Genomic DNA, 228,223 nt, shown 5'->3' with positions numbered 1-228,223 from the left:
GCGGGTGCAGACGGTCGGCGCGCCGGTCGCGCTGCGGCTGACCCCGGACCGGACGCGGATGCGCGGCGATGGCCGCGATGCGCAGCCGATCACCCTGGAGGCGGTGGATGCGCAGGGCCGCCACGTGCCGTTCGCCGATGCGCAGATCGCGCTGCAGGTCGACGGCGGGCGCCTGCTCGGCGTCGGCAACGGCGACCCCAACCGGCACGCCGCCGACAACGTGCCGCAGGTGCAGCTGTTCAACGGCCTGGCACAGGCCATCGTCGAGGCCGGCAGCGGCCAGCGCCGGCTGCGCATCCAGGCGCGCGCGCCGGGCCTGCGCGCCGCGCAGGCGACGATCGAGCTGGAGGCGGTGGCGTTGCCGCCGTCGCTGCCGCCGGCCGCCGCGGCGATGGTGGTGCCCGGCTGGCGGCGCACGCTGCCATTCGCCGCGCCGCCGGACCCGGCGCTGCCGCGCGCGCCCAACGACAACAACAGCTGGAGCTTCTGCCAGCCGGGCAACCTGGAGACGCGCGCCGAGCGCGATGGCTATGTGCTGTACCGGGCGACGTTCACGCCGTGGGCCGGAATCCAGCAGCGCGGCGGCCGGCTGCGGCTTGGCCGCGCGACCGGCGCGGCGCAGGTGTACCTGGACCGGCGCCTGGTCGCCAGCGTCGCCGCCGGGCAGCATGCGCAGGTGACGCTGCCGGCCGCGGCCGGCGAACGGGTGCTGGCGGTGGTGATGCAGGTGACGGCCGGAACGCCTTTCGGCTTCGACGACGTAGCGACAGTGGAGTATTGACCGCATGAAACGAGCCTTCCGCCGTGTCTTCACGCACTCGCGTGCCATCGCAAATGCCCTGCCGATGCTGCGGCGTGGAAGCGCCGCGTTGCTGCTGGCCTGCGCGTTGCTGGCGCCGGCCGCATTCGCGGCGCCTGCGCCCGACGCACCGGGCGACGCCGCGCGCGGCGTGCTGCTGCGCACGCTCGGCCCGCGCGCGGCCGCGCTGGCCCTGCAGCGGCAGCCGCGCGGCGGCGGCAACGACTGGTACCAGGTCGGCGCCGATGCCGGCACCTTGCGCGTGTCCGGTTCTTCGGAAGTGGCGCTGGCGCATGGCGCGTACAGCTATCTGCAATCGATCGGCGCCGCCTCGGTGAGCTGGGAAGGCAGTCGCGTGGCGCTGCCCGCCGCCTACGCCGACTTCCGCGGACAGCGCGTGGTCACTCCGTTCGCCTACCGCGCCTATCTCAACGTCTGCACCTACGGCTACACCACGCCGTGGTGGGACTGGGCGCGCTGGGAACGCGAGATCGACTGGATGGCGCTGCACGGCGTCGACATGCCGCTGGCGATGGAAGGCCAGGACTACGTGTGGCAGGCGTTGTGGCGCGAGTTCGGCGTCGCCGACGCGGACCTGGCGCAGTATTTTTCCGGTCCGGCATTTGCGCCGTGGCAGCGCATGGGCAACATCGAAGGCTACGACGCGCCGCTGCCGCAACAGTGGATCGAGGACAAGCACGCCCTGCAGCTGCGCATCCTGCAACGCATGCGCGCGCTGGGCATGAAGCCGGTGCTGCCGGCCTTCGCCGGCTACGTGCCGAAGGCGTTCGCGCAGGCGCATCCGCAGGCGCGCATCTACCGCATGCGCGCCTGGGAAGGCTTCCACGAGACCTATTGGCTGGATCCGGCCGACCCGCTGTTCGCCAAGATCGCGCAGGGCTTCATCCAGCTCTACGACCGCACCTACGGCAAGGGCACCTACTACCTGGCCGATGCGTTCAACGAGATGCTGCCGCCGATCGCCGCCGACGGCAGCGACGCGCGCCTGGCCAGCTATGGCGACAGCACCGCCAACACCGCCCATACCGACAAGACCGCTCCCGCGACGCCCGAGGTGTCGCCGGCGCAGCGCGACAAGCGCCTGGCCGACTACGGCCGCGCGCTCTACGCATCGATCCATCGCGCCAATCCCGACGCGGTGTGGGTGATGCAGGGCTGGCTGTTCGGCGCCGACCGCCACTTCTGGACGCCGCAGGCGATCGCCGCGTTCCTGCGCGAGGTGCCCAACGACAAGCTGCTGGTGCTGGACATCGGCAACGATCGCTACCCGGGCACCTGGAAACTGTCCGAGGCGTTCGACGGCAAGCAGTGGATCTACGGCTACGTGCACAACTACGGCGGCAGCAACCCGGTGTACGGCGACCTGGCGTTCTATCGCGACGACCTGCGCGCGCTGCTCGCCGACAAGGACAAGCAGCAACTGGTCGGCTTCGGCGCGTTCCCGGAAGGCCTGCACAACAACTCGGTGGTCTACGAATATATGTACGCCCTGGCCTGGGGTGCGCAGGAGCGTCCGCTGCAGGAATGGCTCGGCGACTACACCCGCGCCCGCTACGGGCACACCTCGCCGGCGTTGCGCGCGGCCTGGGACGACCTGCAGGCTTCGGTGCTGTCGACCCGCTACTGGACGCCGCGCTGGTGGCGCAGCCGTGCCGGTGCGTACCTGCTGTTCAAGCGGCCGACGCTGGACATCGGCGAATTCGAGGGCGCCCCCGGCGATCCGCCGCGCCTGCGCCGGGCGCTGGACCAGTTGCTGGCGTTGGCGCCGGAGTACGCCGACGCGCCGCTGTACCGCTACGACCTGGTCGACTTCGCCCGCCACTACGCCAGCGGCCGCGTCGACGCGCACCTGCAGCAGGCGGTGGCCGCGTACAAGCGCGGCGACGTCGCCGCCGGCGATGCCGCGTTCGCCCGTGTGCAGGCGGCGGTGCAGCAACTCGACGGCCTGGTCGGCGGCCAGCAGGAAACCCTGTCGAGCTGGCTGGACGATGCCGAAGGCTATGCGAAGACGCCGCAGGACGCGGCCTATTACCGGCGCGACGCCAAGGCGCAGGTCAGCGTGTGGGGCGGCGAGGGCAATCTCGGCGACTACGCGTCCAAGGCCTGGCAAGGCATGTACGCCGACTACTATCTGCCGCGCTGGGCGCTGGCGATGCAGGCGCTGCGCGATGTGGCAGTCGGTGGCGGCAGCGTGGACGAGGCGGCGCTGCAGCAGCGCTTGCGCGCGTGGGAGCAGGCCTGGGTGAAGCGCGAGACGCCACACACGCGTAAAACGCCGGCCGACCCGGTCGCTGCGGTACGCACCCTGCTGCACGAGGTGGATGCCCGATGAGCGCCGCGTCCGTGACCCTTCCCGCCGCGGCGCCGTCGCACGAGCGCTTCCTGTCGCTGGACGTGTTCCGCGGCCTGACCATCTTCCTGATGATCCTGGTCAACACGCCCGGCGCCGGCGCCGATGCGTTCGCGCAGCTGCGGCATGCGCCATGGTTCGGCTTCACCGCCGCCGATCTGGTGTTCCCGTCGTTCCTGTTCGCGGTCGGCAACGCGATGAGCTTCGCGCTGGATCGCGGCCAGCCGCTCGGCGCGTTCCTGCGCCGGGTCGGCAAGCGCAGCGCGCTGATCTTCCTGCTCGGCTTCCTGATGTACTGGTTTCCGTTCGTGCACCACGGCGCCGACGGCAGCTGGACCTTCACCGCGATCGACCAGACCCGGGTGCCGGGCGTGCTGCAGCGCATCGCGCTGTGCTACGCGCTGGCGGCGTTGCTGTGCCGCTGGCTGCCGCCGCGCGGCCTGCTCGGCGCCTGCGTCGCGCTGCTGCTCGGCTACTGGGGGGCGTTGTACCTGTGGGGCCAGCCGGGCGCGGAACTGAGCAAGCTCGGCAACGCCGGCACGCGCCTGGACCTGTGGCTGCTGGATCCGGCGCAGCTGTACCGCAAGGACGGCGGCTTCGATCCGGAAGGCCTGCTCGGCACATTGCCGGCCACGGTGAATGTCATCGCCGGTTACCTGACCGGCCTGTACGTACGCCGCGTCGGCAAGCAGGCGCGTACGGCCGGCTGGCTGTCGCTGGCAGGCGTCGCCCTGGTCGTGCTGGCCCTGGCCTGGCAGCCGTGGTTCCCGCTGTCCAAAAAGCTGTGGACCGGTTCGTTCGTGCTGCTGACCGTGGGCCTGGACCTGCTGTTGCTGGGCGCGCTGCTGTGGGCGATCGAAGTGCGGCGTTGGCAGGCCGGCAGCGGCTTCTTCACCGTGCTCGGGCGCAATCCGCTGGCGATCTACCTGTTCTCCGAGCTGTTCGTGATCAGCCTCGGCTTGTTGCCGGTCGGAAGCAGCGGGCACGGCCTGTACCAGTGGGTCGGTATCGCGGTGTTCCAGCGGCTGGTGCCGGGGCCCTGGGGCAGCCTGGCCTGCGCGCTGGCCTACACCCTGCTGTGCTGGGTGGTGGGCTGGTGGATGGACCGCCGGCGGCTGTACCTGCGGCTCTGACCCCGGCGTGCACGCTGACCCCGGCGTGCACGGGTCGCGGATTGGTACTATATTGGACCTAACGAATTCATGCGGTCTGGAGCGAGCACGATGACCAAGCCCAAGCCGGAGGCCGACCCCAGACTGGCGGGCCTGGCGGTGGACCCGAGCGCGCCGACCCCGCTGTACCTGCAACTGGCAAGCAAGCTGGTCGAGGCGATCAAGGGCGGGCAGTGGAAGCCGGGCGAGGCCTTGCCGGCCGAACGCCAGTTGTGCGAGCAGCTGCAGGTGTCGCGGGTGACCCTGCGCCAGGCGGTGGATGCGCTGGTCGAACAGGGCCTGGTCTCGCGCCGGCAGGGCGCCGGCACCTTCATCACCTCGCATATCCAGCACCAGCTCAGTGGCCTGGCCAGCTTCAGCGAGACCCTGCGCATGAAGGGCCTGGAACCGGGCACGCGCTGGCTGGAGCGGCGCATCCGCCCGGCCCACGGCGAGGAGATCCTGCGCCTGGGCCTGTCGCCGGACACCGTGGTGGCGTCGCTGACCCGCCTGCGCAGCGCCGACGGCCGGGTCATGGCCTACGAGAAGGCGGTGCTGCCGCAGCGCGTCGTGCCCGATCCGCTGGCGATCGGCGATTCGCTGTACGCCCACCTGGACGAGCACGGCCATCCGGTGGTGCGCGCGTTGCAGTACTTCCGCGCGATCAACCTGCCGGCGCGGCTGGCCGGACACCTGGGGATGAAGGAGGGCGAGGCGATCCTGCACGTGGTGCGGGTCGGCTACACCCGCGACGGCAGTGCGATCGAGCTGACCGATACCTATTGCCACAACGACTACTACGACTTCGTCGCCGAACTGCGACGCTGATCCGCCCGACCCCACGCGCCCTCCCGGAGCCCGCCCGCCCATGACCACCGCACGGCCTGCCAGTCCCTTCGCCTCGATCGCCATCGTCGGGTTGCTGTTCTTCATCATCGGCTTCTTCACCTGGATCAACGGCCCGCTGATCACCTTCGTGCGGCTGGCGTTCGACCTCAACGAGGTCAACGCGTTCCTGGTGCTGATGGTGTTCTACCTGTCGTATTTCTTCCTGGCGCTGCCGTCGTCGTGGATCCTCAAGCGCACCGGCATGAAGAAGGGCCTGGCGCTGAGCCTGGTGGTGATGGCGGTGGGCGCGGCGGCGTTCGGCCAGTTCGCCACGCAGCGTTTCTATCCCGGCGCGCTGGCCGGCCTGTTCGTGATCGGCAGCAGCCTGGCGCTGCTGCAGACCGCGATCAATCCGTACATCAGCATCCTCGGCCCGATCGAGAGCGCGGCGCGGCGCATCGCGGTGATGGGCATCTGCAACAAGATCGCCGGGATCCTGGCGCCGTTCCTGATCGGCACGCTGGTGCTGCACGGCGTCGGCGACCTGTCCATGCAGGTGCAGGCCGCCGACCCGGTGGCCAAGGACGTGCTGCTCGATGCGTTCGCCGCCAAGATCCACCTGCCGTACCTGGTGATGGCCGGAGTGCTGGTGCTGGTGGCGATCGGCGTGCTGTTCTCGCCGCTGCCGGAGCTGAAGGCGTCCGAAGCCAACGCCACGCCGGTCGCCGCCGGCAATGCCGCGCAGAAGACCAGCATCTTCCAGTTCCCGCACCTGTGGCTGGGCGTGCTGTGCCTGTTCGTGTACGTGGGCGTGGAAGTGATGGCTGGCGATGCGATCGGCACCTACGGCAACGGCTTCCACCTGCCGCTGGACCAGACCAAGCTGTTCACCTCGTTCACCCTGGCGGCGATGCTGGCCGGCTACGTCGCCGGCCTGCTGCTGATCCCGAAGGTGATCTCGCAGGCGCGCTACCTCAGCGTCTCGGCGCTGCTGGGCGTGCTGTTCTCGCTCGGCGCCTACGTCACCCAAGGCTACGTGTCGGTGGCCTTCGTCGCCGCGCTGGGCTTCGCCAACGCGATGATGTGGCCGGCGATCTTCCCGCTGGCGATCAAGGGCCTGGGCCGCCACACCGAGATCGGCTCGGCGCTGCTGGTGATGGGCATCGCCGGCGGCGCGATCATCCCGCAGCTGTTCGCGGTGCTGAAGCAGCACTTCGACTTCCAGCTGGTGTTCCTGCTGCTGATGGTGCCCTGCTATCTGTACATCCTGTTCTATTCCCTGATCGGCCACCGCGCCGGCCAGGCCTCGGCCGGCGCGTGATCGCGCATCATGGGCACACTTCCCGACGTGCAGGACCGCAGCATGCGTAGACCCACCATCAAAGACGTCGCCGAACGGGCGCGGGTGTCGCTGAAGACCGTGTCGCGGGTCATCAACAACGAACCGTCGGTGATGCAGGCCACGCGCGCGCGCGTGCTGCACGCCATCGCCGAGCTGGACTACGAGCCGGATCCGTCGGCGCGCAACCTGCGCAGCGGCACCCCGTTCGTGATCGGGCTGGTGTACGACAACCCCAATCCGTACCACATCATCGGCGTGCAGAACGGCGTGCTGGCGGCGTGCCGCGAGACCGGCTTCGGCCTGCAGATCCATCCCTGCGACTCGACCTCGCCGATGCTGGCCGAGGAACTGGCCGAGTGGACCCAGCGCTCGCGCCTGGCCGGACTGGTGCTGACCGCGCCGATGTCCGAGCGCGCCGAACTGGTCGCGGCGTTGAGCGCGCGCGGGATCAAGACCGTGCGCATCATCGCCGCCACCGAGGATCCCAAGGACGGCCCCTGCGTCTACGTCGACGACCGCGACGCCGCCTACGAGGTCACCGAGCACCTGATCCAGCTCGGCCACCAGCGCATCGGTTTCCTGTGGGGCGGTACCTCGCACCGCTCCAGCGGCGAGCGCTATGCCGGCTACGAAGCGGCGCTGAAGGACTACGGCATCACCCTGGACAAGCACCTGGTGATTCCCGGCGACTACACCTTCGACGACGGTTTCCGCGGCGCACGGCGGTTGCTGGCGCTGCGCGAACCGCCGACCGCGATCTTCGGTTCCAACGACGAGATCGCCGCCGGCGTGCTGGCCGCGGCCAAGTCGGCCGGCATGAACGTGCCCTACGACCTGTCCATCGCCGGCTTCGAGGACAGCCCGTTCTCGCGTCAGTCGTGGCCGGCGCTGACCACCGCCAAGCAGGCCACCGAGGACATCGCCCGCCATGCCGCGCGGCTGCTGATCAGCCAGCTGCGCAGCGATGCCTACGAAGAGCATCCGGCGCCGATGCACAACCAGGGCTTCGTGCCGCAGCTGGTGGTGCGCGGCTCCACCGCGCCGATGCAGCCGCACTCCCGCCGTTCTCCTTCCCCCGATCCCACATGACCCTGCCCATGGCATTGCCCACCGAAACCGAAACCCTGATGTTCCGCGAAGCGGCGCAAACCGCCGACGTCGTCGCCGCGCAGTTCGCGCGCAACCATGCGGTGGTGAGCGCGCTGGCCGCGGCGCTGCGCGCCGATCCGCCGCCGTTCGTGGTCACCTGCGCGCGCGGCAGTTCCGACCACGCCGCGACCTACGCCAAGTACCTGTTCGAGACCCAGCTCGGCGTGGTCACCGCCTCGGCCTCGCCGTCGGTGGGCTCGGTGTACGCCTCGCCGCTGCAGTTGCGCGGCGCGCTGTACGTGGTGATCTCGCAGTCCGGCAAGAGCCCGGACCTGCTGCGCAACGCGGAAGCGGCCAAGGCCGCCGGCGCGCGCGTGGTGGCGCTGGTCAACGTCGAGGATTCGCCATTGGCACAGCTGGCCGACACGGTGATTCCGCTCGGCGCCGGTCCGGAGAAGAGCGTGGCGGCGACCAAGAGCTATCTGGCCTCGCTGGCGGCGATCCTGCAGCTCGGCGCGTACTGGAAGAACGACCCGGCGCTGCTCGCCGCGCTGGACGCGCTGCCGCAGGCGCTGCGCGCCGCCTGGCAGGCCGACTGGCGTCCGCTCACCGATGGCCTGGCCGATGCGCACAACCTGTTCGTGCTCGGCCGCGGCCTGGGCCTGGCCGCCGCGCAGGAGGCGGCGCTGAAGTTCAAGGAAACCTGCGGCCTGCATGCCGAGGCGTACAGCTCGGCGGAAGTGAAGCACGGGCCGATGGCGCTGGTCGGCCCCGGCTTCCCGGTGCTGGCCTTCGCCCAGCCGGACGAGACCGGCCCCGGCACCCGCAGCCTGGCCGAAGAGTTCCGCGGCCGCGGCGCGCAGGTGTGGCTGGCCAGCGCCGACGGCGACCTGCCGCTGGTCGCCGCGCCGCACCCGGTGTGCGCGCCGCTGCTGACCATCCAGAGTTTCTACCGCGCGATCAACGCGCTGGCGCTGCGCCGCGGCAACAACCCGGACCTGCCGCCGCATCTGAACAAAGTGACGGAGACGGTGTAATGACGACGACGGCGCTGCGCAATGCGCGCGTACTCGGCGAGGACGGATTCCTCGATGGCGTGAGCGTGCTGCTGGACGGCGGACGCATCGCCGCGGTGCTCGACGACGGCGACGCGCGCGTGGCCGCGGCGGCGCAGCAGCTGGACCTGGGCGGCGGCACGCTGCTGCCGGGCTTCATCGACCTGCAGGTCAACGGCGGCGGCGGCGTGCTGTTCAACAACCACACCGACGCCGACGCGCTGCGCCGCATCGGCCAGGCGCATCGCCGCTACGGCACCACCGGCTACCTGCCGACGCTGATCAGCGACGACGTGGCGGTGATGCGCGCGGCGATCGCGGCGACCCGCCAGGCGATCGCCGACGGCGTGCCGGGCGTGCTCGGCATCCACCTGGAAGGTCCGTACCTGGCGCCGGCGCGCAAGGGCACCCACAACGTCGACAAGTTCCGCGTGCCCGATGCCGAGGAACTGGCGCTGGCCACCTCGCTGGACAACGGCGTCACCCTGATCACGCTGGCGCCGGAGCGCCTGCCGGCCGACAGCATCCGCGCCCTGGCCGCGACCGGCGCGCGCGTGTTCGCCGGGCACACCGCCGGCAGCTACGACGAGATCCGCGCCGGCCTGGACGCGGGCATCTGCGGCTTCACCCATCTGTACAACGCGATGTCGCCGCTGCAGGGGCGCGATCCCGGCGCGGTGGGCGCGGCGCTGGAAGACCGCCACGCCTGGTGCGGCCTGATCGTCGACGGCGTGCACGTGCATCCGGCCAGCCTGCGCGTGGCGCTGGCGGCCAAGCCGCGCGGCACGCTGTTCCTGGTCACCGACGCGATGCCGATGGTCGGCGCCGACAGCCCCAGTTTCGACCTGTACGGCGAAACCATCACCGCCGTGGACGGCGTGGTGCGCAACGCCGCCGGCACGCTGGCCGGCTCGGCGCTGGACATGGCCAGCGCGGTGCGCAACAGCGTGCAGTGGCTGGGCGTGACGCTCGACGAAGCCGCGCGCATGGCCTCGCTGTACCCGGCGCAATGCGTGGGCCTGGACGACCGCTACGGCCGCATCGCAGCGGGCTACCAGGCCGACCTGGTGCTGCTCGACGACGCGCTGCAGGTGCGGCACACCTGGATCGCGGGGGCGATGGAGTAAACGGCAGATCGGCGATGTCCGACGCCCGGCGGCAACGCCAGCCAGGCGTCGCGCGTTGCGCTGCAGGCGCACACTGCGTGCCTGCGTTGTGGAGCGGCGCCGGCCGTCGCCGCCCTGCCGGTGACGCGCGTCGCGACCGATGTCGCGTGTCGCACGCGACATCGCCTTGACCGAAGCCGCTCTAGCCTCGTGCGATGCAATCGACCACGAGCGTCCCGTTCCCGCTGCCGCGCAGCGACGGCCTGCACCGGCTGACGTTGTCCGACGGCCGTCGCGCAATCTGCAAACGCCGCCGCGCGATGCCGGCCGACTTCTTTGCCGCCGAAGTGCGCGGCCTGGACGCGCTGCGCGATGCCGGTGGTCTGCGCGTGCCGCAGATCTATACGCATGGCGAAGATTGGCTGTTGCTCGAAGACCTGGGCGCGGCAGCGCCGCATCCGCACTTCGCCCGACTCGCCGGCGAGGGCCTGGCGCGCCAGCACCGCGTACGCAGCGAGCGCTTCGGTTTCGACCAAGACGGTTATATCGGCGACAGTCCACAGGACAACCGTACCGACGGCGACGGGCATCGGTTCTTCGTCGAGCGACGGTTGCGCCCGCAGGCAGAGCGCGCGCTGCGCAACGCAGCGCTGGTACCTGCCGACATGACGCGCCTCGAACGCCTGTACGCACGCCTGCCGCAGTTAATTCCGGCGCAGCCGCCGGCGCTGCTGCACGGCGATCTATGGCAGGGCAACCTGCATTGCGCCGGCGACGGACTGCCGGCGCTGATCGATGCCGGCGCGGCGCACTACGGCTGGGCCGAGGCCGAGCTGGCGATGCTGCTGCTGTTCGGCGACCCCGACCCGCAGCTGTTCCTCGGCTATGCCGAGCACGCGCCCCTCGCTGCGGACTGGCGCGAACGCGCGCCGCTGTACAACCTCTACCACCTGCTCAACCACCTCAACCTGTTCGGTGGCGGCTATCTGCGAGCGGTGCGTGCGGTGCTGGCGCGCTATTGATGGCCGCGGTGCGCGCGGCTGGCGAACTCGGCCAAGACATCTGCGACGGCGGTTTGTTGTAGGAGCGGCTTCAGCCGCGACAGATATCCCGAGCGACCTGTTGTCGATCGAGATCGCCGACGGCCTGTCGCGGCTGAAGCCGCTCCTACAGGGTTTCCCAGAATCACGGAATAAGCGCCTGGGCCAAACTGCGAGATATGTGGCGTGAGGCCTGGCCGCATCAGTCCGCGGGCGCGCCGCGCGCCGCGGCGATCGCCTTGATCCGCGCCTTCGCCAGCGCCTCCCCGATCTGTGGGCCGCTCAGGCCCTGCGCGGCCAGGTCGCGGGCGTTGACCGCCAGCGCCGCGGCGTGCAGTCGCTGCAGTTCGCGGCCCTGCGGGTAGTCGGCGTCCTCGCTGCCGAGGCGGCCGCGCTTGTCGGCCTCGCACACCAGCGCCAGTTGCGCGATGCGCTCGGGCTTGCGGAAGCCGTCGCAGCGCTGCAGCAGTTCGTGCACGGTGCGATCGCGCAGCTCGGCCAGGCGATGCACGTTCAAGTGCTCGCGGCAGGCGATCTCGGCCAGCTGGCGGTGTTCCTGCGGCAGCTTCAGGCGCTCGCACAGTGCGCGCAGCGGGGTGACGCCGCGCTGTTCGTGCATCACGTGGCGGGGCCATTCCGCTTCAGGCGTCAGCGCCTTGCCCAGGTCGTGGGTCAGTGCGGCGAAACCGATCAGCGCATCGCCCGGCGCGAGCCGCGCGGCCATGTCGCTGACCAGTTCCTGGTGGCGGCCGGTATCGATCTCGGGATGGTATTCGGCGCGCTGCGGCACGCCGTACAGCGCGTCCAGTTCCGGCAGCACGCTGCGCAGCGCGTCGGCGTCGTGCAGCGTGCGCAGGAACGCCGATGGCTGCGCCGCGGCCAGGCTGCGCCGCAGTTCCTGCCACACGCGTTCGGGCACCAGCGTGTCCAGTTCGCCGCTGGCCGCCATCTCGCGCATCAGCGCCAGTGTTTCCGGCGCCACGCTGAAGCCCAGCGGCGCTAGCCGCGCCATGAAGCGCGCGGCGCGCAGCACGCGCAGCGGGTCTTCGCCGAACGCGGGGCCGATATGGCGCAGTACGCGCTGCTCGATGTCGCGCACGCCGCCGTACGGATCGACCAGCGCACCGCTGTCCTCGTCGCGGGCGATCGCGTTGATGGTGAAGTCGCGCCGCTGCAGGTCTTCTTCCAACGTCACCGACGGATCGGCATCGACGACGAAGCCGTGGTAGCCGCGTCCGGACTTGCGCTCGGTGCGCGCCAGCGCGTATTCCTCGCCGTTGTGCGGATGCAGGAACACCGGGAAATCGCGGCCGACCTGCTTGTAGCCCAGTTCCAGCATCTGCTGCGGCGTGGCACCGACCACGACCCAGTCGCGGTCGCCGGGCGGCTGCTTGAGCAGGCTGTCGCGGACGGCGCCGCCGACGAGGTAGGTCTTCATCGGGCGGGACCGGGGACCGGGGACCGGGGACCCGGAACAGCGGCTGCGTAGGTGTCGCGCCGCTCCTGCGCAGCGGAGCGGGGACTCATTGTCCGGTCCCGGCGTTGGCGCCGGTGGATGGGCAGACGAACTTCTTGCGCGGCGCGTCCAGCTTGCCGAGCATGCGGTCGCTGACCGGCAGTGCGTCGCCGTTGAGGCGCCAGTCGTAGATCACGCTGAAGGCGAGGATGCGTGCGACGTATTCGCGGGTTTCCTTGTAGCTGATCGTCTCGATCCAGAAGTCGGCGTCGTGGCCGGGGCGTTGGCTCTGCCAGCGCTGCGCCGGGCCGGGGCCGGCGTTGTAGGCGGCGATGGTCAGGTACGGCAGGCCGTAGGTATTCAGCAGCTGGCGCAGGTAGGCGGTGCCGATGGCGATGTTGGTGTCCGGGTCGTACAGGCTGGCGGCACCGCCGTATCCGGCCAGTCCGAGGTTCCTGGCGACGCTGGCGCCGGTGGCCGGCAGCACCTGCATCAGGCCCATCGCATTGGCCGGCGAACGCGCGTTCGGATTGAAGATGCTCTCGGCGCGGATTTCGGCGGCGACCCAGGCGGGGTCGATGGCGTTCTTGCCGGCTTCGCGGCGGATGGTGGCGTCATGGTGCAACGGGAAGCGCAGCGAATACAGGCGCTGCTCGTCCGGCGACTTGCCCAGCGAGAACACTGCGCGGTCGAACCAGCCGTTGTCGCGCGCCACTTCCACCGCGATGCGCCGCCGGGTGTCGTCGAAGCGGCTCAGCGCGTCGTTCCATTCGGCCACCGCCCAGGACGCGCGCTCGATCTTGAACAGTTCCAGCGCGCGCACCAATGCCGGATCGCGCGCGACCGCGGCCTGCGCCTGCGCGCTGTCGTTGGGCTCCCACGGGCACAGCGCGTACGGCTGCTTGAGCCGGTCGGCGGCCATGAAGCCGTGGAAGGTGGCGGACTTGGCCGCCTCGCGGTACAGCCGCTGCGCCTCGCCGGCATTGCCGGTCTTCTCCGCCAGCCGCGCCTCGAAATACTGCCAGCGCGAATCGCTGCGCTGGGCCGGCGCCATCTTGCGGATCGCCGCCAGCGCCGCGGGCCAGTCGCCGCGCGACATCGCCTCGCGCGCGCGCCACTCGTGCAGGCGTTCGTCGTAGGCGGACTCGGGCACCGCGTTGAGCCGGCGCGCCGAATCCGGGCCGTAGGACGCCACGGTCCACAGCGCGATCTGGTACAGCACCTCGCCGCGTTGCGCCTCGCTCAGCTGCAGCGCCTGGGCGAACTGCGGCAACTGCCGCTCGGCGGCATCCGGATCGGTCTTGGCCAGTTTTTCCAGGCCGTCCACCGCCACCTTGCGGCTGCGCTCGGTCTTCGGCCAGGTCAGCGCACGCGTATGCACCGCGTCCAGGAACGCCGCGTAGTCGTTGGCCAGGGCCAGCTCGGCGGCGGGCAGGCCGCGCGCGGCGCTGCGCATCACCGCCGGCTGCTGCGCGTCGGCCGCCGCTTCCACGCGCGTCCAGCGCAATGCGTCGGTCATGCCGCCGCGCGCCTGCAGCACCGCGAACACCGAGTCGCAGGCATCCGGCAGCGACTTGCCGCTGCTGCGCCACAATGCCTGCGCCTCGTCGACCCATTGCGCATCGGCGCGGCCGGTGGCCTGGCGCGCGTTGAGCTGGGCACAGCGCAGGCCGGTGTTGTCGGTGGGCTTCCAGTTGGCCAGCAGCGCCGGCCAATCCTGGCGCCGCGCCAGCGCCGGCAGCCACAGCGTGCGGAAACTCTCGGCCACCGGTTGCCCGGCGTAGCGCTTGAGGAAATCCTGCGCCTGCGCGTCGGAGACGCGGTCGATGTTGCGGCGCAGGTTGGCGTATTCGAGCCAGCCGTACAGCGGATGCTGCCTGAATGGCGCCGCCTGGGCGGGATCGAACTGGCCGCGCTCGGCGGCGTCGATCGCCGCGCGCAGCGCCGGACGCTGGGCATCCAGGTTCTGGGCGAGGGCGGGAGCGGTGCCGCATAACGCGGCGGCGAGCAGCAGGAGAGACGTGCGCAATTTCATGCGCAGGACTATACCGAACGTCGATGAATCGACGCGCCGGGAAAGGCGCGGCGGCATCGCCAGCGCAGGCGGGCCGCGCCGCGCTGGCGCGTTCGTGCAGCGTTCGGCGGCCGCGCGGCGACGCCGGTCGGAACCGGCGTGCTGGCGGGACTCGCGAAGTCGCGACTTTGTATCGCCGATGGACAGCAGCACGCGCGGTGCTGGGCGGCGCGCGCATGGGCGATGCCGCCGTTAGCCATCGCGTGCCGAACCGGTTGGGCGTGGAGCAGATGCGGGGACGCGTTGCCGTGTCCGCGACGCTGTCGGCTACAAGCTGCTCTTCGCGCTGCATCAGTCCGTCTGCCGCGCATCGCGACAGGCGCTGCGGGCGCTCGGCCGCCGTGTTGCTGCGCCGTGGGAGGCGATCCTGCCATCGGCTCGCAGCGGTGCCGACCGACACCGTGCACCCGGACCAGCACGCGCTGATCGCTCGCGCCACCTGCGGACATGCCGCTGGTGCGGGCATGTTCGCGCGCGTCCGCATGACATGGCGTGTCCCGCGCTGCCTGCAGGCGCGCCCGGCCACGCCGCCGTCGTGTCTACGAAGTCGTCCAGTCGGTCCGGGACTGTCCGAATCCGGCTCCTGGCGCTTGCTTAGCGTTTACGTTTTGTTTACAAAGTGGGTCACGCCGTCGCGGTGCAGGGGGTCGCAGCGGCCGACCCACATCCTTTCTGGAGAGAGAGACGGATGAATTTCCTGCACCGCCATCCTTTGGTTTTCGCCGTTTCGTTGTCCTTGCTGGCCGGTTCGCCCGGGCTGGCCATCGCCCAGCAGGCCGTGCCCGCTGCCCCCGAGTCGGCCACCACCCTGGACAGCGTCCAGGTCACCGGCACGCGCATCCGCAGGGCCGAGCTGGAAGGCCAGGTGCCGGTGCAGACGCTGAGCCGCGCCGACATCGAACGCACCGGGTTGAACTCGATCGGCGACGTGTTGCAGGAGCTGACCGCGTCCGGCTCGGCGTTGAACGCCAAGTTCAACTCCTCCGGCAACTTCGGCTTCCCGCCGGACGGCAGCGGTGTCGGCGCCGGTTCTGCGCAGGTGGACCTGCGCCATCTGGGCGCCAAGCGGGTGCTGGTGCTGGTCGACGGCATGCGCTGGGTCAATGAGTCCTCGGCCTCGGGCGTGGGCTCGTCCACCGACCTCAACACCATCCCGTTGGCCATCGTCGAGCGGATCGAAGTGCTGGAGGACGGCGCCTCGTCGCTGTACGGCTCCGACGCCATCGCCGGCGTGGTCAACATCATCACCCGGCGCAAGTTCGACGGCGGCCAGGTCACGCTGAACTACGGCCAGTACGACAAGGGCGACGGCGCCAGCAAGGGCTTCGACCTGGCCTGGGGCCACAGTACCGAGCGCACCAGCCTGTTCCTGGGCGCCAGCTACACCAAGCAGGACCCGATCTACGCGCGCGATCGCAAGCAGTCGCTGTATCCGGTGCCCGGCACCGGGCTCAGCTTCGCCAGCTCGGCCACGCCGGACGGTCGCTTCATCTTCGTCGATCCGGTCACCGGCGCCGAGCAGGACCTGACCCTGAACAGCGGCGTGCGCGGCCCGGCCTACGACGGCAGCGCCGGCTGCACGCGCAGCGACGACTACCACTGCTTCGGTACCTCCGACCGCTACAACTTCGCCGCCTCCAACCTGCTGCTGACCCCGTCCGAACGCAAGGGCGTGTTCGGCCAGTTCCGCTACTTCTTCAACGACGACGTGCAGTGGTACCTGAAGGTGCTCGGCAACCGCCGCGAGTCGACCAACCAGGCCGGGCCGGAACCGATCTTCCTCGGCCCGGATGCCGGCACCGGCAATCCGCTGGCCGACAACATCGTCATCTCCGCGGCCAACCCGTACAACCCGTTCGGCTTCGACCTGGATTCGGCCAGCAACCTGATCATGATCGGGCGCCGGCCGGTGGAAGGCGGCGCGCGCGTGTTCGAGCAGCGCGTGGATACCCAGTACGTCGGCACCGGCTTCATCGGCAGCTTCGAGAGCGCCGACCGCACCTGGTTCTGGGACGTCAACGGCGCCTACAGCAAGAACAAGGCCGAGCAGACCAACTACGGCAGCTACAACATCTACAACATCAACCTGGCGCTGGGCGACCCGGCCGCATGCGCGGCGGTGGCCGGCTGCGTGCCGCTGGATATCTTCGGCGGCGCCGGCAGCATCACTCCGGAGATGCTGCGCTGGATCCAGCCGGTGGTGCGCGACCGCAGCCAGAACGAGCTGACCCAGTTCACCGCCAACCTCAGCAGCGACCTGTTCACCCTGCCGGCCGGTGCGGTGTCCTTCGCCACCGGCGTGGAATACCGCAAGTACGAGGGCTGGTACCAGCCCGATCCGCTGACCGTGATCGGCCACTACAACGGCGTGCCGTCGTTGCCGACCGAGGGCAGCTACGACGTCAAGGAGGCCTACCTCGAACTGAGCGTGCCGATCTTCGCCGACTCGCCGCTGGGCGACAAACTCGACCTGAGCCTGGCCGGGCGCTATTCCGACTACTCCACCTTCGGCGGCAAGTTCACCCCGAAGTACGGCCTGCGCTGGCAGGTGTCGCCGGACTTCGTGCTGCGCACCAGTTTCGCCGAAGGCTTCCGCGCACCGACCATCGGCGAACTGTACGGCTCGGCCGCGCGCGCCGACCTGACCCTGTCCGATCCGTGCTCGATCGGCCTCGGCGGCACCCCGCCGCGCGGCAGCGCCGCCAACTGCGCCGCGCTCGGCGTGCCGGCCGGCTACCAGCAGGCCAACTCGCAGATCTCGGTGACCACCGGCGGCAACCGCGCGCTGGAGCCGGAGGAAGCGCGCAGCTTCAGCGCCGGCTTCGTGTGGAGCCCGTGGTTCGCCAGCAACGTGCCGTGGTCGGACCGCTTCGACGTCGAGGTGACCTTCTACCGCCACGACATCGAAGGTGCGATCCAGGCGATCAACGCGCAGACCCAGCTCGACCTGTGCGTGGACTCGCTCGATCCGACCTATTGCACCGGCATCACCCGCGCCTCCACCGGCGGCATCAACGGCTTCAACAACCGCTTGACCAACCTCGGCTCGATCAAGACCGACGGCTGGGACGTGGACCTGTTCTGGACCTCGCCGGAGACCGCGGCCGGACGCTTCAAGATCGGCTGGCAGAACACCTTCGTCACCCGCTATGTCGCCACCGGCGCCGCCGGCCAGGTGCAGCCGCAGGAACCGGGCGTGGAAGTGGTGGACAGCGCGATCCCGGAGTGGACCAGCAACCTGACCCTGGACTGGTCGCTCGATCGCTGGAACGCGTCGTGGACGGTGCGGCACATTTCCGAACTGACCGAGCAGTGCGGCGACGCGGTGGCGTTCCCGGTATGCAGCGACCAGGCGGCCGGCACCAACACGCTGGATGCGACCACCTACCACGACGTGCAGCTGGGGTACCGCATCGACTGGCTGAAGGGCCTGACCGTCAGCGGCGGCGTCAACAACGTCTTCGACAAGGACCCGCCGATCTGCCTGTCGTGCTCGCTCAACGGCTACGACGCGTCCACCTACGACATCCCGGGCGGGCGCTATCTGTACGTGCGTGCGGACCTGAAGTTCTAGTCGCCTTCCGATCCAGAGGGTAGCCCCTTGTGGGAGCGACTTCAGTCGCGACGGGCTTTACCGATACGGCCCGTCGCGACTGAAGTCGCTCCCACAATGCATGAGGCCGATAGAGCGCGCAGGAGCGGCTGCGCCTTTGTAGGAGCGGCTTCAGCCGCGACAGGCCTTACCGGTAAAGCCCGGTCGCGGCTGAAGCCGCTCCTACAGGAAACCGTGGCAGCCGCTAGCGTTTCGTTCCGGAGGGCGCCCACAGCTTTTTTAGCGGGTTGCCGGAAACGCATTCGCTGGCGATCGCGCCTGCAGTCGGAAGCGCCGCGTGGCGACCGCTTTTGTAGGAGCGGCTTCAGCCGCGACAGGGCTTTACCGGTAAAGCCCTGTCGCGGCTGAAGCCGCTCCTACAGGAAGCGCGGCAGTCGTTATCGCTAGCGCAACATCCCCTGCGGCACTTCGATCTCGGTGGCCACCGCCAGGTGGTCGGAGAACGCGGCGGGCAAGGCGCGCTGTTCGTTGCAGCGCAGGCCGTCGCTGACCAGGATGTGGTCGATCGCGCGCTGCGGGCGCCAGCTGGGGAAGGTCGGCACCACGCAGCCCGGCGGTTGCAGCCGGGTGCGCTTGTACAGGGCCTGCATCTCCGGCCGGTCGGCGACGCAGTTGAAGTCGCCCATCAGCACCGCGTTGGGATGGTCGGACAGCAATTCGGCGATGAAGGCCAACTGCGATGCGCGCGAATTGGCGCCCAGCGACAGATGCGCCACCGCGATCGCCAGCCCCTCGGCGCCGTCGCCGAACTTGGCCAGCAGCACGCCACGCCCGCCGAGCCGGCCGGGCAGGGGATGGTCCTGCACCTCGACCGGTTCCAGCCGGCTGAGCAGGCCGTTGGCGCTGGAGGCCACGCCGCCCATGCGCCGGTTCGGCTGGTGGCTCCAGTAGTTGAAGCCGGCGCGCTCGGCCAGGTAGTGGGTCTGGTTGGTGAAGCCCGAGCGCAGGCTGCCCGGATCGCTTTCCTGCAGGCCGACGATGTCGTGCTCGCGGGCCAACTGCGCGATCGCGTCCAGGCTGCTGCGCTTGCTCCCCGCAGGCAGCGCATGCGACCAGCTGCGGGTCACGTAGTCGCTGTAGCGGCGCGTACTGGAGCCGGCCTGGATATTGGCGGTGAGCACGCGCAGCGTGCGGGTGGCGGGAACGGTCACGGTGGGGCGGGGCCTCGGGCTTACTTGGCCAGCGCGGCGCGTTCGCGCGCGATCAGGTGATCGGCGATGCGCAGCATGTCGTCGTAGTTCTTGCCTTTGACCAGGTACTTGCCATTGACGATCAGCGACGGCGTGCCGGTGATGCCGCTGCGCGTGGCGAACTGCTTGGCGCGATTGGTCTTGGTGCTGACCGCGAAGCTGCCCATGGTGTCGGCGAACTGCTTGGCGTCCACGCCGTACTTGGCGTAGAAGCCGGCGATGTCCTGCACCGAATCGCGGCCGCGCTCGCCCTTCAGGGTCTGGTCGATATGGATCGCCTTGTACAGGGCTTCGTGGGTCTTTTCCTGCACGTTCAGCGCCTCGGCGGCGTAGAACGCGCGGGCGTAGTCGTCCCAGGTGCCGCCGAACATCGCCGGCACGTAGACGAAGTGCACGTCCGACGGCAGGCCGGCCTTCCACGGGCCGATCTGCGGCTGGAAGCGCGCGCAGGCCGGGCACACGTAGCCGAACACCTCGGCCACTTCGATCTTGCCGTTGGTCGGCTGGAACGGCTGGCCGCCCGCGATGTCGGCGTAGTCGGTGCCGGCGACCGGTTCGGCGCCACTCGGCGTCCGTGCCGCGACTGGTGCGGACGGGGTGTCGGCGGCAGGCTGCGCGGCGGCATCGGCGGCCGGGGTGGAGGCATTGTCGGCGGCGGCGGGCGCGGTGTCACTGGTGGCGGGCACCGCCGGCGCAGCGGCGGGCGCGTCGGCTGCCGGAGCGGCGGTGTCGGCAGTGCCGTCCTGGGGTTTGCATGCGACCAGGATCGGCAGCAGGGCCATCAGGGTCAGGGCGAAGCGGGTCTTCATCGGCGGCATCTCCAGCAGGATGGGGGCAAACGCCGGCCGCGCCGAAAAAGCGCGACAGGCAACCCCGTCATGATGCCATGGTGCGGATGAAGCGCCGCGCTGCCGGACGTGTCATTCCTCCCTGAGCAGGCCGCATTGGGTCTGGCAGGCAGTCAGTTGGCGCTGCGTGGCGTAGCGCCCGACTGGCGATCAGGTCAAGCCGCGCGGCCGCCGGCCTGCAGGCCCAACCCGCAGCGCCGCTCTTGCGCACGCACGCGGCCGCTTCATCGCTTGGGCGCGACTTCCTGCCTCTTCCTTGTCGCATGCACGCGCAACAACGGCGCGACGTGCTCAAGAAGGGATGAAGCGCCCGCCGGATTACTTGCCCGCGCGCTCGCGGGCGACCAGCGCATCGGCGATGCGCAGCATGTCCTGGAAGTTCTTGCCCTTGACCAGGTACTTGCCGTTGATCACCAGCGCCGGGGTGCCGGGGATCTCGGTGCGCGCGGCGAAATCGCGCGCGGCCTTGACCTGCGCGGCCACCTGCGGGCTGTTGTAGGCGGCGACGAAGTCCTGCGGCTTGACTCCGTACGCGGCATAGAACGCAGCCAGCTCCTCCGGCGCCACGTTCTGCACCGGCACGCTGTGCTTGTCGTGGATCGCCTCGAACAGCGCGTGGTGGCTGCGGGTCTGCACGCCCAGCTTCTGCGCGGCGTAGAACGCACTGGCGTAGCTGTCCCAGAAACCGCCGAACGCGCCCGGCACCAGCGTCACCCGCACATCCTTGCCCTGCTTGCGCGTCCACTCTTCCAGGATCGGCTCGAAGTGCGCGCAGTGCGGGCAGGTGTAGCCGAACACCTCCACCACCTCGATCTTGCCGGCCAGCGGCGCGAACGGCTGCGGCTTGGCGATCAGCGCGTAGTCCTCGCCTTCGACCACGGTGGCGGCCTTGGGCTGCGCGCAGGCGCCCAGCGGCATCAGGGTGAGCAGGCACAGCAGCAGGCGGGGCAGACGGTTCATGCGATCTCCATGGCAAAAAACGAACGCCGGTCGTGACGACCGGCGCGAGAGGGAAGCGGTCCGGCGCCGCCGCGGCGGCGCGCGATCAGGATTGTTGCGCAGGCGCGACCGGTTGTGGCGCCGCTTGCGCTGGCGTGACCTGCGCCGCGGCCGCGTCGTCGGCGCGATCGTGCAGGCCCTGCAGATAACTGCCCAGTGCCTTCATTTCCTGCTCGGTCAAGGGCTTGGCCACCTGCGCCATGATCTTGAACAGCGCCGGATCGCGTTCCTGGGTGGTGCCGGACTGGTACTCCTGCAGGCGCCGCGCCACGTAGTCGGCGTGCTGGCCGCCCAGGTGCGGATACGCCGGGCCAGGATTGCCGGCGCCGGTGGGGCCGTGGCAGGCCATGCACGCTGGAATCCCGCGCGCCGGATCGCCGCCGCGGTACAGCTGCTGGCCGACCTCGTAGAACTTCATGCCCGCATACGGGCCATCGCTGACCACCGCGTCGTCGGCGATGCCGGCGCCGGCCTTCTGCGTGGCGAAATAGGCGCCGATGTCGCGCATGTCCTGCGCGCTCAGCGGCTGCACGAACGGGACCATCGCGGCGACCGCGCCGGTGGTGCGTTCGCCGTGCGCGATCAAGGCCATCTGCCGCGCGCTGTAGCGCTCGCTCTGGCCGGCGATGCGCGGATACATCGCGATCGACGGATTGCCGTCGGCACCGTGGCAGGCGGCGCAGGACGCGGCCTTGGCCTGGCCGGCCTTGGCATCGCCCCAGGCGGCCTTGCTGACGTCGCCTTCCAGCGGCGCGGTACGCACCGGCGCGTTGTCCGGAATGGGAACCACCGAGGTCTGCGCGAACGCGACCGCAGCGGCGGCGGAAACCGCTAGACCAGCAAAGGCAAGAACGCGAGCGTGGCGCATTAGCTGAAGCTCCGTGTGACCCGACCCGCGGCTGCCGGGCCGGCGACCGCATTCGCGCGATTATCCCTGCGCCGCGCCCTGCCGGTCAATGAACCCCGCCCGGGCCGGCGGACGTGCGATCCTAGCGCCATGTCGCTCCTAATAGAACGTGCCCAGTATCTGCTTTCCGCCCACAACCCCCGGCAGCTGCCGGAGGACGGGGGCTGGGAGGTGGCCTTCGCCGGCCGCTCCAACGCCGGCAAATCCAGCGCGCTGAATGCGCTCACCCGTCAGAACGCGCTGGCCCGCGTGTCCAAGACCCCCGGCCGCACCCAGCAGCTGGTGTTCTTCCAGATCCAGCCCGAACGCTATCTGGTGGACCTGCCCGGCTACGGCTACGCCAAGGTGCCGCTGGAGCTGCAGGCGCACTGGCAGTCGTTCATCGACAAGTATTTCCGCACCCGCGACGCCCTGCGCGGCCTTGTAGTGGTGATGGACATCCGCCACCCGCTGAAGGACTACGACCGGCAGATGCTCGGTTACGCGGTGCAGCGCGGGCTGCCGGCGCACGCGTTGCTGACCAAGGCCGACAAGCTCGGCCGCGGCCAGCAGGCGCAGGCGCTGCAGCAGGTGCGCAAGGACCTGTCCAGTTCCTTCGGCGACACGGTCAGCGTGCAGCTGTTTTCTGGCGAGACCCGCCAGGGCGTGGACGAGGCGCGCGGTATCGTCGGTGGCTGGCTGGGGCTGGATACGGAGCCGACCGCTACGGAATGAGTGCGGCGGCGCCGGACCTCCGGCGTCTTCTGCGCAGGTGCTGCCTGCGATCGGCAGCAAGCGGCGGTCGTGTCTGCGTTGGCTGCATCGCAAGCGCGATGCCGGGCGCCGTAGGGGCGGATGCGGGTACGGGCGTGGCCTCGTGCATCCAGACTCATCGAGACGCTTCGCGCCGGACCCTCACCCCAACCCCTCTCCCGGTGGGAGAGGGGCTTGGCTTCTTCCTTCTCCCCTCGGGACCATGGCCCCCTTTTCGGGGGAAGGTGCCCCGCAGGGGCGGATGAGGGTACGGGCGAAGCCTCGTGTACCCAAACTCCGCGAGACGCTTCGCGCCGTACCCTCACCCCAACCCCTCTCCCGACGGGAGAGGGGCTCAAGCGCGCCGCGGCTGTTCTTCCTTCTCCCGCCGGGAGAAGGCTGCACTCAAGGCGTCGCCGGCAGCGGCGCGAACTCGGCGGGGACCCAGGCGAACGCAGCGCCGTCGCGGCGCACATGGCCCAGTCCCGGGAACGGCAGATGCGCGCCGGCGATCCACCAGCCGCCGTCGGCGGCATGCGCCATGGTCCGCTTGCGCGCGGCGATCGCCGCAGCGCGATCGCTGTCGGCCTCGTAGGAGGCCTGCGGCTGCGCGAACTGCACCGCGTGGTAGTGCACCAGATCGCCCCACACCAGCAGCTGCTGGCCGCCACCGCCGTCGAAGCGATAGGACACGTGGCCAGGAGTGTGGCCGTGCGTGTCCAGCGCTACAGCGTTGCCGGGCAGCGCGTCGCCGGGCCGGAAGCGGCGCAGCCGATCCTTGGCCTGGTAGGGCGCCGCCGCCGCGCGCGCCAGCGGGAATGCGAACTTCAGCATCTGCGGTGCGCCCGCTTCGCTGGCCGGATCCAGCCAGTACGCGGCATCGGCCGCGCTCAGCCACACCGTGGCGTTGGGATAGGCGGCCTGTCCCTGCGCATCGAGCAGGCCGCACATGTGGTCGGGATGGGCGTGGGTCAGCAGCACGTCGTCCACCTGCGCCGGCGTGTAACCGGCCGCGCGCAGGTTCGCCAGCACCTGGCCCAGGCCGGGGCCGAAGCAGGCGGCGGTGCCGGTATCGACCAGAGTCAGGTGCGTGCCGTCCTGGATCAGGTAGGCGTTGACCGCGGTCTGCAGACCCTGCGGCGTCTCGGGCACGTAGCGGTGGTCGAGCAGGCGCGCGATCGCGCCGGACTCCAGATTGGACAGTTGCGCGCGCGGCAACGGCACCGTGCCGTCGAACAGCGCGGTGACGCGCAGCGTGCCGATCGCCTGGCGATAGACGCCGGGAACCTGGCTGGCCGGTGCGGCCGGCGCGGCGGCACGGGCGGCCGGCGGCGACGAGACGGCCATGGCGGCGGCCAGCGCCAGCAGGGCCAGTGGGCGCGATACGAAAACGGGCATGAGACGTTCCAGCAGGGAAGCGGCGTTCGCCGCGGTCCGTGCATGCTGCGCGGATGGCGCTGCGCGATTCGCTCATTCGGCTGCGCGCGGCGCTCGCGGCGTGGTGCGTTGCGCGTGGCGCAACTGGGTCTAGTTGCCGATGCTCGCCGGATCCAGGCCGTAGCGCTGCTGGAAGCGCTGGCTGAAACTGCGCGTGGAGCGGTAGCCGGCGCGCGCGGCCACCGTCTTCAGCGGCCAGCGGGTGGTGTAGAGCAGTTCCATCGCATGCGCCAGGCGCGCGTCGACGATCAGCTCGCGCAACGTGGTGCCTTCGCCGGCCAGGTGCCGGCGCAGGGTCGCACCGCTCAGCCCCAGGCTATCCTCGAGATCGCGCGAACGCCATGCGCGCTGCGGCTGCGCCGCGACCAGTTCGCGCACCTGCGCGGCGACACTCGGCGCGGGCGGCAACAGCAATCCGCCGTGGCCGCGCCGGCAGAACGCGACCACCAGCGCCGCCAGCGCCAGCCTGGCTTCGGTGTAGTGGCCATCCTGCAGCGCCTGCCGCCACTGCAGCAACGCGCTTCCGAACTCGACCGCGCGCAGCCGCGCCAGTTCCTCGCCGGCCGCCGGCAGCGGCTCGTTCCACAACGTGCGCGCCGCGCTCAGCGCTTCCTCGCACAGCGGGATCACCGCGGTCAGGTACAGGCCGCTGTGCGGGTCGGGAATGTTGACCACGTCGATGCGGCAGCGCCGGGTCACCAGAAACAGATCGCCCGGCACGAACTCCAGCGCCTGCGTCGCGGTGCGCACCTGCTTGCGGCCCTGCAGCAGGATCGCCAGCTGCGGCCGCGGGATGTCGACCGAGCGCGCGCCGTGTTCGCTGCGCGCGGCGATGCAGGCGTAGCCTTCGGCACGTTCGCACTCCACCAGCGTCGCCAGTTGCGCAAGCAGCAGGAATTCGGGGTCGTGGGTATCGGCCATCGAAGACGATGCTACAGCAGCGCGTAGCGCTGCATGCCCGCTGCCGGCGCGCTGCGGCCTGCCGTTGGCGCAGTTGCGATCGGCTAATGTCGTTGGTGAAGACGGGTGCCGTTGCGCTGGTCATGCTGTTCGGTGCACGTCGCCAAGCCGCCCGGACCCGCTGGAACGCCAGGAAGGCGATCGCTCCGGTCGCGGGTCCGCCGTGAAGCGTCGGATCAGACCTGCACGCCGAACAGCCGGCCGACCGCGCCGGTGGCGAGCATCGCCGCCGCACCCCAGAACACCACGCGCACCGCGCCGCGCACCCCGGACGCGCCGCCGGCGCGCGCCGCCAGGGCGCCGGTCAGCGACAGCCCGAGCAGCGTCGCCGCGACGGTCACCCCCACCTGGCGGCTCGCCGGCGCCAGCATCGCGGCCAGGATCGGCAGCGCCGCACCGCAGCAGAACGCGGCCGCCGATGCCAGCGCGGCCTGCAGCGGCCGTGCGCGCAAGGTCTCGGTGATGCCCAGTTCGTCGCGCGCATGCGCGCCCAGCGCGTCGTGCGCGGTCAGCTGCTCGGCGACCTGGCGCGCCAGCGCCGCATCCAGCCCGCGCTGGCGGTAGATGGCGGCGAGTTCGTCCAGCTCGCTGTGCGGGTCCTCGCGCAGTTCGCGGCGCTCGATCGCCAGGTCGGCGCGCTCGGTGTCCACCTGCGACTGCACCGAGACATATTCGCCGGCGGCCATCGACATCGCGCCGGCGACCAGGCCGGCGATGCCGGTCGCCAGCACCGCCGGCGCGGGCGCACCGCTGCTGGCCACGCCGACCACCAGCCCGGCCACCGACAGGATGCCGTCGTTGGCGCCGAGCACCGCGGCGCGCAGCCAGCCGGCGCGGTCGGCGCGATGCAGTTCGGAATGGGCGGGGCGCATCGGCGGCCTGCATGGCGGGGGAACAGGCCTGCAGCCTAGCCGAGCGTGGCGCCGCCGGCAGTGCTGCGTCTCACTCGCGCCGGCGCGAACCCGGCGGATGTGGAATGCTGCAGCACCGCCGGTAGCGATGTGGGCCGGGCGCCGGTCACGTTATAGTGCGGCCCTTGCGATGTCGGCGGGCCATCCCCACATCGCCTCATCTTCCGTGCGAGCCTGCCCTTGTCGAGCCCCAGCCACGTTGCCGAAACGCCGATCACCGACCGCACCGAACTGGTCGAGGTGCTGGCCTCCGGCGAGAAGCCCGAAGCGCAGTGGCGCATCGGCACCGAACACGAGAAGTTTGGCTTCCGCCTGGACGACCTGCGCCCGCCGACCTTCGAAGGCGAGCGCGGCATCGAGGCCCTGCTCAACGGCCTGACCCGCTTCGGCTGGGAGCCGGTGCTCGAAGGCGGGCGCACCATCGCGCTGCTGCGCGACGGCGCCTCGGTGACGCTGGAGCCGGCCGGCCAGCTGGAACTGTCGGGCGCGCCGCTGGAAACCATCCACGACACCTGCGTGGAAGTGGGCAGCCACCTCAACGAGGTCAAGCAGGTCGCCGACGAACTGGGCCTGGGGTTCCTCGGCATGGGCTTCCAGCCGAAGTGGCGCCGCGACGAGATGCCGTGGATGCCCAAGGGCCGCTACCAGATCATGAAGAACTACATGCCCAAGGTCGGCGCGCTCGGCCTGGACATGATGACCCGCACCTGCACGGTTCAGGTCAACCTGGACTACGCGACCGAAGCGGACATGATCAAGAAGTTCCGCGTGTCGTTGGCGCTGCAGCCGATCGCCACCGCGCTGTTCGCCGACTCGCCGTTCACCGAGGGCAAGCCCAACGGCTACCTCAGCTACCGCTCGCACATCTGGACCGACACCGACGCCGACCGCACCGGCATGCTCGACTTCGTATTCGAGGACGGCTTCGGCTACGAGCGCTACGTCGACTACCTGCTCGACGTGCCGATGTACTTCTCCTACCGCGACGGCACCTACGTCGACGCCAGCGGGCAGAGCTTCCGCGATTTCATGCAGGGCAAGCTGCCGGCGCTGCCGGGCGCGCTGCCGACGCTGCGCGACTGGTCCGATCACATGACCACCGCGTTCCCGGAAGTGCGGCTGAAGAAATACCTGGAAATGCGCGGCGCCGACGCCGGCCCGTGGGGCCGCCTGTGCGCGCTGTCGGCGTACTGGGTCGGCCTGCTGTACGACGACGCGGCGCTGGATGCGGCCTGGGACCTGGTCAAGGACTTCAGTCTGGTCGAACGTCACGCGCTGCGCGACGGCGTGCCCAGGCAGGCGCTGAAACTGCCGTTCCGCAACGGCACGGCGCAGGACCTGGCCGCCGAGTCGGTGAAGATCGCGCTGGACGGCCTGCGCCGCCGCGCCCGCCTGAACGGCGACGGCCAGGACGAATCGCGCTTCCTGGAACCGCTGGTGGAGATCCTCCACGCCGGCGAGACCGCGGCCGAGCGCAAGCTGGCGCTGTACCACGGTGCCTGGCAGGAAAACGTCGATCCGGTGTTCCGCGAGTTCGCTTACTGATCGTCGCGCCTGGCGTAGCGTGTTCCCGTCGATGACGCATGGCGATTCCCGGCGTTGCAGCGCCGCCTGGCATTTGCCGCGTGTCTTCGCGGATGCGCCGATCACGGCCATGGGCCGCGTTACCTCAGGTTTTCTGTCTCCTGGCGATGGTGGATGCCCGGTGCGATACCGCGTTTGGCGGTTCAATGGCAGTCGGGCGGCATGAAGAAGCGCTCTCCACGTCTGCGTCTCGGGCGACCCTCTGGACTTGTTCTGGCGTTCGGAACGCTCCTGGGGCTCACGACCATCGGCTACGGCTGGATCATGCTTTTTCTTCGACCTGCCGGCATCGGGCCTTGCCGTCTCAACTGTGGTCTGCGGCAGGCCTACCTGACGTTTCTCGGCCAGCCGCTGTACAACCTCGTCTTCGGGTTGGCGGACGTCGCCCTTGGCGTGGCGTTGATCGCCTTTCTGGCGTGGATGCGCTTTCGTAAATAGGGATGTCGAGCATGTTGCCAGAGCCGGCTGTCCACGCAGGCGCCGTGGCGCGTTCTACGTAATGCAGCTGGTGGTATGCATGAGCAGCTACCTGCCTTGCTGCATGGTCAACATGGTCTGCCGCTAGGTGTTCTGCATCGGGTGTTTGCCCTGCGATTCACCCATACGGCATTCTCATCGCTACTGGTGTCATGGCAGCGCCGCTTGTTCGGGCAGCTCCGGACTCTTTCGGGCGCTGCCTAGGTACGTCGACTGATGCGATGGTGTACTCCATTCAACTTGGGCGTTAGGATCCATGCCGAAGATTCGGGCGTCTGCAATACTCCTGATCGCCGCCGCAGGCGCAGTGATGGTGACGGGCGGCTTCTTCTATCCGCAGGCCAAGCGGTCTTGGCACGAGTTGCAGGCGCGGCGCGCTCAAGGGCGCGAATTCGTGAGCGCATCCGAATCCGATCAGAGAATGATCGTGAGAAGCCTTCTCCTGAACGAACTGGGCAAGCCGCCTTTGTGCGGTCCGTCGGGAGACTGCCCCAAAGAGCCGATCTTCTTCGACCGCCTGTCTGCGACGCTCCGGTCGGCAGACTACGAAGGGCCGGAAGCCAAATACACGTTCTTTACGATCAGGCCCGAGGGCTCGTTGGCCAATGACAGTGATGATTCTTGGCCTGCCCCGTTAAAGGCGCTGCTCGACAACCTGTCGCAGCGCCAGACCTACAATGCCGACCCGATGCTGTCTGGCGTGACCTATGTCGACCGAGCCGAGGACCTGCCGGTGTTGGGAGAACCAGACAGCTGCGACAAGCTCGTCAGCCCTAGGCTGGTGAGAATCAGCAGGGCGGCGATCCAGAATTCGGAAGGGCTTGCGCTCGTGTTGGTTGCGACGACGTTCTGCGATGGAAGCGGAGTCCCGGGCATGGCAAGCCTTCGCCGGGACGGCCCTGGTTGGCGAGTGCTGAAGGGTCGCTAGAGAGGCGGTGGCCACTCGATCACAGGAGTTGCAAGGCGATGCCGCGGCGGCCTTGAGCGCACAGCGCTGGGCGAGCGGGCCTGCAATGTGCAGCCACACTTCGTCAGTTCGCCGATTCATCGGTAATTTCCGCTCTTTCAAGCTTCGCGTCGATCATGGATACTCGACACGAACCGCCGGCGATCCAGCCGCGGTTAGGCGACATGGAGAGTGCCATCGTGGGGCTAATGAGGATATGTTTCGCGGCCTTGTTCCTGATGGCTGCCTGCGCATCGATTGCGCGCGCGGCGCCTGTCGCAAGCGACAGGCCGGCAGAAGTGGCGCCGGTCCCTGAAGGTGGGTTTTCCTGGCAAGGGCAGGTCTATACCGTCCCGGAGTTAGGTAAAGCACTCCGATTGGCCAAGCCGTCGGAGAGCATCACTTCTGTGGTGATGCTCGGCGACGACGCGACGGTGCAGGACGTGATTGACATCGCGGCGCTGTCGCATGCTGCAGGCCTTCCTGCGTTCTATCGGCTCAACGGCAAGCTTCACCGCATCGAGGTGAGCGAGTGATACCTCGCCATTCGTCGAGCCGATGCCGTCTTGCGGCGTGGGTTGATGCACGTGCCGGCCTTCGGAGCATGAAAGTCAGTGATAGCTCATCCGTCAGTTGCCGTGTTACACCTTCATGGCGAATGATTCGCCGCTGTCGAGGGGGGGGCGGAGCAGTGGAGTTGCAGCGGCTGGCCTGCCACCGTGCAGAGCGGCTTGGTCCGCAACGCCACGACGTAAGCGGCCTGCCACACGCTAGCGTGCTCAATAGTGCATTCAACGAATCCGCTTTGCGGGCTGCTTAATTTTGGTGTCAGGTGCCATGCCCAACTTCCGCGCAACCTTTGGTATCAGCATCTGCATTGCGCTAGCGATTGCTGCGTGCAAGCCGCAGCAAGAGGGGCCGGCCCCTGCTCCACGATCGGCAACTCCCCCTGATTCGGCTGCCCATTCGCCAGCTCGGCCAGGCTTGCCTGCTGATGTCCGTACCATCATTGCGGCCAGCCGAGAAAGAATGTCCTTGGGAGAGGTCTACGACCCCAAGTACTACACCATGGCCTATCCGGGCGGAGACGTCGCCAACGACCGTGGCGTTTGCACCGACGTCGTCATTCGCGCCTACAGGCACCTCGGGATCGATTTTCAGCAGTTGATCCATGAGGACATGCGTCGGGATTTCTCGGCGTATCCGCAGCTTTGGGGGAGCCAATCGACCGACAGGAATATCGATCATCGGCGGGTGCCCAACATCGAGCGGTTTCTGACCCGCAAGGGCGCATCGCTGCCGATCAGCGATCGTGCCGTGGACTATCGCCCCGGCGACTTGGTGACGTGGCGGCTGGCTGGCGGGTTGCCCCACATCGGGATCGTTTCGGATCGCCATGCGCCAAGCAGCGACCGCCTCCTGATACTCCACAACATTGGTGCAGGCACTGCCGAAGACGATGTTCTTTTCAGTTATCCGATCGTTGGACATTTCCGCTACTACCCGGATGGCGCTTAGCCCGTCCAGGCCAGGCGTCCCCGGGGCGCCGCTTGGGTCTGATGCGACAACAGCCATTTTTGGACTTCTGCCGTGACCCATCCATTCACTACGTCCCACTATTTCAAGAACATCGCATGGCTCATTGTGATCGTGGGCCTTTTGATTTTTAGTGGCTATAAATTTTTCACAACATTGCATGTGCGTCCAAGCCCTGGGCCCTTCTTTGCAATTGCCGCATTCGCGCTGTTTTTGACTACTGTCAGGGTCTTCAGGCGGATTCTTGCCATCCGCCGTGGCCTTCCTCGGGGATAGCATCGTGCCGCAGCTTTGGCCAGGTGAACTGGCGCTTCGCTCGGTGATGCAAGGCGTTCATTCGATGCCGACTGCACTTCGAGAGCTGGTAGAGCTTAGATCTGAGCAAGTTATTTTGCGCGCGAGGTAGATGGCAGTCGCTGGTCGTGGCGAACACTCCCGCGTGGGGCGGAGTGCCGAGCCAAGTTTGCGTGCCTCTGATCGGCTTGCATGCCGCTGTCACCTCAGCCAGTCGCGGCCTGACACGGCAGCTCCACGCACACCCGCAACCCGCCTTCGGGGCGGTTGGTCAGGGTGATCTCGCCGCCGTGGGCGAGCACGATGCTGTGCGCCACCGACAGGCCCAGGCCGATGCCGCCGGTGTCGCGGTTGCGCGAGTTCTCGCCGCGGAAGAACGGCAGGAACAGTTGCTCGTGCTGGGCCGGGTCGATGCCGGGACCGTCGTCGTCGATCCACAGCACGCAGTCGGCGCCGTCGCGGTGCAGTTCCAGGCGCGCGCGCTTGCCGTACTTGAGCGCGTTCTCGAGCAGGTTCATCACCATCCGTCGCAGCGACAGCGGGTCGCCATCGAGGGTGATCGCCTGTCCGGCGACGAAGGCCACGTCCGCGCCGGTGTCGCTGGCATCGTCGACCACGCTCTCCACCAGCAGGCGGAAATCCAGCGGCGCGCGGGTGCCGCGGCGGCTGTCGTTGTGGATGAAGTCCAGCGCCGCGGAGATCATCGCCTTCATCTCGTCGATGTCGGCGATGGTCTTGTCGCGCAGCGGCGGTTGCAGGCCTTCCAGGCGGAACGCCAGGCGCGCCAGCGGCGTGCGCAGGTCGTGGGCGATCGCCGCGACCATGTGCGTGCGCTCGTTGACCAGGCGGTTCAGGCGCGCCTGCATCGCGTTGAACGAGTCGGCGGCCTGCACGATCTCGCTGGGGCCGCTGCGCTGCAACGGCTGCGCATCGGGATTGCGGCCGAGGCGGTCGGCGGCTTCGGCGAAGCGCTTGATCGGTGCGGCCAGTGCGCGCGAGAACCACCATGCCAGCGGCAGCATCGCCAGCAGGCCGGCAACGAACAACAGGGCGACCTGGGTCTTGAATGCGGTGGAGATGCGCCGCGGCGGCGACACCACGTGGCGCCAGCGGCCATCGGGTTGGCGCAGGGCGGCGGTGAACCCGCCAAGCAGCGGAGAGGCGGGCGCGAAGCCGCGGTCGCGCCATCGCGCGCCCATCGCACGCATCGTGGCGCCGAACGCGCCGGCGGGCATGGGCCGGTCCGATTGCGGTTGCGCAGGTGGCTGCGCCGCGACGCCCGGCGGTGGGCCGGGCTCGTCGAACGGCGGCGACCCGTTGCGCAGGAAACGTTCGTCGCCGGGGGGGCCGGCACGCGCCTGCATACGTTTCCGCGCGTCCATCGGGAAATTCGGATTGGGCAGGTTCTCGTCGCTGCTGCGGTAGAAACGCACGCGTTCCGGCGTCACGTCCAGCCAGTTCGCCATCATGAACTCGGCGATGGAATCGCGGATCTGCCCCGGCGCGGGCAGCGGCGCCCGCACCGAGTCGTGCACCTTCAGTGTCCGCGTGCCGGCGGGCATCTTGGTCGTCAGCAGCGCGATCACCTCCGGCGGATGTACCGGCATTTCGTAGACCGGCGTGCGCAACACGAGCAGGGCGATGCCGATCAGCTGCGCGGTCAGCAGCGCCGCCACCAGCAGCAGGAACGTGCGCACGAAGATCGACATGCCGCGGCGGCCCCGCTTGGGCGCGTTCACAGCCGGGCGACGCTCGGCAGCAGCATGTAGCCTTCGTTGCGCACGGTGCGGATCAGTTCGGTCTGCACGCGCTCGTTGATCTTGCGCCGCAGGCGGCTGATCTGGCTGTCGATGGCGCGGTCGTAGACCTCGGTGTCGCGGCCGCGCGCATAGTCGAGCAGCTGGTCGCGGCTGAGCACGCGCTGCGGATGTTCGACGAAGGTGCGCAGCAGCGCGAACTCGCCGTCGGAGAGATTGATGAAGATGCCGGTGGGGTCGCGCAGGTCGCGGCGGATCACGTCCAGGCGCCAGCCGGCGAATTCGTAGACGTTGCCGCGCGCTTCCGGCGGCAGCGTCGCCGCCTGGCTGCGACGCAGCAGGGCGCGCACCCGCGCCAGCAGTTCGCGCGGATTGCAGGGCTTGGCCAGATAATCGTCGGCGCCCACTTCCAGGCCGATGATGCGGTCGGTGTCGCTGCCCAGCGCGCTGAGCATGATCACCGCCGGCGCGCCGCGTTCGCTGGCCAGTTGCCGGGCGGCGCTGAGGCCGTCCTCGCCGGGCATCATCACGTCCAGGATCACCAGGTCTGGTTGGCGTATCGCCATCAGCCGGCGCATGTCGGCGACGTTCTCCGCGGCCTCCACCTGATAGCCGTGCTCCTGCAGGAATTCGCTGATGAGCCGGCGCAGATCGGGGTCGTCGTCGACCACCAGAATGAAGGAGTGCATGTCCATGATCTTGAAGGGCGGCCGCTCGGAGTTCAGTCAGTCTAGACGCGGCCGCTGCCGCCTGGAACTGGTGCGGGCGGGCCGTCGCTGCAGGGTGCAAGGCGGGCGCGTGATCGCGTGGCCATGATAGGCAGTGGCGTCGGTGGCCTCATGGCCGCTGTGTGTCGATGGCTGACATGCGTTGACACATTGCGGGCGCGCTGTCCGGTCCGTGGCCTTTGCAGCTGCCGGGGGATCACAGGCCTGGCGCTGGTGCCGAGCGAACAGCGCCAGGGCCATGGCGCTGTTCGCTGCATCGGTTCCGCCCCGCAGCGCCGCCCATTCAGCGCCAGGCGACTGAGACGCCGCCGCGCGCCCGCGCGCCCGATCCGGGACGCGCGGGCGTTTTCTTTTGCGGGCGGAGGAATATACTGTCCCCCAGTATAGTTCCAGGACCGCCGTCGCATGCCGCACACGCCCCACGAGAAGAAACGCGTCCTGGCCCGCATCCGCCGCGTGCGCGGGCAGACCGAGGCGCTGGAGCGGGCGTTGGAAGGCGGCGCCGACTGCGCTGCGGTGCTGCAGCAGATCGCGGCGATCCGCGGTGCGGTCAACGGCCTGATGTCGGAAGTGATGCAGGCGCATATCCGCGAAGAATTCGGCCACGCCGCCGCCTCGGAGACGCAGCGCGCCGCGCGCGTGCGCGAGATGGGCATGCTGGTCCGCTCCTATCTCAAGTAAAGCCGAACCCCACGACCCAACCCGCTAGTCCAGGAGAAACCTCATGAAATCCCGCGCCGCCGTAGCCTTCGAAGCCGGCCAGCCGTTGCAGATCGTGGAGATCGATGTCGAGCCGCCGCGCCAGGGCGAGGTGCTGGTCCGCATCACCCACACCGGCGTCTGCCACACCGATGCGTTCACGCTGTCCGGCGACGATCCGGAAGGCATCTTTCCCGCGGTGCTCGGCCATGAAGGCGGCGGCATCGTCGAGGCGATCGGCGAGGGCGTGACCAGCGTCAAGGTCGGCGACCACGTGATCCCGCTGTACACGGCCGAATGCCGCAAGTGCAAGTTCTGCCTGTCGGGCAAGACCAACCTGTGCCAGGCCGTGCGCGCCACCCAGGGCAAGGGCCTGATGCCCGACGGCACCACCCGCTTCTCCTACAACGGGCAGCCGATCTTCCACTACATGGGCTGCAGCACCTTCAGCGAATACACCGTGGTGCCGGAGATCTCGCTGGCGGTGGTCAATCCCGAGGCGCCGCTGGAGAAGGTGTGCCTGCTCGGCTGCGGCGTCACCACCGGCATCGGCGCGGTGCACAACACCGCCAAGGTCAAGCCGGGCGACTCGGTAGCGGTGTTCGGCCTGGGTGGCATCGGCTTGGCGGTGATCCAGGGCGCGGTGCAGGCCAAGGCCGGGCGCATCCTGGCCATCGACACCAACCCGGGCAAGTTCGACCTGGCGCGCAGCATGGGCGCGACCGATTGCATCAATCCGAAGGACTACAGCAAGCCGATCCAGGAAGTCATCGTCGAGCTGACCGATGGCGGCGTGGATTTCAGCTTCGAGTGCATCGGCAACGTGCACGTGATGCGTTCGGCGCTGGAGTGCTGCCACAAGGGCTGGGGCGAGAGCGTCATCATCGGCGTGGCCGGCGCCGGCCAGGAGATCAGCACGCGTCCGTTCCAGCTGGTCACCGGCCGCGTGTGGCGCGGCAGCGCGTTCGGCGGCGTCAAGGGCCGCACCCAATTGCCGGGCATGGTGGAGCAGGCGATGCATGGCGAGATCGATCTGGATCCGTTCATCACCCACACCATGCCGCTGGAAGAGATCAACGAAGCCTTCCACCTGATGCACGAAGGCAAGTCGATCCGCACCGTGATCCATTTCTGACCTGACGGTCAGTCCGGCGCGCGGCCGATTCCGCGCATGCAGGTACGCGACAAACCCGGGAGGGGCATGATGAGTACCGTAACGATTCATCCGTCGGTGGACGGTGGTGTGCGCGCAGGCGCAGAGAATTTCCAGGGCGGCACCCTGGAATGCCACTGCGCCAGCGACAAGGTGACCGTGGACGTGGGAGCGCAGACCGCGCACAACCACGCCTGCGGTTGCACCAAGTGCTGGAAGCCGAAAGGGGCGACCTTCTCGGTGGTGGCGGTGGTGGGCCGCGACAAGGTCAAGGTCACCGCGCACGAGGAGAAGCTGAAGGTCGTCGACGAGAGCGCGACGATCCGCCGCCATGCCTGCACCGGTTGCGGCGTGCACCTGTACGGCCGCATCGAGAACACCGAGCACCCGTTCTACGGCCTGGACTTCGTGCATACCGAGCTGTCGCCGCAGCAGGGCTGGTCGGCGCCGGGTTTCGCGGCGTTCGTGTCCTCGATCATCGAGAGCGGCACCCGCCCGGAAGCGATGGACGGCGTACGCAGCCGGCTGCGCGAGCTGAAGCTGGAGCCTTACGACTGCCTGTCGCCGGCGCTGATGGATGCGATCTCCACCCACGTCGCGCGCAAGAACGGCGTGCTGCAATAACGCCCGCTGCCTGCGGCGTGCCGCCCTGGCGGCGCGCTGCGGCAGTGTTTTTCGGATGCGGTCGGCGTCTCCCGGCCGCGTCCCCCAATCCGGGATCCATCCAATGGAACGCATCGAACACCATGCCTGCTGCGGCGGCTGGCAGGACGTCTATCGCCACCAGTCGACCGTGCTCGGCTGCACGATGAACGTGGCCGTGTACCTGCCGCCGCAGGCCGAGCACACCGCGCTGCCGGTGCTGTACTGGCTCAGCGGGCTCACCTGCACTGAGCAGAACTTCATCACCAAGGCCGGCGCGCAGCGCTACGCCGCCGAGCACGGGGTGATACTGGTCGCGCCGGACACCAGCCCGCGCGGCGACGACGTCGCCGATGCCGAGGGCTACGACCTGGGCAAGGGCGCCGGGTTCTACGTCAATGCCACCCGCGAGCCGTGGGCCAGGCACTACCGCATGTACGACTACGTGGTGCAGGAACTGCCCACGCTGATCGAAGCCAACTTCCGTACCACCGGCGCGCGCGCGATCAGCGGCCACTCGATGGGCGGCCACGGCGCGCTGGTGATCGCGCTGAAGAATCCGGGCCGCTATCGCAGCGTGTCGGCGTTCTCGCCAATCGTGGCGCCGTCGCAGGTGCCGTGGGGCGAGAAGGCTTTTTCGGCTTATCTCGGCGACGACCGCGCCAGCTGGAAGGCCTACGACGCCACCGCGCTGATCGGCACCGCCACCGAGCGCCTGCCGCTGCTGATCGACCAGGGCGGCGGCGACGAGTTTCTCGACAAGCAATTGCAGCCGCAGCTGCTGCAGGCCGCGGCCGACGCCGCCGGCTATCCGCTGACCGTGCGCGTGCAGCCTGGGTACGACCACAGCTACTACTTCATCGGCAGCTTCATCGGCGAGCACATCGCCCACCACGCGCGCGCGCTGCAGGGCTGACGTGCGCGATGCGGCGGCGTACCGGTGATGCCGGGCGCCGGCGGTCGCATGCGGTGGCGCAGCGTGCCTCCGCATTGGAAGCGATGTCGGGATGCATGCAAGGGCATCATTGTGGGAGCGGCTTCGGTCGCGACGGGCGCTACCGGTAAGGCCCGTCGCGACTGAAGTCGCTCCCACAACGTCAGGTTGCCTGTAAGTAGACAGGGAGCCGCTTTGGGTGCCGTGGAGGTGTGCCGCTGGCATTGCCGAACCGGCCAGCTCCCATCGCCACCGGGGCATCGCGATCGCTGCTGCACGATGACGGTGCGGTGGCAGTTGCATGGCGATTCCGCGCGTGTGCCGGCGCCGCTCGTAAACAAATGTGCGGGGCGTCGTCCAATGCGCGGTTGTGCGATCGCGGTCGCGCCGGTTGAGACGGCGTGCGGCTAGATTCCTCGGCCTTCGCCATCGGGTCTTCCCGGACTGGAGCCGCGCCATGCTCGCTTGCCGCAAACCTGCATCGTCGTGCCCGCGGCAGCGCTGGCGCAGCCCGCTCAGTGCGCTGGCCATGCTCGCCTGCACCTTGTTCGGCGCCTGCGCGGCGTTGGCGATCGGCGCGGCGGCGGTGTAAGTGGGGCCAGTTTGGTCGAGGACGAGGTCAGAGCACCTGCTCCCACCTGTTGACCGACGATGGGCGGCTTCAGTCGCGAGCGCTACTCCGAGGTCACCCGGCATCGCTGGCACAGGTTCTTCGGATGCTGCAACACGGCGGCGTCGGTCACGGCCACCGCGCCGCCGGCCGCGGCCGCGGCCAGCGTCAGGCTGGTGGCCCGCGACCACGACAGCGCACTGCCAAACACCCGGATCAAGGAACGCCCTGGTGTTCAAGGCCCATCGCGGGCCAGCTGCGGTCGCCGACGCGGGCGCCCGCTCGGCGTTGGGCGCGATTGCCGGACTTTGATGGACTGCCTTCGATGCTCCGGCGCGAGTTTCGGCATCGTGCAGCGTGAAGCGCTGCATGCGATCTTCTGGCCGGCCGCGCCCAACCGCTCAGCGCGGCAGCCGCGCGGCCAGCTTGCCCAGCCGCCGCATCGCGCTTTCCAGGGTCTCGCTCCACGGTTGGCCGCAGGTCAGGCGCAGGTGGTCGGCGTAGTCGCCGCGGCTGGAATACAGGTGGCCGGGCGAGGTGCCGATGCCTGCGGCCAGCGCCGCTTCGAACAGCGCCTGGCCGCTGCCGCCGTCGGCCAACTGCAGCCAGAGCGACAGCCCGCCGGCGGGATCGCCGACCCGGGTGCCGGCTGGCCAGTGCCGCACGATCGCCTCGCGCAGGCGCTGGCCGTTGTCGGCGAGGGTGCGGCGCAGCTTGCGCAGGTGCCGTTCCAGGTCGTGCTGCGCCAGGTAATCGGCCAGCGCCAGCTGCGGCAGGCTGGCGCCGCCGACGGTGGAGAAGTACTTGGCGCGGACCAGCGCATCGGTCCATTCGCCGCCGAGCAGCCAGCCCACGCGCAGGCCCGGCGCCAGCACCTTGGAAAACGAGCCGCAGGTGATCACGTTGCCGTGCGTGTCGAAATGGCGCAGCGGACGCGGCCGTTGCCCGGACCAGTCCAGCTCGCCGTAGATGTCGTCCTCGATCACCACGGTGCCGTGGCGCGCGCAGCTGTCGAGCAGGGCGCGCTTGGCGCTGTCCGGGGTCAGGCTGCCGAGCGGATTGTTGAAGTTGGGCACCAGCACCGCCGCGCGCGCAGGCGTGCGCTGCAGCAGCGCGTCCAGGCGCGCGGCGTCGATGCCGTGGCCGGCGCGGGTGGGCACTTCCAGCACCTTCAGCCGCAGCGCCGCCACCGCCTGCAGAATGCCGTGGTAGGTCGGCGTTTCCACCAGCACCACGTCGCCAGGCGCGGTCAGCGTGCGCAGCGCCAGGCTGATCGCTTCCATCGCGCCGGCGGTCACCACCACTTCGTCCGCCGCCACCGTGGTCGCGCAGTGCGCGTAGCGCTGTGCGATCTGCCGGCGCAGCGCGGCGTGGCCTTGCGGCGGCGCATAGTCGAGCGCGACGCCGCGGTGGCGGCGCAGCTGCCGCGACAGCGCGGCCGCCAGTTGCGCGCCCGGCAGCAGCGCCGGCGCTGGCGTGGCGGTGTGCAGCGGCACCAGGTCCGAGCGCGCGAGCATGTCCAGCACGCCCTGCAGCGCCGGGTTGTCGACCATGCCCGGCGTGCGCCGCCGCGCCGTCACCGGCAGCGGCGGCAACGGCTGCGCCGCTGCGCGCACGAAGTAGCCCGAACGCGGCCGTGCCTGCACCCGTCCTTCGCGTTCCAGCTGCAGGCAGGCCTGCACCGCGGTGGCGGTGCTGATGCCGTGGCTGGCGGCCAGTTGCCGGATCGACGGCAGGCGCTCGCCGGTGCGCAGCGTGCCGCGCTCGATCTGCTGGCGCAGCTGCGTGGCGAGCGATTCGTACAAGAGCATGCGGGCGCCTCATCTGTATCGGTCAATTTACAGCGTAACTGAATCTGTCATGGTCGCGCGCCGCATTGCAGACTGGGTCCATGCCGGCCATCGCGTCCGGCATCTCCCCCGTCGCGAGGTCGGTCATGCCGTTGTCCCTGTTCGTCGTCGATGCCTTCACCACGGTCCGCTTCAAGGGCAATCCGGCCGCGGTGGTGCCGCTGCAGGCCTGGCTGCCCGACGCGCTGATGCAGGCCATCGCCAGCGAGAACAACCTGTCGGAGACCGCGTTCTTCGTGCGCGATGCCGACGGCGTGTTCGCGATCCGCTGGTTCTCGCCGCTGAAGGAAGTCGGCTTCTGCGGTCATGCGACGCTGGCCAGTGCGTTCGTGATCGCCACCCAGCAACTGGCACCGTTTCCGCTGCGCCTGCGCGCGGCCGCGGTCGGTGAACTCGGCGTGGAAAGGGTGGCCGACGGCACGTTCGAGATGCGCTTTCCGAATCAGGCGCCGGCCTTGTTGGCGTCGGTGCCGCAGGCTTTGCTCGATGCCTTGTCGATCGCACCGCAGGCGGTCTACGTCAACGGCCAGGCGTACATCGCGGTGTACGCAGACGAACGCCAGGTGCGCGACGTGGTGCCGGACCTGGCGCGGATGCTGGCGCTGGCGCCGCGCGACGTGGCGGTGACCGCACCCGGCAGCAGCCACGATTTCGTGTCGCGCTATTTCTGGCCGGCCAACGGCGGCGCCGAAGATCCGGTGACCGGTTCCATCCACGCCGCGCTGGCGCCGCTGTGGGCGCAGCGGCTGGGCAAGTCGCAGCTGAGCGCGCTGCAGGCCTCGGCGCGCGGCGGCGAACTCGGCTGCCGGGTCGAGGCGCAGCACGTCTATGTGCGCGGCAGCGCGGTGCAGTACCTGCACGGGACGATCGCGCTGTGAGCGCGGCGGTGGCCGTTTCCGCCGGCGCCGCGCGGCGCGCGCTGTGGCAGTTGCTGCTGGCGGAAGTGCTGATCGGCTCGGTCGGCGTGTTCGTGCACGAGAGCGGCCAGGACCCGGTGACCGCGGTGTTCTACCGCTGCCTGTTCGGCGCGCTGTTCCTCACCGTCTGCGGCCTGCTCGGCGGCCAGCTGCGCGGACTGTGGCGCGAACGCACGCTGCTGCGCGACGCGGCGGTCAGCGGCGTGCTGCTGGTGCTGAACTGGGTGGCGCTGTTCGCCGGCATGGCGCGCTCGTCGATCGGCGTGGCGACGATGGTCTATCACGTGTTCCCGTTCGTGATGCTGCTGCTGGCGGCGTTGCTGCAGGGCGAGCGCACGCGCCGTTCCGATCTGGGTTGGACGCTGCTGGCGTTCGTCGGCGTGGCCTGCTCGGCGGACCCGGCGCGGCTCTGGCAGACCGCCGATCGTGGCTACCTGCTCGGCATCGCGCTGACCCTGCTGGCGGCGCTGCTGTGTGGTGCGTCGCTGCTGATGTCGCGGCGCATCAGCCGCGAACGGCCGCTGGCGGTGGTGACGGTGCAGTGCTGGGTGGGCACGCTGCTGCTGGTAGGATTTTCCAGCGGCAGCGCACTGCATCCGGGCATGCACTGGCTGTGGCTGGCCGGCCTGGGCGTGATCCACAGCGGCATCGTCTACGTGTTGTTCTATTCTTCCTACCGGCACCTGCATGTGGCGACGATCGCGATCCTGGCGTTCGTGTACCCGCTGGTCACGCTGCTGCTGGACTACCTGCTGTACGGCCACCGGCTGGTGCCGGTGCAATGGCTGGGCCTGGCGCTGATCGTGCTCGGCACGCTGGCGGTGAACCTGAAATGGCGCTGGCCGCGGCGCGCGGCGGGCACAGCGGCAGAGAGCGTGGTGCCTTAGATGCTCATTGCAGTCGGCCAAGCGCTGTAGGAGCGGCTTCAGCCGCGACAGACTTCTCCAGCAAGGCCCGTCGCGACCGAAGTCGCTCCCACAGGTGTCATCGGCTGCACCAAGGCTGCTCTAGCCGATCCACGTCGTCGCGGGCACGCGGCGACGATGCGCTCAACGCACGTTGCGCAGTTCCCAGCCGCTGCCGGCGAGCAGGCGCATGCGCTGCTTGAGGATGTCGCCGGGAATGCTGGTGGTGGCGACCAGATCGATGCGCAGGTCGTCCTGCTTGCCGCTGACCGTGGCCGCCGGGTCGACGATGCCCAGCGCGGGATCCACCTCGTCCGGTTCCGGCTGCAGCGCACGCCAGCGCTCGAACCAGGCCGGGCTGCTCAATGCCTGCTGCAGCTGCTCGGCGAAGGCGTCGGCGCCGTTGGCGCTGAAGCTGAGCGTAGGTTCGCTGCCGCGCGCGCGGGCGGGGTCGGGCAGGCTGATCGAATAGGTCACGGCCATGGTGGTTCCTCTGTGGAGCGGTGCGGCGCAGCCTAGCAGGCGGCGTCGTGAGTGGGCCGTCTACGCCGGAGCCGTTGTAGGAGCGGCTTCAGCCGCGACAAGCTGCCGATAGCACCTGTCGCGGCTGAAGCCGCTCCTGCAACGACAAGATTCGCCCGTGACGCTAGGCGAACGTATGCGGCGCGTCGGCGAAGCCCAGGGTGATCGCGCCCTTGCCGACGTTGACCATGCCGGTCAGGCTCATCACGCTTTCCAGCACCTCCACCGCATGCGTCTCGCAGGCCTGGCGCAACGCCGCGTAGCCGGGCAGGGCGCGCAGCTCGCTCAGCTCGCCGCCGTAGCTCAGGCACAGCGTCGGCGTCATCAGCCCGGCGGCGACGCGCTTGCCGACGAACTCGAACAGTTTCTGCACCGCCGCGTCGAAGCCCTTGATCTTGGCCACCGGCGCGGTCTCGCCGCGATAGCCGTGCAGCACCGGCTTGATGTCCAGCGCGGTGCCGAGCGCGGCGCTGAGCAGGCCGACGCTGCGGTCGCCCTTGCTGCGCGCGCGGGCGCGCATGTAGTACAGATCGCGGGTGATCATGTAGCCGTGCACGTTGCCGGCCAGTTCCTCCAGCCGCTCGCGGATCGCCTGCACGCTGGCCCCGGCCGCGCGCAGCCGCACCGCTTCCACCGCGGTCACCGCCTGCGCGGCGAACAGGTTCTGCGTGTCGATCACCCGCAGCGCGAACGGCGAGGTGTGCCCGGCGGCCTGGCGGATCGGCTTGTAGTCGTTGAGGATGGCGAAGCTGGCCTGCAGCGCATGCTGGTGGATCGGGCTGCGGGTCTTGGTGATGGTCATGCAGAACACGTGGTCGTAGTCGATCACCAGCCGGCTCAGGAACAGCTCGCGGATCTGCGCGACGCTGAACGGGATGGTTTCCGCCTCGGCGCCGTGTTCGGCCACGTGCGCATGCAGGAAGCTCAGCGTGGCTTCCTCGTCGCGATGGTCGGCCAGCAATGCCTCGCCGATACGCACGCTGATCGGCAGCAACACGATGTTGTTGTCTGCGATGTAGTCCTGCGGCAAGTCGCAGGCGGAGTCCACCACGATCCCGATACGCATCTGGCCCCCTCCGGCATCGCGCTTGGTTACTGCCGGCTAGGGTAGCGCAGACGCCGGGCGGCGTCGCGGCTGGGTCAGGCGCCGCGCTGCACGCCGACGGGCAGCGCCGCCAGCCGCGCCATTTCGCCGCGCTGCAGCAACTGCGGATCGGCCAGCAGCGCCTGCATCAGCGGGTGCGCATCGTTGCCCCACAACAGGGCATCGCCGATCTGCAGCGTCGGTACGCCGAACACGCCGGCGGCGATCGCCTGATCGGTATTGCCGCGCAACTGCGCCTTGACCTACGGATCGGCAAGTGCGGCCGGCGCATCGGCGATGCCCAGGGCCAGCGCCAGCGGGGCCAGCGCCGCCGCATCGTCGCCGGCACGGCCGTCGCGCCACAGCCAGTCGAAGATCGCATCGATCGCCTGCGGCGTGCTGCCGGCGGCGATGCACAGGCGCAGCGCCGCCAGCGGATTGAACGGATGCGCCGGCGGAAAGCGCAGCGGCACGCCCTCGTGCTGCGCCTGCCACTGCACGAACTGGTAGGTGAAGCTGCGTTTGTGCGGGATCTCCGCCGGCCCGCGCGTGTGCAGATGCTGCAACACCGCGCCGAACACGATCGGCACCGGTTCGATCTGCGCGAACTCGGGCAGCGCCTTGAGCTTGTGCCAGTGCAGATAGGAAAACGGCGAGACGAAATCGAAATACCAGCGCAGGGTCATGGGCGTCTCCTGGGAGGATGTCGCCAGCTTATCGCGGCGTGGCACATCGCGCGGCCATGTTGCGCTGCGAAGCGGCGGGCGAGGAACCGGCGTCGCCGCTGCGGCTGGCGTAGACAATGCCGCGCGCAAATCTCAGCTGCACGTTGGAACTGGGAAGCGGCGCACTCGGACGGCCTCGAGCGAGTAACGGTATTGCGTCAGCGCATGCCGCGCCCGCGTCTTTTCATAGCTCCGCACGAGGACGCCTTGCTAGCGTCCGTCGTGGCAGCAGCCCCGCTGCCGAAGTTGTCCGACACGCTGAGGAGAGACCGACATGCACGACATCGAGATCGCCGCCGCCTTGCCGCGCCGCTGTTCCGCCGCCACCGCCGCGCCATCCGCCTGGCGCCGCGCGCGCCGGCTGCGTGCGCTGTTCGCACTGGTACTGGTCGCCTTCGCACCGGCGGCACTGGCCGGGCCGTACCAGGTGTACGGCAACCAGTACGCCTGGGTGAACAACTTCAACGATCCCAACAACGTCATCCAGGGCACGTTCCACAGCGGCAGCACGCCGAGCATGACCGTGACCTTCAACTTCGCCAATTCCAGCCTGTACGGCTATCCGGCGATCCTGCGCGGCTCGCACTACGGATTCAATCCGACGTCCGACCGCACCTTTCCGCGGCAGGTGTCGGCACTGCAATCGCTGCCGTCCACGTTCGCCTATTCGTCCGGCGGCAGCAACATGGCCGGCGATTTCGCCTACGACCTGTTCCTGCGCTGGGACAACAACACCTCCTCCAGCGCGATCCCGCAGACCGAGGTGATGATCTGGGGCGGCCACAATTCCTATCCGATCGGCACGCTGACCGCGAGCAATGTGATCAGCGCCGGCGGCTACAGCTTCGACCTGTGGGAGGGCATGAACACCTCCGCCGGCTACTACGTTTACACCTTCATCCCGCACAACACCGCCGGCCAGCCGAACCTGCCGACCAACGGCAACCTCAACATCGACATCAAGCCGTTCCTGACCTGGCTGCACAACAACCGCGCGCAGGACGGGCGCTACAGCAACGCGATGTACCTGCACGTGGTCGAAGCGGGATTCGAGGTGGTGCGCGGCAACGGCTGGGCCTGGTTCCAGGCCAATATCGGCGCGAACTAGGCGCGGCACGTCGCACGAGGGTGTGGCCGGTCGCGTGTCACCGCGCACGACGTGGCGCTGCCGATGGCGGCAGCGCCACGTCGTGCGCGGCTACTACGGGTACGCCCGCGGCAGCGCGCCGGACTGCTTCATGTAACGGTCGCGCAGTTCGGTCTGGCGCGAGCGCATCGGCAGCGCGCGGCCGCCCAGCCAGACCTGCTCGGCGTAGTGGGCCACGTCCAGCGGATCGCCTTCCCACAGCACCAGGTCGGCGAGCTTGCCGGGGGCGATGCTGCCCAGCCTGTCGCCCACGCCCAGCGCCTCGGCCGGCACCCGGGTCAGGCCGGCCAGACCGTCGTCCCAGGGCAGGCCGTGGGCCACCGCGTTGCCGGCCAGCTGGCGCTGCTTGCGCGCGTTGTGCGAGCCGTCGCCGCCCTGGGTGAAGCTCACCGCGACGCCGGCCGCGTGCAGGCGCGCGGCGTTTTCCAGGGTGGCGCCGATCTGGTCGAAGCTGGCGGGCAGATCGTCCAGCGCGTTGACGAACACCGGCACCTGCGCCGCGGCCAGCTGCGGCGCCAGCTTCCACGCCTCGTCGCCGCCGGCGATGGCGATGCGCACCTTCTCGCGCTGCGCCCAGCGCAGCAGCTGGCGGATGTCGGCCGCCCGGTTCACCGCCACCACGATGCGGCCCTGGCCGGCCAGGTACCTGGCCAGCACGGCGCGGCCGGCCGGGGTCAGCAGCGCGTGCGGCGAGTCCGCCGGCATGCGTCCGCGCGCTTCGCTCACCAACTGGTCGAGCAGCATCCATTGCGCCGCGCGCGACTTGCCGCTCAGTTCCAGCGCGTCGCTGCCCAGGCGCACGTACAGCGCGCGCGGGCCGATCGGATCGGCGCCGCCGTCCAGGCGCATCACCGCGCCCTGGCCGGCGATGAAGGCGCCGCCGCTGTTGGCGCCGAGCGCGGTGAAGCCGATGCCCTCCACGCGCGCGACCGGGATCAGCACCGACTCGGGGTTGTAGGCCAGGGTGACGTCGAACTCCGGGCGCATCGGCTGGTCGCGCGGCAAGGTCACGGCGCTATCCACAGTGGACGATTCGCCGGACACTTCCTCGATGCCGATCTCGGTGATGCCGCCGAACAGCGCCGGGGTCAGCGGGCGGCCCTTGGCCTCGACCACGGTCACCCCGGCCGGTGCCGCCAGGCCGGTGCCGACCGCGCGGATGGTGCCGCCCTGGACCAGCACGTCGGCGTTCTGCAGCGTGCCGCGCGCGCTGGCGGTGTGCACGGTGGCGCCGCGGATCAGCACGTCCTGGGCGAAGGCCGGCGCGGTGCCCAGCACCAGGCAGGCGGCGACGGCCAGGCGTTGCGCCAGGCGGCGCGGATGCGGAAGGGTGCGGCTCATGGGGCAGCCTCCTGGCCGAGCATGAAGTCGGATGTGGGTTGCAGGCGGCGGTCGGCGCGGTCGTAGACCTGCGCGCCGTCGATGTAGACCTTTTCGGCCAGCGCGTAGGAACTGAACGGGTTGCCGTTCCACACCACCACGTCGGCCATCTTGCCGGGCTCCAGCGCGCCGGTCTGCTTGTCGATGCCCAGCGCCTTGGCGGGGTTGCTGGTCAGCCAGCGGATCGCGCGCTCGGGCGGGATGGCGATGCCAGCGCGGCGGCCGGCGGCCATCGCCTTGGCCGCTTCCTGGTTGAGCCGCTGGATGCCTTCCTCCGAGTCCGAATGCACGATCGCGCAGCCGTTGGCGGGGCGGTCGACCAGCGCGATGTTTTCCTGGATGCCGTCGAAGGCCTCCATCTTGAAGCCCCACCAGTCCGCCCACAGCGCGCCGCAGACGTTTTCCTGGGCCAGCCGGTCGGCGACCTTGTAGGCCTCCACGCCGTGATGGAAGGCGGCGACCTTGAAGCCGAATTCCTTGGCCAGGTCGAGCATGGTGGTCATCTCGTCGGCGCGGTAGCAGTGGATGTGCACGCGGATGTCGCCGTTGATCGCGCCGGCCAGGGTGTCCAGCTTCAGGTCGCGCTTGCCGCCGCTGTCGCCGGAGCTGTCGTTGTCGCCGGCGCCGCGGCTCCACCAGTGGCGCTTCTCCGGCGCCTTCTTCTTCGGCGCGTTCTTGCGCAGGTATTCGCTGGCGTCGATGAACGCGGCACGGTAACCGGCGACATTGCCCATGCGCGTGGCCGGGCCGCCCTTCTCGCCGTACACGCGCTTGGGGTTCTCGCCGCAGGCCATCTTCAGGCCCCACGGCGCGCCGGGGAACTTCATCGCCTGGTAGGTGGTGGCGGGCACGTTCTTCAGGGTCACGCCGCGGCCGCCGACCAGGTTGGCCGACCCCGGCAGCACCTGCAGCGAGGTGACGCCGCCGGCCAGCGCGGTGCCGAAACCCGGATCCTGCGGCCACACCGAATGCTCGGCCCAGACGTTGGGCGTCACCGGCGCGGTCATCTCGTTGCCGTCGCTGTGCGCGTTGACGCCTGGGCTGGCGTACACGCCCAGGTGCGAGTGCACGTCGATGATGCCGGGCGTGACCCACTTGCCGTGGCCGTCGATGCGGGTGACGTTGGCCGGGGCCGCCAGCGCGCGGCCCACGGCCTGCACGCGGCCGTCCTGCAGCAGCACGTCGGCATCGTCCAGGCGCTCGCCGGTGCCGGTGAGCACGGTGGCGTGTTCGATCAGCACCGGCGTGGACGCCAGCGCCCGGTAGGTGCTGGGGTAGGGGTCTTCGACGAAGCGCGAGGCCGCCGCGGCAGGGCCGCACAGCGCCACGCCCAGGCAGGCGAGCAGCAGATGACGCATCAGATTTTTCCCCGGATGATTGAATGCGGGCGTGGAGCCGCCTGCGCACGCTAGCCCGAGCCGGCGCGCTTGCCAAGTGCAGGCGCGTTGCGGATGCCGGATCTGCGCACTGCACCGCGTGGCGACGCCGGATCGGGTATAGAAGCCGATTGCCGACCGATGGAAGTGCGATGACCGAAACCACGCCCCGCGATGTTGTGGAGTTCTGGCGCAGTGCCGGCCGCGAACGCTGGTTCGCCGCCAACGAATCGTTCGACGCGAACGTGCGCCAGCATCTGCTCGACGCGCACCACGCCGCGGCGCGCGGCGAGCACGCGGCGTGGATGGACGGCGCCGAGGGCGCGCTGGCGCTGCTGCTGTTGCTCGACCAGGTGCCGCGCAACGCCTTCCGCGGCAGCGCGCATGCCTATGCCACCGATGGCCTGGCGCGGCGCTGCGCGCACCGCGCGCTGGCGGCCGGCTACGACCGGCAGGTGGAGCCGGAACTGCGCATGTTCTTCTACCTGCCGTACGAGCACGCCGAGGACCCGGCGCTGCAGCGCGAGGCGGTGGAGCTGTTCAGTGCGCTGGGCGATGCCGACAGCCTGCAGTGGGCCATGCGGCACGAGGACATCATCCAGCGCTTCGGCCGCTTCCCGCACCGCAATGCGGCGTTGGGGCGGGACACGTCGCAGGAAGAGCAGCGCTTCCTGGACGAGGGCGGTTTCGCCGGTTGAGCGGCGCGCCGTGGCAACACTTTTGTAGGAGCGGCTTCAGCCGCGACAGACTCTTCGGGTAGAACCTGTCGCGGCTGAAGCCGCTCCTACAGTGCAGCGCCGAACGTTTGCGCGGCCGAAGGCGCTCAGCAGCCGCCGACCAGGTCGTCGATGCGCCATTGGCCATCGACCATGTGCAGCAGCCAGAAGCCGTAGGTTTCGTAGCCGGAATGCTGGATCAGGAAGTCGACGTTGCCGTCGGCGTCGATGTCGGCGAACTGCAGCGGCGCGTAGTCGTCCTTGCGGCCCTCGCAATCGTCGCAGCCGTAGTCGGCGATGCTCTTGCGCAGCCGCCAGCCGGCGTCGCTGCGTTCCAGCACCGCCAGCATGGAGGTCAGGTAGGGCGAGTCCCCTGCCGAGGCCGGCGCAGCGTCGTGGACGCTGGCGGTCACCAGTGCGACCTCGTGGCCCGGGCGCTCGGCGTCGGCGATCACCGTCAGCGTCGGCGCGTCGCCGCTGGACGGGGTGGCGAGATGCGCCAACAGGCGCTTCAGCGCCGCGGCAGGCAAGCGCTTGCGCACCGACGGATCGTTGCCGACGACCTGCAGCAGCGCGCGCCGCTGGGTCGCGTCGGGGGTGCTGCGGGTGAAGCGCTGGCCGGGATTGAGGTCGAACGTGGCCAGCAGCGCGGCGTGGTCGAGGACCGGGCCGTGCGCGGTCTTCAGGCGCACGCGCAGGTCGCCGCCGCACATGGTGTTGTCGTCGACCGAGAAGCCCAGTGGCGTCGCCACGCCGTCCTGCTTCCCATCGTCGAACACCCGCATCGGCGTCTTCAGCCCGCGCCACTTCGCCAGGTCGGCCTCGTCGGACGGCGCATTGCGCACCGGCACATAGCTCATCACGGTCTCGCCTTCGCCGACGGGCGCGACGTAGATCACCGACGGCGGCGGCGTGGTCTGCGCCGGGGTGGGCGCGGCGCCGGCGGAGAAGGCGGCCAGGGCGACGAGGGCCGCGGTGCAGCGCAGTGTGCGTGTCATGTGTCGGTGTCCCCTGAAGAGCGACGTGCTGTCGCAAAAAAAGCGGGCGACCCTTCGATCGCCCGCCGCATGCTGCCGTGTCGCGCCGCGTGGCCGGTTCAGTACTTGGCCACGCCGCTGTCGACCTGGTCGGCCCAGGCGTCGATGCCGCCGACCACGTTGTGCACGCGGGTGAAGCCGAGCGCACGGAACTGCTCGGCGGCCTGCGCGCTGCGCCCGCCGTGGTGGCACAGGAACGCCAGCGCGGTGTCCTTCGGCAGCGCTTCCAGCTGCGCGCGCTGGTCGCCGTCCAGGGTGCGGAACGGCACGTTGACCGAGGCGATCGCGCGCTCTTCCGGCGGGCGCACGTCGACCAGGATCAGACTGCCGGCGCGGACCTGGTCGTCGGCGTCGCGCACGCTCAGTTCCTGCACCGGCTTGGGCGCGTTCGGGTTGTCGATCGCCAGGCCGCGGCCGCGCAGGTCGTCGACCCAATCGATGGTGATGCCTTCGGCGCGGCGCGCGCTGGCCAGGTCGAACTGCACGCGCAGGCCGTTGGACTCGGCGGCGATGGCGTTGGGATCGGTCGGGGCCAGCTGGAAGTTCGGCTGGAATTGCGCATCGATCGCCAGCGCCAGGGTCGCGCCCGGGGCGTCGGCCAGCGCGCCGCGCAGCATCTCGGCGGCGGCGTCGGTGATGGTGATCGCCGGCGGGGTGCGGTCCGGCGCCTGCACGCCGAGCAATTCGCTCAGCTCGCCGCTGCCGGCCATCTGCAGGATGATGTCGCTGCCGCCGACGAGCTCGCCGTCGACGTACAGCTGCGGGATCGTCGGCCAGTCGCCGTAGGCCTTGATGCCTTCGCGGATGTCCTGGTCGGCGAGCACGTTGACGTGGGCGAAGTCGACGCCCAACTCGTTCAGCGCGCCCACCGCCTTGGCGGAAAAGCCGCACTGCGGCATGCTCGGCTGGCCTTTCATGAACAGCACGACGCGATTGGAACTGAGCAACGTTTCGATGCGGGAACGCAGGGCGGGATCGAGGGACATGGCAGTGATTTCGGTCGCTGAGTCGGACCGTCCATTCTACGCCGCATGGCATCATGGGGCATGACAGTTCCGGAAACGCTGCATCGCATCCCCCGCCATCCCTACCGCTGGCTGGCCTGGGCGCTGGCCTCGCAGGCGCTGGTGGCCTGGCTGTGGTGGGGCTGGGGCTGGCGGATCGGGCTGCCGGCGCTGCTGGCCTCGCACGCCGCGTTCGTGCTGCCGGTGTTCCTGCCGCGGGCCTGGCTGTACGCCCCGGTGCTCAGCCGCCTGCCCAGCAGCGCGCCGCAGGTGTGGCTGACCATCGACGACGGCCCCTCCGACGACACCGCGGCGCTGCTGGACCTGCTCGACCGCCACCAGGCCAAGGCCACTTTCTTCCTGGTCGGCGCACGTGCCGCCGCACGCCCGCAACTGGTGCGCGAGATCCTGCGCCGCGGCCACGGCATCGGCAACCACAGCCACACCCATCCGCAGGCCTGGTTCTGGGCGCTGGGCCCGCGGCGCATGGCGCGCGAGATCGGCCAGGCGCAGCAGGCGCTGAGCGCCATCGCCGGCACCGCGCCGCGCTGGTATCGCTCGGTGGTGGGCATGACCAATCCATTCGTGGCCGCACCGCTGCGCGCGCATGGCCTGACCCGGGTCGCCTGGAGCGCGCGCGGCTTCGACGGGGTGAAGTGCGATCCCGGCGCCACCGTGGCGCGTATCGTGCGCGACCTCAAGCCCGGCGCGATCGTGCTGCTGCACGAGGGCGCGGCGCATGGCCACAACCTGGCAATCGTGGAAGGCGTGTTGCAGGCAATGCACGAACGCGGCTACCGCAGCGTGCTGCCGAGCTAGCTGGCGCCGGTCGTCGCGGTTGCGGCGGGTCGCAGCACCCTTGCGTCCGCCGCTCGGGCATGTCGTGAAACGCGCCGCCCTGCCGACGCTAGCCGTCGTAGAGCTGGCCAAAGACGATCAGCGCGACGACACCGAGCAGGGTCGCGATCGCGAAGATCAGGCCGAGCACGCCGTACAGTTTCCTGCGGTCGCGCTGGAAGAAACAGCCGATGCCGAGCGCGGCGGCCGCCAGCTCGGCGAAGATGGTGATCATCAGCGCCAGGCCGAGCAGCATCGCCAGCGGCGTGTCCTCGTCCAGGCTGCCGGGCTGGGAATACACCAGCGCCCCACAGACGACGATCAACGCGAGCATCAGCGCGGCGGCGATCAGGCTGACCGCGAACGATGCGATACCGAGGCCGGAATAGGGAGGAAGCGTCGGGGAGGTCATGCGGACTCCGGGGAAGTACGGGATCGTCCCGGCGCCGCTGCGCGCAGGACAGGGAATAGGGTATGCATGCGCTGCGCCTGCCGCGCCGGCACGCAGTGCCACGGCCGCGATCGGGTATGCGCATCGAGCCCGGCAGATCGGCGCGGTCGCTGGAAGAGGGAGGCGCTGCACATCGCTGCGGCCTGCATGTCCATCCATGGATCCGCACGTTGCTGCCGATGCGCCAGCGGCGGCGCGGCAGTATAGACGCCGAGCGCGGCAACCGCCGGCATTGGCCTTGGAATGCGCTGCTTGGCCGCCCTGCAAAGCGCAGACGCTCAACCGAGGCGTGGCGTTTTCTGTAACCAGGGATCTGGCTGCGGCGATCCGTGCGACTTCCAGCGACGCTGTCCTGCGACGTTCCGAGCGGGAATGCGAGGCGAGCCGCGTCAGCGCGGCTCGGCCACGATCAGCCAGTTGTTGAACGGGGTGTTGCCGTACAGCGGCGCGAACGTGGCGCGCAGTCCGGCCGCGTCGAGCTGCGCTTCCAGGCTGTCGCGGGTCGGATAGCACTTGGGCACTTCCTGCATCCAGCCGGCCAGGTGCGCGAGCACGTCGGTGACGCGGCTGGTGCGGCCGCGGCCGCTGGTGTCGCCCAGGCCGCTGCGGATCACCAGCTTTGCGCCGGGGGTGAGCATCTTCGCCACGCTGCGGATCAGGTTGGCCTGCATGGCGGCGTCGAGGTATTGCAGCACGTCCAGGATCGCGACGCTGCCGCCGTGTTCGGGCCAGGCCTGGCCGAGATCGACCACCTCGAAGTGGGCGCCGTGCAGCTCGCTGCGCGCGGCGATGCGGATCGCGCGGCGGATCTTGGCCGCATCGATGTCCACCCCGTGGTAGCGCTGCCGCTGGCCGTCGGCGCGCAACGCATGCGCCAGCAGGCCGAGGCCGCAGCCCAGGTCCAGGACCGGCGCGTCGGTGCCGCGCAGCGCGGCGAGCACGCCGGGGTAGAGCGGATCGGTGCGCAGCTTGGTGCGGGTGTAGTAGTAGTCGTAGCGGTTGCCGAGCGGATGCGTCGGCAGGAAGGCGCGGGCGATGGCCAGGGCCTGCGGGCGGGTCATGGGTTGGATGGTGCTGGCGTCGCGCAATGTCGGTCCTTGGCAGCGGGGCGTCGTACTCCGCTAGGCTAACGCATCGCGTGCCGCAGGCACTACCAGGGCGGTCCAGCGCGCATACATCGCCGCGGACGGATGCAGGCCGTCGGCGGCGAGCATCGCGGCGCTGCCGCCGCCATCGCGGCTGGCCGCGGTGATGTCGACGAAGCGCACCGCGCGTGCCTGGCAGCAGGCCTGCGCGGCGGCATTGAACGCATCGATCTGCGCGCCGATGCGGGCCGGATCGTGCGCGGGCGGCTGCGCGAACGGGGTCACGCCCCAGTCCGGGATCGACACCGCCAGTACCCGCCGCGGCTGGCCATCGGCAAAGCCGATCGCGCGTTGCAGCAGTGCGGCGAACTGTTCGCGGTACTCGTCGAGCGGGCGCCCGCGGTACTGGTTGTTGACCCCGATCAGCAGCGTGACCAGCGCGAACGGGCCCTGCGGCGCAGCGGCGTCGATGCCGGCATCGAGTTCGTCGGTGGTCCAGCCGGTGGTGGCGATGATCTGCGGATCGGCGATGGCGAGGCCGTCCTGGCGCAGCGCCGCGGCCAGTTGCAGCGGCCAGCGCCCGCTCTCGGCGACACCTTCGCCGATCGTGTAGGAATCGCCCAGCGCCAGGTAGCGCAGCGGGGCATGGAGCAGGGCGAAACCGGGCTGGCTCATCCCGGCGGCACCGGCCATGTCACCGGCACCGGGAATCGCAGGAATGGCTCACGCTTCCCCATTCCCGACTCACCGCGCTCCGGCCACCGCACTGCGCGGCTTCAGCGGCACCACCTTGGTCGCCGCCTCGGCGCGGCGCGCCAGCACCCGGTCGATGCGCGCGAACACTTCGCGCATCACCGCCGCTTCCGGCAGCAGGGTCACCCGGAAATGGTGGCGGTAGGGCACGTTGAAGCTGGAACCGGGCACCACCAGCACGCCCTCGTCGTTCATCAGTTCCAGCGCGAAATCGTGATCGTCGAAGCTGCGCGCGGCCGCGCCGACCACCGCCGGGAACGCGTACAGCGCACCGGCCGGCTGCACCAGCGACAGGTGCTCGCTGGCCGCGCAGGCCTCGATCACCGCGCGGCGGGTCTCGTACAGGCGCCCGCCCGGCGCGCACAGCGGCGAGATGGTGTCCGGGCCGTTGACCGCGGCGTCGATCGCGTACTGGCCCGGCACGTTGGCGCACAGGCGCAGCGCGCCGAGCAGATCCATGGCGTTGCGGAATTCGGTGATGCGCTCGGCGGCGCCGGACAGCAGCGCCCAGCCCACCCGCCAGCCGCAGGCGCGGTGCACCTTGCTCAGGCCGCCGAAGCTGATGCACGGATGCTCGCCGGCCAGCGGCGCGACCGGCACGAAATCGGCGCCGTCGTACAGCACCTGGTCGTAGATCTCGTCGACCATCAGCAGCAGGTTGTGCTTGGCCGCGATCGCCACGATCTTCTCCAGCAGCTCGCGCGAATAGCTGGCGCCGCTGGGGTTGTTGGGGTTGATCAGCACGATGGCGCGGGTGCGCGAGGACACCAGCGTCTCGATCTCCACCGGGTCGGGCTGGAAGCCGTTCTCCGGCGCGCAGCGGTAGTACACCGGGCGGCCGTCGTTGAGGATGGTCGCGGCCGACCACAGCGGGTAGTCGGGCGAGGGCACCAGCACTTCGTCGCCGGGATTGAGCAGCGCGCGCAGCGACAGGTCGATCAGCTCGCTGACCCCGTTGCCGATGAAGATGCGGTCCGGATGCGCGTCCGGGTGCTGGCGCCGCGCATAGGCCGCGGCGATCGCCTCGCGCGCCTCCGGCAGGCCCTGCTGGTGGGTGTAGGGATCGGTGCGGCCCATGTCGTCGGCGATCGCGCGCTGCAGGTGTTCTGGCGCGCGGAACCCGAACGCGCCGGGATTGCCGATGTTGAGCTTGATCAGCTTGCGCCCCTGCGCCTCCAGCTCCCGGGCTCGCCGCGCCAGTTCGCCCCGGATCTCGTAGCGGACTTCGGACAGGCGTTCGCGGATCGCGAGCGGCTTGATCGGGGGCGTGGGCATTGCATTGGCCGGTGGGGGCGTGGAACCGGCATGGTAGCGGAAATGTGACATGACGGCCGGGCCAGGGCCGGCACCGTCTAGAATCCGCCCATGACTTCCCCCCAGATCGACTTCGACGCGTTGCGCCCCATCGGCTGGCCCTGGCCCGGCATGCCGGAAGAACCGGCCTGGCTGGCGGCGATGGCCGCGCACCCGCTGGCACGGCCGGTGCGGGTCAGCGAGCAGCACCGCACCGGCTACGTGGTGGCCGATGCGGTGGACACCGGGTTCAAGGTCGAATCCTTGCCGGAGTGGCAGCGGCCGCGCTTCCCCAGCCACGAGCGCGCGGCGGTCGGCGACTGGGTGCTGCTGGAGGACGACAAGCGCATCGTGGCGCTGCTACCGCGGCGCACCGCGATCAAGCGCGGTGCGGCCGGGGAGCACTATCACCAGCAGGTGATCGCGGCCAACATCGATACGGTGTTCATCGTCTGCGGGCTGGATGCGGACTTCAATCCGCGGCGCATCGAGCGCTATCTGCTGCTGGTCGGCGGCGGTGGCGCCGAGCCGGTGGTGATCCTGACCAAGGCCGATCTCACCGAATACGCCGACGATGCATTGGCGGTGCTGGAGGAACTGGCGGCGCAGAACATTCCGTTGCTGACCGTCAACGCCAAGGACGTGGACAGCGTGGCGGCGCTGCGGCCGTGGCTGGGGGCCGGGCGCACCGCGGTGCTGGTCGGCTCGTCCGGCGCCGGCAAGTCCACCCTCACCAACACCTTGCTCGGGGTGCAGAAGATGCGCACCGCGGCGGTGCGCGAGAACGATTCGCGCGGCCGCCACACCACCACGCATCGGGCGTTGCTGCCGCTGCCGTCGGGGGCCTGCCTGATCGACACGCCGGGCATGCGCGAGCTCAAGCCCACCGGCGAGGAGGATCTGGCCGAGGGCGGGTTCGCCGACATCGAGGCGCTGGCGGCGCAGTGCCGCTTCAACGATTGCGCACACCTGGCCGAGCCGGGATGCGCGGTGCAGGCGGCGATCGAGAGTGGCGAGATCGACGAGGCGCGGCTGGCCAACTACATGAAGCTGCGCGAGGAGGTCGCCGGCGCCGCCAGCAAGCTGGCGCAGCGCCAGGCGCAGAACGCGGATGCGGCCAGGTCCGGCAGGCCGGCCTCCGGCAAGCCCGGCGGCAAGCGTCCGCCGCCGCGCAACCAGCGCCGCTGACGCGCGGCGTCCCGCCACCGCCACGCTCGCGATGAACGCGCAGCCTGCCGACATCCTCCATCACGCCGCGCTGGATGCGCGCCTGGTCAAGGCGGTGCGCGGGATCCGCCTGCTCGCGCTGGCGAGCTGGCCGGCGGCGCTGCAGGCGCCGTTCCTGGACAGCGTGGCGCGTGGCCGGCCGCAGCTGCCGCAGGTGCAGTATCCGCGGCTGGAATTCGCCGATACGCGCCGCGAGCTGGCCGCGATCGCCCAGGCCGCCGATCCGGCGCATCCGCTCGGCGCCTATCTGCAGGCCTCGGCGCACAGCTGGGATATGGCCGCCGCGCTGCTGGAATCGCTGGGCACCCCGGCGGTGGGCACGTATTCGGCGCAGCTGTTCGGCGCGCCCGAGGACCCGATGCCCGGGCATGGCCCGACCACGCGCGATGCCGCCGGCCACTTCATCCGTATCGCGCAGGAACTGGACCGCGAACTGCTGTCGGCCGAAGAGCAGGTGCCGGTCTCGGCCAGCGCCTTGCGCCTGCTGCTGCAGCAGGATCTGGACGCGTTCTTCGGCGCGCGGGTGATCGCGGTGGAACTGGATCCGGAACTGCTGGCCAAGGCCGCGGCCGGCGCGCACCGCATTCGCCTGCGCTCCGGCGCCTCGTTCAGCGACTACGACCGTGCGCAGCTGTTCCACCATGAGGCGCTGGTGCATTCGCTGACCGCGCTCAACGGCCGCGAGCAGGTGCACCTGCCGAGCCTGGCGCTGTCCTCGCCGCGGGTCACCGCGACCCAGGAAGGGCTGGCGACCTTCGCCGAGCAGATCACCGGCAGCATCGACATCGCGCGGATGAAGCGGATCAGCCTGCGCATCGAGGCGATCGCGCTGGCGCGTGGCGGCGCCGACTTCATCGAGGTGTTCCGCTATTTCGAAGCGGCCGGGCAGTCGCCGGCGGAGAGCTTCTCCCTGGCGCAGCGCGTGTTCCGCGGCGTGCCCACCACCGGCGGCGCCGCGTTCACCAAGGACACCGTGTACCTGCGCGGGCTGGTATCGGTGCACACGTTCTTCCGCCAGGCGCTGCAGCGCGACCGCCTGCCGCTGTGTCGCTGGCTGTTCGCCGGCAAGATGGCGCTGGAGGACGTGGCTGCGTTCGCGCCGCTGTTCGAGGCCGGGGTGCTGGCACCGCCGCGCTGGCTGCCGGACTGGGTGGCGCGTGCGAGCGGGTTGGCCGGCATGCTGGCGTTCTCGCTGTTCGCCAACCGCATCCGCATGGATCAACTGGACGACGCCACCGGCGCCTGAACGCCGCCGCGTCGCGCTCACCCGCCGCGAATGCGCGCATGCCGATACTGCGCGCCCGGCCTGCCTGCGCACGGCCACCGCTCCCCCGCAAAAAGGACACCCGCATGAAGATCCTGATGGTGCTGACCTCGCACGACCGCCTCGGCGATACCGGCCACAAGACCGGTTTCTGGCTGGAGGAATTCGCCGCGCCGTATTACGTGTTCCAGGAGGCCGGCGCCGAGATCACCCTGGCCTCGCCGAAGGGTGGGCAACCGCCGCTGGACCCGAAGAGCGACGCCGCCGACGCGCAGACCGCCGCCACGCAGCGCTTCAAGGGTGACCCGGCGGCGCAGCAGCAGTTGGCGAACACGCGGCCGCTGGCCGACGTGCGGATGGCCGACTACGACGGCGTGTTCTATCCCGGCGGCCATGGTCCGCTGTGGGATCTGGCCGAGGACCGTACGTCGATCGCGCTGATCGAGGCGTTCGAACGTGCCGGCAAGCCGATCGGCTTCGTCTGCCATGCGCCGGGCGCGCTGCGCCGGGTCACGACGGCCGATGGCAAGCCGCTGGTCGCGGGCCGCCGCGTCACCGGTTTCACCAATGGCGAAGAAGCTGCGGTCGGGCTGACCGATGTTGTGCCGTTCCTGATCGAGGACGAGTTCCCGCGGCTGGGCGGCCTGTACGAGAAGGGCGCCGACTGGGGCGTGCACGTCGTGGTGGACGGCACCCTGGTCACCGGCCAGAACCCGGCCTCGTCCGAGGACGCGGCGAAGGCGTTGCTGGGGTTGCTGGCGAAGTAGGCGAGCCTGCGGCGGTCGGCAGCGGCGGCCGTCGGCACGAACGTGTCCGCCGGTACGATCGCCGCTGCGGCGCTGCCGATCGCAGCATGCCGTTGTTGTGGGAGCGACTTCAGTCGCGACGGCTTTACCGGCAATGCCTGTCTCGGCCGAAGTCGGTGCCGTCTTGGTGCGGCCGGTTCGGATGGCCGCGCTCGATGCGCGGCGGTTCGGCGGCGGCGGCGCCGCGAACAGCGCTGCCACGCACGCAAGCCTGTTCGCGCGCTTGGCGGTCCCGCCGTCAGCCCATGTGCAGGCCGCCATTGACCGCATAGTCGGCACCGGTGACGTAGGCGGCCTCGTCGGAGGTCAACCAGCCGCACAGCGCGGCCACTTCCTCGGGCTTGCCGAGCCGGCGCAGCGGCACCGAGGTCGCCAGGCGGTCGAGCACGTCCGGCGGGAAACTGCTGATCGCGGCGCTGGCGATATAGCCGGGCGACACCGTGTTGACGGTGACCCCGCGCGAGGCCACTTCCTGCGCCAGTGCGCGGCTGAAACCCTGCATCGCCGCCTTGGCGGTGGCGTAGTTGATCTGCCCGATCTGGCCCTTCTGCGCGCTGACCGCGCCGATGTTGACGATGCGTCCCCAGCCGCGCGTGGTCATGCCGTCCACCACCTGCTTGGTGATGTTGAACAGCGAGTTGAGGTTGCTGGCGATCACCGCCTGCCAGTCCTCGCGGCTCATCTGCCGGAACAGCGTGTCGCGGCTGCCGCCGGCGTTGTTGACCAGCACGTCGATCGCGCCGACCTCGGCCTTGACCTTGGCGAACGCGGCGACAGTGGAGTCCCAGTCGGTGGCATTGCCCTCGGAGGCGATGAAGTCGAAGCCCAGTTCGCGCTGCTCGCGCAGCCACGCCGCCTTGCGCGGCGAATTGGGGCCGCAACCGGCGACCACGGTATGCCCGTTGCGGGCCAGCTTCTGGCAGATCGCGGTACCGATGCTGCCCATGCCGCTGGTGACGTAGGCGATTCTTAGGGTCATCTGGAACCTCTGTGGGTTGGGGGTGGAGGCGGGACCAGGGACCGGGGACCGGGGACCCGAAGAACGGAAGTCGGTAAAGCTTCAGATCGCGATATCGCGCTTTGCCGGGTCCCTGGTCCCCGGTCCCCGGTCCCGGCTCCTCAAGCAGCCAACGGATACAACGCGAACAACAGACTCCCGCCCATCAGGAGCAGAGAAACCAACACCGCCCACTTCAAGGTAAAACGCTGGTGGTCGGCGAAGTCGACCTTGGCCAGGCCGACCAGCAGATAGGTCGACGGCACCAGCGGGCTGAGCAGGTGCACCGGCTGTCCGGCCAGCGAGGCGCGGGCCATCTCCACCGGGGTGATGCCGTAGTGGCTGGCCGCTTCGGACAGGATCGGCAGCACGCCGAAATAGAACGCGTCGTTGGACATGAAGAAGGTGAAGGGCATGCTGGCCAGTGCGGTGATCACCGCCAGGTACGGACCCCAGGCGTCGGGGATCACCGCCAGGAAGCTGCGCGACATCGCCTCGACCATGCCGGTGTTGGACAGGATGCCGGTGAACACGCCGGCGGCGAAGATCAGCGACACCACCGACAGCACGTTGCCGGCATGGTTGACCAGGCGCCGGCGCTGCTCGGCCAGGTTCGGATAGTTGATCAGCAGCGCCAGCGCGAAGCCGATCATGAACAGTACCGGCATCGGCAGCACGCCGATCACCAGCGCGGCCATCAGCGCCAGGGTCAGCGCCAGGTTCACCCACAGCAGCTTCGGCCGCTTGATGTCCTCGGCGTCCTCAACGGTCGGCAGCGCATCGCCGTCGTCGGCCACGCTGCTGTCCATCCAACTGTCGCCCGGCAGCGCGGCCACGCCGAGGCGGCGCCGTTCCTGCATGCCCAGGTACCACGCCAGCACCAGGATGCCGGCGATCGCCAGCGCCATCGCCGGCACCAGCGGCACGAACACGTCGGCCGGGTCCACGTGCAGTGCGGTGGCCGCGCGCGCGGTCGGCCCGCCCCACGGGGTCAGGTTCATCACCCCGCCGGCGAGGATGGTCACGCAAGTCATGTTCAGCGCGTTCATGCCGATGCGCCGATACAGCGGCAGCATCGCCGACACGGTGATCATGTAGGTGGTGGAGCCGTCGCCGTCGAGCGAGATCAGCAGCGCCAGCACCGCGGTGCCGACCACGATCTTCATCGGGTCGCCCTTGACCAGGCGCAGGATGCGCCGCACCAGCGGATCGAACAGGCCGGCGTCGATCATCACCCCGAAGTACAGGATCGCGAACATCAGCATCACGCCGGTCGGCGCGATCTTCTTGATCCCTTCCAGCATCATCTCGTTGATGCCGGTGCCGAAACCGCCGGCCAGCGCGAACACGATCGGCACGATGATCAAGGCGACCAGCGGCGACAGCCGCTTGCTCATGATCAGGTACATGAAGGTGAGGACCATTCCGAAACCGAGCGCGGTCAGCATGGGGAGTTTCCTTGGAGTGGTACGGAAAAGGGCGGCGGGACCGGGGACCAGGGACCCGAAGAACGGAAGTCGGTAGAGCTTCAAATCGCGATGTCGCGCTTTTCCGGGTCCCTGGTCCCCGGTCCCTGGTCCCGGCCTCCCCACTCAGAAGTCATACTGAAACCGCCCAGTGATCGCCCGAGTGCGATCAAGCGTGGCCCCTGCCAGATGGTCGCGATTGCGGCTGTCGATCAGGTTCAGCATCAGCCGCAGGTTCGGTTTGAGATACCAGTTGCCGGCCAGCGTCCACGAGGCGGTGGAGGCGTCGAGGAAATCCGCCTGGCCGTCCAGGTGCTGGCTGCCCCACATGCGGTCGTAGCGCAGCGCCAGTTCGAACGCGCCGCGCGGGTTGTTGACCTGCGCGATGCGGGTGAAGCGCCCGGTCTTGCTGTCGTAGCGGCGCGATTCGCCGGTCGCGAACCAGCTGACGAAGCCGTAGGCGGACATCACCTGCGCACGCTGCGCACCGTCGTCGAACAGGCCGCCGCTGAATTCGCCCTGCCACGACAGCGGGCCGCGCACCTGCGCGTATTCCAGCGACCACTTGTCCACGTCGGTATCGCGGCCGTCGGCGAAGCGCGCCAGGGTGATGCGGCTGTCGTCGGACAGGTGCCCGGCCGGGCGCGGGCGGATGCTCAAGGCCGGCGCGCCGTTGGCGCCGGGATGGGCGTAGCGCTCGTGCGCCAGCGACAGGCCCAGGTGCAGCACGTCGCCGTCGCGCGCGCCCGGCGCCCACGTGCCGCGGCCACCGAACGCATCGCCCTTGATGTTGGAGACGTCGATGCTCTCCAGGCTGTAGACGCTGGCCGCCCAGGTGTAGTCCTTGCCGGCCGCCTGCCACGACACCGCCTTGCGGTACAGCGGCGCCAGCGTGCTGGCCGCGCCGCTGCGCTCCAGGAACTGGCCGAAGTTGGAGCCGGTGCGGTCGTCCAGCGAGAAGTACTGCTTGAACTGGCCGACGCTCAGGGTGCCGGCCTCGAACTTGCGGGTGAGGTAGACATCCTTGGCCTCGATGCCCTTGCTGTTGAAATCGTCCTGCAGCCCGGCGAAATCGCCTTCGACCTTGTAGCCGAAGCCGAAGAACTTGCCGGACACGTCGAGCCACAGACGCCGGATCTCGGTGTCGTCGGGATTGGGCGTACCGCGGCCATCGTTGTCGAACTGGGCGAAGTCCCAGTGCAGGCGGCCGCCGAGTTCGGCGGTGACCGGGCCGTCGTCGTCGCCATCCGCGGCCCGCGCCAACGCGGGCAGGGACAGCAGGGCGCAGGCGCAAGCGCCGCACAGGCTCAGTTTCTTCAGGTCCACGTACCCTCCCAGGTGCGCGCAGCGCGTCGATGAGTCGGTAGCCCGCAGCGGAAGGCCGCGGGCCAGCGTGGCTGCAGCCTAGTCGGGCGTAGCTGTCATCGACCTGTCAGTGGGGCCGGGATTGGGGATTGGGGATTCGGGATTGGCAAAAGCGCGTTGCGTCGCTGTCGCCTTTGCCGTGGGCGGGTTAGCATCCGCCGGCCGAATCGCGTTTGCGAATCCCCAATCCCCAATCTCGAATCCCAATGCGCCTTTTACTGGTCGAGGACAACGCCGATCTGGCCGATGCGATCGTGCGGCGCATGCGCCGCAGCGGGCATGCGGTGGATTGGCAGAGCGATGGGTTGGGGGCGGCCAGCGTGCTGCGCTACCAGCGTTTCGATCTGGTGGTGCTGGACATCGGTCTGCCGGGGCTGGACGGGTTGCGCGTGCTGGCCGGCTTGCGCGAGCGCGGCGACACCACGCCGGTGCTGATGCTGACCGCGCGCGACGGCATCGAGGATCGGGTGCAGGCACTGGACGTGGGTGCCGACGATTACCTCGGCAAGCCGTTCGATTTCCGCGAGTTCGAGGCGCGCTGCCGGGTGCTGCTGCGGCGCAACCGCGGCAACGCCAGCGAGGTGGTGCAGTTGGGCGGTTTCGCCTTCGACAACGCCGCGCACAGCGTCAGCCTGGACGGTGCGCCGATCGAGTTGCCCAATCGCGAATACCGCCTGCTGGAGATCCTGATCGGACGGCTCGGCCAGGTGGTCGGCAAGGACGAGATCGGCAACGGCCTGTTCGGCTTCGACGACGAGGCCGGGCCGAACGCGATCGAGCTGTACGTCGGGCGCCTGCGCAAGAAACTGGCCGGCGCGCCGCTGCGCATCGTCACCGTGCGCGGGGTAGGCTACAAGCTGGAAGCGGCGGATGCGGAAACGCCATCGACGCCACCGCAGGATGCGCCTGGCGATGGCTGAAGCCGCGCTGCCGGCGCCGTCGATCCGGCGCACGCTGCTGCTGTACCTGGGAGCGCTGTCGCTGCTCGGCGCGGTGGCGCTGTTCTTCTTCGCGCGCGACTACGGCCAGCGCGCGGCCAACCGCTCCTACGACCATCTGCTGGTGTCCTCGGCGCTGTCGATCGTCGATTCGGTGGCGCTGGCGGACGGGCAGTGGCAGGTGGACCTGCCGTACGCGGCACTGGACCTGCTGGCGATGGCACCGGAGGACCGGGTGTTCTATCGCGTGTTCGATGCGCGCGGGCGCACCATCACCGGCTACGGCGATCTGCCGAAGGCGCCGTCGCTGCCGCGCGCCAGCGCCGCGCCGCGACTGTTCGACGCGTTCTACAGCGGCGAACAGGTGCGCTTCGCGGTGGTGGCGCGGCGGGTCTCCTCGGCGGCCGCGCAGGACGAGGTGTGGGTGCAGGTCGGGCAGACCCGGCGCGCGCGCGAGGCGCTGGCGCAGGACGTGGTGCTGCGCGCACTGGTCGCGATCGCGCTGCTGTCGCTGCTGTCGCTGGCGCTGGTGTGGCTGGGCGTGTATCGCGCATTGCGCCCGCTGCAGCGGATCGAGCGCGACCTGTCGCGGCGCGAGCCGTCCGAACTCAAGCCGCTGGCGGTGGCCGCGCCGCAGGAAATGCACCAGATGGTGGCGGCCTTGAACCGCTTCATGGCACGCCTGTCCAGCAGCAACGAGACCCTGCGCGCGTTCATGGCCGAGGCCGCGCACCAGATGCGCACGCCGCTGGCGGCGCTGCGCGCGCAGGCGCAGCTGGCGCTGGACGAGGAGGATCCGCGCGACATGCGTCGCAGCCTGGAGGCGATCGAGCGCAACGCCACGCACATGAGCCGGCTGCTCAACCAGTTGCTCAGCGACGCCAGCGTGATCCATCGCTCCAACCTGCAGCGCTACGCCAGCGTCGACCTGGCCGAAGTGGTGCACCAGGCCCTGCACGAGGCGCTGCCGCAGTCGCAGCCGCGTCCGCGTGTGCAACTGGCCGTCGCCAGCGAGGCGGCGCTGGTGCGCGGCGATGCGCTGCTGCTGCGCGAGGCGATCAAGAACCTGATCGACAACGCCTGCAAGTACGGCGGCGACGGCGCATTGCAGGTGGCACTGACCTGCGAGGCGCGCGATTGCGTGGTGACCGTGGCCGACCACGGCCCGGGCATCGCCGCCGCCGATGCCGAGCGCGTGTTCGAGCGCTTCGCGCGCGGCGAGGGCGCGGCCGCCGGCGGCGCCGGGCTCGGCCTGGCGATCGTCAAGCGCGTGGTCGACAGTCACGGAGGGCGCATCGATCTGTCCAACCGCGTCGGCGGCGGCCTGATCGCCAGCCTGCGCCTGCCGAGGTTGCATCCATGACCGTGCTCCGCGCGTTTCACGCCGCCGCGCTGCTGCTGGGCTGCGCGCTGGCCCATGCCGCTGTCGCCGCGCCCGGCGACGTGCGCCGCTTCCCGGCGCAGGGCACGCCCGAGGCGCAACTGTGCATCCAGGGCTCGACCGACATCGAGGTGTTCGGCGCGGTAATCGGCGACTACCAGCGGCTGCATCCGCGCAGCGAAGTCGTGTACCAGGACGTGATCGCCTGGGACATGTACCAGCGCTACCTGCATCCGCAGCCGGGCGCACGCTGCGCCGACCTGCTGATCAGCGCCAGCATGGACCTGCAGACCAAGCTGGTGAACGACGGCCATGCGCTCGCGCACCGCTCGCCGCAGACCGAGGCGCTGCCGGCGTGGGCGCAATGGCGGCACGAGGCGTTCGGGATCAGCTACGAGCCGGTGGCGATCGTCTACAACAAGGCGCGGCTGCCGGCGGCGCAGGTGCCGCGTACGCGCCGCCAGCTGCTGGAGCTGCTGCGCGCGCCGGGCATGCCGCTGCGCGGCAGGATCGGCACCTACGACGTGGAGCGCAGCGGCGTCGGCTATCTGTTCGCGACCCAGGACGGGCAGATCGGCAGCATGGCCGGCGCGTTGCTGGCGGCGCTGGGCGACAACCAGGTGGTGCTGGAGGAGCGTACCGGCGTGCTGCTGGACCGGGTCAGCCGCGGCGAACTGCTGTTGGCCTACAACGTGCTCGGTTCCTATGCGCAGGCGCGGATCGACGCCGGCGCGCCGCTGGCGATCGTGCAGCCGGAGGACTACACCCTGGTCGCGCTGCGCACTGCGGTCATCCCGCGCGATACGCCGCATGCGGCCGAGGCGCGCCGGTTCCTCGACTACCTGCTGTCGCCGCGCGGCCAGCAGGTGCTGTCGCGCGAGGCGCGGCTCAAGCCGATCCTGGCGGTGCCCGGGGGGCCACGCGCCGCGCTGCCGGCCGCCACACCGGCGTTCCGCCCGATCGCGCTGGGGCCGGGCTTGCTGGTGTACCTGGACGCGCTCAAGCGCCGCCAGTTCCTGGATGCCTGGCGCAGCAGCATGCGCCGCAAGCCACCTGCGCGCTGAGGCGTCGGCGGCGACCGCCGCTCAACGCGCGAAGCGTGGCGGCTGCGCGGTGGAGTGCAGGATGCGCACGCTGTCGCCGAGCTGCTCGGGCGGGCTGCCGGCCAGCAAGGCCTGCACCCGCGGCCGGTCCGGCGCCGCGCCGGCGACCACCCCGACCCAGGCGTTCTTGCCGGCGCCCTTGGCCGCATACAGGCAGCGGTCGGCCAGGCCCACGCTCTGTTCCCAATCGCCCAGCGCCGGCCACGCCGCCACCAACGGCCATGGCGCGAAGCCGATCGAGCAGGTCAGTGCCAGGTCGCGCTGCTCCAGCACGAAATGCTGCGCGGCCACCGCCGCGCGCAGGCGCTCGGCGAGCGCCTCGGCGGCGGCATCGCGCGGCAGCCGGGTGACCAGCAGGAATTCCTCGCCGCCCCAGCGCACCAGCAGGTCGCGGATTCTGCACAGGGCGCGCAGGCTGTCGGCGCACTGCACCAGCGCGGTATCGCCGGCCTGGTGGCCGTAGTCGTCGTTGATGCGCTTGAAGTTGTCGACGTCGATCATGAAGAAATACAGCGCGTCGGTACTGCTGCCCGCGTCCAGCTCGGCGCGCAGCGCCGGGCACTCGCGCGCCAGCCAATCCTGCAGTTCGCGGCGGTTGGAGACCTGGGTCAGCGGGTCCAGGCGGGTGGCCGCCTCCAGCTGCGTATTGCTCTGCGACAGCTTCTGGTTGGCGCGTTCGAGCTGGCGCGTGCGCTCGGCGACGGTGAGGTTCAGCAGCTCGACCATGTCGCGCTCGCGGTTGACCGTGCGGCGCACGCGTTGCGCGGTCAGGCCGAGCAGCAGCAGGCCCAGCAGCGCGTAGCCGGCATAGGCCAGCGGATGCCGCCACGGCGGCGGCCGCACTTCGATCTGCAGCGTGCGCGAGGGGCCGAACTGGCCGTCGCGCCCGGCCGCCTGCACCTGCAGGACGTAGCGGTCCGGCGGCAGATGGCTGACCGAGAACTCGCTGTGCGCGGTCTGCGGATAGACCCAGCCCTTGTGCAGGCCGTCCACCCGGTAGCGCAGGCGCGCGGTGCCCGGCGCGGTGAAGTCGATCGCGGTCATGCCCACGGTGAACACGTTGTCGCGATGGTCCAGCGCGATGTCGCGCGCATACACCACGTCGGTCTCGGTCTGCCGCGTGCCGCCGTGGCGGGCTTCGCCGGCGTCGAGCACGTGCAGGTCGGTCAGCACCGCGCGCGCCGGCGGACTGCGCAGCGGCAGCCGCCGCGGATCGACCACGTCCACGCCTTGCGTGCCGCCGAAATACAGCAGGCCGCGGCTGTCGCGATAGCCGCGGCCGCTGTTGTATTCCTGGTTCTGCAGGCCGTCGCGGCGGCCCAGGCTCTGCACGATGCGGGTCGCCGGATCGAGCACGCTCAGGCCGTTGTTGGTGCTCAGCCAGAGCCGTCCCTGCGGATCGGGCAGGATGGTGTAGATCACGTTGCTGCTGAGGCCTTTGCGGTCGGTGTAGCGCACCGCGACGTCGTGCTTCAGGTCGACCCGGTACAGCCCGCCGGTGAAGGTGCCCACCCACAGGACGCCGTCTTTTTCGTACAGCGACCACACCGACGGGTACAGGCCGGCGCCGCCGGGCCGGTAGGGCTCGGCCGCGCGATCGCCGCGCATGCGCCACAGGCCGCAATCGTTGCCGCCGATCCACAGCGTGCCTTGGGCGTCGCGGTACAGCCGCGCCAGCGTGCGCCCAGCCAGCGGCGCCCAGCGCGGATCGTCCTGCACGCGGCCGTCGACCACCCGGGTCAGCCCGCGGCGGGTGGCGACCCACAGCGTGTCGCCTTCGCGCAGCAGGTCGTTCACGTGCGCATCGGCCAGCCCGTCCACGCGCGTGAGCGCGCCGCTGTCGCTCAGCCGCCAGAGCCCGTGGCGGGTTCCCAGCCACCAGCCGTGGGTATCGCGCTCGATGGCGCGTACCGCGCGCGCGGCCAGCGGCGCCGGGACCCGCCACGGCGCACGGTCGCGGTCGCGCAGCATCAGCCCCTGGTCGGTGCCGATCAGCATGCGCGTGCCGTCGCGCCAGATGCTGCGCACGCTGGAGCTGGGCCAGGCATGGACGTCGCTGAGGCCTTCCTCGTCGTTGCGGATCACCGCCGACAACGGCCGCACCCGGTACAGCCCGGCGGTGTAGGTGCCGATCCACCAGGTGCCGTTGCCGTCCTGGTAGAAGCCGTTGATGGCGCTTCGCGGCGGCGCGTCGAAGTGCAGTCGCCGCGGCGTCGCGTCGGTGTCCAGCTGGGTCACCGTGGCGTTGCTGGAGCCGACCAGCACCCGCCCGTCGGCCAGGCGGATCAGCGCGCTGAGATCGCCATGGTCGGTCAGCAGCTGCTCGGTGCTCCAGTGCGCGAGCACGCCGCCCTGCGCGTCGAGCTTGAACAGCCCGGCGCTGGCCGAGGCCAGCCACAGGCCGTCGGGCCCGGACTGCAGCGCTACGCATTCGTCGATGCCTGGCGGCGCCGGCAGCGCCTGGCGCGCGCTCGCGCTGAGCAACCACAGCCGGCAGTGCCGGTCCAGCGCCACGGCGCGCTTGCCGTCGGGCATCCAGGTCAAGCCCACCACCGGCGCATCGCCGCCCAGCGGCGACACCCGCCGCACCGCCGCATCGATGCGGTCGATGCCTTGCTCGGTCCCCAGCCAGGCACCGCCCTGCGGATCGATCAGGATGTTCGTGACCCGGTTGTGCGACAGGCCATCGGCGGTGCTCAGCCGATGCCGCCGCCAGCTGGCCAGCTCGATCACTTCCAGGCCGGCGTCGTTGGTGCCCAGCCACAACCGGGTGCCGCGGGCTTCGAAGGCGAGGCTGTCGATGCTGCTGCTGAGCAGGCTCTGCCGTTCGCTGGGGCCGAGTTCATGCCGGTAGGTGCGGAACAGATGGCCGTCGAAGCGGTTGAGGCCCTCCTGCGTGGCGATCCACAGGAATCCCTGGTCGTCGCTCTGCAGCGCGTTGATCGAGAGTTGCGACAGGCCCTCGTCCAGGCCGAAATGCTCCAGGCTGCTCGGCAGCTCGGGATCGTCGCCGTCGCTGGCCGCCGTCGCGGCCACGGCCAGTCCCGGCATCGACAACGCCGCCAGCAACGCGCAGCGGCGCATGGCCGCGCGCGCGCTTCGCAGGAAGGTCGAAAAAGGTTGGGTCACGCCACGCTATCGGCCGAGGGCGGTGGCACTTGAATGGCGCCGATGCCCGGTGTTCGCGCGCATCCTGCCACACCCGCGGCACGCCCTGGGCAGTCCCGCAGGAGGGGAGTTGGGGGCGGCGGGATGCCAGCCGGCGCCGCACGACTCGACTGGTCTGACGGCCCGGCCACGGACATTGCGCCGGCGGCGTGCCGGCCCTTGCGGCGGCGTCCCCGGCGTGGCGATACGCCGCCGCCGCCGCGCATGCCAGACTGTCGCCATGGACACGCCGAAGATCCTGGTCGCCGACGACCATCCCCTGTTCCGCGCCGCGGTGCTGCACGCGCTGCGCCAGGCCTTGCCGCGCGCATTGGTGACCGAGGCGGCCAGCGCCGCCACGCTGGATGCCGCGCTGGCCGCGCTGCCCGATGCCGACCTGGTCCTGCTGGATCTGGCGATGCCCGGTGCGCGCGGCTTCTCGGCGCTGCTGCACGTGCGTGGCGAGCACCCGGAGGTGCCGGTGGTGGTGATCTCCTCCAACGACCACCCGCGGGTGATCCGCCGCGCCCAGCAGTTCGGCGCGGCCGGCTTCATCCCCAAGTCTTCGCCGGCCGAGACCATCGGCATCGCGGTGGCGGCGGTCCTCGACGGCGGCACCTGGTTCCCGCCGCTGACCGCGGCGCGCTCGGAGGCCGATGCGCAACTGGCCGCGCGCCTGGCGCAGCTGACCCCGCAGCAGTTCCGCGTGCTGCTGTGCCTGGCCGACGGCCTGCTCAACAAGCAGATCGCCTACGAGCTGGGCCTGGCCGAGAACACGGTGAAGGTGCATGTGACGGCGATCCTGAAAAAGCTCGAATGCCACAGCCGGACCCAGGCCGCGGTGCTGGTCAAGGCGCTGGAGCCGGAAGGCGAGGCTTGACCGTCGGCGCGGCCCGCCAGCCGCCGGCTGTGCCGGGAGCATTTTCCGCCGCGCCCGGATACGCGATGCTATGCACTGGCGCCCGCGCTTCCTGCGGGCGGAAAGGATCCCCCGACCATGCCCCTTAGCAACGAGCAGATCACGTACTACCCGTTCCTGCAGGAAATGCTGGACGATGACTACTTCCCCTCCTTCCTGGTCGGAAAGGGCCAGAAGATCCTGCTGCGGCTGTGCGAGGCGATCGAAGCGCAGGCGCCGAAGGATCTGCCCGCGTTGTACCGGCTTACCCACGCCGCCACCGAGGAATTCAACGCGCTGGCGCTGGAATTCGAGGCGCACGACAGCGAGATCGAGACCGCCGCGCGCGACAACATCGGCGTGGATTTCCTGTACATCGCCAAGACCTACGGCTTCGACGACGCCGACGCCGAGGAACTGATCGCGCCGCGCGAGTGGTGAGGGGCCGGGAATCGGTGGGACTAAGCACGCGCGGCTGTTCCCTTTCCCTTCTCCCACCGGGAGAAGGTGCCCCGCAGGGGCGGATGAGGGTACGGGCGCAGCCTCGTGCACCCAACTCCGCGAGTCGCTTTCGCGCCGGACCCTCACCCCAACCCCTCTCCCGGTGGGAGAGGGGCTAAGGCGCACCGCGGCTGTTTCCTTCTCCCATCGGGAGAAGGTGGCCCGCAGGGCCGGATGAGGGTACGGGCGCAGCCTCGTGTACCCAGCTCCACGAGCCGCTTCGCGCCGCACCTCACCCCAACCCCTCTCCCGATGGGAGAGGGGTTAGGCGCACCGCGGCTATTTCCTTCTCCCACCGGGAGAAGGTGCCCCGCAGGGGCGGATGAGGGTACGGGCGCAGCCTCGTGCATCCAACTCCGCGAGCCGCTGCGCGCCGGACCCTCACCCCAACCCCTCTCCCGGGGGGAGAGGGGCTATTGCTCCGGTGATAGAGCGCTCAACCGCGGCGCAGCAGCATCTGCGTCATCAGTGCGCGTAGCGCCGGCGCGCGCACCGGCTTGGCCAGGAAGCCCCAGCCGCGTTCCTGGGCCAGCGCGCGCAGCGCCGGATCGGCTTCGGCGGTGACCAGGATCACCCGCGGCTCGGCGTTCCAGCGCTCGCACAGTTGCGCGAACAGGGCCGGGCCGTCGCGCGCGCCCATGCGCACGTCCAGCAGCACCAGCTCCGGCGCCTGTGCCGGTTGCGCCGCGGCCAGCGCTTCCTCCGGGCCGGCGGCCAGTTCCACCCGGCATGCCCAGCGTTCCAGCAGCATGCGGCTGGCCTCGCACACGCGCGGCTCGTCGTCGATGCACCACACCCGGCAGCCGTGCAGGATCGGGTCGTCGCCGTTGTCGCTGGCCACCGCAGTCGGCGGCTGCGCCTGCGCCGCGGCGTCGGCGTCGCCCAGCGCCACGGTGACCGCGAACACGCTGCCGCGGCCGAGCTGCGAGCGCAGGCCGATGCGGTGACCGAGCAGGCGGCCAATGCGCTCCACGATCGCCAGGCCGAGGCCGGCGCCGCGATCATGGGCGACGCCGTCGCCGAGGCGGCGGAACTCTTCGAAGATCTCCTGCTGCAGCGCTTCGGGGATGCCCGGGCCCTGGTCGTGGACTTCGATGCGCAGGCGCTCGCCGTCGCGGCGGCAGCCCAGCAGCACGCGTCCGCGCGGGGTGTAGCGGATGGCGTTGGACAGGAAGTTCTGCAGGATGCGGCGCAGCAGGGTCTCGTCGCTGCGCACCGTGGCGCGGGTCGGCATGTAGTCCAGGCGCAGGCCGCGGTCCTGCGCGACGATGCCGAACTCGTGCGCCAGGGCCTGCAGCAGCGGCCCCAGCGCGAAATCGCGCACCTGGGTCTTCAGCGTGCCCGCTTCCAGCCGCGAGATGTCCAGCAGGCTGTTGAGGATCGCGTCCTGCGCGACCAGCGCGTTGTCGACATGGTCGGCGATCTGCCGCGCGTCGTCGTCGTGCAGCTTGCCGCGCAGCGCCGAGACGAACATGCGCGCGGCGTTGAGCGGTTGCAGCAGATCGTGCACCGCCGAGGCGACGAAGCGGGTCTTGTAGCGGTTGGCGTTCTCGGCCTCGCGCTTGGCGTCGGCCAGGTCGCGGGTGCGTTCGGCGACGCGGTGTTCGAGCGCATCGGCCAACGAGCGCAGTTCGCGCGCGGCGTTCTTGTAGCTGGTGATGTCGGCATAGCTGGTGACGAAGCCGCCGTCGGGCAGCGGGTTGCCGCGGATCTCCAGCACGGTGCCGTCGTCCTTCTCGCTCTCGCGCATGTGCGGGCGGCCGCTGCGCAGGTGGTCGAGGCGGCGCTGGATCGCCGCCTCCACCGGGCCGGGGCCGAGCAGGCCGCGGCGCGCGTTGTAGCGGAACACGTCCTCGATCGGGCGGCCGATGCGGATCAGTTCCGGCGGGAAGCGGAAGATCTCCAGGTAGCGCGAATTCCACGCCACCAGGCGCAGCTGCGCATCGATGATCACCACGCCCTGCGGCAGATGCTCCAGGCTGCGGCTGAGGCCGGTGTCGGCCTGCTGCGCGGCCTGCACGATGCCGTCCTGCGCGGTGCGCAGCTCCTGCGCGTGCTGTTGCAGCAGCGATTCCAGTTCGCGCCGGCTGCGCTGGCGCAATCGCGCCAGGCGCTGGCGCTGCTGGAACAGCAGGCCCAGGAACACCAGCGCCAGCCAGATGCCGGCCGCGGCCAGCGCGGCGGCGCGGCCGGCGGCGCGGCTGCCGCCGATGTCGTGCAGCAGGTGCAGGCGCCAGCCGCTCTCCGGCAGCGCCATGCTCTGCCATAGCAGCGGCGCGCGTTGCGCGGGCGCATCGACGCGCATCACCTGGCCGCCGTCGTCCAGCGTGTCCAGGCTGCGCCGCTGCGCCGGCAGCAGCGCTTGCCGGGCATACTGGCGGGTGGCCAGCAGTTCCTCGCGTTCGCGCGCGCTCAGCGGCTGCAGCTGGCGGTAGCGCCAGGCGTCGCGGCTGGACAGGAACACCACGCCGTGGCGGTCGCTGACCAGCACCACGTCGGGCACGCGCAGCCATTCGCGCTCCAGCGCGGCCAGCTCGATCTTGATCACGATCACGCCGAGGGTGCGCCCGGCCTCGTCGCGGATCGCCTGCGACAGGAAATAGCCGGGCACGCCGGTGGTCATGCCGATGCCGTAGAAACGCCCGCTGCCCTGCGCCAGCGCCTGCTTCACGTAGGGGCGGAAGCTGTAGTCGGCGCCGACGTTGCTGCTGGCCAGGCGCCAGTTGCTGGCGGCCACGGCGACGCCGTCGGCGCCGATCAGGGTCAGCGTCGAGGAGCGGGTGACGTCGTTGGCGCGCTCCAGCTTCAGGTTCAGCCGCTGGTGCGTGGCCGGGTCCAGCGGCCGGGTCAGCGCGTCGCGCAGTTCCGGATCCAGCGCCAGCACCTGCGGCAGGGTGCGATAGCGGTCGATGCGCTGCTGCAGGGTCTGCGCGTACAGGTCCAGCTGTTGCCGCAGTTGCCGGCTCTCGGCGCGCAGCGCGCGCTGTTCGGCGAAATGCCCGGCCGACAGCATCGCCAGCGCCATGCCGCCGAGGACGGCGAGCAGGAGCAGGGCGAGGTGGCGATAGCGCGAAGCGGAATACATGCGGAGGGGACGCGGCCGGACGATGGCCGTCAGCTTAGCGGCAGCGGCGTGCGCGCTGGTGGCGATCGGTCTGGCAGGCGGCACCTGTGGCGCCGATGCGATCGCGCCGTCGGCCGTCGCGGCCGGACGTCGGATGCAGTTCGGCAGTGCCGGCCCGGTGTGGCCAGGCCGGCGGCGCCAAGCTGTATTTTCCTCTTGAATCCGTCCCGATCGGGCATTGCCGATCGGGACGTCGATCAGAACGTGCGATCCGTACGTCCTGATCGGGCATGCCGATCGGCACGTGCCGATCAGCGCGCGTCGATCAGAACTGCACCTGCGCACGCAGGTCGAACGAGTTCGGCTTGGTGCGCACGCCGGCGCGTTCGGCATCGGCGCGCACGTAGTTGGCCTGGAACTTGAAGTGGCTGGTCAGGTACCAGTTGGCGCCCAGGGTCCAGTTGTGCTCACGGCCGCCGAGGATGCTGCCGTCGTCCAGATCCAGGCGGCTGTAGCGGGCCAGCAGCTCGACCGCGCCGTAGGCGTTGGCCGGCTTGATGTTGGCCACGTTGCCGGCGCTGTACGGGCGCGACTCGCCGGTCAGCACGTAGCTGGCGAAGACGTACTGGCCGTCGGCGGTGTAGTCGGGGCGGCCGTTGTCGCGGGTGACCTCGGCGCGCAGCGCCTCGCCCTGCAGCGAGAACGGACCCTTGATCCAGATCGCTTCCAGGCCGGTGCGGCGCACCTGGTCGGCATCGACCAGGGTGCCCGAATCGACCAGGCGCACGTCGGTCAGGCCGGCTTCCGGGCGCGCACGCAGACGCACGCGAGGGCTGAAGCTCACGTCCAGGCCGTTGTGGTAGCCGCGCGGATTTTCCTGCGAGTAGGCCAGGCCCAGGTGCAGCACGTCGCCCTCGGCCTTGAACGGGGTCCACACGCCGCGCACCGCCTGGGTGGTGCCGGGGTTGTCGCCCTGCAGGTCCTTGCCGCCGTACGCGCCGGCCTGCAGCAGGTACTGCGGACGCTCGAAGGTCCACTCCACGCCGGTGCGGCGGCCCTGGTAGATCGCCTGGATCGGCAGCGCGGTCTCCATGAAGCTGTCGGCGCGCGAACTGGTCACGCCTTCCAGGCCGACCGGCACCTTGATGTAGCCCAGCCGCACCTTGCCGTAGTCGCTGCCGAATAGCGCCTTGGTCTCGACGCGGAAGAACACGTCCAGCCACAGCTTGGACTGGAAGTCGAAGTACACCATCGCGTCGTACACGCCCTTCTTCTTCAGCGTGGCGCCGAATTCCTTGCGCCGGAACGCGTTGTCGTCTTCCAGGCGCGCGTCGTCGTCGGAGAAGTTGTTCCAGTCGTAGCCGTAGTTGCCGGTCAGGGCCAGTTCGGTGCCGTCGTTGAAGGCGACCTTGGTCGGCCAATCGTCGAAGCCGCTGGCGACGGCGGGAGCGGCGGCGGTCAGGCACAGCGCAGCGAAGAGAAGGGTATGGCGCATGGTGTGATGTCTTCTTGATGAGGAAAAAAGCGCGCCGGCACTCGACTGAACGGGACGGGCTTGCGCGGGCGGTGCAGCGAGTTGCCGACCGCGGCCGACCCTCGGCCGCGGTGCGGGCGCATCCGTCGGAACAACGAGCCGCCCGCATGCAATAGCGGACGCATCCGGCGGTTCTTTACAGCGATGTTGCGATCCTGCGACGGCGCATCGCCCCTGAATACGCATGCGACACCGGCAGCGCCGGCGGCAGATCGGTGCGCGACGCAGCATCGGCGGGGCGCGGCCCGGCGCCGGCGTTGCGTGTCGCATCTCCCTCCCGTGAGCGTGCCGGGACACTGTAACTGCGCCGGCGGCGCCGCGAACAGGGGACTAGTACCAATAGGTTATCTGCTTAGAAGCCGGTGCCGCGTACAAAGGCAGCATTCCGGGACCTGCGTCGGGTCCCCGGTCCGTCCCGTTCCGGAGCGCTCTGCATGCATATCCCAACTTCCCCGGCCGACGGCCTCGTGCATCGGCATGTGCCGTTCTACCGGCAGCTGTATTTCCAGGTGGTGGTCGCCATCGTGCTCGGCGCGCTGCTCGGCCACTTCGAGCCGGCCTTCGCCGAGAAGCTCAAGCCGCTGGGCGACGCCTTCATCAAGCTGGTGAAGATGATCATCGCGCCGGTCATCTTCCTGACCATCGTCACCGGCATCGCCGGCATGACCCACCTGAAGACGGTGGGCCGCGTCTTCGTCAAGGCGATGGTGTATTTCCTGTTCTTCTCCACGCTGGCGCTGGTGGTCGGCATGATCGTCGCGCACGTGGTGCAGCCCGGCGCCGGCATGAACATCAATGCGGCCGACCTGGACCAGAGCGCGGTGCACAGCTACGTGGAGAAGTCGCACGAACTGACCCTGGTCGGCTTCCTGATGGACATCATCCCGAAGACGCTGCTCAGCCCGTTCGTCGGCGACAACATCCTGCAGGTGCTGTTCGTGGCGGTGCTGTTCGGCGTGTCGCTGGCGCTGGTCGGCGAGCGCGGCAGGCCGGTGCTGAACCTGCTGGAGGCGCTGGTCGCGCCGGTGTTCAAGCTGGTGCACATCCTGATGCGCGCCGCACCGCTCGGCGCGTTCGGCGCGATCGCCTTCACCATCGGCAAGTACGGGGTGGAGTCGCTGATCAACCTGGCCTGGCTGGTGGGCTCGTTTTACGTGACCGCGCTGCTGTTCGTGCTGGTGATCCTGGGCGCGGTGGCGCGCCTGTGCGGCTTCTCGATCTTCAAGCTGATCCGCTACCTGAAGGCGGAACTGCTGCTGGTGCTGGGCACGTCCTCGTCCGAATCGGCGCTGCCGTCGCTGATGGAGAAGATGGAGAAGGCCGGCTGCGAGAAGTCGGTGGTCGGGCTGGTGGTGCCCACCGGCTATTCGTTCAACCTGGACGGCACCAACATCTACATGACCCTGGCCGCGCTGTTCATCGCCCAGGCGACCAACACCGAGCTGACCCTGGGCCACCAGATCGCGCTGCTGCTGGTGGCGATGCTCAGCTCCAAGGGCGCCGCGGGCGTCACCGGCGCCGGCTTCATCACCCTGGCGGCGACGCTGGCGGTGGTGCCGGAAGTGCCGGTGGCGGGCATGGCGCTGATCCTGGGCGTGGACCGCTTCATGAGCGAATGCCGCTCGCTGACCAACTTCATCGGCAACGCGGTCGCCACCGTGGTGGTCTCGCGCTGGGAGAACGCGCTGGATCGCGATCGCCTGCGCATTGCCCTGGACGGCGGCGAAGACGCGCTGCCGGCGGTCGTGGCCGAGCCTGCCGCGATCCGCTGAGTTTCATCACCCTGCGCGCGCGCCGGCCTTGCCGGCGCGTCGTGTTTCCGGCCCCCGGCCTGCGCGGCGACAGCCGCAAGACAGGCTTGGCCATGGCCCAGGGAGTAGAATCCTGGGTCCTCGCGCCTCTCGACTACAGAAGCCTCGATGTCAAACGACGATTTCAAACAGGCCGCCCTCGACTATCACCGCCAGCAGCCGCCGGGCAAGATCAAGGTGTCGGCGACCAAGCCAATGCTGACCCAGCGCGACCTGTCGCTGGCCTATTCGCCGGGCGTGGCGTTCGCCTGCGAGGCGATCGTCGCCGATCCGCAGCAGGCCAGCGCGCTGACCGCGCGCGGCAACCTGGTCGCGGTGATCAGCAACGGCACCGCGGTGCTGGGCCTGGGCAACATCGGCCCGCTGGCGTCCAAGCCGGTGATGGAAGGCAAGGGCGTGCTGTTCCAGAAGTTCGCCGGCATCGACGTGTTCGACATCGAGATCGACGAGAACGACCCGGACAAGCTGGTCGACATCATCGCCAGTCTGGAGCCGACCTTCGGCGGCATCAACCTGGAAGACATCAAGGCGCCCGAGTGCTTCGTGGTCGAGCGCAAGCTGCGCGAGCGGATGAACATCCCGGTGTTCCACGACGACCAGCACGGCACCGCGATCATCGTCGGCGCGGCGGTGCTCAACGCGCTGGTGGTGACTGGCAAGAAGATCGAGGACGTCAAGCTCGCCACCACCGGCATGGGCGCGGCCGGCATCTCCTGCGTCAACATGCTGGTGTCGCTGGGGCTGAAGCCGGAGAACATCCTGGCGCTGGACCGCGACGGCGTGATCCACACCGGCCGCACCGACCTGGACCCGGACAAGCTGCGCTACGCGCGCGACACCGACAAGCGCACCCTGGCCGAGATCGTCGAGGGCGCGGACATCTTCCTGGGCCTGTCGGCCGCCGGCATCCTCAAGCCGGAGATGGTGGCGACGATGGCGCCGCAGCCGGTGATCTTCGCCCTGGCCAATCCGAATCCGGAAATCACCCCGGAGGCGGCCAAGGCGGTGCGCCCGGACGCGATCATCGGCACCGGCCGTTCGGACTACCCGAACCAGATCAACAACGTGCTGTGTTTTCCGTACCTGTTCCGCGGCGCGCTCGACGTCGGCGCCACCGGCATCAACGAGGCGATGAAGATCGCCTGCGTCAAGGCGATCGCGGCGATGGCGCGGCGCGAGGCCTCCGACCTGGGCGCGGCCTACGGCGGCGAGACCCCGAGCTTCGGTCCCGACTACCTGATCCCGCGGCCGCTGGATCCGCGCCTGCTGGTCGAGCTGTCCTCGGCGGTGGCGCAGGCGGCGATGGATTCGGGCGTGGCCACGCGCCCGATCGCCGACATGGCCGCCTACCGCGACACGCTCAGCCAGTTCGTCTACCGCACCAGCCTGATGATGAAGCCGGTGTACGACCGCGCCCGCGCCGACAAGCAGCGCGTGGTCTACGCCGAGGGCGAAGAGGAAGTGGTGCTGCGCGCGGTGCAGAGCGTGATCGACGAAGGCCTGGCGTTCCCGATCCTGATCGGCCGCCCGGACGTGATCGAGGCGCGCATCGAGCGGCTGGGCCTGCGCATCACCGCCGGCGTGGACTTCGAGATCACCAACATCCACGACGATCCGCGCTTCAACGACTACTGGCAGTACTACCACGCGCTGACCGAGCGCCGCGGCGTCACCGTCACCGCGGCCAAGGAACTGATGCGCTCGCGGCCGACGCTGATTGCCGCGGTGATGGTCGCGCGCGGCGAAGCCGATGCGCTGCTGACCGGCGTGGTCGGCCGTTTCCACAAGAAGCTCGGCTACGCGCGCAGTGTGATCCCGCTGGAGCCGCGGGTCAGTTCGACCTCGGCGATGACCGGGGTGATCAACCAGCAGGGCGCGTTCTTCTTCCTGGACACGCACGTGCAGGAAGATCCGAGCGTGGAGCAGATCGTCGAGGCCACGCTGCAGGCCGCGTACCGGCTGAAGCTGTTCGGCATCGAGCCGAACATCGCGCTGCTGTCGCACTCCAACTTCGGCAGCCACGACTCGCGCGACGCGCTGAAGATGCGCCAGGTACGCGAGGCGCTGCTCAAGCGCAAGCCCGAACTCAACATCGACGGCGAGATGCAGGGCGACACCGCCTGGGACGAGGCGCTGCGCAAGCAGATCATGCCCAACAGCACGCTGAAGGGCCGCGCCAACCTGTTCGTGCTGCCGAACCTGGAAGCGGCCAACATCGCCTACAACCTGGTGCGCGTGTTCACCGACGGCGTGGCGATCGGCCCGATCCTGATGGGCATCTCCAAGCCGGTGCACATCCTCACCACCAGCGCCACCTCGCGGCGGGTGATGAACATGACCGCGATCGCCGCGGTCGATGCGCAGATCCGCAAGCAGCTGGAAGCGGAGAAGAGCGCACCGTAAGCGCTGGCTTCGGGCGTTCGATGTACATGCGCGCGCAGCCGTGGTGGCTGCGCGTTTTGCTGTCGGCACTGCATGCCGAGCGGGGCGTGCGGTGTCTCTCTGCGGCGCGTGTCCGGATGCCATCGCATCGGGCCAGCCCGTCGCGCCACAACGTGGTGATCGGGCTTGCTAGCGAACGGGAGTGGGCTGCCTCGCGCAGACGTCAGGAACTGACCGATAGAATTAACTGCGGCTCGAACCCCGGCGTGATCGATGGCCGATGGGCCGTGGCGTCGGGACGCCGCACAGACGTCTCCCGCGCACACGCCGTCGGCGTGCGTCGCATGAACGATTTAGAGTCCGAGGCGGGATGAGCCGCTCTCGGCGGGCGCAGGCTTGACGCCATGGCGGCATCCGCCGCGCGGCTGCGCAGGATCGCACGCGGCGCCAGCGGCGCCGCGAGGGTTCTCAGGCCAGGCGCTTGCCGGCTGGCAGCGGCAGGCTTTCGTGGTCGCCCTGGTTCAGCTTGGACGGCTTGCCGGTCAGCAGCACGTAGGCATCGACGCCGGTAAGTTCGGCAATCTTCAGCAAATGCCGGGCATTGGGAACCGAACGATTGTTCTCCCAGTGACCCAGGGTGCTATGCGCCACACCAAGCAAGGCCGCCAGCTCGCGCAGCGTGAAACCGGCATTGCGCCGCGCCTGCATCAATCGCACACCTATATCCACGGGACACCTCGGAGCGGCAGGTTTGCGCCGCGTACCGCCGAGCATAGTGGATGTCATCGCTTGGCATCAAGCCGCTACGCAAGGACACGTCCAGGTCATGGCGGGCGGCGCATGCGCGCGCGCCGCCCGCCCCGGCGCGCGCGCGGGACGGGCTGCTAGAATTCGCTGTCCCCTCCCGCCGTGCCTACCGCCATGAGCCATACCGCCACCGCGCCCGCCAATGCAGAGAAGCGCTACACCGTGCACCGCGCCGAGCTGCCGCTGAGCTGCCCGACGCCGGAGATGGCGCTGTGGAACTCGCACCCGCGGGTCTACCTGCCGGTCGAGGACGAGCCGGGCAACGAAGCCCAGTGCCCCTACTGCGGCGCGGTCTTCGTGCTGGTCGACTGACCGCCGGCGCGATGCACCGCCTGACCGTGGTGCAGCTGCTGCCGGCGCTCGAATCCGGCGGCGTCGAACGCTCCACCCTGGAAATCGCCGCGGCGCTGGTCGCGGCCGGGCACCGCGCACTGGTGGTGTCGGCTGGCGGCCGCCTGCTGCCGGCGCTGGCCGCGACCGGCGCCGAGCACGTCGCCCTGGACATCGGCCGCAAATCGTTGCTGAGCCTGCGCCACGTGCCGGCGCTGCGCCGCCTGTTCGCGCGCGAGCGGGCGGACATCGTGCACGCGCGCTCGCGGCTGCCGGCCTGGCTGGGCTGGCACGCGCTGCGCGGCCTCCCGGCGGCGCAGCGGCCGCGCTTCGTCACCACCGTGCACGGGCTCAATTCGCCGAGCCGCTACAGCGCGATCATGGCCCGCGGCGAGCGGGTGATCTGCGTATCCGCCACGGTGCGCGACTACGTGCTGCGCCATTACCCGCAGACCGACCCGGCGCGGCTGCGGGTGATTCCGCGCGGCATCGACCCGGCGCAGTTCCCGCGCCGTGCGCAGCCCGATCCTGCGGCGCGCGCCTGGGCCGCGACCCAGGCACCGGCCACGGCCGGCCACGGCCCGTTGCTGTTGTTGCCCGGCCGCGGCACCCGCCTCAAGGGCCATGCCGACGCGCTGCGCCTGCTCGCGGCAGTGCGCGCCGACGGCAGCGACGCGCGGCTGTGGCTGCCCGGCGCGCGCGAGGCCGGGCGCGCGGCCTACATGCAGGAGCTGGAAGCGCAGGCCGCCGCGCTGGGCATCGCCGAGGCGGTCGCGTTCACCGCGCCGACCGCGCGCATCGCCGAGGCCTATGCCGCCAGCGACCTGGTGCTGCAGCTGTCGCGCAAGCCGGAAGCGTTCGGCCGCACCGTGGTCGAGGCGCTGGCGGTGGGGCGGCCGGTGCTGGGCTGGGCGCACGGCGGCGCCGGCGAACTGCTGGCGCAGCTGCAGCCCGAGGGCGCGGTACCGGCCTTCGATCCGGTGGCGCTGCACGCCGCCGCGGCGCGCCTGCTGGCGCATCCGCCGGCGCCGCCGGCGCAGATTCCCTACACGCTGCAGGCCATGCAGCGCGCGACCCTGGCCGTGTATGACGAACTCCACGACTGATTCCTCCCTGCTCGCGCCGCTGACCCCGGCGCGCAACGAGCGCTGGGCGCCGGTGTGGGTACTGGCGTTCGTGGCGTTGTGGCCGGCGCCGGGCCTGGCCGCGGGGGTGCTGGCGCTGGGCGCGCTGGTCACCCTGGCGCGGCTGCTGCACAGCCGTTTCCGCGGCGGCGCCAGCCTGCTCAGTGGCCCGGCGTGGGCGCTGACCACGCTGCTGTTCCTGAGCTACTGGCTGCCGCAGCCGCTGTCGGCGCTGGACGCGGTGGACGTGCCGCTGGCGCTGCGCGAATCGGCGGTGGACCTGCGCTTCCTGCCGTTCCTGTGGCTGGTGGCGATGGCGGTGGCGACGCCGCGCGGCCGCCGCACCACCTTCAACGGCCTGGCGATCATCGCCGCGATCTGGACCGCCGATGCACTGGCGCAGGCGCTGTGCGGCAGCAGTCCGCTGTTCTGGTCGATGGACCAGCTGAAGTGGGCGATCAGCCACCATGGCCTGTGCACGCCGCAGGAGATCGCGCTGGCCGACCGTCTCAGCGGGGTGTTCGGGCCGTGCAACCTCAAGTTCGGGCAGGTGCTGGCCAGCCTGTCGCCGTTCCTGCTGTTCCTGGCCGGGCGCCGCGGCGGCGCCTGGGGCTGGCTGTGCGCCGCCGCGGCGGTGGGCGTGGTGCTGGTGCTGGCCGGGTCGCGCGCCTCGTGGATCACCTACGCGCTGGTGCTGCTGCTGTCGGGCTGGCGCCTGCTGGGCATGCGCCGGCTGCTGGCGCTGGGCGTGGCCGCGGTGCTGGTCGCCGGCGTGCTCGGCGCGGTTTCGCCGCAGGTGCGCGAGCGCTTCGCCCGCACCACGCTGGCGCTGAGCGGGCGTCCGGCCGATCTGGACGCGGCGCTGGCCGGGCGCACGCAGATCTGGAGCGCCTCCTGGTGCATGATCCGCCAGCATCCGCTCAACGGCGTGGGCGTGCGCGGGTTCCGCGAAGCCTATGTCGCCTGCGACCCGGATCCTGCGCATGGGGGCGCCTGGGGCCGCGAGCCGGCCTTCCACGCCCACCAGATCGTGCTCGAGGTGCTCAGCGAGACCGGCGCGATCGGCTTGCTGCTGTGGCTGGCCGGCGCCGCGCAGGCCTGGCGCGCGTGGCGCTACGCCTCGCCGCAGGCGCGCGAACGGGCGCGGCCGGCGATGCTGGCGCTGCTGGCGACCGTGTTCCCGTTCAACACCCACCTGGCGTTCTATTCGTCGTTCTGGGGCTCGCTGGCGCTGATGCTGGTGGGGCTGTATGTCGGCGCGCTGCTGGCGGCGGAGGACGACGCCGACGGCGCTGCGGGGGCTGGTTCGCGTGCGGCGGGCTGATCGCTTCGCGCCGTACCCCCACCCCAACCCTCTCCCGGTGGGAGAGGGGCTAGGCTGTTCCCTTCTCCCACCGGGAGAAGGTGGCCCGAAGGGCCGGATGAGGGTACGGGCAAAGCCTCGGGAACCCAGATCAGCGAGCCGCTTCGCGCCGGACCCTCACCCCAACCCCTCTCCCGGTGGGAGAGGGGCTAAGGCTGCGTCTCGCGGTCTTCGAGTGCAGGCTGCGCCTGCACCCAACCAGTCCTACTGACTGAACATCCGCAGCGCGATCGGCGCAACGCGCACACTGCTCAATCGCGCGCGTAGAACGTACTGCGGCCGCCGGGCTGGCGCTTGAAGCGGCGGTGGATCCACAGGTATTGCGCCGGCGCCTCGCGCACCATGGCCTCGATCGCGGCATTGACCCGCGCGGTGTCGGCGACCATGTCCTGCGACGGAAAATCTTCCAGCGGCGGGGCGATGCGCAGCACGTAGTCGGCGCCTTCGCGGCGGTGGAAATACGGCACCACCGCGCAGCCGGTCAGCCGCGCCAACTGGTGGGTGGCGGTGATGGTGGAGGCGGGCATGCCGAAGAACGGCACGAACACGGTGTCCTTGCCGCGCATGTCCTGGTCCGGCGCGTACCACAGGAAGCCGCCGCGCTTGAGGTGGCGCACGCTGCCGCGCAGGTCTTCGTTGGCGAACATGGCGATGGCGTAGCGCAGGCGGCCGCGCTTGACCGCCCATTCGAACACCGGATTGCGGTGGCGGCGGTACATGCCGGCCAGCGGCACGTACTGGCACAGCAGACGCCCGCACATCTCCAGGGTCATGAAATGGCCCGACACCAGTAGCACGCCGCGGCCCTGCGCCTGCAGCGCGCGCAGGTGCTCCAGGCCTTCGATGCGGGTGCGGCGGCGGATCGGGGCGATGCTGCCCCACCAGGCGCGGGCGAACTCGAACACGCCCACGCCCAGCGCATCGAAGCTGTCGTGCAGCAGGCGCGTGCGCCAGGCCTCGCTCTGCTCGGGGAAGCACAGTTTCAGGTTCACTTCGGCGGCGTGGCGGCGGGTGCCGGCCAGGCGCAGCGCGATCCAGCCGACGCCGCGGCCGAGCGCGCGCTGCAGCAACCAGGGCAGCCGGGCCAGGGCCACGGCGATGCCGAGCAGCAACCAGGTCGGCCAGTGCCGCGGCGAACGCGGCGGCGGTGCGGCGGTGGTGGCGGCGGCCGGAAGGGCGGGGGATGGGTCGGACATGCGCCAAGTTTAGCCGGGAGCGGGCAACGCGGCGTCGGCGCCGCGTCGCGATGGCGCGTGCCGGGATGGCGGTCGCGATCGTCTGCCGCCTGCGCGGCGCAACCCGCTATGCTTCCGCGATGCGCAACGATTTCATCGAGCGGCTGCTGCGCGGCCTGTATTCGGCCGTGCTGTACATGCTGCTGCCGGTCACCGTCTATCACCTGGTCTGGCGCGGTTTCCGCGTGCGCCAGTACTTCCAGCGCTGGGACGAGCGCTACGCCTCGTATCCGCAGGCGCGCGGGCGGCCGCGGGTGTGGCTGCACGCGGTGTCGGTGGGCGAGGTCAACGTCGCCGCGCCGGTGGTCAACGCGCTGCGCGTGCTGCGCCCGGACATCCGCTGGGTGATCACCACCATCACCCCGACCGGGTCCGAGCGGGTGCGCGCGCTGTGGGGCGATGCGCTGGACCACGTCTACCTGCCGTACGACGTGCCCGGCAGCGTGGGCCGTTTCCTGCAGCACTTCCGCCCGAGTCTGGCGTTGATCCTGGAAACCGAACTGTGGCCGAACATGCTGTTCGGCTGCCGTGATCGCGACATCCCAGTGTATGTGCTCAACGCGCGGCTGTCGGCGCGCTCGCTGCGCGGCTACCGCCTGCTGCGGCCGTTGATCGGGCGCGCGCTGCGCACCGTCACCTGCGTGGCGGCGCAGTCGCAGGCGGATGCCGAACGCTTCATCGAGCTCGGCGCGCGCCCGCAGCAGGTGCGCGCGCTGGGCAACCTGAAATTCGATATCGCCGTGCCCGAGCACTTGCCGGAGTTCGTCGCCGCGTTCGGCGAACGCGTGGCGCCGACGCGGCCGGTGTGGATCGCCGCCAGCACCCACGAGGGCGAGGAGGCGGCGGTGATCGAGCTGCACCGGCAACTGCGCCGGCAGTGGCCGGACCTGCTGCTGCTGTGGGCGCCGCGCCATCCCGAACGTTTCGCCAAGGTCGAGGCGCTGGCGCGCGACCAGGGCTGGCGCGTGGCCACGCGCCGCCAGCAGCAGTGGCCCGGCGCCGAGGACGACGTGTTCGTGATCGATACGCTGGGCGAACTGATGGCGTTCTATGCCTGCGCCCAGGTCGCTTTCGTCGGCGGCAGCCTGCAGCCGATCGGCGGGCACAATCTGCTGGAGCCGGCCGCGGTCGGCACGCCGTCGGTGACCGGGCCGCACCTGCACAATTTCGCCGACATCTCGCGGCGCATGCGCGAGGCCGGCGCGGTCGCAATCTGCGAGGACGCCGCGGCGGTGTGCGCGGCGCTGCGCGATTTGCTGGGCGATGCCGCCGCGCGCGCGCGCATGGCCGAGGCCGGGTGCGCGCTGGTCGCCAATGGCCGCGGCGCGCTGCAGCGTGCGCTGCAACTGATCGCGCACGATCTGCCGCCGGTGGCGCCCGATCTGCCTCCGGGCGAATAGGCGTTGCGTCCTGGGCGTTGCGGCCGCAGACGTGTCGTGGGAGCGGCTCCGGTCGCGACATGCGTTGCCGGTAAAGCCCGTCGGGGCTGAAAGGAACCTCGAGAATCTCGCGGCCGGAATCTGCGCGATAGGGCATCACTGGCGCGCGCCTTTTCTGTCGCGGCTGAAGCCGCTCCTACAAAAATGCGGTGCTGCCACTGTAGGAGTCAACTGTCATGCAGAAGCGATCTCCGGAGGAGCGTAAGGCGCCTGGTCTCGGGCAATGGCATTGAGCCATCGCAGGTACTTGTGCATGCACGCGACAATGGCGACCTTGGCGGGTTTGCCTGCGGCGGTCAGGCGGGCGTAGGTGTGTGACAGCGGGGAGCCGGTGCGGATGGAGGCCCACGTGGCCATGTACAGCACTCGTCGCACGTCGGCGCGTCCGCCCTGGATGCGGCGTTGGCCGCGCCAGCGGCCGCTATCGCGATTGAACGGCGCCAGCCCGACCAAGGCGATGATCTTGCGCGGATGCACGGTGCCCAGCTCGGGGAGCCGGGCTGCCAGGGTGGCGCGCAGGATCGGGCCAAGCCCAGGCAATTTGGGCAGGCTGGAGCAGGCAGCCCCCGCCTGTGCGATCTGCCGGGACACGTTACAGATGCGCTGCTGCAGCAGCGCGATCACCTCGAGCCATTGGTCGCGCACCGCCTTGCAGGTCACGTGCTCCATGCAGCGGCGCTGCGCATCGCGCTGGGCGACCAGGGTGCTGCGCAGGTGGAGCAGTTCGCGCAGCGCCTGCAGCGGCGCAGGGAGCACCGCGGTGGGCTGAGCGTGGATGCACTGGGCCGCCACAGCCAGCAACCGCGCATCCAGAGCATCGGTCTTGGCCTTGAGTCCCAACGCGTGCGCCAGCGCACGAGGACGCTGGGCAGGCAGCCGGACCGCGGGCAGACCAGCCTGCGTCAGCACCTGCACTATCGCCCGTTCGTAGCCACCGCTGGCCTCCAGCACGATCCGCTCGCATCCCAGCAAGGCCAGGCGTTCGGCCAGGCCGGCGTGCCCCTCGGGCGTATTGGCCTGAGTCCAGGTCAGCCCATCCGGCAAGACGTGAACGACCAGCTCGGCCTTGGAGACATCGATCCCGACAAAGCGCTGCATAGACATAGGCGTTCTCCGCAGTAAACTCAGGGACGAGAGATCTCCTGCCGATGCCCATGCTTGTAGGTTCGAGCTCGCGGCTCAGGCAACTGTTCGGGCTTGCTGGCAGGAGAAACGGAGTGCGGCGGCCCTGACTCCTACTCGTGCTCGTGAGGCACTGCGACTTAGCGGCCTGCCGCACTCCGCTCTCACCTCAACGATAGACCTGCGTAAGACACAAGCGGCTTCAGCCGCGACAGAAAGATGAAGCGCTCGCGATGCCAAGGCGCTCATCGAAAACGCGGCATCAGCGCCCGCGAGTCCCTCATCCCAGGATCTTGCTCGGAGTCCTCGGTGCCACCAGGCATTGTCCCTGGCCACTGTGCCGGTCCTCAAGCAAAAACGGCGGACCCGAAGGCCCGCCGTTCGCGGTGCCGCACAGACGCCGGTATCGGCGTTACTGGGTGCTGCTGCCGGAGTTGAGCTTGGATTCGGCGCTCTGGGTCAGCAGCGCGTTGATCGACTGCACCTCGGCCACGTCCAGCGAGCCCAGCGCCTGGCTCAGCAGCAGGCGGTTCTGCAGGAAGTTGTAGCGCGCCTGCGCATAGGCCAGCTGCGCCTGGTACAGCGTGCGCTGGTTCTGGACCACGTCCAGCACGGTGCGCGTGCCCACTTCCAGGCCGACCTGCGAGGCGTCGTACGCGGCCTGCGCCGAGACCACCGCCAGGCGCCGCGCCTCGATTTCGCTGATGCCGGCGACCACGGTCTGGTACGCGTTGCGGGTGTTGCGATCGAGCGCGCGCTTCTGCAGCTCGTACGTGTCCTGGGCGATGTCGCGCTGCGCCAGCGCCTGGCGCACCGCCGACTGGGTCGCGCCGCCGGCGAAGATCGGAATGTTCAGGGTCACGCCGATGACGTTGCTGTCCGAGCGCGGCGAGTTGCTGCCGGAGACGCCGTCGCCCCAGCTGGCGTCGCGGCCGACGCTGGCCGCCAGGTTCAGCGTCGGCAGGTGGCCGGCGCGCGCGGCGGAGACGCTGTTCTCGGCCGCCTGCACCTGGTACTGGTAGGCGCGCAGCGAGGGGTTCTTGTCCAGCGCCGAGGCGATCAGGCCGTCGATGTTGCTGCTCTCGGCCGGCAGCTGCGGGCGGAAGTCCTCCGGCAGGCTGCGCAGGTCGCGCACCGGCTGACCGGTGATCTCGGTCAGCGCCTGGTACAGGTCCTGCAGCGAGTTGCGCGCGGTGATCGTGTCGGCGCGCGCCTGGTCGTACTCGGCGCGCGCTTCGTGCACGTCGGTGATCGGCGCCAGGCCCACTTCCAGGCGCTTGTCGGCGTAGTCGAACTGCTTCTTGGCGGCGGCTTCGTTGGTCTCCGCGGCGACCAGCGACTCGATCGCCACCAGCACGTTGAAGTAGGCGGCGGAGGTGCGCACGATCAGGTCGTCGTTGGCCGATTCCAGCGTGTAGTCGGCGGCCAGGCTGTTGGCCTTCTGCGCGCGCAGGGTGGCGAACTGGGCGAAGTTGACCAGCGTCTGCTGGCCCTGGATCGCGTAGCTGCGGCTCTTGCCGGTGCCGGCCAGTTCGCCGGTGCCGCGCTCGATCTCGCTGTGGCTGCGCTGCAGCGACGCAGAGCCGTTCAACTGCGGCAGCAGCGCCGCGCGCGCCTGCACTTCGCCTTCCTTGTTGTATAGCCGGTTCGATTCGGCGGTGGCCAGCTGCGGATCGCTGTTGCGCGCCATTTCGTAGACTTGCAGCAGGTCCGTGGCGTTGGCGGCCAACGGAGACAGCGCGGCGGCCAGCGCCAGGACGAGGGATCGGCGGATCATTGCGGCTTCCTTGGATGGATCAGAATGTGAACTGGGGGACCGGCGCGGCACCGCGCAGGTAGTACGCCAAATCGGTTTCGAACAGCGATTCCACGCGCGGCGCGCCGGCATCGGCGTGGACCAGCACCGCGTCCATGACCGGAGCGCGGCCGCGGATCGCGAACAGCCGGCCGCCGGGACGCAGCCAGGCCAGGAACTGCGCCGGGATCTCGGTGACGGCGGCGGTGACGCAGACCACGTCGAACCGGCGCTCGCTGTGCCAGCCGAACGCGTCGGCGGTTTCGATGCGCACGTTGCTGCCCAGCGCGGCGGCATCCAGGTTGGCGCGCGCACTGGCGGCCAGGGCCGGCTCGATCTCCAGGCTGACCACGTCGCGGCCGAGCTCGCCCAGGCAAGCGCTGACGAAGCCGCTGCCGGTGCCGATCTCCAGTACGTCCTCGCCCGGCTGCAGGTCCAGCGCCTGCAGCATGCGCCCTTCGATCACCGGCTTCATCATGTATTGGCCGTGGCCCAGCGGGATCTCCAGATCGGCGTAGGCCACCGCGCGATGCGCCTGCGGCACGAACAGCTCGCGCGGCAGCCGCGCCAGCACGTCGAGCACGCGCAGGTCGAGCACGTCCCAGGGACGCACCTGCTGTTCAACCATCTTTTCGCGGGCTTGGGAGTAGTCGATCGTCATCTGGGGCATCCAACGCGGTGGGTCGCGCATTTTAGCCGGCCCAAAGGCCGTGCGTATGCTGCAGCATCGCCGCAGGCGGGCCATGGCGCGCAGTGCCGGAAGTCACCGGGCCGGCCTGCCGGGGCGGACTCAGCGCGGCGCATAGGCGCGCAGGAAGAAGTCGACGCTGGCCTGCACATGGGCCTGGATCCGGGCCTGGCTGGGGTCGCGGCACAGGCCGCACATCATCAGCGAGTGCAGTTCGCCCTTGACCAGGCAGAAGAACTGCGAGGCGGCCAGGGGCAGGTCGGGGATCTCCAGCTCGCCGGCGGCGACATGCGCCTGCAGCAGCTGCGCCAGGTCCTGCTGGGTCCGTTTGGGACCGGCATTCCAGAACATCTCGCGCACGTGTTCGTCGCCGGTGCCGGGCGCGAGCATCATGCGATGGGTCGCCATGGCCGCGTCGCTGCCGATCATCGCGAAGAACGCCAGGCCGATTTCCACCAGCTGCGCGCGCAGCGGTCCTTTGCGCGCATGCCCGAACAGGTCGTCGGGCAGCAGCGCCTGGCACTGCGCGCGGACCGCTTCGGCGAACAGGGTCTCCTTGTCGCCGTAGTGGCTGTAGACGGTGAGCTTGGACACGCCGGCCCGCGCGGCGATGCCGTCCATGCTGACCCCGCCGAAGCCCAGTTCGGTGAACAACTGCTTGGCCGCTTCCAGGATCGCCGCGCGCTTGCCCATGTCCTTGGGCCGCCCCGGGCCGGCGGCACGGGTGGAGGATTTGGGGGAGGGGACGACGGAGGGTTTACTGACCATGGCGGCAATACTAGACCAGTCGGTTCGATATTTATACTATACCGTGTAGTGCACTATTGGCTGCGGCGATCTTCATGGTGCCTGCTGGCCAGGCCGTCGGGTGCGACTCGTGCGCCGCCTTGGCCCGAAAAAGCCATGTACACGCCGCCTGGACGATGCTGAACGCAGCGTGCCGCAGCACCCGCGGCGTAGGGAACGTCCTGACATCGGCGGCGAACGCGCAGTGATAAATTGCATTCCTTGCATGGTAGGGGATGGCTGCGCGCTGGCGCGGCGCGATCGGAAGGCAATGGAGCAGGGGGCACACCGTCATTCGACTGTCGGCGGCGCGCACGCGTTGCGCCGCCGCGTGCGCGTCTGCCTGCTGCTGGCGCTGCTGTGCGCTTGCTGCGCGGCAGGTGCGGCAGGTGCGGCAGGTGCGGGCGCCCAGCAGGCGGCGCTGGCCCTGTCCGAACATGCCATCACCGAGCGGCCCACGGTGGTGCGCTGGACCATGGAGGAAGGCCTGCCGCACAACCTGGTGCATGCGCTGGCGCAGGACCGCGACGGCCTGCTGTGGATCGGCACCTGGGAGGGCGTGGCACGTTTCGATGGCCGCGGCTTCACCGTCTTCGATCGGCAGAACACGCCCGGCATGGAGATGTCCGGGGTGTTCGTGATCGTGCCCGAGCGCGAGGGCGGGGTCTTGATCGGCACCGCCTACGACGGCGTGTTCCGCTATGCCGAGGGCAGTTGGGAGCACCTGGGCGACGCGCGTGCGCGGCGGCTGTCGGTGGTCTCGATGCTGCGCGACCGCGACGGTGCGCTGTGGGTCGGCAGCGAGGACGGGTTGTACCGGATCGAGGCCGATGGCCGCCTGAGCGCCGTCGGCGCTGCGGCCGGTTTGCCGAAGACGCGGGTCGCGGCGCTGCTGCAGCAGGCCGATGGCGGCGTGCTGGTCGGCACCGCGCAGGGCCTGTTCCGCCTCGACCCCGCCACGACGCGCGCGCAGCGCTGGGGCCGCACCGCGGCGATGCGCGTGGCGCCGGTGCGGCGCCTGGGCCACGACCGCGACGGCGGATTGCTGGTCGCCGGCGATGCCGGCGTGTTCTGGCTGCATGCCGACGGCACGCTGCAGTGGTTGCGCCAGGGCCAGCGGGTCGACGCCGCGCTGCAGGATCGCCAGGGCCAGCTGTGGACCAGCCTGTCCAGCGGCCAGCTACTGCGGCGTTCGCGCAACGGCGCCAGCGAGGAGATGCTGTCGATCTCCGGCGTGGTCAGCCCGGCGCTGATCGAAGACCGCGAAGGCCTGATCTGGGCCGGCAGCACCGACGGCCTGTTTCGCGTCGCCGCGGGCGATGCCGGCGGCCTGACCCGGCGCGACGGCCTCTCCGGCGACTACGTGCGCGTGGTGCGGCAGAGCGCCGACGGCGCGATCTGGATCGGTCATGCGGCGGGGCTCGACCGCTGGCAGCGCGGCCGCGTCGGCGCGCTGCGCATCGCCACCGGCGGTCGCGACCCGTCGGTGCTGGCGCTGGCGCCGGCCAACGACGGCGGCATGTGGGTCGGCACCTACGACCAGGGCGTGCTGCTGCTGGCGGCCGACGGCGCGGTCCGGCAGCGCCTCGGGACCGAGGCCGGCGTGCCGCGCACGATGGTGCGCGCGCTGCTGCAGGATGCGGACGGCGGCCTGTGGATCGGCAGCAATGCCGGCCTGATCCATCGCCGCGGCGGCCGCAGCCGCGTGTACACCGTGGCCGACGGGCTGCCGGCGGCGCAGGTGCAGGCGCTGTACCGCGACCGTGCCGGGGTGCTGTGGATCGGCACCAGCGACGGCATCGCCTCGCTGTCGGCGAGCGGCGCGCTGCGGGCGTGGCCGAGCGGCGCCGCGTTCCCGGCGCACAACGCGTTCGATTTCCTGGGCGATGCCGACGGCTCGCTGTGGATCGCCAGCGACCGCGGCCTGCTGCGGCTGCGCGGCGACCGCTTCCAGGTCTACGACCATCGGGTCGGACTGCCGCGCGACAAGCTGTTCCGGATCATCGACGACGGCCACGGCCATCTGTGGGCGACCAGCAACCAGGGCGTGTTCCGCATCGCCCGCGACAGCATCGCGCAACTCGATGCCGGCCGCCGCACGCAGCTGGCGGTGGACGCGGTCGACCGCAGCGACGGCATGCCCGGCAGCCAGGGTAACGGCAGCAGTGCGCCGGCCGGCTGGCTGACCCGCGACGGCACCTTGCTGATCCCGACCTCGGCCGGCCTGGCCCTGATCGACCCGGCGCTGCCCAGCCGGCATGCGCTGCGCGCGCCGGCGGTGGTGGTCGAGCGGCTGCAGGTCGACGGCCGCGAACAGCCGCTGCGCCACGACTACCGCTTGCACGGCAGCGTCGGTCGGCTCGCCGTCGACTATGCGGGGCTGAGCTTCCGCTCGCCGGACAAGGTGCGCTACCGCTATCGCCTGCATGGCTTCGACCGGCAGTGGATCGACGCCGGCAGCAGCGAGACTGCGGTCTACACCAACCTGCCGCCGGGCAGCTATCGCCTGGAGATACAGGCCACCACCAGCGCGATGGACTGGTCGCGCAGCGCGCTGGTCGGACGCACCTCGCTGCAACTGGAGCTGGTGCCGCCGTTCTGGCAGCGCGGCCCGTTCGTGGTGATCGCGGCGATCGCCTGCAGCGGCCTGCTGATGTGGTGGTACCGCAGCCGCAGCCATCGCTACCTGCGCCGCCAGCGCCGGCTCAACCGCATCATCGCCGAGCGCACCCACGAGCTGCGCGCGAAGAACCTGGCGCTGAAGCTGGCCGATCGCGAACGCGACGAACTGGTGCGCAAGCTCGCCCACCAGGCCGGCCATGACGCGCTGACCGGCCTGCCGAACCGGCGCACCGCCGACCCGCACCTGACCGCGGCGCTGGAGCGCGCGCTGGCCAAGCCGGCGCCGCTGTGCGTGGCCTTGCTGGACATCGACAACTTCAAGCGGATCAACGACACGCACGGGCACGAACTCGGCGACGAAGTGCTGCGCCGGGTCGGCGAAGCGTTGCGTGCCAGCCTCGGCGAGCAGGCGTTCGCCGCGCGCCATGGTGGCGAGGAATTCCTGCTGGTCTTGCCGGGCCTGGACCGCGAACAGGCGCGGGCGCGGCTGGACGAGCTGCGCCGCCGCGTCGCCGCGATCGTGGTCCTCGATGGCGACGGCCGTGCGCTGCAATGCACCGCCAGCATCGGCTTCGCCTGCCTGGCCCCGACGCTGCAGACCCGCCGCGAACTGCTGGCCCTGGCCGACCAGCGCCTGTACCAGGCCAAGCGCGAGGGACGCGATCGGGTGATCGGGTAGGGCGCAATCGCGAGACGGCAGCGCGCGCCCTTGTAGGAGCGGCTTCAGCCGCGACAGGATCCGGCGCTGCAGGCCCGCCGTGCAATGTGTCGCGGCTGAAGCCACTCCTACAGACGCGATTCACGCGGCCTGACTCGGGCGCGACCGCTACCTATCTGCGCAGCGGCCGAAGGCCGTTACCAATCTCCAATCCCTACTCCCGAATCCCCGCCGCCTGCAGCCGCTCCACCACCGCGCGTGCCGCCGCATTGGTGGAAATGCCCTGGCCCGGCGCGGCGAGGTCGGCGGTGAAGGCCTGCGCGTCGAGCGCGGCGTCCACGGCCTGTTCGATCGCCTCGGCTTCGGCGCTCAGGCCCAGCGAATGGCGCAGCAGCAGCGCGGCGCTGAGGATGGTGGCGTAGGGATTGGCGATGCCCTTGCCGGCGATGTCCGGGGCCGAGCCGTGGATCGGCTCGTACAGGCCGATCCGGCCTTCGCCCAGCGACGCCGACGGCAGCAGGCCCAGCGAGCCGGCCAGCATCGAGGCCTCATCGGTGAGGATGTCGCCGAACATGTTCTCGGTGACGATCACGTCGTACTCGCGCGGCTTGGCCAGCAGGTGCATGGCCATCGAATCGACCAGCTGGTGCTCCAGGCGCACGTCCGGGAACTCGTCGCGGCCGATGCGCGCGGCCACGTCGCGCCACAGCCGCGAGGTCTCCAGCACATTGGCCTTGTCCACCGAGGTGACGTGGTTGCGGCGCTGCTGCGCCAGCCGGAACGCGCTGCGCAGCACCCGCTCGATCTCCTCGACGCTGTAGCGGCACAGGTCGCTGGCGTCGGTGGCGCTGCGGGTCTTGTCGCCGAAGTAGATGCCGCCGGTCAGCTCGCGCACCACCACGATGTCCACGCCGGTGAGCAGATGCGACTTGATCGGCGAGGCGTCCAGCGCCGCCGGGTGCGGCTTGACCGGGCGCAGGTTGGCGAACAGGCCCAGGCCGCGGCGGATCGCCAGCAGGCCCTGCTCGGGGCGGATCGTGGCATTGGGATCGGACCATTTCGGCCCGCCGACCGCGCCCAGCAGCACCGCGTCGGCCTGCTGGCAGGCGGCCAGCGTCGCCGCCGGCAGCGGCTCGCCGTGGCGGTCGATGGCGATGCCGCCGATGTCGTGTTCGTGGAACTCGAACGTGTGCTGGTAGCGGCGGGCGATGGTGCGCAGCACCGACACCGCCGCGGCGGTGACTTCAGGGCCGATGCCGTCGCCGGGCAGGACGACGATGTCAGCGTGCATGGGCGGCCTCGTACTGTGCGATGAAGGGTTCGCGCAGCAGCAGGTAGCCGAGTTCGTCGACGCCTTCGAGCAGGCAGGTCTGCGAGAACTCGTCGAGCGGGAAGGCGTAGACCCGGCCGTCGGGCGTGCGCAGTTCGCGCGCGGCCACGTCCACGGTCAGCGCGTCGTCCGGACGCTGCATCAGCGTCTGCACGTCGGCCTCGGCCAGCACGATCGGCAGCAGCCCGTTCTTGAGGCTGTTGTTGCGGAAGATGTCGGCGATCTCGCTGCTGACGATGGCGCGCAGGCCCAGGTCGGTCAGCGCCCACGGCGCGTGCTCGCGCGAGGAGCCGCAGCCGAAGTTGCGCCCGGCCAGCAGGATCTGGCGGCCGGCGTTGTGCGGCTGGTTGAACGCGAACTCCGGGTTCGGCGTGCCGTCGGCCTGCCAGCGCCAGTCGTTGAACGCATTGCGGCCGAGGCCGGCGCGCTCGGTGGTGGACAGGAACCGCGCCGGGATGATCTGGTCGGTGTCGATGTTGGTCTGGCGCAGCACCACGCTGGCCGAGGTGAGGGCGGCGAATCCGGCCATCAGCAGGTCTCCTGGGACACGGTGGCAGGTGCGGCGGCCGCGTCGGCCGGCGTCGCCGGCGGCAGCGCAGGGGTCGGCACGTGCGGCGGCAGCAGCGGCTTGCCGCGGTGGGCGAAGGCGCGGGTGGTCGCGGCGACGAAGGTCAGCGTGGCCGCGAGCGCGGCGATGTGCGGCACCATCACGCGACCTCCGCGAACAGCGTGCGCGGGTCGCTGACCTGGCCGTTCACCGCGGCCCACGCCGCGGTCATCGGCGAGGCCAGCAGGGTGCGCGCGCCGGGGCCCTGGCGGCCTTCGAAATTGCGGTTGCTGGTGCTCACCGCCAGTTGCCCCGGCGCGACCAGGTCGCCGTTCATCGCGATGCACATCGAGCAGCCGGATTCGCGCCATTCGGCGCCGGCGGCGCGCACCACCTCGTGGATGCCTTCGGCCTCGGCCTGGCGCTTGACGATCTCCGAGCCCGGCACCACCAGCATGCGCACGTTCGGCGCGACGCGGCGGCCGCGCAGCACCTGCGCCACTTCGCGCATGTCGCTGAGCCGGCCGTTGGTGCAGGAACCGACGAACACCACGTCCACCGGGGTGCCGATCAGCGCATGGCCGGATGCGAAGTGCATGTAGTCCAAGCCCTTCTGCGCGGCCGCGTCCTGCGCCGCCGGGATCGGCACGTCCACCGCGATCGCGGTGCCGGGGTGGGTGCCCCAGGTCAGGGTCGGGCGGATGTCGCGCGCGTCGATGCGCACCTCCACGTCGAAGCGCGCGCCCGGATCGCTGCGCAGCTGCGACCAGCGCTGCACCGCGGCGTCGAACTCCGCGCCTTTGGGCCCGCGCGGCGTGTTCGCCATCCAGTCGAAGGTGATCTGGTCAGGCGCGACCATGCCGGCGCGCGCGCCGGCCTCGATCGACATGTTGCACAGGGTCATGCGCTGCTCCATGTCCATCGCTTCGATGGTGGAGCCGCGGTATTCGAGCACGTGGCCGGTACCGCCGTTGACCCCGATCACGCCGATGATGTGCAGGATCACGTCCTTGGCGCCCACGCCCGGCGCCAGCGGCCCGTCGACGCTGATCGCCATGGTCTTGGCCTTGCGCTGCAGCAGGCACTGCGTGGCCAGCACGTGGCCGACCTCGCTGGTGCCGATGCCGAACGCCAGCGCGCCGAACGCGCCGTGGGTGGAGGTGTGGCTGTCGCCGCAGACGATGGTCATGCCGGGCTGGGTGAAGCCCTGCTCGGGCGCGATCACGTGCACGATGCCGCGGTTGTCCGAGGCCATGTCGAACAGTTCGATGCCGTAGTCGGCGCAGTTGCGCGCGAGCATGTCCACCTGCGCCTCGGAGGCCTTGGTGTAGTACGGCAGCTTGCCGTCGGCGCCGCGCGGCAGGGTCGGCGTGGAGTGGTCCATCGTCGCCTTGGTGCGGTCGGGCCGGCGTGGCTTGAGGCCGCGCGACTTCAGTTCGGTGAACGCCTGCGGCGAGGTCACCTCGTGGATCAGGTGCAGGTCGATGTACAGCACCGCCGGAGCGGTGCTGCTTTCGGGGACGACGACGTGCGCGTCCCACAGCTTGTCGTACAGGGTACGGGGGGTCGAAGACATTACGGGACTACCTGGCAGGGACGCTGGGCGAGGGTGGGAACGGAGCAGGGTGCATGGCGACGATGACGGGGGCGTGGCCGCTCAGGCGGCCGCCGTCGCGGCGCCGGCGTGCGCGCCCTGGCGCTGGCGCAGCACGCGGTTGGCCACGTCCAGCCAGGCCAACGCGCTGGCCTCGATGATGTCGCGGCTGGTGCCGGTGCCGTCGTACTCGACTTCGCCGTGGCGCACGCTGAGGTTGGCCTCGCCGCGCGCATCGGCGCCGATGCCGACGCTGTGCACCTGGTAGCTGTCCAGGGTCAGCTGCACGCCGGTGGCGGCGGCGAGCGCGGCGAACAGCGCATCCACCGGGCCATCGCCTTCGGCGCGCTCGGTGACCCGCTGGCCGTCCGGATCGGACAGCTCGACCTGCGCGCTGGCGCGCTGGCCGCGGTCGCTGACGGTCATCGACGCGAGCCGGTAGCCCTGGCTTTCCGGCGCGTCCTGCATCATCGCCTGCAGGTCGGCGTCGTTGACCACGCGCTGCTGCTCGCACAGCGCCTTGAACGCCTCGAACGCCAGGTTCAGTTCGGCTTCCTCCAGCACGTAGCCCAGCGCGCGCAGGCGCTGCTCGACCGCGGCGCGGCCGCTGTGGCGGCCCAGCACCATCTGCGAGGACTCCCAACCCACGTCTTCCGGACGCATGATCTCGTAGGTGCCGCGGTGGCGCAGCATGCCGTGCTGGTGGATGCCCGATTCGTGGGCGAAGGCGTTGCCGCCGACGATCGCCTTGTTGCGCTGCACCGGCATGCCGACCAGCCGCTGCAGCAGCTGCGAGCTGGCGACGATGCGTTGGGTGTTGATCGCGGTGTCGATCTCGTAGAACGCGTTGCGCACCTTCAGCGCCATCGCGATCTCTTCCAGCGCGCAGTTGCCGGCGCGCTCGCCGATGCCGTTGATGGTGCATTCCACCTGCCGCGCGCCGCCTTCCACCGCGGCCAGCGAGTTGGCCACGGCCAGGCCCAGGTCGTTGTGGCAATGGGTGCTGAAGATCACCCGCTCGGCGCCGGGCACGCTGGCGATCAGCCGCGCGAACATGCCGCGGATCTCTTCGGGTGTGGTGAAGCCGACCGTGTCGGGCAGGTTGATGGTGGTGGCGCCGGCGGCGATCGCCACTGCGGCGACCTCGGCCAGGAAATCCTCCTCGGTGCGGGTGGCGTCCTCGGCCGAGAATTCCACGTCGTCCACGTACTGGCGCGCCAGCGAGACGTGCTTGCGTACCGATTCCAGCACCTGCTCGCGGCTCATCCGCAGCTTGTGCTCGCGGTGCAGCGGGCTGGTCGACAGGAACACGTGCAGGCGCGGCTTGGCCGCCGCTTCCAGCGCGCGCGCCGAGATTTCGATGTCGGTGGCCAGGCAGCGCGACAGCACCGCCAGGGTCGGCTCGCGCAATTCGCGGCCGATCAGCGCCATCGCCTCGCGGTCGGACTGCGAACTGGCCGGGAAGCCGGTCTCGATGATGTCCACGCCCAGCTCGGCCAGGGCGCGCGCCATGACCAGCTTCTGCGGCGGGGTCATGCTGCAGCCGGGGGATTGCTCGCCGTCGCGCAGGGTGGTGTCGAAAATGCGGATGCGGGGGGTCTGGGAAGAAGACGAAGTGTTCACCAGATGGTTTCCTCTACGGCGGCGGTGGCTGGCGGATGGGGGGGCGTGGGCATGGGACGGCGTGGAGCGGGCGGAGCGGCGGCGAGCTGGCTGCGAAGTCGCTCGGTGTTGCGGCGGCGCGGCTTGCGCGGCGTGCGCGGACGCACCTCCGACAGCAGCGTCGCCAGCACGCCGGCGTCGATGTTGCCGCCGGACACCACCGCGCACTTGCGCTTGCCGGAGACGCGGCGGCCGGCGGCCAGCGCCAGCGCGCCGGCGCCCTCGGCGATGACGTGCTCCTCCAGCGCCAGGCGCACCAGCGTCTCGCGCAGTTCCGCCTCGCGCACGATCACCACGTCGTCGAGCAGGCTGGCGCACAGCCGGCGGGTGATGAATCCGGGGATTTTAACCTTGACGCCGTCGGCCAGGGTGGGCACCGGGTCCACGGCGCGGATATCGCCGCGGATCGCCCGCGCCATCGAATCCACGCCTTCGACCTGCGCACCGACGATGCGCACGCCCTGCGAGCGCAGCGCCAGGGCCACGCCGGCGGCCAGGCCGCCGCCGCCGATCGGCACGATCACCACGTCCGGCGCATGCGCGGCCAGCTCGATGCCGACCGTGCCCTGGCCGGCGATCACGTCCGGGTCGTCGAACGCGGACAGGAAGCGGTAGCCGTTCTGCTCGGCCAGCTCGCGGGCGAAGGCGAAGGCCTCGTCGTAGCTGTTGCCGTGCTGGCGCACGGTGGCGCCCCAGTGCGCGACGCCGGCGATCTTGGTCTGCGGCGCGCCGTGCGGCATCACCGTGATCGCCTGCACGCCCAGCCGGTGCGCGGCCCAGGCCACGCCCTGCGCATGGTTGCCGGCCGAGGCGCAGATGATCGTGCGCTCGTCGCCGCGCTCCAGCCCGGCCAGCAGCGCGTTCAGCGCGCCGCGCACCTTGTAGGATCCGGTGCGCTGCAGATTCTCCAGCTTCAGCCACACGCCGAAGCGCTCGGCGTAGTGCACCGGCGTCGGCGGCAGGTAACGGCGCAGCCGCGCCTGCGCGGCCAGCACGTCGGCGACGCTGACCGCTACGTCGCCTACGTCCGGTTCCTGCGAGGCGGGGCGGTCGGGGTCAGGCATGGGGCGGCCGCGGGACCGGGGACCGGGGACCGGGGACCCGGAAAAGCGGGTTGGCGCGAAGAAGCGATCTCCATGGAAGAAGGCCCCTCCGCGGGCGAGCGGAAGCTTGCGGACGGCGCGCGACGCACGAGGCGCCGGCAATGCCCATCCCGGGTCCCCGGTCCCCGGTCCCTGGTCCCGTGCGCGTCACGGCGCCCCATCCAACGCGGTCACCCGCACCGACTCGCAGTCGTACACCTTCTCCATCTGCAGGCGCAGGCTTTCGCCCGGGCGGTTGCCGTCGACCACCATCTGCAGGTGCCAGCGGCCGGCGTCGTCGGCCACCGGCGCGCCGGTGATCGACAGCGGCGCGAAGCCGCGCCGCTCGGCCATGCCGATCGCGCGCAGCAGCGCGCCTTCGGCCGGCTTCAGCACCAGGTCAAGCTGGTATCGCATGGGGGGTCTCCTGGCGCTGGGTCGCGGGATTGCTTTCCAGCATGGTGCTGTTGGCGGTGTTCGGCGGCACCAGCGGCCACACGTTGGCGCGCGCGTCGATGGCCACGTGCAGCAGCGCCGGGCCCGGCTGCGCCAGCAGTTCGGCCAGCCCGTCCTCGACCTGGCCGCGCGCGGTGATGCGCTTGGCCGGGATGCCGAACACCTGCGCCAGCGCGGCGAAATCCGGGTTGTCGGACAGGTCGATCTCGCTGTAGCGCTCGGCGAAGAACAGTTCCTGCCACTGCCGCACCATGCCCAACGAACTGTTGTCCAGCAGCACGATCTTCACCGGCAGCTTGCAGCGCGCGATGGTGACCAGCTCCTGCACGTTCATCATGAAGCTGCCGTCGCCGCTGACCAGCACCACGGTGCGGTCCGGGCAGGCGAACTGCGCGCCCATCGCCGCCGGCAGGCCGAAGCCCATCGTGCCCAGCGCGCCGCTGGTCAGGTGGTTGCGCGGATGGTTGAAGCGGCAATGTTGCGCGACCCACATCTGGTGCTGGCCGACGTCGCAGGCGATGATGGTGTCGGCCGGGGCCAGCTCGCTCAGCCGCTTCAGCAGGCCGGGCGCGTAGATGTCATCGCCCGGCGCGTCGTAGCGGGCGCCGAACTTCTCGCGATGGCCGACGCAGCGCGCGTGCCAGGCCTCGCAGGTGCTGGTGGCCGTGCACAGGGTGCGCAGCGCTTCGGCCACGTCGCCGGGCACCGCGATGTCGGCATGGCGCAGCTTGGAGATCTCGCAGGCGTCGGCATCCAGGTGGATGACCCGCGCGAACGGGGCGAACTCGGCCAGCTTGCCGGTGGCGCGGTCGTCGAAACGGGCGCCGACCACGATCAGCAGGTCCGATTCCTGCACCGCCATGTTGGCGGCGCGGGTGCCGTGCATGCCGAGCATGCCCAGGTAGTGCGGATGCCCGTGCGGCAACGCGCCCAGCCCGCGCAGGGTCAGCACGGTGGGGATGCGGGTGCTGTCGACGAACTGGCGGAACGCGTCCACCGCGTCGGCCAGGGCGATGCCGCCGCCGCCGTAGATGACCGGCTTCTCGGCGCCGGCGATCGCCGCCAGCGCTTCGGCCAGGGCCTCGGCGTGCGGCGACGGCGGCACCGGCACCGCGGCCGGCACGTGGTCGGGCAGGTGCGAGGCGTCGCCCAGCTGCACGTCCTTGGGCAGGTCGATCAGCACCGGCCCCGGACGCCCTTCGCGGGCGATGCGGAACGCGTCGCGCAGCACCTGCGGCAGGTCGTCCACGCGGCGCACCAGGAAGCTGTGCTTGACGATCGGCAGGGTCAGCCCGAACACGTCCAGTTCCTGGAACGCGTCGGTGCCCAGCAGCGGCGTGGCGACCTGCCCGGTCAGGCAGATCATCGGCACCGAGTCCAGCATCGCGTCGGCGATGCCCGTGACCAGGTTGGAGGCGCCCGGGCCGGAAGTGGCGACGCAGACCCCGACCCGGCCGCTGGCGCGGGCGTAGCCGTTGGCGGCCAGTGCCGCGCCCTGCTCGTGGCGGACCAGGATGTGCTTGAGCTGGCTGTCTACCAGCGCGTCGTAGAACGGCATGATGGTGCCGCCCGGATAGCCGAACAGCGTGTCCACGCCTTCGGCTTCCAGGGCCTGCGTCAGCCAGCGCGCGCCGTTGCGGGGCGTGCCGTGAGCGGAGGAGTTCATACGGTGGCGACCTTTCGGTGAAAGCGGGTGGGGGAGCCGCGGATTACGCGGCTTGCTGGCCGGTGGCCGGCTTGGCGGCAGCCGCCTCGCCGTTCAACCAGACCATCTTGGCGCGCAGCTGCTTGCCGACCACTTCGATCGGGTGCTCCAGGTCGGCCTGCTTGAACTTGGTGTAGTTGGGCAGGCCGGCTTCGTATTCGGCGACCCAGTTCTTGGTGAAGGTGCCGTTCTGGATGTCGGTCAGCACGTCGCGCATGCGCTCCTTGGTGGCCGCGTCGATGACCCGCGGGCCGCTGACGTAGTCGCCGTACTGCGCGGTCTCGGAAACGAACTCGAGCATGCGGGTGATGCCGCCTTCGTAGAACAGGTCCACGATCAGCTTCAGTTCGTGCAGCACTTCGTAGTAGGCGATTTCCGGCTGGTAGCCGGCTTCCACCAGCACTTCGAAACCGGCCTGGACCAGCGACGAGGCGCCGCCGCACAGCACCGCCTGCTCGCCGAACAGGTCGGTCTCGGTCTCTTCCTTGAAGGTGGTCTTGATCAGGTTGGCGCGCGCACCGCCCAGGCCGGCGGCGTACTCAAGCGCGAACTGTTCGGCCTTGCCGCTCTTGTCCTGGTACACCGCCCAGATGCACGGCACGCCGCGGCCGATCTCGTACTCGCGGCGCACCAGCGCGCCCGGGCCCTTCGGCGCGACCAGCACCACGTCCAGGTCGGCGCGCGGCTTGATCATGTCGAAATGCACGTTCAGGCCGTGCGCGAACAGCAGGCAGGCGCCCTGCTTCATGTTCGGCGCCAGCACCTCGTCGTACAGCGTCTTCTGCACCATGTCCGGGGTCAGCACCGCGACCAGGTCGGCGTCCTTGACCGCCTCGGCGGGGCTCTTGACCACGAAGCCGTCGGCCTGCGCCTTGGCTTCGGTCGGGCCGCCCGCGCGCAGGCCGACAGTGACGTCGAAGCCGGACTCGCGCAGGTTCAGCGCGTGCGCGCGGCCCTGGCTGCCGTAGCCGACGATGGCGATCTTGGTGGTGGGCTGGGCGGAACTGGTCATGGGGCGGATTTCCTCGGGACGGTGTGGGTAGGAAGGGGTTTGCGTTTCGCGGTTACTAAAATGAAAAACCCCGCGCCGTTGCCGGTGCGGGGTCTGATCGAATCCAGGCTGCTTGTCGCTTACACGCCGGTTCGTCCCGCACTTGTGGGCGAGGTAATAAGCACGAGTACGAGGAGCGACGCGGCGGCGTCCGCGCGCAGCGCGGCGGGCAGGCGGGTCGGCTTCGGGCTGGTGTGGCGATGCAACATGCAGCGAGATAAACATGGGCTTTGCGGCACTGTCAACCCCGTCGCCGATGCGCGCTGGCGAATGTGCCGAAAGCCGCACCAGGACAGCATCGTTACGCCTGAAACGGTGCTCCGGTGCGGTGCATGCGCGGCCGATTGCGCGGAATATCGGCGGCGTTCGCTCCTCCCTGGGGTATGCCATCCGGCGTCAACAGGCGGTCGCGATCCTGCGGTAATCTGGCGCCGCTCCTGCCATGCGGTCGTCGGCAGGCCGCCCTTTCCCGTTCGACGAATCCGGCGCATGCACTCCGAACCTCTTCCCGTGGCTGTCGCGCGCAAGGCCTCCGCGTCGGCGGTGGCCGACAGCGAGCAGGTCACCCGCCTGCTGCAGCGCTGGCGCGGCGGCGACGCCCAGGCCGAGGCGCAGTTGCTGGAGCTGGTCTATGCCGCGCTGCGCGACATGGCCGCCGCGCGCATGGCCGCGCGCCACGACGATGCCTTGCTGCAGCCGACCGCACTGGTCCACGAGGCCTTGCTGCGCATGCTCGACGCCAACGTGGAATACCGCGACCGCGTGCATTTCTTCGCCCTGGCCTCGTTGAAGATGCGCGCGGTGCTGGTCGACTACGCGCGCGCCAACCTGGCCGCCAAGCGCGGCGGCGGGGCGATGATGATGACCCTGTCGCATGCCGACCACGACGGCGCCGCGGCCAGCGAGGAATACCAGGTGCTGGCCCTGCACCAGTCGCTGCAGCGCTTCGCCGGGTTCGATCCGCGCGCGGCGCATGCGGTGGAGCTGGCCTATTTCGGCGGCATGACCCATGACGAGATCGCCTGCCTGCTGGAGGTGTCGGTGCCGACCGTCGAGCGCGACCTGCGCATCGCCCGCGCCTGGCTCAAGCGCGAACTCAGCGCCGAACCGGGCCGCCCATGAGCGAACGCTGGCAACAGGTGCGGCACTTGTTCGAAGCGGTCTGCGACCTGCCGCCGCCGCAGTGGCAGCCGACCCTGGAGCGGCTCAGCCACGATCCGGCGCTGGTGCAGGAGGTGCTGGACCTGCTCGCCGCGCAGACCGTGCAGCTGCAGCAACTGGCCGAGCCGTTGCGGGCGCTGGCCGGGCGCATGGCGGCGCCGGAACTGGGGGTGGGCGACCGGCTCGGCCCGTGGCGGCTGACCCGCTTCCTGGCCAGCGGCGGCATGGGCAGCGTGTTCGTCGCCGAGCGCGCGGACGAGCAGTACCAGCGGCAGGTGGCGGTGAAACTGCTGCGCGGCCTGCCCGACGCGCTGACCGCGCAGCGGCTGGCCGCCGAACGGCAGATCCTGGCGAGCCTGCAGCATCCCAACATCGCGCGCCTGTACGACGGCGGCGCCACCCCGGGCGGGCAGCCGTACCTGGTGATGGAGTACGTCGACGGCGTCGCCCTGGACCGCTACCTGCAGGCGCAGGCGCTGGACCTGCCGGCGCGGCTGCAGTTGTTCCTGCGCATCTGCCGCGCGGTGCAGGCGGCGCACCAGCGCCTGGTGCTGCACTGCGACCTGAAGCCGGGCAACGTGCTGGTCCGCGCCGACGGCGAGCCAGTGCTGCTGGACTTCGGCATCGCCCGGCTGCAGGACGCGGCCGACGGCGCCGAGCGCGGGCGCTTCTGCACGCCGCCCTACGCCAGCCCGGAGCTGCTGGCCGGGCAGCCGGTGGGCGTGGCCGGCGACGTCTACAGCCTGGGCGTGATGCTGGTGGAAGTGTTGGCCGGGCAACGCCTGCCGGCGCAGACCAGCGCCGGCGCCTGCCCGCGCCCCAGCGCGCTGACGCAGTTGCCGGCGCTGCGCCGGAAACTGCGCGGCGATCTGGACGCGATCGCGGCCAAGGCCTGCGCGGTGGATCCGGCGCAGCGCTATGCCAATGTCGCCGACCTCGCCGCCGATCTGCAGCGCTATCTCGGCCGTTATCCGGTGCACGCGCGCCGCGGCGGACGCCGCTATGCGCTGTCGCGGCTGTTGCGCCGGCGCTGGAAGGAGAGCGCGGCGGTCGCGGCGATGCTGCTGCTCAGCGGCGGCTTCATGTGGCGGCTGCTCGATACGCGCGCGCAGGCGCAGCGCGAAGCGGCGATCGCGCAGCAGGTGAGCCAATTCCTGACCGCCGCGTTCGATGCCGCCGATCCGCGCAAGCGCGGCGCCCGCGGCACCGAGACCATCAGCGCGCGGCAGGTGCTGGACAGCTGCGCGATGCAGTTGGACCAGGGACTGGCGCAGTCGCCGGCGGTGCGCGCGCGGCTGCGCGCGACGCTGGGCCTGGCCTACATGAATCTCGGCCAGGAAGAACGCGCCGAGGCGATGCTGCGCCAGGCGGCGACCGAACTGCAGAGCGCGCAGGTCGACGAGCCCGCGCTGGCGGCGGCGGCGTGGAGCGATCTGGCGACGCTGCTGGCCAATGGCGAACGCGGCGACGATGCGCAGGCGGCGGGCCGGCAGGCGCTGGCGCTGGCCACGCGCAGCGGCGATCTCGATGCGCTGGCCAAGGCGACCAATGCGCTGGGGCTGGGCCTGCACCGCGCCGCGCGCTACGCCGAGGCGCAGGCCATGCTGCAACGCTCGCTGGCGCTGCGCCGGCAGCCCGGGGTCAAGGTCGATGGCGGCGTGGCCACCGTGCTGCACAACCTTGGCCTGGTGTTCAAGGCGCAGGGCCAGTACGCCCAGGCCGAGCAGTGGTTTCGCCAGGCCCTGGCGATGAAGCGGCGCGAGTACGGCACGCGCAGCGTCGACTATCTCACCAGCGCCGATGCGCTGGCGCAGTCGCTGGCCGAACAGGGCGCGCTTGGCGCGGCCGCGGCGCAGCTGGCGCAGAACCTGGAGCTGGCGCGCGCGCTGTACGGCGAGCGCAGCGAGCAGGTCGCCAGCGCGGAGAACGAACTGGCCTCGGTGCAGCAGGATGCCGGCGACTACGCCGCCGCGCGCAGCCACTACGCGCGCGCGCTGGCGCTGTTGCCCGGGCTGGGACTGGAGGGCAGCGTCGACCACGCGCGTTACCTCAACAACCTGGCCACGCTGGAAGAATCGCGCGGCGCGCTGGCCACGGCCGAAGCCCTGTACCGGCAGTCGTGGCAGATCCGGCGCCAGCGTCTGGGCGCGGACAATCCGATGACGCTCAACGCCGAAGGCAACCTCGGCCGCATGCTGATGCGCCAGGATCGCCTGGCGGAAGCCGAGCCGCTGCTGACGCGCGCCGCCGACGGCATGGCGCGGCTGTACGCGGCCGATCATCCACGGCGGCTGATCCAGGGCATGACCCGGATCGAATGGTCGATGCGCCGCGGCGACCTGGCGCGCGCGCGGCGCGAACTGGACGCGCTGCAACCGGCGTCGGGATGGCCGTCGCCGCAACTGCAGCGACGCCGCGACGCGCTCGCCGCGGAGCTGGCGCAGCGCGCCGGCGACGTGGCGCAGGCGGTACGCGACTGGCAGCGGCTGGTGCAGGCCAACCAGACCGAACTGGGTGCGGACGCGGTGCCGACGGCGATGTCGCGGGTCGCGCTGGCCGAGGCCCTGCTCGCCGCCGGGCGCCATGGCGAGGCGCAGGTGCAACTGCGGCAGGCGCAGCCGGTGCTGACCGCGCAGCTGGCGCCGGAGGCCGACGCGCTGCGTCGCCTGCTCGCCGGCCAGGCGCTGGCGTCGCGCTAGGCGGTTTCGCTGCGCTTCCACTGGTGAGCGCTGCAAGAACGCTGCCTCGATGCGCGCAACCAACGCCTTTCCACTATTGGCCGATCGAGTTCGCGCCACCGCGCTAAAGCAGCCTTGGCCGGGGTCGGCCATGAGCCGCGACGCAGGTGATCGGCGACCTTCCACCGGACCGTCGGCTGAAGCGCCAGTGCATGCGATGCCTGCGCAGATTCCATGGGTGCCGCTTCCTGTGACCGGTTGCGCGCAAGGTGAGGGATCACCGTTCCAGGCGCGGCAAGCGCGCGGCGGCATTGCATCGCGATGGCCCGTCGCCGGCAGGTGCGGGCGTACCGCGCAGCGACGACAATATCCGCCCCTGCCGGAGCCTGCCGATGGATCGTACCGACGAACAACCGCCTGCCGCGCCCGACGAGGCCGCCAGCGCCGAACGCATCGCCTATGAGTGGAGCCTGCTCGGCGATCCGCCGCCGGCCGCGGCGCCGCACCTGCAGCGCAAGGCGCCGTTGCCGACGCTGCTGGACGACGCGCGCATCGCCGCCGCATTGCGGCTGATGGAGCGCAACCCGGCCGGGCCGCTGTCGCTGGATGCAATCGCCGGCCACGTCGGGCTGAGCCCGTTCCATTTCCAGCGCACGTTCCTCGAGGCCATGGGCGAGACCCCGAGCGCCTACCTGCGCCGGGTGCGCCTGGACCGCGCGGCGATGAACCTGGCGATGAGCAACACGCCCGTGCTGGACATCGCGCTGACCTGCGGCTACGCCAGCCACGAGGCCTTCATCCGCGCGTTCCAGCGCCAGTTCGGATTGGTGCCCAGCCAGTACCGCGCCTTCGCGCGGCAGGTGTCGGTCGGCCCGGCGCCGGGCGACGCCGAACGCGCCGCACAGGCGCGCGTGGCCCGGCACGGCGGCCAGCGCCTGCTGGCGCTGCGCTTCTTCGGCCCGTGGACCGAGGTGGAGGACTATTGGCGCCGCTTCGCCGAGGTCCTGCGCGGGATCGGCGTCGACCCGGACGCGTGCCAGGCGGTCGGCGTGATCAAGGACACGCCCGAGATCACCCCGGCACCGATGCTGCGCTACGACTGCGCGATCGTGGACACCGGCATCGATGCGGGCGGCAGCGCGCTGACCGCGATCGACTTCGAACCCGGGCGCTACGTGTCGCTGCGCCACCAGGGCGCCTACAAGGAGCTGTTCCACAGCTACCGCGCGTTGAGCTTCGCCTGGCTGCACGGCGCCGGCGAGACCTTCGCCGCCGACGCCAACGGCGGCTACCAATTCTTCCGCCAGCCGCCATGGCGCCCGCGCGATGGCCGCCACGACCTGGACGTGGTGCTGCCGCTGCAGGGCTGACCGCCGCACCGCAAGAGCGATCAAGCGGCGCCCCTGCCGCCTGGGCATAGTCGCTGCCGAACCCCGGGGCCGCACTGCGACGCGGGGCGGGATGCCGGTCACGGTTCGTGCCGGTGGGCAGCGCGGGCGACGGCGCATCACGGCAAAGGGGGGCGGCATGGATCGGCCACACCGAATGGGCCACGACACGGACAGCGCGCCCGGCGCGCTGTGGATGCCGGACGGCGCGTCGACCGTGGACGATGCCGCCGACGTCCCGGCGATCCGCCTGCTCGGCGAGCCGGCGCTGGGCGGCGCGCAGGCGGTGGACCTGCGCTATCGCAAGAGCTGGGCGTTGCTGGCCTACCTAGCGTTGCAGCGACGCGCGCATCGGCGCGCGGCGCTGGCCTGCCTGTTGTGGCCGACGCTGCCCGAGCCTGCGGCGCTGACCAACCTGCGCCAGGTGGTCGGCGACCTGCGCCGCGCGCTGCGCGCGATCGATCGCGAAGCGTGGCTGCGGTGCACGCGCGCCACGCTGTCGCTGGACCCGTGCGCCCACTGCGACATCGATGCGCTGCAAGCGGGCAGCGCCGGCGATGCCGGCGGCATGCTGCTGGAGGGCATCGAACTGGACGACTGCAGCGAGTTCCAGGCCTGGCTGCAGGCGGCGCGCGCGCAGTGCGCGGCGTATTCGGCATGTTGGCTGGAACGCCGCCGCGACGCGCTGCTGGCCGCCGGGCAGCCGCGCCCGGCCATCGGCCTGGCGCGGCGTCTGGCGGCACTGGACCTGTGCAACGAACGCTATGCGCGCGGGCTGATGCGTACGCTGGCCAGTGCCGGCGCGCCCGAGCTGGCATGGCTGGAATTCGAGCAGTTGCAGCGCCGGCTGCGCCGCGAACTGGACGTGGCACCGGCGACCGATACCGCGCTTCTGGCCGCGGCCCTGCGCGCGGCATCGTGCCGCCAGGCTGAGCGCTTGCGCGCAACGGCAGACAAGGCTGTTCCGTCGCCAACCCGGCAGGCGACGCGCTAGCAGGCGCCACACTTGTGCGGCGACTTCAGTCGCGACACGCGCAGTCGCGACACGCGCGACCGGCCGACGGCGGCGCCCGCTGGCTGGATGCCATCCACAACCTCTCGATATTCCGCCGACCGCAAGCGTTCGGGCGGGGAACGCTGCGGCGTCTTCGCGCGAGCGGAAGGCGGCGCAGGCATCGCATCGCCGGAATGGGCCGGCAAGATCGACGCTTGGCCGCGCGCGTGCTCATGCGGCGCCGCCGGCAGCGGGGCCGTCGCGATCGGTGCCGTGCGTGCGCAGGCAGCGCGCGGCACTGGCCGCGCCGCGGCAATCGGCCGGCACGGCCTCGGTCGCGGGGACGGCATGGGTCGCGCGCGCGACCGGTGCCAGCAACAGGTCGCGCACATCGGCGCTGCACAGAGGCAGGCCGCTGATGCCGCCGAGCGGCCGTGCCGCGGCAGCGGTCGGGCGTGCCGGCGAGGCGAGCCCGGCGTCGGCGGGCGCCACCGCGGCGGGCAGCAGCATCGCGGCGCCGAGCGCGATGCGTCGAAAGGGGTGGAGCATGGCCGGGTGATCCGCATGACGGACCCGCGCCGGATGACGCGGGTACGCATGCGGCAGGCATGCGCGATGCAGGGATAGGCCCGCGCCGTAACCGCCACGTAAGCCGCGCGTAAGCGCTGCGTAAGCATGTCCGGCAGGCACCGCCGGTGCCGGTCGCGATGCCGATCCGGCGTCGTATCGTGTCCGGCATCGCCACCGCCGATGCATCGCCGCTGCAGGACGCGGCCGCGTCGGGTAGGGTGGCGCGGTATCCACCGAGGGGAGTTGCGCATGTCCATTCCGACGATCCGCCTGGCGCTGCTGTGCGCCGCGCTCGCCGTGCCGCCGTCGCTGCACGCGGCCGACCGCATCACCGGGCAGCCGTTCGCCACGCGTTCGGAAGTGATCGCGCCGCACGCGATGGCCGCCACCTCGCAGCCGCTGGCCACGCAGATCGCGCTGGACACGATGCAGGCGGGCGGTTCGGCGGTGGACGCGGCGATCGCCGCCAACGCTGCGCTCGGCCTGATGGAGCCGACCGGCAACGGCGTCGGTGGCGACCTATTCGCGATCGTGTGGGATCCGAAGACGCGCAAGCTGTACGGCTACAACGGCTCGGGCCGCTCGCCCAAGTCGCTGACCCTGGCCGAGTTCCAGCGCCGCGGACTGAAGGACATTCCGCCGACCGGGCCGTTGCCGGTGTCGGTACCGGGCGCGGTGGACGGCTGGTTCGCGCTGCACGAGCGCTTCGGCCGCAGGCCGATGGCGCAGAACCTGGCGCCGGCGATCCGCTACGCGCGCGAAGGCCACCCGGTCGCCGAGACCATCGCCTATTACTGGGACCGCTCGGTGCCGCGGCTGTCGCAGTATCCCGGCTTCAAGGAGCAGTTCACCATCGACGGCCATGCGCCGCGCAAGGGCGAGCTGTGGAAGAACCCGAACCTGGCCGACACCTTGCAGCAGATCGCCGATGGCGGCCGCGACGCGTTCTACAAAGGCAAGATCGCGCGCACCATCGACGCCTATTTCAAGGCCAACGGCGGCTTCCTCAGCTACGAGGACCTGGCCAGCCACCGCGGCGAATGGGTCGAGCCGGTCAGCACCAACTACCGCGGCTACGACGTGTGGGAGCTGCCGCCCAACAGCCAGGGCATCGCCGCGCTGCAGATGCTCAACATCCTGGAGGGCTACGATTTCTCCAAGATCGCGTTCGGCTCGGCCGAGCACATCCATCTGTTCGCCGAGGCCAAGAAGCTGGCCTTCGCCGACCGCGCGCGCTTCTATGCCGATCCGGCGTTCCAGCCGGCGCCGCTGGCCAGGCTGCTCTCCAAGGACTACGCCACGCAGCGCCGCGCGCTGATCTCGATGGACAAGGCCTTGAAGGAAGTGCAGCCGGGCACGCCTAAGCAGCTGGAAGAGGGCGACACCATCTACCTGACCGTGGCCGATGCCGACGGCATGATGGTGTCGCTGATCCAGTCCAACTACCGCGGCATGGGCAGCGGCATGGCGCCGCCGGGACTGGGCTTCATCCTGCAGGACCGCGGCGAGATGTTCGTGCTGAAGAAGGATCATCCCAACGGCTACGCGCCGGGCAAGCGCCCGTTCCAGACCATCATCCCGGCGTTCGTGACCAAGGACGGCAAGCCGTGGCTGAGCTTCGGGGTGATGGGCGGGGCGATGCAGCCGCAGGGCCACGTGCAGATCGTGATGAACCTGGTCGATTTCCACATGAACCTGCAGGAAGCCGGCGATGCGCCGCGCATCCAGCACGAAGGCTCCACCGAGCCGACTGGGCAGGCCGCGGCGATGCGCGATGGCGGCGAGCTCAACCTGGAGACGGGCTTCTCCTACGACACGATCCGCGCGCTGATGCGCAAGGGCCACCGCGTGATCTTCGCCGACGGCCCGTACGGCGGCTACCAGGCGATCGCCCGCGATCCGGCCAGCGGCGTGTACTACGGCGCCTCGGAAAGCCGCAAGGACGGCCAGGCCGCCGGCTACTGAGCCGGCGCGCTCACTCCTGCGCTTGCGCGCGTTCCGCCTCCCCGCGCGTCTGTTCCTGCGCCGCCTGTTCGCGCGCGATCCATGCCTCGATCATGTGCCGGGTACGCTGCGCGCGGCGGCGTTCGCGGGTGTGCTCGGCGTCCAGCACGCGGTAGAGCGAAACGATCACCAGCACCATCAGCACCGCGAACGGCAGCGCGGCGATGGTGATCATGCCCTGCAGCGCGTCCAGGCCTCCGGCCAGCAACAGCACCGCCGCGATCAGCGCCACCGCCACGCCCCACACCAGCTTGCGCGCCAGCGGCGGGTCGCCGGCCTCGTCGGTGGACATGCTGGCCAGCACCAGCACCGCCGAGTCGGCCGAACTGACGAAGAAGATCGTCAGCAACAGCAACGCCACGCTGGACAGCAGCAGTGAACCGGGCAGGCTGTCGAACAGGGTGAACAGCACCGTCTCGTAGCCGTTGCCCAGCGCCTGCAGCATGTCGACGTGGCCGAACAGCTGCGCCCACAGCGCAGCGCCGCCGAACACCGAGAACCACACGAAGCCGAGCAGGGTCGGGGCCAGCACCACGCCCACCACGAACTCGCGGATGCTGCGTCCGCGCGAGACGCGGGCGATGAACGCACCGACGAACGGCGCCCAGGCGATCCACCATGCCCAGTAGAAAATGGTCCACTCCGCCACCCACTTGCTGCCGGAGAACGGCGACATGCGCAGGCTCATCGTCACCAGCTGGTTGAGATAGGAGCCCAGCGTGGTGGTGAAGGCGTCGAAGATGAAGCCGGTCGGCCCCAGTACCAGCACCGCGGTCAGCAGCAGCGCGGCCAGCGCCAGGTTGAAGTTGGACAGCCACTTGATGCCGCGCTCCACGCCGCTGGCGGTGGAGGCCATGTACAGCACGAAGGCCACGGCGATGATGCCCATCTGCACGGGGATGCTCGCCTGCACGCCGAACACGCGCTGCAGGCCGGCGGCGATCTGGATCGTGCCGAAGCCCAGCGTGGTGGCCACGCCGATCGCGGTGGCCACCACCGCGGCGATGTTCACGGCGTGGCCGAACCAGCCGCGGTGGTGGCGGCCGATGACCGGCTGCAGCATGTCGCTGACCAGCCCGCGGCCGTTGCGGTTGTACTGGAACCAGGCCATCGCCAGGCCAATCAGCGCATAGATCGCCCAGGGATGCAGGCCCCAGTGGAAGAACGCGTAGCGCATCGCCGCGCGCGCGGCCTGCATGCTTTCCGGCGGCAAGCCTTCCGGCGGTTTGAGGAAATGCGAGATCGGCTCGGCCGCGCCCCAGAACACCAGGCCGATGCCCATGCCGGCGGCGAACAGCATCGACAGCCAGCTGGCGCGCGAGAAGTCCGGCTCGGCGTCCTCGCCGCCGATGCGCAGATGGCCGAAGCGGCCGAAGGCCAGATACAGCATGAAGGCCAGGGTCAGGAACACCACCAGCAGGTACATCCAGCCGGCGCCGCGGATGACCTGGGCCAGCGCCGCCTGCACCACGCCGTCGAACGGGCCGGGCGCGAGGCCGGCGATCAGCACCAGCAAGGCCACCAGCGCGATGGAAATACGGAACACCATGAAGGAGCGTCTCCGATCAAGAATCGAGAGAGGGAGCGCGCCGGCCTCGCAGCGATGCGCAGGCGCGAGCGGCACGCAGCGGTTGCCGGTCTGCAAGCGTTGCGGCGGCAGTGAAGGGCAGCGCAGGAACGAAGCAGGCAAGGGTACCGGGCGGATCGTCACGGCGCCGTTATGGCGCGATCCGCTGCGCATGGCGTGAGCGTGCTTCATGCCGCCCATGCAGAAGTACCGCCAGAGCACACCGCCGACCGACGCATCTCGGGCTGAACCTGGGAATCGCCACGACCTCCGCCGCCGTGCGCGTCCCCGGACGGTCTTCGCCGCCGCGAAGAGTGCGACAGACGGGAACGGGCGGGGCGGCGGCCGGCACCTGAACGAGCATGACGCCGGTCGCGCTTGCGCGCATGCCCTCAGGTTGCGCGGTGGCGGCCGATACCATGGCGTGGAATTCCTGGAGGGGAAGACGATGTCGTTGTTCACACGCAGTCCGGATGCTGATGCCGGACACGCCGCGGCCTTGCCGGATGCACCGGTGGCGCTGCTGCGGCTGGACCCGCAAGGGCGGATCGCCGCCGCCAATCGCGCCGCGCTGGACCTGCTCGGAGTGCCCGCGGACGGCTTGATCGGCGAACCCTGCGACGCGGTGTGGGGCCTGCCGCTGGCATCGCTGGCCGGCGCCGAAGGCAGCTGGCTGGCCTCGGCGGACGATCCGGCGCGGCGGGTGCGCTACCAGCGCGATCGCGACGGCGACGGCTGGCTGCTGTCGCTGCCGCATCCGGAGACCGCCGCGCTGCTGCGCGACGTGGCCCTGCTCGGCGCCGGGCAGGCGCAGGGCGCGACCAGTCCTGCGCTGCAGGCGCTGGCGCAGCGGCTGCAGGCCGGCGCCGAAGCGCAGGCGCTGCTGGAGCGCGTCGGCGAGCGCCTGACCGGCTGCGACCTGGACCTGGGCCTGAGCACGCCGCTGTCCGCGCAGGACACCGAGGCGATGGCCGGGCGGCGCCTGTCGGCCGGATTCGGCAACCTGGCCGAGGCGATCCGCCAGGCGGTGGCGCTGTCGCTGCAGATCGCCGCCGACGTGCCACACGTGGTCGCCGAGAACGAGGAACTGGCGCAGCAATCGCAGACCCAGATGGAGGCGTTGCAGACCGTGGTGGCGACCACCCGGCGGCTGCTGCAGGGCCTGCAGGAGATGGACCAGGAACTGCGCGTGGTGATCGCGGTGGCGGCCAGCGCCGACGACAGCGCGCGCCAGGGCGTGGAGGCGGCGCGCACGCTGGGCCAGGCGATGCGCGAAGTGGAGCGGCGTTCGGCGCGCGCCACCGAGGTCATCGAGGTGATCGACGCGGTCGCCTTCCAGACCAACATCCTCTCCATCAACGCCAGCATCGAGGCGGTGCATGCCGGTGCCGCCGGGCGCGGCTTCGCCGTGGTCGCCAGCGAGATCCGGCGCCTGGCCGAACGCGCCGCCGCCGCCGCGCGCGACGTGCGCACCATCATCGGCGAGACCGGCAGCGCCTTGAACGACAGCGCCGCCTCGGCGCAGCGCACCGAGCAGGTGCTCGGCGGCATCGGCCAGCTGCTGGGCCGCGCCAGCGCGGCGATGGAGACCGTGGCCACCCGCGTCGCCGCGCAGGGCGAGGAGATCGGCGGCATCGACCGCGCGGTCGAGCACGTGGTCGGGCTCAGTCGCAGCAATCTGGAGCATGTGGCGCAGGTGGTCGAGCGCAGCGCGGCGCTGGCCGCGGGCAGCGCCACGCTGCACGACTGCGTGGGCCTGTTCCGCTTGCCCACCGATCCGATGCAGCAGCCGCGCCACGCGCGCATTCGCGAACTGGCGACGGCGACCGCCGGCAGGATCGGGCAGGCGCTGGCCGAGGCGATCGCGCGCGGCCGCATCGGCGAGGAGGCGTTGTTCTCCACCGACTACACGCCGATCGCGGGCATCGATCCGCCCAAGTACCGCACCGCCTTCGACGCGCTGTGCGACGAACTGCTGCCGCCGTTGCAGGAACCGCTGCTGGCCGCGCATCCGTGGATCGTGTTCGCGATCTGCGCCACTGCGGACGGCTACGTGCCGACCCACAACCTGCGCTTCAGCCAGCCGCTGAGCGGCGACCGCGCCCGCGACCTGGTCGGCAACCGCACCAAGCGCATGTTCACCGACCGGGTCGGGCGCAGCGTCGGCCGCCACACCCAGCCCTATCTGCTGCAGGTGTACCGGCGCGACACCGGGCAGATCCTGTTCGACCTGTCGGTGCCGGTGTACGTGCGCGGCCGCCACTGGGGCGGCTTGCGCGTGGCCTACGTGCTGGAGTGAGCGCCGCGCGCGGACGCCGGACAAAAAAACGCCACCGGCATGACCGGTGGCAGGGAGAGAGAGTCGTCGTTCTTGTGGGGCCCAGGCTACGCCCGGCAGTTCGCCGTGATGTGCCGCAAGGCGCTGCGCGCGTGGCGGGGCTGACAAGAAGCGGACCCGGTTGTGCGCCGATTCAGCCGGCCGCCTCTCGCAGGCTCAACGCAGCGGCGAGCGGCCTTCCCAGAGTTCGCCGCAGACACTGTCGATGTCGAGCGCGTCGTCCTCCAGCACGGCCTCGACGAACGCCGCGCGCGCTTGCTGCGGAGTCATGCCGTCGCTGAAATCGCGCGCGATGCGTGCGTCCGCCGGCAGGCTCAGGACATTGGATACCGGCGCGACCAGGTCGGCCTCGAAACCGCCGACGAACGCGAAGGTATGCGCGTCTTCGAGCAACGCGCCCACCCGGGCGTGCCCGGCGCAGCCGAACATACGATCGCCGTAGGACAGGCCGACCAGGGTCTGGCAGTCCAGGTCGCCGAGCACGTAGATGCCGCCGTTGCCGATGACCGCGCGGGCACGCAGCCGCCCGGCGACGATCAGGCTGGCGATGTCGTTGACGAACAGGATGTCGCACTCCAGGTCGCCCAGCACCACCAGCACGTTCTCCTCGATCTCCAGCGCGCCATCGAGCAGCAACGGGCCGTCGCAGGCATCGAAGCCTTCCTCGCCGGCACGGAAGCGCAGCTGCTCCCAGCTCGGCGGGGTGCGTGCCTGGAGTTCGGCGGCCTCGCTGTCGCTCAAGGGGCGGCGTGCGATGGTGGAGGGCATGGTCGGTAGTGTCCGGTCGGGATTGGGGGCGCATCATGGCCGGCGGGTGTGGCTGCGTCCAGATCGGCGTCAGCGAAGCGGCCTGCGTTCGGCGCATGGCGGGACGGAGTTGGGACGCTGCGCGTTTCGTGCTCTAATCCGTGCCGAAGCGGGGGTACCTGCGGCCACACGGCCGGCGGGTTGAGACAGTCCCTTCGAACCTGACGCGGCTCATACCGCCGTAGGGAAGCTTCGCAGCCATGCCATGCGCCCGGGCTCCGTGCGCGCGGCGGGCATGCGCCGCCGCTTCGTCCCGCCCGCCAAGGGCTCGCACAGGACGAAGGCCATGAACGCAATCCCCTCCACGCTGATCCAGCAGGCCGAGCGGCTCTCCGAATCGGTGACGCGGCCGATCGCCGGCTCGCGCAAGATCCATGTCGAAGGCTCGCGCCCGGACCTGCGCGTACCGATGCGCGAGATCGTGCTGACCCGCACCCCGACCCTGTTCGGCGGCGAGGACAACCCGCCGGTCACCGTCTACGACACCTCCGGCCCGTACACCGATCCGCACGCGAGCATCGACCTGCGCGCCGGCCTGGCGCCGCTGCGCGCGCGCTGGATCGAAGAACGCGGCGACACCGCGGCGCTGGCGCAGCTCAGTTCCGATTTCGGCCGTGGCCGCGAGCACAACGCGCGGCTGGACGCGGTGCGCTTCCCGGCCCGGCGCCTGCCGCGGCGCGCGCTGGCCGGCGCCAACGTCACCCAGATGCACTACGCGCGGCGCGGCATCGTCACTCCGGAGATGGAGTTCGTCGCGATCCGCGAGAACCAGCGGCTGGAAGCGGTGCGCGACGCGCTGCTGCGCCAGCAGCATCCCGGCGAAGCCTTCGGCGCCAGCATCCAGCACGCGATCACGCCGGAGTTCGTGCGGCAGGAGATCGCCCGCGGCCGCGCCATCCTGCCCGCCAACATCAACCATCCGGAAAGCGAGCCGATGATCATCGGCCGCAATTTCCTGACCAAGATCAACGCCAACATCGGTAACAGCGCGGTGAGTTCGGGCATCGCCGAGGAAGTGGAGAAGCTGGTGTGGTCGATCCGCTGGGGCGGCGACACGGTGATGGACCTGTCCACCGGCAAGCATATCCACGAGACCCGCGAGTGGATCGTGCGCAACTCGCCGGTGCCGATCGGTACCGTGCCGATCTACCAGGCGCTGGAGAAGGTCGACGGCCGCGCCGAGGAACTGACCTGGGAGATCTTCCGCGACACGCTGATCGAGCAGGCCGAGCAGGGCGTGGACTACTTCACCATCCACGCCGGCGTGCTGCTGCGCTACGTGCCGCTGACCGCCAAGCGCGTCACCGGCATCGTCTCGCGCGGCGGCTCGATCCTGGCCAAGTGGTGCCTGGCGCATCACAAGGAGAACTTCCTCTACACCCACTTCGAGGACATCTGCGAGATCATGCAGGCCTACGACGTGGCCTTCTCGCTGGGTGACGGGCTGCGCCCGGGCTGCATCGCCGACGCCAACGACGCGGCGCAGTTCGGCGAACTGGAGACGTTGGGCGAGCTGACCAAGCTGGCCTGGAAGCACGACGTGCAGACCATGATCGAAGGCCCCGGCCACGTGCCGATGCAGCTGATCAAGGAGAACATGGACAAGCAGCTGCGCGAATGCGGCGAGGCGCCGTTCTACACGCTGGGGCCGCTGACCACCGACATCGCGCCCGGCTACGACCACATCACCTCGGCGATCGGCGCGGCGATGATCGGCTGGTTCGGCACCGCGATGCTGTGCTACGTGACGCCCAAGGAACACCTGGGCCTGCCCAACCGGCAGGACGTGCGCGACGGCATCATGGCCTACAAGATCGCCGCGCACGCCGCCGATCTGGCCAAGGGCCATCCCGGCGCGCAGGTGCGCGACAACGCGTTGAGCAAGGCGCGCTTCGAATTCCGCTGGGACGACCAGTTCCACCTGGGCCTGGATCCGGAGAAGGCCAAGGAGTTCCACGACGAGACCCTGCCCAAGGACGCGCACAAGCTGGCGCATTTCTGCTCGATGTGCGGGCCGCACTTCTGCTCGATGAAGATCACCCAGGACGTGCGCGACTACGCCGCCGAACACGGCGTCGGCGAGAGCGACGCGCTGCAGGCCGGCATGGCCGAGAAATCGGCGCAGTTCCTGGACGCCGGCGCCGAGGTCTATCGGCAGGGCTAGCGCCGCGTGCCGCCGTGGTGGCGTGCGCTTGTCTATGATGCGCGCACGTCACCTTCGGAATTCAGCATGCTCCGCTACGCGCTCGCCTTGCGCCGCCACCCGTCCGCGTTGCTGCTGGGCGTGCAATTGCTGGGATTGCTGCTGTATCCGCTGATGGAAGACACCGCGGCCGGGCGCGCCCTGTTCGGCGCGTTCGGCATCGTGGTGTTGGCGCTGGCGGTGTGGGTGGTCAACCGCAGCCCGTCGATGCTGTGGATCGCCTGGTGCCTGGCGGTGCCGTCGGTGGTGCTGTCGATCGCGGCGGCCATGCTCGACAGCGTGACACTCGGCGCATTCGCGCAGTTGCTGGAAAGCCTGTTGTACTTCTATACCGCGGTCAGCCTGATCGCCTACATGCTGCAGGACCACGAGGTCACCCGCGACGAACTGTATGCGGCCGGCGCGACCTTCACGCTGCTGGCATGGGCGTTCGCCTTCGCGTTCTCGGTGTGCCAGCAGTGGCTGCCCGGCAGCTTCACCGCCGCGGTGGACGCGTCCTCGCCCAGAACCTGGATGGAACTGCTGTACTTGAGCTTCAGCGTGCTGTCCGGAGTGGGCTTGAGCGATGTGGTGCCGGTGAAGCCGCTGGCGCGTTCGCTGGTCATGCTCGAACAGTTCGCCGGGGTGATGTACATCGCGCTGGTGGTGTCGCGGCTGATTGGGCTCACCATCACGCACAAACCGAAAGCCTGAATCGCAGCTAAAAAAAACGCGCCAAGTGGGCGCGTAATCTTGCAGCGTTTATGTGAGCGTCGTCGGCGGAGAGAGAGCCTGTAGTTGCTTCGCCGCGATTGGCGGCGGCAACGACTAGGGTAGAATTTGTCGGCGTCGCCACGCCTGGCTGCATTCGTCGCATTGGTTTGCCGAATCTGCCCGTTGGCGCCACATGGCGCCTCCGCGCCGTGACGTGGTTCCCACCCCATCGCAGATCGTCGTTGCCTTAGTCGCGCATGTCCTCGCCATCCCCCGCCACCCCGCCGCTTCCCGACCGGATGCAGGTCGGCGACTGCCTGGTGCTGCTGTCGCTGCGCGAAGTGCATGCGCCGCGCGCGCGCCGGCCGCAGCGGCTCACGCCCAAGGCGATGGGCGTGCTGCGCGTGCTGCTGGCGCAACCGGGGCAGGTGGTGGAGCGCGAGACGCTGCTGGCCCAGGTGTGGCCGGACACGTTGCCGACCAACGATGTGGTGACCCAGGCCGTCACCCAGTTGCGCAAGGCCTTCGCCGCCGGCGCCAAGGACGACGCGCCGGCCTACATCGAGACCCTGGCCAAGACCGGCTATCGGCTGGTGGCGCCGGTGCAGGCGTTGCCGGAGGTGGAGGCGGACGCGCCTGCGCTGGCCGCTGCGGCGCTGGCCGACGGCGGACCCGCCGCCGCCGAGCCGCCTGCCGCCGCGTTGCCGCCGCCGGCCGTGGTGCCGCCTGCGCCACGCCCGCCGCCGCGCCGCGTGCAGGTGGCGCTGGCCGCCGTCGCCGGGGCCGGCGTGATGCTGCTGGCGATGCTGCTGTGGTGGCTGCCGCATGGTGTTGCGGATCCGGTCGACGGCGAGCAGGAGCGGGTGGTCGGCAGCCCGGAGCGGCCGTACCGGCTGATCACCACGATGCCGGGCTTCGAACTGGAGCCGGCCTTGTCGCCGGACGGCACCCAGGTGGTGTATGCCGCCGGGATCGAGGGTCGCGGCGGCACGCAACTGCTGGTACAGGCGACCGGCCGTGCCGCCGGCAGCGCGCCGCCGCGTCCGCTGCTGGTGCCGGGCACGGGCTATTCCGACCGCCTGCCGGCCTGGTCGCCGGACGGCGGCCGCATCGCCTTCGCCCGGCTCGGACCGGACGGCCAGTGCCAGGTGATGGTGGCGGCCGCCGATGGGCATCGCGCGGCGCGCCCGGCGGTGCGCTGCGACGGCACCGAGCTGCTCAGCTTCGCCTGGACCCCGGACGGGCGCGGGCTGCTGTTCGGCAGCATGACCGGGCGCCAACCCGGCCGCGGGATCCGCGTGCTCGACCTGGCCAGCGGCCGCTGGCGCGCGCTGTCCTACACGGTCGCCGCCGGCGAGTTCGACTACATGCCGCGCTATTCCCCCGACGGGCAGTGGATCGCGTTCGTGCGCAACCCGCAGATGGGCGGCCTGTGGCGGATCCCAGCCGCGGGTGGCCGCGCCGAGCCGCTGACCCGCGAGTTCGCCGAGATCCGTGGTTGGGACTGGACCCAGGACGGCCGCGGCATCGTGTTCGGACGCCGGGTCGACAGCGAGACCCGCCTGTACCGGCTGGACACCGCCTCGCGGCGCCTGCGCGATCTGGACCTGGGCGACGCGCAGTCGCCGACCCTGTCGCGCGACGGCGGGCGCCTGGGCTTCGTGCACCGGCGCCCGCAGTTCGCGCTGTATCGCATCGCCGCCGGCGATGGCCGCGGCAAGCGCGACAGCCAGCGCCTGTTCGCCTCCACCGGGCGCGACGGCCAGCCGGTGATCGCGCCCGATGGTCGCCAGTTGGTCTTCACCTCCGACCGCTCCGGCAGCTACGCGCTGTGGTGGGGCGACGTGACCCGACCGCAATCGCTGCGCCTGATCGAAGGGCTGCGCCCTGAAAACCGGCAGCCGCCGGCGTGGTCGGCCGACAGCCAGTCGCTGCTGGTCAGCGGCCGCGACGCGCAGGGACGCTCGGTGATCTACGAAGTGCGGCCGCAGTCGGGCAGCGTCGTGCCCCTGCCGGTGCCGTCCGGCGAGCCGCTGCAGGCGCTGTACACCGCCGATCCGGCGCAGTTGCTGGTGCTGCTCGGCGAGAACGGGCGCACCCGCCTGCAGCTGTACGACCGGCGCAGCCTGCCGTGGCGGCGGCTGGCCGCGCTGGACGACGTCTCGCAGCTGCGCATGGATCCGCACGGCGGGCAGGTGCTGTTCACCCGAATGGCGCGCAGCGGCCTGTGGCGCGCCGATGCCGCGCTGAGCCCGGCCAGCGTGGCGGCGGTCGACACAGCGGTGCCGTCGCTGTGGCGCTACCGGACCTGGGCGATCGGCGCTGCCGGCGAGGTGCGCTATCTGTTCCCGACCGGCGAGTGCGCCAGCCGGCTGGCGCGGATCGGTGGCGGGCTCGGCGACAGCGTGTGCCTAGACCGCGACCGGCTCAGTTCGGTCAATGGCTTCAGCATCGATCCGCACAGCGGCGACGTGTATGCGTCGCTGGCGGTGGAGGATGGTAGCGACATCGGCTTCATGCGCATGCCCGAGAGCGCCGGCTGGTTTTCGGTGGTGACCTCCAAGTGGTTGCCGCACAAGGGAAAATGAGCATCGTAAGTTGTTCGTGACGGCTTCGTGCCGATTTCGGACAAACATCGCCACATCGTCCTGACCCTGCCGCCACATCCGGCAAGACTGCGCGCCGGTTCAAGCAAAGCGGGTGCGTCGGATGCGGCACGTGTTCATGGCCGATCGTGGGCAACAACGGATTCTGGACAACGAGGACGCGCCGAGCGGGTCGGCCTGCCTGGGCGCGGCGCGACTGGGCAGCCTGCAGGCCTCGGCTGCCGCGTTCACGGTGTGGATCCAGCTGCGCGGCAGCGCCTGGATCGAGGCCAAGGAAGGCCGCTTCGAACTGCGCCGCGGCCAGTGGCTGGCGTTCGAGCGCGATTCGCGGCCGCTGGTGCAGGCCGATCGCGATGGCCTGTGCATCGGCCTGAGCCTGGACGCCGATGCGTTGAAGGCGCTGGGACGCATGGCCGACGCGACCCTGTACACCGGCCGCGGCCTGCTGCCGGCGCGCGAGGCGCGGATCGCGCTGCGGCTGTGGCGGCAGGCCGCGGCGCGGCCGGGCGACGTGCTGGCGATGCGCCCGGTGCTGCTGCACCTGGCCTCGATGCAGGACGAGCTGTCGCACCGCGTGCAGCGGTGCCCGGGCCGTTCGCGGATACGCAAGCGCCAGGTGTTCGGGCGCATGCAGCGCGCGCATCTGTACCTGGAAGGGCACCGCGACCGCGTGGTGCGGATCAGCGAACTGGCCGAACTGACCAACTTCTCCAGCTGGTATCTGTCCAAGACCTTCCAGAGCCTGTATGAGGAAAGCCCGCAGGCGTTGTCGGCGCGGTTGCGGCTGGAACGCGCCGCGGATCTGCTGCGCGACACCACGATGATGATCGGCGAGGTCGCCGCGGCCAGCGGTTTCGACAACTGCTGCAGTTTCGCCCGCGCCTTCCGTGCGCGCTTCGGCGTCTCCGCTTCGCAATATCGACAAGAGACGGCGGTGCCGCCAGATTCGGCAAAGTCTGCGAACGGCCGCGGCAAAGCAGCCATGCTCACCGGAACGTAACGTGCCGAGGGCGCTTAACACGCCCCTAACGTTACCCTGGAGAGATTGATGAACCTTCGCACTTCCGCAGTGCGGCTGGGCCTGTTGCCCGCCAGCATCGCGATCGCGTTGACGCCGGCCATTGCCGGCGCGCAAGAGTCCACCGCCACCGATGGCAACCCGACCAACCTCGACCGCATCGAGGTCACCGGTTCGCGCATCCGTCAGGCGAGTTCCGAGACCGCGCAGCCGGTGATCGCGCTGCAGCGTGCCGATATCGAGAAGCAGGGCTACACCAGCGTCGCCGATATCGTGCAGAACCTGTCCGCGACCGGTTCGCCGGCGATCAGCCGCGCCGACGCGCTGTCCTCGGGCGAAGAAGTCGGCGGCCAGTACGTCGATCTGCGCAACCTCGGCCCGCAGCGCACCCTGGTGCTGCTGGACGGCAAGCGCATGGGCGTCAGCTCCGGCGGCTACACCGATCTGGCTTCGATTCCGACCTCGATGGTCGAGCGCGTGGAAGTGCTGACCGACGGCGCATCGGCGCTGTACGGCTCCGACGCCATCGCCGGCGTGATCAACGTGATCACCCGCAAGAACTTCGACGGTCTGGAAGCCAGCGCCTACGTCGGCCAGTACGGCCAGGGCGACGGCCACAAGGAAACCTACAACTTCGTCTACGGCGCCAGCAACGATCGCGGTTCGCTGACCCTGGGCGCCGAGTACAGCAAGGAAGATCCGGTCTACGCCAAGGATCGCGACTACAGCGCCTCGCCGAACGGCTACTTCCACCCGGTTCCGACCGACGCCGACGCCAACGGCTGGAGCGCGATCAGCGAGAAGGGCGTGCTGATCGACGGTTCCGGCAACATGTATTCGCTGAACCCGGGCGGCAACCCGCGCAACTTCGCCGACTACCACGACTTCAGCAACGCCGACCTGTCCAACCCGAGCCAGCAGATGTTCCTGCAGACCGGGATCGAGCGCCGCTCGGTGTTCGCCAACGGCAACTTCGATTTCACCGACAACGTCCGCGGTACCGCCAGCGTGCTGTACACCGAGCGCGAGACGCTGCAGCAGATCGCCGGCTATCCGTACCGTTCGGTCGCCTTCGACAGCCCGCTGTCGGGCGAGAGCTACTTCAATCCGCTGCCGGGCCAGGACGTCGATTTCATGCGTCGTACCTGGGAGGTGCCGCGCCAGACCCGTTCGGAGCTGAACACCTTCCGCTTCAGCGGCGGGCTCGAAGGGTCGTTCCAGTTGGGCGACAACTACTGGGATTGGGACGTCGGCTACGTCTACAACCGCAACAAGGGCACCAAGACCGGCACCGGCAACCTGTTCGTGCCGAATGTGCAGAACGCGGTCGGCCCGTCGTTCCTGGACAGCGACGGCGTGGTCAAGTGCGGCTCGGCCGGCAACGTGATCGCCGGTTGCATGCCGTGGAACCCGCTGTTGCCGAACGGCGCCACCGGTGCCGGCTCGCTGGCCGATCCGGCCCTGCAGGCCTACCTGTTCCTGCCGTCGCACGACACCTCGGTGAGCACCACCAAGGTCTACAGCGCCAACCTCAGCGGCACCATCATGGCGCTGCCGGCCGGCGACCTGGCGATGGCCGCGGGTATCGAGCACCGCAGCGAAGACGCGCGCTACGATCCCGACGCGCTGCTGCAGTCCGGCCTGAGCACCGACCTGGCCGGCGCGCCGACCAAGGGCGGCTACTCGCTGGACGAGGTGTACCTGGAGTTCAACATCCCGGTGCTGGCCGACATGCCGTTCGCCAAGGAACTGTCGTTCGACGTGGCCGGCCGCTACTCCGACTACGACACCTTCGGCGACACCACCAACAGCAAGTTCGGCCTGAAGTGGAAGCCGATCGACGACCTGCTGGTGCGCGGCACCTACGCCACCGGCTTCCGTGCGCCGACCGTGTCGGATCTGTACGGCGGTACCTCGGAGACCTTCGACTCCTACACCGATCCGTGCGACACCCTGTTCGGTGCGGCGACCCGCAACGCGGGCGTGGCCGGGCGCTGCGGCGCCGTGGTGCCGGCGAACTTCCGCCAGGAAGCCTCCGGTGGCGTGGACGCCAGCGGCCCCGGGTCGCAGTCGAACTACGCGTACCTGTCCGGCTCCAGCCCGGAGCTGCTGCCGGAAACCTCCAAGACCTACACGCTGGGCCTGGTCTACAGCCCGGGCTACGTGAACGGCCTGGACATCAGCCTGGACTGGTGGAAGATCCGCATCGACGACGTCATCGCCGCCGAGTCGGTCACCTCCATCCTCAACCAGTGCTACGTGCAGAACATCGGCGCGGCCTGCGACCGTTTCGTGCGTGACGCCACCAGCGGCCAGGTCACCGACGTGACCCGTACGCTGATCAACGGCGGCTACCAGGAAACCGCGGGCTACGATCTGGGCGTGCGCTATCGCCTGACCGACACCGGCTTCGGCAACTTCGTGTTCGACTGGAAGACCACCTACGTGGACTACCAGGAATACAAGCGCGACAACGAGTCGGAAACGCCGGTCGAACAGCGCAACGGCTGGGGCAGCAGCGACTGGGGTTCCAACTTCCGCGTCCGTTCCAACCTGAACGTGGATTGGAGCTACGGCAACTTCGGCGTCAACTGGGGCGTGCGTTACTACTCCGGTCTGCGCGAGGCATGTGCGTACGATCTGGAAGGCGGTTCGGAGTGCAACGAGCCGGGCTTCACCTCGGCGTACACGCTGGAGCAGCCGTCGCGCACGGTCGGTTCCAACACCTTCCATGACGTGCAGGTCCGCTACAACGCGCCGTGGGATGCCACCGTGTCGCTGGGTGCCAACAACGTGTTCAACCACGAAGGCCCGATCATGTACAGCCAGCCGAACTCGAACTTCTCCTACAACGGAAGCTTCGACATCGGCCGCATGCTCTACATGAAGTACACCCAGCGCTTCTGATCCACCGGCGTCTGAGTAATAAAAAAGACGGGCCGCAAGGCCCGTCTTTTTTTGTCCGCGATATCCGCCGATCGCGGCGGCGGGCGATGCGCGAGAAGTTGTTTTGTAGGAGCGGCTTCAGCCGCGACGGGCATTCCCGGTAGCGCGTCGCGACTGAAGTCGTCCCACAACGGCTGCGCCGGGAACGCTCGAAATCCGTGTCCAGCAGGTGTCGCTGCACAAGCTGGCATGGCGCCGACGCCGCGCACGAGGAATCGGTGGCGCGCCAGTTGTTGACGAACACGGCGGATGCGGACATCGGGAAGCCGGGCTGTCAGTCCCTTGGGCCGCTCGCGCCGATGGCGGGTACATGTGCATCGGTAGCGTCGGCAAAGACCATCGGCAGCGGCAGCGTTGCGCTGCCGCTCATGCGTCAATTGCGATGTCGGGTCGTCCTGGCGGCGAAACCAGCCCCGGGAGGCGTCTTGTGCTGCGAGGGCAGCCGACGCGGCGCTACGCCGAAGTCAGCCCCATCAGGCTTTCCGCCTGCTCACGCCAGGTCGGCAGCTTGTTCAGCACGCCGGTCTTGGCCAGGTAGTCCTCGTCGATCTCCGTGCCGCTGGCCAAGGCCATCGCTACGTGCACCGCGCCGGTGACCCAGAAGCTGCGCGTGCTGGAGCGTTGCGGCTGGCGGTGGAACGCCACCGCCTCGATGATGGGCATCGGCAGGCCCCACAGGCCGAGCAGATAGGCGCCGGCCTCGGCATGGCCGGGGCGATCGTCGTTCGGGTCGACCGGCTCGCGCTCGTTGCGGATGCCCGGCAGCAGCAGGCCGATGTCGGCCAGCAATGCCGCGGTCGCGCCGAGTTCGGCGCTGGAGGACGGCAGCATCTTCGAGGCCAGCTTCGAGGCCAGCAGCGAGCGCTGCTGCAGCGCATTGCGTTCGGCGTTGGACAGCGCCTGCACCGAGAACACTTCGCTGGCCAGGACCAGGTCGCGCAAGGTGGCGATGCCCAGCCGGGTCACCGCGGTGCGCAGGTCGGACATCGTGCGGCCGTTGGAGAAGTACGCCGAGTTGCACAGCTGCAGCACCTTGGCCGCGATCGCCGGATCGGCCGAGACCAGCTTGGCCAGGTCGGCGGCATTGCTGCCGTCGTCCTGTTCCAGTGCGTGCATCAGGCTCAGGTACAGATGCGGCGGCGACGGCAGTTTCTCGATGCGGCCGATGCTGGCGCGCAGGATCGGGTTGCCGAGCAGCTCCTGCAGTTCCTCGATGCTGGTGACCGCCTCGAGCAGCATCTCCGGCGACAGCGGCAGCGGCAGGAACCGATGCGCCACGCCGATGATCCGTGCCGGGGGCGCGCGATTGCTCTGCTCCGCCTCGATCAGCGCGATGCGGATGGTCTCCGGACTCAGCGTGCGGATCTGGCCGAGCAGGGTGGCCGTGGTCAGGTCCGGCAGCGCCGGCGCGGCGATCACCGCATCCAGCTGCACGGTCGCGGCGGCGGCGATGGCGGCATTGCCGTCGGTCACGGTCTGGACCTGCCAGTCCTCGCCCAATTCGCGGATGTATTCGGTGACTTCGGCCGGCAGGCTCGCTTCGTCGCCGACGAACAGGATGCGCAAGAGACTATCCCCCAATAGAGACCGGCTGGCGTTCGACCAGCCGGACATTCGATCCGCAATGTACCCCAAACCCCGGAATGCGGCAGCGTTCGCCGTCGTAAAACGTGAAACGGGTCAGCCGCGGCGGGCGGACGCCCGCCGCGGCGCCGGGTTCTTCAGGCGCCGGCCTTGTAGCGCTCGACCGCGTCCAGCAGGATCTGCTTGGCCTCGGCGGCGTTGCCCCAGCCGTCCAGCTTGACCCACTTGCCCTTCTCCAGATCCTTGTAATGCTCGAAGAAGTGGCCGATGCGCTCCATCCAGTGGCCCGACACCTGGGCGATGTCCTCGATGTGGCCGTAGCCTTCGAACACCTTGGCCACCGGCACTGCCAGGATCTTCTCGTCGCTGCCGGCCTCGTCGCTCATCTTCAGCACGCCGACCGGGCGGCAGCGCACCACGCAGCCGGGCACCAGCGGCAGCGGCAGCACCACCAGCACGTCGGCCGGGTCGCCGTCGCCGCACAGGGTGTTGGGCACGTAGCCGTAGTTGCAGGGATAGCGCATCGGCGTGGACAGGATGCGGTCGACGAAGATCGCGCCGCTGGCCTTGTCCACTTCGTACTTGACCGGCTCCGAATCCTTGGGGATTTCGATGACGACGTTGATTTCTTCCGGGAGATTCTTGCCGGAGGTGACCAGTTCCAGACCCATGCGCTAGCTCCAGTGGAGTGGCTTCAAAGAGGTCTGCATTCTAGTCGGTTGGCTGTTGCAATGCAGCGAGAACGGGGAGGGGCCTGCGATCTGGCCGGCCAGGCTGCCGGATGCGGCACCAGGTGACTGTGCGTGGCGGCGTAGTCGTCAAGGGCGCGCGTGGGCCAAGTCATGCGCCGAGCGGCGGATGCGACCGCCGCCGGGCCGGCTTGGGGGAGCCCGACGTAGCGGCATCACCAGGTCGCGCGGCGTGAGCTCCTTGGGTTTTCCTCGCCGACACGCACACCAGCGTGAGGCGATCTACCCCGAGGCGCATCGACACACCTCAGCCTATTCCTACAAGGTTTTCGGGCTCCGTACCCCTGCGCATGGGAGGATTTCCGATGGTGCCCGGCCGGGCGCGGCGCGACGCTGTGTCCACAGTCCACCCCAAGGAGCAAGGCAATGAAGGGAATCTCGTTTTCGATGGGCATGCTGTTGACGGTCGCGCTGCTGGCCCTCGGCGCGCCACGGGCGCAGGCGCAACAGGTCTACGTGGATGCGGTCGACTATCCCACCCCGGGCGCAGGCTGGGAGGCGTTCTACGATCTGGAGCGGCGGCTGGCCGAGGACTTCGACCAGAGTTGCGGCGACACCTTCTGCGAAGGCGAGTACAGCGACTACCAGCCGCTGCGCTACCGCTGCTCGGTGCGCCAGCGCGACGGCGTGCTCGGCCAGTGCGTATGGACCTTCGGCGCCAGCGAATCCAGCATCGACCCGGCCACCGGGCAGGTGCTGGTCGATGCGAAGCTCTGGCAATGCCCGACGCCGCTGCTGCCGCAGACCCGGCTGGTGGCGCTGTACAAGGCCCTGGCGGGAGAGCATCCGCTGTTCGCGCCGTTGCCGCACAGCCAGCGCAGCGTCAACGACGGCCTGATCGATTGCCTGTAACCGCGGAGCAGACGCACCGGCGCCGGCGGGTCGCCAGCGCCGATGCGTCCAATGACAGGCCCTACAGCAGCGGCACCATCAGCAACGCCACGATATTGATGATCTTGATCAGCGGATTGATCGCCGGGCCGGCGGTGTCCTTGTACGGATCGCCGACGGTGTCGCCGGTGACCGCGGCCTTGTGCGCCTCGCTGCCCTTGCCGCCGAAATGGCCGTCCTCGATGTACTTCTTGGCGTTGTCCCAGGCGCCACCGCCGGTGGTCATCGAGATCGCCACGAACAGGCCGGTGACGATGGTGCCGATCAGCAGGCCGCCGAGCGCGCGCGGGCCGAGCAGCAGCCCGACCACCACCGGCACCGCCACCGGCAGCAGCGACGGCACGATCATCTCGCGGATAGCCGAGCGGGTCAGCATGTCCACCGCGCGGTCGTACTGCGGCTTGCCGGTGCCTTCCATGATGCCGGGGATCTCGCGGAACTGGCGCCGCACTTCCTCGACCACGGCGCCGGCGGCGCGGCCCACCGCTTCCATCGCCATCGCGCCGAACAGGTAGGGGATCAGCCCGCCGAGCAGCAGGCCGATGATCACCGTGTGGTCGGACAGGTCGAAGGCGAAGGTTTCGCCAGGGTGCGCGGCGCGCAGGTTGTGCGTGTAGTCGGCGAACAGCACCAGCGCGGCCAGTGCGGCCGAGCCGATCGCATAGCCCTTGGTCACCGCCTTGGTGGTGTTGCCGACCGCGTCCAGCGGATCGGTCACCGCGCGCACGTCCGGCGGCAGTTCGGCCATCTCGGCGATGCCGCCGGCGTTGTCGGTGATCGGCCCGTAGGCGTCGAGCGCGACGATCATGCCGGCCATCGACAGCATCGCGGTGGCGGCGATGGCGATGCCGTACAGGCCCGACAGCGCGAACGCGCCCCAGATCGCCGCGCACACCGCGATCACCGGCAGCGCGGTGGATTTCATCGAGATGCCGAGCCCGGCGATGATGTTAGTGCCGTGGCCGGTGGTCGAGGCCTGCGCCACGTGCTGCACCGGCTTGTACTGGGTGCCGGTGTAGTACTCGGTGATCCACACGATCAATCCGGTCAGCACCAGGCCGATCAACGCGCAGCCGTAGAGCTTGGTCGCGCCGGCTGCGGTATCGCCCATCAGTTGCTGGGTCACCGGCCAGAACGCCGCCGCGGCGAGTACCGCGGACACGATCACGCCCTTGTACAGCGCGCCCATGATCGAGCCGCCGGGGCGCACACGCACGAAGAAGGTGCCGACGATCGAGGCGACGATCGACACGCCGCCGAGCACCAGCGGATACAGCACCGCGTTGCGACCGGCCTCGGCCGCCATCAACCCGCCGAGCAGCATGGTGGCGATGACCGTGACCGCATAGGTCTCGAACAGGTCGGCGGCCATGCCCGCGCAGTCGCCGACGTTGTCGCCGACGTTGTCGGCGATCACCGCCGGGTTGCGCGGATCGTCCTCGGGGATGCCGGCCTCGACCTTGCCGACCAGGTCCGCGCCGACGTCGGCGCCCTTGGTGAAGATGCCGCCGCCCAGCCGCGCGAAGATCGAGATCAGCGAACTGCCGAAGGCCAGGCCGACCAGGGCGTGCAGGCTTTCCTCGACGCTGCGCCCCAGCCATTGCAGCACGCCGTAATAGCCGGCCACGCCGATCAGGCCGAGCCCGACCACCAGCATGCCGGTGATCGCGCCGCCGCGGAACGCCACGTCCATCGCCGGCCCCAGCCCGCGCCGCGCCGCCTCGGCGGTGCGCACGTTGGCGCGCACCGACAGGTTCATGCCGATGTAGCCGGCCACGCCCGACAGCACCGCACCGATGGCGAAACCGCCGGCGGTGTACCAGCTCAGGAAGAAGCCGACCAGCAGCAACAGCGCCACGCCGGCGATGGCGATGGTCTGGTACTGCCGGTTGAGATAGGCGCGGGCGCCTTCCTGGATCGCATCGGCGATCTGCCGCATGCGTTCGTTGCCGGCTGGCTGCGCCAGGATCCAGCGTGTGGACACGATGCCATAGAGTATTGCCAAGGCCGCGCACGCCAGTGCCACGGTGACCGCATATCGTTCCAGCATGACCCCTCCCAAGGATGTGGATGACGCCCAAGCGGTGGGACGTACAACGGGATCACACCGGAAGGAGTCTGAGGCATGCAACGACTCCGCGGCCGCAATGCGCCGGTGGTGCGTATCGCAATGTTCGACCTGGCTTGAACCGGACCGAGTATGCGCCCGGGTCCTGCCCATCGCCAGCGGCGGGCGCCTGCCCTGTCTTGGCGCCGCGTTCAGTCGGCGCGTGGCAGCGTTGCGCATCGCTTCCAAGGAGCAAGCCCATGCAATCGACGACCCCGGCGCGGATGCGCGCAATCGCTTCGACCCTGGCCCTTGGCCTGTGCGCCTGCGCGCCGCTGGCGATGGCCGCCGATCCGGTGCCCGAACTGCAGCGCCAGCCCGGTGCCGCGCAGGCGGTGGGCGTGGTGCACACGATCCGGCAGATTCCCGAGGCCTGCGTGCGTTTCGAAGGCGTCTACACCGGCGAGGCCGCGCAGCCCTACAAGTTTTCCGCGGTCCGCAGCAGCCCCACCTGCCAGCCACGCGCCAAGCTGGTGGAGTTCGACCAGGCCAAGCCCAGCGAGGCGACGGGGTGGAAGTTCAACGATGTGATCCGCATTCCCAGCGCGGCCTGCCCGTCGCAGCAGGCGGTGGTGCGGGTCTGGCGCAAGCCGGTGGCGACCAAGGCGGATCTCGACGGCCAGGGCCAGTCGCGGATCTATCTGGAAGAGGCGAAGAAGCAGGCGGCGGCCGGCGCGATCGCGCAGGTGCCGCAGTTCACCGCGCAGATGAAAGTGGAAGGGACTGCCTGCCGCTGAGTCGGGTGCGTGGCGGCAGGCTTACGGGACGGCTGCCACTGGGTGCCCGGGCGCATGGCGCTGACCATGCCATCCATGGGCATCGGTAGTGCCATGCGCTCTTGCATGGCTCGATGCGTGCAGGCTTCCCCGGCGCACCGCTCACCGCGTCGCTGGTGGCGGCCTGGCAATGCGTCTCTCAACCTGCTTCGCATGCTGCCGCGCACCGCCGTTGTTCGATCGGCGCATGGACCATGCATGTGCGCCAATGCAGGTTACCGAATCGATTCCAGCCCGGCGCGCCGTCGCCGCATCCATTCGTCGGCGACCTCGCCCATGTTCTTGGGCGCGCCGTCCTTGATCCACGCCATGAAGGCGCGATCGAACTTGAACTCGGCCCCGCACGCGCCGGCGAGGAACCGGCGTACGGCCTGCGTACTCCGGTAGCTCTCGTCGACCTGCGTCGCGCGCGTGATCGGACCGTTGTGCCAATCGACATCCATTCTGGTTCCTTGTCGCCGGTTCGCGGGGCGGATGTCGGTTTGCACGCGGCAGCGTAACCGCATCCTTCGCCGTGAATCCGTTGCGCTGTGCACCTGGGCAAGAATTCTTCGAGCTGGCGCGCGTTCTGGCGGGAGGCCTCAGGAACCCGAGGAGACCGGACGCGGCTTGCGGAAGCTCAGCCACAGCGCGGAGAGCAGGAAATAGACGCCGCCGAATCCAGCGTAAGGCGCGAGCTGGGCGAGCGTCGGCGCGGCGCCGAACGACTGGATGACGAAGAAGACGCCGGCGAGCGCCGATTGGGTGCCACTGATCATCATGAAGACCTGGCCGCCGAGCTTGCGGCGGCGGATGCCGACGGCGAGCTGGAACAGTCCGGCGAGCAGCGCCCATGCGCCGAAGACCAGGACGCCGCCCGCGTTGCCGTGCATCGCGAACGCGATGGCCATGGCGACGGCGGTGACGGCACTGACCAGCGCGTTGAACGCCTGCCCGGGGTTGGCCTGGAGTCCGCCGCTGCGGCGCGCATCCAGAACGTTCGCGAGCGCATCCCAGGCCGGGTAGAACGCCAGCAGCGTTCCGGCGAGCGCCACGGATGCAGGCGCGGAGAGGAGGACCGCGGCCACCCAGGCAAACGCGACGCCAGCGCGCAGGAAGTAGAAGTTGCGAAGTGAATTCATGAAGAGTGTCCTCGAAGGAGTTTCCACCCTACTAGTTGGTAGATAAACAATCAATGAATCATCTGTAGGGCTGTCATAGAGCTCGTGCGGATTGATCAGGCTTAGACGACTACCTACCAGGTGGTAGAATCGTCCCATGACGACGACACAGCAGAAACTCATCGATTCGGCCCGTTATCTGATCCAGACGCGGGGCTACAACGGCTTCAGCTATGCCGATGTCGCCGAACAGGTGCAGGTGCGCAAGGCGAGCATTCACCACCACTTTCCTGCCAAGGCCGATCTGGCGCGGGCGGTGGTGGAGGAATCCCGCGCGCTGATCGTCGCGCAGACGCGGATGCTGGAAAGCGGTGTCTTCGATCCCGAGCAACAGCTCGGCTTCTACACCGGATACTGGGAGAGGTGCATCGCCGACGCGTCCGCCCCGTTCTGCGTCGCCGGCATGCTCGCCAGCGAATTGCCCACCCTGCCCGACGATCTGGCCGAGCACGTGCGTGCGCATTTTCGCGACCTGTCGAACTGGCTGGAAATCGTGTTGACCAAGGGCGCGCAACTGGGCCGGTTCCAGCTGCAAGGCTCCGCCCGTCTGGAGGCGGCAGCGTTCATGTCGATCGTGTACGGCGCGATGCTCACCGCGCGCGCCTACGGCGAGCCGAAGGTATTTGCTGAGATCGTCCAGGGCGGCCTGAAGAAGCTCCTGCGCCAGCCGGACTGATGTCGCTCAGCGCTCATCCGGCACGGCGCGTCGGATGCGATGGCTGGCGTCCGCGACCAGGCTTCACCGAAGCAGCACTGTTCTTCGGCGACAAGCGAAGCACGCTGATGGCCGATTCCCGATTCCCGAGTCCCTCGCCCGTCAGCCCTCCCAGGCCGGCAACTTCTTCTTCACCGCCACGTTCTTCAGCGCCACGTACTTCGGCAGGCCGTCGTTGCGATCGTAGGGCGGATAGGCCTCGCCGCGGATCAGCGGCTGCAGGTAGCGGCGCGCCTTGTCGGTGATGCCGAAGCCGTCCTTGCGCAGGAACGCCGGCGGCATCTTCTTCTCGTGGTTGGCGATCTTGCTCAGCGGCGCGGCCTCGATCTTCCAGCGGTACGGCGCGTCGCTGCTGCGCACGATCACCGGCATCACCGCGTTCATGCCCTTCAGTGCGAACTGCACCGCGGCCTTGCCGGCGGCCTGCGCCTGCTCCCAGTCGGTCTTGGAGGCGATGTGGCGGGCCGAACGCTGCAGGTAGTCGGGCAGCGTCCAATGCACCTTGTAACCGAGTTCGGCCTTGACCTTGCCGGCCAGATACGAGGCCACGCCGCCGAGCTGGCTGTGGCCGAACGCGTCGGTGCCGCCGCCGGCATCGGCGACGAAGCGCCCGTCCGCGGTCTGGATGCCTTCGCTGGCCACCACCACGCACCAGCCGACCTTGTCCACCACCTTGCGCACCTGCGCCAGGAATGCCGCTTCGTCGTAGGCGCGCTCGGGGAACAGGATGATCTGCGGCGCGTCGTCCGGCGACTGCGCGGCCAGCCCGGCCGCGGCGGCCAGCCAGCCGGCGTGGCGGCCCATCGCTTCGTAGACAAACACCTTGGTCGAGGTCTCGGCCATCGCCGCCACGTCCAGCGCCGCTTCGCGCACCGACACCGCGGTGTACTTGGCGGCCGAGCCGAAGCCGGGGCAGGTGTCGGTGACCGCCAGGTCGTTGTCGATGGTCTTGGGCACGCCGATGCAGTGCAGCGGGTAGCCGAAGGCCTCGGCCAGCTGCGACACCTTCCAGGCGGTATCGGCCGAGTCGTTGCCGCCGTTGTAGAGGAAGTAGCGCACGTCGTGCGCCTTGAACACCTCCAGCAGGCGCTCGTACTTGGCCCGGTCGGCTTCCAGCGACTTGAGCTTGTAGCGGCACGAGCCGAACGCGCCGCCGGGCGTGTGCGCCAGCGCGCGGATCGCCGCGGCCGACTCCTTGGAGGTGTCGATCAGCTCCTCGCGCAGCGCGCCGAGAATGCCGTTGCGCGCGGCCAGGACCTTGACCTTGCGCGCGCGCGCCTCGCCGATCACGGCGGCGGCGCTGGCATTGATGACGGCGGTGACGCCGCCGGATTGGGCGTACAGCAGGGTGCCTTGGGCCATGGTCGGGGCTCGCTCCTGGGGTGGGGACATTGCCGGGACATTGCCCGGATGCGGTAAGCTGGGGAAATTGCGGTACAGCGCAGGCGTGGCCCCCGAGTCTAACGCCGCCGGCCGCGCACGGTAATTTCCTCGAGGAGTCAGGTTGATGCGATTGGTTCTGTTGGGACCGCCCGGATCGGGCAAGGGCACGCAGGCGGCCCGCCTGAAGGACAAGCTGCAGATTCCGCACATTTCCACCGGCGATCTGCTGCGCGCCGAAGTCGCCGCCGGCACCGCGCTGGGCGTGCAGGCCAAGGAAGTGATGGCGCGCGGCGACCTGGTTTCCGACGACATCCTGCTCGGCATGCTCGAATCGCGCCTGGGCCGCGACGACGTCGCCAACGGCTTCATCCTCGACGGCTATCCGCGCAACCTGGCGCAGGCCTCGGCGCTGGACGAACTGCTGGCCAAGATCGGCCAGCCGCTGGACGCGGTGGTGCAGCTGGACGTGGCCACCGAACTGCTGGTCGAGCGCATCGCCGGCCGCGCCAAGGCCGAAGGCCGCGAAGACGACAATCCCGAGTCGGTGCGCAAGCGCCTGCAGGTGTACAACGATTCGACCGCGCCGGTGATCGGCTTCTACGACAAGCGCGGCACGCTGGCGCGCGTGGACGGCGTCGGCTCGCTGGACGAAGTGCTGGCGCGCATTCTGGCGTCGATCGGCCGCTGAGGCGGTCCCGTGCCGAGCGGCCGCCTCGAGGCGGCGCTCGGCACGAATGCTTCCGGGCCGATCCCGGAGGTACTGCGCAGGCTGCGGCATCTGGCCTAGTGCACCGTAGGAGGGGCTTCGGCCCGGACCGTATCCGCCACCGGCACATCCGCCGCTGTCCGCCGCTGCGATCGTCGCCTTGGAACCGCTCTTGCAATAGCCGCGCGCTTCGCTGGCTGGGACAGTGTGGGAGGGGCTTCAGCCCCGACGCGGTCCTGTTCGGATACTGCGCGGTCTGCTGCTGCGCTCGTCGCGGCTGAAGTCGCTCCCACAGGGGAAGCTGGCGGCCAGCCGCTGGAGCACTATAGGGGTGACTTCAGTCCCAACGCATTGCGCCGCCGGCTTCAGCCCCGACAGGCTGTGTCCGAAGTCTGCACCTCTCACACTTCGCTCGTCGCGATTGAAGCCGCTCCTGCAAGGGATAAGGACGTAAGGCAGGCGTGTGCGGGGTGCGCGCAGCGCTCAAGCCCGCCAGGCGCCGTCCTGACTTCGGCTGCCGCGCGTCCGCGCCATGTCGTCGGCGAACCGCATTCTGCCCAAGATTCAACGTCATCCGGCGCCAGCAGTGGGCCAAGACCAAATCCATGCCTCCCGCCACGCGTGGACGCGGGCGGGAGGCCGGAACCGTCAGGTGCCAGCGAACGGGCTTGCTCAGGGCCCCGCAACATGAGCTCCCTTGGGGATGGCCTCTTGGGGAGTAGGACCGCAGGGTGCTGCGGCTGGCCTGTTCATTTTCGATGTCGGCTCCCGACTTGCCTATCGGGAGTTTTCTGCAGGGGGTGTGGGGAATTCCCTACTTGACGCGGTTGCCATTCGCATGCACTCGGTGGCGCGCGTGGCCTTGCCGATGCTGGGCGGCGGCGGGTCCTGCCGCCGTCGCGCCGGTTTGCGCGCGCCGGGGGATCGGCGACAATCGGCGCATGAGCAAGATCCATATTCTCGGCATCGCCGGTACGTTCATGGGCGGTGTCGCCGCGCTGGCGCGCGAACTCGGCCATGCGGTCGAGGGCAGCGACCAGGCGATCTATCCGCCGATGTCCACGCAACTGGAGCAGCTCGGCATCGCGCTGAAGCAGGGCTATCTGCCCGAGCACATCGGCGCCGATTGCGAGCAGGTGATCGTCGGCAATGCGCTGTCGCGCGGCAACGCCGCGGTCGAGGCGGTGCTGGATGCCGGCCGCGCCTATACCTCCGGCGCGCAGTGGCTGAGCGAGCAGGTGCTGCCCGGGCGCGACACGCTGGCGGTGGCCGGCACCCACGGCAAGACCACCACCACCAGCATCCTCACCTGGCTGCTGCAGGCCGCCGGCCGCGAGCCGGGCTTCCTGATCGGTGGCGTGGCCGAAGATTTCGGCGTGTCCGCGCGGCTGGGCCGCACCGCGTCCCCGGCCGCCGCCGCGAACGCGTCCGCAGTGGTCGCCAGCGGCGCGAACGGCGGCGAAGGCGCGCCCGCGGCGCAGCGGCCGCTGTTCGTGGTCGAGGCCGATGAGTACGACACCGCGTTCTTCGACAAGCGCAGCAAGTTCGTGCACTACCGGCCGCTGGTGGCGATCCTCAACAACCTCGAATACGACCACGCCGACATCTTTCCCGATGTGGCCGCGATCCAGCGCCAGTTCCATCACCTGGTACGCACCGTGCCGCGACGCGGGCGACTGATCGTCAACGGCGAGGACGCGCATCTGCGCGAGGTGCTGGCGATGGGCTGCTGGACGCCGGTGGAGCGCTTCGGTTTCGATCCGGCGTTCGAGTGGAGCGCGCGCGCGCTGGCCGCCGACGGCAGCCATTTCGCTGTCCTGCACCACGGCCAGGAACTGGGCGAAGTGCGCTGGCCGCTGCTCGGCCGGCACAACGTGATGAACGCGCTGGCGGCGCTGGCCGCCGCGCACGCGGTCGGCGTGGCGCCGGCGCAGGTGATGCCGGCGCTGGCGCGGTTCCGCAGCGTCAAGCGGCGCATGGAAGTGATCGGGCAGGCGCAGGGCATCACCGTCTACGACGATTTCGCGCATCACCCCACCGCGATCCGCACCACGCTGGAAGGCCTGCGCGCCAAGGTCGGCGCGGCGCGCATCGTGGTGGCGATGGAGCCGCGCAGTAATTCGATGCGCCTGGGCGCGCACGCGCAGGCGCTGGCGCCGGCGCTGGACGCGGCCGATGCGGTGGTGTTCCTGCAGCGGCCGGAACTGGCCTGGGACGCCGCCAAGGTGATCGCCACGGTGCGCGGGCAGGCCTGTGCCGCCGCGGACGTGGAGGCGTTGCTGGCGGCGCTGCAGGCGCAGGCGCGGGCCGGCGACCATGTGGTGTTCATGTCCAATGGCGGTTTCGACGGCGCGCCGCGGCGCTTCCTGGCGGCGCTGCAGTGAGCGTAGTGCTGCACGCTGGAGCGTGCGCATGAGCGAGGAACGCAGCACGCTGCCGCTGTTCCCGCTGCACGCGGTGCTGCTGCCGGGTGCGGCGATCAAGCTGCGCGTGTTCGAACGCCGCTACCTGGACATGGTGCGCGAGTGCGGCCGCAACGACAGCGGCTTCGGCGTGTGCCTGATCCTGGAGGGCACCGAGACCGGCACGCCGGCAGTGCCGGCGGCGTACGGCACCGAGGCGCGCATCGTCGATTTCGACGTCGGCGCCGATGGCGTGCTGGTGCTGAGCCTGCGCGGCGGGCGCCGCTTCCACGTGCTGCGCAGCCGCGTGCGCGACAACGGCCTGGTGGTCGGCGACGTGCACTGGCGCGAGCCGGACGAGGACGACGAGTTGCAGCCGCAGCACGCGCTGTTGTCGACCGTGCTGGACAGCATCCTCGACCAGGCCGCCGACGTGTACCCGGTGGCCGGCCCGCGCCTGCTCGACCAGGCGGCCTGGGTCGGCTGGCGCCTGGCCGAACTGCTGCCGCTGGACGAGCGCCAGCGCCTGGCGCTGCTGCAGGAAGACGATCCGCACGAACGGCTGGAGCAGTTGCTGGGGTGGATACCCTGAGGGCTGGGATTCGGGATTGGGGATTGGCGGGGTATCGGTGGCGCGTGCGTGGCGAGTTGCCATTTGCCTGCCGGGCGCTTTCTGCCGAAATGCCAGGCGCCCGGCGTTTTGTAGGAGCGGCTTCAGCCGCGACATGCGCCATCGCGACCGGGTCGTTCCACACCATGGCACCGAACGTGTAGGTGCAACGCAAGGCGGCCTTGATCATCGGGCGCGACAGGTTGTCGTAGTGCCTGTCGCGACTGAAGTCGCTCCTACATGGCTTCGCTACACGACCCTGGCGGTAAAGGGCTGAAGAAGGGGACGCGTTACTCGGCCTCCACCGGCGCCTCGCCCTCGCTGCGCACCAGCAGCACCGGCACATCCGACGGGCGGTGCATGTCCTTGCGCGTGGGCAGCGCGCTCAGCGCCTCGGTGACCGCGTTGAGCGCCGGGTCGGCGCCGCGCAGCGGGCGCCACAGGCCGATCAGGTTGAAGTGGCGTTCGTAGCGCAGGCTCTGCGCGCTGCCCAGCCACAGCGGCACGTTGCCGGGTTGCAGCCGCGCCGGTGCCGGCCACAGGCGCAGCGCGTAGAGTTCGCCGGGGCGCGGGCCGCTGCGCAGCATCAACAGCGATTCCACCTGGGTGTCCAGCGTCGCCGGCAGCACCGGGACCTGTTCGGCCTGGGCCTTGTAGTCGAGCAACTGCAGCGCCTGCTGCCAGCCGGCCTGCGTCTGCACGCGCCAGCCGGCGGCCTGGAGCTGGCGCTGCAGCGGCGCCAGCGGCCCGGCCACCTGCAGGTCCAGCGGCCAGCGCTGGCTGTCGTCGAACTCGTTGCGCCGCGATGGCAGCAGGCGCCATTCGTCCCGCCACCACGCGCTCGCCGCCAGATCCATGCGCACCGGCGGCGGCGGTTCGAACTTGGCCAGCTTGCGCTCCAGGTCGCGCGGCGCATACCACAGCGCGGCGGCGACGAAGCCGCCGTAGAACAGCCACGCCAGCGGCTTCATCCAGAACGAGCGGTTGAAGCGGCGGCGGTAGGCGATGCCCAGCACCAGCAGCCAGAAGATGCCGAACAGCATGCCGCCGACCACGTCGCTGAGCCAATGCGCGCCCAGGTACAGGCGGGCGAAACCGATCAGCGTCACCAGCACGCCCGACAGCAGGTACGGCCACACCCGCGAGCGCCCGGGCAGTTCGCGGGCGATCAGCACGGCGAAGAAGCCGAAGCTGATCGTGGCCATGGTCACCGCCACCGACGGGAAGCCGAAGCCGCTGCTGGCCGCCGGCGGGCGCACCACGTGCACGGTGGTGCCGAGCAGCTTGGTCAGGGCCAGGCCGAAGGCCAGCGCCGCCAGCCAGTGCGCCGCGGCCATCCAGCGCTGGCGCCAGATCAGGTAGACCAGGCCGAGCGTGGTGGCCGGCACCAGCACCTGCCAGTCGCCGAGCGAGGCCAGCGCGGTCATCGGGTAGTCGGCCAGCGGGTTGCGCAGCGCCAGCATCAGGTCGTGCACGGCCAGGTCCAGCGACAGCGGCTCGCCGTGGCCCACTACCACCATCAGCAGCGCGAACCAGCCCCAGCCCAGCGCCAGCAGCATCACCGCCAGCATCGCCAGCGGCACCGATTCGCGCCGTTGCGGATCGAACACCGCGATCGGATAGCGGCCCAGCAGCGGGTGCCGTCGCGACCAGTCCAGGCCGCGCGCCAGCAGCGCGTCCATGTGCCCGGCCGACCAGCGATAGCCGTACAGCACGATCGCCCACACCAGCCCCAGCGCAAGCACCAGCAGGCCCAGCACCAGGAACAGGCGCCCGGCGACCGCGGCGACCGCGTCGTAGGCCTGGCCGAGCAGCCAGCCCGGGCCCAGGAACAGCAGCGCCCAGGTCACCGCGGCGACGCTGCTGGCGAGGAAATAGCGGCGCAACGGCATCTTCATCATGCCGGCCACGGCCGGCACGAACGGACGGATCGCGCCGACGTAGCGCGCGATCAGGATGCTCTTGAAGGCATTGCGGCGGAACATCGTCTCGCCGCGGTCCAGCAGCTGCGGATAGCGCCGGAACGGCCAGTAGTTGCGCAGCTGGTGGCCCCAGCGATGGCCGACCCAGTAGCTGAGCGCGTCGCCGGCCAGCGCGCCGAGGGCGGCGCTGACCACCGCGTACGGACCGGAAATCTGGCCCAGGCCGATCAGCACGCCGATCGCGAACAGCAGCGGCAGCGCCGGCACGATCGTGCCCAGCACGATCACCGCGTCGCAGAACGCGATCGCGAAGATGACCGCGCCGGCCAGGAGGGGATGCGCTGCGACCCACTCCAGCGTGGCGTCGATCCATGATGCATTCATGGGGGGATTATAAGTGGGCGAGCATGGCGATCCGCTTAAACTGGGGTGATGACACGCGCGCCGGCCGCCTCCACCCAGATCCTCAAGTCCGACAGCTTCGGGCGCATCCTGCTGGTGCGCGACGGTGGCGCGGGCGTGTTCGTGCGCCGCGACCTGACCGCCGCGCCGTGGTGGCTGCGGCTGCCGGCCTGGTGGCTGGCGCGGCGCGAGGCGCGGGCCTTGCAGCAGCTGTCCGGCATGGCGGCGACGCCGCAGCTGCGCGGCTGGGACGGCACCTTCCTGGACCGCAGCTACCTGGCCGGCGACGCGATGTACCAGCGTCCGCCGCGCGGCGACCTGGCCTATTTCCGCGCCGCGCGGCGCCTGCTGCAGCAGGTGCACCGGCGCGGCGTGGCACACAACGATCTGGCCAAGGAAGCCAACTGGCTGGTGCTGGAGGACGGCAGCCCGGCGCTGATCGACTTCCAGTTGGCGGTGCGCGGTGCGCCGCGCGCGCGCTGGATGCGGCTGCTGGCGCGCGAGGACCTGCGCCACCTGCTCAAGCACAAGCGCATGTATTGCCGGCACGCGCTGACCCCGGTCGAACTGCGCCTGCTCAAGCGCCACTCCTGGGTGCGCGAACTGTGGTTCGCCACCGGCAAGCCGGTCTACCGGTTCGTGACCCGGCGCCTGCTCAAGTGGGAAGACAACGAGGGGCAGGGGCCGAAGCCCTGAGAGGCCGGGATTGGGGATTTGGGATTCGGGATTGGTAACGGCGCATGGCTGTGGCTGAGGATTTTTCTGGCAGGGCAGCAGGGCCTTGAGTTGGGGAGTCTCCGAACCTCCTGAGGGCTTGGGCTTGAGGATTCGGGATTGGTGGGCGCATGGCTGTGTCTGGGTTGTCCAAGGCGACAAGGCGCTAAGCTGCGACGAATCTCCAATCCCGAATCCCCAATCCCATGACGTTGCAAGGCAAAACCCTGTTCATCACCGGCGCCTCGCGCGGCATCGGCCTGGCGATCGCGCTGCGTGCGGCACGCGATGGCGCCAACGTGGCGATCGCGGCCAAGTCGGCGGTGCCCAATCCGAAGTTGCCCGGCACCATTCACAGCGCGGCGGCGGCGGTCGAGGCGGCCGGTGGGCGCGGCCTGGCGCTGAAGTGCGACATCCGCGAGGAGGAGCAGGTGCGCGCGGCGGTGGCGGCCACGGTCGAGGCATTCGGCGGCATCGACATCCTGGTCAACAACGCCAGCGCGATTTGGCTGCGCGGTGCGCTGGACACGCCGATGAAGCGCTTCGACCTGATGCAGCAGGTCAATGCGCGCGGCAGTTTCCTGTGCGCGCAGGCCTGCCTGCCGCATCTGTTGCGCAGCGCCAATCCGCACATCCTGACCCTGGCGCCGCCGCCGTCGCTGGATCCGAAATGGTGGGCGCCGCACACCGGCTACACGCTGGCCAAGATGGGCATGAGCTTCGTGACCCTGGGCCTGGCCGGCGAATTCGGCCCGCAGGGCGTGGCGGTCAACGCGCTGTGGCCGCGCACGCTGATCGCCACCGAGGCGCTGAACATGATCCCGGGCGTCAGCGCAGGCAACGGGCGTCGTCCGGAGATCATGGCCGACGCGGCGCATGCGCTGCTGACCCGGCCGGCGGCCGGGTTCCATGGCCAGTTCCTGATCGACGACGAGGTGCTGGCCGCGGCCGGTGTGACCGACCTTTCAGCTTACGCGTTGGATCCGTCGCAGCCATTGCTGCCGGACCTGTTCCTGGATTGATTGCGCCGGCATGCGCCGGAGCGGCAAGACGGCGTGACCAGGCAGGAACCGTGCGGTGGCGATGCGCGGCGTGCTGGCGCATCTGTCTGCAGGAGGGGATTCAACCTCGACGGGGTCCGCAGCCGGTGGGTTCACCGATGCGCGCGTGGCAACCGTTCATTGCGACGGATGGCGGTGGTCGCCCGGAGCCACTTCCACAGGGATCTGGATGAACTGACCGGTGCCCTGTAGGAGGGGCTTCAGCCCCGATCCGATCCTATCCGCAGCCTGGAAGCTCCGCATTGCTCGCGGCGGTGGATCACCTGAGGCCACCGTGTTCTCCGGCAGGAGCTGGGTGCGCTGATGGTTGAGGAAAAGCCCTGGAGAGGCTGACGTCGAGCGCTGCCATGCATACCAGCCGCACCTGCCGCTCGCCGCGCTTGCCCGCGCCTGCACGCCGCGGGCGCTACCCTATGCGCTTGTGCGGGATCCCTGCCGTAGCGTCTGCCGATCCTGCCGTTTCCCCCCACTCACTGGAGTTGTCGCCATGAAATACCTGCACGCCATGATCCGCGTCCACGACCTGGAGAAGACCAGCAAGTTCTTCACCGAAGGCCTGGGCCTGCACGAGACCCGCCGCATCGACAATGAAGCCGGCAAGTTCACCCTGGTGTACTTCGGCGCGCCGGAGAACCCGGAAGCCGAAGTCGAACTGACCTACAACTGGGGCTCGGACGAGGACTACGGCAGCGCGCGCAACTTCGGCCACCTGGCGTTCGAGGTCGACGACATCTACGCCACGTGCGCGCACCTGCAGGCGCAGGGCATCGTCATCAACCGCCCGCCGCGCGACGGGCGCATGGCCTTCGTGCGCAGCCCGGACCTGATCTCGATCGAACTGCTGCAGAAGGGCGCGGCGCTGGCCCCGGCCGAACCGTGGGCGTCGATGCCGAACACCGGCGTGTGGTGAGTCTTCAGGCCGCGGCGTCGGGCAGCGGTTGGCCGCAGTTGCGGCAATAGCCGGCGCTGCGGTCGTGGCCTTGCAGGCCACAACGCGCGCAGCTGCGCTGGTCCGGCGCGCGATCGCGGTCGGCGTCGCGCAGGCTGTTGGCGAGCTCGGCGGTGTAGATGCCGGTGGGCACGGCGATGATGCTGTAGCCGATCAGGATCAGCACCGAGGTGATCGCGCGGCCCAGCGGCGTGAGCGGGGCGATGTCGCCGAAGCCGACCGTGGCCATCGTCACCACCGCCCAGTACATCGCGGTGGGGATGCTGGTGAAGCCGTTGGCCGGCCCTTCGACCACGTACATCAGTGCACCGAAGATCACCACCAGGGTGATCACGGCGAACAGGAACACGAACACCTTGCGCCGGCTGCGCCATAGCGCGTCGACCAGCAGGCTGCTTTCCTCGACGTAGCGGGTCAGCTTGAGGATGCGGAACAGCCGCAGCACCCGCAGCACGCGCACCACCAGCAGGGTCTGCGCGCCAGGCAGCAGGAACGAGACGTAGGTGGGCAGGGTCGACAGCAGATCGATCACGCCCCAAAAGCTCAGCGCATAACGCAGCGGCCGCTTCACCGTGGCCAGGCGCAGCACGTATTCGGCGGTGAACAGTGCGGTGAAGCCCCATTCCAGCACGTACATGGGGCGGGCGTAGCGCGCGTGCAGCGCCGGGACGCTGTCGGCCATGATCACCGCGACGCTGGCCACGATCGCCGCGACCAGCAGCAGGTCGAAGTTGCGCGAGGGCCGGGTGTCGTGCCGATAGATGATGTCGAACCAGCGTCGCCGCCAGCCGTGCTCGCTCGCCGGGGCGAGCTGGGGATCGGTGAACAGTCGCATGCCCTCATGCTAACCGACCCCGCATCGCGATCGCGGCGCCGGGCGGACGAGGCCGGAGGCGGCGCGCCGGTGAAATCTTGGTGGGCGTGCGAACCGGCTCGCGCTCCGCCGCGGTGGATGCCGGGCCGTGGCCCAGCCGTGTCGGGCGGGCCGCCGCCGGCGATCCCGGCAGGCGCCGCCGGCGGTCTTATAATCGAACGCTTTCCCGCAGGATGTTCCTTCGATGACCGCTTCCTCCGCCGCGGACCTGATCGCCCTTGGCCAGCACTACTACCTGCCGATCTACCGCCCGCGCCAGTTGGTGCTGGAGCGCGGCCAGGGCGCCAAGGTGTGGGACAGCGAAGGCCGCGACTACATCGACCTGTCCGCCGGCATCGCGGTGTGCGGACTCGGCCACAACGATCCGGACCTGACCGCAGCGCTGCTCGAGCAGGCCGGCAAGCTGTGGCATACCAGCAACGTGTTCTACAGCGAGCCGCCGCTGCGCCTGGCCGAGGAACTGGTCGCCGCCTCGCGCTTCGCGCGCAAGGTGTTCCTGTGCAACTCCGGCAGCGAGGCCAACGAGGCGGCGATCAAGCTGGTGCGCAAGTGGGCGGCCAGCCAGGGCCGCGCGCCGGACCGGCGGGTCATCGTCACGTTCCGCGGCAGCTTCCACGGCCGCACCCTGGCCGCGGTCACCGCCACCGCGCAGCCGAAGTACCAGGAAGGCTACGAGCCGCTGCCGGGCGGTTTCCGCTACGTGGATTTCAACGACATCGTGCAGCTGGAAACGGCGATGGCCGCCGGCGACGTGGCCGCGGTGATGATCGAGCCGGTGCAGGGCGAGGGTGGGGTGATGCCGGCCGCGCCGGGTTTCCTGGCGCAGGTGCGCGCGCTGTGCGACCACCACGGTGCGCTGCTGCTGCTGGACGAGATCCAGTGCGGCATGGGCCGCACCGGCACCTTGTTCGCGCACTGGCAGGACGACGTGACGCCGGACATCGTGACGCTGGCCAAGGCGCTGGGCGGCGGTTTCCCGATCGGTGCGTTGCTGGCCGGGCCGAAGGTCGCCGAGACCATGCAGTTCGGTGCGCATGGCAGCACCTTCGGCGGCAATCCGCTGGCGGCGGCGGTGGCGCGGGTGGCGCTGCGCAAGCTGGCGTCGGCGCCGATCGCGGCGAATGTGTCGCGGCAGGCGGCGGCGCTGCGGCAGGGGTTGGCTGCGCTCAACGAGGAGTTCAAGCTGTTTTCGCAGGTGCGCGGGCGTGGCTTGATGCTGGGCGCGGTGTTGAATCAGGCGCATGCGGGGCAGGCCGGGGCGATTCTCGATCACGCTGCGGCGCATGGGTTGTTGACGTTGCAGGCGGGGCCGGATGTGTTGCGCTTCGTGCCTTCGTTGAACATCACCGATCAGGAGATGGCCGAGGGGTTGATGCGGTTGCGTTTGGCGCTGCAGGAGTATGTCGGTAAGCGTTGAGTTGGTCGGTTGGTTCCGATGGGGTAACGGCAAAGGCAAAGCTTTCGCGCTTTGCGCGAGTCACTTTTCTTTGCTTGTGCAAAGAAGCGCTTCACAGCAGCCGAAGGCTGATCAAAGTAACCAAAAGAAGCGCTTTACAACAGCCGAAGGCTGGTCAAGCACACCCCGACGCGCGCCCTCCGCTGCGCTCCGGGTGCGCGAGGTGGACAGGAATTTTCCGATGGCACATCCATGTGCCAGCGGAAAACGCCACGCATCCTGCGTGGCGCCCCCTGCGGGGGTTGTACCTGTCCACCTCGCCGCGCTCTAGGGGGCCCCGAACGGCAAGATCAAAATCCTGAGCAACAGCAACAGCAACAGCAACAGCAGCCGCAGCCGCAGTTCGCTGCAATAGACGCGATAGCAAAGCGACAGCGACGGCGAATTTGCCGGTTGCTCGCGGTATGTCAGGGCAAGCCGTGCCGCGCCAGTGCGCGGCGCAGGGCGCGGGCGCCGCTGGCGGTTTCTGCGGCCATGCCGGTCGCGCGTGCGCCGCGTACGTTGACGAACAGGTCGTCGATGAACAGTGCGTGCCGCGCTGCGACGCCGAAGTGGTCTAGCGCGCGGCGGTAGACCTCGGCCTGCGGCTTGCGTGCGCCGAGTGCGCCGCTGCACAGCACGCGCCCCTGCAGCAATGGGAACAGCGCCGGCACGATCCGTGGGATCGCCTGCGCCATCAGCGCGCCGTTGTTGGTCAGCACGCCGATGTCGATCCGGTCGGCCAGCGCCAGCACGCGTTCGATCACGCCAGGGTCGCCGCGGCTGCCGGCCACGCGCGCGGCGATCCAGTCGGCCTCGCTCACGTGCGCGCCCAGGCCCGCGCCGAGCCGTTGCAGATAATCGGGCGTGGCGATGTCGCCGCCGTCGTAGGCGGTCTCCAACCCGGAGGCGAACAGCACCTGCCGCACCCGCGCCGGATCGCAGCCGCTGTGGTCGGCCAGATGCGCGATGCGCGCCGCGCGCGTGTAGCCCGCCAGTACGCCATCGAAATCGAGCAGCAGCAGCTGCGGGCGCGGCTGGATCAGCACGGCCATGGCGCGTGGCGCGAGAACGAGCGGCGGAGCTGAAGCATGTGCGGGGTCCGTAGCGGCAGCGGCCGAGATTAACGCAGTACCCGCGGCGACGGATGCCGCTACCCGCGTCGTGGCCCTGGCCGGCGCCTGCCCACCCGGGCGCTGCGCACCTACCCGTCGGATGCGGCCGCCCGGCGCTGCGCGCTGGCTATGGTCCCTGCACGCCGCGATCGCGGCCGTCGCCGGTCCGGGGGCCGGTGCGCATCCACGCCACATCCACGTCATCTCGGGGGTCTTGGACATGAGCAAGCGTTTGCAATCCGATCGTCTGGCGGAATCGGTGGGCAGGGGACTGTGCAATGCGCGTCACGGCCGCGGGCTGGCCACACTGACGCTGCTGCTGGCCGGCGCGCCGGCGCTGGCGGAGGAGCCGGGCGGCGAGGCCAAGACGCTGGACGCGATCACGGTGATCTCGACCGGCACGCGCAAGACCAACATGGCGGTGACCGACAGCCCGGCGCCGATCCAGCTGGTGAGTGCGGAGATGCTCAAGCAGTCGGCCGCGCCGGACCTGATCAACGCCATCGCCAACCAGGTGCCGTCCTACAACGCCAACCAGACCGGCAGCGACATGGCCAGCCAGACGCTCACCGCCAGCCTGCGCAACCTGTCGCCCAACCACACGCTGGTGCTGGTCAACGGCAAGCGCCGCCACATCACGTCCAACGTCAACGTCACCACCGGCGCGGCCTCGGCCGATCTGTCGTTCATCCCGGCCGCGGCGATCGACCATGTCGAGGTGCTGACCGACGGCGCCGCCGCGCTGTACGGCTCGGATGCGATCGCCGGGGTGATCAACATCATCCTCAAGAAGAACCACGAGGGTGGCGAGGTGGATGCCGGCTACGCCGGCTACAAGGATGGCGGCGGCGGCACTGATACGTGGGGCGCCAACATCGGTTTCGGCAACGACGATGCGTATTTCAGTCTCAGCGCCGAGGTCGAGAACCGCAAGACCGTGTACCGGCTGGGTTCGTACAGCTACGCCGACTGCGTGGCCAACTACGCCGACTGCTCGGCGGTGAATCCGGACATGGCCGATTTCCTGGCCGACGACGTCCAGGGCATGACCCTCAACGGACGCTTCCCCAACGTCAACGCCTGGCTCAATCCGCCGGAAGTGCACCGCAAGACGCTGTTCTTCAACTCCGGCGCGGTGCTGAGCGACACCCTCGAGTTCTATGCCTTCGGCAGCTTCGGCAAGAAGACCGCGCAGTCGGAGGAGAACTACCGCCGTCCGAGCCAGGACGGCGGCTACGTCGATCCAGCGAGCGGCGAGGTCTCGCACAAGTATCCGCTGGGCTTCAATCCGTCCGAAGCCTCCGACGAAGTCGACTACGACCTGAGCGCCGGGTTGAAGGGCGTGCTGGCCGGCTGGTCGTGGGATTTCTCCAGCAGCTACGGCAAGAACAAGATGGACGTGTACACGCTGAATTCGATGAACTTCAGCCTGTGGCAGGAGTTCGGCGCCTCGCCCGAGGACTTCTACGACGGCACGTTCTGGGCCAGCCAGTGGACCACCAACCTCAATGCCACGCACGACTTCGACGTGGGGCTGTCGCAGCCGCTCACATTCAATGCCGGCGTCGAGTACCGGCGCGACCAGTACGGCATCGATCCGGGCGATCCGACCTCGTACTACGGTGCCGGCGCGTCCTCGTTCCCCGGCTACAACCCCTTGTTCAACACCGGTTCCTACAGCCGCCACAGCTACGCCGCGTACGCCGACGTGGTGTTCAACCCGACCGAGAGCTGGCTGGTCGACGTGGCCGGGCGCTACGAGGACTACAGCGACTTCGGCAGCAAGGCGGTGGGCAAGCTGACCACGCGTTTCGACCTCAGCGACACCTTCGCGGTGCGCGCCACCGCCAGCACCGGCTTCCGCGCGCCGACCCTGCAGGAAGGCTACTACTCGGCGGTGCAGGTCGGCCCGACCAGCGCCACCCCGACGCTGCAGCCCAACAGTGCGGCCGCGGCGGCGTTGGGCTTCGGCAGCCTGAAGCCGGAGACCAGCACCAACTACAGCCTCGGTCTCGTGTTCCGGCCGATGCCCAACTTCGACAGCACGCTCGACTTCTACCGCATCACCATCTCCGACCGCATCGGCGTCGGCACCTTCGAGTATTCCAAGGCCGGCCAGCCGGGCGACACCAACGGCGACGGCACCCCCGACGACGCCTACAACGCCGCGCTGGGCCAGGCGCTGGTCGACTTCGGCTACCTCGGCGGTATCGACCCGGCGGCGCCGGGCGGCTCGCTCGACGCCACCGCACGCCAGAACATCTCGGTGGCGATCTTCAACAATGCGCTCAAGACCCGCAGCACCGGCGTGGATTGGGTGACCAACTACATCACCGAGTTCGACTGGGGCTCGATCGACTGGGTGCTGGCCGCCAACTACAACAAGACCGAAGTGCTCAGCGCCAAGCCAGCGCCCGAGGTGCTCGGCGGCGCCACGATGTACAGCGCCGCGACCCTGACCAACCTGGAGAACAACGCGCCGAAGTACCGGGTCAACCTGGGCGCCACGTTCAATGTGGGCAAGTTCAGCCTGCGCGTGACCGAGGCGATCTATGGCCCGCAGTACCAGCTGATCGCGCCGTACGACGAGTGGAACGGCGACATCTTCCCCGACAGCGTGCTGAGTCAGCTCGACGTGGTCGACGTCAACGGCGCGCCGTACTACAAGCACAAGATCGGCACGATGGCGCTGACCAACGTCGAATTGACGTTGCGGCCCAACGAGCAGCTGACCGTCAGCGTCGGCGGCGACAACGTGTTCAACAAATACCCCGACAAGGTCCCGGCAGCGGCATACGGCTACCTCGAGAAGAACTACCTCAGCTACTACAACTCGCCGTACCTGACCGGCAGCCCGATCGGCTACTTCGGCGCGCGCTACTACGCCAAGCTGACCTACCGCTTCTGAGCGGTTCGAGCCCCTCTCCCCCGGAGAGGGGTTGGGGTGAGGGTACGTCCGCCAGCGGAGTGCTCGCCCGCGTACTGCCGCGCCGTCCGCGTTCCTACCCGCTCCATCGCGACCTACCCGCCGCACGCGGCCTGCGCCGCCGTCGCGGCGGCTATGGTCGATCCGCACTCCGTGAGGCGATGTCGACGATGCAAGCAACCACCAGGGGCGCCATGACCCGCCGCCAATTGCTCGCCAGGATCGGCCTGGCCGGCGGCGGCGCGATGATGTACCAGGCGATGCACAGCCTGGGCCTGGCCGCCGAATCGCGCTTCGGCGGCGTGCCGCGGCTGGACGGCGATGCCAAGGGCGCGTCGGTGCTGGTGCTCGGCGCCGGCCTGGCTGGGCTGACCGCGGCCTACGAACTGCGCAAGGCCGGCTATCGCGTGCAGGTGCTCGAGTACAACGCGCGTCCCGGCGGTCGCAACTGGACGCTGCGCGGCGGCGATCGCTACACCGAGTTGGGCGGCTTCGAGCAGCAGTGCGGGTTCGACGAGGGCATGTACCTCAATCCCGGCCCGTGGCGCATCCCGCACCATCACAAGGCGGTGTTGTCCTACTGCAAGCAGTTCGGGGTGGCGCTGGAACCGTTCGTGCAGGTCAACTTCAACGCGTTGCTGCACAGCCGCGCCGGATTCGGCGGCAAGCCGCAGCGCTTCCGCGACATCGACGCCGACTACAAGGGGCACGTGGCCGAACTGCTGGCCAAGAGCACCCGGCAGGGCGCGCTGGATGCGCAGGTGCAGCGCGAGGACCGGGAGATCCTGCTCGAGTCGCTGCGCAACTGGGGCGCGCTGGACAAGGACTTCGGCTACGTCAGAGGCCGCGAGAGCAGCGAGCGCCGCGGCTTCGCCCGATATCCCGGCGGCGGGCTGTCCGGCAAACCGGAATTTTCCGAACCGTTCACCGCCCAGGACATCCTGCGCTCGCGGCTGTGGACCACGCTGGCGGCGGGCAACAACTACGAGATGCAGACCGCGATGTTCCAGCCGGTCGGCGGCATGGATCAGATCGGCAAGGCGTTCGCGCGCGAGCTCGGCGACGCAATCCGCTACAACGCGCGGGTCACCCGCATCGACCAGGACGCGCACGGGGTCAGCGTCGCCTACCAGGACGGCAACGGCGCCGAGCAGCTGGCGAAAGCCGATTGGTGCGTGTGCACGATCCCGCTGTCGATCCTCAGCCGCATTCCGCTGGCGGTGGGCGAGAAGATGGCCGCGGCGATCGGCCAGGTGCCGTACGCGGCGTCGGTGAAGGTGGGGCTGCAGTTCAAGCGCCGCTTCTGGGAAGAGGACGAGGCGATCTACGGCGGCATCAGCTACACCGACCTGCCGATCACCCTGATCAGCTATCCGAGCACCGGCTTCCAGAGCGCCGGCAAGGGCGTGCTGCTCGGCGCCTACGTGTGGGGACTGGAGGCGTTCGAGTTCACCTCGATGACCCCGCAGCAACGCGTGGCCAAGGCGGTGGAGTACGGCACGCAACTGCATCCGCAGTATCCGCGCGAATTCGACAACGGCATCGCCGTGGGCTGGCACCGGGTGCCGTTCACCCACGGCTGCTTCGGCATGTGGAGCGACGCGGCGCGCGCCGAGCACTACGAGAACCTGTGCCAGATCGATGGCCGGATCGCCCTCGCCGGCGAACACGCCTCCTACATTCCGGCCTGGCAGGAAGGGGCCATCACCTCGGCGCTGGATGCGATCGAGCGCCTGCATCGCCGTGCCGTCAACGGAGACCACGCATGAAGCTCGACCGTCACTGGATGCTCGCTGCGGCGGTCGCCGCCGGGGTGCTGGCGCTGATGCTGCCGCCGGCGATCGGCCCGGTCGCGGCGCAGAGTTCCGACGCCACCCCGCTGTATCCGCAGGCCACCTTCGCCACCGCCTCCGGCGCCACCGTGTACGCGGCGATCTGCCAGGGCTGCCACATGCCGGGCGGACAGGGCGCGCGCGGCGGCGGCGAATATCCGGCGCTGGCCGGCAACCCCAAGGTGGCCGCGGCGCCATATGTGGCGATGATGGTGCTCGACGGCCGCGGCGGCATGCCCGGTTTCGGTGGCATGCTCAACGACCGGCAGGTCGCCGAGGTCGTGCACTACGTGCGCAGCGAGTTCGGCAACGATTATCCGGGCAAGCTCAGCGCCGACGAGGTGCGCACCTTGCGGCACTGAGCCGTCACCGCTCCATTCCCTTTTTCGATCGCGAGGAATTCCGCATGCGCCGTTCGTCCGTTTCCCGCTCGCTCCGTGCCGGCCTGTGCGCCGCGCTGTGGCTGCCCGCCCTGGCCGGCGCCGCCGAGATCGTGCGCCACAAGATCCCCAACAGCGACTTCCCGATTTCCGCGGCGGTGGAGATTCCGGCCGGCAAGACCACGGTCTATCTGAGCGGCGCGGTGCCGCGGCCGATCGACCCCGCCGCGCCGAAGGATTCGCCCGCCGCCTACGGCGACACCAAGGCGCAGACCATCAGCGTGCTGTCGCAGATCAAGACGCAGTTGGAAGGCATGGGCCTGGGCATGCGCGATGTGGTCAAGATGCAGGCGTTCCTGGTCGGCGATCCGGCGCTGGACGGGAAGATGGATTTCGCCGGTTTCATGGAGGGCTACCGGCAGTTCTTCGGCACACCCGAGCAGCCCAACCTGCCGTCGCGCTCGGCGTTCCAGATCGCCGCGCTGGGCAATCCGCTGTACCGCATCGAGATCGAAGTCGTCGCGGTGCGTCCGTAGCGCCTGTCGGGCAATGCGGCCGGCCGCGTGGCCGTGTCCGGTGCTGGGGCGGTCGTGCGTGGCCACGCCAGGCCGGCTGTCCAAATCGCGTTGGCACCCCTTTTCCGCCATGTTTTCGAGGAATCCGCCATGCAACGACCGTCGTGTTCGCGCCGCACGTTTCTCAAGGAATCGGCGCTCGTCGCCGCGGCCGGCTTCGGCGCGCCGTGGCTGGCGCAGGCCGCGCCCGGCGCGGCGCAGGCGGCCGGCGCCGAGCTGGCGCCGGTGCTGATCAACGCCAACGAATATCCCGGCGGGCCGTCGCCGGCCGCGCAGCGCGCGATCGCCGCGATCGTGCCCAGCGGCGGACGCTACCTGGGCGAGCTGCAACTGGAATTGCTGCAGACCCTCGCCGACCAGCTCGGCGTCGGCATCGATCACCTGATGGCCTATGCCGGCTCCACCGAGCCGCTGGACTACGCCATGCTGGCGTTCACCTCGCCCAGCGCGTCGCTGGTCACCGCCGACCCTACCTTCGAATCCGGCTGGCGCGCCGCTGCGCGCAACGGCGCCAAGGTGATCAAGGTGCCGCTGCGCAAGGACGACGCGCACGACGTGCAGGCGATGTGCGCCGCCGACGCCATCGCCGGGGTGATCTACATCTGCAACCCGAACAATCCCACCGGTTCGGTGACGGCGCGCAAGGACCTGGACTACGCGCTGGCGCACAAGCCCAAGGGCAGCGTGCTGGTGGTGGACGAGGCGTACCTGCATTTCTCCGACAGCGCCAGCAGCATGGTCGATCGCGTCGCCGCCGGCGACGATGTGATCGTGCTGCGCACCTTCTCCAAGCTCTACGGCATGGCCGGGATCCGCCTGGGCTATGCGGTGGCGCGGCCGGACTTGCTGGCCAAGCTGAAGTTCTACAGCGTCAACAGCCTGCCGGTGACCGCGGTCGCCGCCGGCCTGGCCAGCCTGCGCGATCCGGCGCTGGTGCCGCAGCGGCGCGCGCTCAACAGCGCCATCCGCAACGACGTGGTGCGCTGGCTCGGCGCGCAGGGCCATGCGTGTACCGCCTCGGAAAGCAACTGCTTCATGGTCGACGTGAAACGCCCGGCAAAGGAGTTCATGGATGCGATGGCGACCCATGGCGTGTTCGTCGGCCGCAGCTGGGCGTTGTGGCCGAACCGCTCGCGCATCACCATCGGCACCGCGCCGGAGATGGCGCGGTTCAAGCACGCGTTCGCGCAGGTGGCGGCCGGCAAGCGCGGGCCGTTGCCGGTGCCGGCGCCGAGGATGGCGCTGTACGATCCATTGCACGCATTCTTCCGCAGCGCTTAAAACGTGTCCTGCATTCGGGCGGACCCCATCCACGTGACCGCTCCCGCGCGGGATTGCGCGCTGCGCGCGTGCTCCGTATGCGCGAGCGCGGCGGGATCCGCCTAGGAAAGGACGACACTGCCGCTGCGCCGATGCTGCAGTGCACGAGCGATCGTCGTTGACAAACATTTGTGCAAAGGCAGACAGTCTTGGCGACATCGCTGCACGCGCGTCGCATCGGTGGCGAGGTTGCTCGCGCTTGCCGTTCCCACTGTCCAAGGAGTCCGTCTTGAAAGCGAAGTTCCTGTCTCCCCTGTTGGTCCTTGCCGCGCTCGCGTTCGCGCCGGCCGCCTGGGCCAAGACCTGCGCGGTGACCATCACCGGCACTGACCAGATGTCCTTCGACCAGACCCAGATCAAGGTCGCCGCCGACTGCACCGAAGTGGCGTTGACGCTCAAGCACAGCGGCAAGCTCGCCGCCGCGGTGATGGGCCACAACTGGGTGCTGACCAAGACCGCGGACTTCCAGGCGGTGGCCAATGCCGGCACCAGCTCCAGCCTGGCCGACAACTACCTGCCCAAGGGCGATGCGCGGATCATCGCGCATACCAAGGTGATCGGCGCCGGGCAGTCGGACACGGTCAAGTTCTCCACCGCCAAGCTGAGCAAGGGCGGCGACTACACGTTCTTCTGCTCGTTCCCCGGGCACTGGGCGATGATGAAGGGCAAGTTCGTGTTCGGCTGAGCGGCCGCAGTTGCGCTGCAGGTTGCGATCAGCGATCTGCAGAGCCTTTCGCACATGATGGCGCCGCAGGCTTCGGCCTGCGTCAGCGCCGACTCAACCTGTGGGAGCGACTTCAGTCGCGACGGGCTTTCCCGGTAACGCCTGTCGCGACTGAAGTCGCTCCCACAAAATAGCGACCACTCTCGCGATTGCGAGATCGCACTCAGTCCAGCGCGGCATCCGGCGGTGCCATGCGCTGCAGCAGGCCGCGTTGCAGCGCGCTGGCCAGCGCGGCTTCGCGGGTGCCGGCTTCCAGCTTGCGGTACAGGTTCTTCAGGTGGAACTTGACCGTGTTCTCCGACAACGCCAGGCGTCGCGCGATCTGCTTGTTCGCGGCGCCCTGCGCCAGCAGCGCCAGCACTTCCAGTTCGCGTTCGCTGAACAGCTCGGCAGCGCTGTCCTGGCCGTGGCGCAGCTTGTCGAGCAGAGTCTGGATGGTCATGGCCAGGGTCGTGTTCGGCGCCGCTTGCGGATCCTGCTGGCGTGCCATGCGCAGCAGCGCCTTGCCCGGCACGCCCAGTTCCAGCAGGCATTGCCAGGCCTGGGTGCTGGCGACGTGCTGCAGCGTGTGGCGCAGGTAGGGCAGGGCCGCGGCGGACTCGCCGCGGTCGTGCAGTACCAGCGCGATGCGCGCACGCGCGCGCGCCAGATGCACGCGGTTGTCGGCGGCCACGCATGCCGCCTCCACGCCCTGCAGCACCGCCAGCGCGGCGCGGGTGCGGCCGCCCAGACGATGCCAGCGGGCCAGGGCGAAGCCGAGCGCGGCCAGGAAACGCCAATCCTGCGGCTGGCTCAGCGCGTGCGCGAAACGCGCCTCGCCGCCGGCGCGCGCGACCAGCACGTCGATCGCCGCCGAGGGCGGCTGGTCGAGCAGCACGTGCAGCCGCCAGGCCAGCGCCAGGTCGGCGAGCCGGCCCAGGTGCCGCGCATGCGCGATGCGGTCGATGTGGTCGAGCAGGTCCAGCGCGGCGCGGCCGCTGCGGTCGTGCTGCCGCGCCAGCACCAGCGCGGTCTCGTAGCCGGCGGCGTACACGTCCAGCCAGCCGTCGTGCTGCTCGAGGAAGCCCAGCGCCGGTTGCAGGCAGTCGGCGGCGTCGTCGTAACGGCCGTGCTCGCATTGCAGTTGCGCCAGCAGGCATTGGCCGACCGCCTGCAGGGTGGGGTCGAGCTGTTGCTGGCGCTGGGCGATGGCCAGCGCCTGGCGGCAGATGGCCTCGGCCCGCTCCAGCTGGCCGCGATAGTAGTGGCTCTGCGCCAGATGGATCAGCGCATAGCTGGCGCCGACCTCGCTGCCGCTGGCCTGCATCGCGGTGCCGGCCAGCTGCGCATAGCGTTCGGCGGCGGCGAAATCGGCGCGGCCCAGCGCGGTGGTGGCGCAGATGCACCACAGGGTGCCACGGCCCAGATGGTCGTCCTCGTCCAGCGCCGCCGCCTGCGCGGCGATCTGCGCCTGCCCGCGCGGGTTGGCGCAGACCTGGTCGAGCAGATCGCGCAGCAGCGCCACCACCACCGTGTAGTCGCGCTCGAACGGTGCGCGCACCGGCTCGGGAAAATCGCGGAAGCGTTCCAGCAGGGTCTGCGCATGCGCGAATTCGCCCAGCTTCATGTGCAGGTAGGCCTGGGTCAGGTTCAGCGCCGGCCGTTCGCCGATGCTGCTGCGCGGGAACCGGCGCAGCAGCGCGCGCACCGACGCGGTGCCGTGGCGCAGCAGCAGCTGCCAGGTGCCGGCGCGGGCGATGCAGTCGGCGGCGCTGTCGATCGCACCGCCGCGCACCGCATGCCGTACCGCTTCGGGCAACTGTCCGTGCGCATCGAACCAGCGTGCGGCGCGCCGGTGCAGCTGCGGCGCCAGTCCCGGCGTGTCGCGCTCCAGCTGCTGATACAGGTAATCGGCGAACAGCGGATGGAAGCGGAACCATTCGTGCTCGCCGTCCAGCGCCACCAGCAGGCCCTGGAAGTGCGCCAGCCGCTCCAGCAGGCGGCCGCTGTCGTCGCGCTCGCGCACCGCGTCGGCGAGCGCGGCGTTGAACCGCTCCAGCGGCGAGAGTTGCAGCAGCAACGCGCGCAACGCCGGGTCCAGGTCGTTGAGCACCTGTTCGGCCAGGTAGGCCGCCAGCTCGGCGGTGCGCCCGGAGAAGCGGCCGAGGTCGTCGCGGCGTTGTTCGTCGCCGCCCAGCCATAGCCCGGCCAGTTGCAGCGCAACCGCCCAGCCTTCGGTCTGCCGGCGCAGCTGGCGGGCGGTCGCGGCCGGCACGTGCGGTCCCAGCAGCGCCAATGTCTCGGCTTCGTCCAGCGCCAGTTCGCGCGCACCGATGCGTTCCAATTGGCCCTGCAGTGCCCAGCGCGCCAGCGGCAGCGCCGGCGCGCGCCGCGTCGCCAGCAGCAGGTGCAGCTGGCCGCCGGCATGTTCGACCAGCCGTGTCACCGCGTCGTCGAGCGCGGCGGCATGGCCGCGGTCGTAGTCGTCGAGGATGACCAGCAGGCGGCGCGGCGCGGCGCGGATCGCGCGGATCAGGCCGGGCAGGGTGGCGGCCACGTCCAGGTCCTGGCCCTGCTGCTGCAGCGCGGCCTGCAGCGGCGCGCCCAGTTCGACGCCGGCGCCGCGCGCGGCCAGCGCCAGGTAGGCGAGGAAGCGTCCGGGATCGGCATCGTCCTCGTCCAGCGACAGCCACGCCACTGCGGCGTCGCCGCGTTCGCGCAGGCGCTGGTGCCATTGCCCGAGCACGGTGGTCTTGCCGAAGCCGGGCGGCGCCAGCAGCAGGGTCAGCGGCAGTTCGGCGGCGCGGTCCAGGCGCTGCAGCAACGCTTCGCGCGCCACCGCCGCCACGCGCGAGCGCGGCGGCGCCAGTTTGTCGGCCAGTACCCAGTCGGGCACGGCAGGGCTGTCGTGCCCGGCTGGCGAGGAACGCGGATTCAACAGCGTGACAGGCTTGAGCATGTCGCCAGGAAGTGTCTGCAGCTGTCGCCCTTGCGCCCTCTGGCGGTTCGGGTGACGGTACGGAACCGGACACGTGCCGGCCTGCCGCGCAGAGCGCGGAAAGCTCGCGTGCCGCGTGATTCCACGGGCCCCCGCCCTGACGCCGTCCGTTGGCCTTGAATGTCGAACTTATGACACGGCCGCGACAAAAGCAAAGTCGCGACCGGGTGCTCGGTTTTCGCTCAGCCGGAGGCGGCCACGGCGAATGCCTCGCGCGCCGCGGCCAACGTCGCTTCGATCACGGCCTCGTCGTGGGCGCTGGACAGGAAGCCGGCCTCGTACGCCGACGGCGCCAGGAACACGCCGCGCGCGAGCATGGCGTGGAAGAAGCGGTTGAATGCGGCGGTGTCGCAGGCGGTGGCCTGGGCGTAGGTCTCCACCTTCTCGGTCGTGAAGAACAGGCCGAACATCGCCCCGACCTGGTTGGTGGTGACCGCCACGCCGGCGGCCGCGGCGGCCTGCTCCAGCCCGGCGCACAGCGCGGCGGTGGCCGCGTCCAGGCGCTGGTGGAAGCCCGGCGCCTGCACCAGTTCCAGCATCGCCAGGCCGGCGGCCATCGCCACCGGGTTGCCGCTGAGCGTGCCGGCCTGGTAGATCGGCCCGGAAGGGGCGATCTGCCGCATCAGGTCGGCGCGGCCGCCGTAGGCGCCGACCGGCATGCCGCCGCCGATGATCTTGCCGAAGGTGGTCAGGTCCGGGACCACGCCGTAGTGCGCCTGCGCGCCGCCCAGCGCCACCCGGAAACCGGTCATCACCTCGTCGAAGATCAGCAGCGCACCGTGGCGCGTGCACAGGTCGCGCAGGTGCTGCAGGTAGCCTGCGCGCGGCGGGATGCAGTTGGCGTTGCCGACCACCGGCTCGATGATCACTGCGGCGATCTCGCCGCCGATCTCGTCGAACAGCGCGGTGGCGCCCTCGACGTCGTTGTAGCTCAGCGTGGCGGTGAGTTCGCTCAGGCCCGCCGGTACGCCCGGCGAGGTCGGCACGCCCAGGGTCAGCATGCCGCTGCCGGCCTTGACCAGGAACGAGTCGCCGTGGCCGTGGTAGCAGCCCTCGAACTTGACGATGCGGCTGCGCCCGGTGGCGCCGCGCGCCAAGCGCACGGCCGACAGCGTGGCCTCGGTGCCGGAGTTGACCATGCGCACCATTTCGCACGAGGGCACCAGCCGGGTGATGGTTTCGGCCATCGTCACCTCGGCCGCGCAGGGCGCGCCGAACGACAGGCCGTCGCCGATCGCGCGCTGCACCGCCTCGCGCACCGCCGGGTGGTTGTGCCCGGCGATCATCGGGCCCCACGAGCCGACGTAGTCGATGTAGCGGTTGCCGTCCACGTCGTACAGGTAGGGGCCGTCGGCGCGCTGCACGAAGAACGGTTCGCCGCCCACCGACTTGAAGGCGCGGACCGGCGAATTGACGCCGCCGGGGATCAGCGACTGCGCCTGGCTGAAGAGGGCGTGCGAGCGGGAATGGTTCATGGGCGAAAGATCCTTGGCGATGCTGGCCGGGCCGAGTGGGCCGGGCGCGGAGCGATGCCGCCTATTGTCGCGGCTCCCGCCTGCACGTGCCATGTCGCCTACCCGCCGGCTGCGCACCTACCCGTCGCGGGTGGGTCCGCGACGTGATGGGCTGCCTAGTATCGAAGCGGCCAGGGGACGCACGACCCGATCGCCAATCGGCATCGGCCATGCATCGGGCAGGTTTTTTCAGAGTGCCCGGACGGATCGCCGCCCGGCGTCGCGCTGGGTCTCGTTGGGCCGTCAACGACTTTCACATCTTCGGGGAGAGAGCATGAATCGATTGATCCGCAAGAGCGCCCTGGCGCTCGCGCTGACCGCCGCCGTCGGCGGCGCCTTTGCACAGTCCACCACCGGCAGCATTGCCGGCAGCGTCGCCGAAGGCGCCAACCAGACCGTGCTGGTGGAGAACAACAGCGGGTTCAGTCGCGAGGTGCCGGTGGACGCGCGTGGCCGCTATCAGGCCGGCAACCTGCCGCTGGGCACCTACAAGGTGACGGTCAAACGCGACGGTGCGGTGGTGCAGACCCGCGAGAACGTCAGCATCACCGTCGGCGCGAGCACCGACGTGTCGTTCTCTGCGGCCGGTGTGCAGACCCTGGAAGGCGTGACCGTGAACGCGTCGGGGTTGTCGCCCATCGACGTGAGCAGCGTGGACACGCGCACCGTGATCACCGCCGAACAACTGCAGCAGCTGCCGTTGGGACGCACCGCCGAAGCCATCGCGCTGTTGGCGCCTGGCGTGGTCGTCAACAGCGGCGGCTTCGACAACGGCCCGCTCGGCGGCTCGCTGCCCAGCTTCGGCGGATCGGCGGCCAGCGAGAACGCCTATTATCTCAACGGCTTCAATACCACCACCGCCAGCAACAGCCTGGGCGGGCTGACCCTGCCGTATGGCGCCATCGATCAGCAGGAAATCTTCACCGGCGGCTACGGCGCGCAGTACGGCCGCTCCAACGGCGGGGTGATCAACCAGATCGGCAAGCGCGGCAGCAACGAATGGAAGTTCGGCGCGGCGGTGATCTGGGAGCCGAACGGCCTCAAGGCCAACCAGCGCGATCTGTACTGGCGTCCCGACAGCCAAGGCAGCAGCGTGAACAACGCCGCCTACCGGTACGCACGCTCGGCCAACGGCCTGTACCAGCCGCAGAGCGAGGCCGAAGCCAGCCAGACCACGTACAGCGCCTACATCGGCGGCCCCATCGTCCAGGACAAGCTGTTCTTCTTCCTGGCCGCGGAGAAGGTGGATTCCGACGGCGTGCGCACGGTCTCCAATCGCGATTCGGACAACGGCCGCACCGGCGGCCTGACCGACTACGACTACGAACAGAAGCGCTGGTACGCCAAGCTGGACTGGTACATCACCGACAACCACCTGCTGGAGGTGACCGGCGCCAGCGACGAAGCCGAAACCCAAGGCTCCATCTACCGCTACGACTACGTCAATCGCGAGCGCGGCAGCTATCTCACCGACGAGTCCACGTGGAAGACCGGGCCGACGCTGTTCTCCGGAAAATACACCGGCTACTTCGGCGACAACATCACCCTGACCGCGCTGTACGGCAAGATGAAGACCCCGGACGAGCTGACCCCCTACAACTACGACGCCGGCAACGGGCCGGTGATCATCAGCGCCGCGCTGCAGAACCCTGCCTACGTCGGCGGCGCGCCGATCGTCGGCCGGCAGCTGGTCACCTCGGTGAGTTCGCCGGACCGCGAATACGAGAAGGACAACCAGCGGCTGAACCTGGAATGGCGCGTGGGCAAGCACACGCTCAACTTCGGCATCGACAACCAGAAGTCCAAGGGCACGGACGTGGGGTCGATCCTGTCAGGCCCCGGCTATTCGTGGACGTACGGCCAGACCAGCGATCCGCTCGGCCTGCAGACCGGCGGTCTGGTGAGCCAGTCGGCGAACGAGGCCGGCGGCGTCGGCGCGCCGAGTCCGGGCCTGGTGGATCCGGTCTACGGGGCGCAGGGCTATTACGTTATCCGTACCGTCAACACCAGCCTCTATTCCTACGAAGCCAAGCAGCGCGCGTACTACATCGAAGACAAATGGCAGGTCACGGACAACCTGCTGCTCAGCCTCGGGCTGCGCAAGGACGAGTTCACCAACTACACCCCGTTCGGCGCCGCCTACATCGATGTCGACGATGCCTGGGCGCCGCGGCTGGGTTTCAGCTGGGACGTCAACGGCGATTCCAGCCTGAAGGTGTTCGGCAGCGTCGGCCGCTACTATCTGGGCCTGCCTTTGTCGCCGGTCGGATTGTTCACGCCGGCGATCAACACCGACACCTACTTCACCTACAGCGGCGTCAATGCCGATGGCACGCCGGTCCTCGCCCAGCAGCTGGGTTCTGCGGTGTCGGCCAACTCGCGCTTCGGCCGCGTCGCCGACGTGCGCACGGCGGTGGCCAAGGACATCGAGGGCGAGAACCAGGACGAGATCATCCTGGGCTTCACCAAGCAGTTGGAGAGCGGCTGGGTGTTCGGGTTCCGCGGCACCCATCGCCGCCTGAACGCCGGTATCGACGACCAGAACTACGACGTCTCCAACACCGCGCTGATCGAGGCCGCCGCCGCGCAGGGCGTCACCATCGACTGGTCGAAAGTCTCCGGCGCGGCGCTGATCAATCCCGGGCAGACCAACACCTGGGGCGTGATCGGCACCGACGGGCAGTTCCATGAGGTGTCGGTGAGCCGCCAGGCGGCGGGCTTCCCGGAGTTCAAGCGCAACTATTCGGCGCTGGAATTCAATCTGGAGCGTCCGTTCGACGGCAAGTGGTATGCGAAGGCCAACTACGTGTGGTCGCACAGCTACGGCACCACCGAAGGCCAGGTGCGCTCGGACCTGTGGCGCACCGGCGGCGCGCTGGGCAGCTACCAGGGCCAGGCCTCGGTCTCCACCACGCAGAGCTGGGACCATGCGGCGTTGATGGAGCACTTCAACGGCGATCAATCCAACGATCACCGCCATCAGCTGAAGCTGCTGGGTTTCTACCAGTTCACGCCGCAGTGGGGCGCATCGGCCAATTTCAGCCTGATCTCGGGCGCGCCGCGCAACTGCCTGGGCAACTACTACGGCGACAACTACCCCGGCAGGGATCCGGCCGGATATGGCGGCAGCGCGATCACCGGTGGTCCTTACCACTTCTGCTACAACGCCGAAACCGGCACCGGCGAACCGTCGCCTCCGGGCTCGCAGGGGCGCCTGGGCTGGATCGCCCAGCTCGACCTGGGCGTGACCTACAAGCCTGCGTTCGCCAGCGGCAAGCTGGCGTTGCGATTGGACGTGTTCAACGTGACCAACGAGCAGACCGCGACCAACATCTATCCGTTCTCGCAGCTTCCCGACAACAGCACGAACCCGCTGTGGGACCAGGTGGTGGCGTATCAAGCGCCGCGCTCGGGCCGGGTCACGCTCAGCTACGACTTCTGATCCACGCACCGGCCCGCCGCGCAGCGGGCCGGACCCTTTTCCCCCTGGCGAAGGCACCGGCGCGGACCGCCGATGCCCGCGCTGCGTACGAGCGGATACCCGATGCCCAAACTCCGTCCTTTGCTGCTGTTGTGCCTGGCCTGCTGCTGCGGCGACCTGCCGGCCGCCGACGGGCTGTCGCGCGCGCGTGCGCTGCACGCACGCTTCCCGGTGCTGGACACGCACCTGGATACGCCGGCCAATCTCGCGCGCCCCGGCTGGAACATCCTCGACCACCACCACTACGACGAAGACGGCACCCAGGTCGACTATCCGCGCATGCTCGAAGGCGGCCTGGACGGCGGCTTCTGGGTGATCTACACCGCGCAGGGCGAACGCAGCGACGCGGGCAACCGCCAGGCGCGCGACTTCGGCCTGCAGCGCCTGGCGCAGATCCGCGAGATGGTCGCCGCCCACCCGGACAAATTCGAACTGGCCACCGCGCCCGGGGATGCGGCCAGGATCAAGGCCGCCGGCAGGCGCTCGGTCTACATCAGCATCGAGAACGCCTCGCCGCTGGCCGCCGATCCGACGCTGCTGAGCGCCTACTACCGGCTCGGCGTGCGCATGCTCGGGCTGGTGCATACCAGCAACAACGACTTTGCCGATTCCTCCACCGACAGCAAGGGGCCGCAGTGGCACGGGCTCAGCCCGAAGGGCAGGGCGCTGGTGGCGCAGGCCAACCGCCTGGGCATCGTGCTCGACCAGTCGCACGCCTCCGACGCGGTGTTCGACCAGCTGCTGGAACTGTCCACCGCCCCCATCATCCTGTCGCACACCGCGTCAGGCGAGCTCAATGCGCATCCGCGCAACATCGACGACGCACGCATCCGCAAGCTGGCGGCCAAGGGCGGCGTGATCCAGGTCAATTCGCTGTCCGGCTACCTGATCCCGGGCAACCGCGATCCCGCCTATGGCGAGGAGCTGCGCGCGCTGTTCGCCGGCTACGGCGGACGCCAGGCGATCAAGCCCGCGCAGTACCGCGAGGTGATGGCCAAGCGCAAGGCGCTGGACGCCAAATACGGCGTCGCGCGCGCCACCTTCGACGACTACATGAAGCACATCCTGCACATCCTCGAGGTCGCCGGCCCCGACCATGTCGGCCTGGGCGCGGACTGGGACGGCGGTGGCGGCGTGGCCGGGCTGGAGGACGTCTCGCAACTGCCGCGCATCACCGAGCGCCTGCTGCAGGCCGGCTACAGCGAACGGCAGATCGCCAACATCTGGGGCGGCAACCTGCTGCGGCTGCTCGAGCGGGTGCAGGCGCAGGCCGACCCGGCCGCGATCGCCGAACTGAAGTGAACCGGCAGGGCCGCCGGCGCAGCGGGCGCGGATCCGACGCGAGAAGTGCGCCCACCGTGCGTGGCAGATGCGCCCGGACCGATGGCATGAGGTCGCCGCGCCTTCAGGCACCGCCCTGCGTGGACACCGGCTAGCGCAGGTCCGCAAAGCACGCGCGATACGCCCGCAGCGCGGCGAGCGGGTCGGGCGCCGAACAGACGCCGCTGATGACCGCGAGCAGGTCGGCGCCGGCGGCGATCGCCGGGCCGCAGTTGTCCGGGGTCAAGCCGCCGATGGCCACGCGCGGCACGCCCAGGTCCGCGGCGGCGGTCAGCAGCGCCGGCGTGGCCCGCGCGGTGGTGGCCTTGCTGAGGCTGGGGAAGAACGCGCCGAAGGCGACATAGCTGGCGCCGGCGGCGACCGCGGCCCGGGCCAGCGCAAGGTCCGCATAGCATGACGCGCCGATCAGCGCATCGCGGCCCAGCCGCGCGCGCGCAGCGGCCAGATCGCCGTCGTCCTGGCCCAGATGCACGCCGGCCGCGCCCACCGCCAGCGCCAGGTCGACGTCGTCGTTGACGATCAGCGGCACCCCGGCCTGCGCGCACAACGCCTGCAGCGCCGTCGCCTGGGCCAGGCGCTGCGCCGCGTCGGCGCGCTTGTTGCGGTACTGCAGCCAGGTCGGGCCGTGACCGAGCAGCGGCGCCACGCGCGCCAGCAGGCGTTCGCCGTCGGCGTCGTCGGGCGTGATCAGGTAGACGCCACGGGGCGGCGGTGATGCATTCATGGAGGAGCCTTCCGGTGCGCAGGCGAGGGTGGGACAATGCCGCTCCGCCCAGCCTGCAGATCCGCGATTATCCGATGAGCGACGTCACTGCCACCACCTACCGCGCCTGGATGTGCGTCGTCTGCGGCTTCCTCTACAAGGAAATCGACGGCTTGCCGGAAGAAGGCATCGCCCCCGGCACCCGCTGGGAAGACGTGCCCGATACCTGGACCTGCCCGGATTGCGGCGTGACCAAGGACGATTTCGAGATGGTGGAGATGGAGTGAAGGCCGGGATTGGGGAGTCGGGATTGGGGATTCGCAAAAGCCGGTTCGGCGATGGCTGCAGATTCGCCGCATCCTGTGGGATGCGGTTCAACTCCGACCTGATTCATTGGCATGCGCCGGAGCTAAAGCCACTCCTACAGGCGAAGCAAATCGCCGGGTAACCGCTGAGGCCGCTTTAGCGAATCCCCAATCCCGACTCCCCAATCCCAGCCCTCAATGCATCCGCTGCGCCCGCGCGCTCAGTTCCACCAGGCGTTCGCGGATCGGCAGCGCGTCGTTGGCTTCCGGGTTCAGTTGCAGGTAGCGGCCCAGGTCGCGGCGCGCGCCGGGGACGTAGTCCATCTGCAGGTAGGCCAGGCCGCGGTCGCGCAGGGCTTCGGGCTGGTCGGGCATCAGCTTGAGCACGCGGTCGGCGCTGCGCGCGGCGCGGTCCCATTCGTCGCGTTCGGCGTAGACGCCGTGCAGGTTGCGCAGCACCCGGGTCAGGATCGCGCGGTGCGGTGCCGGGTCGAGGATCTGCAGCAGCGCGCGGTCGTCCGGGGTCTCGCCGCCCAGGTGCGGACGGGCGCGTTCGCGCAGTTCCTCCACCGCCAGCGGGCGGCCGCCGTTGAACGGATCCATCACCAGCAGTCCGTCGTCCACCGGCAGGCGCACCAGGAAGTGCCCGGGGAAGGACACGCCGTCGAGCGGGATGTCCAGCCGCCGCGCCACTTCCATCTGCACCAGCGCCAGCGAGATCGGATTGCCCAGGCGGCGCTCGAACACCTGGTTCATGTAGCTGTTGCGCGGGTCGTAGTACTCGTCGTGGTTGCCGCTGTAGCCGAGTTCTTCGAACAGGTGGCGATTGATCGCGGCCATCTTCAGCGGCCACGGTTCGATCATCGCCACCTCGTGGCGCAGGTGCTCGGCGTGGTTCTGCGCCAGCGTGTCGTAGTGCTCGGCATCCAGCTCCGGATACTCGTCGCGGGCGATCAGCAGCGCGGTGGCCATCAGTGGCAGCGCGTCGTCGTCCAGCGCGGCCAGGGTATTCCAGCTCGGCAATGTCAGTCGGTCCACCATGGACCAAGACTGGCCGCAAAGTGCGGCGCGATCAAGTCCGGAAGTTCCCGACAGCGATGTCGGGTTCAGCGCCACGACGGTGGCGCTTTTCCCCACGCCGGCGCGGTTCAGCGCGCCTTGGGGATGCCGGGGCCGAAGCTCAGTTCGGCGCCGTTCTGCAGCTTGATCTGCGCGGCCTGGCCGGCGTTGAGTTCCAGCACGTAGCGCGCCGGCGCATTGCTCGGATAGGGCGGGCAGGCGTTGCCGGCCGAGCACGGCGGCACGTCGCGCTGCTGCGCCACCAGCTTGCGCTGGTTGTCGAAGTACAGGATGTCCAGCGCGATCTTGGTGTTCTTCATCCAGTACGCCTGCGGCTCCTCGCGGTCGTGGATGAACAGCATGCCGTGGTCGGCGTCCATCTGCTCGCGGAACATCAGCCCGCGCGCGCGGGTCGCGTCGTCCTGGGCCAGCTCGACCTGGTAGCGATGCCCGGCCAGTTCCACCCAGGTGCCGCCGGCGCTGGCGCAGCCGCTGAGGGTCAGCAGGGCGAGGACGGACAGGGCGCGGAACAGGGACATGGCGGTGCCGGGAAGTGGGATCAGCGCGCACCTTGTTGCATGGTGCGTGGCGAGTCAAGAGAGCCGGGATTGGGGATTCGGGATTGGGGATTCGCAACAGCGGATCCGGAGGTCGGGAAGAGATCCTGGCCTTTACGAATCCCCAATCCCGAATCCCCAATCCCGCGCGCGTCCTACAGGACGCGCGGCGGTTCGCCGCCGACGATCACCACGTCGGCCGGGCGGCGCGCGAACAGGCCGACGCAGACCACGCCGGGGATCTGGTTCAGTTCGCGCTCCAGCGCCACCGGGTCGGTGATCTGCAGGTGGTGCACGTCGAGCACCACGTTGCCGTTGTCGGTGACCACGCCGTCGCGCCACACCGGCTGGCCGCCGGTGCGCGCCAGGATCTCGCGGGCGACCAGGCTGCGGGCCATCGGGATCACTTCGATCGGCAGCGGGAACGCGCCCAGCGTCTGGACCTGCTTGCTCGGGTCGATGATGCAGACGAAGCGCTCGCTGGCCTCGGCGATGATCTTCTCGCGGGTCAGCGCGGCGCCGCCGCCCTTGATCAGACAGCGGTTCGGGTCGCACTCGTCGGCGCCGTCCACGTACAGCGACAGGTTGCCGGTGTGGTTCAGCTCCAGCACCTCGATGCCGTGCTGGCGCAGGCGCGCGGTGCTCTGCTCGGAGCTGGAGACCGCGCCCTTGATGCGGTGGCCGATGCGGCCGAGCGCGTCGATGAAGTAGGCCACGGTGGAGCCGGTGCCGACGCCGACGATCATGCCGTCCTCGACGTATTCGACGGCTTTCTCGGCGGCAAGGCGTTTGCTTTCGGACATTGGAGGCTCGGGATTGGGGATTCGGGATTCGTGAAAAAGCGGCCGGCGGGCAGGGCAGGAGACGAATCCCCAATGCCCAATCCCCAATCCCGGCTACTCAAGCGCCAGCAACAGCTTCCACTGCGCGGCGCTGACCGGGAACACCGACAGGCGGTTGCCGCGCGCGGTCAGCGGAAAGCCTTCGCCGAGCGCGTCGGCGTGCTGCTTGATCTCGTCCAGCGCGATGGTGCGCGCGAGCTTGCGCTCGAAGGCCACGTCCACCAGGTACCAGCGCGGCTGTTCGCGGGTGGCCTTGGGGTCGTGGTAGTCGGAGGTGGGATCGAACTGGGTGACGTCCGGATAGGCCGCGCTGGCCACCGTGGCCGTGCCGACGATGCCCGGTACCTTGCAGTTGGAGTGGTAGAACAGGATGCCGTCGCCGAGCTTCATGCCGTCGCGCATGAAGTTGCGCGCCTGGTAGTTGCGCACCCCGTTCCAGGGTTCGGTGCCGACCCGCTGCAGGTCGTCGATCGAGAAGGCGTCCGGTTCGGACTTCATCAGCCAGTAGCGCTTGCGTGCGGTCATGCGGGGAAATCGGTCGCGGTCAGGAGGGTGAGGGAGTCGGTGCAGACCGCATCCAGCGCCACGTCCCAGGCGGCGACGGGCAGCGCGGCGACCTGCTGCACGGCGAAGGCGGCGCCGACCAGCCAGGGCGGAGGCGCGTGCCGCTGGCGAAATGCGAAGCTGCGATCATACCAGCCGCCTCCCATGCCCAGGCGTCCGCCGCCGGCGTCGAAGCCGACCAGCGGCGCCACCACCAGCGCCATCTGCTCCGGCGCCAGGGTCGCCTCGGCGGCGACGTCGGGTTCGGGGATGCCGTAGCGGTTGGCGGTCAGCGGCTGCCCCGGGCGCCACGGCGCGAAGCGCAGGGTCTTGCCGCTGAGCACCGGCAGGCAGTACTGCACCGTAGGCGGCAGGCTCAGCTGCCAGCGGTGCAGCGCGATCTCCCCGTCCAGCGCCCAATAGCCGGCGACGTGGCCGTGCTGCGGCGCGAACGGCAAGTCCAGCAGGCGCTGCGCCAGCGCGTCGGCGGCGGCCAGGCGCGCGGCGGCGGGGAGCGCGCGGCGGCGCGCGCGCAAGTGCTGGCGCAGGAGGTCGCGGTCGTCGGAAGTCATCGGGCAGCGCGGCAGGAGAGGGCGCCATTGTCGGTGCCCAGGTGCGCACTGGCTACTGGGGCATCGTCTGCAAGCGCGTCAGGCGTAGATCGCCACCGTCTGCCGGCCCGACAGCACCAGCCGCCCGGCCCGGTCCCAGATCTGCATGTCCTGCAGCGAGTAGCCGTCGGCGGCGTGCCGGCTGGCCGAACGCAGCAGGAACCAGTCGCCGGCGGTTGCCGGCTGCGGGAAATCCAATGTCCAGGCCATCGAACTGACCGGTGCCGGTTCGGTGAAGCAGGCCATCGCCGCCGGCGGCAGGCAGTCGCCGAGCGCGACCAGGGCCACGCCCGGGTCCACTCCGCCGCTGTCGCGATGGCGCGCCCACACCAGCAGTTCCGGAGTGGCGGCGCCGGACACCGGCAGCGCGCCGCCGGCCAGGCGCATCTCGAAATTGGCGACGAACGCCGGGGTGGCGGCGCTGTCGGCGATCGGCGCGGCGGCGTCGGGTGCGCACACCGCCGGCGCCACCGGCATGAAGTCGTGGGCGATGCCGCTGGGCCGCGGCTGCGCGAACAGCAGCGCCGCGCGCAACGCGACCTGCTCGCCGGCTAGGCAGTCGACCGCGATCGAGGTGGCGGACTTGCCCTGGCGCAGCAGGCGCGCATCGAAGCGCAGGGCGTCGTCGGTCGGGCCGACGAACCAGATGTGCGCCGACTTCAGCGGCGGCAGCGCGGACGGCGCGGTGCGCAACGCGGTCTGCAGCGCCAACGCCGCGGACAGGCCGCCGAAGGCGGTACGTCCCTGTCGCCAGCTGGCGGGGACGTCGAACCCGGCGGGCGGGTCGAAGCGGTCGACGAGCTGGGCGAGCGAGGGCATGCGGCGTCTCCTGGGTGGGGGCGACAGTATCCCAGGCTTGCGCGGCGGCTGGTCGGGGCGTGGCGGCGTGCGGCATGGACGGAACCCACGCGCATGCGCACGGCACGCGGACACAACACGCGGACACACAAAAGGAAACGGCGCCTTGCGGCGCCGTTTCCGGGATATTGCATTCTCCGCCATGACGATGCGTGCGAAACGACCTTGAACCCGGGGTTCAAGTGGGATAGCTGGGGAACCATCGGGCTTCCCGCTACGAGGCGGACCTGCACACCCGATTCCGTCGCCATCCCGTGGTCGTAATTAAGGGACAAGGCGAATGTTTGCACACGCTGTCGTTCACAGCAGAGAACGCAAACGAAGTATAGCGCCGTCGCCGCGCTTGGCTAGTCCGTTCGTCGGTCGCGCGGTACGGCGCAATTCACGTTGATGATCGAAATGCGATGCGCGGATCAGCGCGCCGTATCGACCACGCCGTCCAGGCGGCGATTGAGATCGGCCAGCGTGCGCGTCATCTCATGATCGCGCCGCGTCTGCTCGTCGCGCAGCTGTTGCAGTTCGTGCGCCAGGTTTAGCGCGGCCAGCACCGCGACCCGGTCCACCGCCGCCATGCGGTTGCTGCCGCGCACTTCGCGCATTTTCGCGTCGAGCAGGCGCGCGGCGGCGAGCAGGCTGTCGCGCTCCTCGGCCTCGACGCCGACGGTGTATTCGCGATCGAGGATGCGGACGCTGACCGGTTCGCTCACGTGTGCTGCTCCAACGACTTGAGCCGGGTGATCATCGCCTCGACCCGCGAGCGCGCCTGCTCGTTCTTGGTCAGCAGCTGCGAGCGCTCGCTGATCAGCTGCTCCTGCTGCTGGCGCAGGCTGCGGTTCTCGTCGGCCAGGCGCTGGCAGCGCTCGACCAGCGTTTCCACGCGTGTGGCGAGGGTGCGTAGCTGGGCGAGGGTGTCGGGGGTGTCCATGGCGCCCACGATAGGCATGCGCCCGAGCGGCGGTCAAGACGCCGCGCGGCGCCGCGACGGCCGCCGCTCAGGCGGGCAGCAGCAACGGCTGCCTCAGCAACTGCAGGCAGACCTCCGGCTCCAGCGCCGGCGCCACCAGGTGGCCCTGGATCTCGTCGCAGCCGTGCTCGCGCAGGAACGCCAGCTGGCCGGGCAGCTCGACGCCTTCGGCCACCACTTTCAGCGCCAGCGAGTGGCCCATGGCGATGATGGTGCTGGTGATCGCCTCGTCGTCCGGGTCGCGGGTCAGGTCGCCGATGAATTCCTGGTCGATCTTCAGGGTGTTGATCGGCAGCCGCTTCAGGTAGGCCAGCGAGGAATAGCCGGTGCCGAAGTCGTCGATCGCCAGGGCCAGGCCCAGCGCGCGGCAGGCGTGCAGGGTGGCCGCGTTCTTGCCGACCTGCGACATCACCACGCTTTCGGTGAGTTCCAGTTCGACCCTGTTCGCCGGCACCCCGGTCTCGGCCAGGATTCGCGCCATCAGCGCCGGCAGGTCGCCGCGCTCGAGCTGGATCGCCGAGACGTTGACCGACATGCACAACTCGGTCAGGCCCAGCTCGCGCCAGCCGCGCAGGGTAGTGCAGGCCTGGCGCAGCACCCACTCTCCGATCTCCAGGATCAGCCCGGTCTCCTCGGCCAGGGGAATGAACTGGCTCGGCGAGACCGTGCCGAAATCGGCGCTGTGCCAGCGCAGCAGCGCTTCCACGCCGACCACGCGCTGCTCGCGCAGCGAATAGCGCGGCTGGTAGACCAGCTTCAGTTCCTGGTCGAGCGGGATCTTGCGCAGGGTGCTGGCCAGCGTGGCGCGGTGGCGGGTGGCCTCGTCCATGCGCGCCGAGTACACCTGGATGTTGCGGCGGCCGGCGGCCTTGGCCTGGTACATCGCGGTGTCGGCGTGCTTGAGCAGTTCGCTGGGCAACAGCGCGTGCTGCGGGAACAGCGAGATGCCGATCGAGGAGGAGATCGCCACTTCGCGGCGGTCGTCCAACTGCAGCGGCGGATCGAACGCGGTCAGCACGCGCGCGGCGACGGCCTCGGCCTGGGCCTGGTCGGCGACGTCCTCCACCACCACGGTGAATTCGTCGCCGGCCAGGCGCGCGACCGTGTGCTGCGGGCCCACCGCCTGCTGCAGGCGTTCGGCGACCGCACGCAGCACCCGGTCGCCGATGGCATGGCCTAGCGAATCGTTGATGTCCTTGAACCGGTCCAGGTCCAGGAACAGCACCGCCACCGAACTGCCCTGGCGCCGCGCCCGCACGATCGCGCGCGCCAGCCGCTCGGACAGCAAGGCGCGGTTGGGCAGGCTGGTCAGCGTGTCGTAGTTGGCCAGGTAGCGCAGTTCCTGCTCGGCGCGCTTCTGGTCGGTGATGTCTTCCAGCACCACCACGTAGAAGCTGTGTCGGCCATCGGCGTCGACGACGGTGTTGCGGCGCACGTGGCAGAGGATCTCCTGGCCGTCCTTGCGCCGCTTCCAGGCTTCGCCGCGCCACTGCCGGCCATGCTCGAACGCGGCCGGGACCGGCACGTCCGGTGCGTGGTCGAGCAGCGCCATCGGCTGGCCCAGCACTTCGCGCTCGCTGTAGCCGGTGATGCGGGTGAAGGCCGGATTGACCGAAATGAAGCGCGATTCCTCGTCCAGCACCGCGACCGCTTCGCTCATGCTGCGCAGCACTTCGCTGGCGATGCGCCGCTCCAGGTCGGCCTGGCGGTGCGAGGTGATGTCGCGCGCGGTGCCGGCGAGCCGGCGCGGCTTGCCGTCGGCGCCGTAGTCGACCACGCGGCCACGCACCCGCGCCCACAGCCATACGCCATCGCCGGCCAGGTCCACCCGGTACTCGGCCACGTAGACCGGGGTCAGCCCCTGCAGGTGCTCGCGCAGCGCGCGTTCGGCCTGCGGCACGTCGTCGGGATGGATGCGCAGCGGGTCGTCCTCGCGGATCACCATGGTGATCTCCTGCGCGTGCGGCGCCGCTTCGTCGGCGCGCATCCGGCGCAGCTTGCGCTGCTGCAGGTCGTAGTCCCAGAAGTGCTCGCCGGAGGCCCACAGCGCCAGTTTCAGGTGGTGGTCGCGCTGCTGCAACTGCTGCTGGCGCTGCAGTTGCTGCTGCATGCGCCGCCGCCAGTGCAAGGCCTGCAGCACCGCCACTCCCGTGGCCACGGCCAGGATCGCCGCCGCGGCGGCCCAGCCCCAACGCCAGTCGATGCCGGCATGACCCGTGATTCCCGCAGCGACGTGCTCGATCGACATGGCGGGTAGGGGCTTCGAGCAGGAAAGGGTGGTGGAGTGTAGGCGCCGGTCGGAAGCCTTCACAAGCAGCGCGGCGCATGCGGATTGCTACACTGCGCGGCCCGATCCACCGCTGCGCCCCGCTCCGGCGATCGGCGCCCAACAGGCCTTGCGTCCATGACCGAACTTCCCACCGCCGACGACGTCCACCAAGCCAGCCAGCAGCTGGGCCTGGCCGCGTCGGCGGCCGAACTCCACGGCGCGTTGTGCGGCTGGCTGGCCGGCGGCGGCGCCGACCTGGCGGCCTGGCCGGCGGCGGTGCTGGCCGATGCCGGCGTCGCCACGCCGCGCCCCGGCGATGCGCTGGACCGGCTGCGCGAGGCCACCGTCGCGCAGCTAGAGGACCGTGATTTCGCCTTCGACCTGGTGCTGGCCGACGCCGACGCGCCGTTGTCCGAACGCGCCGACGGCCTGTTCGACTGGTGCCGCGGCTTTCTCGGCGGCTTCGGGCTGGCCGCCGGCGCCAAGCCGCCGTTGTCCGAAGAAGGCGAGGAGGCGCTGCAGGACCTGGCGCGGCTGGCGCAGGCCAGCACCGACGATTTCGACAGCGCCGACGAGGACGAGGACGCGCTGGCCGAGATCGAGGAATTCGTGCGCGTGGCGGCCTTGCTGCTGCACAGCGACTGCGTGCTTGGCCCGCGCCACCGGCAACGCCTGAACTGAGCGATGAAGCGACTCACCGGGATCGGCGCGGGCGAATACGCGCGCCGGCGCAGACACCTGATGGACATGGCCGGCGAGCACGCCATCCTGGTGCTGCCGAGCGCGCCGGAACGGGTGCGCAGCCACGACACCCACTACCCGTACCGGCAGGACTCGGATTTCTGGTACCTGTGCGGCTTCCCCGAGCCGGAGGCGGTGCTGGTGCTGGTGCCGGGCCGCAAGCACGGCGAGGCGCTGCTGTTCTGCCGCGAGCGCGACCCCGAGCGCGAGGCCTGGGACGGCCCGCGCGCCGGCCAGGAAGGCGCGGTCGAGCGCTACGGCATGGACGATGCGTACCCGATCGAGGACCTCGACGAGATCCTGCCCGGGCTGCTGGAAGGCCGTTCGCGGGTGTACTACCACTTCGGCCGCGACATCGACTTCGACCTCAAGCTGATCGGCTGGGTCAAGCGCGTGCGCGAACAGGTGCGGCACGGCGCGCAGCCGCCGCACGAGTTCCTGGAGCTGGGCCACCTGCTGCACGAGCAGCGCCTGTTCAAGTCGCGCGACGAGATCGCGCTGATGCAGGTGGCCGCCGACCTGAGCGTGGAGGGGCATCGCGCGGCGATGCGGCTGGCGCGCGCGGGCGTCCACGAATACCAGTTGCAGGCGGAGATCGAGCGCGAATTTCGTGCCGGCGATGCCTGGCCGGCCTACGGCAGCATCGTCGGCACCGGCGCCAACGCCTGCGTGCTGCATTACCGCGCCAACGCCGCGCGCCTGCGCGACGGCGAGCTGGTGCTGATCGACGCCGGCGCCGAGTACCGCGGCTATGCCGCCGACATCACCCGCACCTTCCCGGTGAGCGGCCGCTTCAGCGCCGAACAGCGCGCGCTGCACGACCTGGTCGGCGCCGCGCACGCGGCGGCGCTGGTGCAGGCGCGGCCGGGCGTGGCCTACGAGGCCGGACACCTGGCCGCGGTGCAGACCCTCACCGAGGGCCTGCTGCGCCTGGGGCTGCTCAAGGGCAGCGTGGAGCAGAACCTGGCCAGCGGCGACTACCGGCGCTTCTACCGGCACAAGACCGGGCACTGGCTGGGCCTGGACGTGCACGACGTCGGCGACTACAAGCTGGCCGGCGAATCGCGCCTGCTGGAGCCGGGCATGGTGTTCACCATCGAGCCCGGCCTGTACGTCTCGCCCGACGACAAGGAGGTCGATGCGAAGTGGCGCGGCATCGGCATCCGGACCGAGGACGACGTGCTGATCACCGACGACGGCCACCGCGTGCTGACCGCCGCGCTGGCGCGCAGCGCCGAGGAGATCGAGGCGGAGATGGCCGCGCGCTGACGTCGCTTGCGCGCTTGTCGTCCGCTGCGCACAGTGTGCAGGTACGAGGGGTGGGGGATGATCTTGAAGAACATGATGTCGGGAGTGCTCGCGGCAGCGCTGTGGCTTGCAGCCAGCGCGGGCGCGGTGCCGCAGGCGCACGATGCGGCGCCCGCGCCCGCGCCAGCGCCGGCCAGCGTGGCGGCCGGCGTTCCCAGCATGGCGCTGGCCGATCTGGAAACGCTGTTGTCGGTGCGCTCCGTGCCTGCGGCCCGCGAGCAGCTGTTGGCGCAGTTGGTGGCGCTGGCCCGCAACGGCGACGGCGCTTCGGCCTTCTACCTCGGCGTGCTCTACCGCCATGGCGATGCCCATCCGGCGCATCTGGTGCAGCGCGACGACGATACCGCGCGCTACTGGCTGGAAACATGCCTCGGGATGACACGGTGTCCGTTGCTGGCGCTCGCCTCGCTGGCGGAACTGGAACTGTCCGCGGGCAACGCCAAGCCGGCGATGCAGTGGGCGCAGGCCTGGATCGCACTGGATCGCGAGCTCACGGCGCGCGAACGCGAGGCCAGCGGCCGCACGCTTCGGCCCAGCCAGCTCAATCGCGATACCGCGTATCACGCCTATCTGCTGGAGCGGTGCTACGCCGCCATGCCGTCGGGCGACCGCAACGCGATCGGCCTGGCCTGGTTCAACGAACTTCGGCTGCAGCGGGGCAAGGTGCTGGACCGCATGCTGTTCGCGCAGATCGACGCGCTGCACGCGCAGGACACGGGCGAGAGCGCCGGGCTTGCGCCACGCGCCGAGAACCAGCGGCGCAAGACCGTGCGCGATAGCCCGATGGACCTGCCGGTCACCCCGGCGTTGACCCTGTTCCTGCTCCGCGGCAACCCGCAAGGCGGACGTCCCGAGTCGTCGCTGGTGATCGAGGCATTGCCGTCGCCGAGCGCGGCGCGCGGACTCGAGGCGTTGGCGCGAGATTTCAAGACCGCGCCGTATCCTGCTGCGGCGGGGCAGCGGCGCTACGACACGGTGCCCATGAGCTTCAATCGCGGCCCTTATGCGTTGACCGGCAAGTAATGATTCGGCGGTGAGGCCGCAGCAGCGACAGCGCGTGGGTCATGTTCTCGGGATCGCTGTCGGTGCGGACCATTTCGGCGCTCACGCCTGCGCGCTGAATGCGCCGCGTCGCGCGAGGATCTGCGCGTGCTCGGCCTCAACGGGAAGTACCGCCTTCTTGCTGCGCTGGCCGCTGCCGGCGGGCAAACCGGCCCTGCTGCCTGACGTGTGATCCGTGCAGCCGGACGTCGCTGCTCAGGGCGCCGGAGTGCCGCTCTCGCCGACCGCTGCGGACGCAGGCGCAGCGCGCGCCGTCCGCCACGGCAGCATGCGCGCGAGCACGTCGTCGCGGCGCACCCAGTGGTGGAACAGCGCTGCGGCGACGTGCAGCGCGACCACCAGCCACGCGATCCATTTGCCGATGAAGTGATGCACGACATCGATGGGCGCCTCGAACGCTTCCCAGCTGAGCGCGAAGCGCTGGCTGATCCACGCGAACAGCCGGGTGTCGTTGAACCCGGTGACGCGGAATAGGCCGACGTCGGTGTCGGCACCGGTGCCCACGTAACCGGTCAGCGGCATGACGATCAGCAGGGCGTACAGGCCCCAGTGCGCCGCATGCGCGAGCCGGTGTTCCAGCGGCGATCCCGGCGGATCGTCCGGCTGCACGTCCAGCCACCGCCACAGCAGCCGCGGCAGCACCAGGAAGCCGACCAGCAGGCCGAGCACCCAGTGGAGGTTGAGCACCGGCAAGGACGCGTCGGAGGTGTCGTCCATGAACCAGATGACGTAGTAGACGACCACGTAGGCGCCGATGAACGCGGCGGCGGTGGTCCAATGGAACAGCTTGGCCACGAAGCCGAAGCGGTGTGCGGTGGTGCGCCATTGCATGAGGGGAATCCTGGCAGCGTGCGGATGCGATCGTTCAGCGGGCGAGCAGGCTGCCGAGCAGCCGTTCCAGGCCGTCGAGCGCATCGGCCAGGCGCGCCTGCTGGTCGCCCTCCGGTTCGGCGATCCAGAACGAGGCTTCGGTGATGGCGCCGTAGAGCATGCGCGCCATCACTCCCGCATGCAGCGGCGCCACCGTGCCGGCGGCGATCAGGGTCTCGAGCGAGGCCTGCAATGCGCCGATCCCTACCGACTGCGCGGCCGGCGGGACGTCGCCGAACACGGCGCGCGCGTCCTGCAGGATGATGCGGCGGATCTCCGGCTCCAGCGCCAGTTCCAGATAGGTGCGGCAGCGGCGGCGAAACCCCTCCCACGGCGAGGGCGCCGCATCGGACACCGCCTGCAGGCGTGCGCCGACCTCGACCTCGATCTGTTCGATGACCGCGGTCAGCAGCCCTTCCTTGCCGTTGAAGTGGTGGTAGAGCGCGCCGCGGGTCAGGCCTGCCTCGGCAGTGAAGTCGTCCATCGAGGTGTGCGCGAAGCCTTGCGCGGCGAACGCGCGCCGCGCCGCCGCCAGCAGCTTGGCGCGGGTGTCCTCGATCATTTCGGTGCGGGAGCGGCGGCGTGGCATGCGGTGGCCAGTTGACATACGCAGCGTATGTTATTTTCATACGTCGCGTATGTCAATTTAGCTGTGCGCTTGGCGGCGCGCGATCGGGAAGCAGCGGTCCGTTGGCTGGTGGGCGATCCGCGGCGGCTGGCGCCGCGTGTCGTAGGCGGTGCCGCGATGTCTTCTCGCCCTCCGCAAGGACATGCGATCAGCGGCTACGAGCGGCCCTTTCCTTGGTGCATGCATCGGCTTGCGCTGGCCGTCGTCGGATAGCCGAAGCGTTCGCTTCCACGCGCGGCATCAGTCCAGCACCGGCACGTTGCGCTTCGCGCGGGCAAATAGAACAGCGTTGGGCGTCATGGATACCGCCATCCCCGCTCATAGGCCGGCGTCATTCGCGGGTACTGCGGGCTTGCCGGTAGACGCAGCAGGCAGCCGCGGTACGCTCATTGCGCGCTGGCGGCAACGAGCCTCCGTGCCGCCAGCTGCCCAGAAACCCGAGGGAAGGCCGGCAGTCTCGCCGTGCTTGCGCTGCCCGACGAACAACATGCGTGGCGGTCAGGCTGCCGCGGCGAACGCCGGGCGGGTCAGGTTCTCCGGATCGCCGTCGGTGCAGGCCACCTCGTCCTCGATGCGGATGCCGCCGTAGGGCTTGAACTGCGCCACGCGCGCCCAGTCGATGCTGGCGGCGTGGCCGGCCTGTTTGGCTTCGTCCAGCAGCATGTCGATGAAGTACACGCCCGGTTCGATGGTCACCACCATGCCCGGTTCCAGCACGCGGGTCATGCGCAGGTAGGGATGGCCGGCGGGGCGCTCGATGCGGCCGCCGCGGTCGCTGGCGGCGAAGCCGGCCACGTCGTGCACCTGCAGGCCGATCGGGTGGCCGAGCCCGTGCGGGAAGAACGCGGCACTGACGCCGGTGGCCAGCGCGGCTTCCGGCGACACGGTGATCACCCCGAAGTCCTTGAGCACGCCCATCAGCGCCAGGTGCGCGTCGATGTGCAGCTGCTTGTAGTCCACGCCGGCGCGCACGCCCTGGCCCATGCGGAGTTGCGCGGCGTCGACCGCGTCGATCAGCGCCTGGAACTCGCTGCCGGTGTCGGCGGCGTAGCTGCGGGTGATGTCGCTGGCGTAGCCGTGCGCGGAGGCGCCGGCATCGATCAGGAAGCTGCGCCGCTGCGCCGGCGCCTGCCGCTCCAGTTCGGTGTAGTGCAGTACCGCGCCGTGCTCGTTGAGCGCAATGATGTTCCCGTACGGCAGGTCGTTGGCGTCCTGGCCGACCGCGCCGCAATAGGCCATGTGGATCTCGAACTCGCTGCGGCCGTCGCGGAACGCGGCTTCGGCGGCGCGGTGGCCGCGCACCGCCAGGTGCTGCGCCTGGCGCATCAGCGCCAGTTCGTAGGCGGTCTTGTAGGCGCGGTGGTACTCCAGGTACTGGACCACCGCGTCGGGATTGTTCGGCACGTAGTCGCCCAGCGCGCTCTGCGCCTCGCCCAGGATCGCGCAGCGCGCCGCCGGCGCGGGCAGCAGCGCCAGCGCCTCTTCCGGGCTGCGGATGACGTGGATGTCGCAATGCTCCACCCACCAGCCGTTCGGCGCAGCCGGCACCACGTGCCAGTAGTCGCGCGGCTGGTGGAAGATCACCTGTGGGCGGCGCCCGGGCGTGTACACCAGCCAGCTGTTCGGCACCCGGGTCAACGGCAGCCAGGCCTTGAACTGCGGGTTCACCGCGTACGGATAGTCGCGGTCGTCGAACAGCTGGTAGTGCAGGGTGCCGCTGGGCACGAGCAGATGGTCGAAGCCGCCGCGCGCCAGCGCGGTGTCGGCGCGTTGCGCCAGCGTGCGCAGGTGGTCGGCATACAGGGCGCTGGGGTCGTGCTGGATCATGGCGAAGGCTCGGTCGGCGATGCGAAAGACAGGCGCCCAGTTTGCCGCAAACGTCGCGGCGCTTGCCAACGCGATCGGCGCCAGCGCCGCTCCAGGAGCGAGGAGGGCGTGGCGCCGCGATCGGGATTTGTGGGGAGTCGCTCCCCCAGGTTGGTCGGCGGCGGGCATGTGCCACGACGTCACGTTCGTGCGTAGTGCGCACCTGTTCAAGCTGCGCCTGCAGCAGGCCACGGACTGGTGGTGGAGTAGGCTTCAGTCCAGCGTCCGCCAACCGCTCGGCTTTGCTTGTCTCATCGGTGTTGCTTCCGCACCATGTCGCCGGCGATGCGGACAGGTGCCCAATGCGCTACCCGGCCGGCCCCGCCTTGATCCACTGCCGCAGCAGTTCGCGGTGCGCGGGCGAGATGGTCAGGAAGCGGAAGCCGGCCCAGGACTGGCCCGGCGCATGCGAACGTTCGCTCCACAGCAGGTGCACGCCGACGTCGATCTGGGTGTCGCGGCCGAGTTGCGGGATCGCGAAGCGCAACTGGTACAGCGCGTCGTCGTGCAGCGGGGCCGACGCCAGCAGCAGCATGCCGCTCTCGGACACGTTGCCGAGCCGGCCGACCACGGCGTCTTCCATCATGTCCAGCACCGGCACCATGTCCGGGACCTGTCGGCGCGGCGAGCGGCGGGCTTCGGCGATCATGCGTCCTCCAGGGGGGCGTTGGGCGCAGGCGCGCCGGCCAGGGTGCGCAGCGCGCGCACGGTGGCGTGCCAGGCGCGGTCGATCAGCCGCGCGCGGTCTTCGGTGACGATCCGCGCCTGGCCCTGCGCCAGCAACCGCGACAGCGCGTCCAGCGAGTATTCGGCGGTCTTGTGCCCGCGCTGGTTGACGAACAGCGCGCGATCGGTGATCGGGCTGTACCAGGACAGGCGCTGCCGTTTCAGGTCGCCCTGCTGATTGGTGACGAACTCGAACCAGGTGCCGAACGGCAGGCTGCGCAAGCGCGCGTACGCGGCCTGCTCGGTCTCGTTGCGCGGCGCCAGCAGCGGACGCTCGTCCTCGCCCTGGTCGCCGAGGCGGGTGCGCGACTTGAGCCTGGCGCTGAGTTCGGTGCGCGAGACCAGTTCGTCGCCGCCGCCCGGGGTGGACAGGCGCCGCGCGATCGCGGCGGCTTCGTCCTGGTGGTAGCCCACCTGCAACAAGGCGCTGCGCACCTCGTCGGCCAGGCCGGTATCGGGATCGCCACCGTTGTCGCGACAACTGACCTCGGCGATGCACTGGGTCAGCTGCTGGCGCTCGCGCCACGCTTCCGAGTCCTCGCCCTGGCGCAGCAGGGTCAGGGTCAGTACGTCGGACCAGGCCTGCTTCAGCAGCGCCTGCACGAACTTGGGCGGCTGCCAGGTCCGGCACAGGTCGTCCAGCGTGGCATTGGCCAACTGCTTGGCCACCTCCAGCCGCTCCTTGCCGCGTGCGGCCTCGATGTGCCGGCGCTCGGCGATCTCGGCCTTGTGCGCCAGCGCGCGGTACTGCGCTTGGATGTCCTGGTGGGCCTGTTCGAAGACGCTCTCGTCGCCTTCGTAGTCTTCGACCACCCGGTCCACGGTCTGGTTCAGCTTCAACAGCAGTTGCGGATCGGTGTCTTCTTCGCCGAGCCAGGTCGCGCCGGATTCGGCGACCGCGTTGAGCAGTTCGCGCGCCGGATGCTGGTGGCGCACGAAGAACGCGGGATCCTGCAGCGCGGCGCGCACCAGCGGCACCTGCAGGCGTTCCAGCAGCGCGGCGGCGGGCGCTTCGCTGCGCACTTCGCGCTCGACCTCGGCGTAGAGCAGGCCGAGCAGTTCGAAGGTGTCGGCATCCTGCGGCGCCAGCGCGGCCTGCGCGCCATGCTCGGCGCGCAGCGTGGCCAGCAAGGCGGCCTGGACGTCGCGCACCTGGCGGCGGCCGCGCAGTCCGGCCTGCGCGCTGTGCGCGGGCGGCTGCGCCTGCAACTCGCCCAGCGCCTGCAGCAGCGAAGCGGTCGGCACGGCGGGGGCAGTGGCGTTGGCGGCTGCCGCGGACGTGCCGGTCGCCGCGGTGGTGCGTGGCGTGGCCGGCATCGCGGGGCCGTCCGCGGCGGGTGTCGTCGCGGCGGGCTGGCCGCCGGCCGATGTGGCATGCGCAGTGTCGGCCGGCGCCGCTGCCGCCGCACGGTCGCGCGCGACGGCCAGCAGTTGGCGCAGCGTGGCCAGGTCGGTCGGTTCGCTGCCGGTCGCCGCCGCCGCCGGGGTGGTGGCCGCCGTCGCCGCGGCGCCGGACGCGCGCTGCTGCGCTGCGGCTGCGGCTGCGGGTGGCGGGCCTGGTGTGGCTGGCATCGCCGGCATGCCGGGCCGGGCCTCGCTGGCCGCTGCACCGGAACTCGGACTGGACCAAGCGCTCGGCGCCGCCTGCCCCGACCATCCGGTGGCCGGGCGCGTGGCGGGGGACGGCCGCGCCGCACCGCGTGCGCCGGCCGCCGGTTCCGCCGGCGGACGCGCCACGTACGGCAAATAGACCAGCCCGGGCAGCACGCCGGCATGGGTCAGCGACACGTTGGCGCGCTCCACGATCTCGCCGTAGCGCGCCAGCACCTGGCGCTCGAAGGCGCGGTACAGGGTCAGTTGCGCGTCCAGCCCCAGCCGCAGTTCCTCGCCGGCCTCGCGCAGGATCCGGCACAGCAGGTGCGGGCCGAGCGGGGTGTGCTCGGCCTCGAACGCCGGCCGCGCGGCGAGCACACCAAAGCGCTGGCCGAGCAGTTGCAGCGGGATGCTGGCGCGCGCGGCCTCGCGCCGGGCGATGTCGTGCAGCACGATGTCGCGGTCGATGTCCACGTCGGCGACCAGGGTCAGCATCTGCATCGCTGCGTTGGCCTTTTCCTGCCGGCGCGGGCCGCTGGGGTCGGGCGGCAGCCGGATCGTGGCCAGCGCCGCTTCCAGCTGCGCCTTGTAGAACGGCGCGAAGCGCTCGCGGCGCGCACGCAGGCCCTGCAGTTCCTGGTAGATGTCCTGTTGCAGCTGGCTGTTGCGCGCACGCTCGGCCTGGTCGAACAGCTCGCGCTCCAGCTCGGCCAGGGTCGCTTGCAGCGGGGCGTCCAGCGCCTGCCACAGCAAGGTCTTGAGCGTGTCCAGGATGTCGCGCACACGCGTGGGCAGGGCGGCCGCAGCGAGCGTCGCCGGGCTGGCCGACGGGGTAGCAGACAATGACATCCTGTGATCGCCGTTTACTTTTCCGGGTCCGGTATGTAGCACGTTTCCGCCGGCGCAACCACGCCGGGGTGCCGCGGCCAGGCGTTTTCAGGCCAGGAACAGGGCGACCACGTCGTTGGTGAAGCGCCGCCCCAGTTCGGTGGGGACGGCGTACCCGGCGTCCACCCGCAGCCAGTCCCGCGCCTGCGCCTGCGCCAGCGCCGGCGCGATCGCCTCCGGCGCCAGGCCGGTGCGTGCGGCGAAGTCGCGCAGCGCGAAGCCGTGGTTCAGGCGCAGCGCGTTGAGCATGTATTCGAACGGGCGCCGTTCGGCCGCGATCCACTCGTCGCCACCGATCGCCGCCGGGGTGCCGGCGGCGGCCAGGAACGCCTGCGGATGCTTGGTCTTCCAGCGGCGCAGGATGCTCTGCTCGGCGCCGGAGCTGATCTTGCCGTGGGCGCCGGCGCCGATGCCCAGGTAGTCGCCGAACTTCCAGTAGTTGAGGTTGTGCGCGCACTGGTAGCCGTCGCGGGCATAGGCGCTGACCTCGTACTGGGCGTAGCCGGCCGCGGCCAGCAGCGCCTGGCAGCGCTCCTGCATGTCCCAGGCGTCGTCGTCCTCCGGGATGCCCTGCGGCGGGCGCGCGGCGAACACCGTGTTCGGCTCCAGGGTCAGCTGGTAGTGGCTGAGGTGGGTCGGCTGCAGCGCCAGCGCGCGGGCGATGTCGGCCTCCGCCCCGGCCAGGGTCTGCTGCGGCAGCGCGTACATCAGGTCCAGGTTGAGGTTGGCGTAGCCGGCGTCCTGCGCCAGCTTCACCGCGCGCTCGGCGTCGGCGCTGTCGTGGATCCGGCCCAGGCGCTGCAGCGCCGCGTCGTCGAAGCTCTGGATGCCGAAGCTGAGCCGGTTGACCCCGGCCGCCAGGTAGCGGTCGAAGCGGCCGTGCTCGGCGGTGCCCGGGTTGGTCTCCAGGGTGATTTCCAGGTTTGGCGCGAAGCGCAGGCGCGCGCTGGCCGCCTGCAGGAAGCGGTCGATCGCTTCGGCCGGAAACAGGCTGGGAGTGCCGCCGCCGAAGAACACGGTCTGCACGGTGCGGCCCCAGACCAGCGGCAGGTCCTGATCCAGGTCGCGGATCAGCGCGTCCACGTAGTCGTCGAACGGCAGCGCGCCCTTGGCCGCATGCGAGTTGAAATCGCAGTACGGGCATTTGCGCACGCACCAGGGCAGGTGCACGTACAGCGACAGCGGGGGCGGGATCAGCGGCGGCATGGGGACAGTGTAGGAGGCGGCAGCGGCAGCGGCGCGTGCGGGCGCGCAGCTTGGGTTTCGGTGGTGGAAGAGGGGCGGTGGCCGCAGCGCCGGCTACGCCCGGGGAGCGGCCGCCAGGCGGAAGCGGTAGCGGTGCTCGCGCGCCCGCTACAGGGACGCCAGGCGCTGCTTCAACAGCGCCAGCGCCTGGCCGCGGTGGCTGATCCGGTTCTTCAGCGCCAGCGGCATCTGCGCCGCGCTCTGGCCGTGCTCGGGGTCGAAGAACACCGGGTCGTAGCCGTGGCCGCCGTCGCCGGCACGCGCGTGCAGGATGCGTCCGCGCCAGCTGCCTTCCACCAGCAGCGGCTGCGGGTCTTCGGCATGCCGCAGCAGCACCAGCACGCAGTAGAAATGCGCGCCACGCTGCGCATCGGGCACTTCGCGCAGGGCGTGCAGCAGCTTGTCGATGTTGGCGTTGGCGTTGCCGTGTTCGCCGGCGTAGCGCGCCGAATACAGGCCGGGCGCGCCGCGCAGGGCGTCCACGCAGATGCCCGAGTCGTCGGCCAGCGCCGGCAGGCCGGTGACCTGCGCGGCGTGGCGCGCCTTGAGCAGCGCGTTCTCGACGAAGGTCAGGCCGGTCTCGTCGGCATCGCGCACCCCGAGCGTGGACTGCGCGACCAGCTCGATGCCGGTGCCGTCGAGCAGCGCATGCAGTTCTTCCAGCTTGCCGGCGTTGCTGCTGGCCAGGACCAGTGTCTTCATTGCTTGGGTTCCAGCAGGTCCCACTTGGTGCCGTACAGGTCGCGGAACACCGCGACCGTGCCATAGGGTTCCGCGCGGGGGGATTCGAGGAACTCCACGCCCTGCGCCAGCATCGCGGCGTGGTCGCGGGCGAAGTCGTCGGTGTACAGGAAGTGGTCCACGCGCCCGCCGGTCTGGTCGCCGATCCGCGCGCGCTGCGCGGCGTCGCCGGGTTCGGCCAGCAGCAGCGCGGCATCGTCGCTGCCGCCCGGGCCGACCACCACCCAGCGCTTGCCGTCGCCGAGCGCCACGTCCTGCAGCAGGGCGAAGCCGAGCTTGCCGGTGTACCAGGCGATCGCCGCGTCGTAGTCGGCCACGACCAGCGTGGTCAATGCGATCCGCCGCTTCACCGCGCCAGTGCCTCGCGCTGGGCGGCAAGCAGCTGGCCGATGCCGGTTTCGGCCAGCGCCAGCAGCGCGTCCAGTTCGTCGCGGCGGAACGCGTGGCCTTCGGCAGTGCCCTGGATTTCGATGAAGCCGCCGCCGTCGTTCATCACCACGTTCATGTCGGTGTCGCAGTCGCTGTCCTCGGCGTAGTCCAGGTCCAGCACCGGAGTGCCGCGGTAGACGCCGACCGACACCGCGGCGACCGCGCCGAGCACCACCGGCTTCTTCAGGTCGCCGCGCTTCTGCAGCCAGTTCACCGCGTCCATCAGCGCCACGTAGGCGCCGGTGATCGCCGCGGTGCGGGTGCCGCCGTCGGCCTGCAGCACGTCGCAGTCCAGGGTGATGGTGCGCTCGCCGAGCGCGTTGCGGTCTACGCAGGCGCGCAGCGCGCGGCCGATCAGGCGCTGGATCTCCAGCGTGCGCCCGCCCTGCTTGCCGCGCGCGGCCTCGCGGTCCGAGCGCGAATGGGTGGCGCGCGGCAGCATGCCGTATTCGGCGGTGATCCAGCCTTCGCCCTTGCCGCGCAGGAAGCCGGGCACGCGGTTCTCGACGCTGGCGTTGCACAGCACGCGGGTGTCGCCGAAGCTGACCAGCACCGAACCTTCGGCGTGGCGGGTGAAGGCGCGTTCGATGCGCACCGGGCGCAGCTGATCGGCCGTGCGGCCACTGGGACGGGAAAAGGACATGGGGTTCGATCCGGAGGTGTCGTGAGGGCCGGGCGCGGCAACGGGCCGGGCCGGCGGGGCGCTAGGGTACCATTCGCGCTTTGCACGCACCGGAACAGCACATGATCCGCAGCATGACCGCCTTCGCCGGCGCCGAGCGCATCACTCCCTGGGGCACGCTGGGCTGCGAGTTGCGCTCGGTCAACCATCGTTTTCTCGAAGTGAGCGTGCGCCTGCCGGAGGAGCTGCGCGCGCTGGAACCGCAGTTGCGCGAACGCCTGGCCGCGCGGGTCAGCCGCGGCAAGCTGGACCTGATGCTGCGCCTGCGCGCGCCCGATGCCAACGCGCAGGCGCTGGCGGTGAACGAACCGCTGGTCGAGCAGCTGGCCGTGCTCGCGCAGCGGCTGGGCGCGCGCTTCCCGCAGCTGCAGGTGCAGTTCGCCGACCTGCTGCAGCTGCCCGGCGTACTGCAGGGGCAGGCGGTCGACCCGGCCGCGCTGCAGGCGCAGGCGCTGGAACTGCTGGACGAGGTGGTGGCCGAGTTCGTCGCCGCGCGCGAGCGCGAAGGCGGCAAGCTGGCGGCGGCCATCGTCGAGCGGGTCGACGCGGTCGAGCGCATCGCCGGCGAGGTGAAGGAACTGATCCCGGCCATCCGCGAGGGCCAGCGCGCCAAGCTGGCCGCGCGCCTGGCCGACCTGCCGCATCCGGTCGATCCGGGCCGCGCCGAGCAGGAGCTGGTGCTGTGGCTGCAGAAACTCGACGTGGACGAGGAACTGGACCGGCTCGGCAGCCACATCAAGGAGATCCGCCGCGTGCTGCGCCAGCCCGAGCCGGCCGGCCGGCGCCTGGATTTCCTGTTGCAGGAATTCAACCGCGAGGCCAACACCCTGGGCTCCAAGTCGGTGGACAGCCGCACCTCCAACGCGGCGGTGGAGCTGAAGGTGCTGATCGACCAGATCCGCGAGCAGGTGCAGAACCTGGAGTAGCTTGCCGCCGGCGTTGGCCGCCGTGCGGGCGTCCGCGTCAGCGCTCGCGCAGGAAGAAGTCCACCGGCACCACCACCTGCACCGGGTCGCCCTCGATCTCCGCTGGCGGTGGCGGCAGCGGGCTGGCCCGCTGCACCGTCGCCAAGGTCTCGCTGTCCAGCGCGTCGTGGCCGCTGCCCTGGACGATGCGGATCGCGCTGGCATGGCCGCGCCGATCCACCGCGAACTGGACCTGCACCACTCCTTCCTGCCTGCGCCGCTGCGCCGGCCGCGGATAGCGCTTGTAGCGTTGCAGATGGCCCAGCACTTGCGCCTGCCAGGTGGCGCGCTGCTGTTGCGCCACGCCGGAGAGCGATTGCGCCGCGGCATAGCGGCTTGCCGGCGGCGCCGACACGCTGGGCGGGGCGCTGGCCTGCGCGGCGCTGGCCGCTTGCGGTTCGTCTAGCGGTTCGTCTTGCGCCGGCGCCGACGGCGGTGGTGGCTCGCGGCCTGCAGGCAGGCGTTGCAGCGGCGGGGACGCCGGCAGCGGTGCGCGCGCGCGCGGAACCTGGCGTTGCTGCTGCTCTTGCTGCTGCGGCCCCGGCGGCACCTCGCTCGGCGCCGCTGGCGGAGCGGTCGGGGTCGGCGCGAGTTCCAGCATGACCGCCTGTGCGGGAGCGGCGAGCGGCAGCGGCCGATCGCGCGACGGCCAGCACAGCAGCATGGCCAGGATCGCCGCATGCGCCGCCAGCACGCCGCCGAGGCTGAGCAGCCAGCGCCGCAGCGCTCGCTCCTGCGGCGCTGCGCTCATTGCCCGGCGCGCTCCATCCCGACCAGCGCCACCTTCAGGTAGCCTGCGTCGCGCAGCGCGTTCATCGTCTGCATCAGCTCGCCGTAGGCCACGGCCCGGTCGGCGCGCAGGAAGATGCGCTGGTCGCGGTCGCCGCGGGTCAGCCGGTCCAGCGCCGGCTGCAGTGCAGCGTTCTCGATCCGGGTGTCGTTGAGGCTCAGGCCCAGGTCCTTGTGCAGCGTCAGGTAGACCGGATCGCGGTCCCTGGGCTGCGGCGCCGCGCTGCTGGCGGGCAGCTCCACCGGCACCTCCACCGTGGCCAGCGGCGCGGCGACCATGAAGACGATCAGCAGCACCAGCATCACGTCGATGAGCGGGGTGACGTTGATCGCGTGGTTCTCTTCCAGCGCCTCGTCGTCGTCTCGGCCCGTGCGGATGGTCATGCCGGCTGCCTCACTGCGCGCCGGCCACGGGCGAGCCGGGCGCAGTTGGCTGCTGGCAATCCAGGTCGCGCGAGACCAGTTGCTGTACGCCCGCCGACAGATCGCCCAGTTGCTGGCGCAAGCCGCCCAGCGTGCGCGCGAAATGGTTGTAGATCACCACCGCCGGAATCGCGGCGACCAGGCCCAGCGCGGTCGCGAGCAAGGCCTCGGCGATGCCCGGCGCGACCACCGCTAGGTTGGTGGTGTTGGAGCGGGCGATGCCGACGAAGCTGTTCATGATGCCCCACACGGTGCCGAACAGGCCGACGAACGGCGCGGTGGCGCCGATCGTGGCGAGCGGACCGGTGCCCCTGCGCAGCTGGCGCGCATACCCCAGTTCGACCCGCTCCAGGCGCGAGGCCAGCCGCTCCTTGATCCCGAGCTTGTCCTCCAGGCCGCTGGATTGCCGCAGTTCGGCGCGGGCCTCGTGCAGCAGCGCGCGCGCCGCGTGCACGGCCAACTGCGGTCTTGCCTCGGCGTCGACCAGATGTTGCGATTGCAGCAGCGCCGCATGCGCCGCCCGCAGCGTGCGCCCGATCCGCGCCAACTCCCAGCTCTTGGCCGCCAGGATGGTCCAGGTGGCGACCGAGGCGATGGCCAGGCCGACCATCACCGCCTGGACCACCAGGTCGGCGTGCAGGAACATCTGCCACGGCCCCAGGTCGGGCGGCAGCAGGGAGGGGGCGATGTCAGCGTGCATGGTCGTCATCCAGCGTGTCGAAAGTAGGAACGGAGGCGGATGCGTCCGCAGCGGCGAGAGTCGTTTGCAACGCGTTCGGCTGCGCGCCGGTGCCGGGACGGCGGAGCCTGCATCGCGCGCGGCGACATGCGGATGCCGGGGCGTCGGCGGGCGGTGCGTGCCTGGTGTCGGCCGCACCGCCGCCAGGCATGCGCAGGTGAGGTGCAGCCCGGCGCCACGCCGGCAGCGCCGCAGCCGGACCGGTGCGGCGCGCTTGCCGCTGGCGGCAACGCATGACGATCTTCCCTGGCATCACTGAACTCCTTGCGCATCTGCAACGCCGCGCGGTGCCGGACGCGACAGCACGTACGCGGCGCTGCCGGCGAAGAACAGGCCCACGCCCAGCGCCAGTTTCCAGCCCGGATGCACGCCGCACCAGAACAGCAGGTAGCCCACGCCCATGCCGGCGCCAGCGAAACATTTCCCGCGGCGCGTGATCGCGCCCTGTTCGCGCCACAGCCGCAAGGCGGCGCCGTAGCGAGGATGCCCCAGCAGCCACGCCTCCAGTCGCGGTGAACAGCGCGAGAAGCAGCCTGCCGCCAGGATCAGGAAGATCGTGGTCGGCATCACCGGCAGCACCGCGCCGATCAGGCCCAGCGCCAGCATCAGCAGGCCCAGGCACAGCCAGGCGCCGCGGCTCGGCGTCATCGCCATCGCCAGGGTTGCTCGCGACATGAGGACATCAGGCGCCGGCCGCGAGATGGGTATCGACATGCGCATACACGCGATCGAACGCGGCGCATGCCGCAGCGACCACCGCCTGTTCCTGCGTGGGGTCCAGCGGCACGCTGTCGAGCGCGGTGGTGAATTGGCGCCAATGCCGCGCTCGCCCGTCCGGATGGCCGGCCAGGTGGCGCGCGCCGAACTGCTCGTGCAGTCCCAGCCTGGCGGCCAGCTTGGCCAGGATCGCCGCGCCCAGGCTGGAACCTTCGGCCACGTAGAGCCAGCCCAGCGCGTTGACCTGTTTTTCGTAGTAGCGGCCGTCCGCTGCCGCGAACGCAGGCACGTCGGGTACCGCGGCGCCGAGATCGGCCAGGTCGGCCAACAGCTGCGGCAGTCGCCGCCGCTGCGCCAACTCGGGCACCACGCTGGCGAGCACGGGATTGCGGTACACGCTCTCCATGTCGCAGTGGAAGCAGTACTGCGCCTGCACGAAGCGCGCGTAGTTCGCGCGCGATGCGAAGGGCTGCGCGGCCATGATGCGCTGGTCCAGGCGCGCGTGCGCCGCATGGGTGGCAGCCTTCAGGCGCTGGCTGCGGGTGGTGTCGGCGAGGAGGGTCTGGTTCATGGCGCAGGCTCGATGGCGAAAGGGAAGAAAGGTGGCGCGCCTGGCATGGGCGTCGCTCGGAACGGCAGACCGGTCACAGCGTCCGCTCCAGTTTCAGGCTGACCGTGTTCCTGTCGTAGCTGTACAGCCAATCGACGTTGCTGCGGACATGGCTGCGGCGCAGCGTCAGCAGCGGCACGAAGCCGGCGATGGCCAGGCGCGGCGCGCGCAGGACAAAGCTGTAGCCCTGCTCGGCGTCGTCGCGCCGCGCACCGAGCACCGCACTGTAGGCGCCGTAGTCGCGGCGGCGGTAGGACGCGAACAGCGTGCCGCTGAAGCCGTCCGGCCATTGCAGCGAACCGCCCAGGCGGACGCCCTTCTGCAGGAAGGACTCCGCTGGCTGCGCGAGGGCGCTGTCGGTCAGGTCGGCACCGGCGAAGACGGTCCAGCGCGTGCCGAGACTGCGGAAATACGTGGCGTATGCGCTGCGCACTACACCGTCGTAGCTGCCGGCGTAGTCGCCGCGGCGATAGCGCATGTCCTTCCAGTCGCCCTCCAGCTTGAGCAGCGAGCGCGGCGAAAGCGTCCAGCTCCACTCCGCGTGCGCGCCCCAGGCGCCGTACAGCGCGTCGTTGCCCAGCGCGTAGTACTCGAACGTGGGCGCCAGCGCCAGCGTGTGCCGTCCGCTGCGGTAGCTGTAGCCGGCCTGGCTGATCGAGGTCAGCTCGTTGTAGGCGCCGTTGTCGCGATAACCCTGGCCGAACAGCAGCGAGCGCAGATACAGCCCATGGTGCCCGCGTAGCGGCAGGCGCCGATCGACGCTGGCGTCGTAGTCGTAGCCGGCGGCGCTGATCGCCTCGGGCGTGCTGCGGCTGAAGAAGCAGCGTCCGTCCATCAGCAGCAGGCAGACCGAACTGGCCGAGGTGCGGTTGACATTGTCGCTCCATGCCGGGCCCAGCGCGAACGCGCCGTTCCAGTCGCGGCGCCCGGCCAGCGCCTGGCGGAAACTGGCGACGCTGCTGCGCACGCCCTCGGTCTTGGGATCGCCGGCATCGATGGAGGCCTCGATCGCCGCGAACGCCTGCTCGGCCTCGCGATCCTGCTGGTCCTCGAACAGCACCCGCGCCAGTTCCAGCCGGCCCGGCAGGAAGTCCGGCCGCAGCGCCAGCAGTGCCCGGTACTCGCGTTCGGCCTCGCGATAATGGCCGCCGTTGCGGGCCACCGCGCCCTGCGCGTAGTGGACCAGCAGCGGATCGCGATCGGCCAGGGTCAGGTATTCCTGCAGGAAATGCTGCACCGCCTGCCACTGCCGGTTCTGCAGCGAGAGATACAGCGCGCGGCCGACGTCGTTGGCGGTGTGCGCGACCGTGTAGGACTTGCCATCGACGCTGATGGTCGGCCGCTCGGCGTCCAGTTCGTCCTTGAGCAGCGCACGCTCGCGCTCGCTCGCCTGGCCCTGGGTGCGCTGGTCCAGCATGCGCCGCGTGTCGTCCTGCGACTGCGCCGGGACGTGGAAGCAAACGGCCATGACTGCGCATCCCAGCAGCAATGCCATGGAGCGCGAACATCGTCGCGCAGAGAGAAAGAAGTGCATCGATGCGCCGTGGAAAGGGGGGAAGCAGGACTGGCTTGGCCTTGGCTTGTCCTGCGTGAAGCAATTCTGAAAACTGCGAACTGGCGAAGCGGTTACTGCTTGGCGCCGCCGAACGCGGTGTCGTACGCGACGCCGGCGAAATCGGCGATGCCGGCCAGAGCGGTCTGGTTGGCGTAGAACTGGCCGGAGACCGCGCCGTTGGACGCCACCAGGGTGCCCGACTGCCGCGCCGTGGCGTTGCTGCCGGAGACGCTGGCGTTGCTGTTGATGGTGGCCGTGCCGATGTTGACCGCGAAGCCGGCGCCGTTCTGGATCGAACCGGTCAGCCGCGCGGTGCCGAAGTTGGCGTTGAAGGTGCCGGTCAGCTGGTTGCCGGCGCTGTAGTTGTTGATGCCGACCACGCTGTAGCTGGCGGTGCCCGAGGTCGGGACGCTGCTATCGGGCTTGTCGCCGATGAAATACACGGTGTGCGTGCCCAGCCCGTCGGTGGTGTCCTTGCGCGAGTACCACTCGCCGAACCACACGTCCTGGCTGCCGACCTGGGCGAACGCGAACACGCCCAGGCTGTCGTGGCTGCTCGGCGCGCCGCTGTACGGGAAGTTCAGCACCTTCACCGAGCCGACGCCGCCGTAGGTGGCCAGCCCCTTGAAATCCACCGGATTGTTCAGTCCGGTCGAGTTCACCGCGATGCCGGCGAATCCGGCCTGGTGCGGCCCGCCGTTGACCGTGGATTCGCCGACCTTGACGTAGGCCTCGTTGCTCGACTTGCCGACGAACGGAGCGGCATGCGCGCTGCCCAGCATGCCGGCCATGACCAGGCCGACAACGGCGGCGATGCGTGTGTTTTTCGTGTTCATGAGATGTATCCCTATGGTTGGGTTGGAACGATGAGAACGTCCGTGTCCAGAACAAGCCACACTCCTTGATGCGTCCAGGCGGTTCAGAACCTCCCGGTCAAACTGAGTTTCAGCGTCCGTCCCGGCGCCGCGACGGTCGAGCGCGTGGCGGGGTCGACGTAGTAGCGGTCGGTGAGGTTGGTGGCGGTCAGCTCCACGTCCAGGTTCTCGCGCAGCTTGTAGCTGGCGTAGGCATCCAGCAGCACCGTCCTGCCCCAGGAGAACGGCACGTTGAAGGTGTAGACCAGCCGCCCGTCCTGGTTCTGGATCGAGTTCTCGCGGAACCAGTCCAGGTCCGGATTCCGGTACTGCTTGTAGTAGGTGACGCGACTGCCCAGCTCGAGGCGCCGCTGCAGCAGGCGCCCGCCCAGCGACCACGTCGCCGACAGCTCCGGCGTGCTCTGGGTCAGCAGGTAGCCGCCGACGAATCCGTAGTCGACGCAGGTCGGCACGATCTGGCCGCTGCCGATGACGTAGCCGTTGGTGCTGGACAGCAGCGCCGCGGTGGTCTCGTCGCAGACCTCGTTCTCCAGGCTGTAGTTGACGCCCAGGTCGGTGAACAGCCGTCCGTTGTCGTAGCGGCCCTGGAACTCGAGGCCGCGGAGGGTCTGCTTTTCGATGTTGTCGAACTTGAAGCCGGGATCACGTTCGATCACGTCGCGCGTCTTGTTGACGTAATAGGCCAGCTTGACGTCGGCGGTGGTGTCGGCGCCGAGCAGCGGGCTCAGATCGTGGACGTAGGCCAGCTCCCAGTTGTAGGCGTGCTCGGGCCGCACGCCCCAGGGATTGAGCGAAGCGGAGAACGCCACCGTGCTTTCGAACATGCTGGGGAAGCGCAGGGTTTCGCCGTAGCGGAAATAGACGCGGCTGTAGTCGCCGAAGTTCACCGTGGCCGAGAAGAACGGCACCCAGCCATGGTCCTTGCGCTTGCGCGCGGTGGCGTCGAGGGTCTGGGTCACGGCACTGGCGAGGCAGGTCTGCCCGGCCGTGCCGGCCAGGCCGTCCAGTGACCCGTTGAGGCAGGCGTTGCCGGCCTTGGTGTAGTCGCCGTTGGCGTCCGGCTGCCACGGCACCCGGTGCTGCACCTCGTAGCTGCTGGGGACGTTCTGCAGCAGCGCGGCGGCGATCTCGTCGTACTCCTGCTGGGTGATGATCTCCAGTTCCAGCAGTTCCAGGTTGCCGGCGAGCTGGTCGGCGATCAGCGCCTCGCGCTGCTGCTGTGTGTAGGTCTCGGTCGTGCGGTAGCCGATCTCGTAGCCGGTGACCACGGACTGCCTGATCTGGCCGGCGTGCGCGTCCAGGAAATCGTCGAAGGCCCAATACGAGGCGTAGCGCGCACCGGCGCTCAGGGTCAGGAAGTCGAGCGGCCGCCATTCGAAATTGAAATTGGCCTGCCATTCCTCGCGCCGGCCTGCGCGCGGATACATGCGCCAGCCATCGCTGACGCCGAAATAGGCATCGTCCGAGCGCAGCGTCTCATGCTGGAAGTTGCCGCCCAGGGTCAGGTCGAGGCGATCGGCGAGGCGAATCCTGTTGCTCAGGGTGATGCCGTTGCGCGCGTTGCGCGCATTGGCCAGCGCGGTGTTCTTCAGCAGCGGGGCGTCGACGCCTTGCGCGTAGTTCGGAAAGCCGCCGGCGGTGTAGGTGTCGCTGACCGTCTCGGTGCGCCACAGGTTGGCGTACAGGTCGATCCAGCGGCTGTCCGCCGGCTGCCACTGATATTCCAGGTTCCACGCCTTCGCATCGACCCGGCTGGTCGGCCATTGGATGGCGGCGCGGTCCTGCGAGGCGATGATCCGCGAGGGCATCACCTCGCCGTAGTGCGAGAGGCTGTCGCGGTAGCCCACCTGCAGCGCCTGTTCGTCGCTGGGGCGCCAGGTGGCCTTGAACAGCCAGGATTCCATCTGGCTCGACGTGTTGGTCACCTCGTTGCCGGGCAGCCAGTAGTTGGCCATCGACAGGATGTAGTCGTCGGCGGAGGAGCCTGTCGCTTTGCTGTAGTAGCCGGCGCCGCGCTTGCCGGCGTAGTAGTTGCCGCGTTCGCGATAGGCATAGGCGGCCAGCAGGTCGAGGTTCTCCGCGGGCCGCCAGCCCAGTGCGAGCCGGTACGCGTAATCGTCGCCGTCGAGGACGTTGTAGCCCCCGCCGCCGCTGCGCGGCGTCACCAGCAGGGTGCGATCGGTGTAGGGGATGTTGGGCGTGGCCTGGGGGAAGCCCTCGACCGTGCGGTAGTCCTCGCCGGTGTGCAGGGTCGGCAGCCGCGGCGAGGTCGCGTTGCTGCTGCCCTCGAGCTTGAATTCGCCGCCGAAGCGCTGGCCTTGCTCGACGACGTCGTCCACGTCCAGGGTATCGACGACCATCGCGCCGCCGATGCCGGTGGCGACGTTGCGGGTCAGCGAGGGGCCCTTGAGGATCCGGATGCCGCCGATCAGGAACGGGTCGATGTAGTTGCGGTTGCTGGCGCCGTTGTAGCCGCGCCAGACCGTCAACGCCTGCTCGGTGCCGTCGATGGTCACCGGCACGCGCCCTGGACCCTGGATGCCGCGGATGTTGAGGTCCAGCGCGCCACTGTTGCGGGCGTCGCCGCTGAACACGCCGGCGACGCCGTTGAGCAGGTCCGACGGGGTGGCGCCCTTGTAGCGTTCGACCTCGGTGCGGCCGATGTACGAAGTCGACAGGTCCAGGTCGTAGATGTCGTCGTAGCCCTGGACGTCGCGCGCGCTGCCGGTGGCATCGCCGCGCGCGGCGCCGGCCACGTTCAAGGTGTCGGTGACGATCGCCGCGTCGCGTCCGCCCGGCGCGGGAGGATTGGCAAGGACGTCCAGCGTGACCGCGTTGGCGCCGGTCCGCCGCGGCACCAGGCCGCTGCCCTGCAGCAGGCGCTGCAGGGCCTGCTCGGCGCTGTAGTCGCCCTGCACCGCGGGAGTGACCAGGCGGTAGGGCTCCTGTCGGCTGTACAGCACCTGCAATCCGGTTTGCGCGGACAGCTTCACCAGCGCATCGGGCAGCGGCTGCGCCTCCAGATCGATGGCGTAGCGCGCCGGCGGCGTGCCGGTCGCGGCGGCCGGCGACTGCGCGTAGGTCGACGTGGCGAGGGGGAGCAGCGCCAGCGCGATGGTGCTGGAGAGCAGGGTGCGGCAGGCAGAGAAGCGGCGCCTGCGGACGGCGGTGGTGGCGAGGGGCATGGAATCGGATATCGGGAAGAAGAGGGTGTGTGATGCGAACGAAAATCATTCCGTTCTTCCTGGTAACACGGGTCCAGCCGGGTCCTACTACCCAGTCCGTTTGCCGTCTGTGTGCGGTACCGACGGTTTTGTTTATGTTTTGTTCATTAATTGCGGCCAGGCGCTGCCTGCGCCGGCGCTGGCCGGTACACGACGGTCACCCATCCCAGGCGCACCGCGTCGAGCTGCAGACTGTCCAGCAGCAGCTGCAGGCTGGCGTCCGGATCGGCGATGCTGAACGAGCCAGAGACCGGCAGTGCGCGCACGTCGTCGCCATGCACCTGCACGATGCCGTGGCGGTAGCGCGCGAGTTCGTCGACGACCTGCGACAGCGGCGTGTTGTAGAAGACCAGTTGCCGCCGCCGCCAGGCGGTCGCCGCGCGCGGATCGTGCACGGCCTCGCGCTGCACGGCGGCGCCCGCCAGCCATGCGCTTTGCCCGGCGGCGAGCACCGCGCCGGTTCCCCCGGCAGGCGGGCTGACGGCGACGCGGCCTTCGACCACGCTGACCCGGGCGCTGGCGTCGTCGAGACGGACGTTGAAGGCGGTCCCCAGCACGCGCGCGCTGCCGACGGCGCTGTCCACCACGAAGGGACGGTGCGTGTCGCGCGCGACCTGGAAGAAGGCTTCGCCGCGCAGCAGCCTGACCGTGCGCAGGTCCTTGCGCATGTGCACGGCGATGGCGCTGTCGGTATTGAGGGTGACGACGCTGCCGTCCTCCAGCTGCAGCCGCCGCATCGCGCCGACCTGGGTGTAGGCGTCGCTGCGCAGGCGATCCAGGCCGCCGCCGCCCAGCCAGCCGCCCGCGGCGATTGCCAGGGCCAGGCTGGCCACCGCGGCGTGCAGCAGCCGGCGCCGACGCCAGCCGCGCACCACTGCAGCGGGTGCGGGCGGCACCCGCGGCGCCGGTGCCGACAGCGTCGCAGCCGGAGCCGGAGCCGGAGCCGGAGCCGGAGCCCCCGCGGCGCGCGCCGCCTCCGCGTCCAGCTGGTCGGCGAGGTCGGCGACAGGCTGTTCCAACAGGCCCAGGAACGCACGCGCCGACGCCATCGCCGCGGCACGGGCAGCGGGGGCGGCGGCGAGCCAGGCCAGGTGCCGGCGCACTAGGTCCGGGTCCTCCGGCGCTTCGTCCAGGTGCAGGACCCAATGGATCGCCTGGTCGAACAGGTCGTCGTCGACGGGAGGTGTGGCGGGCATCGTCTGCCTATCCGTTAAGGAATGGGTGGCCGCCAGCGGCGAGCGGAACGGGGCTATGGAACGGGCTATAGAAATGCTGACGGGTCCAGCGCGACCGATCCCTTAGTCGCCCACGCTCACACGTCCCGGCCCGCGTCGCGCAGCCGCCGCCGGCAATGGGCGACGGCGACGGCGATGTGCTTTTCCACGGTGCGCGGCGAGATGCCCAATTGCGCGGCGATCTGCGCCATGCTCAGGCCGCGGCCGCGGAACAGGATGAACACCCGCCGCGCCTGCGCCGGCAGGTCGCGTACCGCCTGTTGCAGGACCGCGTACTCCTGCTCGCTCAGCGCCACCTGGTAGGGCGACGGTGCAGGGCTGGCAATGTCTTCGTGTTTTTCCGCAGAAGAGAGGAAGCGGTTGCGGGACGCCGCCAGCCGGTGCCGGTCGATCGCGAGGTTGTCGACGATCCGGCGCAGGTAGGTGACCGGGTCGCGCACCGCGGCGGTCCCGGCGCCGGAGTCGGCGCGCGAGGCCAGGCGGAGCCACGCATCGTGCAGCAGGTCGTCTGCGGCAGAGGCGTACTTGCGCGAGGCGTATCGGCGCAGCTCCTCGTAGCTGTTTTCCAGCTCGGCCGCCAGCGGGGCGGCGTCGGCCGGAGGCGACGGAACCGACATGGCGTGCGTCCAGACCTGCGGTAAGAGCGCCATTATGGTTCAGATGAGAGTTATTCTCAATTGCGACGGCGCCGCGCAATCTCGTGCAGCGCTTCTGTCCGCCGCGGCCTGGAGGACGCGGCGCGCGTGTTCGTCGGCGAATAGCGATAGGGATCAGTCGCTTCGGTTCTTCGGAGGCGGTAGGCGCCGATGCGCGGGCGCGCCGGCCTCGCCGTGTCGCTTGCGGTGGCGGCTGGGGCTGGTATCGTGCGCCGCCCGACTCCATCGACCGAGACCTGAGCGATGCGTGGCACTCTCTACATCGTCGCGGCGCCTTCCGGCGCCGGCAAGAGCAGCATCGTCAACGCCACGTTGGCGCGCGATCCGCAGATCGCGCTGTCGATCTCGTTCACCTCGCGCGCGCCGCGGCCGGGCGAGCGCCACGCCGAGCACTACCACTTCGTGTCCGCCGACGCGTTCCAGGGCATGATCGATGCCGGCGACTTCTTCGAGTACGCCCGCGTCCACGGCGACTGGAAGGGCACCGCGCGGCAATCGGTGGAGCCGCAATTGGCCGCCGGCCACGATGTGCTGCTGGAGATCGACTGGCAGGGCGCGCGCCAGGTGCGGGCCAAGGTGCCCGACGCGGTCAGCGTGTTCATCCTGCCGCCGTCGCGGGCGGCGCTGGAGCAGCGTATGCGCAAGCGCGGCCAGGACAGCGAGGCGGTGATCGCGCAGCGGCTGGCCGCGGCGCGCGAGGAGATGTCGCACTACGCCGACTTCGATTACGTGATCGTCAACGAGGATTTCGACACCGCGGTGGACGAGATGTGCGCGATCTTCGTCGCCAGCCGCCTGCGCCGGCTGCCGCAGCAGCAGCGCCACGCCGACCTGATCGCGGCGCTGCTGCAGGATCAGCCAACTGGCTGATTCCAAAGGAAACTGAATAACGGCCGGTTGATTTCGGCCGGTGCGCGGCCTACAATCGCCGCCCTTTCCCTCATTCGAGCGCGCGGCCGTCGCCGGCCCGCCGGGAGCCCGCATGGCCCGCATCACCGTAGAAGATTGCCTGGAAGTCGTTAACAACCGTTTCGAGCTGGTCATGATGGCGTCCAAGCGCGCTCGCCAGCTGGCCAACGGCGTGCAGGCCACGCTCGACAACACCGAATCGGCCGACAAGCCGACCGTGCTGGCGCTGCGCGAGATCGCCGCGCGCAAGATCGACAACGCGCTGATCGACGAAGTCGAGAAGGCCGAGCGCGAGCGCGCCGAGCGCGAAGCGCTGGAGTGGGCCGCGGCCGAAGTCGTCGCCGACGAGGACATGTCCAAGAACGACGACTGATCGCGCCCGTCGCGTTCCGATCGCCGCCGAAACAGCCCGCATCCGCGGGCTGTTCCGTTTTGCGGGTTTGCCGTCCTCGCGCCGCTGGCATAGTCTTCGCGCATGAACCCAGGCCCTTCTGCCCAGGTCGCCACTGCCGCGCTGTCGTCGGCCAGCGAGGCGATCCCCGACTACGTCCTGCAACTCGAGCGCAGCGCCAGCTATCTGCCGGCCGAGCAGATCCCGCTGCTGCGGCGCGCGTGGGAAGTGGGCGCGGCCGCGCACGCCGGGCAGACCCGCAAGTCGGGCGAGCCGTACATCACCCATCCGGTGGCGGTGGCCGGCGTGCTGGCCGAACTCGGCCTGGACGTGGAAGCGCTGATCGCCGCGATCCTGCACGACACCATCGAAGACACGCCGCTGACCCGCGCCGAACTGGCGGCCGAGTTCGGCGAGGCGGTCGCCGAACTGGTCGACGGCGTCACCAAGCTGGACAAGCTGAAGTTCCGCGACCGCCAGGAAGCGGCGGCCGAAAGCTTCCGCAAGATGCTGCTGGCGATGTCGCGCGACCTGCGCGTGATCATGATCAAGCTCGCCGACCGCCTGCACAACATGCGCACGCTCGGCGCGCAGAGCGCCGAGGCGCGCAGCCGCATCGCCCGCGAGACGCTGGAGATCTACGCGCCGATCGCCCAGCGCCTGGGCATGAGCCTGATGAAGTCCGAGCTGCAGAACCTCGGCTTCCGCGCGCTGCATCCGTGGCGCCACGCGATCATCGAAAAGCACATCCGTAGCCAGCCGGTGGTGCGCCGCGAGTCGATGGCGCAGGTGGAGGTGCAGCTGTCGCAGCGGCTGGCCAAGGACGGGCTGGAGCACCGCCTGGTCAGCCGGATCAAGACCCCGTGGAGCATCTACAACAAGATGCGCGACGAGAACAAATCCTTCGACCAGGTGATGGACGTGTTCGGCTTCCGCCTGGTGGTGCGCGGGGTGCCCGATTGCTACCACGCGCTGGGCGCGGTGCACGCCACGTTCAAGCCGCTGGATGCGCGCTTCCGCGACTTCATCGCCATCCCCAAGGCCAACGGCTACCAGTCGCTGCACACGGTGCTGTTCGGTCCCTACGGCTCGCCGATCGAAGTGCAGATCCGCACCGAGGAAATGGACCTGATCGCCGAGCGCGGCGTGGCCGCGCACTGGACCTACAAGTTCGGCGGCGAGTCGCCGAACAGCGCGCAGAGCCGCGCGCACGCGTGGATCGTGGAGCTGATCGAATCGCAGCGCGCCGCCGGTTCGTCGCTGGAGTTCCTCGACAACGTCAAGGTCGACCTGTTCCCGGACGAGGTCTACCTGTTCACGCCGAAGGGCAAGATCCTGGCGCTGCCGCGCAATTCCACCGCGCTGGACTTCGCCTACGCCGTGCATACCGACGTCGGCAACCGCGCGGTGGCCTCACGGGTGGACAAGAAGCTGGTGCCGCTGCGCACCAAGCTGGTCAGCGGGCAGACTGTGGAAGTGATCACCGCGCGTTCGGCCACGCCCAAGCCGCAGTGGCTGGAGTTCGTGGTCAGCAGCAAGGCGCGCACCGCGATCCGCCACCAGCTCAAGCAGCTCGAGCACGAGGACGCGGTGCAGCTCGGCCACCGCATGCTCGACCGCGCGCTGGAGGCGATGGACAGTTCGCTGGAGCGCCTGCCCAAGGGGCGGCTGGATTCGTTCCTCAGCGAGCACCGCTATCCGCGCCTGGAGGCGCTGCTGGCCGACATCGCGCTGGGCAACTGGATGCCGAACCAGGCCGCGCAGGCGCTGATGGCCTATGCGGAACTGCGCGGCGGCGGCCTGTCCAAGCATTCGCAGGAAAAGATCCTGATCAACGGCACCGAGCGCGGCGTGGTCAGCTTCGCCAATTGCTGCCAGCCGATTCCCGGCGACGAGATCATGGGCTACCACACCGCCGGCAAGGGCATCGTGGTGCACCGGCTGGACTGCCCGAACCTGGCCGAACTGCGCAAGTCGCCCGAGCGCTGGGTGCCGATCGGCTGGGACACCAGCGTCATCGGCGACTACGACACCGCATTGGTGGTGGACGTGGAGAACCGCACCGGCGTGCTGGCGCAGCTGGCCGCGGCGATCGCGCAGAGCCAGTCCAACATCGAGCGCGTGGATTACCTGGACCGCGACTTCAACGCCGCGGTGCTGCGCTTCAACATCCAGGTCCGCGACCGCAACCACCTGGCCGAAGTGATGCGCCGGCTGCGGCGGCTGACGGCGGTGCAGAGTGTGCGCAGGCAGTAGTGGGGCCGGGACTCGGGACTCGGGACCGGGGACTCGGGGGATGGTCGCAAGAGCGCTGCATTTTTGCTTTCTGTAGGAGGGGCTTTAGCCCCGACGCCTACCGATAACGCGTCGGGGCTAAAGCCCCTCCTACAGAAAAGCGGTTGTGCGGTAGCCGCAAAAAAGGCCGCTTTTTCTGCAAAAAAAGCGGCCTTCTTGCATCAAATCGCTTGACAGCGATTTCCCCTGGGACATCATCCTGCCGTCCCGAGTCCCGAGTCCCGAGTCCCGAGTCCCGAGTCCCGAGTCCCGAGTCCCGAGTCCCGAGTCCCGAGTCCCGAGTCCCGAGTCCCGAGTCCCGAGTCCCGAGTAAAATACCTACCCATTCTTCCGTTGGAGCCGCCATGTCCCGCCAGATCATCCACACCGAGCAGGCGCCGGCCGCGATCGGGCCGTATTCGCAGGCCGTGCGCGCCGGCAACACGGTGTACTTCTCCGGGCAGATCCCGCTGGATCCGGCGACCGGTGAGGTCGTGCCCGGCGATATCGGCGTGCAGGCGCGCCGCGCCTTCGACAACCTCAAGGCGGTGGCCGAGGCGGCCGGCGGTTCGTTGGACCGGATCGTGCGGCTGGGCCTGTACCTGACCGACCTGTCGCAGTTCGCCCAGGTCAATGCGGTGATGCAGGAGTATTTCCAGGCGCCGTTCCCCGCGCGTTCCACCGTCGAAGTGTCCGGCCTGCCGAAGGGCGTCGGTTTCGAGGTCGATGCGGTGATGGTGCTCGACTGACCGTCGCCCGTGCCGTGCGTGCAGGTTCCGGCGCCGGCGCTGTCGGCGGCAGGCGAGGCGCCGTTGTCGGCGCTGCCGGGCGTCGGCCCGAAGGTCGCCGAGAAGTTCGCCGCGCGTGGCCTGCTGACGCTGCAGGACCTGTGGCTGCACCTGCCGCTCCGCTATGAGGACCGTACCCGGCTGACCCCGGTGGCGGCGCTGCAGCCGGGCATCCCGGCGCAGGTCGAGGTGCGGGTGGAGGCGGTGGATCGCGGGTTCCGCTACCGGCCGATGCTGCGCGTGGCGGTGGCCGACGATTCGCGCGGCACGCTGGTGCTGCGCTTCTTCCAGTTCCGCGCCGCGCAGGTGGCGCAGTTCGCGGTGGGTGCGCGGCTGCGCGCGTTCGGCACGCCCAAGCCGGGCCAGCACGGCCTGGAGATGGTGCATCCGAGCTACCAGATCCTCGGCGGCGACGAAATCGCAGGACTGGACGACAGCCTGGACCCGGTCTACCCGGCGGTCGAGGGCATCGGCCCGGCGACGCTGCGCAAGCTGATCGGCCAGGCGCTGGACCGGCTGCCCGCCGAAGCGTCGCTGGAGCTGTTGCCGGCGGCGATGCTGGCCGAACTGGGCCTGCCCTCGCTGCGCAGCGCGCTGCTGATCGCGCACCGGCCGCCACCGCAGGCCGACCTGGGCGCGCTCGCCGCCGGCCTGCATCCGGCGCAGCAGCGGCTGGCGCTGGAAGAACTGCTGGCCCATCACCTGAGCCTGCGCCGCCAGCGCATCGCGCTGCAGCGCCAGCGTTCGCCGTCGCTGCGCGGCCGCGGCCTGCTGGCCAAGCGCCTGCAGCAGTCGCTGCCGTTCCAGCTCACCGGCGCGCAGCAGCGGGTGTACGCGCAGATCCGCGCCGATCTGGAAAAGCCCTCGCCGATGCTGCGCCTGGTGCAGGGCGACGTCGGCAGCGGCAAGACCGTGGTCGCGGCGCTGGCGGCGATGCTGGCGGTGGACAAGGGCAAGCAGGCGGCGCTGGCGGCGCCGACCGAACTGCTCGCCGAGCAGCACCTGGCCAACCTGCGCGCCTGGCTGGAACCGCTCGGCATCCGCGTCGCCTGGCTGGCCGGCAAGGTCACCGGCAAGGCGCGCGCCGCGGTGCTGGCGCAGATCGCTTCTGGCGAGGCGCAAGTGGTGGTTGGCACCCACGCGCTGATGCAGGCCGCGGTGGCCTTCCACGATCTGGCCCTGGCCATCGTCGACGAGCAGCACCGCTTCGGCGTGCACCAGCGCCTGGCCTTGCGCGACAAGGGCGCCACCGGCGCCGGCGTGCCGCACCAACTGGTGATGACCGCCACTCCGATCCCGCGCACGCTGGCGATGGCCGCGTATGCCGACCTGGACGTGTCGGCGATCGACGAGCTGCCGCCCGGGCGCACGCCGGTGCAGACCATCGTGCTCAGTGCCGAGCGCCGCCCGGAGCTGGTGCAGCGCATCCGCGTGGCCTGCGCCGAAGGCCGCCAGGCGTACTGGGTGTGCACCCTGATCGACGAAACCGAGGACAGCGACAAGCCGGCGCAGGGGCAGGGCGGCGGCGCCGGCAACCGCATCGACGCCACGGCCGCGCAGGCCACCTTCGAGGCGTTGTCGGCGCAGCTGCCGGAGCTGAAGGTGGGGCTGGTGCACGGCCGCATGAAGGGCGCCGAGAAGCAGGCGGCGATGCGCGCGTTCAAACAGGGCGAGATCGACCTGCTGGTCGCCACCACGGTCATCGAGGTCGGCGTCGACGTGCCCAACGCGTCGCTGATGATCATCGAGAACGCCGAGCGCCTGGGCTTGGCGCAACTGCACCAGCTGCGCGGCCGGGTCGGGCGTGGCGCGGCCGCATCAAGTTGCGTGCTGATGTACCAGGCGCCGTTGTCGGCGATGGCGCGGCAGCGGCTGCAGACCATGCGCCAGACCAACGACGGCTTCGTCATCGCCGAGAAGGACCTGGAACTGCGCGGCCCCGGCGAACTGCTCGGCACCCGCCAGACCGGCCTGGCCGCCTTCCGCGTCGCCGACCTGGCGCGCGACGCCGGCCTGCTGCCGCGCGTGCACGCGCTGGCCGAGCGGCTGCTGACCGAGTCGCCGGCCCTGGCCGATCGCATCGTCGCGCGCTGGGTGGGCGGCGCGGCGCGGTTTGCGGGGGCTTAGCCGTGGCTGGCGCCACGGCTGGGATTCGGGATTGGGGATTGGGGATTCGCTAGAGCCGCGGAAGCCCCGGCTTTCCACGGCCCCGCCGCAATGCCAGACTCGGCGGCCGAATGGACTGATGAAGAATCGCGCATGAGCGACAAGATTCCCCTGTTGATCGACACCGATCCCGGCGTGGACGACGCCCTGGCCCTGTTGATGGCCTTCGCCGACGAGCGCCACGAGGTGGTCGGCCTGACCATCGCCGCCGGCAACGTCGGTCTGCAGCACACCGTGCGCAATGCGCTGAAGCTGTGCGAAGTGGCCGGGCGCGAGGATGTGCCGGTGTACGCCGGCTGCGCCGATCCGTTGCTGCATCCGGCGGTGGACGCCGCTCACGTGCACGGCGTGGATGGGTTCGGCGATGTCGGCCTGGCGCCGTCGGCGCGTGCCGCCGAGCACGAGCACGCGGCCCTGGCGATCCTGCGCCTGTCGCACCAGTACGCTGGTTCGCTGCTGCTGGTCGCGCTCGGCCCGCTGACCAACGTCGCGCTGGCGCTGAAGCTGGACCCGACCCTGCCGCAGCGGGTGCGTCGCTTCGTGGTGATGGGCGGGGCGATCACCTGCCACGGCAACATCACCCCGGCCGCCGAGTTCAACATCGCCTTCGATCCGGAAGCGGCGCACATCGTGTTTTCCGGGTTCCCGCACATCGAGGTCGCCGACTGGGAGGCCACCGTCGCCCATGGCCTGCCGCACCGCGAGGTCGAACAGTGGCTGGCGGCGGACGCCGACAAGGCGCGCTTCTACGAGGAGATCTCGCGCAAGACCCGGCTGTGGTCGGAGGATTCGCGCGGCGAGTACTGGTATGCCGCCGATGCGCTGGCGATGGCCTGGGCGCTGCAGCCCGACGGCGCGCTGGAGGTGCAGTCGCGGCCGCTGCAGGTCGAACTGGCCGGGGTCCACAGCCGCGGCGCCACCCTGGTCGACTGGAACCGCCAGCTCGGCCTGGCCGACAACGCGGCGCTGCTGATCCGCTACGACCAGGCCCGCTTCCAGGCGCTGGCGCGCGCAGCGGTGGGCGCGGGCTGAGCCGGGAGCCTGCCGGCGCTATCGGGGCGGATCCCCCCGATGGTGCCGGCGAGGCTTGTCCCGGGATCCGGGACTCGGGATTCGGGACTCGGGACTCGGGATTTTCAGAGAGTACGAAGCATGGGAGGCAGGGAGGGGCCGGTGCAGGCCTTGCCCTGAGCGCGGGCGCCCGCCTCGCGTTCCCGGCACCGCATATTCGGTGCAGGTTGTTCTTGCGCGCAGGCCCGGGGAGTTGCTATAGTTTCCCTCTTGTCCAGCAGCCCCTACGGTGCGAGCCCATGAAGGCCGACCTCCATCCCCAGTACCACAACGTCGTGTTCCACGACGTCACCTCCGATTTCAAGATCCTGACCCGTTCGACCATGTCCTCGAAGGACAAGGTCAAGTGGGAGGACGGCGAAGAGTATCCGCTGATCAAGGTCGAAATCTCCTCGGCTTCGCATCCGTTCTATACGGGCAAGCACAAGGTCATCGACACCAGCGGCCGCATCGACAAGTTCCAGAAGCGCTACGCGCGCTGATCGAGCGGTCGAAGTGGTAGAAGACGGCCGCGCCCTGCGCGGCCGTCTTTTTTGGCGTTCCCGATCCGCCGATTCCCGGTCCGTCGCGGCCTGCGTAGATCTTCCCGTCCGATGGCGGCGAGGATGCAACGCTGTGTCGCCGCGGGCCTGCGCTTTGCGGCGTGAGGACGAGCAACGACTCAAATGTTGCTGTGCGATAATGGCGCGATCCGTGGTAATTGCCGTGGACTTCCTTCACGCGTCTGTTCGCAAAGTACGGGCAGGCGCCTTCCACTGAGGAGCGCACACTGTGTCCGATCTTGATCAGGTCACGCTGAATGCCGGCGACAAGTCGGTCGTTCTGCCGGTACTCAAACCCACCTTGGGCAACGATTGCGTCGACATTTCCAAGTTGACCAAAGAAACCGGTCTGTTCACCTACGACTCGGGCTTCACCGCGACCGCCAGCTGCAAGTCGGCGATCACCTACATCGATGGCGACAACGGCGTGCTGCTGTACCGCGGCTACCCGATCGAGCAGCTGGCCGAGAAGTCCAACTTCCTCGAAGTGGCCTACCTGCTGATGAACGGCGAACTGCCCACCGCCGACGAATTCAAGACCTTCGACCACGAAGTGACGCATCACACGATGATGCACGAGTCGCTGAAGAACTTCCTCGGCGGCTTCCGCCACGACGCGCACCCGATGGCGATGATGGCCGGCACGGTGGCCTCGCTGTCGGCGTTCTACCACGACACGCTGGACCTCAACGATCCGGAGCAGCGGCGCCTGGCCGCGATCCGCCTGATCGCCAAGGTGCCGACGATCGCCGCCGCGGCGCACCGCTATTCGATCGGCTGGCCGATCCGCTACCCGCGCAACAATCTCGGCTACGTCGACCGTTTCCTGCACATGATGTTCGAAGTGCCGAGCGAGCAGCTGGAGATGAATCCGGTCGTGGCCAAGGCGCTGGACCTGCTGTTCATCCTGCACGCCGACCACGAGCAGAACGCCTCGACCTCGACCGTGCGCCTGGTCGGCTCCACCGGCGCCAACCCGTACGCCTCGGTCGCCGCCGGCATCACCGCGCTGTGGGGCCCGGCGCATGGTGGCGCCAACGAAGCCGTGCTGAAGATGCTGGAAGAGATCGGTACCGCCGACAACGTCGAGAGCGCCGTGGCCAAGGCCAAGGACAAGAACTCGAGCTTCCGCCTGATGGGCTTCGGCCACCGCGTCTACAAGAACTTCGATCCGCGCGCCAAGATCATCCGCGAGATGACCCACAAGGTGCTGGGCGAACTGGGCGTCAACGATCCGTTGCTGGAAGTGGCGCTGAAGCTGGAAGAGGCCGCGCTGAAGGACGACTACTTCGTGCAGCGCAAGCTGTACCCGAACGTCGACTTCTACTCGGGCATCATCTACAAGGCGCTGAACATTCCGGTGGAGATGTTCACCGTGATGTTCGCCATCGCGCGCACCGCCGGCTGGGTGTCGCATTGGCTGGAGCAGCAGGTCGACCCGGAAATGAAGATCGGCCGTCCGCGCCAGATCTACACCGGCTACGACAAGCGCGACTACAAGGCCGACGGCCAGCGCTGATTGGGCTGCCGTTGATCCTTCGCAAGAACGCCCCGCTTTGCGGGGCGTTTTTTATGGGGCGGACTGTGTGCGGCGGCTTTTCCGGGGCGCCTCTCGTCGCGACTGGAGGCGCTCCCGCGGCCTTGCATGCAGGCGCCGCGCCGAAGCGCTTTTCATGTGGGAGCGACTTCAGTCGCGACGCGCGTGACCTGGAATGCCCGCTGCGGCCGATGGCTTGATGCCGCCCAAGCGCCTTCCACAGGCACCGCTGCGCGATGGCATCATCGCGTAGCAGGATCTGGATCGAGCCGCACTAATGCTCGACCGGCACTTCGATCTGCGCCACCAGCGCATGGCTGTCGGCCTCGTGCATGCGCGCGATGCCATCGAGGTCGAGCAGGTAGAAGTGGCCGCGATCGGTCAGGAAGTGCCAGGCCAGCACCTGGCCGCCGTTGTGCGCGTGGCTGGGGTCGCCCGCGGTGACCCTGTCCAGCGTGTGCCCGCTGTCGGCGCACAGGGGGCGGATCAGTTTCATGTAGTGCGGTTCGTTCTCCAGCGCTGCGGCGACGCGCGCATGGCGATCGGGCAGGGCCGCGGCACGGCGCTCGACCTCGGCCTGCATCTCTTCGATCGACAGCACCACCAGTTGCGGATGCGCGCGCAACCAGGCCGAGTTCAACGTGATCAGGTCTTCTTCTTCCGCGAGCGCATGGAAGGCGTCGCCATGCTGGTCGAGCGCGTCGCGCGCGGGGTTGTCGCCGAAGTAGTCGCCATCCATGAACGCCTGCAGCGTGTCCTCGTCCATCCGCTCCAGCAGCGCGCGGCTGGCCGCGTACAGCGTCGCATGCCGCGGCGCCTGCATCGCCTGCAGCCCGCGCCCGACCTGGTCCAGCACCACCGGGTCGGCATTGCAGTTGTAGACGAACTGGGCGAAGCCGCCGTTTTCCACCTGTGCCACGTAGAAGTCGACGTAGTAGCTGCACATCGCCTCGGCGGCGATCTCGTCCGGGCGCAGCCATTGGTCGAGCTGGGCGTTGATGAAGCTGATGTTGGACTGGATCGGCGCGTACGCATCGTCGCTGTCGAAGCTGTTGCGCGAGATGACGATGGCGCTGGCGGGAATGGCGGGCATGCAGTGGGTCCGGTGGCGAGGGGATGTGCGCGGGACGCGCGGCGCGGCGGCGCTCAGCGCCGCTGCTGGTAGTCGGCGATGTCCTGCTCGGTCAGCAGCTGCCGCAGCTGGCTGTCCGAGGCGCGCCGCATCGGCTTCTCGTCGACCTGCGACAGCGGCGCCTGGCGCAGCGCGTCGTATGGCAGCACGGTCAGGTCGAAGCTCAGTTCCTCGGCGGCGAACAGCCACACCGGGAAGTCCTCGCTGCGTTCGCGGTCCAGGCGCAGCCGGCGCGTGCGCGATTCGGCCGGGATCCGGTGTTCTTCGAGAAAGCGCGCCACCGCGTCGGCGTCGTCGCTGTGCAGGTGCAACTGCACGGGACTGTTGGCATCGGCGGTGCCGTCGTACACCGGGCCGACCAGACGCGGCGCGAACGCGTGCAGGAAGTCCATCGCGCGCAACGCGGCCTCGCGGCGCAGACGCAGGCCGCCGGCGTGATCGGGTCCGGCGAACAGGCGCTGGTACTCGCGCAGCGCATCCTCGATCTCACGGTTGCGCGGCAGCGAGGCGTCGTCATGGATGCCGAGCCGTTCGGCGGCCTTCAATTTGGCCTGGTGGAAATCGCGGATGCCGCCTTCGGCCATCAGCCGGGCGGCTTCGTGGGCCAGCCGGCGGCGGCGTTCGTGCGTGCGGGTCTGGGCATGTTGCCGAGCGTGGTGCATGGGGCCGCCTCCCTCAAAGCCTGCCCCGACTGTACAACAGCGCGGTGACGTCGGCATGCAGCGCGGTTGCGCGCTGCAGCCGGTTCGAATCGCGCTCGGCTACGCAGCGTCCGCCAGCCATCGCCGCCTCGGCGCCGGGACCCGCCGAGTCCCGAGTCCCGAGCCCTTAGAAGATATCGAACGCCGCGTCGTCGGTCTTCTGGTCCTGCAGACCGTAGTCGAACTCCTGGATGCGATCCATGTCCTCCACCTTGACCCACTCGGTGGCGCCGTTGAGCGAGGCCTGGACCATGCCGGCCGGCGGGTCGTTGCTGGCGATCGGCTTGTCCTTCAGCGCCACGCGCATGTACTCGATCCAGATCGGCAGCGCCGCCTTGCCGCCGTATTCGCGGTAGCCGAGCGAACGGAAGTCGTCGCGGCCGACCCACACGGTGGTCACGTAGGGGCCGCCGAAACCGGAGAACCAGGCATCGCGGTGGTCGTTGGTGGAGCCGGTCTTGCCGCCGATGTCCTCGCGGCCCAGGACCTTGGCGGCGGTGCCGGTGCCGCGCTGGACCACGTCGCGCATCATCGAGACCAGCTGGTAGGCGGTGCGCTCGTCGATCGCGCGCGGCGCCACCTTGGCCTCGGGATCGGCCGGCGCGGTCTCGGCCACGGCCGGGGCCGCTGCGGCGGTCGCCGCAGGCTTGGGCGCCGGCGGCGGCGTTGCCGCACCGAAGTTGAAGCCGTCGACCACCTGGCTGGCCGGAGTGGCGCTGCCGCCGACGCTGCCGCAGCTGCGGCAGGCGGTCGGCGCGTGCTCCTGGAACAGCACATTGCCGTCGCGGTCGGTGACCTTGTCGATGATCCAGGTGTCCACCCGCGAGCCGCCGTTGGCGAACACCGCATAGCCGCGCGCCACCGACAGCGGGGTCAGCGACGCGGTGCCCAGCGACATCGACAGGTTGGGCGGCAGCTCGGCTTCCTGGAAGCCGAACTGGCTGATGTACTTGCGCGCGAAGTCCACGCCGATGCTGTCGAGCAGGCGCACCGAGACCAGGTTGCGCGACTGCACCAGCGCCTCGCGCAGGCGCATCGGGCCGCGGAAGCCGCCGCCGTCGTTCTGCGGCGACCAGGTCTTGCCGCGGCGGTCGCGAAACACCACCGGCGCGTCGAGCACGATCGACGCCGGATTGAAGCCCTTCTCGAACGCGGCCGCGTACAGGAACGGCTTGAAGCTGGAGCCGGGCTGGCGCCGCGCCTGGGTGGCGCGGTTGAACTTGTTGCCGGCGTAGCTGAAGCCGCCGACCAGGGCGCGCAGCGCGCCGTTGTTGGCGTCCAGCGACACCAGCGCCGACTGTCCGCGCGGCAACTGGGTGACTTCCCACTCGCCCGGCTTGTCGCCGGCCTGGATCCGCACCAGGTCGCCGCGCTTGAGCAGCGCGGCCGGGCTGCGCCCGGTCCAGCGGCTGGAGGCGGCCGGCAGCACCAGTTCGGTCTTGTTGGCGAGCACCACGCTGGCGCTGCCGTCGCTGCCGGTGGCGGCGACGATGCTCGGCAGCATGCCGCCCTGCGCATTGATGCCGGCCAGGTGGCCGGCCAGCGCGGCCGCGTCGGCGTCGGCGGCCACGTCGAAATGCTTCTCCACGCCATTCCAGCCATGGCGCCGGTCGTAGATCACCAGGCCTTTGCGCACCGCCTGGTTGGCGGCGGCCTGCAGCTCGGTGTCGATGGTGGTGGTGACGTGGTAGCCCTTGTCGAGCACGTCGCCGCCGAAGCGCGCGATCATCTCCTGGCGTACCAGCTCGGCCACGTAGGGCGACTCGACCTCGACCGGGCGCTCGTGCGGCGTGGCGTGCATCGGCACCGCCTTGGCGGCGTCGGCCTCGGCCTGGGTGACGAAGCCCAGCGACGCCATGCGGCTGAGCACGTAGTTGTCGCGGCGCTGCTTGGCGCGCTCGGGATTGCTGATCGGGTTGCCGCTGGACGGGAACTTGGGGATGCCGGCCAGCGAGGCCATCTCGTCCAGGCTCAGTTCGTTGAGCTTCTTGCCGTAGTAGTACTCGGCCGCGGCGGCGATGCCGTAGGCGCGGTTGCCGAAGAAGCTCTTGTTGAGGTACAGCTCGAAGATCTCGTCCTTGCTCAGCTCGGCCTCGATCTTGCGCGCCAGCAGGATCTCGGCCAGCTTGCGCGTATAACTGTATTCGGAGCTCAGGAAGAACTGGCGGGCGACCTGCTGGGTGATGGTCGAGCCGCCCGGCACGCGCTTGTCGCTGGTGGTGGCCAACAGCCACACCGCGCGGGCGATGCCTTTGTAGTCGACTCCGCCGTGCTGGTAGAAGCGCGCGTCCTCGGTGGCCAGGAACGCCTGCTTCAGCCGCTCCGGCACGTCCTTCATGGTGATCGGATAGCGCCGCGTCTCGCCGAACAGGGCCATCAGCTTGCCGTCGCTGGCATAGACGTACATGGGCTCCTGCAGCTCCACCTGGCGCAGCGTCTGCACGTCGGGAAGCTTGGAGGAGACGACGTAATACAGCCCGCCGGCGGCGGCTGCTCCGACCAGGGCGAGGACGACAAACGTGACCAGCGCCCAGCGCAGCCAACGACGAAAACGGGGCATCGACAGAGATTCCGATTGCAGATTTCTTGGGCGCAGAGTATAGAGTACGGCGGGGAACGGCTGGGGCCGATTCCGGGGATGCGAAGGGTTGCCGCCACAAGACATGACGTGACCGAGGTCACGACATGCCGAGGGTGGTTGCCAATTGCAAAAAATTTGTTATTAATGCGCGGACGCAAGATTGGCGTCCAAGTGCCCGTCGGCAGGGGAAAATCCGTGGGGCTTATCCCAAAGAGTCAGCAACCGCTGATCGGCGTCGATATCAGTTCGACTGCGGTCAAGCTGTTGCAGCTGTCGCGTAGCGGCAACCGGTTCCGCGTAGAGCACTACGCCGTGGAACCCTTGCCGCCCAACGCCGTGGTCGAGAAGAACATCGTCGAGGTCGAAGCCGTGGGCGAGGCGATTCGCCGCGCCGTGACCCGGTCCGGCACCCGCGCCAAGCATGCCGCGGCGGCGGTGGCCGGCTCGGCGGTGATCACCAAGCTGATCCCGATGCCGGCCGAGCTCGACGAGAACGAGCTGGAAGCGCAGGTCGAGCTGGAGGCGGTCAACTACATCCCGTACCCGATCGACGAAGTGAACCTGGACTTCGAGGTGCTGGGCAGCATCCCCAACAACCCGGAGATGGTGCAGGTGCTGCTGGCCGCGTCGCGCTCGGAGAACGTGGAGCTGCGCCAGTCGGCGCTGGAACTCGGCGGCCTGATCGCCAGGGTCATGGACGTGGAGGCCTTCGCGGTCGAGAACGCGTTCGCGCTGGTGGCCAGCGAGCTGCCGGTGGCCGCAGATGGCGTCGTCGCCCTGGTCGATATCGGCGCCACCATGACCACGCTCAACGTGTTGCGCGGCGGACGCAGCCTGTACAGCCGCGAACAGGTATTCGGCGGCAAGCAGCTGACCGACGAAGTGATGCGCCGCTACGGCCTGACCTACGAGGAAGCCGGCATGGCCAAGCGCCAGGGCGGGCTGCCGGAAAGCTACGAGATCGAAGTGCTGGAGCCGTTCAAGGAGGCGACGGTGCAGCAGATCAGCCGCCTGTTGCAGTTCTTCTACGCCGGCAGCGAATTCAACCGGGTCGACCACATCGTGCTGGCCGGCGGCTGCGCGGCGCTGGCCGGGTTGCCGGAGATGGTCGAGGAACAACTGGGAGTGGCGACCGTGGTCGCCAACCCGCTGGCGCAGATGACCCTGGGGCCGAAGGTGCAGGCGCATGCGCTGGCCCAGGACGCGCCGGCGCTGATGATCGCCACCGGCCTGGCTCTGAGGAGCTTCGACTGATGGCAAAAATCAACCTGCTGCCCTGGCGGGCGGAGCGACGCAAGCAACGCGAGCGCGAGTTCTACTCGATGCTGGGCTTCGCCGCATTGGCCGGCGTGCTGCTGGCGGCGCTGATCTGGTTCTACTACGACCGTCAGATCACCGGGCAGAACGAGCGCAACGCCTATCTGCAGACCGAGATCGAGAAGGTCCAGGCGCAGAACAAGGAAATCGACAAGCTCGACGAGCAGAAGCGGCGCCTGCTGGCGCGCAAGCGCGTGATCGAAGAGCTGCAGGCCAAGCGTTCGCAGATGGTGCACCTGTTCGACTCGCTGGTGCGCACCATCCCCGATGGCGTGGTGCTGACCGCGGTCAAGCAGGAAGGCGACATCCTGACCCTGGAAGGACGCTCGCAATCCAATGCGCGGGTCAGCGCCTACATGCGCAATCTCGAGGGCTCGGGCTGGATGACCAATCCGGAACTGTCGGTGATCGAGGCCAAGGCGCAGGACAAGGAGGTCAAGGGGCCGATCGTCGACGCCAAGGCCTTGCCCTACGTGTTCACGCTGAAGGTCAAGCTGCCGGTGCCGGGCGACGCCGCGGACACGGTACCGGGTACTGGCACGCCGGCACCCGGTACGACGGCCGCGCCGCCCGCCGCCGGCGCCGCCGCAACTCCGGCGTCGACTGCCGCGCCCGCGGCACCGACCGCACCCGCGACGCCGCCGGCCACCCCGTCGGCCGCGCCTGCCGCCACGCCAGCGCAACAGGGACCGGCGTCATGAGCAAGAAAGTCAACCTGAAAGACCTGGACTTCAACAACCTCGGCAATTGGCCGCAGCAGGCCAAGATCGGCTTCTGCGTGCTGGTCACGCTGTTCATCCTGATCCTGTCGTGGTTCCTGCTGATCAGCGACAAGCGCGACGAGCTGGGCACGCTGGAGCAGAAGGAAACCGAGCTGCGCGCCTCGTTCGAGAAGGAGCAGAGCCGCGCGGTCAACCTGCAGCCGCTGAAGCAGCAACTGGCGCAGATGGAGCAGGTGCTGCAGCAGATGCTGCGGCAGCTGCCGAGCAAGACCGAGATGCCCGACCTGATCATCGACATCTCGCAGACCGCGTTGTCCAGTGGCTTGGCCAACGAGCTGTTCCAGCCAGGCCCGGAGTCGCCGAAGGAGTTCTACGCGGAGAAGCCGATCGCGCTGCGCATGGTCGGCAGCTACCACCAGTTCGGCGCCTTCGTCAGCGGCGTGGCGTCGCTGCCGCGGGTGGTGATCCTGACCATGCACGACATCAATCTCAAGCCCAAGGACCAGAAGGTCGGGCTCACCGCGCGCGGCGAGCTGGAGTTGTCCGGCACGGTCAAGACCTATCGCTACCTGGACGACAAGGAAATGGCGGACCAGGAGAAAGCGGCGGCCGCGGCGAAGAAGGCTTCCAAGCAAGGCGGTGGCGCATGAAGCGGCACGCTACGGCATTGAAGTGCCTGGCCGGGCTGGCGCTGGTGGCGCTGCTCGGCGGTTGCGGTCGCGGCGTGACCAGCACGCCGGGCGAGGCGCCGAACCTGGAGAACTGGGTGAAGGACGTGCGCGCGCGGCCGGCGCAGCCGCTGGAGCCGCTGCCGGTGATGCAGCAGTTCGAAACCTTCGAATATGCGGCGCAGGGCCTGCGCGATCCGTTCAGCGACGCCTGGACCAGTCCGGATGGCAACAACGGCCTGCGCCCGGATCCGAACCGGCGCAAGGAACCGCTGGAGCAGTTCCCGCTGGACGGCTTGACGATGGTCGGCACGCTGGGCAACGGTGCGGGCCTGGTGGCGCTGGTGATGGCGCCGGACAAGGTGACCTACCGGGTTCGTCCCGGCATCTACATGGGGCAGAGCGATGGCCGCGTGACCGGGGTGCACGAGGATCGCATCGATTTGATTGAACTGGTGCCGGATGGCGCTGGCGGTTGGCTGGAACGTCCGGCTGCCGTGGCGCTGGACGATCAATGATTGATTATGGGGATAGCACGATGACTTTTTCCAAAGCCCTGAGCCTGCGTCCCATCCGGCGCCACGCGACGGTGCGGCTATGCGCATTGGGGTTGGCGGCGATGCTGGGGAGCTCGGCCGTGGTGGGTGCGGCGCTGGCGGCGACGCCTGCGCCGGGTCCGGCGGTGGCAGCGCCGCAGGCACCGGCCAAGCTCACGGTGTCGAAGATCGATTTCAAGCGCGGCGACGGCGATGCGGGGCGGCTGATCCTGCACTTCAGCGGCGCGGGCGCAAGCCCCGATCTGCGGACCCAGGGCAACAACGTGGTGGTCGATGTCGGCAACGCATCGCTGCCGGCGGAACTGCAGCGTCCACTCAACGTCACCGACTTCGCCACACCGGTCCAGCGCATCGACGCCAAGCCGTATGCCGGCGGCGCGCAGCTGGTGCTGAGCACCAGCGGCGCGTTCGAGTCGCTGGCCTACCAGTCCGGCAACGAGTACGTGGTGGAGATCTCGCCGCGGACCTCGGCGCCGGCAGTGGGCGCGGTCAGCGCGACCACGGTCAGTCAGGCGGCGGCGCAGGTCGCCGCGCGCGGCTATAGCGGCCGCCCGGTCACGTTCAACTTCCAGGACGTGCCGGTGCGCACCGTGCTGCAGCTGATCGCCGAGGAATCCAACCTCAACATCGTCGCGTCCGACACCGTGCAGGGCAGCGTCACCCTGCGCCTGGTCAACGTGCCGTGGGACCAGGCGCTGGACATCGTGCTGCGCGCCAAGGGCCTGGACAAGCGCCGCGACGGCGCCGTGGTCTGGGTCGCGCCGCAGCAGGAGCTGGCCAAGTTCGAGCAGGACAAGGAAGACGCGCGGATCGCGATCGAGAACCGCGAGGACCTGAGCACCGACTACATCCAGATCAACTACCACAGCGCCACCACGATCTTCAAAGCGTTGACCGAGGCCAAGGGGATCGGTGGTGGCGGCGGTGGTGGTGGTGGCGGCGGTAGCGGCGGCAGCGGCCAGACCGACAACGGCTTCCTGTCGCCGCGCGGACGCATCGTCGCCGACGAGCGCACCAATACGCTGATGATCAGCGACATCCCGAAGAAGATCGCGCAGATGCGCGAGCTGATCAACGTGATCGACCGTCCGGTCGACCAGGTGCTGATCGAGGGCCGCATCGTCATCGCCACCGACACCTTCGCCCGCGATCTGGGCGCCAAGTTCGGCATCGGCGGTACCCATACCTACGGCGACAACACCGCGACCGTCGGCAGCGGCGCGACCGGCGGCGGCGCCGCGGCCACGCGCGGGCTCAACGTCGATCTGGGCGGCACCACCTTCACCAATGCGACGACCCTGCCGAGCCTGGCCTATACGCTGCTCGGATCCAACTTCAACCTGGATCTGGAGCTGTCGGCGCTGCAGGAAGAGGGCCGTGGCGAGGTGATCTCCAACCCGCGCATCGTCACTTCCAACCAGCGTGAGGCGGTGATCAAGCAGGGCAAGGAAATCGGCTACGTCACCATCACCGGTGGCACCGCCGGGACTGCAGCGACGCCGAACGTGCAGTTCAAGGAAGTGTTGCTGGAGCTGAAGGTCACCCCGACCATCACCGACGACAATCGCGTCTTCCTGAACATGAACGTGAAGAAGGACGAGGTCGACCAGTACCGCGTACTCGAAGGCTACGGCACCATTCCCGAAATCAACCGCCGCGAGATCAATACCGCGGTGCTGGTGGACGACGGCCAGACCGTGGTGATCGGCGGCGTGTACGAGTTCACCGATCGCAACAGCATTTCCAAGGTGCCGTTCCTGGGCGATATCCCGTTCCTGGGCAATCTGTTCAAGAAGCGCGGCCGCAGCAAGAGCAAGGCCGAACTGCTGATCTTCGTGACGCCGAAGGTGATGCGCGTGGCCAAGCGAGCGCCGGCCGCTGGCTGATCCCGTGCTGCCGAAGCACCGGTAGTGACAGGACGGGAGAAGCATGCGCTTCTCCCGTCTTCGTTTCAGGCGGCGGATGAGGAAAATCTGAATTCGCGGCCGATTCTTGTTGTGGGCGCAGAACCATTTCACCGCCGATAGGTCAAACTCGGCGCATGAACACCACGCCCTCGAGCTTCGACCCTTCTCCCGCCGCGTCCGAGCAGCAGCGTCTGCACGCGGCCTTCCTCGCCCTGCGCGACGGCCTGTCCGCCACCATCGTCGGCCAGTCCGCGCTGGTGGAACGGTTGCTGATCGCGCTGCTCGCCGATGGCCACCTGCTGGTCGAAGGCGCGCCCGGCCTGGCCAAGACCACCGCGATCCGCGCGCTGGCCTCGCGGCTGGAAGCGGATTTCGCCCGCGTCCAGTTCACGCCGGACCTGTTGCCGGCCGACCTGACCGGGACCGAGGTGTGGCGCCCGCAGGAAAGCCGCTTCGAGTTCCTGCCTGGGCCGATCTTCCATCCGATCCTGCTCGCCGACGAGATCAACCGCGCGCCGGCCAAGGTGCAGTCGGCGCTGCTCGAGGCGATGGGCGAGCGCCAGGTCACCGTCGGTCGGCACACTTATGCGCTGCCGAAGCTGTTCCTGGTGATGGCCACGCAGAACCCGATCGAGCAGGAGGGCACCTTCCCGCTGCCCGAGGCGCAGCTGGACCGCTTCCTGATGCATGTGCGGATCGGCTATCCGGAAGCCGCCGCCGAGGCCGAGATCCTGCGCCTGGCGCGCGAGCGCGCGCGCGAGACCCTGGAGCACGGCGAGGCAGCACCGCCGCGGCTGCCGCTGGAGGACGTGTTCGCCGCGCGGCGTGCGGTGCTGTCGCTGCACATGGCGCCGCCGCTGGAGCGTTACCTGATCGAACTGGTGCTGGCCTCGCGCGACGCCAGCGGCTACGACCCCGCACTGGCACGGCGCATCGCCTGGGGCGCGAGTCCGCGCGGCTCGATCGCGCTGGAGCGCTGCGCGCGTGCGCGCGCCTGGCTGGCAGGGCGCGACTTCGTGACCCCGGACGACGTGCGCGCGGTCGCGCCGGACGTATTGCGCCATCGCGTGCTGCCCAGCTACGAGGCCACGGCCGAGGGCTGGGACGGCGATCGCCTGGTCGCCGCGCTGCTGGACCAGGTGCCGCCGCCTTGACCGAGCGGCAGCGCGAACGGAAACGGCCACAGCGCCGGGCGCCGGCATGTCATGCCGGCGGCGCCATGCCGCGGGCGAGGTAGCGCACGGTGGCCGTGCAGACCATGCCGCCGCAGACGCCACGCGCCGACGCCGCGCCGGGCGGCGACGGTGTGCGCCCGACCTTGGCCGAACTGGTGGCGTTGCGCGCGAGTGTGGCGAGGGTGCCGCCGCCGCGGCGCGGGCGCCATGGCCTCAGCGGCAGCGCGCCGGCGGCGCAACGTGGCCGCGGCATGGAATACGCCGAGTCGCGCGAGTACGTGGCCGGCGACGACGTGCGCCACATCGACTGGCGGCTCACCGCGCGCAGTGGGCGCACCCATACCAAACTGTTCCAGGCCGAGCGCGAGCGGCTCAGCCTGATCGTGGCCGATACCGCGCCGACCCTGTATTTCGGCACCCGCGTGCGTTTCAAGTCGGTGCAGGCGGCGCGTGCCGGCGCGGTGGCGGCATGGACCGCGCAGCGCCAGGGCGATCGTCTCGCCGCCTTGCGCGGCAGCCGCAGCGAAGCGCCGGTGCCGCCGGCGGCCGGACCGCGCGGCGCGTTGCGCGTGCTCGACGCGCTGGCGCGCTGGTACGCGCAGCCGCCGCCGGACGATGCCGGCCTCGGCGTGGCGCTGGAACACGCGGCCAAGCTGCTGCGGCCGGGTTCGCGGCTGGTGGTGCTGGCCGATCCGACCAGCGCCAACGCGATTCCCGCGGCGCGCTGGGCCGGGCTGGCGCTGCACAACGACGTGGTGCTGTTGTTGCTGGCCGACGCGCTGGAGTTGCAGCCGCCGCGTGCGGCGTTGCCGTTCTGGGCCGGCGGCCGACGGGTGGAAGTGGACTTGCTGGCGGCCAGCGCGCAACAACGCTGGCACGCGCAGTTCGTCGCGCCGCTGGAAACCCTGGTGGCCGAACTGCCCGGGCGCGGCGTGCAGGTGCGCGTGCTGCGCAGCGATGCGACCAGCGAATCCTGGCTGCTGCCGGCGCCAGCCGGGAGCGCGCCGCGATGACCCCGCAACAGTTGCCGTTGCGCGATGTGCACCTGCCGCCGGCGCCGCCGTGGTGGCCGCCGGCCCCGGGCTGGTTGCTGCTGGGCGCGGCGCTGCTGCTGGCGCTGGGCATCGCGCTGGGCCTGTGGGCGTGGCGGCGCGCGCGGCTGCGCCGCTGGCAGCGCCAGTTCGATGCGGCGCTCGGCAGCGGCGCTGCGCCGGCGCAAGTGGCCGCGGTGTCGGAACTGCTGCGCCGCGCAGCGCGGCGCCGCGACCCCGCCGCCGCGGCGCTGCAGGGCGAGCCCTGGCTGCGCTTCCTCGACGGCGGCAAGCGCCAGGACTTCTCCGCCGGGCCGGGCCGGGTGCTGCTCGACGGCGGCTATCGGCGCGAACTGGATCGTGCGCAGCTGCAGGCCTTGCTGCCGCTGGCGCGGCGCCGCTTCCTCGAGCTGATGGCCAGGCGATGAGCACGGCCGCGATCAGCATGTTCTCGCTGCACTGGCAAAGTCTCGCCGACCTGCTGGCCGGGTTCGCCTGGCCATGGATGTGGCTGGCGATGCCGCTGCCGCTGCTGGCGCGGCTGTTGCTGCCGGCGCAGCGCGGCAACGCACCGGCGCTGCGCGTGCCGTACGGCGCGCAGTTGCAGGCCGTGGCGGCGGCGCCCGCGCGCGTCGGCCTGTGGCGCGTCGGCCTGTGGCTGGCGTGGCTGGCCTGGTTCTGCCTGTGCGGCGCGGCGGCACGGCCGCTGCAACTGGGCGAGCCGATCTCGCCGCCGCAGCAGGCGCGTCAGCTGATGCTGGCGGTGGACCTGTCCGGCAGCATGAGCGAGCCGGACATGACCCTGGGCGGACGCGTGGTGGACCGGCTGACCGCGGCCAAGGCGGTACTGGCCGACTTCCTCGACCGCCGCGACGGCGACCGCATCGGCCTGCTGGTGTTCGGCCAGCAGGCGTATGCGCTGACCCCGCTGACCGCCGATCTGGCGACGGTGCGCGATCAACTGCGCGACAGCGTGGTCGGCCTGGCCGGACGCGAGACCGCGCTCGGCGACGCGATCGCGCTGTCGGTCAAGCGCCTGCGCGAACAGCCGCAGGGCGACCGGGTGCTGATCGTGCTGACCGACGGCGTCAACACCGCCGGCGTGCTGGAACCGGCCAAGGCGGCGGAACTGGCCAAGGCCGAACACGTGCGCGTCTACACCATCGCCTTCGGCGGTGCCGGCGGCTATTCGCTGTTCGGCTTGCCGATCCCCGCCAGCGGCGGCGACGATCAGGTCGACGAGGACACCTTGCGCAAGATCGCGCAGGACACCGGCGGCCGCTTCTTCCGCGCCCGCGACACCGACGAACTGGTCTCGATCTACGCCGAGCTGGAGCGCCTGGAGCCGGTGCGCTTGGCCGGCCCGGCGGTGCGCCCGCGGATCGAGCGCTACGCGTGGCCGCTGGCGGCGGCGCTGCTGCTGGGGTTGATCTCCTTCGTGTGGCCATGGAGGCGGCAATGAACGCCGTGCTCGGTTTCCTGGAGGCCTTGCATCTGCTGCGTCCGCAGTGGCTGTGGACGCTGCTGTTGCTGCCGTTGCTGGGCTGGAGCTGGCTGCGCCGGCGCCGGCGCCGCAATGTGTGGCGGCGCGCGGTGGACGCGCACCTGTTGCCGCACCTGCTGGCGAAGGAGGACGGCCGACAGTCGCTGTCCGGCCTGTGGCTGGCCGCGCTCGGCTACGTGCTTGCGGTCGTGGCGCTGTCCGGGCCGAGCTGGCGCCAGGAACAGCAGCCGCTGTGGCAGTCGCGCACGCCGTTGGTGATCGCGCTGGACCTGTCGCCGCGGATCGAGGCCGGCGACCTGCCGCCGTCGCGCCTGCTGCAGGCGCGCGCCAAGCTGGCGACGCTGCTGCGCGAGCGCGCCGGCGGCGAAGTCGCGCTGCTGGCCTACGCCGGCGAACCCTATACCGTCGCGCCGCTGACCGACGACGCGGCCAACGTGGCCTTGTTCCTGGACGCGCTGTCGCCGCAGGTGATGCCGATGCCCGGACAGCGCGGCGACCTGGCCATCGACTGGGCCGCGCAGTTGCTGCGCCAGGCCGGTTTCACCCGCGGCGACATCCTGCTGCTGAGCGACCAGGCCGACGCGCAGGCGCAGCAGGCTGCGGCGCGCGCGGCCGGGCAGGGCTACCGCGTGTCCGCGCTGGGATTGGGGACCGCGCAGGGGGCGGCCTATCGCGACGGCCAGGGCGGCGTCGGCCATGCGCAACTGGATGCCGGCGCGCTGCAGGCGCTGGCCGCCGCCGGCAACGGCCGCTACGCCGCGCTGACGCCGACCGATGCCGATCTGCACGCGCTGGGCGTGCTGCAACCGGCGCAGCAACAGGATGCAACCGCCGCCGGGGAACACAGCGGCCGGGTGTGGCTGGACCAGGGCTACTGGCTGCTGCCGCCGCTGTTGCTGCTGGCGCTGTTCGCGTTCCGTCGCCGCGGTGGCGCGGCAGTGCTGCTGGTGTTGCTGCTGCCGCTGGCGATGCCGTGGCCGGCGCAGGCGCAGGCGCAGGCGACCGGCGCCACGGGCGGCGACGCTGCCGCCGGCAACTGGTGGCGGCGTCCCGACCAGGTGCGCCAGCAGCGCCTGGACACGGGCGTGCAGGCCTATCGCAAGGGCGATTTCGCCGCCGCGCAGCAACAGTTCGAAGGCATCGACAGCGACCAGGGCTGGTACAACCTGGGCAATGCGCTGGCCCGCCAGGGCCGCTACGACGAGGCCATCGACGCCTACGACAAGGCGCTGCGGCAGCAGCCGCAGATGGCCGATGCGATCGCCAACCGCGCCGCGGTCGATGCCGCGCGCAAGCGCCAGTCCGGGCAGAACACGTCCGGGCAGAACAAGCCGGGACAGCAGGGCAACAACAAATCGCAACAGGACCAGAAAGGCCAGTCGCAGTCGGGTGCCGGCGGCACGCCCAAGGACCAGGATCCGGCCCAGGCCAAGGCGCCGCCGCAGCCCGATGCGCAAGGCCAGCCAGGGCAGAGGAACGGACAGTCGCCGCCGTCTGGCGCACCGAAGGATGGGCAGCCGCCGGCGCCGCCGAAGCCGGGCGATGCGCAGGCGCAGCAGCAGGCCGATGCGGCGCAGCGCCAGCAGATGCAGCAGGCGATGGCGGCGCAGCAGGGCGCGGCGGGCAAGCAGGCGGCCGCGCGCGCCGCTGCGGCCGCGGCGGAAACCCCGCAGCAGCGCGAACAGCGGCAAGCGGTGGAGGCATGGCTGCGGCGGGTGCCGGACGATCCGGGCAACCTGCTGCGCGCCAAATTCAAGCTCGAACACGAACGCAGGCAGCGGGAAGGACCATGATCGAACGCAAGCAACGCCGCTGGCGCGGATGCGTCTTCGCCACGCCGATGCGGTCGGCGACACTGGCCCTGTCGGCCATCCTGGTCCTGCTGGCCATGCTGGCGCTGCCCGCCGCGGCCGCCACCCGTGCGTGGCTGGACCGCGACAGCATCGGCGCCGGCGAGAGCGTCACCCTCAACATCGAGACCGACCAAGGCCTGGCGGCGCCGGAGTATGCGCCGCTGCACGCGGATTTCGCGCTCAGCGACGAGGTCAACAGCCGGCAGATGCAGATGGTCAACGGCCAGGTCACGGCGAAGTCGCTGTTCGGCGTGGCGCTGACGCCGCGCGCCAGCGGCACGCTGGAGATCCCGTCGCTGCGCGTGGGCAACGAGCGCACCGCGCCGCTAAGGTTGCAGGTCGGCGCGGCCGCGCCGGCGCCGGCCGGCAGCACCCGCGCCGGCGATCCGGCGCAAATCGGCAACGCCGACGTATTCGTGCAGACCGTCGCCGACGACGCGCAGCCGTACGTCCAGCAGAGCGTCGGCGTGGTGGTGCGGCTGTACCTGGGGGTGCCGCTGAGTTCGGGCGAACTGGACCTGGATCCGCCCAGCGGCGCCGCGCTGCAGCGCATCGGCGACGACATCCAGAGCCGGCGTGAGATCGACGGACGCATGTTCACCATCGTCGAGCGCCGCTTCCTGCTGGTGCCCGAGCGCAGCGGGCCGTTGACTCTCCCCGGCGCGCGCTTCCGCGGACGCGGCCCCAGTGGCTTCTTCGACGACTATTTCGGCCGCGGCGGCGACCTCAGCGCGCGCAGCGCGGCGCAGACGCTGCAGGTGCGCGCGCAACCGGCCAATGCGCCGCAGCCGTGGTTGCCGCTGCACGACCTGCGCCTGCGCTATACCGCCACGCCGCAGCGCGCGGCGGTGGGCGAGGCGGCCGACATCGTGGTCGAGGCCAGCGCGCGCGGCGCCACCCAGGCGCAGTTCCCGGAGCTGCCGACGCCGAGCATCGACGGCGCGCAGGTGTTCGCCGAACCGCCGCAGTTCGACGAGAAGTTCGTCGACGGCAGTCCGCAACTGAAGATCACCCGGCGCTATTCGATCGTGCCGCAGGCCGCGGGACCGTTGCGGGTGAGCGGGCTGCGCGTGCCGTGGTGGGACGTGGCCGCCGGCAATGCGCGCGAGGCGACCTTGCCCGATCTGACCCTGCAGGTGCTGCCCGGGCGCAGTGCGCCGGCAGCGCCTGCGGCGCCGGCCAGCGCCCCGGCAGCGAGCGCGGATGCGGCGCCGGCCGGCAATGCGGTGACGCCGACCCAGGCGGGGACCGGATGGCGCGGTTCGGCGCCGCGATGGATGGCGCTCGCCGCGCTGTTCGCACTGCTGTGGCTGGCGACGCTGGTCTGGGCCTGGCGCCGCAGCCGCGGTGCGCGTGCGCCGGTAAGCGGACACGCTGCACCGGCGGCGGTCGCTGCGCCACGTTCCCGCTACGGCCTGCCCGACCTGCGCAAGGCGCTGGATGCCGGCGGCCTGGACGAGGTCGCGGCGATCCTGTGCGCGCAGGCCGGCGTCGCCGACCTGGATACGCTGTTGACCCGGCTGGACGACCCGGCGCAGCGCGAAGCGGTGCTGCGCATGCAGCGCGCACGCTGGGGCGGCGCCGGCGATGTGCCCAGCGCCCGCGCCGCGTTGCGCGAGGCGTTCTGGGCCGGGCCGCGCTGGCGCGACGCACAGCGCAAGCCTGCGAACGGCGACCTGCCGCCGCTGTATCCGCGCGACGCATGAGGTCCTTGCGCACGGCGCAGCGCTGCCGGTGAGGCGCGCTGCACCGCCTGCGCAGGCTTGCGGGGCACCAGTGTGGGTTTGTTAAGCTCGCCGTTCTTTCCTGCAAGGCGCACACCATGACCGACACCCCCGTGAAGGCCAAGACCGGCATGCCTTTGCATTGGAAAATGGCGATCGGTTTCGCGCTCGGGTTGGTGCTGGGCCTGGCCGTGCACATGACCGTAGGCGGCGAGGCGGCCTGGGTGCAGACGCTGACCAAGTACCTGACCACGCCGTTCTCCAAGCTGTTCCTCAGCCTGATCTTCATGCTGATCGTGCCGCTGCTGTTCTCGGCGCTGGTGATGGGCATTTCCGAGATGGGCGACATCCGCGCGCTGGGCCGGATCGGCTGGAAGACGCTGGGCTATACCGTGGTGCTGTCCGGCATTGCGGTGCTGCTCGGGCTGGTGCTGGTCAACGTGCTCAAGCCGGGCATGGGCGTGGACCATGCGTTGGCGCAGCAGCTGCTGCAGCAGAACGCGGAGCGCGCCGCGCAGATCGTCGACCAGAGCAAGAGCCAGCCGCGCGGCATGGACATGCTGCTGTCGATCGTGCCCGACAACGTGGTCGCCGCCGCTTCCAGCAATGGCGCGATCCTGTCGCTGATGTTCTTCGCGGTGATGTTCGGCGTGGGCATGGTGCTCAGCGACGACGCCAAGGTGGCGACCCTGCGGCGCGGCATCGAAGGCATCTTCGAGATCTCGATGACCCTGATCGGGCTGGTGATCCGCCTGGCGCCGTACGCGGTGGCCTGTTTCATGTTCAACCTGGCGGCGCTGTTCGGCTTCGAACTGCTGGTCCGCCTGGGCGCCTACGTCGGCGTGGTGGTGCTGGCGCTGGGCCTGCACATGGTGGTGACCTACGGGCTGGCGGTGAAGTTCGCCGGGCGCTCGCCGCTGGCGTTCTTCCGCGCCACCCGCGAAGCCACGGTGATGGCGTTCTCCACCGCCTCCAGCAACGCCACGCTGCCGACCGCGCTGCGCGTGGCCGACGAGATGGGCCTGCCGAACAAGGTCTCGCGCTTCGTGCTGACCGTCGGCGCCACCGCCAACCAAAACGGCACCGCGTTGTTCGAGGGCGTCACCGTGATCTTCCTCGCCCAGTTCTTCGGCGTGGAACTGAGCATCGCGCAGCAGTTCATGGTGATGCTGGTGTGCATCCTCGGCGGCATCGGTACCGCCGGCGTGCCGTCCGGCTCGCTGCCGGTGGTGGCGCTGATCTGCGCGATGGTCGGGGTGGACCCGGTCGGCATCGGCATGATCCTGGGCGTCAACCATTTCCTGGACATGTGCCGCACGGCGCTGAACGTAACGGGCGATCTGGCGTTGACGACGTTGGTGGCGAAAGGGGAGGAGGGGGCGGCCGGGACGGCCGGGACCGGGGACCGGGGACCGGGGACCCGGTAGAAGCAACAGCAACGGCAACAGCAACAGCAACAGCAATGGCGATGCGGGCTGTGGGGTTCGCGGTGCTTGCGCGGAATGCGCGCCGCTCTCCGCTTTTCCGGGTCCCTGGTCCCCGGTCCCCGGTCCCGACTCCCCAGCCTGTGGGACAATAGCGAACCCGACGCCCCGCGCCCGCTGCCAACAGAACCCACATGACGACGCCTACCCGCCGCCAGCTCGCCAACGCGATCCGCTTCCTCGCCGCCGATGCGGTCGAGGCCGCCAAGTCCGGCCACCCCGGCATGCCGATGGGCATGGCCGACATCGCCGAAGTGCTGTGGAACGACTTCCTCAGCCACAATCCGAACAATCCGAAGTGGTTCAACCGCGACCGCTTCGTGCTCTCCAACGGCCACGGTTCGATGCTGCAGTACGCGCTGCTGCATCTGTCCGGCTACGACCTGCCGCTGGACCAGCTCAAGCGCTTCCGCCAGCTGCACAGCAAGACCGCCGGCCACCCCGAGCGCAGCGAGACCCCCGGCGTGGAAACCACCACGGGTCCGCTCGGCCAGGGCTTCGCCAACGCGGTCGGTTTCGCGCTGGCCGAGAAGCTGCTGGCGCAGCGCTATAACCGCCCCGAGCACCAGATCGTCGACCACCGCACCTGGGTGTTCATGGGCGACGGCTGCATGATGGAAGGCATCTCGCACGAAGCCGCCTCGCTTGCCGGCACCTGGGGCCTGGGCAAGCTGGTCGCGTTCTGGGACAACAACCATATCTCCATCGACGGCAACACCGCCGGCTGGTTCAGCGACAACACCCCGGCGCGCTTCGAGGCCTATGGCTGGCACGTGCTGCGCGATGTCGACGGGCAGGACGCCGATGCGATCAAGGCGGCGATCGAGGCCGCGATCGGCGAGAGCGACAAGCCGACCCTGATCTGCTGCCGCACCACCATCGGCTTCGGTGCGCCGAGCAAGGCCGGCAAGGAATCCTCGCACGGCGCGCCGCTGGGCAAGGACGAACTGGAAGGCGCGCGCAAGGCGCTGGGTTGGCCGTACGGCCCGTTCGAGATTCCGCAGGAGATCTACGACGGCTGGCGCGCCGGTGGCGCCGGCACGCTGCGCCAGGCCGAGTGGGAGCAGGCGTTCGACAAGTACGCCAAGCAGTTCCCGGCCGAGGCCGCCGAGCTGACCCGCCGCTCGCACGGCGAGCTGCCGGAGGACTTCATCGCCCAGGCCGATGCCTACATCGCCAAGCAGGCCGCGGAAGCGCAGACCATCGCCTCGCGCAAGGCCTCGCAGATGGCGATCGAAGCGTTCGCGCCGCTGCTGCCGGAACTGGTCGGCGGCTCGGCCGACCTGGCGCATTCCAACCTGACCCTGTGGAAGGCCAGCAAGTCGGTCGCCACTGACGACCCGAACGCCAACTACGTGTACTACGGCGTGCGCGAGTTCGGCATGACCGCGATCGCGAATGGTCTTGCGCTGCATGGCGGCTTCATTCCGTTCGACGCCACCTTCCTGGTGTTCAGCGACTACGCGCGCAACGGCGTGCGCATGAGCGCGCTGAACCCGGCGCACGCGATCCACGTCTACACCCACGATTCGATCGGCCTGGGCGAGGACGGCCCGACCCATCAGCCGGTGGAACACCTGGCCTCGCTGCGCTACATCCCCAACAACGACGTGTGGCGCCCGTGCGACACGGTCGAGTCGGCGGTGAGCTGGAAGGCCGCGATCACCCGCCAGGACGGCCCCAGCTGCCTGGTGTTCAGCCGCCAGAACCTGCCGTTCCAGGTGCGCAGCGAGGCGCAGATCAAGCAGGTCGAGCGCGGCGGCTACGTGCTGGCCGATGCCGAGGGCGGCGCGCCGGACGTGATCCTGATCGGCACCGGTTCGGAAGTCGGCCTGGCCGTGGAAGCGAAGAAGACGCTGGATGCCGCGGGCCTGAAGACGCGCGTGGTGTCGATGCCCTCGACCGACGTGTTCGATCGCCAGGACGCGGCCTATCGCGAATCGGTGCTGCCGAACGCGGTGCGCAAGCGCGTGGCGGTGGAGGCCGGCGTCACCGGCTTCTGGCGCAAGTACGTGGGCCTGGACGGTGCGGTGGTCGGCATCGACACGTTCGGCGCCTCGGCCCCGGCCGACGAGTTGTACACGTACTTCGAGATCACCGCCGAGCACGTGGTCGCGGCGGCGAAGGCGTTGTAAGACGCTACGGGTATGTGAGCGGAAAGGCCGGCGCAAGCCGGCCTTTTTCATGTGCGCGTGCCTGCGCCGTCGCGTAGTCGGATGATCACCTGTAGGAGCGGCTTCAGCCGCGACAGGCGTTACCGATAGATCCTGTCGCGGCTGAAGCCGCTCCTACAAGGGAGCGTTATCGGTGCGATCGGACCGATGCGCCAGACAGCGCATGGCGGTAAGCGCGTGACCCGCTTTCAGCTGCGCTTGCGCGGCTTGGCGCGGGTCGGCTTCTTGCCGATCGCGGCGCTGGAGGTGGGCTGTGCCGCCAGCGCGCCGCCGTCGCGCAGTTGCTGCAGCCACGACAGCGCATCGACGTAGGCCAGGAAGTGCTGCAGATAGCCCGGCGACAGCGTGCGCATCAGCGCCAGCGAGCGGTGCACCAGCACGCCGGAATTCAGCGGGCCGGCATCGGACGGCGCCTGTTGCAGCGATTGCCGCAGCTGGCTGCGGCTGCGCAATTCGGTCCACAGCCGGCGCGCGTCGTCGAGTGCGGGCAACGACGCGAACGCCGGTGCCGCGGCGCCGGCGGGATCGTGCGTTGCGTCGCTAGCGAAGATATCCAGCAGTTCGCCGAGCGGGCCGCGCGTGGCGGTGGGCGCGGTCTCGGCACTGGCAGTGGCATGGACGTCGGCATGGACACCGGCACTGCCATCGGCATCGCCCGCCGCGGCCGGCATCCTGGCCACGTCGTCGGCATAGGCGTCGAGCAGCGCGGACAGCTTCTGGTCGAGCAGGCGCCGCGCTTCGCCCTGGTGGGCATCGGCGCGCCGCGCCAGCGCTTCGATGAAGCGCACGCGCAGCGGGTCCAGGCGCCCGCCATGCTGCGCGCGCCACGCCGCGATCCGTTCGCTCGCCGTCGTTGCGTCAGCGCGCATGCGGGATCGGGGCGGACTTGGACAGCTTGGGCAGCGGCGCCATTTCCACGCGCCGGTTGCTGGCGCGTCCGGCCTCGTCGGTGTTCGGGCTCACCGGTTGCTGCGCGCCGAACGCGGCGGCGAACACCGCGTCGGCCGGCACGCCTTCGTCGATCAGCGCGCGGGTCACGGTCAGCGCGCGCTGCGCCGACAGTTCCCAGTTGTCGGCGAACTGGCGGTTGCTGTCGCGGACCTGGCGGTCGTCGGTGAAGCCGCTCACCATCAGGATCTCGCCGCGCGCCTTCAGGTAGCCGGCCAATGGCGCGGCCAGGCTCTTCAGCACCTCGCGTCCCTCGGGCTGCAACTGGTCGGAATTGAGCGCGAACAGCACGCTGCCGCGGATGCCGATGCGGCCGTCGACCAACGTCACTCGGCCTGCCGCGAGCGGCGCGGCCAGCGCCTGTTCCAGGGTCTTGCGCTGCCGCGCCTCGGCCTGGCGCTGCCTGACTTCCTCGTCGAGCTTGTTCGACAGCTGCAGTTGCACGCCGATCACGCCGATCAGGATCAGCACGAACGCGCCCAGCAGCACCGACATCAGGTCGCCGAACACCGCCCAGATCGGGGTGCCGGCCTCGGTGTCGAGTTCCAGCCCGTCGCTCAT

Annotated in this window: 190 protein-coding genes, 1 other RNA gene, 1 pseudogene and 1 riboswitch (2 of these 193 only partly in view); of the genes and pseudogenes, 97 read left to right on the top strand and 95 right to left on the bottom strand. The window is 69.9% G+C overall.

Going from position 1 to position 228,223, the window contains the following annotated elements; all coding sequences use genetic code 11:
* The 9 genes from galA to NUG20_RS17650 form a co-directional block, all read left to right on the top strand.
* On the top strand, positions 1-781 hold the final stretch of the coding sequence (gene galA, locus NUG20_RS17690) for a beta-galactosidase GalA (RefSeq protein ID WP_263395731.1). The gene continues 2,099 nt to the left of window position 1, outside the view; 781 of the gene's 2,880 nt are visible here — the last part of the coding sequence; its start codon lies off the left edge, out of view; it ends in the stop codon at positions 779-781.
* Positions 782-845: 64 nt separating this feature from the next.
* Complete coding sequence (locus NUG20_RS17685; protein ID WP_263395730.1) at positions 846-3,152, top strand: alpha-N-acetylglucosaminidase; 2,307 nt, start codon at positions 846-848, stop codon at positions 3,150-3,152.
* Positions 3,149-4,303, top strand: coding sequence for an acyltransferase family protein (locus NUG20_RS17680; RefSeq protein WP_263395729.1), 1,155 nt, complete (start codon positions 3,149-3,151; stop codon positions 4,301-4,303). The genes NUG20_RS17685 and NUG20_RS17680 overlap by 4 nt, the downstream gene beginning before the upstream one ends.
* A 123-nt stretch (positions 4,304-4,426) precedes the next feature.
* Positions 4,427-5,149, top strand: coding sequence for a GntR family transcriptional regulator (locus NUG20_RS17675; protein ID WP_263398522.1), 723 nt, complete (start codon positions 4,427-4,429; stop codon positions 5,147-5,149).
* Between the two features lie 40 nt (positions 5,150-5,189).
* The gene (locus NUG20_RS17670; protein WP_263395728.1) at positions 5,190-6,470 is read left to right on the top strand and encodes a sugar MFS transporter; all 1,281 of its coding nucleotides are present in this window, start codon (positions 5,190-5,192) and stop codon (positions 6,468-6,470) included.
* 42 nt (positions 6,471-6,512) lie between these two features.
* Entirely contained in the window at positions 6,513-7,580 is a 1,068-nt protein-coding gene (locus NUG20_RS17665; RefSeq protein WP_263395727.1) for a LacI family DNA-binding transcriptional regulator, read from the top strand.
* A gap of 8 nt (positions 7,581-7,588) precedes the next feature.
* Positions 7,589-8,617, top strand: a complete 1,029-nt coding sequence (locus NUG20_RS17660) for an SIS domain-containing protein (protein ID WP_263398521.1) — start codon at positions 7,589-7,591, stop codon at positions 8,615-8,617.
* Positions 8,617-9,762, top strand: coding sequence for an N-acetylglucosamine-6-phosphate deacetylase (gene nagA, locus NUG20_RS17655; RefSeq protein ID WP_263395726.1), 1,146 nt, complete (start codon positions 8,617-8,619; stop codon positions 9,760-9,762). Before NUG20_RS17660 ends, nagA begins: the two co-directional genes overlap by 1 nt.
* Before the next feature lie 194 nt (positions 9,763-9,956).
* Positions 9,957-10,763: a fructosamine kinase family protein gene (locus NUG20_RS17650; protein ID WP_263395725.1), complete on the top strand. Its 807-nt coding sequence runs from the start codon at positions 9,957-9,959 to the stop codon at positions 10,761-10,763.
* A 220-nt stretch (positions 10,764-10,983) separates the two neighbouring features.
* Here the strand turns inward: NUG20_RS17650 and NUG20_RS17645 are convergent, their stop codons facing one another.
* Complete coding sequence (locus tag NUG20_RS17645; protein ID WP_263395724.1) at positions 10,984-12,219, bottom strand: multifunctional CCA addition/repair protein; 1,236 nt, start codon at positions 12,217-12,219, stop codon at positions 10,984-10,986.
* An 85-nt stretch (positions 12,220-12,304) separates the two neighbouring features.
* On the bottom strand, positions 12,305-14,272 hold the full coding sequence (locus tag NUG20_RS17640; RefSeq protein WP_263395723.1) for a transglycosylase SLT domain-containing protein: 1,968 nt from the start codon (positions 14,270-14,272) through the stop codon (positions 12,305-12,307).
* A gap of 727 nt (positions 14,273-14,999) precedes the next feature.
* On the opposite strand from NUG20_RS17640, the gene NUG20_RS17635 reads away from it, so the two are divergent.
* Positions 15,000-17,885 (top strand): TonB-dependent receptor, encoded by a 2,886-nt coding sequence (locus NUG20_RS17635; protein ID WP_263395722.1) that lies wholly within the window; start codon positions 15,000-15,002, stop codon positions 17,883-17,885.
* Between the two features lie 422 nt (positions 17,886-18,307).
* Here NUG20_RS17635 and NUG20_RS17630 read toward each other — a convergent pair whose 3' ends face one another.
* From NUG20_RS17630 to NUG20_RS17615, 4 genes are all read right to left on the bottom strand, one after another.
* Positions 18,308-19,075, bottom strand: coding sequence for an endonuclease/exonuclease/phosphatase family protein (locus NUG20_RS17630; protein ID WP_263395721.1), 768 nt, complete (start codon positions 19,073-19,075; stop codon positions 18,308-18,310).
* A 20-nt stretch (positions 19,076-19,095) separates the two neighbouring features.
* Positions 19,096-19,923, bottom strand: coding sequence for a thiol:disulfide interchange protein DsbA/DsbL (locus tag NUG20_RS17625; RefSeq protein WP_263395720.1), 828 nt, complete (start codon positions 19,921-19,923; stop codon positions 19,096-19,098).
* A gap of 357 nt (positions 19,924-20,280) precedes the next feature.
* Positions 20,281-20,922: a thiol:disulfide interchange protein DsbA/DsbL gene (locus tag NUG20_RS17620; protein ID WP_263395719.1), complete on the bottom strand. Its 642-nt coding sequence runs from the start codon at positions 20,920-20,922 to the stop codon at positions 20,281-20,283.
* Positions 20,923-21,007: 85 nt separating this feature from the next.
* A complete protein-coding gene (locus tag NUG20_RS17615; protein WP_263395718.1) occupies positions 21,008-21,829 on the bottom strand; it encodes a c-type cytochrome in 822 nt (273 codons plus the stop codon).
* Between the two features lie 129 nt (positions 21,830-21,958).
* Here NUG20_RS17615 and yihA point away from each other — a divergent pair, with 129 nt between their 5' ends.
* Positions 21,959-22,582, top strand: coding sequence for a ribosome biogenesis GTP-binding protein YihA/YsxC (yihA, locus tag NUG20_RS17610; RefSeq protein WP_263395717.1), 624 nt, complete (start codon positions 21,959-21,961; stop codon positions 22,580-22,582).
* Between the two features lie 423 nt (positions 22,583-23,005).
* On the opposite strand, the gene NUG20_RS17605 is transcribed toward yihA, so the two are convergent.
* The 3 genes from NUG20_RS17605 to NUG20_RS17595 form a co-directional block, all read right to left on the bottom strand.
* Entirely contained in the window at positions 23,006-23,998 is a 993-nt protein-coding gene (locus tag NUG20_RS17605; protein WP_263395716.1) for an MBL fold metallo-hydrolase, read from the bottom strand.
* A 129-nt stretch (positions 23,999-24,127) separates the two neighbouring features.
* Entirely contained in the window at positions 24,128-24,958 is an 831-nt protein-coding gene (locus NUG20_RS17600; RefSeq protein WP_263395715.1) for a helix-turn-helix domain-containing protein, read from the bottom strand.
* Between the two features lie 215 nt (positions 24,959-25,173).
* Positions 25,174-25,869 carry a VIT1/CCC1 transporter family protein gene (locus tag NUG20_RS17595; protein WP_263395714.1) on the bottom strand — a complete coding sequence of 232 codons (696 nt, stop codon included), beginning with the start codon at positions 25,867-25,869 and terminating at the stop codon, positions 25,174-25,176.
* A 219-nt stretch (positions 25,870-26,088) separates the two neighbouring features.
* Between NUG20_RS17595 and NUG20_RS17590 the strand changes: the two genes are divergently transcribed.
* The 5 genes from NUG20_RS17590 to NUG20_RS17570 all read left to right on the top strand — a co-directional run bounded on the left by NUG20_RS17590 (position 26,089) and on the right by NUG20_RS17570 (position 30,433).
* Positions 26,089-27,453 (top strand): glutamate--cysteine ligase, encoded by a 1,365-nt coding sequence (locus NUG20_RS17590; protein ID WP_263395713.1) that lies wholly within the window; start codon positions 26,089-26,091, stop codon positions 27,451-27,453.
* A gap of 201 nt (positions 27,454-27,654) precedes the next feature.
* Positions 27,655-27,930: a hypothetical protein gene (locus NUG20_RS17585; RefSeq protein WP_263395712.1), complete on the top strand. Its 276-nt coding sequence runs from the start codon at positions 27,655-27,657 to the stop codon at positions 27,928-27,930.
* A 295-nt stretch (positions 27,931-28,225) separates the two neighbouring features.
* A complete protein-coding gene (locus NUG20_RS17580) occupies positions 28,226-28,897 on the top strand; it encodes a hypothetical protein (RefSeq protein ID WP_263395711.1) in 672 nt (223 codons plus the stop codon).
* Between the two features lie 155 nt (positions 28,898-29,052).
* Complete coding sequence (locus NUG20_RS17575; RefSeq protein ID WP_263395710.1) at positions 29,053-29,451, top strand: hypothetical protein; 399 nt, start codon at positions 29,053-29,055, stop codon at positions 29,449-29,451.
* Between the two features lie 493 nt (positions 29,452-29,944).
* The gene (locus tag NUG20_RS17570; RefSeq protein ID WP_263395709.1) at positions 29,945-30,433 is read left to right on the top strand and encodes a DUF1287 domain-containing protein; all 489 of its coding nucleotides are present in this window, start codon (positions 29,945-29,947) and stop codon (positions 30,431-30,433) included.
* A 518-nt stretch (positions 30,434-30,951) separates the two neighbouring features.
* Here NUG20_RS17570 and NUG20_RS17565 read toward each other — a convergent pair.
* Together NUG20_RS17565 and NUG20_RS17560 are read right to left on the bottom strand one after the other, a co-directional pair.
* On the bottom strand, positions 30,952-32,454 hold the full coding sequence (locus NUG20_RS17565; RefSeq protein WP_263395708.1) for an ATP-binding protein: 1,503 nt from the start codon (positions 32,452-32,454) through the stop codon (positions 30,952-30,954).
* Between the two features lie 26 nt (positions 32,455-32,480).
* Entirely contained in the window at positions 32,481-33,197 is a 717-nt protein-coding gene (locus tag NUG20_RS17560) for a response regulator (RefSeq protein ID WP_263395707.1), read from the bottom strand.
* A 438-nt stretch (positions 33,198-33,635) separates the two neighbouring features.
* Here NUG20_RS17560 and NUG20_RS17555 point away from each other — a divergent pair, with 438 nt between their 5' ends.
* The 5 genes from NUG20_RS17555 to NUG20_RS17535 all read left to right on the top strand — a co-directional run bounded on the left by NUG20_RS17555 (position 33,636) and on the right by NUG20_RS17535 (position 37,250).
* The gene (locus tag NUG20_RS17555) at positions 33,636-33,911 is read left to right on the top strand and encodes a metal/formaldehyde-sensitive transcriptional repressor (protein WP_179567232.1); all 276 of its coding nucleotides are present in this window, start codon (positions 33,636-33,638) and stop codon (positions 33,909-33,911) included.
* Positions 33,912-33,954: 43 nt separating this feature from the next.
* Positions 33,955-35,064 carry an S-(hydroxymethyl)glutathione dehydrogenase/class III alcohol dehydrogenase gene (locus tag NUG20_RS17550; protein ID WP_263395706.1) on the top strand — a complete coding sequence of 370 codons (1,110 nt, stop codon included), beginning with the start codon at positions 33,955-33,957 and terminating at the stop codon, positions 35,062-35,064.
* Positions 35,065-35,133: 69 nt separating this feature from the next.
* Positions 35,134-35,706 (top strand): S-(hydroxymethyl)glutathione synthase, encoded by a 573-nt coding sequence (gene gfa / locus NUG20_RS17545; RefSeq protein ID WP_263395705.1) that lies wholly within the window; start codon positions 35,134-35,136, stop codon positions 35,704-35,706.
* A gap of 103 nt (positions 35,707-35,809) precedes the next feature.
* Positions 35,810-36,640 carry an S-formylglutathione hydrolase gene (fghA, locus tag NUG20_RS17540; RefSeq protein WP_263395704.1) on the top strand — a complete coding sequence of 277 codons (831 nt, stop codon included), beginning with the start codon at positions 35,810-35,812 and terminating at the stop codon, positions 36,638-36,640.
* Between the two features lie 475 nt (positions 36,641-37,115).
* Positions 37,116-37,250, top strand: a complete 135-nt coding sequence (locus NUG20_RS17535; protein WP_263395703.1) for a hypothetical protein — start codon at positions 37,116-37,118, stop codon at positions 37,248-37,250.
* 82 nt (positions 37,251-37,332) lie between these two features.
* On the opposite strand, the gene NUG20_RS17530 is transcribed toward NUG20_RS17535, so the two are convergent.
* Positions 37,333-37,488, bottom strand: a complete 156-nt coding sequence (locus tag NUG20_RS17530; protein ID WP_263395702.1) for a hypothetical protein — start codon at positions 37,486-37,488, stop codon at positions 37,333-37,335.
* Between the two features lie 181 nt (positions 37,489-37,669).
* The gene (locus NUG20_RS17525) at positions 37,670-39,079 is read right to left on the bottom strand and encodes an aminotransferase-like domain-containing protein (protein WP_263395701.1); all 1,410 of its coding nucleotides are present in this window, start codon (positions 39,077-39,079) and stop codon (positions 37,670-37,672) included.
* Between the two features lie 125 nt (positions 39,080-39,204).
* On the opposite strand from NUG20_RS17525, the gene NUG20_RS17520 reads away from it, so the two are divergent.
* Positions 39,205-39,996, top strand: a complete 792-nt coding sequence (locus NUG20_RS17520; protein WP_263395700.1) for a PhzF family protein — start codon at positions 39,205-39,207, stop codon at positions 39,994-39,996.
* Entirely contained in the window at positions 39,993-40,922 is a 930-nt protein-coding gene (locus NUG20_RS17515; protein WP_263395699.1) for a DMT family transporter, read from the top strand. Before NUG20_RS17520 ends, NUG20_RS17515 begins: the two co-directional genes overlap by 4 nt.
* Before the next feature lie 162 nt (positions 40,923-41,084).
* Here NUG20_RS17515 and NUG20_RS17510 read toward each other — a convergent pair whose 3' ends face one another.
* The 3 genes and pseudogenes from NUG20_RS17510 to NUG20_RS17500 all read right to left on the bottom strand — a co-directional run bounded on the left by NUG20_RS17510 (position 41,085) and on the right by NUG20_RS17500 (position 43,232).
* Positions 41,085-41,423: a hypothetical protein gene (locus tag NUG20_RS17510; protein ID WP_263395698.1), complete on the bottom strand. Its 339-nt coding sequence runs from the start codon at positions 41,421-41,423 to the stop codon at positions 41,085-41,087.
* Positions 41,424-41,586: 163 nt separating this feature from the next.
* Positions 41,587-42,528 carry a DegV family protein gene (locus NUG20_RS17505; RefSeq protein ID WP_263395697.1) on the bottom strand — a complete coding sequence of 314 codons (942 nt, stop codon included), beginning with the start codon at positions 42,526-42,528 and terminating at the stop codon, positions 41,587-41,589.
* A 74-nt stretch (positions 42,529-42,602) separates the two neighbouring features.
* Positions 42,603-43,232: pseudogene (locus tag NUG20_RS17500) on the bottom strand (DsbA family protein).
* A gap of 313 nt (positions 43,233-43,545) precedes the next feature.
* On the opposite strand from NUG20_RS17500, the gene NUG20_RS17495 reads away from it, so the two are divergent.
* Complete coding sequence (locus NUG20_RS17495) at positions 43,546-44,379, top strand: GH12 family glycosyl hydrolase domain-containing protein (RefSeq protein ID WP_263395696.1); 834 nt, start codon at positions 43,546-43,548, stop codon at positions 44,377-44,379.
* A gap of 93 nt (positions 44,380-44,472) precedes the next feature.
* Here the strand turns inward: NUG20_RS17495 and NUG20_RS17490 are convergent, their stop codons facing one another.
* A complete protein-coding gene (locus tag NUG20_RS17490) occupies positions 44,473-45,759 on the bottom strand; it encodes an amidohydrolase family protein (protein WP_263395695.1) in 1,287 nt (428 codons plus the stop codon).
* Positions 45,756-47,156, bottom strand: a complete 1,401-nt coding sequence (locus tag NUG20_RS17485) for an amidohydrolase (protein ID WP_263395694.1) — start codon at positions 47,154-47,156, stop codon at positions 45,756-45,758. The genes NUG20_RS17490 and NUG20_RS17485 overlap by 4 nt, the downstream gene beginning before the upstream one ends.
* A gap of 170 nt (positions 47,157-47,326) precedes the next feature.
* Here NUG20_RS17485 and NUG20_RS17480 point away from each other — a divergent pair, with 170 nt between their 5' ends.
* Positions 47,327-47,872, top strand: a complete 546-nt coding sequence (locus NUG20_RS17480) for a DUF924 family protein (protein ID WP_263395693.1) — start codon at positions 47,327-47,329, stop codon at positions 47,870-47,872.
* 125 nt (positions 47,873-47,997) lie between these two features.
* On the opposite strand, the gene NUG20_RS17475 is transcribed toward NUG20_RS17480, so the two are convergent.
* Together NUG20_RS17475 and grxD are read right to left on the bottom strand one after the other, a co-directional pair.
* Complete coding sequence (locus tag NUG20_RS17475; protein WP_263395692.1) at positions 47,998-48,888, bottom strand: hypothetical protein; 891 nt, start codon at positions 48,886-48,888, stop codon at positions 47,998-48,000.
* Positions 48,889-48,986: 98 nt separating this feature from the next.
* Entirely contained in the window at positions 48,987-49,913 is a 927-nt protein-coding gene (gene grxD, locus NUG20_RS17470; RefSeq protein WP_263395691.1) for a Grx4 family monothiol glutaredoxin, read from the bottom strand.
* Between the two features lie 45 nt (positions 49,914-49,958).
* On the opposite strand from grxD, the gene NUG20_RS17465 reads away from it, so the two are divergent.
* Complete coding sequence (locus NUG20_RS17465) at positions 49,959-50,750, top strand: polysaccharide deacetylase family protein (protein ID WP_263395690.1); 792 nt, start codon at positions 49,959-49,961, stop codon at positions 50,748-50,750.
* Positions 50,751-50,838: 88 nt separating this feature from the next.
* Here the strand turns inward: NUG20_RS17465 and NUG20_RS17460 are convergent, their stop codons facing one another.
* From NUG20_RS17460 to NUG20_RS17445, 4 genes are all read right to left on the bottom strand, one after another.
* Positions 50,839-51,282 carry a hypothetical protein gene (locus NUG20_RS17460; RefSeq protein ID WP_263395689.1) on the bottom strand — a complete coding sequence of 148 codons (444 nt, stop codon included), beginning with the start codon at positions 51,280-51,282 and terminating at the stop codon, positions 50,839-50,841.
* Positions 51,283-51,608: 326 nt separating this feature from the next.
* Positions 51,609-52,280, bottom strand: coding sequence for a methyltransferase domain-containing protein (locus NUG20_RS17455; RefSeq protein WP_263395688.1), 672 nt, complete (start codon positions 52,278-52,280; stop codon positions 51,609-51,611).
* A 60-nt stretch (positions 52,281-52,340) separates the two neighbouring features.
* The gene (locus tag NUG20_RS17450) at positions 52,341-52,979 is read right to left on the bottom strand and encodes an SGNH/GDSL hydrolase family protein (RefSeq protein ID WP_263395687.1); all 639 of its coding nucleotides are present in this window, start codon (positions 52,977-52,979) and stop codon (positions 52,341-52,343) included.
* A 69-nt stretch (positions 52,980-53,048) separates the two neighbouring features.
* Positions 53,049-54,332: a pyridoxal phosphate-dependent aminotransferase gene (locus tag NUG20_RS17445; protein ID WP_263395686.1), complete on the bottom strand. Its 1,284-nt coding sequence runs from the start codon at positions 54,330-54,332 to the stop codon at positions 53,049-53,051.
* A gap of 90 nt (positions 54,333-54,422) precedes the next feature.
* Between NUG20_RS17445 and rsgA the strand changes: the two genes are divergently transcribed.
* The 3 genes from rsgA (at position 54,423) to NUG20_RS17430 (ending at position 57,608) form a co-directional block, all read left to right on the top strand.
* The gene (gene rsgA / locus NUG20_RS17440) at positions 54,423-55,538 is read left to right on the top strand and encodes a ribosome small subunit-dependent GTPase A (RefSeq protein WP_263395685.1); all 1,116 of its coding nucleotides are present in this window, start codon (positions 54,423-54,425) and stop codon (positions 55,536-55,538) included.
* A gap of 31 nt (positions 55,539-55,569) precedes the next feature.
* The gene (locus tag NUG20_RS17435; protein WP_263395684.1) at positions 55,570-56,823 is read left to right on the top strand and encodes a flavohemoglobin expression-modulating QEGLA motif protein; all 1,254 of its coding nucleotides are present in this window, start codon (positions 55,570-55,572) and stop codon (positions 56,821-56,823) included.
* A 104-nt stretch (positions 56,824-56,927) separates the two neighbouring features.
* Positions 56,928-57,608 (top strand): type 1 glutamine amidotransferase domain-containing protein, encoded by a 681-nt coding sequence (locus NUG20_RS17430; protein ID WP_263395683.1) that lies wholly within the window; start codon positions 56,928-56,930, stop codon positions 57,606-57,608.
* Between the two features lie 277 nt (positions 57,609-57,885).
* Here the strand turns inward: NUG20_RS17430 and phbB are convergent, their stop codons facing one another.
* The 3 genes from phbB to NUG20_RS17415 all read right to left on the bottom strand — a co-directional run bounded on the left by phbB (position 57,886) and on the right by NUG20_RS17415 (position 61,436).
* A complete protein-coding gene (gene phbB / locus NUG20_RS17425) occupies positions 57,886-58,626 on the bottom strand; it encodes an acetoacetyl-CoA reductase (RefSeq protein ID WP_263395682.1) in 741 nt (246 codons plus the stop codon).
* Between the two features lie 140 nt (positions 58,627-58,766).
* Positions 58,767-60,092: a CitMHS family transporter gene (locus tag NUG20_RS17420; protein ID WP_263395681.1), complete on the bottom strand. Its 1,326-nt coding sequence runs from the start codon at positions 60,090-60,092 to the stop codon at positions 58,767-58,769.
* Between the two features lie 144 nt (positions 60,093-60,236).
* On the bottom strand, positions 60,237-61,436 hold the full coding sequence (locus NUG20_RS17415) for an OprO/OprP family phosphate-selective porin (RefSeq protein ID WP_263395680.1): 1,200 nt from the start codon (positions 61,434-61,436) through the stop codon (positions 60,237-60,239).
* 245 nt (positions 61,437-61,681) lie between these two features.
* Here NUG20_RS17415 and NUG20_RS17410 point away from each other — a divergent pair, with 245 nt between their 5' ends.
* The 3 genes from NUG20_RS17410 to NUG20_RS17400 are packed head-to-tail and all read left to right on the top strand — an operon-like array spanning position 61,682 to position 64,858.
* On the top strand, positions 61,682-62,395 hold the full coding sequence (locus tag NUG20_RS17410) for a response regulator transcription factor (RefSeq protein ID WP_263395679.1): 714 nt from the start codon (positions 61,682-61,684) through the stop codon (positions 62,393-62,395).
* Positions 62,388-63,776, top strand: a complete 1,389-nt coding sequence (locus tag NUG20_RS17405) for a sensor histidine kinase (protein WP_263395678.1) — start codon at positions 62,388-62,390, stop codon at positions 63,774-63,776. Before NUG20_RS17410 ends, NUG20_RS17405 begins: the two co-directional genes overlap by 8 nt.
* On the top strand, positions 63,773-64,858 hold the full coding sequence (locus tag NUG20_RS17400; protein WP_263395677.1) for an ABC transporter substrate-binding protein: 1,086 nt from the start codon (positions 63,773-63,775) through the stop codon (positions 64,856-64,858). The genes NUG20_RS17405 and NUG20_RS17400 overlap by 4 nt, the downstream gene beginning before the upstream one ends.
* Before the next feature lie 21 nt (positions 64,859-64,879).
* On the opposite strand, the gene NUG20_RS17395 is transcribed toward NUG20_RS17400, so the two are convergent.
* Positions 64,880-68,026, bottom strand: a complete 3,147-nt coding sequence (locus NUG20_RS17395) for a ligand-binding sensor domain-containing diguanylate cyclase (protein WP_263395676.1) — start codon at positions 68,024-68,026, stop codon at positions 64,880-64,882.
* 259 nt (positions 68,027-68,285) lie between these two features.
* Between NUG20_RS17395 and NUG20_RS17390 the strand changes: the two genes are divergently transcribed.
* Together NUG20_RS17390 and NUG20_RS17385 are read left to right on the top strand one after the other, a co-directional pair.
* Positions 68,286-68,924, top strand: a complete 639-nt coding sequence (locus NUG20_RS17390) for a LuxR C-terminal-related transcriptional regulator (protein WP_263395675.1) — start codon at positions 68,286-68,288, stop codon at positions 68,922-68,924.
* Positions 68,925-69,041: 117 nt separating this feature from the next.
* Positions 69,042-69,383, top strand: coding sequence for a DUF5713 family protein (locus NUG20_RS17385; RefSeq protein ID WP_263395674.1), 342 nt, complete (start codon positions 69,042-69,044; stop codon positions 69,381-69,383).
* A 496-nt stretch (positions 69,384-69,879) separates the two neighbouring features.
* Here NUG20_RS17385 and NUG20_RS17380 read toward each other — a convergent pair whose 3' ends face one another.
* Positions 69,880-72,528, bottom strand: coding sequence for a hybrid sensor histidine kinase/response regulator (locus tag NUG20_RS17380; RefSeq protein WP_263395673.1), 2,649 nt, complete (start codon positions 72,526-72,528; stop codon positions 69,880-69,882).
* A 304-nt stretch (positions 72,529-72,832) separates the two neighbouring features.
* Positions 72,833-74,002 carry an OprO/OprP family phosphate-selective porin gene (locus NUG20_RS17375; RefSeq protein WP_263395672.1) on the bottom strand — a complete coding sequence of 390 codons (1,170 nt, stop codon included), beginning with the start codon at positions 74,000-74,002 and terminating at the stop codon, positions 72,833-72,835.
* A gap of 473 nt (positions 74,003-74,475) precedes the next feature.
* Here NUG20_RS17375 and NUG20_RS17370 point away from each other — a divergent pair, with 473 nt between their 5' ends.
* Positions 74,476-75,813 (top strand): dicarboxylate/amino acid:cation symporter, encoded by a 1,338-nt coding sequence (locus NUG20_RS17370; protein WP_263395671.1) that lies wholly within the window; start codon positions 74,476-74,478, stop codon positions 75,811-75,813.
* Positions 75,814-75,960: 147 nt separating this feature from the next.
* On the top strand, positions 75,961-78,255 hold the full coding sequence (locus NUG20_RS17365; protein WP_263395670.1) for an NADP-dependent malic enzyme: 2,295 nt from the start codon (positions 75,961-75,963) through the stop codon (positions 78,253-78,255).
* Positions 78,256-78,702: 447 nt separating this feature from the next.
* On the opposite strand, the gene NUG20_RS17360 is transcribed toward NUG20_RS17365, so the two are convergent.
* Positions 78,703-78,963, bottom strand: coding sequence for a helix-turn-helix domain-containing protein (locus NUG20_RS17360; protein ID WP_263398520.1), 261 nt, complete (start codon positions 78,961-78,963; stop codon positions 78,703-78,705).
* Between the two features lie 192 nt (positions 78,964-79,155).
* Between NUG20_RS17360 and NUG20_RS17355 the strand changes: the two genes are divergently transcribed.
* Genes NUG20_RS17355 through NUG20_RS17345 form a run of 3 tightly spaced genes read left to right on the top strand, consistent with a single transcriptional unit; the run spans position 79,156 to position 81,819 of the window.
* Entirely contained in the window at positions 79,156-79,353 is a 198-nt protein-coding gene (locus tag NUG20_RS17355) for a zinc-finger domain-containing protein (RefSeq protein WP_263395669.1), read from the top strand.
* A gap of 11 nt (positions 79,354-79,364) precedes the next feature.
* Positions 79,365-80,477: a glycosyltransferase gene (locus tag NUG20_RS17350; protein ID WP_263395668.1), complete on the top strand. Its 1,113-nt coding sequence runs from the start codon at positions 79,365-79,367 to the stop codon at positions 80,475-80,477.
* The gene (locus NUG20_RS17345; RefSeq protein ID WP_263395667.1) at positions 80,458-81,819 is read left to right on the top strand and encodes an O-antigen ligase family protein; all 1,362 of its coding nucleotides are present in this window, start codon (positions 80,458-80,460) and stop codon (positions 81,817-81,819) included. The genes NUG20_RS17350 and NUG20_RS17345 overlap by 20 nt, the downstream gene beginning before the upstream one ends.
* 290 nt (positions 81,820-82,109) lie before the next feature.
* On the opposite strand, the gene NUG20_RS17340 is transcribed toward NUG20_RS17345, so the two are convergent.
* Positions 82,110-83,054: an LpxL/LpxP family Kdo(2)-lipid IV(A) lauroyl/palmitoleoyl acyltransferase gene (locus NUG20_RS17340; RefSeq protein WP_263395666.1), complete on the bottom strand. Its 945-nt coding sequence runs from the start codon at positions 83,052-83,054 to the stop codon at positions 82,110-82,112.
* Positions 83,055-83,173: 119 nt separating this feature from the next.
* Between NUG20_RS17340 and waaA the strand changes: the two genes are divergently transcribed.
* Positions 83,174-84,493, top strand: coding sequence for a lipid IV(A) 3-deoxy-D-manno-octulosonic acid transferase (gene waaA / locus NUG20_RS17335; protein WP_263395665.1), 1,320 nt, complete (start codon positions 83,174-83,176; stop codon positions 84,491-84,493).
* 213 nt (positions 84,494-84,706) lie between these two features.
* Here waaA and NUG20_RS17330 read toward each other — a convergent pair whose 3' ends face one another.
* The 4 genes from NUG20_RS17330 to NUG20_RS17315 all read right to left on the bottom strand — a co-directional run bounded on the left by NUG20_RS17330 (position 84,707) and on the right by NUG20_RS17315 (position 88,905).
* A complete protein-coding gene (locus NUG20_RS17330; RefSeq protein WP_263395115.1) occupies positions 84,707-85,630 on the bottom strand; it encodes an IS110 family transposase in 924 nt (307 codons plus the stop codon).
* Positions 85,631-86,066: 436 nt separating this feature from the next.
* Complete coding sequence (locus tag NUG20_RS17325) at positions 86,067-87,431, bottom strand: TolC family outer membrane protein (RefSeq protein WP_263395664.1); 1,365 nt, start codon at positions 87,429-87,431, stop codon at positions 86,067-86,069.
* A gap of 19 nt (positions 87,432-87,450) precedes the next feature.
* Positions 87,451-88,110 carry a protein-L-isoaspartate O-methyltransferase family protein gene (locus NUG20_RS17320; protein WP_263395663.1) on the bottom strand — a complete coding sequence of 220 codons (660 nt, stop codon included), beginning with the start codon at positions 88,108-88,110 and terminating at the stop codon, positions 87,451-87,453.
* Between the two features lie 129 nt (positions 88,111-88,239).
* A complete protein-coding gene (locus NUG20_RS17315; protein WP_263395662.1) occupies positions 88,240-88,905 on the bottom strand; it encodes a TetR/AcrR family transcriptional regulator in 666 nt (221 codons plus the stop codon).
* Between the two features lie 349 nt (positions 88,906-89,254).
* Between NUG20_RS17315 and NUG20_RS17310 the strand changes: the two genes are divergently transcribed.
* A complete protein-coding gene (locus NUG20_RS17310; protein ID WP_263395661.1) occupies positions 89,255-92,224 on the top strand; it encodes a ligand-binding sensor domain-containing diguanylate cyclase in 2,970 nt (989 codons plus the stop codon).
* A 193-nt stretch (positions 92,225-92,417) separates the two neighbouring features.
* Here NUG20_RS17310 and leuB read toward each other — a convergent pair whose 3' ends face one another.
* From leuB to ilvC, 9 genes are all read right to left on the bottom strand, one after another.
* Complete coding sequence (leuB, locus tag NUG20_RS17305) at positions 92,418-93,494, bottom strand: 3-isopropylmalate dehydrogenase (RefSeq protein ID WP_263395660.1); 1,077 nt, start codon at positions 93,492-93,494, stop codon at positions 92,418-92,420.
* On the bottom strand, positions 93,484-94,062 hold the full coding sequence (leuD, locus tag NUG20_RS17300; RefSeq protein WP_263395659.1) for a 3-isopropylmalate dehydratase small subunit: 579 nt from the start codon (positions 94,060-94,062) through the stop codon (positions 93,484-93,486). Before leuD ends, leuB begins: the two co-directional genes overlap by 11 nt.
* On the bottom strand, positions 94,062-94,241 hold the full coding sequence (locus NUG20_RS17295) for a hypothetical protein (protein WP_263395658.1): 180 nt from the start codon (positions 94,239-94,241) through the stop codon (positions 94,062-94,064). The genes leuD and NUG20_RS17295 overlap by 1 nt, the downstream gene beginning before the upstream one ends.
* Positions 94,241-95,656: a 3-isopropylmalate dehydratase large subunit gene (leuC, locus tag NUG20_RS17290; RefSeq protein ID WP_263395657.1), complete on the bottom strand. Its 1,416-nt coding sequence runs from the start codon at positions 95,654-95,656 to the stop codon at positions 94,241-94,243. The genes NUG20_RS17295 and leuC overlap by 1 nt, the downstream gene beginning before the upstream one ends.
* A gap of 81 nt (positions 95,657-95,737) precedes the next feature.
* Positions 95,738-97,297 carry a 2-isopropylmalate synthase gene (locus NUG20_RS17285; RefSeq protein ID WP_263395656.1) on the bottom strand — a complete coding sequence of 520 codons (1,560 nt, stop codon included), beginning with the start codon at positions 97,295-97,297 and terminating at the stop codon, positions 95,738-95,740.
* A complete protein-coding gene (locus NUG20_RS17280) occupies positions 97,294-98,400 on the bottom strand; it encodes a threonine dehydratase (protein ID WP_263395655.1) in 1,107 nt (368 codons plus the stop codon). Before NUG20_RS17280 ends, NUG20_RS17285 begins: the two co-directional genes overlap by 4 nt.
* A gap of 186 nt (positions 98,401-98,586) precedes the next feature.
* Positions 98,587-98,835, bottom strand: a complete 249-nt coding sequence (locus NUG20_RS17275) for an ACT domain-containing protein (RefSeq protein WP_263395654.1) — start codon at positions 98,833-98,835, stop codon at positions 98,587-98,589.
* Positions 98,819-100,540, bottom strand: a complete 1,722-nt coding sequence (gene ilvG, locus NUG20_RS17270; RefSeq protein ID WP_263395653.1) for an acetolactate synthase 2 catalytic subunit — start codon at positions 100,538-100,540, stop codon at positions 98,819-98,821. Before ilvG ends, NUG20_RS17275 begins: the two co-directional genes overlap by 17 nt.
* A 43-nt stretch (positions 100,541-100,583) precedes the next feature.
* Positions 100,584-101,591 carry a ketol-acid reductoisomerase gene (ilvC, locus tag NUG20_RS17265; protein WP_263395652.1) on the bottom strand — a complete coding sequence of 336 codons (1,008 nt, stop codon included), beginning with the start codon at positions 101,589-101,591 and terminating at the stop codon, positions 100,584-100,586.
* Positions 101,592-102,119: 528 nt separating this feature from the next.
* Here ilvC and NUG20_RS17260 point away from each other — a divergent pair.
* The 4 genes from NUG20_RS17260 to NUG20_RS17245 all read left to right on the top strand — a co-directional run bounded on the left by NUG20_RS17260 (position 102,120) and on the right by NUG20_RS17245 (position 107,851).
* On the top strand, positions 102,120-102,752 hold the full coding sequence (locus tag NUG20_RS17260; RefSeq protein ID WP_263395651.1) for an ECF-type sigma factor: 633 nt from the start codon (positions 102,120-102,122) through the stop codon (positions 102,750-102,752).
* A complete protein-coding gene (locus NUG20_RS17255; protein WP_263395650.1) occupies positions 102,749-105,490 on the top strand; it encodes a serine/threonine-protein kinase in 2,742 nt (913 codons plus the stop codon). The genes NUG20_RS17260 and NUG20_RS17255 overlap by 4 nt, the downstream gene beginning before the upstream one ends.
* A gap of 371 nt (positions 105,491-105,861) precedes the next feature.
* Entirely contained in the window at positions 105,862-106,839 is a 978-nt protein-coding gene (locus tag NUG20_RS17250) for an AraC family transcriptional regulator (RefSeq protein ID WP_263395649.1), read from the top strand.
* Between the two features lie 175 nt (positions 106,840-107,014).
* Positions 107,015-107,851 carry an AfsR/SARP family transcriptional regulator gene (locus NUG20_RS17245; protein ID WP_263395648.1) on the top strand — a complete coding sequence of 279 codons (837 nt, stop codon included), beginning with the start codon at positions 107,015-107,017 and terminating at the stop codon, positions 107,849-107,851.
* A gap of 231 nt (positions 107,852-108,082) precedes the next feature.
* Here the strand turns inward: NUG20_RS17245 and NUG20_RS17240 are convergent, their stop codons facing one another.
* Positions 108,083-108,400 carry a hypothetical protein gene (locus NUG20_RS17240; RefSeq protein WP_263395647.1) on the bottom strand — a complete coding sequence of 106 codons (318 nt, stop codon included), beginning with the start codon at positions 108,398-108,400 and terminating at the stop codon, positions 108,083-108,085.
* Positions 108,401-108,670: 270 nt separating this feature from the next.
* Between NUG20_RS17240 and ggt the strand changes: the two genes are divergently transcribed.
* The gene (gene ggt / locus NUG20_RS17235; RefSeq protein WP_263395646.1) at positions 108,671-110,386 is read left to right on the top strand and encodes a gamma-glutamyltransferase; all 1,716 of its coding nucleotides are present in this window, start codon (positions 108,671-108,673) and stop codon (positions 110,384-110,386) included.
* 10 nt (positions 110,387-110,396) lie between these two features.
* Here the strand turns inward: ggt and NUG20_RS17230 are convergent, their stop codons facing one another.
* Positions 110,397-111,974, bottom strand: coding sequence for a BCCT family transporter (locus NUG20_RS17230; protein ID WP_263395645.1), 1,578 nt, complete (start codon positions 111,972-111,974; stop codon positions 110,397-110,399).
* A gap of 466 nt (positions 111,975-112,440) precedes the next feature.
* Between NUG20_RS17230 and NUG20_RS17225 the strand changes: the two genes are divergently transcribed.
* Complete coding sequence (locus tag NUG20_RS17225; RefSeq protein WP_263395644.1) at positions 112,441-114,291, top strand: methyl-accepting chemotaxis protein; 1,851 nt, start codon at positions 112,441-112,443, stop codon at positions 114,289-114,291.
* Between the two features lie 195 nt (positions 114,292-114,486).
* On the opposite strand, the gene NUG20_RS17220 is transcribed toward NUG20_RS17225, so the two are convergent.
* Positions 114,487-115,098 (bottom strand): hypothetical protein, encoded by a 612-nt coding sequence (locus tag NUG20_RS17220; RefSeq protein ID WP_263395643.1) that lies wholly within the window; start codon positions 115,096-115,098, stop codon positions 114,487-114,489.
* A gap of 140 nt (positions 115,099-115,238) precedes the next feature.
* A riboswitch (TPP riboswitch) is annotated at positions 115,239-115,343 on the top strand.
* A gap of 80 nt (positions 115,344-115,423) precedes the next feature.
* Between NUG20_RS17220 and thiC the strand changes: the two genes are divergently transcribed.
* From thiC to NUG20_RS17195, 5 genes are all read left to right on the top strand, one after another.
* On the top strand, positions 115,424-117,301 hold the full coding sequence (gene thiC / locus NUG20_RS17215) for a phosphomethylpyrimidine synthase ThiC (RefSeq protein ID WP_263395642.1): 1,878 nt from the start codon (positions 115,424-115,426) through the stop codon (positions 117,299-117,301).
* Positions 117,302-117,367: 66 nt separating this feature from the next.
* Positions 117,368-118,033, top strand: a complete 666-nt coding sequence (locus NUG20_RS17210; protein ID WP_263395641.1) for an ion channel — start codon at positions 117,368-117,370, stop codon at positions 118,031-118,033.
* Positions 118,034-118,290: 257 nt separating this feature from the next.
* Positions 118,291-120,621 carry a winged helix-turn-helix domain-containing protein gene (locus tag NUG20_RS17205; protein WP_263395640.1) on the top strand — a complete coding sequence of 777 codons (2,331 nt, stop codon included), beginning with the start codon at positions 118,291-118,293 and terminating at the stop codon, positions 120,619-120,621.
* Positions 120,622-120,742: 121 nt separating this feature from the next.
* Positions 120,743-121,639: a helix-turn-helix transcriptional regulator gene (locus NUG20_RS17200; RefSeq protein ID WP_263395639.1), complete on the top strand. Its 897-nt coding sequence runs from the start codon at positions 120,743-120,745 to the stop codon at positions 121,637-121,639.
* Between the two features lie 48 nt (positions 121,640-121,687).
* A complete protein-coding gene (locus NUG20_RS17195; RefSeq protein ID WP_263395638.1) occupies positions 121,688-124,564 on the top strand; it encodes a TonB-dependent receptor plug domain-containing protein in 2,877 nt (958 codons plus the stop codon).
* A 492-nt stretch (positions 124,565-125,056) separates the two neighbouring features.
* Here NUG20_RS17195 and NUG20_RS17190 read toward each other — a convergent pair whose 3' ends face one another.
* Together NUG20_RS17190 and ppa are read right to left on the bottom strand one after the other, a co-directional pair.
* The gene (locus tag NUG20_RS17190; RefSeq protein ID WP_263395637.1) at positions 125,057-126,217 is read right to left on the bottom strand and encodes an HDOD domain-containing protein; all 1,161 of its coding nucleotides are present in this window, start codon (positions 126,215-126,217) and stop codon (positions 125,057-125,059) included.
* Positions 126,218-126,324: 107 nt separating this feature from the next.
* Positions 126,325-126,858: an inorganic diphosphatase gene (gene ppa, locus NUG20_RS17185; protein ID WP_179567039.1), complete on the bottom strand. Its 534-nt coding sequence runs from the start codon at positions 126,856-126,858 to the stop codon at positions 126,325-126,327.
* Positions 126,859-127,302: 444 nt separating this feature from the next.
* On the opposite strand from ppa, the gene NUG20_RS17180 reads away from it, so the two are divergent.
* Positions 127,303-127,788 carry a hypothetical protein gene (locus tag NUG20_RS17180; protein ID WP_263395636.1) on the top strand — a complete coding sequence of 162 codons (486 nt, stop codon included), beginning with the start codon at positions 127,303-127,305 and terminating at the stop codon, positions 127,786-127,788.
* Positions 127,789-127,849: 61 nt separating this feature from the next.
* Here NUG20_RS17180 and NUG20_RS17175 read toward each other — a convergent pair whose 3' ends face one another.
* The gene (locus tag NUG20_RS17175) at positions 127,850-129,877 is read right to left on the bottom strand and encodes a sodium-translocating pyrophosphatase (RefSeq protein ID WP_263395635.1); all 2,028 of its coding nucleotides are present in this window, start codon (positions 129,875-129,877) and stop codon (positions 127,850-127,852) included.
* A 281-nt stretch (positions 129,878-130,158) separates the two neighbouring features.
* On the opposite strand from NUG20_RS17175, the gene NUG20_RS17170 reads away from it, so the two are divergent.
* A complete protein-coding gene (locus NUG20_RS17170; protein WP_263398519.1) occupies positions 130,159-130,671 on the top strand; it encodes a hypothetical protein in 513 nt (170 codons plus the stop codon).
* Positions 130,672-130,925: 254 nt separating this feature from the next.
* Here the strand turns inward: NUG20_RS17170 and NUG20_RS17165 are convergent, their stop codons facing one another.
* Together NUG20_RS17165 and NUG20_RS17160 are read right to left on the bottom strand one after the other, a co-directional pair.
* Positions 130,926-131,153 (bottom strand): DUF6434 domain-containing protein, encoded by a 228-nt coding sequence (locus NUG20_RS17165; protein WP_263395634.1) that lies wholly within the window; start codon positions 131,151-131,153, stop codon positions 130,926-130,928.
* A gap of 138 nt (positions 131,154-131,291) precedes the next feature.
* Positions 131,292-131,831: a hypothetical protein gene (locus NUG20_RS17160; RefSeq protein ID WP_263395633.1), complete on the bottom strand. Its 540-nt coding sequence runs from the start codon at positions 131,829-131,831 to the stop codon at positions 131,292-131,294.
* 136 nt (positions 131,832-131,967) lie between these two features.
* Here NUG20_RS17160 and NUG20_RS17155 point away from each other — a divergent pair, with 136 nt between their 5' ends.
* Positions 131,968-132,546 (top strand): TetR/AcrR family transcriptional regulator, encoded by a 579-nt coding sequence (locus NUG20_RS17155; RefSeq protein ID WP_263395632.1) that lies wholly within the window; start codon positions 131,968-131,970, stop codon positions 132,544-132,546.
* 141 nt (positions 132,547-132,687) lie between these two features.
* Here the strand turns inward: NUG20_RS17155 and NUG20_RS17150 are convergent, their stop codons facing one another.
* The gene (locus NUG20_RS17150) at positions 132,688-133,947 is read right to left on the bottom strand and encodes a 6-phosphofructokinase (protein WP_263395631.1); all 1,260 of its coding nucleotides are present in this window, start codon (positions 133,945-133,947) and stop codon (positions 132,688-132,690) included.
* A gap of 145 nt (positions 133,948-134,092) precedes the next feature.
* Here NUG20_RS17150 and NUG20_RS17145 point away from each other — a divergent pair, with 145 nt between their 5' ends.
* The 3 genes from NUG20_RS17145 to NUG20_RS17135 all read left to right on the top strand — a co-directional run bounded on the left by NUG20_RS17145 (position 134,093) and on the right by NUG20_RS17135 (position 137,668).
* A complete protein-coding gene (locus NUG20_RS17145) occupies positions 134,093-134,656 on the top strand; it encodes an adenylate kinase (RefSeq protein ID WP_263395630.1) in 564 nt (187 codons plus the stop codon).
* A 959-nt stretch (positions 134,657-135,615) separates the two neighbouring features.
* Positions 135,616-137,058: a UDP-N-acetylmuramate:L-alanyl-gamma-D-glutamyl-meso-diaminopimelate ligase gene (gene mpl / locus NUG20_RS17140; RefSeq protein ID WP_263395629.1), complete on the top strand. Its 1,443-nt coding sequence runs from the start codon at positions 135,616-135,618 to the stop codon at positions 137,056-137,058.
* Between the two features lie 28 nt (positions 137,059-137,086).
* A complete protein-coding gene (locus tag NUG20_RS17135; RefSeq protein WP_263395628.1) occupies positions 137,087-137,668 on the top strand; it encodes an LON peptidase substrate-binding domain-containing protein in 582 nt (193 codons plus the stop codon).
* A 308-nt stretch (positions 137,669-137,976) separates the two neighbouring features.
* Here the strand turns inward: NUG20_RS17135 and NUG20_RS17130 are convergent, their stop codons facing one another.
* Positions 137,977-139,992 carry a bifunctional DedA family/phosphatase PAP2 family protein gene (locus tag NUG20_RS17130; RefSeq protein ID WP_263395627.1) on the bottom strand — a complete coding sequence of 672 codons (2,016 nt, stop codon included), beginning with the start codon at positions 139,990-139,992 and terminating at the stop codon, positions 137,977-137,979.
* A 48-nt stretch (positions 139,993-140,040) separates the two neighbouring features.
* On the opposite strand from NUG20_RS17130, the gene NUG20_RS17125 reads away from it, so the two are divergent.
* The 3 genes from NUG20_RS17125 (at position 140,041) to NUG20_RS17115 (ending at position 142,695) form a co-directional block, all read left to right on the top strand.
* Positions 140,041-140,706 carry a serine/threonine-protein kinase gene (locus NUG20_RS17125; protein ID WP_263395626.1) on the top strand — a complete coding sequence of 222 codons (666 nt, stop codon included), beginning with the start codon at positions 140,041-140,043 and terminating at the stop codon, positions 140,704-140,706.
* Positions 140,707-140,930: 224 nt separating this feature from the next.
* On the top strand, positions 140,931-141,746 hold the full coding sequence (locus NUG20_RS17120; protein WP_263395625.1) for an SDR family oxidoreductase: 816 nt from the start codon (positions 140,931-140,933) through the stop codon (positions 141,744-141,746).
* Between the two features lie 526 nt (positions 141,747-142,272).
* On the top strand, positions 142,273-142,695 hold the full coding sequence (locus tag NUG20_RS17115) for a VOC family protein (RefSeq protein ID WP_263395624.1): 423 nt from the start codon (positions 142,273-142,275) through the stop codon (positions 142,693-142,695).
* Positions 142,696-142,699: 4 nt separating this feature from the next.
* Here the strand turns inward: NUG20_RS17115 and NUG20_RS17110 are convergent, their stop codons facing one another.
* Positions 142,700-143,569 (bottom strand): ion transporter, encoded by an 870-nt coding sequence (locus tag NUG20_RS17110; RefSeq protein WP_263395623.1) that lies wholly within the window; start codon positions 143,567-143,569, stop codon positions 142,700-142,702.
* 223 nt (positions 143,570-143,792) lie between these two features.
* Between NUG20_RS17110 and NUG20_RS17105 the strand changes: the two genes are divergently transcribed.
* Positions 143,793-145,025 carry an acetylornithine transaminase gene (locus NUG20_RS17105; RefSeq protein WP_263395622.1) on the top strand — a complete coding sequence of 411 codons (1,233 nt, stop codon included), beginning with the start codon at positions 143,793-143,795 and terminating at the stop codon, positions 145,023-145,025.
* Positions 145,026-145,471: 446 nt separating this feature from the next.
* On the opposite strand, the gene NUG20_RS17100 is transcribed toward NUG20_RS17105, so the two are convergent.
* The gene (locus NUG20_RS17100; protein WP_263395621.1) at positions 145,472-146,098 is read right to left on the bottom strand and encodes an HAD-IA family hydrolase; all 627 of its coding nucleotides are present in this window, start codon (positions 146,096-146,098) and stop codon (positions 145,472-145,474) included.
* Between the two features lie 280 nt (positions 146,099-146,378).
* On the opposite strand from NUG20_RS17100, the gene NUG20_RS17095 reads away from it, so the two are divergent.
* From NUG20_RS17095 to azu, 6 genes are all read left to right on the top strand, one after another.
* Positions 146,379-149,066 (top strand): TonB-dependent receptor plug domain-containing protein, encoded by a 2,688-nt coding sequence (locus NUG20_RS17095; RefSeq protein ID WP_263395620.1) that lies wholly within the window; start codon positions 146,379-146,381, stop codon positions 149,064-149,066.
* Positions 149,067-149,278: 212 nt separating this feature from the next.
* Positions 149,279-150,853: an NAD(P)/FAD-dependent oxidoreductase gene (locus tag NUG20_RS17090; RefSeq protein ID WP_263395619.1), complete on the top strand. Its 1,575-nt coding sequence runs from the start codon at positions 149,279-149,281 to the stop codon at positions 150,851-150,853.
* Positions 150,850-151,278 carry a c-type cytochrome gene (locus tag NUG20_RS17085; protein WP_263395618.1) on the top strand — a complete coding sequence of 143 codons (429 nt, stop codon included), beginning with the start codon at positions 150,850-150,852 and terminating at the stop codon, positions 151,276-151,278. The genes NUG20_RS17090 and NUG20_RS17085 overlap by 4 nt, the downstream gene beginning before the upstream one ends.
* Before the next feature lie 44 nt (positions 151,279-151,322).
* The gene (locus NUG20_RS17080; RefSeq protein ID WP_263395617.1) at positions 151,323-151,832 is read left to right on the top strand and encodes a RidA family protein; all 510 of its coding nucleotides are present in this window, start codon (positions 151,323-151,325) and stop codon (positions 151,830-151,832) included.
* A 129-nt stretch (positions 151,833-151,961) separates the two neighbouring features.
* Positions 151,962-153,152 (top strand): pyridoxal phosphate-dependent aminotransferase, encoded by a 1,191-nt coding sequence (locus NUG20_RS17075; protein ID WP_263395616.1) that lies wholly within the window; start codon positions 151,962-151,964, stop codon positions 153,150-153,152.
* Positions 153,153-153,435: 283 nt separating this feature from the next.
* Positions 153,436-153,876, top strand: coding sequence for an azurin (azu, locus tag NUG20_RS17070; protein WP_286038028.1), 441 nt, complete (start codon positions 153,436-153,438; stop codon positions 153,874-153,876).
* Between the two features lie 202 nt (positions 153,877-154,078).
* Here the strand turns inward: azu and NUG20_RS17065 are convergent, their stop codons facing one another.
* Complete coding sequence (locus NUG20_RS17065; protein WP_263395615.1) at positions 154,079-156,853, bottom strand: winged helix-turn-helix domain-containing protein; 2,775 nt, start codon at positions 156,851-156,853, stop codon at positions 154,079-154,081.
* Positions 156,854-157,074: 221 nt separating this feature from the next.
* A complete protein-coding gene (gene hemL, locus NUG20_RS17060) occupies positions 157,075-158,367 on the bottom strand; it encodes a glutamate-1-semialdehyde 2,1-aminomutase (RefSeq protein WP_263395614.1) in 1,293 nt (430 codons plus the stop codon).
* A 313-nt stretch (positions 158,368-158,680) separates the two neighbouring features.
* Here hemL and NUG20_RS17055 point away from each other — a divergent pair, with 313 nt between their 5' ends.
* Positions 158,681-161,848, top strand: a complete 3,168-nt coding sequence (locus tag NUG20_RS17055) for a TonB-dependent receptor (RefSeq protein WP_263395613.1) — start codon at positions 158,681-158,683, stop codon at positions 161,846-161,848.
* Positions 161,849-161,950: 102 nt separating this feature from the next.
* Positions 161,951-163,189, top strand: coding sequence for a dipeptidase (locus tag NUG20_RS17050; protein WP_263395612.1), 1,239 nt, complete (start codon positions 161,951-161,953; stop codon positions 163,187-163,189).
* Between the two features lie 130 nt (positions 163,190-163,319).
* Here NUG20_RS17050 and thiE read toward each other — a convergent pair whose 3' ends face one another.
* On the bottom strand, positions 163,320-163,952 hold the full coding sequence (thiE, locus tag NUG20_RS17045) for a thiamine phosphate synthase (RefSeq protein ID WP_263395611.1): 633 nt from the start codon (positions 163,950-163,952) through the stop codon (positions 163,320-163,322).
* On the opposite strand from thiE, the gene NUG20_RS17040 reads away from it, so the two are divergent.
* Positions 163,943-164,218: a rubredoxin gene (locus NUG20_RS17040; RefSeq protein WP_263395610.1), complete on the top strand. Its 276-nt coding sequence runs from the start codon at positions 163,943-163,945 to the stop codon at positions 164,216-164,218. The two genes, thiE and NUG20_RS17040, sit on opposite strands and share 10 nt — an antisense overlap.
* 213 nt (positions 164,219-164,431) lie before the next feature.
* Here the strand turns inward: NUG20_RS17040 and NUG20_RS17035 are convergent, their stop codons facing one another.
* The 10 genes from NUG20_RS17035 to NUG20_RS16990 all read right to left on the bottom strand — a co-directional run bounded on the left by NUG20_RS17035 (position 164,432) and on the right by NUG20_RS16990 (position 171,918).
* Positions 164,432-165,277 (bottom strand): SirB1 family protein, encoded by an 846-nt coding sequence (locus tag NUG20_RS17035; RefSeq protein ID WP_263395609.1) that lies wholly within the window; start codon positions 165,275-165,277, stop codon positions 164,432-164,434.
* Positions 165,278-165,384: 107 nt separating this feature from the next.
* A complete protein-coding gene (locus NUG20_RS17030) occupies positions 165,385-165,834 on the bottom strand; it encodes a DUF192 domain-containing protein (protein ID WP_263395608.1) in 450 nt (149 codons plus the stop codon).
* A 173-nt stretch (positions 165,835-166,007) separates the two neighbouring features.
* Positions 166,008-166,655 carry a ribose-5-phosphate isomerase RpiA gene (gene rpiA / locus NUG20_RS17025; RefSeq protein WP_263395607.1) on the bottom strand — a complete coding sequence of 216 codons (648 nt, stop codon included), beginning with the start codon at positions 166,653-166,655 and terminating at the stop codon, positions 166,008-166,010.
* Between the two features lie 93 nt (positions 166,656-166,748).
* Complete coding sequence (locus tag NUG20_RS17020; RefSeq protein WP_263395606.1) at positions 166,749-167,219, bottom strand: EVE domain-containing protein; 471 nt, start codon at positions 167,217-167,219, stop codon at positions 166,749-166,751.
* Entirely contained in the window at positions 167,216-167,809 is a 594-nt protein-coding gene (locus tag NUG20_RS17015; protein WP_263395605.1) for a 5-formyltetrahydrofolate cyclo-ligase, read from the bottom strand. The genes NUG20_RS17020 and NUG20_RS17015 overlap by 4 nt, the downstream gene beginning before the upstream one ends.
* A gap of 78 nt (positions 167,810-167,887) precedes the next feature.
* Entirely contained in the window at positions 167,888-168,667 is a 780-nt protein-coding gene (locus NUG20_RS17010) for an acyl-CoA thioesterase (protein WP_263395604.1), read from the bottom strand.
* 169 nt (positions 168,668-168,836) lie between these two features.
* Positions 168,837-169,021, bottom strand: a non-coding RNA gene (ssrS, locus tag NUG20_RS17005) — 6S RNA.
* A gap of 98 nt (positions 169,022-169,119) precedes the next feature.
* Positions 169,120-169,413, bottom strand: coding sequence for a cell division protein ZapA (locus NUG20_RS17000; protein ID WP_263395603.1), 294 nt, complete (start codon positions 169,411-169,413; stop codon positions 169,120-169,122).
* Positions 169,410-169,631 (bottom strand): TIGR02449 family protein, encoded by a 222-nt coding sequence (locus tag NUG20_RS16995; RefSeq protein WP_263395602.1) that lies wholly within the window; start codon positions 169,629-169,631, stop codon positions 169,410-169,412. The genes NUG20_RS17000 and NUG20_RS16995 overlap by 4 nt, the downstream gene beginning before the upstream one ends.
* Before the next feature lie 67 nt (positions 169,632-169,698).
* Positions 169,699-171,918 (bottom strand): putative bifunctional diguanylate cyclase/phosphodiesterase, encoded by a 2,220-nt coding sequence (locus tag NUG20_RS16990; RefSeq protein ID WP_263395601.1) that lies wholly within the window; start codon positions 171,916-171,918, stop codon positions 169,699-169,701.
* Between the two features lie 156 nt (positions 171,919-172,074).
* Here NUG20_RS16990 and NUG20_RS16985 point away from each other — a divergent pair, with 156 nt between their 5' ends.
* The 3 genes from NUG20_RS16985 to NUG20_RS16975 are packed head-to-tail and all read left to right on the top strand — an operon-like array spanning position 172,075 to position 175,011.
* Positions 172,075-172,620: a YecA/YgfB family protein gene (locus NUG20_RS16985; protein ID WP_263395600.1), complete on the top strand. Its 546-nt coding sequence runs from the start codon at positions 172,075-172,077 to the stop codon at positions 172,618-172,620.
* Between the two features lie 3 nt (positions 172,621-172,623).
* Complete coding sequence (locus tag NUG20_RS16980; RefSeq protein WP_263395599.1) at positions 172,624-173,949, top strand: aminopeptidase P N-terminal domain-containing protein; 1,326 nt, start codon at positions 172,624-172,626, stop codon at positions 173,947-173,949.
* Between the two features lie 57 nt (positions 173,950-174,006).
* Positions 174,007-175,011 (top strand): hypothetical protein, encoded by a 1,005-nt coding sequence (locus NUG20_RS16975; RefSeq protein WP_263395598.1) that lies wholly within the window; start codon positions 174,007-174,009, stop codon positions 175,009-175,011.
* 234 nt (positions 175,012-175,245) lie between these two features.
* On the opposite strand, the gene NUG20_RS16970 is transcribed toward NUG20_RS16975, so the two are convergent.
* From NUG20_RS16970 to rph, 9 genes are all read right to left on the bottom strand, one after another.
* Positions 175,246-175,881: a cytochrome b gene (locus NUG20_RS16970; RefSeq protein WP_263395597.1), complete on the bottom strand. Its 636-nt coding sequence runs from the start codon at positions 175,879-175,881 to the stop codon at positions 175,246-175,248.
* A 34-nt stretch (positions 175,882-175,915) separates the two neighbouring features.
* Complete coding sequence (locus NUG20_RS16965) at positions 175,916-176,509, bottom strand: TetR/AcrR family transcriptional regulator (protein WP_263395596.1); 594 nt, start codon at positions 176,507-176,509, stop codon at positions 175,916-175,918.
* A gap of 537 nt (positions 176,510-177,046) precedes the next feature.
* Positions 177,047-178,375 carry a Xaa-Pro dipeptidase gene (pepQ, locus tag NUG20_RS16960; RefSeq protein WP_263395595.1) on the bottom strand — a complete coding sequence of 443 codons (1,329 nt, stop codon included), beginning with the start codon at positions 178,373-178,375 and terminating at the stop codon, positions 177,047-177,049.
* A gap of 346 nt (positions 178,376-178,721) precedes the next feature.
* Entirely contained in the window at positions 178,722-179,063 is a 342-nt protein-coding gene (locus NUG20_RS16955; protein ID WP_263395594.1) for a PilZ domain-containing protein, read from the bottom strand.
* Positions 179,060-181,582, bottom strand: a complete 2,523-nt coding sequence (locus tag NUG20_RS16950; RefSeq protein ID WP_263395593.1) for a DUF1631 domain-containing protein — start codon at positions 181,580-181,582, stop codon at positions 179,060-179,062. Before NUG20_RS16950 ends, NUG20_RS16955 begins: the two co-directional genes overlap by 4 nt.
* Positions 181,583-181,669: 87 nt before the next feature.
* A complete protein-coding gene (gene hemW, locus NUG20_RS16945; RefSeq protein ID WP_263395592.1) occupies positions 181,670-182,827 on the bottom strand; it encodes a radical SAM family heme chaperone HemW in 1,158 nt (385 codons plus the stop codon).
* A 147-nt stretch (positions 182,828-182,974) separates the two neighbouring features.
* The gene (gene rdgB, locus NUG20_RS16940; protein ID WP_263395591.1) at positions 182,975-183,568 is read right to left on the bottom strand and encodes an RdgB/HAM1 family non-canonical purine NTP pyrophosphatase; all 594 of its coding nucleotides are present in this window, start codon (positions 183,566-183,568) and stop codon (positions 182,975-182,977) included.
* Entirely contained in the window at positions 183,565-183,957 is a 393-nt protein-coding gene (locus tag NUG20_RS16935) for a VOC family protein (RefSeq protein ID WP_185815386.1), read from the bottom strand. The genes rdgB and NUG20_RS16935 overlap by 4 nt, the downstream gene beginning before the upstream one ends.
* Complete coding sequence (gene rph / locus NUG20_RS16930) at positions 183,954-184,679, bottom strand: ribonuclease PH (protein ID WP_263395590.1); 726 nt, start codon at positions 184,677-184,679, stop codon at positions 183,954-183,956. The genes NUG20_RS16935 and rph overlap by 4 nt, the downstream gene beginning before the upstream one ends.
* A gap of 101 nt (positions 184,680-184,780) precedes the next feature.
* On the opposite strand from rph, the gene NUG20_RS16925 reads away from it, so the two are divergent.
* Positions 184,781-185,644, top strand: a complete 864-nt coding sequence (locus tag NUG20_RS16925; RefSeq protein ID WP_263395589.1) for a YicC/YloC family endoribonuclease — start codon at positions 184,781-184,783, stop codon at positions 185,642-185,644.
* Positions 185,645-185,681: 37 nt separating this feature from the next.
* On the opposite strand, the gene NUG20_RS16920 is transcribed toward NUG20_RS16925, so the two are convergent.
* The 6 genes from NUG20_RS16920 to NUG20_RS16895 form a co-directional block, all read right to left on the bottom strand.
* Positions 185,682-186,434 (bottom strand): energy transducer TonB, encoded by a 753-nt coding sequence (locus tag NUG20_RS16920; protein ID WP_263395588.1) that lies wholly within the window; start codon positions 186,432-186,434, stop codon positions 185,682-185,684.
* Positions 186,431-186,856, bottom strand: a complete 426-nt coding sequence (gene exbD / locus NUG20_RS16915) for a TonB system transport protein ExbD (RefSeq protein ID WP_263395587.1) — start codon at positions 186,854-186,856, stop codon at positions 186,431-186,433. Before exbD ends, NUG20_RS16920 begins: the two co-directional genes overlap by 4 nt.
* A 10-nt stretch (positions 186,857-186,866) precedes the next feature.
* The gene (gene exbB, locus NUG20_RS16910; RefSeq protein WP_263395586.1) at positions 186,867-187,595 is read right to left on the bottom strand and encodes a tonB-system energizer ExbB; all 729 of its coding nucleotides are present in this window, start codon (positions 187,593-187,595) and stop codon (positions 186,867-186,869) included.
* Between the two features lie 291 nt (positions 187,596-187,886).
* Positions 187,887-188,309 (bottom strand): YbaN family protein, encoded by a 423-nt coding sequence (locus NUG20_RS16905; protein ID WP_263395585.1) that lies wholly within the window; start codon positions 188,307-188,309, stop codon positions 187,887-187,889.
* A 7-nt stretch (positions 188,310-188,316) separates the two neighbouring features.
* A complete protein-coding gene (locus tag NUG20_RS16900) occupies positions 188,317-188,922 on the bottom strand; it encodes a biliverdin-producing heme oxygenase (protein WP_263395584.1) in 606 nt (201 codons plus the stop codon).
* A gap of 73 nt (positions 188,923-188,995) precedes the next feature.
* Entirely contained in the window at positions 188,996-190,429 is a 1,434-nt protein-coding gene (locus tag NUG20_RS16895; RefSeq protein WP_263395583.1) for a surface lipoprotein assembly modifier, read from the bottom strand.
* Here NUG20_RS16895 and NUG20_RS16890 point away from each other — a divergent pair.
* Complete coding sequence (locus NUG20_RS16890; protein ID WP_263395582.1) at positions 190,428-190,565, top strand: hypothetical protein; 138 nt, start codon at positions 190,428-190,430, stop codon at positions 190,563-190,565. The two genes, NUG20_RS16895 and NUG20_RS16890, sit on opposite strands and share 2 nt — an antisense overlap.
* Positions 190,566-190,587: 22 nt before the next feature.
* On the opposite strand, the gene NUG20_RS16885 is transcribed toward NUG20_RS16890, so the two are convergent.
* The 4 genes from NUG20_RS16885 to NUG20_RS16870 all read right to left on the bottom strand — a co-directional run bounded on the left by NUG20_RS16885 (position 190,588) and on the right by NUG20_RS16870 (position 196,467).
* Entirely contained in the window at positions 190,588-191,352 is a 765-nt protein-coding gene (locus NUG20_RS16885) for a Slam-dependent surface lipoprotein (RefSeq protein WP_263395581.1), read from the bottom strand.
* Positions 191,353-191,435: 83 nt separating this feature from the next.
* Positions 191,436-194,576: a TonB-dependent receptor gene (locus NUG20_RS16880; protein ID WP_263395580.1), complete on the bottom strand. Its 3,141-nt coding sequence runs from the start codon at positions 194,574-194,576 to the stop codon at positions 191,436-191,438.
* 146 nt (positions 194,577-194,722) lie between these two features.
* The gene (locus NUG20_RS16875; protein WP_263395579.1) at positions 194,723-195,811 is read right to left on the bottom strand and encodes a FecR family protein; all 1,089 of its coding nucleotides are present in this window, start codon (positions 195,809-195,811) and stop codon (positions 194,723-194,725) included.
* Between the two features lie 116 nt (positions 195,812-195,927).
* A complete protein-coding gene (locus tag NUG20_RS16870) occupies positions 195,928-196,467 on the bottom strand; it encodes an RNA polymerase sigma factor (protein WP_263395578.1) in 540 nt (179 codons plus the stop codon).
* Positions 196,468-196,749: 282 nt separating this feature from the next.
* On the opposite strand from NUG20_RS16870, the gene gmk reads away from it, so the two are divergent.
* The 8 genes from gmk (at position 196,750) to NUG20_RS16830 (ending at position 206,166) form a co-directional block, all read left to right on the top strand.
* Positions 196,750-197,376 carry a guanylate kinase gene (gene gmk, locus NUG20_RS16865; protein ID WP_263395577.1) on the top strand — a complete coding sequence of 209 codons (627 nt, stop codon included), beginning with the start codon at positions 196,750-196,752 and terminating at the stop codon, positions 197,374-197,376.
* Between the two features lie 112 nt (positions 197,377-197,488).
* Entirely contained in the window at positions 197,489-197,788 is a 300-nt protein-coding gene (gene rpoZ, locus NUG20_RS16860) for a DNA-directed RNA polymerase subunit omega (protein WP_010343101.1), read from the top strand.
* Positions 197,789-197,890: 102 nt separating this feature from the next.
* Positions 197,891-200,062: a RelA/SpoT family protein gene (locus tag NUG20_RS16855; protein ID WP_263395576.1), complete on the top strand. Its 2,172-nt coding sequence runs from the start codon at positions 197,891-197,893 to the stop codon at positions 200,060-200,062.
* A 383-nt stretch (positions 200,063-200,445) separates the two neighbouring features.
* A complete protein-coding gene (locus tag NUG20_RS16850; RefSeq protein ID WP_263395575.1) occupies positions 200,446-200,829 on the top strand; it encodes a RidA family protein in 384 nt (127 codons plus the stop codon).
* A gap of 9 nt (positions 200,830-200,838) precedes the next feature.
* The gene (gene recG, locus NUG20_RS16845) at positions 200,839-202,995 is read left to right on the top strand and encodes an ATP-dependent DNA helicase RecG (protein ID WP_263395574.1); all 2,157 of its coding nucleotides are present in this window, start codon (positions 200,839-200,841) and stop codon (positions 202,993-202,995) included.
* Positions 202,996-203,127: 132 nt separating this feature from the next.
* A complete protein-coding gene (locus tag NUG20_RS16840) occupies positions 203,128-204,066 on the top strand; it encodes a nucleoside hydrolase (RefSeq protein WP_263395573.1) in 939 nt (312 codons plus the stop codon).
* A 278-nt stretch (positions 204,067-204,344) separates the two neighbouring features.
* The gene (locus NUG20_RS16835; RefSeq protein ID WP_263395572.1) at positions 204,345-204,587 is read left to right on the top strand and encodes a type B 50S ribosomal protein L31; all 243 of its coding nucleotides are present in this window, start codon (positions 204,345-204,347) and stop codon (positions 204,585-204,587) included.
* 289 nt (positions 204,588-204,876) lie between these two features.
* The gene (locus tag NUG20_RS16830) at positions 204,877-206,166 is read left to right on the top strand and encodes a citrate synthase (RefSeq protein ID WP_185815393.1); all 1,290 of its coding nucleotides are present in this window, start codon (positions 204,877-204,879) and stop codon (positions 206,164-206,166) included.
* 292 nt (positions 206,167-206,458) lie between these two features.
* On the opposite strand, the gene NUG20_RS16825 is transcribed toward NUG20_RS16830, so the two are convergent.
* From NUG20_RS16825 to NUG20_RS16815, 3 genes are all read right to left on the bottom strand, one after another.
* Positions 206,459-207,277 carry a DMP19 family protein gene (locus NUG20_RS16825; RefSeq protein WP_263395571.1) on the bottom strand — a complete coding sequence of 273 codons (819 nt, stop codon included), beginning with the start codon at positions 207,275-207,277 and terminating at the stop codon, positions 206,459-206,461.
* Positions 207,278-207,330: 53 nt separating this feature from the next.
* Positions 207,331-207,978: a hypothetical protein gene (locus tag NUG20_RS16820; RefSeq protein WP_263395570.1), complete on the bottom strand. Its 648-nt coding sequence runs from the start codon at positions 207,976-207,978 to the stop codon at positions 207,331-207,333.
* Between the two features lie 166 nt (positions 207,979-208,144).
* On the bottom strand, positions 208,145-210,577 hold the full coding sequence (locus NUG20_RS16815; protein WP_263395569.1) for a penicillin-binding protein 1A: 2,433 nt from the start codon (positions 210,575-210,577) through the stop codon (positions 208,145-208,147).
* Positions 210,578-210,793: 216 nt separating this feature from the next.
* Between NUG20_RS16815 and NUG20_RS16810 the strand changes: the two genes are divergently transcribed.
* The 13 genes from NUG20_RS16810 to tkt all read left to right on the top strand — a co-directional run bounded on the left by NUG20_RS16810 (position 210,794) and on the right by tkt (position 226,675).
* Complete coding sequence (locus NUG20_RS16810) at positions 210,794-211,852, top strand: pilus assembly protein PilM (protein ID WP_343237612.1); 1,059 nt, start codon at positions 210,794-210,796, stop codon at positions 211,850-211,852.
* Entirely contained in the window at positions 211,852-212,616 is a 765-nt protein-coding gene (locus NUG20_RS16805; protein WP_263395567.1) for a PilN domain-containing protein, read from the top strand. Before NUG20_RS16810 ends, NUG20_RS16805 begins: the two co-directional genes overlap by 1 nt.
* Positions 212,613-213,287, top strand: coding sequence for a type IV pilus inner membrane component PilO (locus NUG20_RS16800; RefSeq protein ID WP_263395566.1), 675 nt, complete (start codon positions 212,613-212,615; stop codon positions 213,285-213,287). The genes NUG20_RS16805 and NUG20_RS16800 overlap by 4 nt, the downstream gene beginning before the upstream one ends.
* Positions 213,284-213,823, top strand: a complete 540-nt coding sequence (locus tag NUG20_RS16795) for a pilus assembly protein PilP (protein ID WP_263395565.1) — start codon at positions 213,284-213,286, stop codon at positions 213,821-213,823. Before NUG20_RS16800 ends, NUG20_RS16795 begins: the two co-directional genes overlap by 4 nt.
* A 20-nt stretch (positions 213,824-213,843) precedes the next feature.
* Complete coding sequence (locus NUG20_RS16790) at positions 213,844-215,748, top strand: type IV pilus secretin PilQ (RefSeq protein WP_263395564.1); 1,905 nt, start codon at positions 213,844-213,846, stop codon at positions 215,746-215,748.
* 155 nt (positions 215,749-215,903) lie between these two features.
* Positions 215,904-216,923, top strand: a complete 1,020-nt coding sequence (locus NUG20_RS16785; RefSeq protein ID WP_263395563.1) for an AAA family ATPase — start codon at positions 215,904-215,906, stop codon at positions 216,921-216,923.
* 104 nt (positions 216,924-217,027) lie between these two features.
* Positions 217,028-217,957, top strand: a complete 930-nt coding sequence (locus NUG20_RS16780; protein ID WP_263398517.1) for a DUF58 domain-containing protein — start codon at positions 217,028-217,030, stop codon at positions 217,955-217,957.
* On the top strand, positions 217,954-218,403 hold the full coding sequence (locus NUG20_RS16775) for a DUF4381 family protein (protein ID WP_263395562.1): 450 nt from the start codon (positions 217,954-217,956) through the stop codon (positions 218,401-218,403). Before NUG20_RS16780 ends, NUG20_RS16775 begins: the two co-directional genes overlap by 4 nt.
* Before the next feature lie 17 nt (positions 218,404-218,420).
* Positions 218,421-219,437, top strand: coding sequence for a vWA domain-containing protein (locus NUG20_RS16770; protein ID WP_263398516.1), 1,017 nt, complete (start codon positions 218,421-218,423; stop codon positions 219,435-219,437).
* Positions 219,434-221,272: a tetratricopeptide repeat protein gene (locus NUG20_RS16765; RefSeq protein ID WP_263395561.1), complete on the top strand. Its 1,839-nt coding sequence runs from the start codon at positions 219,434-219,436 to the stop codon at positions 221,270-221,272. The genes NUG20_RS16770 and NUG20_RS16765 overlap by 4 nt, the downstream gene beginning before the upstream one ends.
* A 47-nt stretch (positions 221,273-221,319) precedes the next feature.
* Positions 221,320-223,038: a BatD family protein gene (locus NUG20_RS16760; RefSeq protein WP_263398515.1), complete on the top strand. Its 1,719-nt coding sequence runs from the start codon at positions 221,320-221,322 to the stop codon at positions 223,036-223,038.
* A 116-nt stretch (positions 223,039-223,154) separates the two neighbouring features.
* The gene (locus NUG20_RS16755; protein WP_263395560.1) at positions 223,155-224,483 is read left to right on the top strand and encodes a dicarboxylate/amino acid:cation symporter; all 1,329 of its coding nucleotides are present in this window, start codon (positions 223,155-223,157) and stop codon (positions 224,481-224,483) included.
* A gap of 191 nt (positions 224,484-224,674) precedes the next feature.
* Positions 224,675-226,675, top strand: a complete 2,001-nt coding sequence (gene tkt / locus NUG20_RS16750) for a transketolase (protein ID WP_263395559.1) — start codon at positions 224,675-224,677, stop codon at positions 226,673-226,675.
* 227 nt (positions 226,676-226,902) lie between these two features.
* Here tkt and NUG20_RS16745 read toward each other — a convergent pair whose 3' ends face one another.
* Complete coding sequence (locus NUG20_RS16745; protein WP_263395558.1) at positions 226,903-227,583, bottom strand: DUF2894 domain-containing protein; 681 nt, start codon at positions 227,581-227,583, stop codon at positions 226,903-226,905.
* The gene (locus tag NUG20_RS16740) at positions 227,573-228,223 is read right to left on the bottom strand and encodes an OmpA family protein (RefSeq protein ID WP_263395557.1); all 651 of its coding nucleotides are present in this window, start codon (positions 228,221-228,223) and stop codon (positions 227,573-227,575) included. The genes NUG20_RS16745 and NUG20_RS16740 overlap by 11 nt, the downstream gene beginning before the upstream one ends.
* Positions 228,220-228,223, bottom strand: partial view of a DUF802 domain-containing protein gene (locus tag NUG20_RS16735; protein ID WP_263395556.1) — the 3' end only. 2,333 nt of this gene lie beyond the right edge of the window; the window shows 4 of its 2,337 coding nt (coding positions 2,334-2,337); its start codon lies off the right edge, out of view — the gene reads right to left on this strand; it ends in the stop codon at positions 228,220-228,222. The genes NUG20_RS16740 and NUG20_RS16735 overlap by 4 nt, the downstream gene beginning before the upstream one ends.

Source organism: Xanthomonas sp. CFBP 8443 (assembly GCF_025666195.1).
Classification (GTDB): Bacteria; Pseudomonadota; Gammaproteobacteria; order Xanthomonadales; family Xanthomonadaceae; genus Xanthomonas_A.
Note: the sequence above shows the minus strand (reverse complement) of the source record. Positions and strands in the feature narration are given on the sequence as shown.

Bases quoted from the DNA above. Each gene is read 5' to 3' on its own strand.
- NUG20_RS16855 (WP_263395576.1), top strand. From the start codon at position 197,891: ATGAACCCAGGCCCTTCTGCCCAGGTCGCCACTGCCGCGCTGTCGTCG.
- NUG20_RS16965 (WP_263395596.1), bottom strand. From the start codon at position 176,509: ATGCCACGCCGCCGCTCCCGCACCGAAATGATCGAGGACACCCGCGCC.
- NUG20_RS16900 (WP_263395584.1), bottom strand. From the start codon at position 188,922: ATGAACCAGACCCTCCTCGCCGACACCACCCGCAGCCAGCGCCTGAAG.
- NUG20_RS17445 (WP_263395686.1), bottom strand. From the start codon at position 54,332: ATGCCCACGCCCCCGATCAAGCCGCTCGCGATCCGCGAACGCCTGTCC.
- hemW (WP_263395592.1), bottom strand. From the start codon at position 182,827: ATGCCGCCGCTGATCCCGCCCCCGCTGTCGCTGTACGTGCACCTGCCC.
- NUG20_RS17625 (WP_263395720.1), bottom strand. From the start codon at position 19,923: ATGAAGACCCGCTTCGCCCTGACCCTGATGGCCCTGCTGCCGATCCTG.
- NUG20_RS17400 (WP_263395677.1), top strand. From the start codon at position 63,773: ATGACCGTGCTCCGCGCGTTTCACGCCGCCGCGCTGCTGCTGGGCTGC.
- NUG20_RS17230 (WP_263395645.1), bottom strand. From the start codon at position 111,974: ATGGTGTTCCGTATTTCCATCGCGCTGGTGGCCTTGCTGGTGCTGATC.
- NUG20_RS17595 (WP_263395714.1), bottom strand. From the start codon at position 25,869: ATGCGCCCCGCCCATTCCGAACTGCATCGCGCCGACCGCGCCGGCTGG.
- NUG20_RS16790 (WP_263395564.1), top strand. From the start codon at position 213,844: ATGACTTTTTCCAAAGCCCTGAGCCTGCGTCCCATCCGGCGCCACGCG.
- NUG20_RS17205 (WP_263395640.1), top strand. From the start codon at position 118,291: ATGTCCTCGCCATCCCCCGCCACCCCGCCGCTTCCCGACCGGATGCAG.
- NUG20_RS17150 (WP_263395631.1), bottom strand. From the start codon at position 133,947: ATGGCCCAAGGCACCCTGCTGTACGCCCAATCCGGCGGCGTCACCGCC.
- NUG20_RS17065 (WP_263395615.1), bottom strand. From the start codon at position 156,853: ATGCTCAAGCCTGTCACGCTGTTGAATCCGCGTTCCTCGCCAGCCGGG.
- NUG20_RS16985 (WP_263395600.1), top strand. From the start codon at position 172,075: ATGACCGAACTTCCCACCGCCGACGACGTCCACCAAGCCAGCCAGCAG.
- NUG20_RS17295 (WP_263395658.1), bottom strand. From the start codon at position 94,241: ATGGTGCCGCACATCGCCGCGCTCGCGGCCACGCTGACCTTCGTCGCC.
- NUG20_RS16905 (WP_263395585.1), bottom strand. From the start codon at position 188,309: ATGTCGCGAGCAACCCTGGCGATGGCGATGACGCCGAGCCGCGGCGCC.
- NUG20_RS17255 (WP_263395650.1), top strand. From the start codon at position 102,749: ATGAGCGAACGCTGGCAACAGGTGCGGCACTTGTTCGAAGCGGTCTGC.
- leuC (WP_263395657.1), bottom strand. From the start codon at position 95,656: ATGTCTTCGACCCCCCGTACCCTGTACGACAAGCTGTGGGACGCGCAC.
- NUG20_RS17040 (WP_263395610.1), top strand. From the start codon at position 163,943: ATGCATTCATGGAGGAGCCTTCCGGTGCGCAGGCGAGGGTGGGACAAT.
- NUG20_RS17055 (WP_263395613.1), top strand. From the start codon at position 158,681: ATGAATCGATTGATCCGCAAGAGCGCCCTGGCGCTCGCGCTGACCGCC.
- NUG20_RS17525 (WP_263395701.1), bottom strand. From the start codon at position 39,079: ATGCTCTTGTACGAATCGCTCGCCACGCAGCTGCGCCAGCAGATCGAG.
- NUG20_RS17100 (WP_263395621.1), bottom strand. From the start codon at position 146,098: ATGGCCGTGCTGATCCAGCCGCGCCCGCAGCTGCTGCTGCTCGATTTC.
- NUG20_RS16785 (WP_263395563.1), top strand. From the start codon at position 215,904: ATGAACACCACGCCCTCGAGCTTCGACCCTTCTCCCGCCGCGTCCGAG.
- NUG20_RS17650 (WP_263395725.1), top strand. From the start codon at position 9,957: ATGCAATCGACCACGAGCGTCCCGTTCCCGCTGCCGCGCAGCGACGGC.
- NUG20_RS17405 (WP_263395678.1), top strand. From the start codon at position 62,388: ATGGCTGAAGCCGCGCTGCCGGCGCCGTCGATCCGGCGCACGCTGCTG.
- NUG20_RS17080 (WP_263395617.1), top strand. From the start codon at position 151,323: ATGCGCCGTTCGTCCGTTTCCCGCTCGCTCCGTGCCGGCCTGTGCGCC.
- gmk (WP_263395577.1), top strand. From the start codon at position 196,750: ATGCGTGGCACTCTCTACATCGTCGCGGCGCCTTCCGGCGCCGGCAAG.
- NUG20_RS16820 (WP_263395570.1), bottom strand. From the start codon at position 207,978: ATGCACCACGCTCGGCAACATGCCCAGACCCGCACGCACGAACGCCGC.
- NUG20_RS17115 (WP_263395624.1), top strand. From the start codon at position 142,273: ATGAAATACCTGCACGCCATGATCCGCGTCCACGACCTGGAGAAGACC.
- NUG20_RS17175 (WP_263395635.1), bottom strand. From the start codon at position 129,877: ATGCTGGAACGATATGCGGTCACCGTGGCACTGGCGTGCGCGGCCTTG.
- NUG20_RS17385 (WP_263395674.1), top strand. From the start codon at position 69,042: ATGCCCCTTAGCAACGAGCAGATCACGTACTACCCGTTCCTGCAGGAA.
- leuD (WP_263395659.1), bottom strand. From the start codon at position 94,062: ATGGCCGGATTCGCCGCCCTCACCTCGGCCAGCGTGGTGCTGCGCCAG.
- NUG20_RS17615 (WP_263395718.1), bottom strand. From the start codon at position 21,829: ATGCGCCACGCTCGCGTTCTTGCCTTTGCTGGTCTAGCGGTTTCCGCC.
- NUG20_RS17450 (WP_263395687.1), bottom strand. From the start codon at position 52,979: ATGAGCCAGCCCGGTTTCGCCCTGCTCCATGCCCCGCTGCGCTACCTG.
- rpiA (WP_263395607.1), bottom strand. From the start codon at position 166,655: ATGTCCGAAAGCAAACGCCTTGCCGCCGAGAAAGCCGTCGAATACGTC.
- NUG20_RS17645 (WP_263395724.1), bottom strand. From the start codon at position 12,219: ATGAAGACCTACCTCGTCGGCGGCGCCGTCCGCGACAGCCTGCTCAAG.
- ilvC (WP_263395652.1), bottom strand. From the start codon at position 101,591: ATGACCAGTTCCGCCCAGCCCACCACCAAGATCGCCATCGTCGGCTAC.
- NUG20_RS17030 (WP_263395608.1), bottom strand. From the start codon at position 165,834: ATGTCCCTGTTCCGCGCCCTGTCCGTCCTCGCCCTGCTGACCCTCAGC.
- yihA (WP_263395717.1), top strand. From the start codon at position 21,959: ATGTCGCTCCTAATAGAACGTGCCCAGTATCTGCTTTCCGCCCACAAC.
- NUG20_RS17475 (WP_263395692.1), bottom strand. From the start codon at position 48,888: ATGACACGCACACTGCGCTGCACCGCGGCCCTCGTCGCCCTGGCCGCC.
- thiE (WP_263395611.1), bottom strand. From the start codon at position 163,952: ATGAATGCATCACCGCCGCCCCGTGGCGTCTACCTGATCACGCCCGAC.
- NUG20_RS17225 (WP_263395644.1), top strand. From the start codon at position 112,441: ATGTCGTTGTTCACACGCAGTCCGGATGCTGATGCCGGACACGCCGCG.
- NUG20_RS17240 (WP_263395647.1), bottom strand. From the start codon at position 108,400: ATGCTCCACCCCTTTCGACGCATCGCGCTCGGCGCCGCGATGCTGCTG.
- NUG20_RS17685 (WP_263395730.1), top strand. From the start codon at position 846: ATGCTGCGGCGTGGAAGCGCCGCGTTGCTGCTGGCCTGCGCGTTGCTG.
- NUG20_RS17505 (WP_263395697.1), bottom strand. From the start codon at position 42,528: ATGCGTATCGGGATCGTGGTGGACTCCGCCTGCGACTTGCCGCAGGAC.
- rdgB (WP_263395591.1), bottom strand. From the start codon at position 183,568: ATGAAGACACTGGTCCTGGCCAGCAGCAACGCCGGCAAGCTGGAAGAA.
- NUG20_RS17120 (WP_263395625.1), top strand. From the start codon at position 140,931: ATGACGTTGCAAGGCAAAACCCTGTTCATCACCGGCGCCTCGCGCGGC.
- NUG20_RS17165 (WP_263395634.1), bottom strand. From the start codon at position 131,153: ATGGATGTCGATTGGCACAACGGTCCGATCACGCGCGCGACGCAGGTC.
- NUG20_RS17220 (WP_263395643.1), bottom strand. From the start codon at position 115,098: ATGCCCTCCACCATCGCACGCCGCCCCTTGAGCGACAGCGAGGCCGCC.
- NUG20_RS17180 (WP_263395636.1), top strand. From the start codon at position 127,303: ATGAAGGGAATCTCGTTTTCGATGGGCATGCTGTTGACGGTCGCGCTG.
- NUG20_RS16795 (WP_263395565.1), top strand. From the start codon at position 213,284: ATGAAGCGGCACGCTACGGCATTGAAGTGCCTGGCCGGGCTGGCGCTG.
- NUG20_RS17570 (WP_263395709.1), top strand. From the start codon at position 29,945: ATGTCCTTGGGAGAGGTCTACGACCCCAAGTACTACACCATGGCCTAT.
- NUG20_RS17550 (WP_263395706.1), top strand. From the start codon at position 33,955: ATGAAATCCCGCGCCGCCGTAGCCTTCGAAGCCGGCCAGCCGTTGCAG.
- NUG20_RS17490 (WP_263395695.1), bottom strand. From the start codon at position 45,759: ATGAGCCGCACCCTTCCGCATCCGCGCCGCCTGGCGCAACGCCTGGCC.
- NUG20_RS17620 (WP_263395719.1), bottom strand. From the start codon at position 20,922: ATGAACCGTCTGCCCCGCCTGCTGCTGTGCCTGCTCACCCTGATGCCG.
- NUG20_RS17210 (WP_263395641.1), top strand. From the start codon at position 117,368: ATGCTCCGCTACGCGCTCGCCTTGCGCCGCCACCCGTCCGCGTTGCTG.
- NUG20_RS16895 (WP_263395583.1), bottom strand. From the start codon at position 190,429: ATGGCCGTTTGCTTCCACGTCCCGGCGCAGTCGCAGGACGACACGCGG.
- NUG20_RS17195 (WP_263395638.1), top strand. From the start codon at position 121,688: ATGAACCTTCGCACTTCCGCAGTGCGGCTGGGCCTGTTGCCCGCCAGC.
- NUG20_RS17085 (WP_263395618.1), top strand. From the start codon at position 150,850: ATGAAGCTCGACCGTCACTGGATGCTCGCTGCGGCGGTCGCCGCCGGG.
- NUG20_RS17660 (WP_263398521.1), top strand. From the start codon at position 7,589: ATGGCATTGCCCACCGAAACCGAAACCCTGATGTTCCGCGAAGCGGCG.
- NUG20_RS16840 (WP_263395573.1), top strand. From the start codon at position 203,128: ATGAGCGACAAGATTCCCCTGTTGATCGACACCGATCCCGGCGTGGAC.
- hemL (WP_263395614.1), bottom strand. From the start codon at position 158,367: ATGAACCATTCCCGCTCGCACGCCCTCTTCAGCCAGGCGCAGTCGCTG.
- NUG20_RS17420 (WP_263395681.1), bottom strand. From the start codon at position 60,092: ATGCTGACCGCGCTCGGTTTCGGAATGGTCCTCACCTTCATGTACCTG.
- NUG20_RS17480 (WP_263395693.1), top strand. From the start codon at position 47,327: ATGACCGAAACCACGCCCCGCGATGTTGTGGAGTTCTGGCGCAGTGCC.
- NUG20_RS17105 (WP_263395622.1), top strand. From the start codon at position 143,793: ATGACCGCTTCCTCCGCCGCGGACCTGATCGCCCTTGGCCAGCACTAC.
- NUG20_RS17430 (WP_263395683.1), top strand. From the start codon at position 56,928: ATGAAGATCCTGATGGTGCTGACCTCGCACGACCGCCTCGGCGATACC.
- exbD (WP_263395587.1), bottom strand. From the start codon at position 186,856: ATGACCATCCGCACGGGCCGAGACGACGACGAGGCGCTGGAAGAGAAC.
- NUG20_RS17155 (WP_263395632.1), top strand. From the start codon at position 131,968: ATGACGACGACACAGCAGAAACTCATCGATTCGGCCCGTTATCTGATC.
- NUG20_RS17665 (WP_263395727.1), top strand. From the start codon at position 6,513: ATGCGTAGACCCACCATCAAAGACGTCGCCGAACGGGCGCGGGTGTCG.
- thiC (WP_263395642.1), top strand. From the start codon at position 115,424: ATGAACGCAATCCCCTCCACGCTGATCCAGCAGGCCGAGCGGCTCTCC.
- NUG20_RS17340 (WP_263395666.1), bottom strand. From the start codon at position 83,054: ATGTCCGACCCATCCCCCGCCCTTCCGGCCGCCGCCACCACCGCCGCA.
- NUG20_RS16980 (WP_263395599.1), top strand. From the start codon at position 172,624: ATGAAGCGACTCACCGGGATCGGCGCGGGCGAATACGCGCGCCGGCGC.
- NUG20_RS17575 (WP_263395710.1), top strand. From the start codon at position 29,053: ATGGATACTCGACACGAACCGCCGGCGATCCAGCCGCGGTTAGGCGAC.
- NUG20_RS16870 (WP_263395578.1), bottom strand. From the start codon at position 196,467: ATGTCGGTTCCGTCGCCTCCGGCCGACGCCGCCCCGCTGGCGGCCGAG.
- NUG20_RS17145 (WP_263395630.1), top strand. From the start codon at position 134,093: ATGCGATTGGTTCTGTTGGGACCGCCCGGATCGGGCAAGGGCACGCAG.
- NUG20_RS16755 (WP_263395560.1), top strand. From the start codon at position 223,155: ATGACCGACACCCCCGTGAAGGCCAAGACCGGCATGCCTTTGCATTGG.
- pepQ (WP_263395595.1), bottom strand. From the start codon at position 178,375: ATGATCCAGCACGACCCCAGCGCCCTGTATGCCGACCACCTGCGCACG.
- ilvG (WP_263395653.1), bottom strand. From the start codon at position 100,540: ATGAACTCCTCCGCTCACGGCACGCCCCGCAACGGCGCGCGCTGGCTG.
- NUG20_RS17605 (WP_263395716.1), bottom strand. From the start codon at position 23,998: ATGCCCGTTTTCGTATCGCGCCCACTGGCCCTGCTGGCGCTGGCCGCC.
- NUG20_RS17560 (WP_263395707.1), bottom strand. From the start codon at position 33,197: ATGGACATGCACTCCTTCATTCTGGTGGTCGACGACGACCCCGATCTG.
- NUG20_RS17275 (WP_263395654.1), bottom strand. From the start codon at position 98,835: ATGCGATACCAGCTTGACCTGGTGCTGAAGCCGGCCGAAGGCGCGCTG.
- NUG20_RS17510 (WP_263395698.1), bottom strand. From the start codon at position 41,423: ATGGCCGTGACCTATTCGATCAGCCTGCCCGACCCCGCCCGCGCGCGC.
- NUG20_RS16835 (WP_263395572.1), top strand. From the start codon at position 204,345: ATGAAGGCCGACCTCCATCCCCAGTACCACAACGTCGTGTTCCACGAC.
- NUG20_RS17200 (WP_263395639.1), top strand. From the start codon at position 120,743: ATGCGGCACGTGTTCATGGCCGATCGTGGGCAACAACGGATTCTGGAC.
- grxD (WP_263395691.1), bottom strand. From the start codon at position 49,913: ATGTCCCTCGATCCCGCCCTGCGTTCCCGCATCGAAACGTTGCTCAGT.
- NUG20_RS16805 (WP_263395567.1), top strand. From the start codon at position 211,852: ATGGCAAAAATCAACCTGCTGCCCTGGCGGGCGGAGCGACGCAAGCAA.
- NUG20_RS17565 (WP_263395708.1), bottom strand. From the start codon at position 32,454: ATGTCGATCTTCGTGCGCACGTTCCTGCTGCTGGTGGCGGCGCTGCTG.
- NUG20_RS17585 (WP_263395712.1), top strand. From the start codon at position 27,655: ATGAAGAAGCGCTCTCCACGTCTGCGTCTCGGGCGACCCTCTGGACTT.
- NUG20_RS17170 (WP_263398519.1), top strand. From the start codon at position 130,159: ATGCGCGCAATCGCTTCGACCCTGGCCCTTGGCCTGTGCGCCTGCGCG.
- NUG20_RS17050 (WP_263395612.1), top strand. From the start codon at position 161,951: ATGCCCAAACTCCGTCCTTTGCTGCTGTTGTGCCTGGCCTGCTGCTGC.
- NUG20_RS16780 (WP_263398517.1), top strand. From the start codon at position 217,028: ATGCCGCCGCAGACGCCACGCGCCGACGCCGCGCCGGGCGGCGACGGT.
- NUG20_RS17245 (WP_263395648.1), top strand. From the start codon at position 107,015: ATGGGCCACGACACGGACAGCGCGCCCGGCGCGCTGTGGATGCCGGAC.
- waaA (WP_263395665.1), top strand. From the start codon at position 83,174: ATGCGCAACGATTTCATCGAGCGGCTGCTGCGCGGCCTGTATTCGGCC.
- leuB (WP_263395660.1), bottom strand. From the start codon at position 93,494: ATGCACGCTGACATCGTCGTCCTGCCCGGCGACGGCATCGGCCCTGAA.
- NUG20_RS17190 (WP_263395637.1), bottom strand. From the start codon at position 126,217: ATGTCCGGCTGGTCGAACGCCAGCCGGTCTCTATTGGGGGATAGTCTC.
- NUG20_RS16825 (WP_263395571.1), bottom strand. From the start codon at position 207,277: ATGCCCGCCATTCCCGCCAGCGCCATCGTCATCTCGCGCAACAGCTTC.
- NUG20_RS17315 (WP_263395662.1), bottom strand. From the start codon at position 88,905: ATGGTCAGTAAACCCTCCGTCGTCCCCTCCCCCAAATCCTCCACCCGT.
- NUG20_RS16760 (WP_263398515.1), top strand. From the start codon at position 221,320: ATGCGGTCGGCGACACTGGCCCTGTCGGCCATCCTGGTCCTGCTGGCC.
- NUG20_RS17110 (WP_263395623.1), bottom strand. From the start codon at position 143,569: ATGCGACTGTTCACCGATCCCCAGCTCGCCCCGGCGAGCGAGCACGGC.
- NUG20_RS17520 (WP_263395700.1), top strand. From the start codon at position 39,205: ATGCCGTTGTCCCTGTTCGTCGTCGATGCCTTCACCACGGTCCGCTTC.
- NUG20_RS16885 (WP_263395581.1), bottom strand. From the start codon at position 191,352: ATGAACACGAAAAACACACGCATCGCCGCCGTTGTCGGCCTGGTCATG.
- NUG20_RS17380 (WP_263395673.1), bottom strand. From the start codon at position 72,528: ATGTATTCCGCTTCGCGCTATCGCCACCTCGCCCTGCTCCTGCTCGCC.
- NUG20_RS16970 (WP_263395597.1), bottom strand. From the start codon at position 175,881: ATGCAATGGCGCACCACCGCACACCGCTTCGGCTTCGTGGCCAAGCTG.
- gfa (WP_263395705.1), top strand. From the start codon at position 35,134: ATGAGTACCGTAACGATTCATCCGTCGGTGGACGGTGGTGTGCGCGCA.
- NUG20_RS16815 (WP_263395569.1), bottom strand. From the start codon at position 210,577: ATGCCCCGTTTTCGTCGTTGGCTGCGCTGGGCGCTGGTCACGTTTGTC.
- mpl (WP_263395629.1), top strand. From the start codon at position 135,616: ATGAGCAAGATCCATATTCTCGGCATCGCCGGTACGTTCATGGGCGGT.
- NUG20_RS17320 (WP_263395663.1), bottom strand. From the start codon at position 88,110: ATGACGATCGACTACTCCCAAGCCCGCGAAAAGATGGTTGAACAGCAG.
- NUG20_RS17260 (WP_263395651.1), top strand. From the start codon at position 102,120: ATGCACTCCGAACCTCTTCCCGTGGCTGTCGCGCGCAAGGCCTCCGCG.
- exbB (WP_263395586.1), bottom strand. From the start codon at position 187,595: ATGCACGCTGACATCGCCCCCTCCCTGCTGCCGCCCGACCTGGGGCCG.
- NUG20_RS16925 (WP_263395589.1), top strand. From the start codon at position 184,781: ATGATCCGCAGCATGACCGCCTTCGCCGGCGCCGAGCGCATCACTCCC.
- NUG20_RS17680 (WP_263395729.1), top strand. From the start codon at position 3,149: ATGAGCGCCGCGTCCGTGACCCTTCCCGCCGCGGCGCCGTCGCACGAG.
- NUG20_RS17455 (WP_263395688.1), bottom strand. From the start codon at position 52,280: ATGACCCGCCCGCAGGCCCTGGCCATCGCCCGCGCCTTCCTGCCGACG.
- NUG20_RS17325 (WP_263395664.1), bottom strand. From the start codon at position 87,431: ATGATCCGCCGATCCCTCGTCCTGGCGCTGGCCGCCGCGCTGTCTCCG.
- NUG20_RS17635 (WP_263395722.1), top strand. From the start codon at position 15,000: ATGAATTTCCTGCACCGCCATCCTTTGGTTTTCGCCGTTTCGTTGTCC.
- NUG20_RS16880 (WP_263395580.1), bottom strand. From the start codon at position 194,576: ATGCCCCTCGCCACCACCGCCGTCCGCAGGCGCCGCTTCTCTGCCTGC.
- NUG20_RS17350 (WP_263395668.1), top strand. From the start codon at position 79,365: ATGCACCGCCTGACCGTGGTGCAGCTGCTGCCGGCGCTCGAATCCGGC.
- NUG20_RS17125 (WP_263395626.1), top strand. From the start codon at position 140,041: ATGACACGCGCGCCGGCCGCCTCCACCCAGATCCTCAAGTCCGACAGC.
- NUG20_RS17135 (WP_263395628.1), top strand. From the start codon at position 137,087: ATGAGCGAGGAACGCAGCACGCTGCCGCTGTTCCCGCTGCACGCGGTG.
- NUG20_RS17370 (WP_263395671.1), top strand. From the start codon at position 74,476: ATGCATATCCCAACTTCCCCGGCCGACGGCCTCGTGCATCGGCATGTG.
- NUG20_RS17390 (WP_263395675.1), top strand. From the start codon at position 68,286: ATGGACACGCCGAAGATCCTGGTCGCCGACGACCATCCCCTGTTCCGC.
- NUG20_RS16975 (WP_263395598.1), top strand. From the start codon at position 174,007: ATGATCTTGAAGAACATGATGTCGGGAGTGCTCGCGGCAGCGCTGTGG.
- NUG20_RS17535 (WP_263395703.1), top strand. From the start codon at position 37,116: ATGCTCGCTTGCCGCAAACCTGCATCGTCGTGCCCGCGGCAGCGCTGG.
- rsgA (WP_263395685.1), top strand. From the start codon at position 54,423: ATGACTTCCCCCCAGATCGACTTCGACGCGTTGCGCCCCATCGGCTGG.
- NUG20_RS16800 (WP_263395566.1), top strand. From the start codon at position 212,613: ATGAGCAAGAAAGTCAACCTGAAAGACCTGGACTTCAACAACCTCGGC.
- NUG20_RS16995 (WP_263395602.1), bottom strand. From the start codon at position 169,631: ATGGACACCCCCGACACCCTCGCCCAGCTACGCACCCTCGCCACACGC.
- NUG20_RS17375 (WP_263395672.1), bottom strand. From the start codon at position 74,002: ATGCGCCATACCCTTCTCTTCGCTGCGCTGTGCCTGACCGCCGCCGCT.
- NUG20_RS17555 (WP_179567232.1), top strand. From the start codon at position 33,636: ATGCCGCACACGCCCCACGAGAAGAAACGCGTCCTGGCCCGCATCCGC.
- ppa (WP_179567039.1), bottom strand. From the start codon at position 126,858: ATGGGTCTGGAACTGGTCACCTCCGGCAAGAATCTCCCGGAAGAAATC.
- rph (WP_263395590.1), bottom strand. From the start codon at position 184,679: ATGTCCTTTTCCCGTCCCAGTGGCCGCACGGCCGATCAGCTGCGCCCG.
- NUG20_RS17345 (WP_263395667.1), top strand. From the start codon at position 80,458: ATGACGAACTCCACGACTGATTCCTCCCTGCTCGCGCCGCTGACCCCG.
- phbB (WP_263395682.1), bottom strand. From the start codon at position 58,626: ATGACCCTAAGAATCGCCTACGTCACCAGCGGCATGGGCAGCATCGGT.
- NUG20_RS17365 (WP_263395670.1), top strand. From the start codon at position 75,961: ATGTCAAACGACGATTTCAAACAGGCCGCCCTCGACTATCACCGCCAG.
- NUG20_RS17010 (WP_263395604.1), bottom strand. From the start codon at position 168,667: ATGCCCTCGCTCGCCCAGCTCGTCGACCGCTTCGACCCGCCCGCCGGG.
- NUG20_RS17015 (WP_263395605.1), bottom strand. From the start codon at position 167,809: ATGACTTCCGACGACCGCGACCTCCTGCGCCAGCACTTGCGCGCGCGC.
- NUG20_RS16775 (WP_263395562.1), top strand. From the start codon at position 217,954: ATGACCCCGCAACAGTTGCCGTTGCGCGATGTGCACCTGCCGCCGGCG.
- NUG20_RS16920 (WP_263395588.1), bottom strand. From the start codon at position 186,434: ATGAGCGCAGCGCCGCAGGAGCGAGCGCTGCGGCGCTGGCTGCTCAGC.
- NUG20_RS16955 (WP_263395594.1), bottom strand. From the start codon at position 179,063: ATGATCGCCGAAGCCCGCCGCTCGCCGCGCCGACAGGTCCCGGACATG.
- NUG20_RS16950 (WP_263395593.1), bottom strand. From the start codon at position 181,582: ATGTCATTGTCTGCTACCCCGTCGGCCAGCCCGGCGACGCTCGCTGCG.
- NUG20_RS17090 (WP_263395619.1), top strand. From the start codon at position 149,279: ATGACCCGCCGCCAATTGCTCGCCAGGATCGGCCTGGCCGGCGGCGGC.
- NUG20_RS17075 (WP_263395616.1), top strand. From the start codon at position 151,962: ATGCAACGACCGTCGTGTTCGCGCCGCACGTTTCTCAAGGAATCGGCG.
- NUG20_RS17355 (WP_263395669.1), top strand. From the start codon at position 79,156: ATGAGCCATACCGCCACCGCGCCCGCCAATGCAGAGAAGCGCTACACC.
- ggt (WP_263395646.1), top strand. From the start codon at position 108,671: ATGTCCATTCCGACGATCCGCCTGGCGCTGCTGTGCGCCGCGCTCGCC.
- NUG20_RS17580 (WP_263395711.1), top strand. From the start codon at position 28,226: ATGCCGAAGATTCGGGCGTCTGCAATACTCCTGATCGCCGCCGCAGGC.
- NUG20_RS17485 (WP_263395694.1), bottom strand. From the start codon at position 47,156: ATGCGTCATCTGCTGCTCGCCTGCCTGGGCGTGGCGCTGTGCGGCCCT.
- NUG20_RS17160 (WP_263395633.1), bottom strand. From the start codon at position 131,831: ATGAATTCACTTCGCAACTTCTACTTCCTGCGCGCTGGCGTCGCGTTT.
- NUG20_RS17640 (WP_263395723.1), bottom strand. From the start codon at position 14,272: ATGAAATTGCGCACGTCTCTCCTGCTGCTCGCCGCCGCGTTATGCGGC.
- NUG20_RS17495 (WP_263395696.1), top strand. From the start codon at position 43,546: ATGCACGACATCGAGATCGCCGCCGCCTTGCCGCGCCGCTGTTCCGCC.
- tkt (WP_263395559.1), top strand. From the start codon at position 224,675: ATGACGACGCCTACCCGCCGCCAGCTCGCCAACGCGATCCGCTTCCTC.
- NUG20_RS17670 (WP_263395728.1), top strand. From the start codon at position 5,190: ATGACCACCGCACGGCCTGCCAGTCCCTTCGCCTCGATCGCCATCGTC.
- NUG20_RS17020 (WP_263395606.1), bottom strand. From the start codon at position 167,219: ATGACCGCACGCAAGCGCTACTGGCTGATGAAGTCCGAACCGGACGCC.
- NUG20_RS16850 (WP_263395575.1), top strand. From the start codon at position 200,446: ATGTCCCGCCAGATCATCCACACCGAGCAGGCGCCGGCCGCGATCGGG.
- NUG20_RS16890 (WP_263395582.1), top strand. From the start codon at position 190,428: ATGACTGCGCATCCCAGCAGCAATGCCATGGAGCGCGAACATCGTCGC.
- NUG20_RS17280 (WP_263395655.1), bottom strand. From the start codon at position 98,400: ATGCCTGACCCCGACCGCCCCGCCTCGCAGGAACCGGACGTAGGCGAC.
- fghA (WP_263395704.1), top strand. From the start codon at position 35,810: ATGGAACGCATCGAACACCATGCCTGCTGCGGCGGCTGGCAGGACGTC.
- NUG20_RS17410 (WP_263395679.1), top strand. From the start codon at position 61,682: ATGCGCCTTTTACTGGTCGAGGACAACGCCGATCTGGCCGATGCGATC.
- NUG20_RS17130 (WP_263395627.1), bottom strand. From the start codon at position 139,992: ATGAATGCATCATGGATCGACGCCACGCTGGAGTGGGTCGCAGCGCAT.
- NUG20_RS17330 (WP_263395115.1), bottom strand. From the start codon at position 85,630: ATGCAGCGCTTTGTCGGGATCGATGTCTCCAAGGCCGAGCTGGTCGTT.
- NUG20_RS16745 (WP_263395558.1), bottom strand. From the start codon at position 227,583: ATGCGCGCTGACGCAACGACGGCGAGCGAACGGATCGCGGCGTGGCGC.
- NUG20_RS16770 (WP_263398516.1), top strand. From the start codon at position 218,421: ATGTTCTCGCTGCACTGGCAAAGTCTCGCCGACCTGCTGGCCGGGTTC.
- NUG20_RS16765 (WP_263395561.1), top strand. From the start codon at position 219,434: ATGAACGCCGTGCTCGGTTTCCTGGAGGCCTTGCATCTGCTGCGTCCG.
- NUG20_RS16875 (WP_263395579.1), bottom strand. From the start codon at position 195,811: ATGCCCGCCACACCTCCCGTCGACGACGACCTGTTCGACCAGGCGATC.
- NUG20_RS16990 (WP_263395601.1), bottom strand. From the start codon at position 171,918: ATGTCGATCGAGCACGTCGCTGCGGGAATCACGGGTCATGCCGGCATC.
- NUG20_RS17250 (WP_263395649.1), top strand. From the start codon at position 105,862: ATGGATCGTACCGACGAACAACCGCCTGCCGCGCCCGACGAGGCCGCC.
- NUG20_RS17095 (WP_263395620.1), top strand. From the start codon at position 146,379: ATGAGCAAGCGTTTGCAATCCGATCGTCTGGCGGAATCGGTGGGCAGG.
- NUG20_RS17600 (WP_263395715.1), bottom strand. From the start codon at position 24,958: ATGGCCGATACCCACGACCCCGAATTCCTGCTGCTTGCGCAACTGGCG.
- rpoZ (WP_010343101.1), top strand. From the start codon at position 197,489: ATGGCCCGCATCACCGTAGAAGATTGCCTGGAAGTCGTTAACAACCGT.
- NUG20_RS17435 (WP_263395684.1), top strand. From the start codon at position 55,570: ATGAACGCGCAGCCTGCCGACATCCTCCATCACGCCGCGCTGGATGCG.
- NUG20_RS17035 (WP_263395609.1), bottom strand. From the start codon at position 165,277: ATGGTGGACCGACTGACATTGCCGAGCTGGAATACCCTGGCCGCGCTG.
- NUG20_RS16740 (WP_263395557.1), bottom strand. From the start codon at position 228,223: ATGAGCGACGGGCTGGAACTCGACACCGAGGCCGGCACCCCGATCTGG.
- nagA (WP_263395726.1), top strand. From the start codon at position 8,617: ATGACGACGACGGCGCTGCGCAATGCGCGCGTACTCGGCGAGGACGGA.
- NUG20_RS17465 (WP_263395690.1), top strand. From the start codon at position 49,959: ATGGCATCATGGGGCATGACAGTTCCGGAAACGCTGCATCGCATCCCC.